Raw genomic sequence first — 230,686 nt, 5'->3', positions numbered from 1 at the left:
TCTCCTGGTACGACGGCCACCCCGACGTGGCGCGCACCTGGCCCCTGGAGGCCGAGAAGGTCGCCGTGCTGGGCGTGGGCAACGTGGCCCTGGACGTGGCGCGCATCCTCGCCAAGACGGCGGACGAGCTGCTGCCGACCGAGATCCCCGCCAACGTCTACGAGGGCCTCAAGGCCAACAAGGCCCTGGAGGTGCACGTCTTCGGGCGCCGCGGCCCGGCGCAGGCCAAGTTCAGCCCGATGGAGCTGCGGGAGCTGGACCACTCGCCGAACATCGAGGTCATCGTCAACCCCGAGGACATCGACTACGACGCGGGCTCGATCGAGACCCGGCGGGGCAACAAGCAGGCCAACATGGTGGCCTCCACGCTGGAGAACTGGGCCATCCGCGACGTCGGCGACCGGCCGCACAAGCTGTTCCTGCACTTCTTCGAGTCCCCGGTGGAGATCCTCGGCGAGGACGGCCGGGTCGTCGGCCTGCGCACCGAGCGGACCGAGCTGGACGGCACCGGCAACGTCAAGGGCACCGGCACCTTCACCGACTGGGACGTGCAGAGCGTCTACCGCGCGGTCGGCTACTACTCGCGGGAGCTGCCGAAGCTCCCGTTCGACGTGGTCTCCGGCACCGTTCCGCACGCCGCGGGGCGGGTCCTGGACGGCGGGGAGCACATGACCTCGGTGTACGTCACGGGCTGGATCAAGCGCGGTCCGGTCGGCCTCATCGGCCATACCAAGGGCGACGCCAACGAGACGGTGGCCTGCCTGCTGGAGGACCGGGCCGAGGGCCGGCTGCCCGCCCCCGTACGGCCCGAGCCGGAGGCCGTCACCGCCTTCCTGGAGGAGCGCGGCGTCCGCTACACCACCCGTGAGGGCTGGCACCGCCTGGACGCGCACGAGCAGGCCCTGGGCGCCGAGCAGGGACGCGAGCGGATCAAGGTCGTGGAGCGCGAGGCCATGCTGGACGCCTCCGAGCCCCGCGACTGACCGGACGGACGCCCCGTACGTCTGCCCCGTACGTCCGCCCGTCCCGCCGGCGGACGTACGGACGGGCGGCCCCGCCCCCTCGGCGAAGCCGCCCGTCCGCATTCCTCCGCCCCCGGAGCACCGCCCCGGGGGCGGTTTCGCCGCCTCAGCGTCCCTGGAGCGACCTGACGTTGTCCCCGAAGGTCCAGCCCCTCGAACCGTCCCAGTTGAGCGACCAGGTCATCAGGCCCTTGAGGCCGTTGCCGTAGTGGTTCCAGGCCTGCGCGACCTGACCCGTCGACATGTGGCCGCCGCCCGCGCCCGGCTGGGCCGGCAGCCCCGGCACCTGCTTGTCGTAGGGGACCTTGATCGTGGTGCCCTGGATGACGAGCCCCTTGTTCAGACAGTCCGTCTGCTTCGTGAAGCCCTCGACCGTGCCGGCGGAGTACGAGTCGCCGGAGCAGCCGTACATGCTGCCGTTGTAGTACTGCATGTTCAGCCACCACAGGCGGCCGTTGTCCGCATACTTCTTCACGATGGGCAGGTACGCGCCCCAGATCGAGCCGTACACGATGCTCCCGCCGGTGACGTAGGCGGTCTCCGGGGCCATCGTCAGACCGAAGTTCGACGGCATCCGTTCGAGCACGCCGTCGATGATGCGGATCAGGTTGGCCTGCGAGGCCGACAGTTGGTTGATGTTGCCGCTGCCGGTCAGGCCGGTCTCGATGTCGATGTCGATGCCGTCGAAGTTGTACTTCTTGAGGATCGGCACGATCGTCTCGACGAACCGGTCGGCTACGGCCGTGGAGTTGAGGTCGATGCCGGCGGTCGCGCCGCCGATGGACATCAGGGTGGTGAGCCCGGTCTCCTTCGCCCGGCACATCTCGGCCGGGGTCGGGACCTTCACGGTGGCGTCCATCCCGTCCTCCCACAGGACGGTGCCGTCCGACAGGATGACCGGGAAGGCCGCGTTGATCACGTTGTAGCCGTGCTGCGTGATCCGGCTGTCGGTGATCGGGATCCAGCCGAGCGGGGGGTGCACCCCGTTCGCCGCGCCGTCCCAGTTCTCCCAGTACCCCTGGAGGACCTTGCCCGCGGGCTTCGACTTGACGGCACAGGTGTCGTCCTGCGCCGCCGCGCTCGGTGTCGCGCCCACCAGCAGCTGTACGACACATGCCGCCGCGAGGCCGACCCCCAGCAGGCGCGATGTCCGTCCCAACATACCCAGTTCCCTTCGTGTCGCCGCCGGACCGTTCCCGGCGGCGGCACCCGCCCGGGGAACGGTCCGGCACGGGGCGCGCCAGACACATGGAAGTCATGCTCCTGACAACGCTGTACGGATTCCTGCACCTCACGGTGGGCCACACGCTAAAGAGGTCCAGACCTTCCGTCAATAGGTCTGGACCAAAGAGGGGAACCCCGGACCCCGACCCGCCCCCGGGCCACCCCTCCGGGGGCGGTTTGTCGCCACACAAAGGCTTAGCTTAGGCTTGCCTAACCCTTTGCGGTCTGCATCGGACGTGCTCCGCGCGTTCCGGCTGCGACCGCCATGTCGGCGACCCCGCTCACCGACACGGGGCCCGTTGCTCCATCCGCCAAACCTGAGGAACCTCCATGTCCCGGTTCACCCGCGCGCGTCACCGGACGTTCGCCGCAACTGCCGCCGCCGCGGCCCTCGTTCTCGCCCTCGGTGGCTGCTCGTCGAACGGCGGGGACGAGAAGGACTCCGGCGCGTCCGGGAAGAGCGGCGGGGCGTTCCCCGTCTCCATCAAGAGCGCGCTCGGCACGGCCGAGATCAAGGAGCGGCCCGAACGGGTCGTCACCCTCGGCCAGGGCTCGGCCGAGACCGCCATCGCGCTCGGCCACACCCCGGTGGGCGTCGAGAAGTACGAGTGGGGAAGCGACAAGACGGGCTACCTGCCCTGGGTCCACGAGGCGGTGAAGAGGTCCGGCGACAAGCTGCCGACCCAGTTCACGGGCGGCGAGGACATCGACTTCGAGGCGATCACCGAGCTGGAGCCGGACGTCATCCTCGCGCCGTGGTCCGGGATCACTCAGAATGACTACGACATCCTCAAGGACATCGCCCCCACCGTCGCCTACCCGGACCTGCCGTGGAGCACGGACTGGGACCAGCAGATCGAGATCATCGCCAAGGCGCTGGGGAAGCCCGACGAGGCGAAGACCCTCACCTCGAAGATCGAGAAGCAGCTGGCCGACGCGGCGGCGACCCGGCCGGACTACAAGAAGCACACGTTCTCGTACATCTACAACACCGGCCCCGGCACCCTCGGGGTGTTCAAGCCCGATGAGCAGCGCGTCAAGATGGTCTCCTCGCTCGGCCTCACGGTCGACCCGGTGGTGAACACCTTCAAGGAGACCAAGGGCACCGACTCCGCGCTCATCGGCCTGGAGAACGCGGAGAAGCTGAAGGACAGCGACCTGGTCTTCACCTTCTACACGGACGACAAGTCCCGCAAGGAGATCGAGGCGCAGCCGCTGTACGCGGCCATCCCCGCGGTCAAGAGCGGCGCCGTGGTGGCCGGCGAGGACAACTCCTTCGTCACCGCCTCCTCGATCATCAACCCGCTCACCGTGCCGTGGGTGATCGACCGTTACCTGCCGCTGATCGACAAGGCCGTCGAGGCCGCCGACAAGGGCTGAGGCCGAACCCCGCACCCATGGCCACCACCACGCACGCACCGCCGGGCGGTGCCGGTACCTCGCGGACCGGCACCGCTCGGCAGGCGTTCTCCGTCCTGCTCGCGCTCGCCCTCCTCGTGCTCGCCGTGCTCGCGAGCGTCATGTTCGGCAGCCGCACCACCTCGTTCGGCGATGTGCTGGACGTCCTGTCCGGCACCGCGGACCCGAATGTCACCACCATCGTCGAGAGCCGCTTCCCGCGGACCGCGCTCGGCGTGCTGGCCGGTCTCTGCCTCGCCGTCGCGGGCACCCTCATGCAGGGGGTCTCCCGCAATCCGCTGGCCGACCCCGGCCTTCTCGGGATCAACGCGGGCGCGTCCGCGAGCATCGTCGCCGCGACGGCGTTCCTGGGGGCCTCGGGCAGCACGGAGACCATGTGGTGGGCGCTGCCCGGCGCGTTGCTCGCGGGGCTGCTCGTCCACGCGATCGGCTCGGCGGGGTCGGGCGGCGGGCTCGTCCGGCTCGTGCTCGCCGGGGCGGTGCTCTCCGCCGTGCTCACCGCGTTCGTCCAGGCGGTGACGCTGAGCCGGCCGCAGGTCTTCGACAGCTACCGGTACTGGGTCGTCGGGGCGCTCGGCGGACGGGACTTCGACGTCCTGTGGTCGGTCCTGCCGTTCGCGGTGGCCGGTCTGGTGACCGCCGCCGTGCTGGGGCCCGGCCTCAACGCGCTCGCGCTCGGCGACTCGACGGCGGCGTCCCTGGGGGCGCGTCCGGCGCTGGTGCGGGCGGGCGGGCTGCTCGCGGCCACCCTGCTGAGCGCGGCGGCGACGGCGGCGGTCGGTCCGATCGCCTTCGTCGGCCTGGCCGTGCCGCACGTGGTGCGGGCCGTGGTCGGCGTCGACTTCCGCATGCAGATCCTTTTCTCGGCGCTGGTGGGTCCGGCGCTGCTGCTCCTCGCGGACGTCGTGGGCCGGGTGGTCATGCGCCCGCAGGAGCTGATGGTCGGTGTCGTGACCGCGTTCATCGGGGCACCCGCACTGCTCGTCGCCGTACGCAGGATGAGGGGCACCGCATGACGTCGCATCAGGCCGCGGTCCGGGCCGCATCGCCCAGAAAGGTGCTGAGGATCGGCGGGAGGGTGGCCCTGCCGGTGCGGCGGGTGTCGGTGCTGACCGGCCTCGTCCTGCTGGTGCTGCTCGTGGCGGGCGCCGTCGCCACGCTGTCGCTCGGGCGGCTCGGCATTCCGCTCGCCGATCTGCCCGGGGCGGTGGCCGGCGGGGCCGAGGGCAAGGACGCGTTCGTCCTGGAGCGGCTGCGCGGCCCCCGGCTGACGGTGGCCGTGGGCACCGGTGCGGCGCTCGGGCTCTCCGGCGCCCTGTTCCAGTCCGTCACCCGCAATCCGCTCGGCAGCCCCGACGTGATCGGGCTGGCGTCCGGGGCCGGCGCGGGTGCGGCGATCGCCGCGCTGCTGTTCCCGGACACCGTTCCGGTGGCGCTCGGCGCGCTGCTCGGCGCCGTCCTCGCCATGGTTCTGGTCCACGTGTCGACCGGTACCGGATTCCGCAACCCGGCCCGGCTCGTCGTCGCGGGCATCGGGGTCGCCGCGATCGGCACCGCGATCACCCAGTACGTCGTCTACGCCATGGAGCGCGACCGGGCCGCCGTCCTCACCGCCTACGTCAACGGCAGTCTGTCGGCGCGGTCGTGGGAGGACGCCACCACGATCTGGCTGGTGCTGCTGGTCGTGGCGCCGCTCACCGCGCTGCTCTCGCGGCGGCTGGACATCGGGGAGATGGGCGACGACATCGCGGACGCGCTCGGGTCCGAGCCCCGCCGCACGAAGACGGCCGCCGTCGTGCTGGCGATCGTGCTCTCGGCGGCCGCCGTCGCCGTCGCCGGCCCCATCGCGTTCATCGCGCTGACGGCCCCCCAAGTCGCCAAGCGGATCACCCGGATCTCCGGCCCGCACCTGGCGCTGTCGGCCCTGACCGGCGCGCTGCTGCTGGTGCTCGCGGACCTGTGCGCCCAGCAGCTGACGCTCTTCGACAACCTGCCCGTCGGCATCTACACGATGGCCATCGGCGGCGGCTACCTCGGCTATCTGCTGGTACGGGAGTGGCGCCGGGGAGCCCTGTGAGGTCCGGCGCCGGACGCTGCGCCTCGTCCGGGCGGACGACGTAGGCGTACGGCGCCACGGCCCCTTCTCCGACGACGCACCCCGGGTCGTCCTCCCCCGCCGCCCGGCCCCCTCGCACGCCTCCAGCACGCGCCTTGAACACGTTCAAGAAAGCCCATAGAGTCGGCGCCGAACAGAGTTGAACACGTTCAAGTCAGGGGACGGCCGTGTCGGTGCTGGTCAATTCGATCGTGATGCTGGGCATGCTGGTGGTGGTTCCCGCGGGGCTGCGGCTGATCGCCGCGCCCGGACTGGACCGGATGCGGCGGCTGTGGCCGCTCTTCGCCGTCCCCGGCGCCCTCGCCCTGTGGCTGCCGCGCGGCACGGCCGCCACCGCACTGGCGCTCTGTTACGCGCTCGGAACCGTGCTCCTCGCCCTGCACGCCCCGCCCCGGCTGCTCCGCAGCCTCCGGGCCTCCGGGGCCCTTTCCGTGCCACCGGCCGAGATCGCCCTGCTCACCGCGCTGGTCACCCCGTCGATCGCCGCCACCGCGCTGGTCGCCGAACGCTCGGGGCACCCGCTCTTCGGTTTCGGGCTCGACATCCTCGCGCTGACCGTGCCGCACTTCCACTTCGCCGGGTTCGCCGCCGCACTCGTCGCGGGGCTCGTCTGCGGGATCGCCGACAGCCCAGCGGGCCGGTTCGCCGCGCTGAGCGTCCCGCTGGGCACCCTGCTCGTCCTGATCGGCTACTTCATCGGGGACCGGGCCGAGCTGGCCGGCGCGGTCGTCCTGACCGCGGGGATGTGGGCCGTCGCCCTCCTCACCTGGCGCCCGGTCCGCACCGGCCAGCGGGACCGGACCACCCGGGTGCTGCTCGCCGTCTCGTCCGCCGTGCTCGTCGTCACCATGGTGCTCGCCCTGAGCTGGGCGCTCGGCGAGGCCACCGGAATCCCGCACCCCACACTGACCTGGATGGCCGCCACCCACGGCCTCGGCAACGCCCTGGGCTTCGCCCTCTGCTCGCTGCTCGCCTGGCAGCGCCTCCGCACCGGCACCGACCACGAAAGCAGGACCGCATGAGCACCCTCACCTACCCCGAGGTCGGCGCCACCCGTCTCGGCCCGCTCCCCCACGGGTACCACCACCTCCACCACCGGACCCGGGTCGGGCGCGGCCGGGCCGACTTCGAGGCGGCGGGCACGGCGGTCACCGAATGGCGCATGCACCGCACCGGCGGGGCCCGAATCCGCGCGTCGGCGGACCGCGCCGAGGCCGGGGTCCGCGTGCAGGTGTCGCTGGGCCTCGGCCCGCTCCGGCTCACCGCCCCCTGCCGGGTCGTGTGGGCCGCGTACGAACAGGACCGCATCGGGTTCGCCTACGGGACCGAGATCCGGCACCCGGAACGCGGCGAGGAGTCCTTCGTGGTGGAGCTGGCGGACGACGGGACGGTGTGGTTCACCGTCCTGGCGTTCAGCCGCCCGGCCGTCTGGTACACCCGGCTCGCGGGCCCCCTCGTCCCGGTGCTCCAGCGGTGCTACGCCCGGTGGCTGGGCACCGTGCTCCGCCGCGTCGTGGCCGGGGAACGCGCCGGACGGAACTGAGGGACCGGGGCGCGGCGGGCGGAGCCGAGAAACCGGAGCGCGCCGGGCGGATTCAAGGGACCTGGGCGGGGCGCCGGGCGGATTCGAGGGACCTGGGCGGGGCGCCGGGCCGATACTGGAGGTGATGGATTGGTTCACCGCGGACGGGTACTGGCTCAGTCGGCTGATCTTCCAGCGGGCTCTCGCCGGTGTCTACCTGTTCGCCTTCCTCACCGCCGCGCTCCAGTTCCGGGCCCTGATCGGGGAACGCGGCATGCTGCCGGTGCCCGACCTCCTGCGGCGCACGAACTGGCGCGAGGGCCCCGGGCTCTTCCGGCTCCACTACTCCGACCGCTTCTTCGCCCTCGTCGCCTGGACCGGCTGCGCGCTCGCCGTCGCCCTGCTCTCGGGCGTGGACTCGTACGTTCCGCTCTGGGCGGCGATGCTGCTGTGGGCGCTGCCCTGGTTCCTCTACCTCTCGATCGTCCAGGTCGGTCAGACCTGGTACGGCTTCGGCTGGGAATCCCTGCTGCTGGAGACCGGCTTCCTCGCCGTCTTCCTCGGCCACGGCCCCACGTCCCCGCCGGTGCTGGTGCTGTGGCTGCTGCGCTGGGTGCTGTTCCGGGTGGAGTTCGGCGCCGGGCTGATCAAGATCCGGGGCGACGAGTGCTGGCGCAGGCTGACGTGCCTGTACTTCCATCACGAGACCCAGCCGATGCCGGGGCCGCTGAGCTGGTTCTTCCACCGGCTGCCGAAGCCCCTGCACCGGGCCGAGGTGGCGGCCAACCACTTCACCCAGCTCCTGGTGCCGGTGCTCCTGTTCACCCCGCAGCCGGTGGCGAGCGCCGCCGCCGGGCTGATGATCGTCACCCAGCTGTGGCTGGTGTTCTCGGGGAACTTCGCCTGGCTGAACTGGCTGACCATCACCCTCGCCCTGCCCGCCGTCGACTGGTCCCCGTTCGTCCGGATGCCCGCACAGTCCGCGCCGCCGCTCTGGTACGAGATCGTCGTCATCGCGGTCACCGTGCTGGTCGTCCTCCTCAGCTACCGCCCGGCGCTCAACCTCGTCTCCCGCCGCCAGGTGATGAACCGCTCGTTCGACCCGCTGCACCTGGTCAACACCTACGGCGCCTTCGGCAGCATCAGCCGGGTCCGGCTGGAGGTGGTGGTCGAGGGCACGGACGAGCGGGTGCTCCACAACGGCACCCGCTGGCAGGAGTACGGCTTCCGCGGCAAGCCGGGCGATCCGCGCCGGATGCCCCGCCAGTTCGCCCCGTACCATCTGCGGCTCGACTGGCTGATGTGGTTCGCGGCGCTCTCCCCCGCGTACGCCCGGCCCTGGTTCGGCCCGTTCGTGGAACGGCTGCTGAAGAACGACCGGGACACTCTGCGGCTGCTGCGCCACAACCCCTTCCCCGACGCCCCGCCCGTGCACGTCCGCGCCCGGCTGTACCGCTACCGCTTCACCACCTGGCGCGAGCTGCGGGCCACCGGGTGCTGGTGGCAACGGACCCATGTGCGGGAGTTCATGCCCCCGGTCTCGCTCGGCCCCGCCCGGACCGGTCCGGCCCGGCGGTCCTGAACCCGGACCCGTCGCCCGGCCCGGCGGACCGGGGCACCGGAACGCCCGGGTTCCGGTCCGCGGCGTGCGGACCGGAACCCGGGCGTTCGGACGCAGATCCGTGGAGCGGCGTCAGTCGATGCCGGGCAGGATGTGCGGCTCGGCGAGGTCGTCCTCGTAGCCGGCCAGCCGGATCGGCGCGGACCTGGCCCAGACCTCGATGTTCCGGAGCTTCTCGGGTCTGCGGGGCCGCTCCCCGTGCCGTTCGGCGGATCGTTTCTCGTGCTTCGTCAGTTCCGGTGTCGTCACCGCGCACTCCTTCGTGTCGCGTAGCCCCGAACGTCACCGACGTCCCGGCCTCATCACCGGGAGATCGGCCACTCGTGGGGGCAGGGGCAAGAACAGTTCGGTCGCGGTGGCGCCGGGTACGGGGGCGGGACGGCGACTTGGTTGACCAGCCTGCCCCAGGACAATCGAGGAGAGTTTGTGGACTCCTCGATTACGTCCGTTCACATCAGAGTAACCAAATGAGCGCCGCCACGCTCGATGGAACGTGTGCTAATGGTCACTTTCGGCCACCTCGTACGGGAAAGACCCGGCCAGGAATGTCTCCCGGCCGGGTCCGCGGCGGCTCGTGCGTCACCGCGCCGCCGGACGGGCTACCACTTGGCCGGCGCGTAGTCCTTGAGGAAGCAGCCGTACAGGTCCTCGCCCGCCTCGCCGCGCACGATCGGGTCGTAGACGCGGGCGGCGCCGTCGACCAGGTCGAGCGGGGCGTGGAAGCCCTCCTCGGCGAGACGGATCTTGTCGGGGTGCGGGCGCTCGTCGGTGATCCAGCCGGTGTCGACGGCCGTCATCAGGATGCGGTCCTTCTCGAACATCTCCTGGGCGCTGGTGCGGGTGAGCATGTTCAGCGCGGCCTTGGCCATGTTGGTGTGCGGGTGGCCCGCTCCCTTGTAGCCGCGGCCGAACACGCCCTCCATCGCGGAGACGTTGACCACGTAGGCGCGCTCGGCCGAGGCCGCCGCCATCGCCGGGCGCAACCTGCTGATCAGGATGAACGGGGCGGTGGAGTTGCAGAGCTGGACCTCCAGCAGCTCGATCGGCCCGACCTCGTCGACGGTCTGGACCCAGCTGTTGGTGTGGTGCAGGTCGGGGACCAGCCCGCCCGCGTCGATCGCCGTTCCGGCGGCGATCCGCTCCAGCGAGGCGGAGCCGGTGACCAGGGCGAGTTCGGTGACGTCCTGGGCGCTCAGACCCTCCTTGCGGGCGGCCGGGAGCGCGGCGACCCGGTCGACGGTGCCGCTGCCGAAGGTGCCGATGACCTCCGAGGCGGGCAGCTCGCCCGCCGGGAGCGGCGCGGACTCGGCGTTGACCAGTTCGCTGTACGCGTTCGCGGAGCGGCGCACGGTCTGCGCCGCGTTGTTGATCAGGATGTCCAGCGGGCCCTCGGCCGCCACCGAGTCGGCGAGCGCGACGACCTGGGCGGGGTCGCGCAGGTCGATGCCGACGATCTTCAGCCGGTGGATCCACTCCCCGCTGTCCGGCATCGCCTTGAAGCGGCGGATCGCGTCGTTGGGGAAGCGGGTGGTGATGGTGGTGTGGGCGCCGTCGCGCAGCAGCCGCAGCGCAATGTACATGCCGATCTTCGCCCGGCCGCCGGTCAGCAGCGCGCGCCGGCCCGTGAGGTCGGTCCGGGCGTCGCGGCGCGCCCGGTTCTCCCGCGCGCACGGCTGGCACAGCTGGTGGTAGAACGCGTCCACCTCGACGTACCGGGTCTTGCAGATGTAGCAGGAACGGGGGCGCTGGAGCACCCCGGCGATCTCGCCGCGGGTGGACGAGGACGGCAGGACGCCCTGGGTCTCGTCGTCGATCCGGTCGGCCGAGCCGGTCGCGGTGGCCTCGGTGACCGCCTTGTCGTGCGCGGTCTTGGCGGCGCGGCGCTCCTGGCGGCGGCGCTGCTTCACGGTCCGGTAGATCCCGGCGGTGGCGCGGCGCACGGCGACGGCGTCGGGGTGGTCGATCTCGATCGTGTCGAGTTCGTCGAGCACGCTCAGGCAGACGGCCAGCCGCTCCGGGTCGATGCCGGGACCGAACTCCTCAGTTCCGGGAGCGAGCTCCGGGCTGTCCTCTGTCACCGTCATCGCCGTTCCTCTGTCATCCGTCTCTCGTGGCGCCGACCGCCGTACCTGACCTGCTCTGCCGGGCCGAACGCCCCGGTCAAGTCTGCCATGCACCCGACGCTGCTCCGTTCGCGTGACATCGTGCGGCGCCCCGCCGGGCCGGGCCGACGGGCGACGTGCGGGAAGGGGGTGACCGACCGATCCGGCCGTGGCCGAAAACTGGTGGGTTCTGCCCGGAGTGGGACCGTTTCCCGCGGGTAGGCGGACGTCGAGAAGCTGTCGTCGGACTTTCCCGCTCGCCCTGGCTGGAGCACATGAACGAACAGGTCACCTCGCGCCCGGTCGGCCGCCCCGGCCCGGACCGGTATCCGGAGGTGTTGCACAGCGCCGAGGTGTTCGCCGGCGAGCCCGGCTGCATCGCGCGGGCGCGGGCGCTGGCCGACCGTTTCCTGGCCCGGCTGGCCGCCGAGTGGCTCGCGGTGTTCGGCGAACGCACCCGCGGCGACCTGATGCTGGCGGTGAGCGAGCTGGTCACCAACGCGGACCGCTACAGCCAGGGCCCCTATCTGCTGGAGCTGGAGGGCACCGCGGAGCGCGTCAGCGTCACGGTGTACGACAGCAGCGCCGCCCTGCCGCTGTTCTGCGCCCCCGACCCGGCGCGCCCCGGCGGGCACGGCATGGAGATCGTCGTGGCGCTGTGCGACCGGCTGACCGCCGAGCGCGTGCCGGTGGGCAAGCGCATCCGGGCCGAGTTCCAGCTGAGCAGTTGAGCTGTGGGGCGGGCGGGACGCCGCCCGCCCCACGACCACGGCCACCCCGGCGCGGGCGGGGTGGCCGGTTCCGCCGGGACGTTCGGTTCCAGGGCGTTCAGTTCCGTTCCAGGACGCAGTCCCCGCACAGTCCGCCGCCCGGAACCCGGTAGTACAGGCAGCAGCTGCGCCTGCGGAACGCCGGGTCGTGCGGGGCGCCGGCGTCCCGCAGGTCCGGGTGGTCGAAGAGTTCGGCGGTCAGTGCGCGGGCCCGTGCGCCGACGTCGGGGCGCCGGTGCGTACGCGCCCAGGTGACCAGCTGACGCAGCGAACCCGCCAGTGCCGAGCCCGCGTTGCCCCACAGCAGCCGGTCGGACAGGGGGCCGTCCCGGTGGATCGCCTCGGCGAGGGGCACGAGGTGGCCGTACTGGACCTCCTCCCGGATGTGACGGGCGGTGCCGGGCAGCGGCACGGTGTCCGCCAGCCACAGGTCGTCGGGGGCCGTCCGTTCCGGGGCCCAGCGCAGGAGGCCGGGGGTGAGCGCGGGGAAGCCGCCGGTCAGCGCGGCGGACCCGAGCGCGACCGACCAGAGGCGCGAGGCCAGTCCCAGGTGCGCGATCGAGGCGGCGACCCGTCGCTCCGAGGTGCGCAGCCGGGCGGCGACGGTGTCGATGCGGGCGGTGAGCGGGGCGGACTCCCCCGCGTACAGCTCCGCCAGCGGGCGGGGCGCGCCGTCGGGCGGTGCCCCGGTCCGCAGTGCGAAGAACCCGCCCACCGAGGCCGCCGCGGACCCGTCCACCATCCCTCTGCTCCCTCTCGCCGCCCGGCCGCCGGCGTCGGCGCGCGGGGCTCCGGACGCCCGCGCCGCGGCGTTCACCGTAATGGTCCGAGGTTCTCCGGGAGGATGACTACCCTCGGGAGGAGGACACCGGGACCACCCTCGTACTACTTGGGCAGTACGCCGAATCGCAGCCTCAAGGACGACGACGCGGCCGTCCCGAAGGGACATCGTGGTGCACATGAGTTCCCTTGCGCTGTCCGTGCTTCTGTCACTGGTCTCCGCGGTCGCGTACGCGGCCGGGGCGATCGTCCAGGAACGCGTGGCCGCGGACGGGGACGGCGACTCGCTCGCACCGCTGCGCAACCGCGTCTGGTGGGCCGCCGTGACCCTGAACGGGGTGGGCGCGGTGCTGCACGTCGTGGCACTGGCCTACGGTCCGCTCAGCCTCGTCCAGCCGCTCGGGGCGCTCACCATCGTCTTCGCCCTGCCGATGGCGGCGCTCTTCGTGCGCCGCCGGGCGGGGGCCACCGCGTGGCGCGGCGCGATCATGACGACGGTCGGGCTGGCCGGTCTGCTCGCGCTCACCGGGAACGCCGAGTCGCGCGCCCTGGACGGTCCGGACCAGCTGCTGCTCGCCGGTCTGACGCTCGGTGCGATCGCGGCGCTCCTGCTGGCCTCCAGGGGTGTGCGCCGACCGGTGGTCCGCAGTGTGGTCCTGGCCGGGGCGGCGGGGGTCGCGTTCGGCATCGCCTCCGTGTTCACGAAGACGGTGGCGGTCGGGCTGACCTCCGGCCCGGTGGGCGCCGGGCTGCCGGCCCTGGTGGCGATCGGCGGTTTCGCCGCCTCCGGTCTGCTGCTCTCCCAGGCCGCGTACCGGGGTGCCGGACTGACCGCGCCCCTGGCCACCGTGACCGTGGTGAACCCGGTGGTGGCCGCGGTCGTCGGCCTCACGCTCTTCGGGGAGGAGTTCCTGCACGGCACGACCGGGGCCGTGCTCGCCCAGGCCTGCGCGGTGCTCGCGGCGGGAGGCCTGATCCTGCTCACGACGGAACGCCTGGGTGCGGAACGGCACGCCGCGCGGATGACGGACGGCGGGCTCCCGGACGACGCGTCGAGCGAGGGGCTTTGGAGCACCGGGACGGACGAGCGGAAGGCGCGGGCCGGGGAGACGGTGCCCGGCGCGGAGACGGTGCCCAGCAGGGAAACGGTGCCCGGGGCGGCCGGCCCCGTCCTGGAGGGATGTGCGGTCGGACCCGTGCTGGAGGCGGGTGCGGTCGAGCCCGTCCCGGAGACGGTGCCCGAGCGGCGCCGGCTGCCGTTGCTGATGCCGCTGATGTGTGTGGAGCAGGTGGAGTTCGGGGACGGGCGTCCCCGGTCCGACGCCGCGCTCCGGGGACGCCCGTCCGACGGTCCCGGCGCGCCGGATGACGCGACCGGGACCCACGGGACCGTTCAGACCCTGGCGCCGCCCGCCCTGAGGTAGGCCAGCGGGTCGATGTCCGAGCCGTAGCCGGGGCCGGTGCGGATCTCGAAGTGCAGGTGCGGACCGGTGCTGTTCCCGGTGGAGCCGGAGCGCGCGATGCGCTGGCCCGCGGAGACCTGCCGCCCCTCGCGCACGTGGAGCGCGGACAGGTGCGCGTACTGGCTGTACTTGCCGTCGTTGTGCCGGATGACGACCTGGTAGCCGTACGCCCCTCCCCAGCCCGCCGAGACGACCGTGCCTGAGGCCACCGCCTTCACCGACGTACCGGTGGGGACGGGGAAGTCGACCCCGGTGTGGTAGCCGCTGGACCAGGAACCGGCCTGGTGGTACGGCGTTCCGATGCCGGCCGAGACGGGGGCGACGAGGCCGTTGTGCCTCGCCGGCCGTTCCTTCGGGCGGGGGCTCTCGGTCTTCTTCGGCTGCGGCTTCGGTTTCGTGCTCTGCTGCGGCTTCGTGCTCCGGCTCTGGCTCTGCTGCGGTTTCGGCTTCGCCGCCTGCTGCTGGGGGGCCGCCGGCCGGGTCTTCGGCTTCGCCTTCGTCGCCTGGTCCTGCTGCGAGGCGACCGGTCGGGTCTTCGTCCCGGTTTCGGTGGTCCGGTCGTGGGACCTGGCCTCCTGGCGCTCGGGGGCCGCCGCGCGGTGCTCGGGCTCCGCCGCGCCCGCCTTCGGCTGCTTCGTCCGAACCGGGGTCTCCGCCTTCGGCTTCGCCGCCGGGGCCTGGGCCGTGCTCCGCGGCCGGGCGGCCGGGTCGATGCTCAGTCGCTGCCCGGGGAAGATGAGGTCCGGATCGTCCCCCACGACCTCGCGGTTGGCCTCGTAGAGGCGCTGCCAGCCGCCCCGGACGTGCTCGGACGCCGCGATCGCGGAGAGCGAGTCGCCGCGGGCCACGGTGTACGACTCGCGCTTGCCGGGCACGGAGGTCGGCGAGGCGGCCTCGGCCGCCCGCTTCGCCCGTGCTTTCCGGTCGGCGGCCTGCTCCTGCTTCTCCGACGCCCGTACCTGATCGGTGCGTTGGGACTGCGGGGCGATGTCTGCGGTGTCGCCGTCCCTGGTCAGTCCCGCCTTCGTCGAGCAGCCCGGCCAGGCGCCGGGGCCCTGCCCTTCGAGCACCTTCTCGGCGATTTTTATCTGCTGGTCCTTGGTGGCCAGGTCGGCGCGCGGGGCGTAGAGCGTGCCCCCGTAGGCCGCCCAGGTCGAGCGGGTGAACTGCAGTCCGCCGAAGTAGCCGTTGCCACTGTTGATGTGCCAGTTTCCGGTGGATTCGCAGGCGGCGACCTTCTCCCAGACGTCCGGGGAGGCGGCCCCCGCCGGTGCCGCCGCCAGGAGCGGGAGCGCGAGGCCCGCACCGCCCGCGGTGACCGTGAGCGAGGCACGGTTGATCCGGCTGGGCTGATATTTGCGGTGCCGTCCGTTCGCGGCCATGACTCGGCTCCCCCACAGGCAATAGGACACGTCGCAAGCGCCCAACTTATGTGCAGTCAAAGGAGGATGGCAAGAGAGCACCCGTATCCACCCGCCCCATCCACCCCGTTCCCCGCCGTGGCATGGCACGGCGGGGAACGGACGGGCCGCCCGGACGCCCGGACTTGTACGGACTCCTGACGATTCGTACGTACCCGTGTGGCGTCCCGACGACCCGTCAGGTTCGGCCGGTCAGTCCCGTGACAGTTCGGCCTCGGCCGCGGCCAGTGCGGCGAACTCCTCCTCCGGGGCGTTCGCGACGAGCCGGTGCCTGCTGTACAGGGCGAAGTAGGCCAGCGCCACCCCGTACACCCCGAGGGCGATGAACGCCGCGTTCCGGTCCACCAGGAAGGTCGCCACCAGCGCCGAGCAGGCCAGGACGAAGGCCACGGACGAGGTGAACGCGCCGCCGGGGGTGCGGTAGGGCCGTTCGAGATGTGGCTCACGGCGGCGCAGCACGACGTGGGAGAGCGCCATCAGCGCGTAGCTGATGGTGGCGCCGAAGACGGCGACGTTCAGCATCCGGCCGCCGTTGCCGACCCAGGCGGCCAGGGTGAAGCCGATCGCGCCGGGGATCAGCAGACCGAGGTAGGGGGACCTACGGCGGTTGGTCAGCGAGAGGAATCGTGGCAGGTACCCGGCCCGGGACAGGGCGAACAGCTGGCGGGAACCGGCGAAGATCAGCGAGAAGAACGAGGCCACCAGACCGGCGAGGCCCGCGTAGTTGACGAACCGGCTCAGGCCGGTGGGCCCGCCGTCGCCCTCCAGCGCGACCACGAGGGGGTTGCCGGCCTCCTGGATGGCCTTCGCGCCCTGTGCCCCGGTGGCGGAGAGGAAGGTGAGCACCGCCAGGCCCACCAGCACGGTCAGCGAGATGGCCAGCGCCTTCGGCATCGACCTGACCGGGTCCTTGGCCTCCTCGGCGGCGAGCGGCACGCCCTCGACGCCCAGGAAGAACCACATGCCGAAGGGGAAGGCGGCCCAGATGCCGAGCAGCCCGAAGGGCAGCCAGGACGAGGAGCCGAACGCGCCGGTGTCCACCGGGATGTCATCGAGGCGGCTCGCGTCGAACTCGGTGAACGCACCGATGGCGAAGACCAGCAGGGCGGCCACGGCGATGGCGGTCACGACCAGGCTGAACCGCAGCGCCTCACCGACGCCCCACAGGTGGATGCCGATGAAGACGGCGAAGCATGCAAGGTAGACGGGCCAGCCGGAGGTGAGGCCGAACAGGCCGAGCGATTCGACGTAGTCGCCGATGAACAGCGAGATGGCGGCCGGGGCGAGAATGTACTCGATGAGGATCGCGGTGCCGGTGAGGAAGCCGCCCCAGGTCCCCAGGGCGCGCCGCGCGAAGCCGTAACCGCCGCCCGCGGTGGGCAGGATGGCGGAGAGTTCGGCCAGTGCGAAGACCAGGCACGCGTACATCAGGCCCATCAGCACGGTGGCCGCGGCCAGTCCGCCGAAGCCGCCCTTGGAGAGACCGATGTTCCAGCCGGAGTAGTCGCCGGACACGACGTAGGCGACGCCGAGTCCGGTCAGCAGGAGCCAGCCCGCGCTGCCCCGGCGCAGGGTGCGGCGGTGCAGGTACTCGTCCGCGCCGGACGCCCCGTCGCCGGGGCCGCCCGGTGGGCTGGTGGTGGTACCGGTTCCCTGGGTCATGAGGCGCTCCAGTCGTGTGTCGGCGGCGCTGCGCCGGGGCGTGGGGGCGAAGAGCGAGCCTTCGGCAAAGGTTCGGTGGCACACCTTTGTGGAACGCCGGGGGAAACACAAGGGGCGTACGCAAAAGAGTGGTCACGGATGCACACCGCACCGCCGCCGGGAACACCCGCCCGCCGCGCCCCGGGAGGAGGCATCGACCGACACGCCGCCACAAGGACGGCATCCGCGACGGCAACGGGGTGCGTACGCCGACGCCGCACACGGCTCCGACGCCTCCGCGCGAACACCCTTCCCGGGCAACGGCGGAATCATCCCTTCGACCGGCGACGGAACTCCGCTACTCCCCTCCCCGCCGCCACCCTTCACCCCTCTTCCCAAGCAATGGTCAACTGCCATACCTTATGGATCTCGGTGCACCCAAGGAGGAATCCCGTGGCAGACCGCACACCCCCGCTCGCCGTCGAGGAGCTGCGCTCGCTCGTCGCGAACGGGTCGATCGACACCGTCGTGCTGGCGTTTCCCGACATGCAGGGGCGGCTCCAGGGGAAGCGGTTCGCCGCCGGGTTCTTCCTCGACGAGGTCCTGGAGCACGGCACCGAGGGCTGCAACTACCTGCTGGCCGTGGACACCGACATGAACACCGTCGACGGCTACGCGATGTCCTCCTGGGAGCACGGCTACGGCGACTTCGCCATGATCCCGGACCTCGCCTCGCTGCGGCTCGTCCCCTGGCACGAGGGCACCGCCCTGCTGCTGGCCGACCTCGCCTGGCACGACGGCAGCCCGGTCGTCGCCGCGCCGCGCCAGGTCCTGCGCCGCCAGCTGGACCGGCTGGCCGGACTCGGCTACCGGGCCCAGGTGGGCACGGAGCTGGAGTTCATCGTCTTCAAGGACAGCTACGAGGAGGCCTGGGACCGCGGCTACCGCGGGCTGACCCCGGCCAACCAGTACAACGTCGACTACTCCATCCTGGGCTCCGGCCGCGTCGAACCGCTGCTGCGCCGCATCCGCAACGAGATGCAGGCCGCCGGGCTGACCGTCGAGTCGGCCAAGGGCGAGTGCAACCTCGGCCAGCACGAGATCGCCTTCCGCTACGACGAGGCGCTGATCACCTGCGACCAGCACGCCGTCTACAAGACGGGCGCCAAGGAGATCGCCGCGCAGGAGGGCGTCTCGCTCACCTTCATGGCCAAGTACGACGAGCGCGAGGGCAATTCCTGCCACATCCACCTCTCGCTCACCGATCGCGATGGCGACAACGCGATGGCGGGCGACGGCCCGGACGGCATGTCGCCGCTGATGCGGCACTTCCTGGCCGGACAGCTCGCCGCGCTGCGCGACTTCTCGTTGCTGTACGCGCCGAACATCAACTCCTACAAGAGGTTCCAGCCCGGGTCGTTCGCACCGACGGCCGTCGCCTGGGGCCACGACAACCGCACCTGTTCGCTGCGGGTGGTCGGCCACGGCCGTTCCCGCCGTTTCGAGAACCGGCTGCCCGGCGGCGACGTCAACCCGTACCTCGCCACCGCCGGTCTGGTCGCCGCGGGGCTGTACGGCGTGGAACACGAACTGCCGCTGCCGGAGGTGTGCACCGGCAACGCCTACACCGCCGATTACCAGCAGGTGCCGACCACCCTGCGCGAGGCCGCCGACCTGTGGGAGGCCAGCCCCATCGCCAAGGAGGCCTTCGGCGAGGAGGTCGTCGCGCACTACCTGAACATGGCGCGTGTCGAACTCGCCGCGTACGACGCCGCCGTGACCGACTGGGAGCTGCGCCGTTCCTTCGAGCGCCTGTGACCTCCCTCCGTACCACTCCCCACTCCCCACTCCTCGTGCCCTGCTCCCTGCTCCCTGCTCCCTGCTCCCTGCTCCCGATGATCGAGGCCCGTACGTGTCCCATCAGCCCGAACCCCGCCATCTGAACGTCCTGAACCCGGCCACGGCCGAGGTCCTCGCGACCGTCCCGGCCGCCACCCCCGCCGACGTCGACGCGGCCGTCGTCCGCGCCGCCACCGCCCAGCGCGCCTGGGCCGCCGCCGCACCCGCCGACCGCGCCCGACTGCTGCGCCGCTTCGCCGCCGTGGTCGACGAACACGTCGAGGAACTGGCCCTGTTGGAGGTCCGCGAGGCCGGCCACACCATCGGCAACGCCCGCTGGGAGGCGGGCAATGTGCGCGACCTCCTCGACTACTGCGCGGGGGGCGCCGAGCGCCTGACGGGCCGGCAGATCCCGGTCGCGGGCGGCATCGACTTCACCCTGCTGGAACCCCTCGGCGTCATCGGTGTCATCGCGCCCTGGAACTTCCCGATGCCGATCGCCGCCTGGGGCACGGCCCCGGCGCTCGCCGCCGGCAACGCCGTCCTGCTCAAGCCCGCCGAGACCACACCGCTGACCGCGCTGCGCCTGGCCGAGCTGGCCCTGGTGGCCGGACTGCCCGACGGGCTCTTCCAGGTGCTCCCGGGCGAGGGCGCGGTGGCCGGGAACGCCCTGGTGGAGCACCCCGGCGTGGCCAAGATCGTCTTCACCGGCTCCACCCGGACCGGCAAGCACATCATGGCCCGCTGTGCCGACCGCGTGAAGCCCCTCACCCTGGAGCTCGGCGGCAAGAGCCCGAACGTGGTCTTCGCCGACGCCGATCTGGCCGCCGCGGCCGCCGCCGCCCCGATGTCCTTCCTGGACAACGCCGGCCAGGACTGCTGCGCCCGGACCCGCATCCTCGTCGAACGCTCCGTCCACGACCGCTTCCTCGATCTGCTGGCACCGGCCGTCGCCGCCGTGGTGGTCGGCGACCCGTCCGACGAGAAGACCATGATGGGGCCGCTGATCTCCGCCGCCCAGCGGGACCGGGTGCGCGGTTTCGTGGACGGCCCCGGCGGGGACGGTCCGCCGGACGGCGTACGGACGATCCTCGGCCGGGCACCGGAGGGTCCGGGGTTCTGGTATCCGCCGACCGTGCTCGCCGGGGTGTCGCCGGAAGCGCCGGTGGCCGTCGAGGAGGTGTTCGGCCCGGTCGCCGTGGTCCTGCCCTTCGACGACGAGACGGACGCCGTACGCCTGGCGAACGCGACGGAGTACGGGCTCTCCGGCTCGGTCTGGACCCGCGACGTGGGCCGCGCCCTGCGCGTGGCGCAGGGCCTGCGGGCCGGGAACCTCTCGGTCAACTCGCACTCCAGCGTGCGCTACTCGACTCCCTTCGGCGGTTACAAGCAGTCCGGGCTGGGCCGTGAACTCGGTCCCGACGCCCTCGCCGCCTTCACCGAAACCAAGAACGTCTTCATCAGCACGGAGGCCTGAAGCACCATGACCGACACCACCGCCGTCTGCCGCCGCCTGGTCGGCCGCACCGCCGTCGTCACCGGAGCCGGCAGCGGCATCGGGCTCGCCACCGCACGGCGCCTGGCCGACGAGGGCGCCCACGTCGTCTGCGCGGACGTGGACGAGGAGAGCGGAAAGGCCGTCGCCGAGGAGGTCGCGGGCCTCTTCGTCCGTACCGACGTCACGGACGCCGAGCAGGTCGAGGCGTTGTTCAAGGCCGCGTTCGACACGTACGGCTCGGTCGACATCGCCTTCAACAACGCGGGGATCTCACCGCCCGAGGACGACTCCATCCTGGAGACCGGCCTCGACGCCTGGCGGCGGGTGCAGGAGGTCAACCTCACCTCCGTCTACCTGTGCTGCAAGGCAGCGATCCCCTACATGCGCCGCCAGGGCAAGGGCTCCATCATCAACACCGCCTCGTTCGTGGCCCGGATGGGCGCCGCCACCTCGCAGATCTCCTACACCGCGTCCAAGGGCGGCGTGCTGGCCATGTCCCGCGAGCTCGGGGTGCAGTTCGCCCGTGAGGGCATCCGGGTCAACGCCCTGTGCCCCGGGCCGGTCAACACCCCGCTGCTCCAGGAGCTGTTCGCCAAGGACCCGGAGCGGGCGGCGCGCAGGCTGGTACACATCCCGGTCGGCCGGTTCGCCGAACCCGACGAGATGGCCGCCGCCGTGGCCTTCCTGGCCAGCGACGACTCCTCCTTCGTCAACGCCACCGACTTCCTGGTCGACGGCGGACTCTCCGGCGCGTACGTCACGCCGCTCTAGGTGTACTGACTCGTGAGGTTGGGGGACGCACCGCTCCGCCCCCGGCCCCGGCCCCGCGTACGGACGTACGGGGGGCCGGGTGCCGTCGCGCGGTGCGGGAAAAGCCGCGTCACTCCCCCGCATCCGCCGGTCGAGCCGCTACAGGTGCGCGAGCAGGCGGTCCAGTGGGCGCGGTACTCGGGCGAGGTCCAGGGCGTCGACGAGCGAGCGGGCGTACTGGCTCTTCCGGCCGCTGATGGTTCCCATGAAGCGCCGCAGCTGCCGCTCGACGCTCCGCTCACGCTGGGCGGGCTGCTTCTGGAAGATGTGGAAGGCCCGCAGGTCGCCCTCGGCCTCGATGACCTGTTGCACGGAGTCGGCGCCGAGTGCGCGGATCAGCTCCTCCTCCAGGTCGGCGACGCACACCTGGAAACCGAGCGGCTCCATGTCGGCGCGCGTGAGGTCGCGGCCGAGACCCGCCCGCTCCAGTGCGCGCGAGAAGTGCCCCTCCTCGCCGACGTCGCACAAGCCCGCCACCGCGATGCCGAGCCCCCGGGGGCCCAACAGGTTCAGGAATCGGCCGATGTTGGTGGCGCCTCCGAGCGGAATGACGGCGATGCCCTCCGCGTCGAGGGTGCGGCCGTGGCGTGCGGCCAGCACTTCGAGCGCCACCTGGTCGCTGGCCCCCTCCACGAGCACGGCCGTGCGCAGGGCGGGGCCGGTGGCCAGTTCGCGCGCGACCGCGGCGGCCGCCGGCGCCCCGGCACCGTCGGCCGCCCACTCCACGGCCGCTGCCCGGAATCGCCTCGTCGTCTCCATGGGCCCAGTCTCTCAGCCACGGCCGGGGCGTTCGCAACGAACTTTTCCCGCACGGCACTTCACCGGGGGCGCTGCTGTGCGGAAGGAAGCGCGACGTGCCGGTACGGCTGCGGGCGCCCGGCCCCGTCACGAGCCGACGTGGGCCGGGCGCCCCGGTCCTGCCCGGTCGGGTCCGGCTCGGTCAGAAGTCGTAGGGCTTGGCCGTGTTCCAGTTCGTGACGTCGGCACTGGTCCAGGTGAACTCCGACGGCACGCCCTCGCCGTCGCGGGCGTCCTGCTCGACGGCCGGGCCCATGTGCCCGGTCCCGTCGCGCAGGGCGATCGAGAGGCCTGTCGCCGTGCGGGGCCCCGGGCCGTCGGCGAAGAGCGCCACGGCGGAGTAGACCTTGCCGCCGGACCGGACCGTGATCCGGGCGCTGCCGCCCGGGGCGTCCTTCGTCGAGTGGGGCAGGACCTCCGGGCCGTTCCCGAGCACGACCGACGGGGACGAGGTGACCCAGCAGGGTTCGGAGCCGGCGTTCCGCGCGGTGATCAGCAGGTGCTCGCCCGGCTGGTCCGGGAAGCGGTGCAGGACGGAGTACGCCATCTCGTCGCCCGTGCACGGAACGGCACCGGCGGAGGTGACGGTGCCGCCCCCGGCGGAGCCGGAGCGCGAGACGGAGGCGAGGACGTTCCTGCCGTCGTCCGTCCCCGACACCTGCCGCACGTTCTCCACCCCCGCCGAACCGTCCACCGTGGTGGTGGTCCCCATGCGGGTGCTCGTGGCCTCGCCGAGGGCGCTGCCCGAACCACCGCAGGCGGTGAGGGACAGGGCGAGGGCGGCGGTCGGAGCGAGAGTGCTGATCCGGGAAGTGCGCATGTCGAGATTCCCCTGTGCGGTGAGGTGGGTTTCGCGGAGTCGTCCCCGCCGCGGTCACCAGCCCGTACAGCCCTGCCGGCGCATCGCTCGCGCCCGGCCGGCGTCTCGCCGAGGTGGCGGCCGACGGCACAGAGCCTACGTCCCGCGCCCCGTTCTTCCCGGTCTCACGCGCCGGGGCCGGTTCAGTCGAGCAATACCGACCGCAGCCGCGCGGCGAACGCCTCGGGGTGCTCGCTCGATCCGGTGTGCCCGCCGGGGAACTCCACGAGCCTGCCGCCCGCCCGGTCCGCCAGCCGGGAGGCCGGAACCGCCGTGAGCAGGGTGCCGGATTCCTCCCCGATCCCGACGACCAGCTTCCCTCCGCCGCGGGCCAGCGCTTCCAGGTCCAGGGTGTGACCGCTGAACGAGCACAGCACGTGCTCCAGGAACATCGGAAGGTTGGCATGCATCCGCTGCACGGCCTCGGCCTCCCGCACGGTCTGCTCGACCGGCTCCGCCGCCCTCCCCGTCTTCGCCGCCGTCGTCGTCCCCTGTACGGGCGGCGCGTCCGGGGCCTGGGCCTCGTCCGGAACCGGGGGCTCGTCCAGGGCCGGGGCCTCGTCCGGGTCCATGAGGCCTTCCGTCATGGTGGCCAGCGCCGCGGCCACCCCGCCGTCGCGGAAGGAGTCCCGCACCGAGGCGAAGAGCCGTCGTCCCCGTTCCGGATCGGGCAGCAGTTCCACCAGGGGCGGTTCGTGCGCGACCACCCGGTGCAGCCGCTCGGGGTGCCGGGCGAGCAGGTCCAGGGCCACGATCGCCCCCGAACTGGCACCGAAGACCGACACCGGTCCGCCGCCCGGCGCGAGCAGCTCGATCAGCCGGTACGCGTCCTCGCTCTGCACCGCCACCCGCTGCTCGGCCGGCCCACCGTCGAGGAGGCTGCGCGAGTATCCGCGCGGGTCGAGGGTCGCGACGGTCCATCTGTCGGCGAGCCGCGCCGCCATCCGGTCGTAGATCCCCGCGTCGGCGCTGCCTCCCGGCAGCAACAGCAGCAACGGGCCCTCGCCGCGCACCTCGTGGTACAGCGTCGCGCCGGGCACCTCCAGGTGTCCGGCGCGGTCCGGTGCCAGGCGGTCAGCCATCCTCGTCCTCCCCGTCGTTCGGGGCCGACGGCCAGTGCTCCAGCAGGAAGTGCAGGGCCTCGACGGCTCGTTCCCAGGACGTCTGCACGTCACGGGGCGCACCGAAGCCCCCGCTCGCCTCCAGCGCGCAGAAGCCGTGGAAGGTGCTGCGCAACAGCCGTACGGCGTCCGTGAGATCGGGCTCGGCCAGACCGTAGGCCCGCAGCATCGCTCCCGTGGTCTCGATGGTGCGGCGGTACGCGGACGTCCGGGCCGCGACGGCGGGATCGACCCGCAGCTGCGTCGCCTCGTACCGGCCCGGCCGCTCCAGCGCGAAAGCCCGGTAGGCATCGGCGAACCCGACCAGGGCGTCCTTCCCGGCCCGGCCCACCACGGCGCCGGCGATCCGGTCGATGAACTCCTCGGAGGCCAGCACCGCGACCCGGAACCGCAGGTCCTGGAGGTTCTTGACGTGCGAGTACAGGCTGGCGTCCTTGACGCCGAAGCCCCGGGCCAGGGCGGAGATCGTGACCTTGTCGAAGCCGATGTCGTCGGCCAGGTCGGCCGCCGCCTCCACCACGCGCTCGGTCGTGAGTCCCGCGCGAACCATCCGCCACCTCCGCCGCAATCAACCCTAGGGGTCCTAGGTACTTTTCTAACACGTCAAGGTCACTTCGCGCGATCGATGGCGAACAGGCCGTTCCCCCGCCCCGAATCCATACTGAAGATCCCGGCAAAATCGAAGATCCGGGCATTTCCGACACAGATGGTGGAGCACACGGATGAGCGGCACGGCACAGATCGGCGTCACGGGGCTCGCGGTCATGGGCCGCAACCTCGCGCGCAACTTCGCCCGCAACGGCCTCACGGTCGCGGTGCACAACCGGACGACCGCGCGGACGGACGCCCTGGTGGAGGAGTTCGGCGGCGAGGGAACCTTCGTCGCCGCGCGCACCCCGCAGGAGTTCGTCGCGGCGCTCGAACGGCCGCGCCGGCTCGTGATCATGGTGAAGGCGGGTGATCCGACCGATGCCGTGATCCAGGAGTTCGCCCCGCTCCTCGAAGAGGGCGACGTCATCATCGACGGCGGCAACGCGCACTTCCAGGACACCCGGCGCCGGGAGAAGGAGCTGCGCGGGCGCGGCATCCACTTCGTCGGCGTCGGCATCTCGGGGGGCGAGGAGGGCGCGCTGAACGGGCCGAGCATCATGCCCGGCGGTTCGGCCGAGTCGTACGAGTCGCTGGGGCCGCTGCTGGAGCGGATCGCCGCCCGGGCGAAGGACGGCACCCCGTGCACCACCCACATCGGTCCCGACGGGGCCGGACACTTCGTGAAGATGGTCCACAACGGCATCGAGTACGCGGACATGCAGCTGATCGCGGAGGCGTACGACCTGCTGCGCACCATGGCGGGCTACTCCCCCGCGAAGATCGCCGAGACGTTCCGCGGCTGGAACACCGGCCGCCTCGACTCGTATCTGATCGAGATCACGGCGGAGGTCCTCGCCCACACCGACGCGGCCACCGGGAAGCCCTTCGTCGACGTCGTGCAGGACCGCGCCGAGCAGAAGGGCACGGGCCGCTGGACGGTGCAGATCGCCCTGGACCTGGGAGTGCCCGTCTCCGGAATCGCGGAGGCCGTCTTCGCCCGGTCCCTGTCCGGGCACGCGGATCTGCGCGAGTCCGCCCGGGACCTGTCCGGCCCGTCGGCCGCCCCGCTCGGCGCGGCCGAGGCCGCGGCCTTCGCGGACCGGGTGGAGCAGGCGCTGTACGCGTCCAAGATCGTCTCGTACACACAGGGGTTCCACCAGATCCGGGCGGGCAGCGAGGCGTACGACTGGGACGTCGACCTCGGTGCGGTGGCGGCGATCTGGCGGGCCGGGTGCATCATCAGGGCCGCGTTCCTCGACCGGATCCGGGCCGCCTACGACGCCCGTCCCGACCTGCCGAGCCTGCTGTCGGACGAGAAGTTCGCCGCGGAGATCGGCGCGGCGCAGGACGACTGGCGCGCGGTGGTCGCCGAGGCGGTGCGGCAGGGCGTGCCGACGCCGGGGTTCGCGGCCGCGCTCTCGTACTACGACGGCCTGCGCGCCGACCGGCTGCCCGCGGCGCTCACCCAGGGACAGCGCGACTTCTTCGGCGCGCACACCTACCGCCGTACCGACCGGGAAGGCTCCTTCCACACGCTCTGGGGCGGCGACCGGTCGGAGGTCGCCACGGGATGACCGGGGCGGGACGGCCGGTGGGGAACCGGGCCCGGGCGGGACGGTCGACGCAGTACGGGCCCGGGCGGGACGGCCGGCGGGGGACAAGGTGGCCGGGCGACCGGCGCGGACCGGCGCGGGAACTCTCCCCGGAGCGGCCCGTTCGTCCACTCGCCGCCGGGGTCGCCCGGCCGGATGTCCCGGGGTGCGGCGGCGGCCCGCCCGTGCGTAAGTAGCAGCGAGCCCCTTCCCCGGCTCCGGCCCACCGCCCCGCCGCCGCCCCGGTCCGTAGCCCCGGCCCGCCGTCGCCCGTCCCAGGGAGCCCCCGCATGTCCGACGCCACCCCGGAACCCGCCTCGGAGCCGCCCGCGGCCCAGCCCGTCGTCTCGCCGCTGTCCCGTGCCGCCCTGATCCTGGTCGCCACGATCGAGCCCGGCGGGGAGAGCGCGGTGCGCGAGGTGCTGCCCGACCTGGCGGCCTTCGGCCGCTCCATCGGATTCCGGTTCCCCGACACCGGCCTGGCCTGCGTGACCGGCTTCGGCTCCGACGCCTGGGACCGGCTGTTCTCCGGGCCCCGGCCGGCCCTGCTGCATCCGTTCCGGGAACTGCGCGGCCCCCGGCACCACGCGCCCGCCACCCCGGGGGACCTGCTGTTCCACATCCGGGGCGAGCGGATGGACGTGTGCTACCAGTGGGCGGCCCAGCTGTTCGACCGGCTCGGCGGGGCGGTGAAGGTGGTCGACGAGACCCAGGGGTTCCGCTACTTCGACCAGCGGGACCTGCTCGGATTCGTCGACGGGACGGAGAACCCGGTGGGCGCGGACGCCCGGTCGGCGGCGCTGGTCGGCCCCGAGGACCCCGCGTTCACCGGCGGCAGCTACGTCGTCGTGCAGAAGTACCTCCACGACCTCAGAGCCTGGAACTCGCTGAGCACCGAGGCCCAGGAGCGGGTCATCGGCCGCACGAAGGCCGACGACATCGAGTTCCCCGACGACCTCAAGCCCGCCGACTCGCACATCGCCCTCACCACGATCACCGACCCGGACGGCACGGAACACGACATCCTGCGGGCCAACATGCCGTTCGGCAGTTTCGAGGAGGGCGTCTTCGGCACGTACTTCATCGGGTACGCCGCCGATCCCGGCGTGACCGAGCAGATGCTCCGCAACATGTTCCTCGGTGATCCGCCCGGCACCCACGACCGCATCCTGGACTTCTCGACCGCGGTCACCGGCACCCTCTTCCACGCCCCCCGCGCCGACTTCCTCGACGCCCCGCCCCCGCCGCCCCCGCCGGCCGGGACCGAGGCCCTGCCGGAGCCGGTGCCCGTCCCGGTGGCGGCGAAGGCTCCCGGCCCGGCCCGCCCCTCCGACGGTTCGCTGCGCATCGGCAGCCTGCAAGAAAGCGACCGGTGATGAACAACCTGCATCGTGAACTCGCCCCCGTCACTGAAGCCGCCTGGGCACAGATCGAGGAGGAGGCCCGGCGCACCTTCAGCCGTCATCTGGCGGGCCGCCGCGTCGTCGACGTGACCGGGCCGGAAGGCTCCGGGCTGGCCGCCATCGGCGACGGTCATCTGCGCGAGATCGATCCGCCCGCACCGGACGTGATCGCCCGGGCCCGCACCTCGATGCCGGTCATCGAATGGCGGGTGCCGTTCACGGTGACCCGGGCGGCCGTGGACGACGTCGAGCGCGGCTCGGACGACAGCGACTGGCAGCCCGTCAAGGACGCCGCCCGCACCTGCGCGTTCGCCGAGGACATGTCGATCATCGACGGCTACGCCTCGGCCGGGATCACCGGACTGCGGGACGGCTCCTCGCACACCCCGCTCTCACTGCCCGCCGACGCCCGCGACTACCCGGCCACCGTCAGCCAGGCACTCACCCGGCTGCGGCTGGCCGGGGTCGACGGCCCGTACCGGCTGCTGCTCGGCGCCGACGCCTTCACCGAGGCCACCGAGACCTCCGACCACGGGTACCCGGTGGCCACCCATCTGGCCCGGCTGCTCGACGACCAGATCCTGTGGGCCCCCGCCGTCACGGGCGGGGTGCTGCTGTCCACCCGTGGCGGCGACTTCGAACTGTGCCTCGGCCAGGACCTCTCCATCGGCTACCAGGACCACGACGCGACCAGTGTCAGGCTCTACTTCCACCAGTCGTTCACCTTCCGGATGCTGACGCCCGAGGCCGTGGTGCCGATCATCGCCTGAACGGCCGGGCCCGAACGGGCCCGGCCGACCGTCCTATTGGGGCGACGGCTGAGGTTCGGGCTGCGGTTCGGGCTGCGGGGTGGGCGGGATCGGATCCGGCGCCGGGCCCGGTGGCACCGGGCCGGGTGGCGGAGGCGGTGGCTCCGGCAGCGGGGACGGCGGTCCGGGCATCGGCCCGGGGGTGGGTGCCGGAGGCACCGGATCGGGATACGGGTGGGTCATCGGAAGCCTCCGAACGGTTCGGAACGGATCTGCTTCCACCGTCTCCCGGACCCGCCGCCCGCGCCCGGTGGGGCCGTACGTACGGGTTCCGGATGCCCTGCCGAACCCCTGCCACGAGGGACGCTCCCGAACGGATCCCCGACGGGCTGGCCCGGGTCAGCGTGCGGCGGGGACCGCGTGCGGGCTCCGCCCGGTGCCGGTGCCGGGCACGGGCTCCGACGCGTCGGAGCCGAGCTCGACGATCCGGTTGTCGGCATCGACATGCACGACCCGCGGGACCAGGCCGCGGGCCTCGGCGTCGTCGACCTGGGCGTAACTGATCAGAATGACCAGGTCGCCGGGGTGAACGAGGTGTGCAGCGGCCCCGTTGACACCGATGACGCCGGAGCCGCGTTCGCCCTCGATGACGTACGTCTCCAGGCGCGCACCGTTGTCGATGTCGACGATGTGCACCAGCTCGCCCGGCAACAGGTCCGCCGCTTCCATCAGCTCGGCGTCGATGGTGACCGAACCGACGTAGTGCAGGTCGGCATGGGTCACGGTGGCCCGGTGGATCTTGGACTTGAACAGAGTACGCAGCACTTTGGACTCCTGTATGACGGCTCCCTGCCTGCTTTGTGCAGGTCAAGGGCGTTCTTCACTCTACACGGGCACACGTTGGACTCGAAGACTGTGAGGAACATCGCTTCCCTCTGGCGAGGAGGCTTCCTGCCTGCGCTTCTGTGCGAATCAGGCTGTTGCGATGCCATCACCCCTTGCACCTGTTCGGACAACCGTCGCAGGATGTGAGAGGACTGATACTGACTTACCTGACGACAGATCAGGAACATAAGGGTCATAGAAGGAGCCGCTTCCCGGGAGCGCCGACGGGCGAAGTCGGCCGAGGGGGCAGTCGCGCAGAACCTTCCAGCTCTTCATGTGGACGAAGGCATGCTCCACACGGGGGTGTCAATCCCCTGGTTTCGTAGAGACCTCTTCTATGCGGCCTGGCACCTCTGGTCGCTCTTCTTGCGTGCTTCGGTGATGGTCCGTTCGAACTCTTCCGGAGGCAGGCCGCCGGCCGCGCTGTGTCTGCGCCGCGGGTTGTAGAACCCGGTGATCCAGGTGGCGATCCTCAGACGGGCCTCGGTGCGGGTGGCGAACCGGTGCCGGTGGATGTACTCGACCTTGACCAGCGAGTTGAACGACTCCGCGGCGGCGTTGTCCAGCGCCGACCCCACCCGCCCCATGGACTGCACCACGCCCAGGTGGTCACACAGGGTGCTGTACGCCTCTGACGTGCACTCACTCCCCCTGTCGCTGTGGAAGATCGTCCCGTCCCTTCGGCCGCCACGCGTCGTGGCCGCCCTCTTCAACGACGCGCCGACCAGGGCCGCGTCATGGTGCTCGCCCATGGCGTAGCCGAGGCAGCGGCGCGAGAACGCGCCGATGACCGTGGCCGGACAGATCTTGCCCTCACCGGTCTCGATCTCGGTCACATCGCCGTACCGCAGCACGTCCGGTGCGACGGCGTCGAAACGGCGATTCACCAGGTCAGGGGCGGCCTTCCGCTTGCCCTGCCGGGTCAGTCCGCCGCCTGGGCGGCTTGCGGCCCTGCAGACCGAGCTCGGCCATGATCTCGGCGACGGTGTTCACCGACACCTTCCAGTTCTCCGCCCACAGGTCCAAGGTGATCCTCGGCGAGCCGCAGGTGCCGCCGGACTCGGTGAAGAAGTGGATGATCCGCTCCTCCAGCCTCGCCCTCCTGACCTCGCGTTTCGTCGGCTCGTCGGGACGCCGACGCCACTTGTGGAACCACGCCTCGCTCACCCCGACCACCCGGCAGGACACCCGGTGCGGGACGCCATGCTCGGCCCTCTGGCTACCGATGAAGGCGGCCACCGCCTCCGGAGCGTTCTCGGTCACTTCACCCAGAGGGCCATGCATCGCTCGAAGACATCACGCTCCATCTCCAGTTCCCGGATCCGCTTGTTCTTCTCCCCGATCTCCCGGCGCAGCCGCTCCAGCTCGGCCCGCTCGGCCTCCCGCACCCGACCACCGCCTCCACTACCACTGGCGGCTGCCGGTCGTACGGGCCGGTCCGAGGATGTCGTCCCGTTACGGCGCCACCGCGACACCCAGCTGTGCAGCGTGCCCGGGTTGATGCCGAGCTCCTCGGCCACGTCCCCGGCCGGCCTCCCGGTCTCGACCACGATCCGCACCGCGCCCTCACGGAACTCGGCGTCGTACGGCGGCTTCTTCTTGGACCCCATGAATCCCAACTTCCCCTGCAATCACGGGCTCCACGCTACGAGGGGATAGGCATCAGCGAACTCCTGCGGCTGCTGCAGACCGAACACGATGAGACCGCCGCACGAGCCGGCAACCTGCGCGAGCAGACCGAGCAGCTCACCACCACCCTCGCCGAGAGCGAAGCCCGCCCGGCCGAGCCCGCCGCCACCCGCAAGGCCATCGATGGCCCCACCCCTCCCGATGCACCGGCCCCCGTGAAGACCGCCACCGCCACCATCCACCAGCGCATCGTGACCACGTTCAACGAGCACCCCGGGAAGGTGTTCCGCGTCCGCGATCCGCACGAGCACCTCGGCCTGCCCACCGACGAGCCCTCGATCAACGTCACCCGCTCCCGCCCGGGACGACCCCCGCCGGCTTCGAAGGCTTCTTCGAGGACCCAGACGCAGTTCGGAGGGCAGTAGGACGGCAGGCTCCTTCCCACAGGAATGACTCCGGCCTCGACCGGGGCGTCCTCATCCTCCGGATCCGCGAGTTTGAGGCCCTTCTCGAAGCCTTCCTTCTCGTCGACGATCACGAAGTGGTCCTTGCCCGTGCGCTCGTCGGGGACGAGCTTCCACAGGCCGACGGGGGCTCGGGCAGCAGGACTGCGAACGCTTGTCCGTCGATCACCGCGATACCTCCTCCGTCGAAACTGATGCGTACCGCCGTCTCGCGGAGCTGATCCAAGCCGGTCATGCCGCCTCCTCCTCATCTTCGACCGGACCGCAGACCGGTCCGGGCCGAGAACGCTTGGAGGGTGCCGAAGTCACGCCGCAAGGCGCGGGCCGGCCGCACGAGGCTCCCTGGCGTGCCAACGACATCCCACGCGCGCGAGGGCGTCGACGAGAAGCGCGTGGCCGCCACCGGCATGGCGGCCGACCGGGTGACGGCGGTTTCGTTCATACGCGCGCACCGGCATCCATTTGAGTGGGAGCGGTGTGAACTTCGACAGCTCTTCGGCCCTCCGGAGGACGATCGGTTGTGACGCGGCGTGGCCCGGCCGGTGAGTCCGGTGGTCCCGCCTCGGAACGCACTCGCCCCTGAACCGGGAAGGCCGTAGGCATTTCAGTCCCCACACAGAGGTGCGCCGCACGTTCAGGTGGCAACGTTCCGCACAGCTGTCCACGACGCCACCGCAAGGTGCCCGTCGGACGGCTCTCGGGCAGCGGATGTCCGGCGCGTGCTTCGGTGAACCGGGAAACCTCTCACGAGGGCGCCTCATCGCGGGGGTGTCGTCGGCAGAACGCGTTGCCGAGCCCGGCGGGGTCGTGCCGGGGGTCCGCGTCGGGGCGGGATCGATACGCCGGTCGCGAGCGGGGTCAGGGGCGCCGCCATCATCACAGAGGAGTACGGATGCACTTGATTCCCTCGGAGCAGGAGAAGCTGCTGCTGAGTGTGGCCGGGATGCTGGCCAGTTATCGCAAGGAGCGCGGTATCAAGCTGAACTACCCCGAGGCGGTGGCCTACATCAGTTGCTGGGTCATTGAGGAGGCGCGGGCGGGCACCTACACCGTCGATCAGATGATGAGCGATGCCGGCGTCCCTCTGGACGCGCGGAAGGGCGACACCCAGGGCGAGGGCGAGAGCGTCCTCACGACGGCCGATGTCATGGACGGGGTGGCCGAGATGCTCGACGTCCTCCAGATCGAGGCGACCTTCCCCGACGGGCGCAAGCTCGTCACTCTCCATGACCCGATCCGTGCCCCGAAGGCCACGCCGAAGCCCGCCCCGATCCGCTGAGGACGAACCCATGCCCTACTTCCAGCCGCTGGTCGCGCCTCCTTCGACGACTGGGCCGGCCGTGTGTCCTGGCCCCGGCCCGACTAATGGTTCCGGCCAGAAACCCGGAGTCCTGCCGCCCTCCGCCCTGGACCCGAGCCAGGTATGCGACTTCTCCCAGTACAAGGTGGGGGAAGTGTGGGTCAAGGACCCGGCTTCGGAGCATGTACTCAACCCTCGAAGCGGCAAGGCCACCGTCTATGTGGTCAACGTCGGGGACCGCGACATCCAGATCGGTTCGCACTTCCACCTGGCCGACGTCAACGAGGACCTGTTGTTCTTCACTGACCTGGACGCCGCCACAGCGGCAGAGGCTGTTCTTACCGACTCTCGGCGGACGAGGTCCGAGCAGATCGCCGCGGCCCGCGCGTTGGCGTACGACCGGTCCAAGACACCGGGCCGGGCCCCCTGGGGATACCGCCTCGATGTCGCTCCGGGGGACTCGATGCGGTTCAGCCCCGAGAACGCGCCCAGCGACGCGATCGAAGTCGTGCCGATCGGCGGTGAGCGGCGTGTTCCCGGCCTGCGCAAGGACAAGCAGGCCGGCTACGCCGAGCTCGACTGACAGTGAGGATGTGACGCGGTGACGCTGCGGGTGGGTCTGACCCTCCGACTGACTGACGTCTCGACTGTCCTGTTGGGGATTTGTCGGCCCGCCGGGCGTCACCACGCACGCGGCCGGAGGGGCGTTTGTGACCTTGTAGGAGCTTGGTCCAGAAGCCCCGTCACTGTCTTGTCCACCCGCCCGACCGGCGCGTGCCGCCCTCGGAACGGACACTCCACAAGGACGGACATGACCAGCATGACGCACGACGGCCCGCAGATCACCGGCGGTGTCGACACCCTCGGCCCGACCCACCACGCGGCCGTGATCGACCCGGTCGGCCGGCACCCGGCCGACCGGGAGTTCCCCGCCACCATCCGGGGCTACCGGGACCTGCTGGACTGGATGCGCACGCACGGCACGCTGGTCGCGGCCGGAGTGGAGGGCACCGGCGCCTGCGGAGCCGAACTCGCCCGGGTGCTGACCGCCGCGGGGGTCATTGTCGTCGACGTGGACCGCCCGGACCGCAGGACACGGCGCATGCGGGGCAAGTCCGACCCGATCGACGCCTACGCCGCCGCGACGGCCGTGCTGTCCGGACGCGCCACCGGCATCCCCAGGAGCCGGGACGGCGTGGTCGAGGCGGTGCGGGTGCTGCGGACCGCCCGCCGCAGCGCCGTCAAGGCCCGCACACAGGCGATGAACCAGATCCGTGGCCTGCGCGTGGCGGCCCCCGCGATGCTGCGCGAGCAGGTCGCGGGCCTGGAGCGGGCCGCGCTGATACGGACCCTGGCCCGGCTGCGGCCCGGCGACGGCCTGTCCCGCCCGCTGGCCGCGACGAGGGCGGCGCTGCGGCGGCTCGCCCGACGCCACCAGGCGCTGGACGAGGAGATCGCCGAGCTGGACGAGGAAATCAGCCCGCTGGTCAGGCGGGCCGCCCCCGCGCTGCTGGAGCTGTTCGGCGTCGGCCCCGAGACCGCCGGCCAGCTGCCGGCCTCGGCCGGGGACAACCCGGAACGGATGCGGTCCGAGGGCGCGTTCGCGCACCTGGCCGGTGTCGCGCCGATCCCGGCCCCGTCCGGCCGCACCCACCGCCACCGCCTCAACCGCGGCGGCGACCGGGCCGCGGACAACGCCCTGCACACCATCGTGCTCACCCGCATGCGCTTCGACGCACGCACCCGCGCCCACGTCGAACGCCGCACCGAGGAAGGGCTGAACAAGAAGGACATCATGCGCTGCCTCAAGCGGTTCGTCGCGCGCGAGGTCCACCGAGCTCTGACCAGCACACCAACCGAACCAATCACTCAAACCGACCTGACTCCAGCGGCTTGACAGCCATAGGAGCATCCGGGCGCTCGTACACCAATCTGGAGGAAAGCAAGTAATGGCGAGCATCACCCGCGCACAGTACGCGAAGTCCTACGGGCCGACCGTGGGCGACCAGGTCCGCCTGGGCGACACCAATCTCTGGATCGAGGTCACCGAGGACCTGACCTTCGGCGGTGACGAAGCGATCTTCGGCGGCGGCAAGACCATTCGTGAGTCGATGCTGCAGGGCACCACCACCAGCGCGCAGGGCGCCCCCGACACGGTGATCACCAATGTGATCATCCTGGATGTCGCTCCTGCCCAGGAGCGGGAGAACGGCAATGCCGTCGTGCGTGCCGACATCGGCATCCGGCATGGTGAGATCGTCGCGATCGGCAAGGCCGGCAACAGCGACGTCATGGGCGGGGTCACCGACGGGCTGGAGATCGGCCCTTCCACGGACGTGATCTCCGGCGAGGGCAAGATCCTCACCGCCGGCGCCGTCGACACCCATGTGCACTACATCTCCCCCTCGGCTGTCCGGGAGGCCCTGGCGACCGGGACGACCACCGTTGTCGGCGGTGGCGTGGGGCCCTCGGAGGGGTCCAAGGCAACCACGGTGACGCCCGGTCCGCAGCACCTGGTGAACCTCCACCGCAGCTTCGACGACCTGCCCGTCAACGTCATGCTGCTGGGCAAGGGCAACACCGTCAGCAAGGACGGTCTGGCCGAGCAGGCACTCGCGGGGGCAGGCGGTTACAAGATCCACGAGGACTGGGGGGCGACTCCGGCAGCCCTGGATGCCGCGCTGAAGGCCGGGGAGGACTGGGGCCTGCAGGTCACCCTGCACGCCGACTCCCTCAACGAGTCCGGATTCGTCGAGACCACCCTCAACGCCATCGGCGGACGCGGCATTCACGTCTTCCACGCCGAGGGCGCCGGCGGCGGGCACGCCCCCGACATCATGAAGGTGGCCGCCGAGAAGAACGTCCTGCCCGCCTCGACGAACCCGACGCTGCCCTACACGGTGAACACGGTGGCCGAGCACATCGACATGCTGGCCTCCGCCCACCACCTCGATCTCAGCAACAAGAACGACCAGGCGTTCGCCGACTCCCGTATCCGCTCGACGACCATGTTCGCCGAGGACGTGCTGCACGACATGGGGGCGATGTCCATCACCTCGTCCGACGCACAGGCCATGGGCCGTATCGGTGAAGTCGTGACCCGCACCTGGCAGGTCGCGCACGTCATGAAGGAGTGGAGCCACAAGACCTTCAAGGACGCGAACTTCTTCTACCGGGACGAGCACGGCAAGGGCGACAACGCCCGGGCTCTGCGCTACGTGGCCAAGTACACGATCAATCCCGCGATCACCCACGGGATCGACGAGTACGTCGGTTCGGTGAAGGTGGGCAAGCTGGCCGACCTGGTGCTGTGGGATCCGCGGTTCTTCGCCGTGCGCCCTGAGATGGTCATCAAGGGCGGGGCCATGGTGCTGGGCAACCTGGGCGACCCCAACGGTTCGGTGTCGACGCCGCAGCCCACGCTCCTGCGCCCGGCGATGGCCGCCGCGATCGCCCCCCATCTGTCGTACTCGTTCGTCTCGGACAAGGTGCTCAACCCGCCCGAGGGCTCCGACCCGTACAGCACGGTGAAGGGCAAGGGCGTGTTCAAGGACTCCCTGAAGGCCACCCTCGGCCTGCGGCGCGAACTGAAGGGTGCCAAGCCCGTCAAGGACGTCGAGAAGAAGCACATGGTCTTCAACGGCAAGCGGGCCGGGATCGACATCGACCCCAGTACCTTCAAGATCGCGGTGGAGATCCCGGAGGTCAGCCCGGCGCGGGGCCACAGCCTCACCAAGCACAAGAGCCTCGACGGATACTGGTACCTCGACCAGTCGAAACCGCCCCGGAGCCTGCCGCTCACCCAGCGCTACCTGCTGTTCTGAGGCGCCCGGTGAGCACCTCCTCACTCCTGCTCGCCCTGCTGGGCGACGCCCGCCTCCCGTCCGGGGGGCATACGCAGTCCGCCGGTCTGGAGCCGGCGTTGCGGGCCGGCACGACGCCCGCCGAGGTACCTGCGTACCTGCGTTCCCGTCTGCGCACCGTCACCCGGGTGGAAGCGGGAACCGCTGTCGTCGCCCGTGCGGTCGCGGCGAACGACGGTGACCTCTCCGAGGTCGAGGCCGCCTGGGCCGCCCGGACTCCCAGCCCGGCGCTGAGGGCCAACGGGCGGCGTCTGGGGCGCGGATACCTTCGCATCCTGCACGCCCTGTGGCCCGGCCCCACCGACGCCCGCGCACGCACCTGGTCCCGGCCGGTCGTACTGGGGCTGCTCGCCCAGCGCGCCGAAATGGACCCGGTCGACCTGGCCCGCCTGGTCGGGTACGACGACGTCCAGACGGTGACGGCGGCCCTGCTCAAACTCGAACCACAGGACCCGCTGCTCATCACCGCGTGGGTGAACGACCTGCTGCCCGACATCGACGAGATGGCCGCTCAGGTCGCCCACCTGCACACCCCCGAACAGATCCCTGCCCATGGTGCCCCTCTCATCGAGCGCTGGGCCGAGACTCACGACACCACCACAGAAAGACTCTTCAGTGCCTGAGAACACCACCGCCCCCACCCGCGCCATGCGCCTGGGCGTTGCCGGTCCCGTCGGCACCGGCAAGAGCTCGCTGATCGCCACGCTGTGCCAGGCGCTCTCCGGCGAACTGCGCCTGGGTGTCATCACGAATGACATCTACACCGACGAGGACGCACGCTTCCTCAAGAGCGCCGGGGTGCTGGACCCCGAACGGATCCGCCCGGTCGAGACCGGCGCGTGCCCGCACACCGCGATCCGGGACGATGTGACCGCCAACCTGCTGGCGGCCGAGGACATGGAGTCCGACTTCGGCCCCCTGGACCTGGTCATCATCGAATCCGGCGGCGACAACCTCACCGCGACCTTCTCCCCGGCCCTGGTGGACGCCCAGCTGTTCGTTCTGGACGTCGCCGGCGGCGGTGACGTCGTCCGCAAGGGCGGCCCCGGCATCGCCCGCGCCGACCTGCTCGTGATCAACAAGACCGACCTGGGCCAGTACGTGGGCGTGGACGTCGAGCGCATGACCCGGGAGGGCCGCGAAGCCCGCCGGGGCTCCCCGGTGGTCGCGCTGTCCCGGCACGACGCGACGTCCATCCGGATGCTGACCGGCTGGGTCCGCGACACCCTCGCCCACTACCGAACCGGCGAGCACACCCCTGTCGACCCGGGCCCCATGGCCCCGCACTTCCACGCCGACGGCACCACTCACACGCACTCCCACGCACCGGCGAATGCGGGGCAGGACGCGTGACCGACCCCACCCGCCTGAGTGTCAGCCCCGGGGAAGGCCGCAGCCGCGTCCACCACACGACCGGGCACCTGACAGTGCGGGTCATGGACCAGGACGCCGGCGGAGCCAGGGTGGGTCTGCTCGCCACCCAGGCGCTGCTGCTGTCCGGCGACGACGTCCGTATCGAGGTGAACGTGGCTCCTGGCGCCTGGCTCGACGTCGTGGAGACGACCGGCACCGTCGCCTATGAGGGCGAGGCACCGTCGTCGTGGACGATTGACGCCTCCGTGGGCGACGGCGCCGTCCTGACCTGGGCGGGCAAGCCGTTCGTGGTCTCGGACGAGATCGCCACCCACCGCGGCACCCGGATCCGGCTGCACGGCACCGGAAAAGTACTGATACAGGAGAAGGTCGTGCTGGGGCGCGCCGGACAAATGGGCGGAGACCTGACCATGGCTCTGGACGCGAGTGACGACACCGGGCCGGTGCAGGTGGAGTACCTCGATCTGGGACAGCAGGCCCGTCAGATGCCGGGCGTCTTCGGGGACCTGCGCTCCATGGACACGGTCACCGCCCTGGGATGGACACCTGAACCGATCGGTGAACCGGAAGCCGGCACCACCGGGCCCGGGGAGACCTACTTTCTCCTGGACCAGTCCGGGGCCGCACTGCGCTGGATGGGGATCGGCCGGTTCCGCGACCAGCTGTGCGACCTCACCTTCGCCGCCTGGCGCGAGGAAGCCATGCGTGACTACCGGCACCGACGTGCCGTACGGCCTTCGACGGCCCCGGACGGCAGCCCGTTCTCTCCTGCAGGCGGGGCGAGCCCCCAGGGGCGTTGCAAAGTCCTGTCGACCACGTGAGTCCGCTGATCACGGCGGCGGTGCCGGCCGGGGCTCGTTCGCGGGGGACGGCAAGGGCGCCCGCGAGTCACGGCCTGGGCTTGGCTCTGTCGGGGATCTTGGGGATCCCCGACAGAGTCGGCATCCCGAGGGCCGGGGCGCCGTACGGCGGCTATGTGCACTTCTCGTCGATCTTGTACTGGAGTGCTCGCGGGTAGTCGTGCCGACTGAGCCGGACCCGGACCAGGATCGGGGCGTCGTTGATGTCATTGTCCGGGTCGGCGACGTCGTGCAGCAGTGCATCCAGTTCGGTGTGGGTGGTGAGTTCCCGCCCGTGCATCCGGTCCTTCTCCGAGCCGAAGACCTCCGCCAGCTTCTCGTACTGCCACGGGTGCAGCACATTGTAGAAGTCGGCCCCGTCGGACGGCTTCTCCTTGTAGTAGCAGGGGCTGATCAGCATCTGCTCGATGCCGTAGAAGCCCTCGTTGTCCAGGACGAAGACCACCGGCCGCAGGTGGTGACGCACGTGCGTGGACAGCTCCTGGCAGATCTCCTGGAACGAGCCGTCCCCGACGAACACCAGCGGCCGCTTGAGCGGTTGCCGGCGGGCCAGCGCCACGCCGGTGGCCGCGCCGACCGAGTAGCCGATGGCCAGCCAGCTGTTCTGCGCGACGAAGCTCGCCCGCTCCACCATCCGCAGGTTCATCGAGCCCAGCAGTGCGAACGCCGCGTCCGAGACCACCGTGAACGGCGAGGTGGCCTCCGGGCCGTCGCCCTTCGCCTGGCTCAGCAGAAAGGCGTTCATGCGCTGGAAGAACCCGTCGTACGTGAGCTCCTCGGCGTGGTCCGTGCTGCTCAGACTGGCCAGGAAGGCGTCCGTGCTCTCCGGGACCTGCCGGTCCTCGGCGTGTGCCAGCGCGTAGAGGTCGGTATCGAACGCCCGCTTGCCGAAGGCGGTGCCCAGCGCGTCCCGCAGCGCCGGGACGAACCGTGCCAGCTGGACGTCCGGGAAATACTGCGCGCCGACGCTGACGCCTTCGTGGGCGGCCACGATCCAGTCGTCGCCGATCGACTTCTCGCCGCCGAGGTTCTTCGACGTCGACCAGGTGCCCAGGCCGATCCGGCACCCGGCGGCCTTGAATGCCTTGCGTACCTCCTCCAGGCTCGCCTTGCCGTTGTAGACGCCGCTGAAGCCCGGGGTGTTCTCGGAGACCACGGACTTCGCTCCGACGGTGGTGAAGAACGGGATGCCGGTCAGTTCCACCAGCGAGACCAGCTCCTGCTCCAGCCGGTTGCGCTCGATCTCCTCGCCCGCCCACAGCACCGGTGTGCCGAGCCTTTTGACCAGCTGCACCGAGGCCTCCACCGCCTTGGCGAGCATGTCCTTGTTCTTCTGGGTGAACGGCCGTTCCTGACGCCGGAGTTCGCCCTGCGGCGCGGCGCACGGGGCGCTCCAGAGGTCGTCCATCACCTCCAGGTAGACCGGCCTGCGCTCGGTCAGGCCGGCGATGATCGCGCTGTCGATCTGCGAGGGCGCGAGTCCGGGGTTGGAGATCACCTGCGCGTCCACCGTGACCTGCCGGTAGACCTCCAGGTTACTCTCCCGGCGCTGGCTCATGTGCGAGGTGAGCAGCCCGACCGCCTGGTAGTTGAGCCACTGCTCGTACGACGGCGCCGCATTGATCGCGATCACCGGCACGTACTCGACGTACGCGCCACCGATCGGGTTGAGCAGGCTGAACGAGCCCACACCGTAGGTGACCGCGACGGCGGCGACGCCCTGCTCGCCCTTGGCGAGGTCGGCGTCGGCGGCCCGCATCCGGGCGTAGGCGTCGGCGGCGTAGCCGCCGCCGATCTCGGTCGGGGTGCCGACCCAGCGCACCTGGGTGGTGGCGTGCATGATCGTCAGGAAGGGGCCGAGGTGGTCGCCCGGCACCCCGAACAGGTGCCGGATGCCCAACTGCTCCAGTCTGGTGGCCAGGTAACGGCCCACTGTCCATTCGTCGTTGCTGCTCATCGGCTCAGTACCTCCGTTCTGCGTGCGCTTCCGGTACGCGCCTCGGGATAGGTCTCCGGTTCGGCCCGGGGTGGTGGCGGGGGTGCCTCGTGCACGGCGATCGCCGCGCGGACGGCGGTCTCCACCGCGCCCTCGATCCAGGCGTGCTTCAGCGAGACGTGCTCGCCGGCGAAGTGCACCGGGCCCTCCGGCTTGACCGCGTCGAGGTGGAAGCTGGTCATCTGGTGCGGGGTGTACACCGCCGCCTCGCCGAAGGCGTACGGGTCGCGCAGCCAGCTCTGGGTCTGTCCGTAGCCGGTGTAGAACACCTCGATCCGTCGGCCGTGCACCGATTGGAGGTTGCGCAGCCCGTACACGTACCGCTCGGCGTCGTCCATCGAGTCCCAGCGCGCCGCGTCGTCCGACCAGCTGTAGGCGGCCAGCACCACGCCACCGCCGCCGCTGTCGCGCACCGGGTGCGAGGGGTAGTACATGAAGCGGTTCGGGTTGTCGGTGGTCGAACCGCCGCCGAAGCAGTCGGTGGCGGGGCGCACGCTCGCCCGGCGCAGCGGGGTGTGCTCGAAGAGTTCCAGCTGTTCCTGGCTGATCCGGCTGGAGTCCACGCTCCGGTGGGCGCCGAGCAGCACCCTCGGCAGATTGGGCGGCGGCCGGTGCCCGTTGTGGGCGGCTGCCACGGCCGCCTCGGCGTCCTCCTCACCGGCCCGTTGGTAGTACTCGTACAGGCCGGGTTCGATGGAGTCGAGCTCCTCCTTCCAGTCCGCTTCGGTGAACTCCCACCACCGGCGGGAGAACTCCAGCAGCACCTTGGTGGCCTGGTCGTAGTGCGTCTCGATGATCGCCCGGCGCTTCTTGTACGAGTACGGGGGCGCGACCTGGACGAACCGCAGCGCGGAGAACGGGACGGTGACGATCGCGAAGTCGCCCTTCCAGACCGTGGGTTCGGCCTCCGGTTCGTCCTCGGGCACGGTGTGGACGGCGACCTGCGGGCCGTTCGGCCCGACGTCCTGGCCTGCCGCGCCGTCGCGGCGCGGATCCCAGTACTCCATCCGGATCATCCGCTCGCCCATTTCGAGTTCGTCCTGGAGCTCCTCGGCGAGGGCGTGGGGCAGCTTCCAGCTGCCGCCCTCGATCTCCCAGTAGGTGGCGTCCGGGTTGATGTCGCTGCGGCCCAGGAAGGAGTGGAAGAAGGACAGGTGCAGCCGCGAGGTCATGTTCTCGATCGTGCCGATCGCCTCGATGGCCTCGTCGCTGAAGCCCGCGTACTCGCGCAGGAAACGGCCCATCGAGTAGCCGTCGAAGTCGCGGATCACCCGGGCCCAGCCGTCCAGCCACTCGGCGAACGGCTTGCGCACCCGCTTGCCGTTGTCGATGTACGAGTAGTAGTCGCGGACCGGCTCCAGCGCCTGGTTGACCATCTCGGCGGTGGTGATCCGGGCCTCGTCGCCGGTGAGGTGGAAGCCCTCGTTGATGCTGCTGGGGTCGGCGGCGTACTCGCGGCGGCGGGCCTGGGTCCGGTTGGTGCGGATCCAGCTGTTGAAGCGCTTGACCGGTTCGCGGAAGTCCGGGCTGTCCTCGCCGTACTTCCAGACCTTGCCGTCCTCGAAGGACTCGTAGACCACCGGCGGGACGGGCGGGTTCTGGTTTCCGCTGTCGGGATCGACGTCGACGTTGTAGAACAGCTGCCGTTTCAGGCCGAGGCTGTCGACCAGGGCCAGGGTGAGCGGGTGGAAACTGGGCAGCCGCATCGCCCCGGCCTCCCCGTACTGCGCCGGATCGAAGAACGGGCCGTCCTGCCCGTCATCGGTGGAGCGGAAGGTCTTGATCCGGCCGCCGACCCGGTTGGCGTTGGCTTCCAGGACGGTGACGTTGTGTCCGGCGTCCTTGAGCAGCTTCCCGGCGACCAGGCCGGCGATCCCGGCGCCGACGATCAGCACGTCCTTGGGCTCGTCGGTCTCCGGGATGCCCTCCTTGATCAGGACGTCGAGGTAGCGCAGCTTCAGGTCCTTGTCGTCCGGACCGACCAGCAGCAGCTCGCGGGCCAGCTCCTCGCAGGTCCGCCGGCGGGCGCGGTTGTCGGCCGTGCCCTGGACGGTGGGGTTCTCATTCATGGCTTCTCCTCGCCGTTCAGGAGCCGACCGGCTTGTTGGGGAGGTCCTTGCCCTCGGCGAGCAGCCGCAGCGTGCTGATCGAGGGGGTGAAGGCGTAGAGCGCGCCCGTGGTGCGGACGAAGCGCTTCATGTCGACCGTGCCGGAGGTGCCGTCCTCCAGCTCGATCGAGGCCTTGCCGGCGAGTCCGGTGACCTTGTCGAAGCCGTTGGCGACCACTTGGCCGGGCCGGCTTTCCCCGGGAGGGAACGTGTCGTCGTTGGACCAGTGCTGCTGGACCAGTTCGAACTGCTCCTCCAGCGAGGTGCCGTAGCAGACGAACATCAGCCCGCGGTCCTTGCCGTCGTCCGGGCCGCCCTTGAACTCGGGGCCGTACGGAATGCCGCGGCGCATCAGGCGGTGGCTCTTCGGTTTCTTGTCGACGATTCCGGCGAAGGCGCGCGGGTGGGTGCGGCGGATGTGCGCGGCCCAGGGAGTGTGCCGGCCGGTGGGGTCGTTCGTGTAGTCGAAGCCGTTCCGGTCCGGGCCGAGGCCGGTCACGGCGCTGCAGGGCGGGGCGAGCGGTGTGCCGTCCTTGGCCCGGCCGACCAGGCAGGCACCGAGCCGGTCGGCGTCCATGTTCCCGGTGAAGTTCTTGGCACCGTCCACCATCGCCTTGTTCCAGCCGGCGACGTCCTGGCGAAGGCGGCGCACCACCTGGAGGGAGCCGTTCTTCATCCACTCCGGCGCCTTCCGGTCGCCCTGTTCGCTCTTGTGGCCGAAGACGAACTCGCCGGGCTCGATCAGCTCGGTTCCGGCGTGGTTGTCGCGGAACCCCTTGCGGTCGGCGTCCTCGCGGTGGAAGTCCTTGACGCCGGGCTGGGAGATACCGTCCTTGTAGCCGAAGTGCTCGTGGCCCTTCAGATCGCCCTCCAGGGTGCGGCCTTCGTCCACATGAACGCGGGTGATCTGGTGGGCCTGCTCCACCGTGTCGAGGTTCTTCAGCTTCTCCTTCAGCAGCGCCTCGGTGTCCGCGGCGACGATGAGGACCGCGTGCACGGCCTTGTCGCCGGTCCCGGCCCCGAACAACCAGGTCCTGGGGTCGCTCTCGCCGGTGTCCCCGAGGCTCTCGGCCCGTGCGGCCGCGCCCGCGCAGAACGACGTGAAGGTGCTGAGGTCCTTCTTGATCTGATCGGGTTTGCCGGCGATCGTCACGAGGCCCTCGAAGGTCAGGGAGACTCCGCAGCGGACGGCGGTGAGCGACGGGTCGCGGCCGAAAGCCCGGCGGGCCAGCGAGAACTGCTCGTTGAAGTCTTCCGTCTCGTTGGTTGTCGCAACGGTGTTGAGGATCGCGGAGAGCCAGCCGCGGCCCTTGGCGGCGTCCGGGAAGTGCAGGTAGCGGAAGTCCATGAAGTCCTTGTTGAACGCGGCCAGGATGTTGCCCTGGATGTCGGTGGACCCACGCAGCTCCGGCTGGGGCAGCTGCTCGATGGAGGGGACGGCGGTGGGGCGGGTGGGGGTCGTGGTCACAGTGGGGCTCCTCGCGGGGGTGGAGGGCGGCGGCAGATTCGGATGGGGATGACACGATCACCGCCAGTAACACAATGCTACGAACTGGACACTTTAAGTAACTAAGCCGTCGCTGTGAGCTCTGTCAAACGGAGCCCCTCGGGGTCACACGGCGTCGCCGGGCGGAGCGACGCCGCGCAGGCGCGGACGGGGAGCGGCACCCGGGCCGGGACCGCGGCCTGCGGGGCCGTGGCGAGCCGCCATCGACCGACCGGGTGCCCGGTCGCGGCCCGTTCCCGCGCCGGCCGGTCCCACAGCCGGTCCGGGGGGCCGGTGGCCGGGGCGGGGGTGGCAGGCCCAGGACGCGGGCGCCGTAGTCGGCCGACAGGGTCCACAACAGCCCCCGCGCGACCAGCCGTCGGAGCTCAGGTGGTGTCGGCCGGGCCGGTTACCGCGTGGTTACGCCGGGGGCGGTGGCCGGACGCCCCGCCCGTCGGCGAGCCGGTGGTGCGTCATTCGAAGCGCAGCCGCATGGTCGTGCCGACCAGGCGGTAGCCGGCGAGGCCGGGAGCGCCGAAGGGGTTGGGGAGAGGGGTGATGCGCCGGCGGGCGCTGTCGAGGACGTGGGAGACGTAGACGATGGTGTACTTCTCGTCCGGGCGCAGGCGGCTCGCCCGTTCGACCTCGGACTCGCCGAGTTCGAACTCGCCCCGGTTGCCGGTCGACGCCTTCACCTCGTACAGGAGGGTGTGGTCCCCGTGGTGGACGAGGAAGTCGTAACCGAGGCCGTCGTCGCCCGAGCCGTCGGCAAAGACGTACTGGCGCAGCCCCGACTTCCAGGACTCCTCGCGGGGGACGCCGTACTGCCGCTCCAGCCAGGCGGCCACCGCCACCTCTCCCGCGAGTCCGACGGCCCGGTCCTTCAGGGGGTCGCGGGGAGCGGCCCGGTGGCCCGCGCCGCGGCCGGTGGCCGGGGAGGCGATTCGCCGGCCCGGGAGCACCGGTGCCGACGGGGTGCCGGGCCGCGGGGAGGTGTCGAGTTGGCCGGGGGTGAGGTCCGCGGCGACCTGGCGTGCGAGAGCGCGCAGGTCGTCCGAGCCGATCGGGAGCGCCCGGCCGTTGAGGAGAAGTGACGGCCCGGGGGCGGCCGGGAGGGCGGGGGTGCCGGGCCGGGCCGGTTCGAGGGGTGGGGGCTCGTTCAGGCCCAGGTCGGCCGCCCGGTCCGTGGCGGGCATGTCCTCGGGCCAGTGGCCGTGCGCACCGAGCCAGGCGATCAGCGTGCGGACGCCGATCGGTTCGAAGTCGAGCAGGCCCTCGGCGTCCATCGCCGACGCGACCTCGGTGGCCGAAGGCGGCAGGGGCCCCTCACGGCCCCGGCGGTCGAGCCATGCCTCCATCCGGGCGCGCAGGCGGGGAAGGAGCATGTGGACGGTGTCGACGCACCCTTCGTGGATCTCGGCCACCGGGCGCGGCAGGTGCTGCCGGGCCTGTGCCGGGGGCAGCCGGAGGGCGGCCCACGCCTCGGCGTGGGCGTCGAGCCGGTCGGGGGTGAGGTCCCAGTGGACGCGTCCCCACCGGGGGTCCGGCTCCAGTCCGGGGAGCGAGCGCATGCGGACGTACTCCGTGAGGGGGCCGCCCGCCTCGTACGCCGGAAGGTGGGCGTCACGGACGCGGTCGGCCAGTCGGGCCCGGTTCTGCTGCAGCCAGGCCCGGAACTGCCGTTGGTGGGGCTCCGAGTTGTCGACGGTCGGCAGGCCCAGTACCTCCCAGGCCCGGTTGGCCTCGGCCAGGGGCACTCCCAGGGCGGACAGCTTCCGCCGCCAGTCGCTGTCGTCCACGAGTCCCAGGAGGCGGTCGGTCCGGTCGAGGTCGAGCCGGGCCACGAGCCAGTCATGGAGTTCGCCGCGGTCGTGGAGGTTCTCCTGCCCGCGCCGCAACTCCTCGGCGAGGTCGGGGTCGACGCAGGCGAGCAGGGGGACGAGCCGGGCGCTGCCGGAGCGGATCGAGGCGCGATCGGCGAGGGCGGCCTCCAGCCGCTGCGGCGGGATGCCGGCCACGGCGGCGATGTCCGCGTCGGTGACGTCCGTGACGGTACGGCCACGGCGCTCCAGTTCGATGAGTGCCAGCCGTACCGAGGTGGCCAGGTACGGGGCACCGATCAGGGTGCTCAGGGCGGTGGAGGCGGTCTGGAGCAGGTGCCAGCCAGAGGGCCGCTGCGCGCACACGACCACGACTCGGGGCCGCTCCGGATCGTCGTGCAGGAGGGAGCGGTCGTGGCCGGGGTCGTCGAGGACGTGCCCGGCCACGCGCGTGACCGCGGTCCGGGCGGACACGGCGTCGCAGGTTTCCAGCCGGCGGCGTATCCGGTGCGAGGAGGGGGTCTCGGGCCGGGAGGACCGGTCGTCGTCGAATTCCACCAGCGCGGCCAGGAGCGTGTGCAGCCAGGGCCCGGCGAGGGCGAGCAGTGGCGCGCCGGGGGCGTCGGCGATCGGCAGCAGGTCCACCAGGATGTCGACCTCCGCCTCGCTCGTCCGGCGGACCGGGTGGCGTCCCTGTTCCGCCAGGTGGTCGTGGACGCGGCGCCCCAGTGCGCGGTCGTCGACGGGGAGGACGGGCACGGGTACCTGGTCGAGCAGCCGGCGGTTCTGTGTTCCCGCCATGTCGGGCACGTGGACCGGTTCGGCCTCGGGGCCGGCCGGAAGGACGTCCAGTGTCCCGGCCCTGCTCACGAGGAGGTCGGGCAGGTGGCCGGGGTGCCGGCCGGGGTCCGTCCCGGGCGGGGGCAGCAGGTCCGCCCAGGCCTGTTCGTAGGCCCTGCCCAGCAGGTGCCCGAGGCGGCCCTGCCGGAGCCGCGGCATGCGGCGCAGCAGGACGGGCAGGTGGCGGAGCCGGTCGCCGGCCGTTTCCGGGTCGTCCCAGCGGCGTACTCCGAGCAGGCGCAGGCGTCCGAGGGCGCGGTCCGACTGCCGCCTGCGCAGGGCGGCGGAGGCCACGGTGAGGAAGGCGGGCGGTGCCTCCACCGCGGCCCACCACCACGCCTGGCCGGCCGTGGCGAAGGCGGGGGCGTCCTCGTCCTCGCCGGACTGGGGAATCCACGGGGCTCGGCTCAGGAAGGCCGCCAGCGGAGTGGGCCACGGGGTGCCCTGCCGGTCGGAGCCGCCCACGAAGCGGAACTCGAGGGCGTCGGCGGGCCAGTTGTCCAGGCCGTGAACGATCAGCTCGGCGTAGAGGCGGCGGCTCTCCTCGTCGAAAGCGGCGTACTCCCGCTGGCCCGGGAGCACGGCCACCTTCCTGCGGACGGGCCGGTAGTCGACGGTCTGGTAGAGGTCGGCACGCCGCTTCGGCCAGCGTTCGGCGGTCGACCGCCATCGGTCCCGCTCGTCCTGGTCCAGGCCCGGCGCCCACAGGCCGGAGAAGCGGGACGGGTGGTTGAGGAGTTGTCCCTTCACCGTCTGGAACGTCACGCGGTAGGTGGGTGGCAGGCCGTGGCGGACGCCCTGCTGTTCGAGGAAGCGCCGCAGGGTCTGTGCGTCGGTCCGGGTGCCGGCACAGATCTCCGCCGCGGGAAGCAGGACCCGGTCGGCGGCGACGGCCAGCGCGTCGGAGACCTCCTCGGTGCGTTCGAGGAAGCGGGACAGCGTCCGGTCGACGCCGCTGTGCCCGCCGGGCCAGCCGTCCCCGAACATGGCCTCGGTCGCGGGGATCCAGCCTTTGCGGCCCGGCACCAGCAGCCCCTTGACCACGGGGCCTCTGCCGTGCCGGTCCAGAGAGGCCGACCACAGGGCGCAGGCGAACAGGAGATGCTCGCGCAGGGTCCGGTCGTCCTCTCGGTGCTCGTGCATCGCTTTGCCCTGCAGGTCCAGGAGTGCCTGCGGGGTGTAGTCCCGCACCAGTCCCTGTTCCGCCAGCCAGGCACGGCCGCGGGACCGCCGGCTCGTCCTCCTGCCCGTCCGGGCGATCTCCGCGTGCACGAAGGAGATGTTGTCCGCGAGGCCGGGCGGAAGGCCGGGGAGCGTGGTCGTCGGCCCGTCCGGGCGGGGGAAGAACAGCCCGGGGTTCCCGGCCGGGGCGGGCCTCCCACCGGTCGTGAGGACGATCCTCCGGCCCTCCAGCTCCTCGATGGCGCGGGGGAAGCACACCGAGAGGTCGTGGTAGTAGTCCGCCCACCTTCCCGCGTCGAAGTCCTCCCGGGCCAGGGCCGATGCGACGCGTTCCGCCCAGTCGGCGAGCACCGCGGCGGACGGGCGGAGCCCCCGGCCGCGGACCGTGCCCAACGCGGTCACCCGCTCGGCACGCCGGGGGTGGAGCCCCGGGTCGATGACATGCCGGACGCCGGTGGCGGCCACGGCCTGCGGGGTGAACTCCCGGGCCCGGTCGGGACGGTGCCACAGATGGCCGTCACGGTACGAGGTGCGGGTGCCGACGGGGTGCAGCACCGGCATGAACGGCACGTCGCCGAACTCACGGCTCTGTTTCCCGAAGGCCGACTCCAGGCGCCGGATCTGATGGTGTGTCCAGCACATCAGGTCGACCAGGGCACCGTCGGGCATCGCGACGCGTCCCTCGTCGACCAGGACGGCCGCCCGTGCGCAGGCCTCGGCCGCGGTGTCGAGCAGCAGGTCGTTCCACGGCGTGGACTGCGTCATGGTGCGCCGGCTCACGTCCGTGTGGAACGGGGCGTTCAGGAAGCCAGGGACCGGGCAAGCCATCTCCGCGCCCATGGGCAGGAACGTGTAGAGCCTGCCCCGCTCCAGCGGCTCGCCGACGGGCACCGCGACGCCGACCGCGGCCGAGTCCCCCAGTGCCCGCCAGCCGTCCTTCAGCGAACCGGACTCCAGGCCGGCGGCGATGACCACGTGCGCGCGCTCGCGGTCCACCGGGGCCGTCACCACGATCAGGCGGATGCGGCGGCGCAGGGTGACCTGCTGGATCCTCAGGTCACGCGAGGTGTGGAGGGTCTCGACCTTGCGCGTGTAGGTTCTGGGGCGCCCCCGGCCGTTCACCCGGTGGGTCACGGTCACTTTGCCGAGGCGGTTCAGGAAGAGCTCGAACGGCGCCCCGTCGTCGGTCAGTTCGCGCAGTTGGCAGGCCGCCTCCAGTCTGGCCGCGGCGGACCGCAACGGGAGCCGGACCACGGTCACCAGTCCCCGTCGGCGGAAGGGCGCCACCCTTTCCGGGATGTCGTCCACCGGCACCGGGACCTTCAGCGACGAGAGGTTCGCGCGCAGCTGACCGGCGGCCTCCGGGCTGTCGGGCGCCACCTGGTCCGCCAGCCGGTCGAAGTCCTCGCCCTGGGCGAAACGGAAGCAGAACCCGTCGAAGACCTTGGAGGCGGGGCCCATGACGGAGTACAGCTCCGGGGCGGAGGTGAACTGGAGCACGCTCTTGAAGCCGACGCCCTTGTGGCCGATGCCCTCGTCGGGACGCTTGCTGGACAGGCCGATGCTGCACAACGCCTCGAAGTTCTTGGGGCCGAGGGGTCTGCCGCCGTTCGCCACGTAGAGCACACCGTGTTCGCCCTCGTCCTCGTCGAGGACGATCTCGACGCGGCCGTCGCCCTGCCGGGCCGGATGCGCGTCATGGGCGTTCTGAAGGAGCTCGACCAGTACGCGACCCTTGTACTCGGGCGAGAGCATCTGCTCGGTGATCTCTTTGAGTTCGAGGGCGGCGCGACGTCCGCGTCCGAGGTCGTCGAGACACCCCTCGGCCTCCATGACCGCCGTCGCCACGACTTGTCTCCGCCACCGCCTGGCCGAACTGCCGAGGCCCGCGGACCGCCTTGCCCGCTTCCGTCCTTCGGTCACGTTCCCCCCTGAAGCCCCTGGAAGTACCGATACCGACCATAGGGGCGACCACTGACATCCGAACGCGCCCGTCGTCGTCGCACGTCCGCCCCGCGTCGGCCGACCGCCCTCCGGCCTCCCACGGAGGGCGGTCACCCCCGACATGTTCACGTGAGCGCGGTGAACTCGGCTTCCCCTCGACTCTCGGAGCGCCGGGCCTGACTGGCTGTCAACACATGCCCGCACAAAGGAAGTCGGTGGAGATCATGCGTGTTCCGGCCAGGACCACCACGGCCCGCCCGATCGCCTTCGACGAGCCCCCGCCCTCTTTGGCGGAGCACGAGGTCGACGCGTTGTTTTCGGGAACACAACGGCCGGGACCGGGGAGCCGCATCGCGCCCCCGGTCCCGGCCCACAGGGCCTGTGACGGTTCTCGGGAACGTGTGGTCAGGAGCCGAGGATCCTGCTCTTCTGGGCCGCGAACTCGTCGTCGGTCAGGACGCCCTGTTCCTTCAGCTTCGCGAGTTCCTTGAGCTGGGCGATCCTGTTGTCCATGACGTCACCGGAGGCGGCGGGCCCCGGTGACGGCGGCGTCGATGCGTTCTGTTGTGTCGGTGTGGTCTGTTGTGTCGGTGTGTTCCGCCCGGTGGCCGCCGCGTCCTGCGCGGCCCACCGGCCCGCCTGGCGTCGCGAGACCCGGTTGGAGACCGCTGTCGCCGTTCCGGACACGACCGCGGTACGGGCGACTCCCCGAAGAAGTCCTGGCATGGCCGTCCTCCTTGGCTGTTTTCGAGCGGATCGGCTTCCCCGGCGCACCGTCCGGTGGTGTCAGGGGGCGGCTTCGCCGACGGTCTGCGCCTCCGCGGCGTCGAGCGAGGCCAGAAGGGCCTGTACGGGGATGCGTCCGCCGGCCACGAGTTGTGCGCCACCGCGTCGCAGGGCCCGTGCGAGAGGGGCGGCCCAGAGGTTCTCGTAGACCAGGACGGCGGCCGAACTGTCCGGTTCGAGAGCCGCCCCCGCCTCATCGAGGTCGTCCTGGCCGAGGAGTCCGGACGAGGAGCCCTCGAACACCGACGGGTCGAAATCGCCGCCGACGTCCAGCTCCCTCAGTTCCAGGGCGACGATGCTCCCCTCGGTGTCCTTCCGGAGGAACAGCAGGTCGAGCACGCGGATGATTCCTCTGTCGACCAGGTCGAGGAGCAGGGGGAAGCCCTCGCCCGTCATGCGGTTGCCCGGGAACTCGATGACCAGGAAGTCGACCGGGCCCATGTCCTCGAAATCGTCGTTCATGACCGCTCCGTGTCGCTGGAGGATGATCGTGCCCGGCCCGGTGCGCCCCCGCGGAGGCGACCGGGCGCGGCTTCGCGCTTCATTGCGGCAGCCGGGTCACGACCGCTTGGCGGCCGAACGCTTCGGCTTGGCGGGCGGCGTGGACTTCCGGCTCCGGGTGGCGGGCGCGGTCTGCTCGGCCGGAGCGCGCTCGGGCTGCTCGGGCTGCTCGGCCTTCCGTGCGGGAGCGCCGGGTGTGCCGTCCGTCCGCCATTTCAGTTCGATCTCCAGCTCGATCTCGCCGTCGCCGACCTCGAACTCCACCTCGCTGCGGAACTCGTCGGGCACGCGCATGCTCAGCACACCTGTGCCGAGCTCGAGTTCGGCCTCTCCGCCTTTCCGGAACGCCTCGGCGAGTCCCGCCAGTTGCTCCGCGGCCTCGCTGCGGGACAGGGAACCCTTCTGTTCGAACTTCAGGTGCTTCACAGCTGCCTCCAGCGGACTGACCGGGGATCACGGGACGCACGGCCTCAGCGGCTGCCGCTCAGGACGAGTTCCTTGGCCCGGCGGAATTCCTCGTCGGTGATGTCCCCGTGCGAGCGGAGTTCGGAGAGCTTGGAGAGTTCCTCGGCCCGGCCGGTGCCGCCGCTGCCCGCGGCCTCGCGGATGTACGCCTCGAAATCCGCCTGCTGCTTGCGGGCGTGTGTGATCTCCCGGCGGCCCATGGCCCTGCCGCGCGCGATGAGGTAGACGAACACCCCGAGGAAGGGCAGCAGGACGACGAACGCCAGCCAGCCCGCCTTGCCCCAGCCGCCCAGGGTGTCGTCGCGGATGATGTCGCCGATGATCCGGAAGAGCAGGATGAACCACAGGACCCACAGGAAGAACCACAGCATGGTCCAGAAAGCGCTCAGCAGCGGATAGTCGTAGGCGAGAGTGGTACTCATCTCCGTGCTCCGTTCCGGTCGGGTTCCGTGGTGCCGTCCCGGCCCGTCTCCAGCGTGCGCGGTCCCGTGCGGGGACGCCTCACCCGGCACGGGTGAGTGCGTTCACCGGCTCCGGGCACGGTCAGTCCAGGAGCCGCCGCAGTTCCACCACCCGGAGGCCGAGCGACTGGAAGCGGGCCAGCAGTCCGTAGAGGTGCGCCTCGTCCACGACGGGGCCGTAGAGCACCGTCTGGTGGGAGATCGTGACGTGCTCCAGTTCGGGGAAGGCGCCGACCAGCGTCTCCGACATGTGTCCATCGACGCGGATCTCGTACTGCATGCTGCGATGGTCCCTCCCGGGCACCCCGGCCGGCCTCACCCCGTACGGGTGACCCGCGCGTCCGGTCGGGTTGCGGGCATCAGGTCCTGCCCGGCCTCCCCGGTCTCCGCGGGCGCCGCTTCGGCGGGGCCGGCGGGGTCGGATCGCCCGCTCCGGGAGCCGGGCCCGCGGTGGGCAGGGCCCTGGTCACCAGGAAGCTCGCCAGGGTGATGCCCCCTGTCGCGAGGACGGCCGCCTTCAGGCCGTCGAGCTGGGCCGAGGCGTAGGACTCCGTGACGGCGTCCACCTCCTGCGGGGGAAGCCCGGCCCGTACGGCCGCCGAGCGGACCTGGTCGGTGGGGACGAACCCGACTCCGGATTCCAGGGCGATGCTCGTCTCCTGCCGGGCCTTCTCGGAAAGGCGCGGGTCCTGTTCGACCTGTGTGGTGAAGGCCTGGACCAGGGCGCCGACCAGGATCGACCCGATCAGGGCCGTGCCCAGCGCGGAGCCCAGGTTCTGGGCGGTGAACTGCAGGCCGCCGACCTCGCTGCGCTCCCGCTCCCCCGCGCTGGACTGGACGACGTTGCCGAGCTGCGAGGCGAGCATCCCCATGCCCAGCCCGAGGAGCGCCATGGCCCCGAAGAACTGGCCGTTGTCGATGACCGGGTCGATGGTGGCGAGCAGCCAGGTGATCGCCGCCACCAGCAGCACCAGGGCAACCCGCACGACCCGGCGCGGTCCCGCCCTGCGTCCGAGCCGGGCCCCGCCCAGGGAGGCCACGAGCATGGTGACGGAGACCGGCAGCAGCCGCAGCCCCGTCCGGAAGGCGTCGAGCCCCTGCACCACCTGCAGGTACAGCGGGATGGTGAAGAACAGCCCCAGGAGGATCAGGTTCTGGCTCAGCAGGGTCAGCAGCCCCGAGCGCAGCACGGGTCTGCCGAGCAGGGCCAGGTGGACCAGCGGGTCGTCGCCGCGCCCCTCCCGGCGCCGCTCCCAGGTCTGGAAGAGGCAGAGGAGTCCGGCTCCCGCCGCGACCACGAACAGGGTGGGGGCGAAGCCGAACACCGTGAAGGGCGGATCGCGCGGCTTCACCCATCCCCAGGTGGTGCTCTGCAGCACCCCGAGCACGCCGAGGCCCAGTCCGGCCGCCGACAGCACGGCGCCGACGACGTCCAGGCCGGGGGCCCGGCCCACTGCGGGCCGTTCCGTGACCGCCCGCCGGAGGATCAGTACGCCCAGCACCACCACGACCTCGCCGGCGAAGACCAGGCGCCAGGTGAGGTACGTCGTCATCCAGCCGCCCAGCAGCGGCCCCACCGCGATGCCGGCCCCGGCCAGGCCGCCGATGACGCCGTAGGCGACGGCGCGGTCCCGGCCGCGGTAGGACTCGGCAACCAGGGCCGCCATGGACGGCAGTACGAGGGCGGCGCCCAGCCCCTCGACGACCGACCAGCCCAGCGCCAGGACCCACAGGGTGGGCGAGACGGCGGTCAGGGCCGACCCCACGCCGTAGACGGCCATGCCGGTCAGGAAGACGCGACGGCGCCCCAGGATGTCCCCGAGCCGACCGCCGATGATCATGAACGCGGCCATGACCAGGGCGTACAGGGTGATGACGGCCTGGATCGCGGTCACCTCGGTGTCGAAGTCATCGACCAGTTGGCTGATGGAGACGTTCATGACGGCGGTGTCCAGCACCATCAGGAACTGGGCCGCCCCCAGGACGATCAGTGCCCGCCACCGTCTCACCCTGTCCACCTCACCGCGTCGGGTCGGGCGGCCCGGGGACCGGTCGGCCACCCGGCGGAGCGCACCGCCGCTGCGACGGCCTCGTTCCGCCGCTGCCATCGCATCCGAAACGCCCGTCGGCCGCCTCACCCGTCACGGGTGAGCGGGCCCGCCCCGTGGCCCCGTCGGCCCGATGCCCCGCCGTCCCAGCCGCCCGTCGGCCCAGCGGCTCCGCGCCGGAAGGCCACAGCAGGCCAAGGCCACGGAAGGTCACAGCAGGCCGAGGTCACGGGCCCGGCGCACCGCGTCGTTGCGCCGGTGCACCGACAGTTTGCGGTAGGCGCTCTTGAGGTGGGTCTTCACCGTGTTGACCGACACGTACAGATCGGCGGCGATGTCCTCGGTCGACATCGTCCGGGCGAGCCGCCGCAGCACGTCGCGTTCCCGTTCGCTCAACGGTTCCACCGGCGGCCCGGCTCCGGTGTCCGGACCGGCCGTGTCGCCGTCCCGTACGGGCGCGGGCGCGGGTCGGCCGTCGGTGCGGGTCCACGGGGACGCCGTCGCCAGGAAGGGGGCCAGCCAGGGACCGGCCTCCAGGAAGGGGCGCCGCAGTCCCTCGGGCTCGGCCTGCCGAAGCGCCCGGTCGAGCAGCCGGTGCACGGCGGGGAGGTCGCCCGCCAGCTTCGCGGCCTGCGCCCGCACCAGGGCGGCGCGTACGGTCACCGCCGGTCCGGTGCGTCCGGGGCCGGGAAGGCCGTCGAGCAGGCGGAGGGCGGTGGCGCGGTCACCGGCCGCGAGGTGGGCGCGGGCCGCGCCCACCAGGCATGCCGGCTGGTCCCCGGGCACCGCCCGAAGGGCCTCGACGGCGGCATCCGGGCGGCCTTCGGCCAGGCGGACGGCCGAGACGACCAGGGCGGCGTGGGCCCGGGCCCAGGGGGATTCCTCGTCGGCGGGAATGATTCGTTCCACGACGTCCAGCGCGGCACGGGGGCGCCCCTGCGCCAGGAGCAGGTGGGCTCTGGCGAGGTGGCGGCCCGCGGCCGTCACCGGGTCCGGGGCCGCCGCGTCGGGCATCCGGTCGAGCAGGGTCCGGGCCCGGTCCGTCTCGCCCCGCTCGACCGCGACCGCGGCGAGGACCGCCTGCCCGATTCCGGATGCGGCCGGTCCGGGTTCGACTGCTTCGGATTCGGCCGATTCGGGTTCGAGGGGTCCCGGTCCAGCCGATTCGGGTTCGACGGCTCCGGGTCCGGCCGATCCGGGTTCGACGGTTCCGGATTCTTCGACCGTTCCGGATTCGGCCGACCGGGGAAGACCGGAACGCCCGGCCTCGGCCGCCGCCGCCCGGATCCTGTGTTCGGCCCGGCCCGGCCATCCCTCGAGGTAGTCGATGAGCGCCAGGTACTCCGAGGACTCCCTCCGGGGCAGGGCCGTGGCGGCGGCTCCGGGGCCCCGGCACACCTCGTCGAGGGCGGCCCGCGCCTCGTCGAGACGCCCGGCCCACAGCCGGGAGGAGCCCAGCTGGGTCTGCAACAGGGCCCAGAGCTCGGGGTGCTGGTCGAGCAGGACGGCGGGCACCGACCGGAGCAGTGCCGAGGCGGCTCGGGCGGCCTCCTCGGCCTGGTGCGCGGAGCCGGTCAGCCGGCCCGCCGTGGCTTCGAGCAGGGCGCAGCCGAGCCGGGCCGCCGCCCCGTCGCGGGCGCCGGAGGCCAGTTGCTCCTCGGCGTGCCGGAGGTGCTCCAGGCCCCGGGCGAGGTCGTGGCGGGACAGCTCGCACGCGGCGCGGACCAGGTTCGTTGCCGGGCCCGCCCGCTCGGCCTCCGGCCCCGTGAACAGTTTCGTCAGCCCGGCCGGGCACGGGCCGGTGAACAGTCGGCCGATCGCCAGGTCGTGCACCAGGGCCTCGGCGACGAACGTCCCGTCCCCCGCGGCGGCGCCGTGGGCCAGCGCCTCCGGCAGCATCCCGGAGCGCCACAGCCATTGCGCCGCCCGCCGGTGGAGCTGCCGTTCCAGACCGGGAGAGCGCCGGCGCAGATGGGCCAGGAGGATCTCCCGGAACAGGGGGTGGAGCCGGTACCCCGTGGGCCCGAAGTCCTCGACGAACGCGTTGGCGCGGACCAGTGCGGCCAGGATCGGTGCCGCGTCGCGCCGCCCGGTCAGCGCGTCCGCGAGGCCGGGCCGGAACCAGTCCAGGACGCTGACCCGGAGCAGCAGGTCCTGGGTCCGGGGCGGCTGCCGTTCCAGCACTTCGGCGAGCAGGAAATCGGCGATCGTGCTGCGGCCCGCCTCGAACTCCTTCAGGTAGACCTCGGGGTCGTCGGGGCTCAGCAGCGCGGCCAGGGCGCACAGCCGGAGACCCGCCGCCCATCCCCGGGTGCGTTCCACCAGCGCGCCGACCGCGCGGGTGGGCAGGTCGAGCCCGTGCAGCCGGAGCAGCGTGGCCGCCTCCTGCGCGGTGAAGGCCAGTTCGGCGTCCCGGATCTCGGTCATCTCGCCGGCCACCCGGTAGCGGTGCAGCGGGAGGAGCGGTTCGGTACGGGTGATCAGGACCAGACGGAGTCCCGGGCCGCCGTGACGCAGGACGAAGGCGAGCTGCCGCGCGATCTCCGGGGTGTTCGCCCGGTCGAACTCGTCGATGACCACGGTCACGGGCCGGTCTCGGCCGTCGAGCTCCGCGGCGAGCCGGGAGAGCAGCGCGTGGTCGACCAGCGGGCCCGCCGGGGCGGGCGGGCCAGTCGTGGAGGGCACCGGCGCGCCGCCGAGGCACAGTGCCCGGCGGAAGTGTGCCCAGAACATGTCGGGCGTCCGGATCGCCGGGTCGAGGGTGAGCCAGGCAACCGGCGGGTCGAGTCGCCCGGCCCAGTCCGCCACCAGCAGGGTCTTGCCCGCGCCGGCGCAGCCCTCGACCACCGTCAGCGGGGTCCGCGACGCCTGTCCGAGGCGCGCGGCCAGCCGCTCGCGCCGCAGAAACGTGGTGGGTCTGGCCGGCGCGACGAACCTGGTCCGCAGGAACGGGTCCCCGACGGGGTCGACGTCGGTGCCGTCCGCTCCCTGCGGGAAGCCGTCGCGGAGTGCGTCCACGCTCACCACCCTCCGGGGCCTCAGGGGCAGGCCCCCACAGGAACCAGTCTCTTCCCATCCCGGGCATCCGGCCCGGGATGGAAGGCGGTCCCTGCCGGACGGCCGCCGGGCCCGCCCTCGTACCGCAGCCCCACACCGGCCCGGATCCGGACCCGGGCCCGTGCCCCGACCCATACCCCGTACCCGTACGAATTTCGATGGTCAGGCATGAATAGCTTCATCATCTTCCGTTCACCGGGGCCTGGCTGCCAGCATCGGCGCACCGCCACCCCCGTGAGGGAGAATCCGATGAATCGTCCCCGTTCCCTGCGTTGTCTGGCAGCCCTGGCCGTGGTGGCCCTCGCCGCCACCGCCTGTGGGCGCTCCGGCCAGGGCGACGCCCCGGCCGGAGCCGAGTCCCGTGCCGCCTCCGGCCGGACCGCCGCCGAGCTGCTGCCCGCCCAGGACCGGCAGAAGGGGGTGCTCCGGGTGGCCACCGCGGTCGGCTACCCACCGATGGAGATGTACGAGCCCGGCACCACCCGGCTCACCGGTGTCGACCCCGATCTGGCCGAGGCCATCGCCAAGCGGCTCGGGCTGAAGCTGGAACTCACCAACGCCGCCTTCGACGGGCTGATCCCCGGTCTGGCGTCCGGGCGGTTCGACCTGGTCATGTCGTCCATGACCGACAACGCGCAGCGGCGGCAGGCGGTCGACTTCGTCGACTACTTCCGCACCGGCGGCGTCATCATGACGAAGCGGGGCAACCCGCAGAACATCAAGTCCCTCGCCGACCTCTGCGGGAAGACCGTCGTCCTCGCCAAGGGCAGCTCCAACCTCCACATCGGCGAGGAGCAGAACGCCAAGTGCCAGGAGAAGATGCGGATCTCGCAGAGCGAGGACGCGCCGACCGGGCTGCTGCAACTGGACAGCGGTCGCGCGGTCGCGACCATCGTCGACTACCCCGTCGCCAAGACGTTCACCAAGAAGAGCAGCGCGTACGAGGTCCTGCCGGAGCAGTACAGCACCGCTCCCTGGGGCATCGCGTCCTCGAAGAACCGGAGCGGACTGCGTGACGCCGTCCGCAAGGCACTGCAGGAGCTCATCGACAACGGCGAGTACAAGAAGATCCTCGACACCTGGGGCGTCGGCGACAGCGCCGTGCCCGAGGCCACCGTCAACGACGGGCAGTGAGAACGGACATGAAACTTCAGAAGACACCCGGCGCCGCCCTCGGCACGGCGCCGGACGCCGCCTCCTCGGACGGTCCCCTGTCGGAGGAGGATCTCTCCCTCCAGGTGACCGGACGTCCGCGTCCCGGCCGCTGGCTCGCGGTCCTGGCCGCCGTGCTGTTCGTGGTGTGGCTGGCCTACACCGTCATCGTCAATCCCAATCTGCACTGGGACATCGTCGCCAAGTACCAGTTCGACGGGGTGATCCTCAAGGGTCTCTGGGTGACCATTCAGCTCACCCTCGTCTCGATGGCCGTCGGTATCGCCATCGGCGTCGTCGTCGCGGTGATGCAGCTGTCCGACAGCCCGGTCCTGCGTCTCACCGCCAGTGCCTACACCTGGTTCTTCCGGGGCACCCCGCTGCTGGTCCAGCTCATCTTCTGGTTCAACCTGGCCCTGCTGTTCCCCGTGATCAGCATCGGGATCCCGTTCGACGGCCCCAAACTCGTCAGCTGGCAGTCCAACCAGGTGATCACCGGGTTCGTGGCCGCGCTCCTCGGTCTCTCCATCAACGAGGGCGCCTACATGGCCGAGATCGTGCGGGCCGGCATTCAGAGCGTGGATCCCGGCCAGCGCGAGGCGGGAGCCTCCATCGGGATGTCGAACCGTCAGATCCTGTCCCGGATCATCCTCCCGCAGGCGATGCGGGTCATCATCCCGCCGTTCGGCAACCAGTTCATCTCCATGCTGAAGACTACCTCGCTGGTCTCGGTCATCGCCGGTGCCGATCTGATGACCGTCTCCCAGCACCTCTACCTCGCCAACTTCGAGGTGGTCGCCCTGCTCATGGTGGCCTCGATCTGGTACCTCGTGCTCACCACGGTCGCCAGCATCGGCCAGCACGCCGTCGAGCGGCGCTACAGCCCCGGTACCGCTCCCGTGCTGCGGAGCAGGATCCTGGCCAATCTCCGGCCCGGACGCGCCAAGAAGGGAGCGACGGCATGAACGACGTGATCCTCAGGGCCCGCGGGGTCCGCAAACGATTCGGTGACACCGAGGTGCTGAAGGGCATCGACCTCGACGTCCGCAGCGGTGAGGTGCTCTGTGTCATCGGCCCCTCCGGCTCCGGGAAGTCCACCCTGCTGCGCTGCTTCAACCACCTCGAGCGGATCGACGCGGGGCGGGTGTGGATGGACGGCGAACTGGTCGGCTACGAACAGCACGGCCCCTCCGGCCGGGTGCTGCGCGAGCGGAGTCCCCGGGACGTGCGGCGTCAGCGCGAACGGATCGGCATGGTGTTCCAGCGGTTCCACCTGTTCCCGCACCGCACGGCGGTGCAGAACGTGATGGAGGGGCCGGTCGCCGTCAAGGGACGGTCCCGGGCGCAGGCCGAGAAGCAGGCCCGCGGGTTGCTGGCCGACGTCGGTCTCGCGGACCGGGCGGACCACTACCCGGGGCAGTTGTCCGGCGGGCAGCAGCAACGTGTGGCGATCGCCCGCGCGCTGGCCATGGAACCCGCCCTGATGCTCTTCGACGAGCCCACCTCCGCCCTCGACCCCGAACTCGTCGGCGAGGTGCTCGGCGTCATGCGGGACCTGGCCCGCAGCGGCATGACGATGATCGTGGTCACCCACGAGATGGGCTTCGCCCGCGAGGTCGCCGACCGGGTCCTGTTCATGGACCGGGGCGCCGTCGTCGAGGCCGGCAGCCCCGACGTGTTGTTCACCGACCCGCGGCACGAGCGCACGCGGGCCTTCCTGTCGACGGTGCTGTGATGGGCCGCTCCCCCGAGCTGCTGCTGCGCGGCGGCACGCTCGTGGACGGAACCGGCGCACCCGGCCGGGAGGCGGACGTCGCGGTGGTGGACGGGCGGATCGCCGTGCTCCCCGCCGGCGCCGGCGTCACCGCCGCCGAGACCCTGGACGTGACCGGGCAGGTCGTCGCGCCCGGCTTCATCGACGTGCACACGCACTCCGACGCCCTCGCGGCGCCCCACGGGGCCGGCGGTGCCGCGGAGCCGCTCGACGAGCTCCGTCTCGCCCCGCTGCTCCAGGGGGTCACCACGGAGATCTGCGGCAACTGCGGGACCAGCCTGTTCCCGTCGCTCCCCGAGCGGCTGCCGGAACTCGCCGAGCACCTCCGGGTGACGTTCGGGCTCGGGCCGGTGCGGCCCGCCGTGGACTTCGACGCGTTCGCCGCCGGCCAGGACCCGGCCCTGCGCCACACCCACATCGCCTCGCTGGTCGGCCACGGCACGCTGCGCGCCGGAGTGATGGGCTTCGCGGCGCGGCCTCCCCGGCCCGACGAACTGGACGCCATGTGCGCCCTGCTGGACCGGGCGCTGGCCCAGGGGGCGGCCGGTCTGTCCACCGGCCTCATCTACCCTCCCGGCACTTACGCCGACACCGAGGAGATCGTCGCGCTGGCCGGGGTCGCCGCCCGGCACGGCAAGCCCTACGTCACCCATCTGCGCGACGAGATGTCGCAGGTGGAGTCCGCCCTGGAGGAGGCCCTGGAGATCGCGGTGCGCTCCGGCGCCCCCTTGCAGATCTCCCACCACAAGACCGCGGGCCGGCACGCCTGGGGCGCCACGCTGCGCACCCTGCCCCGGCTGGAACGGGCCCGCGCCGAGGGTGTGGACGTGCTGTGCGACGTCTATCCGTACACGGCGGGAAGCACCGTCCTGCACGCCATGCTGCCCCCCTGGGCGAGTGAGGGCGGCATCGGTGCCCTGCTGGAACGGCTGCGCGTGCCCGGGACGCGCGACCGGATCAGGACGGACATCGCCCGGGGCGTCGAGGGGTGGGAGAACACCGTGGGGAACGGCGGCTGGGACCTCATCTCGGTGGCCGCCGCGCCGACGTCTCCCGAGGCCGAGGGGCGCACCGTCGCCGACCTCGCGGCCGAACGCGGCGTCGATCCGGTCGACCAGGCGTGCGATCTCCTGCTGGCCGAGCGGGGCGAGGTGACCATCATCAGCCATTCGATGCGCGAGGACGACGTCCGCCGGGTGCTCGCCAGCCCGTTGTCGATGATCGGTTCGGACGGGGTCCCCAAACCCGGTCGGCCGCATCCGCGCTGGGCCGGGAGTTTCGCCCGGGTGCTCGGCCACTACGCCCGCGACGAGGGGCTGTTCCCGCTGGAGGCCGCGGTGCACAAGATGACCGGGCTGCCCGCCGGGCGGTTCGGCCTCACCGACCGCGGGGTGGTCCGCGACGGCGCCGTCGCGGACCTGGTCGTGCTCGACCCGGCGTCGGTGCGCGACACCGCCGGTTTCGACCACCCCCTGCTGGCCCCCGAAGGCATCGATACCGTCGTGGTGTCGGGGCGGATCGCGGCAAGGGACGGCCGCCCGACCTCGGCACGGGCGGGAGAAGTGGTGAGGGTCCGATGAGTCTGGCCCAAGTGGCCGCGGCGGCGCGGCGTTCGGCCGCGCTGCCGCTCACCCTGGCCGTCGCCGCCGTGGACATCGACGGCGGCGGCACGGTGGGGGTGGACGAGCACACCGTGCTGCCGGTGGCGTCCGCCTCGAAGCTGCTGCTGCTCGCCGAGGTCGCGCACCGGCTGGACGGCGGGGAACTGTCCGCCGACCGGGTGGTGGAGGTCCTCGACGAGGACGTGGCGGCGGGCACCGGTCTGCTGCGCCGGCTGAGCGGGCGCGGCTGGACCGTCGAGGACCTGGCCTGGCTGACGGCCTCGGTGAGCGACAACACCGCGACCAACGCACTGCTGCGCCTCGTGGGGCGGGAGTCCACGGCCCGGCGCGCGCGGGAGCTCGGGCTCGAGCACCTCGCGCTGCACGACAAGGTCCGTGACGTCCGGAGCCCGGACGTGCCGCCCGTCTTCGCCACCGGCACCGCACGGGACCTGGCCCGGCTGGTGGCGCACGCGGTGCGCGGCACCATGAGCGGCCCGGCGGCCTCCGCCCGGCTGCTGCGCTGGATGCGTGCCAACACCGACCACGGCCTGGTCCCCGCGCTGATCGACCACGACCCGTACGCGCCGGGCTTTCCCGAACGGCCGGGCCACGGGCTCCTGGTGGCCAACAAGACCGGCACCGACACCGGTGTCCGTGCCGATGCCGGTGTCATCGTCGGCAGGCGCCGACTGGCCTACGCGGTGGTGGCGCACTGGGACACGGCGCTGGGCCCGAGCACCGAGCGGGCCGCCGTGCATGCCATTCGGGACGTGGGGCGGACCCTCGCGGCCTGCGCCGGGCGCCCGACCGCCGACCGGGACACGGAGACGGGCCCGGGCGCGGGCACGGGCCCAGTCGCAGGCACGGACACGGACAGCGGCTCCGGCTCCGGCTCCGGCTCCGGCTCCGGCTCCGGCTCCGGCTCCGGCTCCGGCTCCGGGGCAGTGTGACCGGTCCGCCCGGTCACGCCCACTGCACCTCCAGCAGCGACCGGATCTCCTCGGCGGCCGACCGCAGGTCGTCGAGGAATATCCGCAGCAGCGGGTTGCGGTTGGTGGGCCGGGTGGCGACGCCGATGCGCCGGTGCAGCCGGGGGTGGTCCAGCCGGCAGACGTGCACACCGGTGGTGTCGCCGATCCCGAGCGCCGGGACGAGTGCGATGCCCATGCCCGCACGGGCCAGGTTGATCGTGACCTGGTAGTGGTCGCTGCGGCAGCGGACCCGGGGGCGGAAGCCCTCCGCCGCACACGCGCGTTCCAGGACCGGTTCGCCGGTGTGGCCGCCGTGCGTACCGATCCAGCTCTCCCCCTCCAGGGTGGCGAGCCGGACCTCGGCGTGCCGGCCGAGGCGGTGCCGCAGGGGAAGGACCACCAGCTGCGGCTCGTCGAAGAACATCTCCACGTCCACGGTCGCCTGCCGGCACCAGGGGTCGAGCGGGTGCTCGAAGACGACCGCGGCGTCGAGCCGTCCCGCCTCCAGGTCGGGCACCAGCTCGTGCGGCTGCCCGAGGATCAGTTCCAGCTCGACCTGGGGCCGGTTCGCCGCGAACGCCGAGAGGGCCCGGGGCAGCAGCTCCAGGCCCGAGGAGGCGAAGAAACCCAGCCGCAGGACCCCGGCCTCACCCTCGGCGTGCGCCCGCAGGTCGTCCTGGGCCACGGCCATCAGATCGGCGACTGCCTGCGCGTGCTCGGCCAGCCGGGCCCCGGCGTCGGTCAGCCGCAGGCTCTGCGGCTGACGCTCCACCAACGCCACCCCGAGCTCCTGCTCCAGGCGGGCGAGCTGGTGCGAGATCGCGGAGGGGCTCAGGTGCAACGCCCGTGCCGCGGCCACGATGGTGCCGGTACGGGCGATCTCGAGCAGGACGAGCAGGCGGGCACTGTTCAGCATCGGGTCAGGTTAGGACGTACCGACGCATTGTGCCGCTCCGGCATCAAATCGTTGTACCCGGGTCGGCTCCGGGATCCCGGCGGGCTCGTCCACGTCCAGCCGCAGCAGGTCCTCCTCGGTCTCCCGGCGCACCACGATGCGGGCACGGCCGTCGCGCACGAAGACGACGGCGGGGCGCGGCAGCTTGTTGTAGTTGGAGGCCATGGCGTACCCGTAGGCACCGGTGACCGGCGTGGCCAGGAGGTCGTCCACCGCGAGGTCGGCGGGCAGGGCGGCGTCGTCGACGATCACGTCCCCGCTCTCGCAGTGCTTGCCGACCAGCCGGGCCCGCATGGGCCGGGAGGCGCGCGGGCTGCGCGGCAGGAACACCTCGTAGCGACTGCCGTACAGGGCGGGGCGCAGGTTGTCGCTCATCCCGCCGTCCACACCGACGTACGTCCGTACGCCCTCGATCCGCTTGATCGTGCCCACCCGGTAGAGGGTCAGCCCGGCGCGGGCGGCGATGGAACGGCCCGGCTCCACGGTCACAGGGGAGTCCCAGCCCGCGTCGCGCACCGCGGTCCGCACCCGGGCCGCCCATTCGGCGAACGACGGGGCGGTCTGTCCCGCCTCGTACGCGACGCCGAGGCCGCCGCCGACCGTGAGCCGGTGCACACGGGTCTCGACGGCGAACCGGGCGACGGCCGCGGCGCCGGCCGCGAGCTCCGCCGGGTCCAGCACCTGCGAGCCCACGTGCGCGTGGACGCCCTCCAGGACCATCGCCGGGGAACCGGCGGCCCGGCGCACGGCGGCCGCCGCGGTCCCGCCGGCGAGGCCGAAGCCGAACTTCGAGTCGTTGCCCCCGGTCCGGATCGCCTCGTGCGCACCGGCGGCCACTCCGGGCGCCACCCGCAGCTGGATCCGGGCGGGCGGCAGGTGTTCCTCGGCGTGCAGCCGTTCGATGCGGTCCATCTCGTCGAAGCTGTCGACCACCAGGTGCCGCACCCGTGCGGACATGGCCGTGCGCAGCTCCGCCGCGTCCTTGTTGTTGCCGTGCAGGACGATCCGGTCGGCGGGCACTCCGGCGTGCAGTGCGACCCGCAGCTCGCCCCCGGAGGCGACGTCGAGCAACAGCCCCTCCTCGTGGGCCAGTCGGGCCATGGCCGTGCACAGGAACGCCTTGGAGGCGTAGGCGACGTTGTCCCGGCCGAAGGCGGCGACCGCCTCCCGGCAGCGTTGGCGCAGATGCTCCTCGTCGTACACGAAGAGGGGTGTTCCGAAACGGTGTGCCAGTTCGGTGAGCAGGACGCCGCCGACGGCCAGCCCTTCCGGACGGATTTCGGATGTGCCGGGCAGCAGGCCCGATTCGATGGCTGACGTCATGCGTTCCTCCCCAAAAACCGGATCGCAGCCATCCTGCGGCCTGCGCGGGGGGTCACAAAAGCGCATTCTTCTATGGCTGAGCCTCATGCTTTTCGATGCTCGTTCCGTACCGGCGGGCGCGGTCCTCGTCCGTTGTCACACCCCTGTGCCAGGCTTCTTCACGAACGCCCGGGAGGGCATCGCCTCCCGGTGACACCTTCGGCCGTGCGATCGCCCCACCGCGTGATCGCCCCACCGCACAAGGAGCGCCCATCATGTCCGACGCCGACCCGGTCCGTACCTCGCTGGAAGCCATGGCGGTGCTTCTCGCACCGGACCATCCGGACGTCGCCGAGCAGGTGTTGCACGCCCACGACGATCCCGGGGGCTATGTGCGGGCACACGCGGACCGGCTGGCGGAGCGCGACATCGAAGAGCCGGTGGCGGACCTCGCGTGGATAGCGCTCGTGGACGCGCTCGACGCCCACCTGCTGCTCGTGGAATTCGACTGGAAGGAGGACCCGGAGGAGATCCGGGCCCAGTTGGGGATGCTCGCCTCCCGGCCGTCGGCGGACCCCTGGGTGCTCTTCGACGCCGCCGAGAAGTCCCTGCCGACCCACGAGTTCCTGACCGCCTGCGGCCGGCACTACCGCGAGGTCGGTGCGGCGCTCGCCGTCCTCGACATCGAGTCGGACTGCTACCCGGTGGTGTGTCTGCGTGCGGCGCGGGCCGAGGAGCTGACGGCGCTCGCCGACCGCGCGGGGTTCACCGCCCGGATCCTGGGGGGCTGAGGACGCCGCCCGGGTCCGTGGCGGGCGAGGGACCGGCGTCCCGGGTCGTCACGGGCGGTCGGTTCCCGTTCCGGGCAAGGCCCGACGCCGGCAGGACCCCCTGCGGGACGAGGGCGGTGGAACCCGGCGCGGTGCAGGCGTACGCCCCTGCCACGGCGCCCAGGCGGGCGCATTCCAGTGGACTCCGGCCGGCGAGCCTCCCGTACAGGAAGCCGCAGACGTACGCGTCCCCCGCACCGTTGGAGTCCACCACCGGTGCGGGCGGGACGGCCGCCGGGATGTGGTGCGGGGTGGAGCCGCCGTCCCGGGTGAGCACGTGGGAGCCGTCCGCGCCCGCCGTGGCGATCACGGTGTCGGCGCGGCCCTCGCGGAGGATTTCCCGCATCAGGTCGAAGGTGTTCTCGCCCGCGCCCGCCGCGCTGAGGAAGACGAGGTCGGAGCGGAACGCGAACTCCCGGTGGTGGTCGGCCAGTCCGTCCCAATCGTGCAGGTCCGTGGAGACGGGGACGCCGAGTTCCTCGATGTCGTCATAGAGGAATCGGGTGAAATTCATGATGGACAGGTGGACGTGACGGGTGCGCCGCAGCCTCGGCAGGTAGAAGTCCCGGGGCATCCTCAGGTCGGCCGGGTCGCGGGCGTCGTAGAACGACATCCGGCGTCCGGTGGCGTCCACCAGGTTCACGGCGCGGCGGGTGCCCGCCGCGGAGATCAGCGGGTCGAACTCCACGCCGCCCGCGGCCATTCGCTCGCGCACCTGGGCACCCGTCCAGTCGTCGCCGATGCAGTCGAGGAGCGCGACCTCCAGGCCGAGCGCCCGGGTACCGAGGGCCACGTTCCCTCCGGTGTGGCCCGGCCATTCCTCGATCGGCCCGACGTGGACCGAGTCGGCGAGCGGGACGGGCAGGGCGTCGACCCGCACGATGGTGTCCACCCCGCTGCCTCCGACGACCAGGACGTCGTACCGAGTCTGCTGTCGGGTCATTTCCGAGCCTTTCCGTTCCCGCGGCGGCCCAGTATGCCGTGGGCCGGAGCAGCCTTCCACGGCCGCCTGCCTCGTGCCGGACCGACGGGCCCGCGCAGCGGGCACGGAGACGCGCCGAGGGGCCTCTTTCGGCGTAACTCCCTTCCTTCCCCGCACTTTTGACCGCCACTTTGTTTTCACCCACGGGGGAAACGGGACGACGACACTCGATGTGCGCCGCCCCGGGCCCGGGAATTCCACCGGATGCGGCTCGTTCCTCCGTCCCGGGCACTTCCGGAACCGCCGGGGGAATTCAATCCTGTACGGGAACCAAAATGACCGGTCCCACTTCGACGGAAACACCCGGTGCCATGGCGACGGCCGAATATTCGGCGGACGGTCTCGTGAATGCGGAAGACCTCGTGAATGTCGTCGCCGAAATCCGGCGCGGGTAAAGTGACCGGCCGAACCACCGGGAGGGCGCCGATGAGAACGTTGGCAGGAATACGGGGACGGGGACGGGCCAGGACGTTCAGGGTCCGGGCGGGCACGGCACTCGCGGCCCTCGTGCTCCTCGGTGGCGCGGGAACGGCCGTCGCGGCCGGCCCGGGCACCGCGCCGAACGCCATGGCAGCGCCCACCACGCCCCTCACGACCGCCGCCGACGACGACGGCGCGACCCAGTCCGAGCGCCTGGCCGAGGAGCTCCGCAAGGACCCGGTGTACGTCTCGGCCGACCGTCCTCGCAGGCTGCCGCGCTCGCTCGCTCCGAAGATCGCCGCCCTCGCCGGGCGCACCGGCGTGCCCACCTACGTACTCGCGCTGCCTGCGGGCGACGCCACACTGCTCGCGCTGGTGCACGACCGGCTCGGCAAGGACGGCCTGTACGTGCTGATCGGCGACCACAGCACCATCACCGCCTCCGCGTTCGGCGTCGACGTACCGGTCGACGAGGCCCGCCGCATCGCCCTGTACGGCACCCCGTACAGGGCCGGGCCGCTCGCCGCGTTCGAGTCCTTCGTCGACGCGATCGCCTCCGGCCACGACCGGGCCGCCGCCGAGGCCGACGAACTGCACGACCAGTACCAGGAGCACGGCAAACCCGATCTGTACATCAGTTCCACCGACCGGCAGAACCAGAACCTGCTGCTCGGTCTGGCCGTGGTGGTACTCCCGGGCCTGGTGCTGGCCCTCGGTATCCGGCTCTCCTACCGCCGTCCCGGCCGACCGCGACCGGCCGGGGCAGGAAAGGCCGGACCGGGGAAGGCCGGGAAGGGAAGGACCCGGAAGAAGAAGGCCACCGACACCCCGAAGCCCTCCCCCGTCGTCCTGGACAAGGCCCCGGCCAAGCGCTCGGACGCGAACCCGGCCAAACGCTCGGGCAGAGCCGCGGCGGTACCGAAGGCCCCGGCCCGTACCACTTGGCCCACCGCCCGTCGGCGCGGTGTGCTGCCGGTGACGGCTGTGGCGACGGTGGCCGCCGTGTTCGCCGTGGTGCTGGCCGCGCCCACCGTCTTCCCGCAGACCATCGACAGCCCGTACCTCGACGTCACCCGGGCCGACCTGGACGCCCGGGTGGAGGAGGTGGCCGCGGGGCTCGCCGCCGGACCGGTCTACCGGGACCCGTCCGCCCCGGACGTACTGACCGGCGCCGACCTGCCCGCGCTCCGGCAGCGGATCGCCGCACTCGCGCCCAAGGGGCCGGTGCACGTACTGGTCACGCCGTCCGGCAGCGACGACGAGAGCGGCGGCGACGGGGCCCTCCTGCTCGCCCGGGTCCACCAGCGCACCGGCCAGAACGGCGTCTACGTGCTGGTCGATCCCTTGTCCGGCCGGATCGACCTGGAGACCTTCGGCACCGGCCAGGACGCCGCGCGGCGCTTCCGGCTCCTGCCGTACGAGGTCCGCTACCCGGAGTACCGCAGGGACGGCGACCTGCGGGTGGTGCCCCGGCTCGACCGGACCCTGGAAGCCGTCGCCGCCGCCCGGCCGAGGGAGGGCTACGACCCCGTGGCCCGCGACACCGAACTGCCCCCGTTGCACGACAACCGGCTGCCCGGCCTGTTCAGCAGCGACTTCGGCCCGGGGATCGGGCTCGGCACGATCCTGCTGGGCGTGCTGCTGCTGTTCGCCTGGCTGGGGACCGCCCTCACGCGGGCCGTGCTGACCGCCCGCCGTGCCCGCGCGGCCGCCCCCTCGTCACCGCGGCGGGACGGCTCCCGGCGGGCCGCCGCGCTGCCGTCCCTCCGGCAACTGCGTGCCTGGGCCGCCGACGACGTCCGCGAACTCACCGAAGGGCTGGCCGCCGCCGGCCAGGACGCGCCCGGCCGCAGCCGTGCCTGGGACTGCCTGGACGCCGCCGGGCTGCTGGCCGACACCGGCGACGAACGCCCGGACGAGGCCACCGCGGCGAGCGATCTGGCCGCCGTCGTGGTGCTCGCCCGAGCCGGACTCGACTCCCTGGGCGGGCACCCCCACCCCGCTCTCTGCCGGCTCAACCCGCTGCACGGCGGGGCCACCGGCGGCAAGGCCCCGGCGTGGCTCGCCGGCCTCGGCATCGCCCCCGTCTCCGCGCGCCTGTGCCCCGCGTGCCAGAACGCCCTGCGCGGCGGCACCGCGGTCCCCGGCGCCCGTGAACGGGTGGCCGCCGAACTGCTGCTGCGGCTGCCCGGGGCGGGCGGCCGGGGCCGGACCGCGTGGGACGGGGCCGGGCAGGTCCTGCCGGCCGCCCGCGAAGGCATCGAAGCACTCGTCCTCAGGGCCAGGGAGTCCGCCAGTGTTCAGTGAACGACCGATCGCCGACCGTCCGTCCGGTGCCTCCCGCAACCCCGCCGCCGGGCTGCTCGCCGCGCTGTTGCTGGCCTGCACGGTGCTGCTCGGCACCGGCGCCCCGGCCCGCGCGGAGAGCACCGGGCCCGGGCCGACCGCCTCGACGATCGCCGGGGCGCTGGCCACCGACCCCGTCTACGTCGACCCGTTCTACTCGGCCGCCGTCACCCCCACCCAGCAGCGGGCCCTGGCCGATCAGATCGCCGCGACCGGCCTGCCGATCAAGGTGGTGCTGGTGCCGCTGGAGAAGGGCGACGCCTTCGACGGCAGCGCCCGCGCCCTCGCCTCGGTGGTCAGGGAACGGCTCGGCCTGCGGGAGCTGATCCTGATCACCACCGACGACTACGGGAAGTGGCTCAACGGGACCGAGTGGCCCACCGACGCCCATCAGACCCGCGACGCCGCCGCCGCGGTCGGCTTCCTGGACGAACTCGACGACGCCGGACTGGCCGCCCGGGTCGGCAGGGCCGTGGAACTGATCGAGACCGGCAAGGGCACCGAGGTCTACGAGGCCGAGACCGCCAGGCTCGACAAGAAGTACTCGGACCGGCCCGGGAACGACGAAAGTGCTTCCGGCTCCTTCGGCGGCCCGGGGACCCTGCTCGTGGTCGCCGCGGTGCTGGCCCTCGCCGGTGGCGGGGTGTTCCTGACGCGCCGTCGCCGTTCGCCCCGGCACACCGTCTTCACCTTCCCCGACGCCGTCTTCGCCGCCGACGAGGCCGCCGACGAGGCAGGGCTGCGCCGCCGGGCCTCCGACGAACTGCTCGCCCTCGGTGAGGCGGTGGAGCACGCCGACGGCACCGCCACGCCGGGCCTGGGCCGGGCCCTGGACGCCTACGACGCGGCCGGCCGGGTGCTGGACGCCGCGCGGGGGCCGGCCGACCTGGCCGGCGTACTGGCCCTGGTGGCCGAGGGGCGCTCCGCCCTGGCCCCGGCGCCCGGACTCCCGCTGTGCTTCTTCGATCCCCGGCACGGCACCGCGGTCCGCCGGACCACCTGGCGCCCGCTCGGCCGCCGGGAGCGGGTCGACGTCGCAGTCTGCGAGGACTGCGACCGGGCCCTGCGCGCCCGCCGGTCGCCGCAGGTGCTCGCGGTCCGGGACCGGGGCCGCACCGTGCCCTACTTCGAGGTGCCCGCCGCGCGCAGCCTGTGGACGGCGACCGGTTACGGCTCCCTGCTGTCCGGTCCCGACGACACCCTCGCCGCCCGGGTCGGCTCCGGCGAGTTCAGCCGTGCCCGGCGACGGTCCGAGGAGCACGAAACGGCCGGGGACTGAGCACCGCGTGTCCCTCAGCGGAGCGCCGGTTCCCCGACGGGACCGGCGCTCCGGCGCTCCATCGTTCCGCCCGCCCGGGCCACACGGCGGGGCCCCCTTCCCGGTCGCGTGCCGGACCGGGGCGGCTCCCCCCGGTCCGTCCGCCGCCCGCAGCGCGGTCAGCGTCCCGCGACGAGTGCTCTTCGCAGTGCCTCGTCGAGGAGGTGGCGCAGCCGGGGGCGGTGTCGGCCACCGCGGTGGCAAGGAGTGCGGGGCCGCGCCCGGACCCTGGCTGCCGGAACGTCGCTTCCCGACCGCCCGGGGTTGCGGCTACTCGCCCATCGGGGCGTGGAGGTCCAGCCGATCCCGCACCTCGCGGTGGACGGCGTCGGCGGCTTCCGGGGCGGCGTCCAGGAGTGTGGCGCACAGGGCGAGGGTCGCGTCGACGTCCCCCACGCAGTACGGGGCCAGGGCCGCGACGACCTTGCGCAGGTTGCCCGGCACACGCCCGTAGGGCGTCTCGGGCGCGTACGAGGCGATGGTCCCCGCCACGGCCGGGCCGTCGGCGGGAAGTTCGTCCAGGCTGTCGGTCATCAGGTCGAGGAAGCCGCATGCGGCCGCCGTCCGGGCCCTGGCACGCGGGGCGAGCGTGCCACCGCCCAGGAACAGGGATCCGAAACGGCCGCCTTCCAAGGTCCTGATGCCCTCGACGAGTTCACGGGCCCGGTCGACGTGCCCGCCCTCGAACACCGCCTCGGCGAATCTGCCCTCGAAGGCGAGAGCCGTCTCGCTCAGTCCGTCTCGCTGCTCGTCGTGAGCGGAATCGTCCCGTTCCCCCGGCGCGTAGAGGTCGCCGCCGAGCGGCACGCTCATGGCCAGCCACGTCTCGGCCTCCTCGGAGAAGAGGGCACCGGCCCGCCGGAAACCGGCGACGGCCTCGTCGTACATGCCGAGACACGCGTGGAGTTCGGCGAAGAGGAACCCTCTGCGGCACGCCTCGAAACCACTCGCGGGGCCGTGCTTCCTCAGGGCCGCCAGCCGCTCCAGCATCACTTCGGCCAGGGTGTGCGCCCGTTCGGTGTCGCCGTGGTCCAGAAGCATTCTTCTCAGGCCCAAATGCACTCCGATGGGTACGTCCGGGGACATCGCCTGCCGGAGCGCCTCCTCGGGCCGGCCCTGCTCGGCCAGGACGAGAATCCGGGCACTGTCGTTCCTGAGGCCGAACGAATCGAGGAGGTTCAGGGCGCCGCGCCGGTCGCCACGTCTGACCAGCCGACCGGCCGCGGCCGTCACGCGTTCGGCGCGCCGCCCTCCCACCCGTTCCGCGGCCGTCCTCGTGGCGGCTCCTTCCCGGACCCCAGAGAAGTGGACGGCCAGGGACTCGTACCCTGTGTCGAGCGCATCGGCGGACGGGCTGTCGAGGTCCGAGGGGTCCGCCCAGAACAGGGCCCGCGCGACACAGTGCGCGACACAGTGCGCGACACGTCCGTCGTCCTCGCACCCGTCCTTCCCTCGGCCGTCGTCCTCGCGGCCACCGTCCCCGCACCCGGCTCCCTGGCGCCCGCCGGTCCCGCGTTCCTGATGGGCGGCCGCCAGCCGGGCGTACAGAACCGCCATCCCGGAAGGGGCGAAGCGGAGGGCCGTGCGTCGGTCGCGCAGCAGCTCGCACACGAGCTGCTCGGCCTCCGCCTCCAGTTCCGCGGCCCGTCGCTCCGGCAGGACCCCCGACAGTTCGCGGGAGATCCGCAACAGGTACGTCGCCAGGGACCGGTGGGACGTCGTCCGTTCGCGGAGCAGGGCCACGCAGTCGTCCAGGAACACGTCCGCGCGAGGGCCCTCGCCGTGCTCGTGGAACCGGCGGACGAGGTCGACGGCGATGGTCACACCATCGTGACCGTGGAAGGCGAGCATCTCGCGGGCCAGGTCCTCCGCGTCCGTGACGCGCCCGGCGCGCACGCACTCACGGGCGATTTCCAGGACGAGCCCCTGCTGACACGGGCCGTGGACGAAATCGTCGTGGGGCGGACTCACGGGCTGGAGGCGGCCCTCCGTGTCGAACAGGTCGGGCCGGCTTCCCAGCAACCGGCGCATGGTGCCGTGGGCCAGGTCGTCGGCGCCGGAACGTCTCGCCAGCCGGGCCCGGTTCAGGTCCACCCACAGCCGCTCGTACGGTGTCATGTCGCGCGAACGCAACAGGTCCATCGCCTGCGCCGCCCACTCGGCCTCGTGCCGGGCGGCCGCGTCGGCGGGCGGGCGCACCGATGCCAGCGCCGAGGAGTACTCGATCGGGAAACGCGACAGCCGGACGATCATGCCGGGCCGTTCCCCGGACCGCTCCCGCGGCACCCAGGACAGGGCCATCGCATGTACCGCCTCGACCGTGGCGTTCCTGCCGTACGGCTGCCGCGCCAGTTCGGCGGCGATCCGCTCGGCGACTCGGCGGGGCGGAACCGGCCCCGTCCGTTCGGCCGCCGACCACAGCGCATAGCCGTGGAGCTTGGCACGTGCTTCACCGGACTCGAGCCGCCCCGCCACGTTCATCCCCCGCTCGACGGCCCCCTGGTCGAGCAGATGCCGTACCAGCATCCCGGTGTGGAACTCGTCGAGCAGCCCGGCCCCCGGACCGCCGCTGGATCGTCGTCCTCGTCGCCCCCTTCGGCCTGCAGGCTCGCGAGAAGAACGGCCGCCAATCCCTGTGACCGCTCGGGCAGTTCATCGCGGTGGACGACGTCGAACCGCCGGAGGTGTTCGGCGCACTCACCGTACCGGCCGTCCTTCCGGAGCCGGTGAGCGATCATCAGCTGCCACAGGGCGCCGTGTTCGTACGGGTAGGCGCCTGCCAGCTCGCGGGCTGCTTCCGGGCCCGTGTCGGCGAGCACCGCCAACGGGTCCTCGGCCAGGAGCCGGGTGGCCCCGGCCCGGCGCAGCAGTACCGAGGCCACGGCGGTGAGGTCGTCGATCCGGACGGCGGAGGCGAGTGCGTGTCCGAGGTGTTCCAGGTCCGCACCGAAGAAGGTGGCGGCCCTCGCCCCCGGGCCGCCGACGGTGGCCAGCACCTGGGTGCAGAGCTCCTTGTGCATGCCCGCCCGGTGGAGGTGGTGGCTGTAGTACCTGGACAGGTAGGGGTCGTCGGCCTCCCCGTCGAGGAACGCCGTGCCCACGGCCCGGTGCGCCTCGACCGGGTGGAGACGGTGTCGGGTGCCGGACAGGAGGTGGGTGCGGAAGGACTCGTGGTAGATCCGCACCGCGTCGCCCTCACGGTGGGTGAACTCGCCGATGTCGGCGAGGGCGTCCTCGATGTCCGAAAGGTTCCGCCCAGTCACGGCCGAGAGGAGTCCGGCGGTCATGCCGGGGGCGCGGGCGACCGCCAGCAGGGTCAGGACCGGCCGGACGGTGCGCCATGCGAGGGACGCGCACGCCCGGTCGAGGAAGTCGTCGTACACCTCGCCGAGGTCGCCGGGCAGTTCGATGGCGTCGATGTCCACGTCGTGCCGGTCGACGTCCAGGGACGAGATGACGTGGCGGGCGTAGAGGTAGTTGCCCGCCGCCTTGGCCGCGATCCTCGACGCAAGAGTCCGTCGGGACCGGGACCGGGCTCCGGGGCGGTGTTCCCCGTCGCGGTCGGCCCGGTCCCGCCCGTCCCCGTGGAGGCGCGATCCGTCCCACCCGTGCCCGCGGAGGCGCGATCCGTCCCGGGTGGGGGCCGGCTCGTCGCGGGTCAGGCGGGCCAGGCAGTAGTCGTGGACGTCGTCGGTCCCGGCGGGCGCGTCGTGGGTGAGGTGCACGCGTCGGCCCTTGATGCGCCGGAGCGCCGGTTCCTCGACTTCGCGGCTGGTCAGCAGGATCCGGAAGTCCAGTCCGGCACGGCGCAGGCCCGAGGTCATGTGGGCGAGCAGCGTGATGACGTTCTCGTGGGAGTCGACCGACCGCGCCTCGTCGAGCGCGTCGACGACGAGAACGACGGCCGGTGGATCCGGCATGCTCTCCAGCGGCTTGCGCACGAGGCGGTTGAAGGCCGAACGCGCCGATTCCGCCCCCAGCCGCAGGGACTCGATGTTGATCCCGCGGACGTGCGCGCCCGCCTCGGCGGAACCGACCGTCACGGTGGCGTTGAGGGTCGGGCCGGACTCCGCTCCCATCAGTTCGGCGAAGTGCCCGTCCCGGCGGACCAGTGCGTCGACCAGCTCCGCCACGAGACCGTGCCCCAGGAGCGTGTCGTCGTCGTCCGCACGGCACAGGTGCCCGACCACGACCGTGGAGGCATCGCCCGGTCCGATCCTGTGCAGCAGTTCGAGCGCCAGGGCCGTCTTGCCGGAACCCGGCTGACCCACGATCAGCAGCGGTTCGTCCCCGCGCCGGGCCAGGTGGTCGAGTGCGTGCTCCACGACCCAGGAGCGTCCGACGAACTCACTCATCCCTGTACTCCCGTGCCGGCGTCATCAGCCGATGTCGCCCTGGATCTCGACCCCGGACACGGTGCTGCCGCGCGTCACCGTCCCGGCCACGACACTGCCCTCCACCCGGCCGGAGCTGACACCCCGGGCGCGCACGCCCGCCACGTCCCCGGCGATCTCCTCGGCCCGTACCCGGCCCGACACCACCAGCTCCGGCTCCGGACGGGTCTCGCCCGCGAAGGTGAGGCGCCTGCCGTAGACCGCCTCGAGGATGTTCCGTACCGCGTCGGCCGTCTCCAGCAGGGTCCGGTCCGCGGGATCGATGTCGGTGATGCCGTTCGCGTACGGTGCCAGTACCTGCCAGAACGCGGCCAGGTCCGCCCGGTACCGCTGGACGACCTCGGTGTCCGCGCGAGCCGGCTCCACGGTCGCGGGGAAGAGCCCGGGGTCGGTCACGTCCAGTGTCACGGGATCGCTCCCGCCCGCGCCTTCGGCGTCGTCCGCCCCGTTGCGGTCCCTGCGGCGCTGCAGCAGTTCCCCGGTCTGTTCGTAGAGGAACTTGACGCCTTCCGTGAGGACGACGGAACTGAGGACAGCGAGCGTGATCGGTTCCATGAATGCCTCCTCGGGCCACCTGCGCCAGATCGTATTACCGTCCGTCCGTGGATGCGTCGGAACCCGGGCATTCCTCCAACACCTCGCCCTTGAACAGAACATGACGCCCCCTCGACGGGGCTGCCGGCCGCTTCGAGGTGGCCCCCAGGGCTTCTCGACCGGCGGAGGCGTCCACCAGGAGACGGTCCGGCCCGCCGCCCAGGTCCTGACCGTGTTCGCCACCGTCGAGCCCTCTGGACCGGCGACCGAACCACCGATCGAGTAATGGCCAATTCATTGAAATGAACATTACGTCGCCGAGTAATGCGCGGCAGTCATTTCCTCACCGATCGAGAGGGGCGCGACACGTACCACGGTGAACTACCCTGCGGAAAAGGCTGGTTCGGCGAACCCTTCTCGCCTCGGACGCAGCCGCTCCGGCCGCTTGTAGCATGGCGGGCGACGAGGCCGGAAGGGAACCAAACCATGCACGCTGGTGTCGACGCCGACTCCCTCGACCGGGCCACGCAGGACTTCCTCGCGGCGCGTCCGCAGCTCTTCGGCATCGCGTACCGCATGCTCGGCAGCGCCGCCGAGGCCGAGGACATCGTGCAGGAGGCGTGGCTGCGGTGGCAGCAGGCGGACCGTACGAACCTCCTCGAACCCACGGCCTACCTGACCACCATCACCACGCGGCTGGCGATCAACCTGGCCCGGTCCGCGCGGGTGCGGCGGGAGTCGTACGTCGGCCCGTGGCTTCCCGAACCGGTCGACACCGCCCCGGACCCGCAGCTGGGGGCGGAGCGGGCCGAGGCGCTGGAGCTGGCGGTCCTCCTCGTCCTGGAGAAGCTCAACCCCGTGGAACGCGCCGCCTACGTCCTGCGGGAGGCCTTCGACTACCCGTACGGGCGGGTCGCCGAGATCCTGGGGACGAGTGAGGCCAACGCCCGTCAACTGGTGAGCCGGGCGCGCAAGCACCTGACCGCCGAGCGCAGACAACGCGTCAGCCCGGCCGCCCACCGACGCCTGTTGGAGGTGTTCCTCTCCGCGGCACGGACGGGTGACCTGGCGGTGCTGGAGAATGTACTCGCCTCGGACGTCGTCAGTTACTCCGACGGTGGCGGGATACGCGGGGCCTCGAGGATCCCGGTCGTCGGGCGTCTGCACGTCTCCAAGTACCTCGTGGCCTTCGCCCCGCGTTTCTGGCCGCAGGCGGACATCCGCCGGGTGGAGGCCAACGGACGGGCGGCCGTGCTCGTCTCGTCCGGCGGCAACGCCATGGCCCTGCTGTGCGTCGACGTGTCCGCGGAGGGCATCGACCGGATCATGTGGGTGATGAACCCGGCCAAGCTGTCGCCCTACGTGGCGTCCCTGGACGGCTGACCACCCCACCCCCGGTCGGCCCGTCGGCCGACCGGGGGAAAGCGTCCGGGATTCTCCGGGCCCCTGTCACGGATGCCGTCGCCGTCCTGTCATTCCGGTGAGTGCAGAAATCACCCCGAGAGGACTCCCATCATGAAGGTCGTAGTGATCGGCGGCACCGGACTCATCGGTTCGAAGCTGGTGGCCCGGCTCGGCGAGCACGGCCACGAGGCGGTGCCGGCCTCTCCCCGTACCGGCGTCGACACGCTGACGGGGAAGGGGCTGGCCGAGGTCCTGGAAGGGGCCTCGGTCGTGGTCGACGTCTCCAACTCCCCCTCGTTCGAGGACGACGCCGTCATGGAGTTCTTCCGGACCTCGACCACCCATCTCCTGCGGGCGGAGGCGGAGGCCGGTGTGACCCACCATGTGGCGCTCTCCGTGGTCGGTACGGAGCGGCTCCAGGAGAGCGGCTACTTCCGTGCCAAGCAGGCGCAGGAAGAGCTGATCAAGGAGTCCGGGATGCCGTACTCCATCGTCCACGCCACGCAGTTCTTCGAGTTCATGCAGGGCATCGCGGCGTCGGCGACCGACGGTGACACCGTTCGTCTGGCGCCCGTCATGATCCGGCCCGTCCACTCCGACGACGTGGCCGCCGCCGTGGGCCGCACGGCCGTCGGCGACCCCGTCGACGGGGTGGTGGAGGTGGCCGGTCCCGAGGCGTTCCGGCTGGACGAGCTCCTCCGCGAGAACCTCGCCGCCCAAAACGATCCGCGCAAGGTCGTCACCGACGCCGGTGCCCCTTATTTCGGCGCCCGGTTGCAGGAGTCCACACTGCTTCCCGGCCCGGACGCGCACATCGCCGACCACCGGTTCGCCGACTGGTTCGCCCAGCAGCGGTGAACCGTCGGGCGGGCCGGGTGCCGGCGGTGCCGGGCGGGCCCCGGGGTGCGCACGCCCGCCCGGGGCCCGTCGGCGCGTCGGGGTGCTCCCGGCCCGCCCCGGCGATCAGCCGACGGCTCTCCTCACCCGCGCTCCGTCGGCATGTCCGTCCAGCCGAGCGGGTACGGGTCGTCGGCCCGGCCCTCCGGTGCGGGCGGTTCGCCCCCGGCCTCGTTGAAGGCGGTCAGCGCCTCGACGAGGGCCGTCTGCTGCCCCGGGGCGAGCCGGGCGACGATCGCGGCGATCTCCCGGCGCCGGCGCGCGGTGACGTCCTCGACCGTGCGCCGCCCCTCCTCGGTGAGCCGGAGCAGGGTTTCACGACGGTTGCCGGGGTTGGTCCGCCGGTCGACGAGGCCGGAGGAGATCAACCGGTCGACCATGCGCATCGCGGTCGAGGGGGCCACGCGCAGCAGTTCCGCGAGCGTCACGAGTTTGGCCTCGCCCCGCGTCGAGAGCACCACCAGCATCCGGAACTGCGCCAGCGTCACCCGGTCCTCGACCTCGGCGAGCGAGTTCGCGGCGACCGCGACGAGCACCCGGGACGCCGTGAGGACGGCACGGGTCACCGCGTCGACACCGTCGACGCTCCCGGCCCGGTCCCTCTCCTCGGTCATGCCCCCTTTCTACCCCGCTTCGGCGCGGGCGTGTGCACCCCCGCCGCCGGTGCCCTCCGTCGCCGCTGTCCGCCGCCCCGCGTCCCGGGGCCCGCGGCGGCGCAGCAGCAACATCGCCGCGTCGTCGTGCAACGGACCGGTCACGTGCCGGACCACGTCCGCGCGCAGCGCTTCGAGGGCGGCCTGCGCGTCGGGGTTCCCGAGGAGCGCGGAGCGCTCGCCGAGCGGGTAGAAGGTGCCCGCCTCGTCGCGCGCCTCGGTCACCCCGTCCGTGTAGAGCAGCAGTTGCTCCCCCGGCGCGAAGCCCACCCGGTAGGGCCGGGGCGGTTTCCCGCCGTGCAGTCCCAGCCCCAGCGGCAGCGCGTGGGCGGGCGGCAGCGGGAAGTCGACCGTGCCGTCGCACCGGACGAGCATCGGGGGCGGGTGCCCGTAGTTGAGGAGGACGACCTCCTCGTCGCGGCCGCTCACCTCCGCGAGGACGGCGGTCACGAACCTCTCGCCGTCCGACTCCCTGGCCACGCTCCGTTCCAGGCGGGCGCCGAGGTCCGTCAGGTCCCGCGCGTCGTGCGCGGCCTCGCGGAACGCGCCGAGGACCACCGCGGCGGTCTCCACGGCCCCCAGCCCCTTGCCCTGCACATCGCCGATGATCACCCGGGTTCCGTACGGGGACGCGACCACCTCGTACAGGTCGCCGCCGATCCGCGCCTCGGCCATCGCCGAGGTGTAGGAGACCGCGACCTGCAACGGGCCCGTACTGCGCGGCACCGGCCGCAGCAGCACCCGTTGGGCCACTTCCGCGATGGAGCGGACACTGGCCAGTTCCGCCTCCCGCCGGCCCCGCGTCACGGCCCCGGCGACGCCCGCCGCGGTGACGCCCACCACGGAACCCATCGCCGTGGAGCCGCGCCGGGTCTGGAAGAGCCCGTCGTACATGCCGAGGCCCACGCAGAGCAGCAGTGCCGCGGCGCCCGTCAGTACCGTGCGCCGCCACGTCCCGATCAGCCCGGCGAAGGCGGGGCCCAGCGACACCAGGGGGAGGAATCCCGCCCCGGGGCCCGCCATGACGTCCACGACGGCCACGATCGCCATCACCACGGCCGGCAGGCAGTACAGCACCACGGGACCGCGCGGTCGCCCTGTACGGGACACGGCGCTCTCCACTCGTATCGCACTCGCCCGGCCCGGCCGACCGGACCCCTCCATCGTTTTAGACTATGCAATAGTTGCATCGACTAAGGGTCTTCGGCGGGTTCTCGTTACGCAATCGAGGCCGTCGGCCCGGCCGTTCCGAGCCCGGGAAAGGTGCGTGTCGATGATGAATTCGCGACGTACGGCAAAGGGGCGGCCCCGGCTTCCGTCCGGCTGGCGGCGGCGGTTGGCCCGGCTTCCGATCGGCCTGTACCGGGTGGGCCTGGGTCCGTTGTTCGGCAAGCGCCTCCTGCTGCTGCACCACAAGGGGCGGACCAGCGGTCTCGACCGGAAGGTGGCCCTGGAGGTCGTCGCCCACGAGCACGGCAGCTGGACCCTGGCCGCGGGTTTCGGCCCGAAGTCCGCCTGGTACCAGAACCTCCGCCACACCCCTCGGGCGACGATCCAGTTCGGCCGCCGCTACTACGCGGTCACCGCCCACTTCCTCACCGCGGAGGAGGGCGGCGAGATCATGGTCCGCTACGCCTCCGCCCGCCCCCGTACCGCCCGCCGCCTCTGCGCCTTCATGGGCTTCGACGTCGACGGCAGCGAGGACTCCTTCCGCCGGGTCGGCCGGCGGATCCCGTTCGTACGGCTCGACGCCGCGGCGGGGCGGCGCCTGCCCTGAAGCCGGGCCCGGTGCCCCGCGCGGTAACGCCTGGTCAGACACCCCATGTCGTTTGGTGTCAAGCGGCATGGGTGTGTGCGTGGTGCGACCAGGCGGTCGCTTCGTCGTAGTGGGTGCGGGTTTTGAGGCATCCGTGGAGGATGCCGACGAGGCGGTTTCCGAGCTGGCGGAGGGCGGGGTTGTAGCCGGCCTCGCGGGCTCGCTGTTTGTCGTAGTAGTGGCGGGCGCCGGGTGAGGCGCGCAGGGCGGCGAACGCCTGGCGCTGGAGGGCGTCGGCGAGCCGGTTGTTGCGGACGTAGCGGGCCTGGACGGTGTGGCTCTTGCCGGAGGCCCGGGTGACGGGGCTGGTGCCGGCGTAGTTCTTGCGGGCCTTCGCGGACGCGTAGCGGGTGGGGTCGTCTCCGAACTCGGCGAGCACCCGAGCGCCGGTGATCTCCGCGATGCCGGGCATCGAGAGGTAGATCTCAGCGTCCGGGTGCGCGAGAAAATGGGCCTTCACCTGCGCTTCCATCGCGGCTATCTGTTCGTTCAGCACGATGATCAGCCGTGCGTGGGCGGTGGCGGCGGCCGCGTAGGCGGCGGTGACCGGCTCGGGCAGGCCGAGCTGCTTCTCGCGCAGGGCGGTCTGGATCGTGTTCGCCTTCGCCTCGCGGTGGTGACGGCGGTGGCGGGCCAGGACCGCGGTGATCTGGGTGCGCGTCAGCTTCGCCCCGGCCGCGGGGGTAGGCGCCTTGATCAGCAGTTCCAGGGCATCCGTGCTGGTCAGCTCAAGGTCGGCGTAAGCGGACAGCGCGGCGGGGAAGTACTCCCGCAGCGTGGTCCGCAGCCGCTGGAAGGTGCGGGTGCGTTCCCAGATCAGCGTCTGGTGAGCCCGGGCGACGACCTTCACGGCCTGGGCCTGGTCGCTGTCCCCGGCCACCGGTCGCAGCTGGTCACGATCGATGCGGACCATGTCCGCCAGCGCGTGCGCGTCGCCCTTGTCGCTCTTGGCGCCCGAGGTGCCGTATCGCTCCTTGAACCGGGCGACCTGCCTCGGGTTGATCGCGTAGACCAGGTAGCCGGCGGCGATCAAAGCCTGCACCCACGACCCGCGATCGGTCTCGATGCCCACCACCACCTCGGCCGGATCCAGGTCCTCACCGCCGTGCCGGGCGACCAGGGCGTGCAGTTTCGCGATGCCCTCCACGCCCTCGGGCAGCCTTGCCGTGGCCAGCTTCCGGCCCGTCGCGTCCTGGACCTCGACGTCATGGTGGTCTTCGGCCCAGTCATCGCCGATCAGCAGCAACTCGTCCTCCTGGTCAGGTACTTCGCTCCTTGCAGCCTGCGGAAGGCGGCGCGCGGCCTAATGGATCCAGTGCTCACGCCACCAGGGCGGGCACGCCACCCCATCAGCGGTCGGGCCTCCCGGCCGACCAGCAGGGGCACGGTCTGACCACAGAACTCGCAGTGGTTCCGGCGGCGAAAGTGCTCACCTGCTGGCGGCTACGGCACCGAGTCTCTCCGACCCGGCAAGTCCCATTAGTACTGCAATCACAGTTACGGGGTCTGGTGTGATTGAGTGTCGTCGTGTCTGTGAATCTTGGTGTGCGTCAAGTTGATTCCTGGCGTGAGGTGTTGGTGGGGTTGCACGCGCGGTTCGCTGCGCGGTTTGCCCGCTCGGAGCCGCGGGGTCGGGCGCTGGAGTACATGTCCGGGCTGGTTGCGCCGTTGGAACGGAAGAACGGCTGGTCGCTGGCGGAGCGTGCAGGTGAGACACATCCGATCGGGATGCAGCGGCTGCTGGGCGAGGCTGACTGGGACGCTGATGGGGTCCGCGATGACGTCCGGGACTTCGTCGTGGAGAGCATCGGCGACAAGGACGCGGTGCTGATCGGTGACGACACCGGGTTCCTGAAGAAGGGCACCAGGTCGGCCGGCGTGCAGAGGCAGTACTCCGGCACCGCGGGGCGGACGGAGAACTCCCAGATTGGCACCTTCCTCGCCTACGCCTCCCGGCGGGGGCGGGCGTTGGTCGACCGGGAGTTGTATCTGCCGAAGTCCTGGACGGACGACCGGGAGCGGTGCCGGGCGGCCGGCATCCCGGACGACGTGCCGTTCGCCACGAAGATCGAGCACTTCCAGGCCATGCTCCAGCGCGCCCTGGACGCGAAGGTGCCGTTCGCGTGGGTGACCGCCGACGAGGCATACGGGCAGGCCAAGCGGCTGCGGTACTGGCTGGAACAGCGCGGGGTCGCGCACGTGCTGGCGACCAAGATCAACGACACCGTCGTCACCGCCCGGGGCGCTGACATCCGTGTTGATGTGCTGGTGGCCGGTCTGCCGCGGCAGGCGTGGAAACGCCTGTCCGCCGGCCCGGGCGCCCACGGGCAGCGGATCCATGACTGGGCCCGGGTGCCGGTCCGGATCCGGTGGGAGAACGGCTTTGGCCACTGGGTCCTGGCCCGCCGCAGCGTCAGCAGCCCCACAGACATCGCCTACTACGTCTGCTATGGCCCGGTCAGCACCCGGTTGAGGGACCTCGCCCGGGTGGCCGGAGCCCGCTGGCAGGTGGAGGAGTGCTTCCAGGCTGCGAAGAACGAGTGTGGCCTGGACCACTACCAGGTCCGCCGTTACGACGCCTGGTACCGGCACATCACCCTGTCCATGGCCGCACTCGCCGCACTGACAGCCATCCGTGCCCAGGAACTACCAAAGGGGGCGGCAACCCTGGACAAACCTGCCTGATACCCCTGTCCGTTGCAGAGATCCGCCGCCTGATCGGACTCCTCCTCCACCCACAACACCTCACCCCGACCCACCACCTGCACTGGTCATGGTGGAGGCGACTCAGCCAAACCCGCGCCCGCTACAGCCACTACAAACGACGAGGCCACACCCCATAACTGTGATTGCAGTATTAGGCGTCGCGGGCGGCAGCGGTGTTCGGGGCGGTGTCCAGGCCGTGGAGGAACGTCAGGGTGCGGTCGAGGAACAACGCGGTGGCGGCGGCGTCGTAGGACGACAGGGAGCTGTCGGCGAACAGGTGCCGGTCGCCGGGGTACAGGTGCAGTTCTGCGTCGGGGACCTCGGCGACGAGGTCTCGGGCGGCGTCCGCGTCGCCCTCCTCGGTGAACAGGCGGTCCGCCTCCATGGCGTGGACGCGGACCGGGAGCCGCTCCGGCCACGACCCGAAGAAGGAGGCCGGCACGCACGCGTGGACGAACACGGCACCGAGGGCGCCCGGTCGGGTCTGGGCCAGTTTCTGCGCGGGGAGCACCCCGAGGGAGAAACCGATGTACACCTGCTCGGCGGGCGAGTCGTTCACTGAGCGGACGCCGCGTTCGAGCAGCTCGCCGCTGCCGACCTTGGTCATGTACTCGACCCCCTCGTCCAGGGTCTCAAAGGTGCGGCCCTCGTACAGGTCGGGGGTGTGCACGCGGTGCCCCCGGGCGCGCAGTTCGTCGGCGAAGGCCCTCACCCCGGGGGTGAGGCCCTGGGCGTGATGGAACACGGTCACTTCGGCCATCGTGGACCTCCAGTGGTGTCGGGACGGCTTCCGGCCCCGGATCGGAATTCGGAATGACGGGCGCGAGCGCCGTCACACGATAGCGGCGACCCCCGGCCCGGAGATCGCCGCCGTACCCGCACGCCCCCGTGCCGCCCACGGTCCCAAGTCGTGGGCGGCACGGGGCGGAAGAGGGAGAGACGGAGCGGATTTCTCACAAGGGGTAGGCCGACACGGCACTCTTGCTATACGTTCCGTCTAACAGCTTGCTAGACACAAAGTCTAACAAGCGGCGAGGGAGGCACCGGGCAACCACGGACCCCGCCGGGCGGATACGGGGCGGGGCGGTGGACCGGCGTCGGGGCGATCTGTCGATTCAAGGAGCCGCATCATGGCAAGCAGCACCGTTCGGCCGGAGGACCGGGACCGGCTCGACGAGCACGACGTCGCGCGACGCCTGCTCGAATCGTCGGCGAGGCTCTCGTACGACCCGGCCACCGAGGTGGACTGGGACACCCCGCTGGACAAGGACTTCCACGGCGCCAGCCCCGAGTGGAGCACTCTCTACGGCACGGCGTACTGGAACGAGCTGACCGACGCCCAGCGCAAGGAGCTGACGCGGCAGGAGGCCGCCTCGGTGGCCGCCACCGGCATCTGGTTCGAGATGATCCTGCAGCAGATGGTGCTGCGCGACATCTACACGACGGACGCGACGGACCCGCGGTTCCAGTGGGCCCTCACCGAGATAGCCGACGAGTGCCGGCACTCCATCATGTTCGCCCGCGGCGCGGCGAAGCTGGGCGCCCCCGCGTACCGGCCGCGCCGTGCGGTGGTCGAGCTGGGCCGGGCCTTCAAAACCCTGGCGTTCGGCGAGGCCGCGTATGCCGCGATCCTGGTCGCCGAGGAAGTGCTCGACGTCATGCAGCGCGACTGGATGCGGGACGAGCGGGTCGCACCGTTCGTGCGCACCATCAACAACATCCATGTCGTGGAGGAGTCCCGGCACATGAAGTTCGCGCGCGACGAGACCCGCAGGCGCCTGCGGAGCGCGGGCCCCGTGCGCCGGCAGCTCAACGCGTTCGTGATCGCGGTCGCGTCCTACTTCATCGTCACCAGCATGGTGAACCGGGAGGTCTACGCGAACGCCGGACTCGACACCCGGCGCGCGCTCGCCGAGGCCGGGGCCAACGAGCACCACAAGTCCCTCATGCGGTCCAGCTGTTCGGGCCTGATGGAGTTCCTGGCCTCGGCCCGCCTCCTCACCAAACCCGCGCTGGCCCTCTACAAGCGCGCCAACCTGATCTGACCCGCGCACCCGTGCCCCCGCGCACCCCCGCGCCTGTGCACCCCCGTACCCGAAGCATCCGCGCATCCGAGCCGAGCGACCCGAGCTGACGAGATGACCTACGCCATCACCCAGACCTGTTGCAGCGACGCCACCTGCGTCGCCGTGTGCCCCGTCAACTGCATCCATCCGACGCCGCAGGAACGGGCGTTCGGGAGCACGGAGATGCTGTACGTCGACCCGAGGGCCTGCATCGACTGCGGCGCCTGCGCCGACGCCTGCCCGGTCGACGCGGTCTTCCCGGTGGACCGTCTGCCCGAGGGGCAGGAGGAGTACGCCGCGATCAACGCGGCGTACTTCGCCGGCCGGGAGCCCGTGTCGGGTGACCCGGGGCCCAACTTCCACCACTGGGACGCGCCTTCGTTCGAGCGCAGCCTGCCGGCCGACTTCGCCCCGATCCGGGTCGCGGTCGTCGGTACGGGACCGGCGGGCATGTACGCCGCGGAGGACCTGCTGCTGCACACCAACGCCGAGGTGACCCTGGTCGACCGGCTGCCGGTGGCCGGCGGGCTCGTCCGGTACGGCGTGGCGCCCGACCACCCCGCGACCAAGAAGGTGGGCGACACCTTCGCGCGCCTCCACGCCCATCCCCGGGTGCGGATGCACCTGGGGGTCGAGATCGGCAGGGACGTCACGGCGGAGGAGCTCGCCGCCCACCACGACGCGGTGATCTACGCCGTGGGCGCCTCCACCGACCGCCGCCTCGGCATCCCGGGCGAGGAGTTGCCCGGCAGCATCTCGGCGACCTCGTTCGTGGCCTGGTACAACGCCCATCCCGAGGTCGCGCCGGACGCCGTCGACCTGTCATCGGAGCGGGTGGTCGTGGCCGGCAACGGCAATGTCGCGCTCGACGTGGCCCGCATCCTCGTCACGGACCCGTCGGTGCTGGCGGGCACGGACATCGCCGATCACGCCCTCGCCGCCCTGCGCGCCTCGAAGGTACGCGAGGTGGTGCTGCTGGGGCGGCGCGGCCCCGAGCACGCGGCGTACAGCGCTTCCGAGTTGCTCGCGCTGCGGCACCTGCCGGGCGTGGAGCTGGTCATGGACGACCACGATCCGCGCACCGGCGCGGCCGTCGACGGCGCGGCGGCGGACGGGAAGGCCGCGCTGCTGCGGGACGTCGCGCGCGAAACGGTGGACTGGTCGCAGGCCCCGCCGTCGGGGCGGCGCATCGTGTTCCGGTTCCACTCCGCCCCCCTCCGGGTGCTGGGCGACGACGCCGTACGGGGAGTGCGCGTGACGGGGGACGCGGGCGAACTGGACATCCCCGCCGGGGTGTTGCTGCGGGCGGTCGGCTACCGCGGCGTCCCGGTGGCGGGACTGCCCTTCGACGAGACGACCGGCACCGTGCCGCACGAGGGCGGGCGCGTGACGGGGCGGTCCGGGACGTATGTCGTCGGCTGGATCAAGCGCGGGCCCTCGGGCGGGATCGGTGCCAACCGCGCCTGCGCCGCGGAGACGGTCGGCACGCTCCTGGCCGATGCCGTCGCCGGCGCCCTGCCCGCTCCGGCACCCGCCCCCAAGGCGTTCGCCCGCCTGGTCCGGAGCCGCAGCCGTCATGTCGTCGACGCCAGGGGGCTGGCCGCCATCGAACGGGTCGAACTCGCACGGGGCCGCGACGGCGGACGCCCGCGGGTCAAGTTCGGCACGGTGGCGGAGCTGGTGGCGGCGGCGCGGGGCGGTCGCTGGAAGCCGTAGCACCGGGGCGGGAGCGGGTTCGCCGTACCCGGCCGACTCATCCCGGCCATCCCGCTGCCCGACCGCGCCGTCGGTCTCACGCTTCGTCGGCCTTCCGCTCCGTCCGTCTTCCGCGCAGGGCGCCGTCCGGGGCCAGGTGTGCGTCCGGGGCCGGGCGGCTCCCTCCCTTCGGTGCCGCCCGGCCCCTGAGCACCCTCGGGGCCCGTCCCGCCGCTCGGTGGTCCCGGTGGCCCCTGGTCCGCTGCCGGGATTCCGCACGCCGGGCCGCCGGGCCCCGACGAAAGTCCATGGGATCGCCGTCCGGGCCGCACGGCCGCACCGGTCCTGTCAGGCCGTCGGGTCGTGAGGCCGTCGGGCCATCAGGGCGTCAGGTCGTGTCGGGGTCGACCTCGACCCGGCCCCTGGCGCGCTTGCCGACCACGGCCGCCGCCGCGACCGCGCTGCCCGCGAAGGCCAGCGCGACCATCCACGGCCGGTCGAAGACATGCCGGGTCGCATGGTCGACGGAGTACCGGCCCGGCCCGGTCAGGCCGATCGCCGCGGCGGTGAAACCGAGGAACGCCGGGTACTCGTAGCCCCCGCCCTGCGCGAAGAATCCGGCGGGCGCGTGGACGGCCACGGCGCCCGCCATCGCCCCGGCCGCGGCCGCTCCGGCCGCGGGGGTGGCGAGGCCGAGGGCCAGCAGCACCCCGCCGCCCGCCTCGCCGAGCCCGGCGGCGACCGCACTGTGCTTCGGGGGGTGGAAGCCCATCGCCTCCATCGCGGCGGTGGTTCCTTCGATCCCTCCGCCGCCGAACCAGCCGGCCAGTTTCTGGGTGCCGTGCGCGGCCAGTACCGCGCCGGTGCCGACGCGCAGGACGAGCAGGCCGAGGTCGCGCCGGTTGAGGCAGGCCATGGGGGTCTCCACAGGGGTTCGGGTCTGGTGGTGGTACGTCACCTGCCCCGTACCGGGCGGATGCCGCTGTTCCACTTTCCGGCGTGCAGGGGCCCGACGTGCCCCGCTGGTACGCCGTCCGGGGGACGACCCGGCCCGCTGCACTGCGACGCATCTCATTATGCAACTTGTTGCACATGGGTATTTCGCTGGTCTACAACTGGCGGAACGACACTGCGCGAGGAGTCACCGCATGAGCCCGTACCCGAATCTGCTGAGCCCGCTCGACCTCGGGTTCACCACCCTCCCCAACCGGGTGCTGATGGGGTCGATGCACATCGGTCTGGAGGAGGTCGAGCACGGCTTCGAGCGAATGGCCGCCTTCTACGCGGAACGTGCCCGGGGCGGCGTCGGCCTGATGGTCACCGGTGGCATCGCCCCGAACGCCCGCGCCTGCTCCCTGCCCGGCGGGGCGAAGATGACCACCGGGGCGGAGGCCGAGCAGCACGCCCTCGTCACCCGGGCCGTCCACGAGGCGGGCGGCCGGATCGCCATGCAGATCCTGCACTTCGGCAGGTACGCGCACCACCCGGACCTGGTCGCGCCGAGCGCGATCCAGGCACCGATCAGCGCCTTCACCCCGCACGCCCTCGACGACGACGAGGTGGAGGAGACCATCGAGGACTTCGTCCGGGCGGCACTGCTCGCGCAACGGGCCGGGTACGACGGCGTCGAGATCATGGGCTCCGAGGGCTACCTGATCAACGAGTTCATCGCCGCCGCCACCAACCACCGCACCGACCGCTGGGGCGGCTCGTACGAGAACCGCATCCGGTTCCCCGTCGAGATCGTGCGCCGGGTCCGCGAGCGGGTCGGTGACGACTTCATCCTGATCTACCGGCTGTCGATGCTGGACCTGGTGCCCGGCGGTTCCTCGCTGGAGGAGGTCGTGCAGCTGGCCCGCGAGATCGAGGCGGCCGGTGCGACGATCATCAACACCGGGATCGGCTGGCACGAGGCCCGCATCCCCACCATCGCCACCTCGGTGCCGCGCGGCGCCTACACCTGGGTCACGGAGAAGGTGCGCGACGCCGTCTCCGTCCCCCTGGTGACGAGCAACCGCATCAACACGCCCGAGGTCGCCGAGGAGGTCCTCGCCTCGGGCCGGGCGGACATGGTCTCGATGGCCCGGCCGTTCCTCGCCGATCCCGACTTCGTCGCCAAGGCCGCCGAGGGCCGCGCCGACGCGATCAACACCTGCATCGGCTGCAACCAGGCCTGCCTGGACCACGTCTTCAGCGGCAAGGTCACCTCCTGCCTGGTCAACCCGCGTGCCTGCCACGAGACCGAGCTCGTCCTGTCGCCCACCCGCACCGTGAAGCGGGTGGCGGTCGTGGGCGCCGGGCCCGCGGGCCTCGCGTGCGCCGTCTCGGCGGCCGGGCGCGGGCACCGGGTGACGCTCTTCGACGCGGCCGAGGAGATCGGAGGCCAGCTGAACGTGGCCCGCAGGATCCCGGGCAAGGAGGAGTTCGACGAGACGCTGCGCCACTTCCGCACCCGGCTGCGGGAGGAGCGGGTCGAGCTGAGGCTCGGTACGCGGGTCACGGCCGACGCGCTCGACGGCTTCGACGAGATCGTCCTCGCCACCGGCGTCACGCCCCGCTCCCCCGCGATACCGGGCCTGGACCACCCCAGCGTGGTCGGCTACCTCGACGTCCTGCGCAACGGGGCACCGGTCGGCGAGCGGGTCGCGATCATCGGGGCGGGCGGCATCGGCTTCGACGTCGCCGAGTTCCTGACCGACCCGGGCGACTCGGCGAGCCTCGATCCCAAGGTGTTCTTCCGGCAGTGGGGCGTCGACACCGACTACCGCGAGCGGGGCGGGCTCCGCACGCCGGAACGGCCGAAGACCCCCCGCAGCGTCCATCTGCTCCAGCGCAGGACCGGCAAGGTCGGCGCGGGGCTGGGGAAGACGACCGGCTGGATCCACCGCACCGAGCTGCGGCACCGCGGGGTCACGACGGTCGCGGGCGCCACGTACGAGCGGATCGACGACGACGGGCTGCACCTCACGGTCGACGGCGAGCAGCGCCTCCTGCCGGTCGACACGGTCGTGATCTGCGCGGGCCAGGAGCCGAACCGCGAGCTGTACGAGGAACTGCTCGCCGCAGGCCGGCCGGCACGTCTGATCGGCGGCGCCGACGTGGCGGCCGAGCTCGACGCCAAGCGGGCGATCCGTCAGGGCACGGAGCTGGCGGCCTCCCTCTGACGGGCGCGGGGCGCTTCCCGCGAGGTCGGGGCGGGGGTGCCTCCGGCGGGGCGCGAGGAACTCTCCGCGTGGGTGGCCCGTCCCGAGGACCCGCGGCAGATCCGTGGCAGGTCCGTGATCCGCTCCTGCTGCGGATGTGGGCGGCGGCGGTCGTGGGGGCGCCCGGTCTGGACGCGGAACTCCGCCGCCACCTCGAACTGCACCGCCGGCAGCCGGTGGAGTGCCTGGAGATCGAGGAGCGGGATTTCCCGCCCGAACGGGACTCCGAGGAGAACCGGCTGCGCCACCCGGTGCTGCGCGGCGGCATCGATCTGGAGAACTTCTGGATCGGCCGGCTCACACGGGCCCTGGGCACCGCGCCCGACGCCGCGACCGATACGCCGGGGCCCGCGGAACGGTTCCCCGGCGAGGAACCGGAGCCGGGTGGGCCGACCGGCTGACGTCGGGCGCCGTCCCGCCCGTCGTTCCCGTCACGCCCCCGCCGACCGGCGTCCGGTCGGTTTCCGGCCGGAGCGCCGACGGGTCCAGCGGGCCCCGGCTCCCGATGACGACGCGCGAGGGCGTTCCCCTCCGCGCCGCCGCGGCACCCCGGGCGCCGACGGCCGGAGCCCGCGCCTGGGCGCGGCTGAGCAGGAACACCCCGCGCACCGCCGCCGCCGTCCCGAGCTGCTGTGCGCGCTGCGCGAGGCGCTGATCGCACCCGCCGCCTCGGCGATCGACGCCATGGTCCGGCGAGCCGTGGAACGCGGCGAGATCCCGGCGGACGCCCCCGCGGCGGAGTTCGTCTCCGCGCAGTTGCTGGGCGTGATGCGCGCCCGGCCGCTGCTGGAGGGGAAGTACGCGGACGAGAGGTATCTCACCCGGTTCGTGGAGAGCGCCATCCTTCCCCCGCTCGGCCTGGGCGCGTCCGCGACCCGGCCACTCGAGCCGCGGGCCGTCCGTCCGAGCGGATGACGACGGCCCGCAGGCGCCGCACCGTGGGGACGGGGACGGCGCACCGTCCGGGCGGCCGGTGACTCCCCGGGAGTCACCGGCCGCCCGCGGTTCCACCCCTCCGCGCCGCCCTACGACTGTTCCACCAAACAAACGCTCGGTAGATTGTCCGGACCGGTCGGTGCGACCCCGGCCGCACGCGCACGTCGAGGACACACGCGCACGTCGAGGACAGTGGGGCGGACGATGGACATCGGCAATCCGATCGACTTCACGGGGCGGGCGGTGCTCGTCACCGGTGGCACGAAGGGCATCGGCGCCGCGATCGCCGGGGCCTTCCTGGACGCCGGGGCGGACGTACTGGTCTGCGGGCGGAGCGAGCCGCCGAAGCCCCTCGGGAGCGGCCCGCGCCGGGCGCACTTCCGGGCGGCCGACGTCCGCGACCCGGCAGCGGCCACCTCCCTGGTCGAGGCGGCGGCGGAACGGTTCGGGCGGCTGGACGTGCTCGTCAACAACGCGGGCGGCTCCCCGGACGCCGACGCGGCCACCATGTCGCCGCGCTTCGTCGAGAAGGTCGTCGCCCTGAACCTGCTGGCACCGTTCCACCTGGCACAGGCCGCCAACCGGATCATGCGGGAACAGCCCGGGGGCGGCTCGATCATCAACATCGGCAGCGTCTCCGCGCACACCCCCCAGCCGGGCACGGCCGCCTACACGGCGGCGAAGGCCGGGCTGCTGGCCCTGACCCGAGCCCTGGCCCTGGAGTGGGCGCCGCGGGTGCGCGTCAACCACATCACGGCCGGCCCGGTCCGCACCGGGAGCGCGGCGGCGGTGTACGGCGAGGGCGGCGTCGCCGCGGTGGCCGGGGTCATCCCGATGCGGCGGATGGCGGAGCCGGACGACGTGGCGCGCGCCTGCCTGTACCTGGCGAGCGGGCTGGCCCCGTACGTCAACGGTGCCGACCTGGCCGTGCACGGCGGCGGCGAGGCGCCGGCCAGGTTCCTCGCCGTACGGGACGGGCGGAACGGGTCACCGGGGGCGGAGCCCGACGACCGACCATTTTCGTCCCCTTGACGATAATGAGCCACTCCCCTTATCGTCCTCATGACGAGAAAAAGGGGGGCCGACATGGCCGACATCACCAGGCGCTTCGGCTTGCGCCATCTGCGCTCCGCGCCCACCGCGCACATCCGCCACCACAAGCGGGGCCGGCTCGCCCACGACGGCCCCGGGCTGAGCTTCTGGTACCGCTCGTTGACCGCGGCGCTCTCGGAGGTCCCGGTCAACGACCGCGAGCTGGCGATGGCCTTCCACGCCCGCACGTCCGACTTCCAGGACGTGACCGTGCAGGCCACCGTGACGTACCGGATCGACGACCCGGCCGAGGCCGCCGCCCGGCTGGACTTCTCGATCGACCCGGACACCGGGGCCTGGCGCGGCGCGCCGCTGGAGCAGATCGCCACGCTGCTGACCGAGACCGCCCAGCAGCACACCCTGGACGTCCTGGCCAGGACGTCGCTGGCCGAGGCCCTGGTGGACGGTGTCGCAGCGGTGCGCGACCGGGTCGCGGCGGGGCTCGCCGCCGAACCGCGGCTGCCCGCCACGGGCATCGACGTGGTGGCCGTGCGGGTGGTGGCCATCCGCCCCGAGGCCGAGGTGGAGCGCGCCCTGCGCACCCCCGCCCGCGAGCAGATCCAGCAGGAGGCCGACCGAGCCACCTACGAGCGCCGCGCCGTGGCCGTCGAACGGGAACGGGCCATCGCCGAGAACGAGCTCGCCAGCCAGATCGAACTGGCGCGCCGGGAGGAGCAGCTCGTCGAGCAGCGCGGCACCAACGCCCGTCGCGAGGCCGAGGAGAACGCGGGGGCCGACGGGGTGCGCGCCGAGGCGGAGGCGGCCCGCAAGGTGCGCCTGGCGCGGGCCGAGGCCGAGGCGGCGCGCGAGGTCGGCGCCGCACGGGCCGAGGCCCAGGCCGCCTGGTTGCGGGTGCACGGCGAGGTGGACGACGCGACCCTGCACGCCCTGGCCGCGACCCGGCTCGCCGAGAACCTGCCGCGCATCGACAGCCTCACCCTCTCCCCCGACGTGCTCACCGGCCTGCTCGGCAAGCTCGGTCGGCCCGGCCCGGAGACCCGGGCATGAGCCTGGCACCGCGCGCGGTACTGGTCCACCGCACCACCGAGTACGAGGAGCTGCTGGCCCGCCACGGCACGCACGGCCAGGCCGCGTTCTTCCTCTCCAGCCGCGGCCGGTCCATCGACGAGGTGGCCCGGCGGCACCGGCAGACCCGGCAGGCGCTCGCCGACGTGGCGGCGGCCGTGCCGCTCCAGTGGCGCCAGTCCCGGGTGGAGCGCGCGGACCTGGACCGTTTCCTGTTCGGCCCCGAGGACGTGGTGGTCGTCGTCGGGCAGGACGGGCTCGTGGCCAACGCCGCCAAGTACCTCTCCGGTCAGCCGGTCGTGGGCATCGACACCGATCCGGGGCGCAACCCGGGGGTGCTCGTCCGGCACCGGCCCTCCGACGCGGCCGCCCTGCTCAGGGCGGCCGTGGCCCCCGGCGGCGCGGCGGACGAACTCACCATGGTCGAGGCCGTGGCCGACGACACCCAGCGCCTGGTCGCCCTCAACGAGATCTACCTGGGGCCGCCCGGCCACCAGACCGCCCGCTACCGGCTCGGCCCGGACGCCCCCGACGCACCCGCCGAACCGCAGGCGTCCTCCGGCGTCCTGGTCGGCACGGGCACCGGCGCCACGGGATGGCTCCGCTCGCTGTGGCAGGAACGGCACAGCGAACTCCGCCTCCCGGCACCCACCGACCCGCGCCTCCTCTGGTTCGTGCGCGAGGCCTGGCCCTCCCCGGCGACCGGCACCTCGCTGGTCGCGGGTGAACTGGAGCGCGGGCAGGGGATGCGGCTCACCGTCGAGTCCGACCGGGTGGTGGCCTTCGGCGACGGGATGGAGGCGGACGCGCTGGAACTGACCTGGGGGCAGACGGTGCGGCTCGGCATCTCGGCGACCTCGCTGCGTCTGACCGTCTGACCGCCCGGCCGGGCGAGCGTCCGACCGGGCGACCGACCCACCGGACCACCTGGCCCCTGGCCACCGCCCGATTGAGCCGCCGTCCGATGGGACAGCCGGGGAGAACCGCCCCGGGGACGACCTCCCCCCTTGCCTTATTAACCATTTGCCTAGTGGTCATAGGCATAGCTAGCGTCCCCGGCATGAAGCCCATGAGTGAACAGGACATCCGCACGTCGTTCGTCAACTGCTCCAAGGGGGAGGCCAAGCGGCTGCCGCTCCCCCGCGACCTGGACGAGCAGCCCTGGGACGACCTGGACTTCCTGGGGTGGCGCGATCTCTCCGCCCCCGGACGCAGCTATCTCGTCACCGAGTACGACGGGAAACTCACCGGTGTGGCGCTCCGGTTCCCCTCCCGGCAGCGCGGTTTCCTGCACCGGAGCATGTGCTCGCTCTGTCTGACCACGCACCCGGGCAACGGCGTCTCCCTGATGACCGCCCGGCGGACCGGGGCCGCGGGCCGGGAAGGGAACTCGGTCGGCCTGTACGTCTGCACCGACCTCGCCTGTTCGCTGTACGTGCGGGGCAAGAAGGTCGCCGCGCCGGGCGCCCGTTTCAAGGAGTCCCTGACGACGGAGGAACAGGTGGAGCGGACCAGGGCCAACCTCGACGCGTTCCTGGCCAAACTCATCGACTGAGTCCGGGGCGGGGCCGAGGACCGAGGACCGGCAGCCGGTGACCTGCGGACGATGGCCGCGCGTGCGCCTCGGGCCGTCATCAGGTCGTCCTCGGGCCGTCATCGGACGGCTTCCGGTACGCCGCCGGGGGCCGCGGCGTCGGCGATGAAGGTGACGGGCAGGTGCTCGGGACCGCGCAGACCTCCCGGCCGCCAACGCAGCTCTCCGGGCGGCACGGCCAGGGCGAGGCCGGGCAGACGGCGCAGCACGGTGCCGATGGCGACCTGGCCCTCCAGCCGGGCCAGCGGAGCCCCCAGGCAGTAGTGGATGCCGTGCCCGAACGCGAGGTGGGCGTTGTCCTGCCGGGAGATGTCCAGGCGGTCGGGGTCGGGGAAGCGCTCCGGGTCGCGGTCGGCGATGGCTGACGCGATCAGCACCGTCGCCCCGCGCGGCACGGTCACGCCGGCGATGGTGACCTCCTCGCGCGCGAACCGGGCGATGCCCGGGTTGACCGGACCGTCGTACCGCAGGAACTCCTCGATCGCGCCCGGCAGCAGCGCCGGATCGTCCCGCAGCGCCCGCAGCTGGTCGGGGTGGGCGAGCAGGGCCGCGATGCCACTGCCGATCAGGTTGACGGTGGTGATGTAACCGGCCACCAGCAGCAGGAAGGCCATGGCGATCAGCTCGTCCTCGTCGAGTCGCCCCTCCTCGTCCCGCGCCGCGATCAGCGCGCTGAGCAGGTCGTCCTCGGGGCGGGCCCGCTTCTGTTCGAGGAGTCCGGTCAGATAACCGCGCATCCGCCGCCACGCCCGGTCCGTGCGGGCCGGGTCCGGCCGCTCGGCACCCCGCAGGATCATGTCGTCGCTCCACCGCCGGAAGTCGTCCCGGTCGGCGGCCGGTACGCCGAGCAGTTCGCCGATCACGGTGACCGGCAGCGGCAGGGCGAAGCTCTCGACGAGGTCGGCGCGGCCGTCCGGTCCGATCTCGTCGAGCAGCCGGTCGGCGATCTCCTGGACGCGGGGCCGCAGTCCGGCCACCCTGCGCGCGGTGAACGCCCCGGAGACCAGGCGGCGCAGCCGGGTGTGGTCGGGAGGGTCGGAGCGGAGCATGTTGCGCAGCGCCGACTCGCGGTCCGTGGCGGGCAGCAGTTCGACCAGCCGGGGGTCCGAAGCGTCGCGGAGGTCGCTGCTCAGGCGTGGGTCGGACAGGGCCGCCAGGCCGTCCTCGTACCGGGTGACCAGCCATGCCTCCAGGCCGCCCGCGATGACGGCGCGCCGTACCGGGCCGTCGTCGCGCAACTGCCGGTAGAGCGGGAAGGGGTCCGCCACGAAGGCCGGGTCGGTGTAGGGCAGGAGCACCGGCTGCTGGCTCATCATGCCTCCCGGAGGGCACACGGGCCTCCGCACGGACGCGAAGGGCTCCGTACCGCGTCGAGCTGCCGTGTCCAGCGTAATGCGCCTCGCACACCGCCGAGCGGCCGGACGGTGCCGCCGGGAACCCGCCCGGCCCGCGCCCGGCACACCGTCGGTATGATCATCGGCACTGTCCGGACGTAGCGCAGAGGCAGACGCACCGACTTGCCAAGTCGTGAACACGTCGGTTCGAATCCGACCGTCCGGGCAGCCCGGTCCTGTAGCGCAGAGGCAGTCGCCCCCTCCTGCTCGAAGGGAACACGCCGGTTCGAATCCGGCCGGGACCACCGGGACCGCCGGGGCGGGCGACGAGGGGCACGGAGGCGGAGGGGGCATGGTGCGGACCGGTGACGAGGAACGACTCGGCGACGAGGAACTGGCGGCCTTCCACCGGACGATCGGGAAGCTGCGCGCCCTGCCCGTCGACGACCCGGTGCGCCTGCGCGCCGAGCAGGTCGCCGCGTCCTTCACCCGCGACGGCCGCACGCGCCGCCGCAAGGCCCGCAGCGACGCCTGCGCCGAGGCCGACGCCGCGGTCGTCGCCGCCACCGCGACCGGAGCGCTCGCCCGGCGCGAGGACGCACCGCTGTCCGGCGGGAGCGGGACGGGCGGCGGGGTCTTCCACCGGCCCCGGCGCTGTTACGTCTGCAAGTCGTTCTACCGGCGGGTCGACGCGTTCTACCACGCGCTCTGCCCGGACTGCGCCGCCGACCACACCTCCCGTCGCGCCCTGTCCACCGATCTCACCGGCCGCCGGGTGCTGCTCACCGGCGGCCGGGTCAAAATCGGCTTCCAGCTGGCGCTGATGATGCTCCGCGACGGTGCCGAACTCCTCGTCACCTCCCGCTTCCCGCAGGACACCCTGCGCCGGTTCCGTGCGGAGCCCGGCAGCGGGGCGTGGCTCGACCGGCTCACCGTCGTCGCCGTCGACCTGCGCGACCCGCGCCAGGTCCTGGGGCTGTGCGAACGGCTCCACCGGGACGGCGAGCCGTTGGACATCCTCGTCAACAACGCCGCCCAGACCGTGCGCCGCCCGCCCGAGTCGTACGCGCTGCTCGCCGCCGGTGAGACCGGCGCGCTCCCCGAGGGCGCCTGGGCCGCCCCCGGCTACGCGCCGATGCGGGCCCTGGCGGCCCCCGCCGCCTCGGGTGCGCTCGCGCTGGTCCTCGCGGAGGCGGACGAGGCGGGACTGCTGCCCGACCCCGCCCCGGTGAACTCCTGGTCCGCCCGGATCGGCGAGCTGGACCCGGCCGAGCTGCTGGAGACCCAGCTCGTCAACGCCCTCGCGCCCGCCCTGCTGGTGGACCGGCTGCTGCCGCTGCTGCTCGCCTCGCCCCGGCCGAACCGGTACGTCGTCAACGTCACGGCCGTGGAGGGCCGTTTCGCCGTGCGGCGCAAGACCGCCGGGCATCCGCACACCAACATGGCGAAGGCCGCGCTGAACATGCTCACCCGTACCAGTGGCCCCGAACTCGCCGCGCGGGGCATCCACATGTGCAGCGTCGACACCGGCTGGATCACCGACGAGAACCCGGTGCCGAAGAAGAACCGGATCGCCGCCGAGGGCTTCCGCACCCCGCTGGACATCGTGGACGGGGCGGCGCGGGTGTACGACCCGATCGTGCGGGGCGAGGCGGGTTCACCCGTGTCGGGCGTCTTCCTCAAGGACTACCGGGAGGTGGCGTGGTGACCGGTCCCGCCGGGGACGCGCCCTTCGCGGGTGTCCCCCACGTCCTGCCCCGCTCGATCGCCGACCTCGGCCCGCTGATCGACTGGCTGCGCGGCGGCGCGGTCACCGACCGACGGCTCGACTTCCCGGCCGGGACCGCGATGCCCGACGGCCGGCTCGACCTGTGCAAGCAGGCCCTCGGCCCCGAAGGAGCCGCCCTGATCGCCGAGGCCCTCGGCGACACCGCGGCCCCGGCCCGGGTCCGGCACCTGCTCCTGGGCACCGACGGGCTCGGCGACGACGGCGCGACGGACGTCGCCGAGCGGACCGTCGGAGCGGGCATCGAGACCCTCTACCTGGGCTGCAACGGCATCACCGCGGGCGGCGCGTGCCGGATCGCGGACAGCCTGCGCGCCTCCGAACACGTCGTCAGCGGGGTCTGGCTCAAACGCAACCCGCTGGGCACGGGCGGCGGACGGGCCGCGGCGGACCTCGTCGCCGCCGCGTCCGGGCTGCGCACCCTCGACCTGGTGCAGACCGGCCTGGACCCGGCGGGCCTCGCGGTGCTCGCCGAGGCCCTGCTCGGGGCCGTCGCCTCCGGGCGCCGGGTGGAGCGGCTCTTCGTCGGCGGAAACCCGCTCGGCCGTACCGGCGCGGCCCCGCTGGCCGCACTGCTCGCCGCCGGGGCGGTCGACGAACTGTACGCGTCCGCAGCCCGGTTGGGCGACGACGGGGCGCTGCTCCTGGCCGACGCCCTGGAACGCGCCCCGTACGGCCGTACCGCCCGGCTCTCCGTCGCCAGCAACGGTGTCGGGCCGCGGGCCGCCGCCCGGCTCGTCGCCGCGGCGGCCGGCGCGGGCGTCGAGCTCCTGGACCTCGGCCGGGTCCGGGCCGCCGGGACCCTCGGCGCGGCGGACAACCGCCTCGACCTCGCCGCCACGACCGCGATCGGCGAGAGCCTGGCGGCCCGGGAGCACCGCCTCACCCATCTCGTCCTCTCCCACACCGGACTGCGCAGCCGCGAGGCGCACCGGCTCCTGGACGCCGCGCCCCGGGCCGCCACCCCGACCCGCTTCGTCCTCGGCAAGGGCATCGCGACCAGTGTCCGGCACCGGCTGGACGCGTTCAGCGCGCATCTGCCGCGGCCCGCGGTCTCCGCGGACGTCGAGGCCGTACGCAGTGTCCACCGGACGCCCCCGCCCCGGACCCCGTAACTTCGGCGGGGTCCCGGCCGCCCCGCGAGCCCGCCGGGACCGACCGGAGACTCCGGGACCGGAGCCACGGGGGTGGGCGAGAGCCGGACGCACAGCGCGGGTGCCGGTACCGACGGGTGCGCCATCCGCGGCAGTTCGCCGTGCACCGACATGTCCGTGGCGACGAAGACCGGGTGGTCCACCGGGTCCAGGCCGTGCGCCAGCAGGTCCTCCCGGTAGAGTGCGTGGATCTCGCGCGGGTCGATGCCCACCGGTCTGCCGTCCCTGAGCGGGAGTGCCTCCGTGCCGAGCCGGGCCATCGCCACGTGGTTGATGGAGACCTCCGCCGCCAGGGTGAACACCGGGTCGCCCCGCAGTTCCTCCTCCACGAACAGGTGCCGGCGGACCAGGTGCCGCGCCTCGTGGAACAGGCGGCCGTCCCCCGCGCTCCCCGTACGCCGTCCCGGCTGCCCCTCCGCGCTCCGTCGCCCGTGCTCGTCATGAGTGCCCGTGCACGGGGACGCTGTTTCCGCCCGGACGATTCGCCTAGGATCGACCGCAGGGCGGGGTCGTAGCGCAGGGGCAGTCGCACCGGTCTCCAAAACCGGAACACGCTGGTTCGATTCCAGCCGCCCCGCCTCCCTCCCCTCGCCCGCCGCCAGGTCTCAGGCGAGGGCGCCCGCGGTCGCGATCAGCTCCGGGACGGTTCCCGTGAACGTCGGCAGCAGTTGCGCCAGGGCGGCCCACGCCTCGACGTTCGCCCCCAACGAGTCGCGCACCAGGGGCCGCAGTACGTCCTCGGCCACCCTCTGCCGGGTGGGGAACGCCCAGCGGCCGGTGTCGAGGACGCACAGCACCGTGCGGGCCGGACGCCACTCCCGTACGTAGGTCTCCGGGCCGTCGACGATGCCCGCGAGCCGCATCCGGTGGGCGTGGCCCGGGTGGGTGGAGAAGCGTTCCCTCAGAACCGGTGGGCAGTCGGGCCGCAACGCGAGCGCCCATCGCGTGTACCCGGGCAGCGGCTGCTCGGTGTCGGCCGCGATGACGCGCGGCCAGTCCCCGCGGCCCAGCGAGCGGGCGGCCCGGCGGCCCTGGCGCATGGTCCTCGCGGCCCGCAGCGCGGGGATCAGTTCCGCTGCGGGAAGCTGCTCGGCGTTTTCCGTGCGGAGCCGGTACCGCAGCGTCTCGGGCAGCGGGACGGGTTTCTTCCTGCCGGGCCCGAAGGATTCGCCGTGGAGGACCGCCGACTTCAGCCCCGGGGGCAACCCGTCGGCCAGGACGAGGAGTTCGTTCAGGTCCGCCCGGTCCTCCTCCAGGACCCACAGCCGGGCGGAGACCGGCAGCGCGTCGGCCGAGAGCCGTGACAGGTTGGTCCAGCGGAGTTCGGGAACGAGCCCGCTCGGCCGCTCCGCGACCCCGATCCGCTCCCTCACCGCTTGCCGGACCTCGTCCGCCCCGGCCAGACAGACCAGTACGTCGAGTGCCCTGTCCGTATCGCGGTCGTGCCGCATGGCTCCGCTCCCCCCTCGCGTTCCCCGGGCCGCGCCCGCCCCGGTCGGGGCGGCCCGGGGAAAGAGTACGGGACCCCGCCCCACCAGGCAGAAACCCCCTCGTGCCCGTGGCGTCCCGCGACTGGGCGGGCCGCGGCGGCCGTTTCACGGGCCCGCGAACAGGTGGCGGGGCCACGGCTGCGGCAGACCGCCCGCAGCGTCACGGTCACCGCGATTCCCGCCGGAAGTCCGCAGGTCCGGGCTGCCGGGACGCCGTCACCGAGGGTGGCGAACAGGCGCGACAGTCCCCATACGCAGCCGTGCTGTCCGTCGCCTCGACCGTGTCCGCCCGAACCACCTGGCCGGGTGAAGGTTACGGCGCGTTGACCACCTGGTGATCACGTTCACGACAACTCTCGTGTGCGTCATATGAACTGATGGAGCATCAGTTCATGGGGCATCCGTGGCGTGCCGCGGAGCTCCTGGCGAAGGCCTCGAGGAGTTCGTCGAAGACCTCGGCCGTCGGGGCGTCGATCGGGGCGGGCCGGCCGTCGCCGCGCTTCGGAGGGGTGAGTTTGAAGTACGCGGTGCCCAGTGCGCCCCGGCAGGCGTGCGACCGGGTGCGGGAGCCGGTGACGCTGCCGGGGTAGCGGTCGTCGAGGTACTTCTCCTGCAGGGCGGAGGGGCCGTAGTACGCGTTGAGGCGCACATGGTCGTGCTCGCCCCGGTTCACCCGGCATTCCTCGGTCAGGGCGCGGCCGGCCGGGTACTCGTCGACGGTGACGACCCGGGCGAGCCGGGCGGTGCGCGGGCTGACGACGTCCCGGCAGGTGGCGTCGGCCCCGGCGGCCGGGCGGGTCGCGACGCCGGTGCGGTCGACCGTTTCGGGTCGCGTACCCAGGGGCCCTTCGCAGTCGAAGCGTTCAGCCGCGCGACGAGCGGTCTCGGTGGCGAGGCGGGCGACATCACGTATCTGACTACCGGTCAGCTCGCCGGCGTCCCTCGTCGCCTTGGTGAGGACGAGCAGTCCCTTGCCCGGGAGCGGGGCGCAGTCCACGAGCACGGCGGCTTGGGGACTTCCGCGGAAGGCGACCGAGCCGTTCCAGCCGTGCCCGATCGGCGCCGCGCCCGGCTCCTCGGCCGCTCCTGAGCTCCGGTGTGCGGCGGCGGGCCGTATCTGCAAGCGCAGCGTGGCGCTCCGGTCGTCGTTCCCGGCCCAGACCGAGCACCAGTCCGTCTCGTGGCCGACCCACTCCCCCGTGTGTCCGTTGCCTTCCAACTCGGCGCCGTCGAAGAAGTTCCGGGCCTCCTCGATGGCGACGGACCCGTGGCAGGCGTCGTCGAGGCCGTTGTCGGATCCGTCGCGGTTTCCGATACCCCAGGCGAGCACCCCTCCCGCGAGCGCCAGGACGACCACCGCGGCGATGACGACGCACTTTCGGCGCGGGCGCGGATTCATGTACTCCTCGTTCCTGTCGGCTCCGTGGGGCCGAAGCGGCGCGGCGGTGACCGGGATGACCCGTGCCCGGTACTGCCGGAACGGGGCGGGGGGCCGGTTCCGTCCGTCCACGGCACCGCCCGACCATGTCGGCCCCGGCCACCCCCGGGAATGACCGAGGGGCCGTTCCGGTTTCCTCCGGACCAGCCCCTGATCTGCGACTCTCACGAGTCGGGACGACAGGATTTGAACCTGCGACCCCTTGACCCCCAGGAGTGAGAGTCGAGGGTATTTTCTGAATATAACAGACTTTATTGAGTTGCGTGTTGTGCATATGGGGCCCTGCCTTTCAGGACTGCGCACACCGTGTGGTCCCCAACTGGTCCCCAAGACCGCACCCGGACTGAGGCTGACCCGATCCGCTCCCTTCACACCTCGCCAAGAGACGCGGGTCAGAGAACGCTTTCTCAGTCGGCCGGTCCCGCCCGCGCTCCGCCCGGACCCAAGTCCCGCCCGGCAGTCACCGGCCAGTTGAAGAGCCCAACCTGATTGGTCGGCCGGGACATCGGCGTAACGACTTGGACTAACTGATCATTTCAGAGGGTGTTGAGTCCCGTCCCTGGTGATGTGGTGTCGCTCTTTCGTGGGTGATGGATCGGTTCCACCCTCGCGTCATGTCGTGTGTCTGGTGGGGGCGCGGGCATGGAACGGATGCCGTACGCAACCGACTTGTCCGAGAAGCAGTGGGCGTTGATCGAGCCGCTGGTCACCGTGTGGAAGCAGGATGGGGTGTCGCGGTCGGCGACCGGGGACCGGGGCTCCTGTGACCTGCGCGAGGTCGTGAACGCGCTGCTCTGCCAGAACCGGACGGGCTGTCAGTGGCAGCTCCTCAGCCTGCCACCAGCGCTCGTGCCTGCCAGCGGCCGGCGCGGTGCTCGATTTCGATCGGATGATCGAAGCACTCGCTCACCAGCCGGGTCGTCAGCACCTCGGGGGCCGGTCCCGACGCGTGCACCCGGCCGTCCTTGACCAGCATCGCGTGAGTGGTCGTGGTGGGCAGCTCTTCGAGGTGGTGCGTCACCAGCACGGTGGCGAGGTCCGGTCGTGCCTGGTGCAGCTCGTCGATCGTGGTGAGGAACTGCTCGCGCGCCGCGACGTCGAGCCCGGTGGATGGCTCGTCGAGCAGCAGCAGGGGCGGGTCGGTGAGCAGTGCGCGTGCGATGAGGGCGCGGCCTCGTTCACCCTGGGACATCGTCGGCCAGGTCGCCTTTTCGAGGTCCGCGAGGCCGAGCATCCCGATCAGCTCGTCGGCCCGGTTCCCGGTTTCTTGGTCGGGTGCCCATCTCGGCATGAGCTCTGTCGTGCCGGTGGCTCCCGTGAGGACCACTTGGCGGACCGTGAGTGATGACCTCAGCGGGTGCCTCGGATTGACGTGCCCGATGGACTCGCGCAGCTCTCGGATGTCGACCCGTCCGAGCGTGCGGCCGAGCACGTGCACGCTGCCGCGGCTCGGGTGCTCGATCGCGCCGCACATGCTCAGGATCGTGCTCTTGCCCGCGCCGTTCGGACCGATCATCGCCCAGCGGTCCCCGGCCCGAACGGTCAGGTCGATGCCGGTGAGGATCTGCCGGGACTCCCTGACGAAGTCGACGGCTTCGAGGCGGAGGATCTCCCGATCAGCCATTGGCGTTCTCCAGTTCGATCGCCGGGTCCTGAGGCTCGGCGCTCGTCTCGGAGCTGCTCCGACGCTCTTTGAGGACGAACGAGAGCGCGAATCCGGCCACGAGCAGGGCGGCGACGATCATGAAGACCGTCTGGACGCCGGCCTTGTCCGCGACGGATCCCAGCAATGGGCTGACCAGTCCCCCGAGCGAGAGCGTCAGTCCGAGGGTGACGCCGCTGGCCATGCCGATCCTGTTCGGCAGGTAGGAGTGCGACAGGGTGATCTGCGCGGCAAAGGGCAGGAACAGGCTTGTGCCCAGGACGGCAGTCGCGATGATGACCACGAGCGGTGATGGGGCGAGCACGATCGCGATGGCCGAGACGGCGGCCAGCAGGTAGCCGGTGCGGATGATGCGCAGCCGCCCGAAGCGATCGGCCAGCCAGCCGCCGGCGAGGGTTCCCACTGCGCCGGCGGCGGGGAACAGCGAGAGTGCGATCGACGCGAAGCCCGTGCTCACCTCGAACCGCTCGATCGAGTACAGCGCGATGAAGGTCGAGGTGCCGACGTAGGCGATCGACCAGGTGGCCAGCACCGCGGTGAGCCACAGGAAGGCCCGCCAGTCATCGGGAATGGAGGCCCTCGACGTCGCAGGAGTTTGCTCGGCGGGCGTTGTCCGCGAGAACAGGTGCCGCCAGGAGACCAGCGCGTACACCAGTCCGAGCACCACGGCGGGAATGATGAGGAAGCCGGACCCCGAGAGGCCGAATGCGCCTACGACGAGGATCACGGCCGACGGGGCGAGCGCCACGCCGACGTTCCCACCCACGGAGAACAGGCTCATCGATCCACTCGTGCCGCCGCCGAGCTCGCGCGCCTCCATCGTCGCCGCCGGATGGTATGCGGCGACGCCGATCCCGGAGATCGCCACCACGATCCAGACGGCCGCGTACGAATCGGCGACGATCCCGCTCAGGGCGATGCCGGCGCCGGCGGCGAGGAGTCCGGCGAGGCTCATCCATCTCATTCCGTAGCGGTCGCCGAGGTAGCCGAACACCGGCTGAGCAACGCTCGACAGGGCGGTCGCGGCGAGGGTGATCCCTGCAACTGCGGCGTAGGAGTACTCCGCGTGGAGCACGAAGAACGGCAGCAGCGCGGCGACCGCGCCGGTGTAGAAGTCGTTCGCGGCGTGAGTGGCGGTCAGTGCCCACAGGCCCAGTCTGTGGCGAGTGCGAGGAGAGGACGTGCTCATGCGCTTCTTTCGATTCGGAGCGCGCGGACATGGCGCGCATCGGACGAGGGGACCGGCAGGGCTCAAAGTCACTCCGCGCACAGGTCGGCCGGTCGATCGGTCGGGTCAGTTCCTGGCGCGGCGACGAAGGAGAAGTCGTTGGGGCATGGGCTAGACTCTACACAACTTCTCAGACAAGTAGCGAAGTGGAGATCCCATGGCACAGGTGACGCGCACGCCGCTCGCAGAGCAGGCGGCGGACCTGCTCCTCGAGCGGATCCGCGCGGGCGAATGGCCGCTCGGCTCGAAGATCCCGGGGGAAAACACGCTCGGCCCCCAGCTCGGCGTGGGCCGATCGACCGTGCGCGAAGCCATCCGCCGCCTCGCGGGCCAGGGCGTGCTGGCGACCCGCCAGGGGGCCGGCGTCTTCGTGGCCTCGCTCGACGTCGTCGAAGACTGGAGCGAAGCACTGCGACGGGCGGACATCAATTCCGTGATCGAAGCCCGCATCGCGATCGAGGTCGAAGCAGCGGCTCTCGCCGCCGAGCGGCGCACAGCCGCCGAGCTGCGCGCGATGAAGCGGGCCGGCCACGAGCGCGACGCACAGCGCACCGACGTCGACGCGCACGTCGATGCGGACATCGCGTTCCACCGAGCGATCGTCGCAGCGGCGCACAACCCGATCCTCGTCGACCTCTTCGACAGCTTCACTCCGCGCAGCCGCCAAGCGATGATCGACATGCTGCGCCTGCGCGGCGAGTTCGGAAGCGACGCCGACCAGCACGCGCACATGAGCGTTCTGGAGGCGATCGCTGCTCGGGACAGCCAGAAAGCCGCCGCCCTCGCGCGTGAGCACTTGCTCACCCTCAAGACGGAGTGAGGGCACCAGCAATCATTTTGCATTCTCCGTTCCGGAATGATGTGGCGTGGTCGTCATGGGACGACCACGCGCATTCGACGAGACCGCGGTCTTGGATGCCGCCGCCGGCGAGTTCCGGGCGCACGATTTCGACGGGACTTCCACCGAGCAGCCGTGCGAGGCGGCAGGCGTGCGGTGCAGCAGCCTCTACAACGCGTTCGAGTCGAAGGACGCACTGTTCGAGCGAGCCCTCGGGCGCTGCATGGAGGTGGTCCGCGAACGGCAGGCCGCGATCTCATACGCCGGGGGCATGCGGTATCCGGACGGGGGGAGGCTGTCCGCCGAGCGGCGCAGGCGCCGGGAAGGGGTACGGATGCGGGCCATTGCCCTCTTTGATGAGGACGTGGAAATCCCGTGTGCAGCCCGGGAGTTACGGGTGAGTGGGGAAGTCGGTCTGCCAGTGGCGCCGCGCCTGGAGGACGGGTGGGCGCGCGGCGCTGCGTTCCAAAGGCCCCTGCGGCTGTGGGCTCGGCCCGCACCTGCAGGCCGAGCTCGCGACGGGGCTTGATGAGGGGCCGGCCGCGCACGGTGGGGCGGACGGCCGGGTGTGGACCGCCGCGCGGGTAGGCACGCCGATCGGGCGGAAGTTCCGCCTCTCCTGCAGTGTTTCCGGGGTCACTCGGCTGCTGCACCGCATGGGCTGCGGCGTGCAGATGCCCGCCCGGCCCGCCGCCGAACGCGACGAGGACGCGATCACCGCATGGCGGGAGGCGGCCTGGCAGGAGGTGGAACCCTCCGGGCGGCGACCGGCGCGTTCGTCTGCTTCGAGGACGGAGCGGGCGTGACCGGTCGGCCGCCCGAGGGCCGTACCCGGGGCCGGCGCGGCATCACCCCGAGGGTCAAGGTGTCCGGCCCCGGGGGCGTCTCTCGGTGGCCGGTCTGCTGTGCTTCCGGCCGGGCCTGCCCGCCCGTCCGTGCTACCGGCTGCGTCGGCATACCGGCCGCAGGGGCGAGCGGCGCTCGCCGGGCGAGGCGGACTGCATACGCCTGGTGGACGGCGCCCACCAACTGCTCAAGGCCCCACTGATCGTGGTGCGGAACCGGCTGAACACCCACCTCTCCAAGACGATGAAGGCACTCGTTGCCGGGCGGGGCCGGCTGACGGTGGTCCTGCGGCCCGGTTACGCGCCCGCCCTCCACCCGGTCGAGGGCCTGGGGCGCACACCAAGCGAAGCCTGACCAACCTGGCCGCCCCCACCCCCGACGAGCTGGAGACTCTGCTCCGCAGGCGGCTCAAAGCGCTGCAGTACCGGCACGGCGTCCTCGGCGGACTCCTCGCCGGGACAGACCTCGCTCCCGATGGACCGGACAGACCCTGATACGCCGAAGTCAGTAACGGAAACGGTACGCGCCTCATACCCCCGTGCCCGAACCCGCAGGATGTTGCTTCGGAGTCCGCATCCTCATGCCAGCGGAGTGGTCTTCCCTTTCCGCCGGGCTCTCGGCATCGTGTGGAGCGCATCACAGAACGTCTGTTCACGCGGGGTGCCGGGCCCCGGGTGCGCTTGCGCGCGCCTGGATGAGGGCACCCCGGTGGCGGCCCGCCCATGAAGGAGAAACATGCCCGAATTCAGACAGCCCGGTTGGACCAGGGGCATCGGCCCGCTCGACGAGAGCGCCGGTGGCCGGGTGTTCGGGGGCGCGTCCCCGGTCGCCGCGACCCCGGCCGTCGTGGCCACCGCGAGTGCCGTGGTGGTCGCCTTCGCGGCCGGCGTAGCCACCCGCGCGCTGGCCGGCGGTAGCGACATCGAGCTCCCGATGTAGGCGGCGGCACCCCGCCCCCCGTATCGGCCGGGGAAGACGCCCGGCGCGTGGCCCGGACACCCGCCGCTCCCACCGGGGCGGCCCGTCCCGACCCCCTCCCGTCGGAGCCGTGTCCCGTCAGGGGCCGCCCGCGTCGGTTGCCGTACCCATGACGGCTCCACGACGCGAAGGCCGTCCGTCGGCCGGGTACGCGGCCGACGGCACTCGGCGCCCCGACCTGTGGGTCCGTCCCGTCGGCGCCGCCCGCCCATGACGTCACCCCACCGGCCGCCCACCAGCAAGGAGAAGTCCTTGAGCACCGCTTCGATACCGGCCGTTCTGTCCGAGACCGGTGCCCTGTCCGAGTCCGACCCCGGCCGGGCGCCGCTCGACACCGTTCCGGTCGCCTCCGTCACGTTCACCATGACGGCCTGCGTCGACATCTCGGTCTGCCTCACCGGAAGCACCACACAGCTCCCGCAGTAGGCCCGACGGGCCGCCCGCTGCGGGTGGCCCGGCACCTCATCAGTACCCGACACCTCACCAGTAGGAGAGTTTCATGAGCAGATCCTCGGCTCCGGCCGTCCTGACCTCGACCGGTGCCCTGACCGAGTCCGACCCCGGCGTGACGCTGCCGGCCCTCGCGCCGGTCGCCGCGACCCCGGTGGCCATCGTGGCCGGCGTGGGAGTCGCGTTCCTCGCCGGTTACGCGGTTGGCCGCACGGCCGGGAGCGACATCGAACTCCCGATGTAGTCGCGTTTCCCCCGACACCAGACCATTTCGTTCCATCACTCCAGTGAGGAGAACCCTGTGAGCACGTCTCCGACACCGGCCGCCCTGCGCGGTGCCGGCGGTCTGTCCGAGTCCGACCCCGGCCGGGCGCTGTCGACCTTTGCGCCGGTCGCCGCGACCCCCGGGGTCGTGGCCGGCGTGGCCATCGGCGTCGCCCTGGTGAACGCCTTCGTCGCCGGTTACAACTACACCGGCAGCGACATCGAGCTCCCCATGTGAACCCATTACGCCGTCCCCGTCCCCGGTGGGGACGCCCCGTGAACGCGGCGGCGTCCCAGGGGGCGGTGGACCGCCCCGGCGGCACGGGCGCCGAACGGTAGGCCCGTCGCCCCCGGCCCCGGCACGGGGAGCCGCGGCCACCGTGCCGGGGCCGGCCGGAAGCGACGGTGTGTGGGTGACGTGGGGACGAGCGCCTCCAGGGCGGTCGCCCACCCATGCCACCACCACGCCCGGACTCACGGCCCGGCCCCGGCACGGACGGACCCCGCACGGCACGAGCCCGGCCCGGCAGGAACCCGTCCCGCACGAATCCGGTACGACCCCGGACAGCCCCCTGCCCGGCCCGTGGGACCCCGTACCGGTCCGGGAGCCGCCCGCCACCCTCCGCCCCGTCACCCCGACGCCCCCCGCCTCCCACCGGCGGCCCAACCTCGTTCGTCCCCAGCACGGAAGGCCCGTCCATGCCCTCACGCCCCACCCGACCGAGTGGTCCCCGCAGGCAGCGGCCGACGCTGCGCGCGGTCCTGTCCGCCCTGCAAGGCCCCCTCCCTCTCTCCCGCGAGCAAGCCATGGGCGCCTCCGAGCGGCTGGCGGCGGCGACGTCCCTGCTGTCCAGCGTCGAGCACCTCGCGCGCCGCCGGGAGCACCGGTCGAGCCGGCTGAACGAATGGGCCATCTCCCGCGACGCGTACGCCCGTTACGGCAGGCCCTTCCGCAAGCTGCTGGACCTGGCCTCCGACGAGCGGACCAACCGGGCGCTGCACGCCGGACGGGTGGCCGCGAGCGCGGCCCTCATGCTGCCCGGCAACGGCCGGTGGCGCGGGGCCGCAACCCTCTACCTCGGCGTCAGCGGGGCGTTGCTCTACCCGGCCGAGCGCTACGGCACCGACGGCTCCGACCAGGCGTCCACCATGGTGCAGACCGTGACCGGGCTGGCCAGACTCGCCCCCTCGTCCCGCACCCAGGACGCCCTGATCTGGTACGTCGCGCTCCAGGGGAACCTGTCCTACCTGATCTCCGGCTGGGTCAAGCTGCTCGGTCCCGACTGGCGGTCGGGGGCCGCGCTGGCGGGGGTGATGCGGACCAGGACGTACGGGCACGAGGGGGTCTGGAAGCTGACCCGGCGCTACCCGCGCTCGGCCCGCGCCGTCGTCTACGGTGTGCTGGGCCTGGAGTGCCTGTTCCCGGTGCTCTACCTGAAGGGCGGCCGGCTGACCCGCCCGGTGCTGAGCGGCGCCGTCCTCTTCCACATGGCCAACGGCTACGTCATGGGCCTCGGCAGGTTCCTCCCGGCCTTCGCCGCGATGCACCCGATGGTCGCCTACACCAGCACGCCGCGCAGCCACCCCGCGGTGGCGGGCCGCGACGACACCATGCCGGCCACGGTGGCCCTGCTGGCGGCGGGCGGCGCGGCCGTGCTGGGGACGGTCGCGGTGGCCCGGCGGCTGCGCGTCACCGACACCCCGCACGGCGGCTCCGTCGTCACCACCCGGCACGGCAACGAACTGAGCGTGCAGAGCACCCTCGACGGCCGGAGTACGAACCCGGTGGTGGTCTTCGTCCACGGACTGGGCGCCTGCCCCGCGTACTTCGCCTGGATCGTCCGCGCCCTCGGCGGCGGGGATCGGCAGTGGCTGATGTACAGCAGGGCCGGCTACGGCCCCAGCCGGCGCCGCGCGGACGGAGAGTACACGCTGGAGGAGTCGGTCGACGACCTGGTCGACCTGATCGACGCGGCGGTCCCCGAGGGGCGCCAGGTGGTGCTGATGGGCCATTCCCTGGGCGGCGAGATCTCCCGCCGCGCGGCGGTCAGGCTGGGCTCCCGGGTGAACTCCGTCGTCTACGTGGACAGTTCGCACCCCGGCCAGCTCACCCGGTCGGCGCAGCAGGGCGCGACCGCGCCGCGGATCGGGGAGGGCCTGCGCACCATGGCCATCAGCCTGCGGCTGGGGTTCGGGGCGCTGATGCGGACGCCCGAGCCGGTCGCCAACCTGCCCGAACAGGTGCGGGACAAGGTCAGGATGGAATTCGCGGACTCCCGAGTGTGGACCGCCGCGGTGCGTGAGTGGAAGGCCGTCGAGCAGGACTTCCCCTCCTTCACCGGGCCACTCGACGCCCTGGACACCCACGCCCTGGTGCTCTCCGCCCAGCGGACCGTGGACCGCGACCCCGAGCACCTGCTGATGCACAAGGACCTCGCCGACGCCCACAGCGGGGACCGGACCGTCCGAAACGTCGTCATCGAGGGCGCCGACCACGACGGCATCCTCACGGACCCCCAGTACGCCGCCGAGACGCTCCGCCACCTGCTGGCCTTCCTGGCCGACACCGCCGGGCAGAAACCGGGGTCCGGGCCCGGACCCCTGGCCGGGACGGAGCCGTCCGACCGGACCGCCGCGTCCGAGGAGGAGAACCGATGAGCGACCCCCGTCTCCCGCGCGCCACGGGCTCACTGCTGACCCGCGCCTTCGACGGCACGGACGGCAAGGTCCGCCTCGTGGCCGGCCTCACCTTCCTCGGCGCCGTCTGCTGCCAGCACCCGCACCCGTCCTTCGGCCGGCTCCAGCGGCTCGACCCGCTCTCCAGCATCTTCCCCAACTGGCGCTTCTTCGCCCCGACTCCGGCCCAGCACGACTTCCAGTTCTACTACCGCACCCTCGACGAGGCGGGCGAGACCTCCGACTGGTCCGCGCTGGAGGTCATCCAGGGTCGCCGCGCCCGCCAGTTCGTCTGGTTCCCCGAACGGCGCAGCGAAAAGGCGGTGTACGACCTGGGCAGCGAGATCCTGCGCGTCCTCGACCGCGGGTTCGAGGTGGCCGTGACCCTGCCCTCCTTCCGTATCCTGCGCAAATTCTTCCGCGAGGAGATCGAGCGGTCCGGCACGCCGGACGTCAAGGGCTTCCAGTTCGCCCTGGTCCAGAACTCGGGCTACGACGAGACCGAGGAGCCCGAGATCCTCTTCCTCTCCCCCTACACACCGATGCGCGAGACCGCGGCACCGGCGCGAGAAAGCGAGACCGTATGAGCACCGCCGCCCCCTCCTGGGCCTCCGCGGCCACCGCCCCCGAGGTCCAGGACATCGGCTACGGAAGGGTGTTCGCCGACTTCTACGACCGCCTGCTGCCCCACGACGGCTCCGCCGAACGCACCGCCGAGGTCCTCGCCTCCTGGCACCCCGGCGGAGGCACCCTCGAACTCGGCGTGGGCACCGGACGCGTCGCCGTCCCGCTTGCCCGGCTCTCCGGCGAGGTCGTCGGTGTGGACTCCTCGCCGGAGATGCTCCAGCGGCTGTGCGAAACCATCGACGCCACCGGCGCCCCGGTCACCCCGGTGCACGGCGACATCCGCACCTACGCCGACGACTCCCGGTACGGGCTGGTCTACTGCGTCTGCGCCACCCTCTCACTGATCTGCGACCCGACGGAGCAGCGGACGGCCGTCGCGCGCGCGGCCCGGCACCTGGCACCCGGCGGCACCCTCGTCGTGGAGACCCACAACCCCGGCTTCGTGACCGCCCTGCACGAGGGGCACGCCCGCACCTCCTTCTTCATTCCCTACGCCGAACCGGGCACCGGCGTGCAGACCTACTCCACCCTGATCCCCGGCGGGCTCTGGCACGCCTCGCACCTGGTGCACGAGGGCGGCCGGGTGAGCATCGGCACCGAGATCACCCGGCTCACCACCGCCGAGGACGTCGACTCCTACGCCGCCGACGCCGGTCTCGTCCTGGTGTCCCGGCAGGGCGACTGGGCGGGTGGCCCGTTCCTGCCCGAGGGGAGCGGCGTCCACATCAGCCGCTACCGCCGCCCCGCCTCCGGTGAGGAACGGTCATGACGGCCACCGTGGCGGCGTCCGGCGGCGCCGTGCGGAACCTGACGCGCGGGCAGTGGCGGCTGCTGCTCGGTGGCACCGCCCTCGGACTGCTGGGCGTGGTGTGCACCCTGGCGCAGCCGGTGCTGCTGGCCGACCTGATCAGGACCGCCGGGGACCACCGCCCGGTGGTCGGGATCGTCGTGGCGCTGGTCGTGCTGTTCCTGCTGGACGCCGTGCTCTCCGCCGCCCAGGGCTGTCTCATCGGCAGGGCGGGGGAGAACATCGTCCGCGACGCCCGGGTCCTGCTCTCGGGCAAGGTGCTCCGGGCCGACTGCACGCACCTCGACACCCGGCGCCAGGGCGACCTGCACACCCGGCTGGTCGCCGACACCTCCCTGATGAAGATCGCGCTCACCCAGAGCCTCGCCCAGATCGTCCTCAACGGGCTGATCGTGGTCGGCGCCGTGGTGATGATGGCGTTCACCGATATCTGGCTGCTGCTGGTCGCCGGCGGATGCCTCGGTATCGCCGGGGCCGGGTCGGTATGGCTGGCCCGCGCGCTGCGCCGGGCCGCCCTGTCCAACCGGGAGGACATCGGCGACTTCGGCGCCGACCTGCAGCGCGTGCTCGCCGCCCTGACGACGGTGAAGGCCGCCAACGCCGAGGGCCGTGAGCAGCGCCGCCTGGCGGAGTCCGCCGACCGCGCCCGCGCCTCCGGCAACCGGGTCACCGTGCTGAACGCCCTGTTCACGCCCGCGCTGAATGTCGGTCTCCAGGCGTCGCTCGCCGCCGTGATGGGCATCGGCATGGCCCGTGTCGTCACCGGCTCCATCAGCCTGGCCGACTTCTCGGCGTTCACGATGTACCTGTTCTACCTGGTGTCGCCGCTGGTCCTGGTCTTCCTCTCGATCGGCACCTACCTCCAGGGCCGGGCGGCCGTCCAGCGCGTGGACGAACTCGACACCCTGCCGCAGGAGGACGAGCACCCGGCCGGCACCGCGGACCCGGCCGACGGCCGGACCAACGCCCCCGCCGGCGACCCGGTCGCCCGTCCGGCCCCGCAGGGCGGCCACCCCGCAGTGGAGTTCCGCGACGTCTCCTTCGGCTACGGCGACCGGCCGGTGCTGGAAGGCGTGTCGTTCACCGTCCCCGCCCACGGGCTCACCGCCGTGGTGGGCGCCTCCGGCGCGGGCAAGACCACCGTCTTCCAGCTCATCGAACGGTTCTACCGGCCCCGGGGCGGCGCGATCCTCCTCGACGGCAGGGACATCGCCCACCTCCCGTCCGCCGAGATCCGCGGCCGGGTCGGCTACGTCCAGCAGGACAACGCCGCGATGCGCGGAACCCTCCGCGAGAACATCGTGTACGCCGCGCCCGACGCCACCGAGGCGGAGATCGCCGAGGCCGTCGAACTCGCCGGTCTCACCGAGGTGGTGGCGGAGCTGCCGGACGGCCTCGACACCCTCCTCGGCGACCAGGGCACCGGACTCTCCGGCGGACAGCGGCAACGGCTCTGCGTGGCACGGGCGTTGCTCCAGAAGCCCGACGTGATGCTGCTCGACGAGGCCACCGCGCACCTGGACTCCGACGCCGAGGCGGCGCTGCGCGACAGCCTGCGCGGCATCGCCGGGCGGTGCGCCGTCGTCGCCATCGCCCACCGGATCTCCACGGTGGCCGAGGCCGACCGGATCGTGGTCCTGGACGAGGGCCGGGTGCGCGCGGTGGGCACGCACACCGAACTCCTCGGCAACGACGCCCTCTACCGGCGGCTGGCCGCCACCCAGTTCGCCGACGGCCCCCTCGGCGGACACCCGGCGCCGGACCCCGTACCGGACGGGGCCCAGGGCACGGTGCCGGGCTCCGGTCCGGTGCCCGAGCCGGTCCCGGCCGCCCTGCCGGGCGCGGGAGCCGTCCGGTGAGCACGGTGGACGCGGCGGTCGTGGGCAGCGGGCCGAACGGGCTGGCCGCCGCGGTCACCCTGGCCCGCGCCGGACTGCGGGTGGCCGTGTACGAGGCCGCCGACACGATCGGCGGGGGACTGCGCGGCGCCGCGCTCTTCGACTCCGAGGTGGTGCACGACATCTGCGCGGCCGTCCACCCCATGGCGGTGGCCTCGCCGTTCTTCCGGGAGTTCGGCCTCGCCGGACGGGGCGTGCGGATGCTGCGGCCCGAAGTCAGCTACGCCCACCCCCTGGACGGCGACCGGGTGGCCCTCGCCCACCACGACCTGGACGCCACCTGCGCGGGCCTCGGCCCGGACGGGCCGCGCTGGCGGCGGCTGATGGAACCGCTGCTGACACACAGCGACGCCATGGTCGACCTGCTGCTGTCCGATCTGCGGAGCCCGCGCGGGCTGCGCGCCGCGCCCGCCGTACTGAGCCGGGTCCTGCTCCACGGGACCCGGCTCGGCCCCCGTACTTTCCGCGGCGAGGCGGCCCCCGCGCTGCTCGCCGGGGCCGCCGCACACGTCGTCGGCCCGCTGCCCTCGCTGCCCGGCGCCGGGGTCGGGCTGCTGCTGGCCCAGTTGGCCCATGGCCCCGGCTGGCCGCTGCCGCGCGGCGGCAGCCCCCGCATCGCCGAGGCCATGGCCGACGACATCCGGGCGCACGGAGGGGAACTGCATACCGGGCGGGAGATCACCGACCTGCGGGAACTGGCGGGGGCGCGGGCCGTCCTGCTGGACATCGCGCCGACCGCGCTGCCCGACCTCGCCGGGGGCGCCCTGCCGCCCGGCTACGCCCGGTGGCTGTCCCGGTACCGGTACGGCCCGGCCGCGGGCAAGGCGGACTTCCTGGTCTCCGGACCGATCCCCTGGTCGGCCCCGGAGACCGGTCGCGCGGGCACCGTGCACCTGGGCGGCACTGCGGCCGAGGTCTTCCGCCAGGAGACCGCCAACGCCCGCGGCAAGGAGGGGGATTCACCGTTCGTCCTGGTCGTCGACCCGGCCGTGACCGACCCGGGGCGCGAGGTGGCCGGGCGCCGCCCGGTGTGGGCGTACGCCCATCTGCCGCACGGCAGCGCGCGCGACCCGCTGCCCGTGATCCGCGCGGTCATCGAGCGGTACGCGCCGGGCTTCACCGACTCCATCGTCGCCCAACGCGGGCTGTCCGGACGGGACTACGCCGCCTACAACCCCAACTACGTGGGCGGCGACATCGCGACCGGGGCGATCGGCCTGCGGCAGACCGTGTTCCGGCCCGTCCCCCGGTGGGACCCCTACCGGACCCCGCTGCCCGGCGTCTACCTCTGCTCGGCGGCCACCCCGCCCGGACCCGGGGTGCACGGCATGTGCGGCCTGCTCGCGGCCCGGTCGGCGCTGCGCCGCGAGTTCGGCCGGCCGCTGCCCGTGCTCGGCCCGGTCGGCGCGGGAACCCCGGCCGCATGACAACCCGGCCCGGCCCGGCCGGTGCCGCCCCGGCCCCGGTGCGCGGGCCGCGGGCCCGGGGTCACACCCAGCCGCGTTCGCGGGCCAGCAGCGCCGCCTGGGCCCTGCTGCACGCGCCCAGCAAGGCCAGCAGATCGGAGACATGGCGCCGGTAGGTGCGCAGCGACATGCCCGCCGCCCGGGCGCCCGTCTCGTCCTTGGTGGTGGTGCACATGAGGAGCAGCACCGTGCGCTGGGTCCCGGTGAGGCTTTCGGTGCCCGGCTTCGACGCGGGAGGGTCGGCGAGGTCCGTCCCCGCCGTCCACAACCTCTCGAAGAGGGTGACGAGACTGCTCACCGGGCCGCTCTCCTCGATGCACAGCACGCCCCGGTCGATGTCGTGCGCGTCGACGGGGACCAGCGCGGTGCGCCGGTCGTAGACCAGCACCAGTTCCGAGAGCCCCTCCGCGACCCTGACCTCCGCGCCGTGGGAGCGCAGTCGCCGGAGGTGCTCCGTGCCGGTCCGGGACGTCGGGGCCTCGCTCCCCACCAGGGTCCGCACCCGGACGCCGCGCCGCAGGCAGCGCAGGCCGAGTGAGATCGTGTGGGCCGTGCTCAACGGGACCAGGGCCCGGTTGGGCACCGCCGCCAGGATCTCGGCGTCGGCGTGGAAGGCCGCCCGGTCGATCCGGGCGAGGGCCTGCCCCAGGTCATCCAGGCGATCCAGGGCGATCGCGGACCCCGCGTGGACGCCCCCGCCGCCCGCGAAGGAGGGGGCGGGCGCGTCCCGCCACAGGGAGCGCAGGATCGGCCGCGGGTCGGCGAGGCGGCGCAGCGTCCGGTAGGCGGCGTCCAACTGCTCCTCCGTCAGCCGCGCCACCACGACCCCCGGGTCCGTGGCCCAGGTCCGCGCCTCGCTCCCGTGCAGCAGCCCCCGGTCGCGCAGCCGCGCCGCGGCCCGGTCCACGCCCTCCCCGTCCATCGGCGCGGCGGTGCGCGCGTCACGGACGGCGGCGCCCGGATTCCGCAGGAAAAACCGGTACACCGCTTCCTCGGTGCTGCTCAGACCGAGTGGCGACATCGTGTGGGTCCCCATGGCCCTCCCCTTGAACATGTCCGGCGGGACGACGGAGCACAAGTCTGCCCGGGGAGACGGGGCGCGAGGTCTCAGCGAAGTCTCACGCCCCGCTGGTACCAGGGAAGTTCCGGATGTGTGACCACTTGAATGATCGGACTCCGATCGCTATGACAGGAGGCCGTGCACCGAAGTGATCCTGGAGGTCCGATGGCCGAGGCACCCGCAGCCGCACCGCCGGTACGAGCCACGCCGAACTCCCTGCGGGAGGTGGTGGCAAGCCGTGATCTGGCCAATCTCACCGGCCCGCTCGGCAGCGGGAAGTCCCGGTTAGCCGCCGGACTCGGGCCCGTCTCCCTCCTTGACCTCGACCGGCCCGGCGCCCTGGAGCGGCTGCCGGCCGCGCTCGCCGAGAACACCCCGGGTCCGCTGGTCGTGGACAGCGCCGACGACGACCACGCGCTGGCCGCACTGGAGCCGCTGCGGCTGCGCCCGCCGGGAAGCGGCCGGCCCGTCCTCGTGGTCAGCAGGCGCTCCCTGCTGACCCGGCCGGGATGGGCCGGCACGGGGGTCGCGGTCCTGGAGACCGGCCCGTGGCCGGACGCGTGGATCGGGCGTCTGGCGGCGGAGGCGCGGGTGACCGACGCGCGGTCCCGGGAACTGATCGTCCGGCTCGCCGCGGGCAACCCGCTGATCGCCGACGCGGCCTGCCGGGCCGTCCACGCGGGTGCGCCGCCGACCGCGGCCGGGGCGGTGGCCGACGGCGCCGCCCGGGAGATCGTGGAGCGGCTCTCCCGGGAGCGGCCCGCCGGGCCGTGGCAGCACGCCCTGGTCCGGCTGGCCACGGTGTGGTCGGCGGACGAGGAACTGCTCGACGCCGACCCGGACCTGTTCGACACCCTGGCCGGGCTCAGCCCGGTCGTCCCCACCGAACTCGGGTTGGCCCTCGCCGAGCCCTTCCGCGGGGTGATCGAACTGGCCCATCGCTGGCGTCGGCCCGCCGCCCACCGCGGCGCGTGGGCCCGCGCGCTGGCCCACCGCAAGAAGCTGCTGGCCGACGAACCCGCCGCCGACCGCCGCAGTCATCTCACCGAGGGGATCATGGCCCTGGTCGACGACGAGGCCGTCCGCGAGACCCTGTTCCCCAGCAGCGTGACCCGGGACGTGATCCACACCGCTGCCCCGGACGACGCCGACGCCATCGGCACCCTGATGCGCCAGTGGGCCCGGCAGGGCGGGCTGGACGTGCGCTGGACCGACCGCCTGGTGGAACGCTGGCTCGTGGACGACCCCGCCAGCTTCCAGTTGATCCGGGACGGCGGAGACCGGATCATCGGCCTGACGAACACCCAGCAAGTCACCGAACGCACCATGAACTGTGTGGAACCGCTGCTCCAGCAGCACACGAACCGGCTGCTCGGCCGCCCGCACGGCACCGGGGGATGGCTGCTCGGCGCGGCCTACTGCCCCGACCGGGGCGCCCACGCGCACCTGCTGCGCGGCCTGCTGCGCCAGGTCATCGTGGGCGGCCTGCTGCTGACGGTGTCCACCCCGAACCCGGACTACCAGCGACTGCTGCGCGGGCTGCGCTTCCAGCATCACGGCACCACCACCGACGACGTCTACCGCTGCGGGCGCAAGCCCGAGATCTTCAGCCAGGACTTCGGCTCCGCCGCGCTGCCCGACTGGACGGAGCGGCTCGCCCGCGCCTCGGGGACGCGCGGCGGCCCGCGTCCGACTGGCCAGGAGGTGGCCCGCGCCCTCGCCAACATCGCCGACCCGGCCCGGCTGGCCGAGAGCCCGCTGCTCTCCTCGCCGCGCCCCCGGACGGTGGCGGAGCTGCGCGCGGACCTGTGGGAGGCGGTGCGGCGGCTGGCGGACAGCGAGGTGCGGGAGGAGGCCGAGGCCGGGTGGATTCTCCAGCACTACTACCTCGGACGGCCGCGGACCCATCAGTGGCTCGCCCAGCAGCTCCACATCAGCCGGGCCACCTACTTCCGACGGCTCCGGCACGGCCTGGACCTGGTGGGCGGCAAACTCGCGGCGGAACGGAGCGTCCGATGAGGGGCGCCGGGAGGACGGCAGCGGGTGGTGGGAGGGCGGCGGGGCCGGGTGCCTCAGCGGTAGACCTCGCCCGGCTCGGCCCTGCCGGGGGCCAGGAGCTGCGGCACCGTTCAAGGCGATAAAGAAGGAGATCGCCGAGCTGAAGCGGGCGAACGACATCTTGAAGGCTGCGGCGGCGGAGTCAACCGGTTGATGCAACAGCTGCCGCGAGCCTATCAGCGGGAGTTTCGAACCCGAGGGTCTGCCGGGGGCGGGTGTTCAGCTTGAGCGCGACGGTATCCAGGTCGGCCTGGGTATATCCGGACAGGTCGGTGCCCTTGGGAAAGTACTGGCGGAGCAGGCCGTTAGCCTCGGGCTTTCACGAACCAGCCTCTCTGGGGCTTGATCGAGCGGATGGGTAGCGGCTCTGACCTGCAACAATGGGGCTTGTCTGAGTCCTGTCGGCTGCCAGGAAGGAAGCACTCTCCAGGTGAAGAAGCGCGGGCGGGCGTGCCCGTCTGTCCGCTGTAAAAGCGCTGGTCGCGGGTGCGGGCTGTGCGGGACGCTGGGTACATGCCTCGACGCCTCATGTTCGTGCAGTTGAAGTCTGGTTATGACACCGACCGTGGACCCTCGTGGATCGGGTGGGTGGACTTCTCGAAGACTTGGAGCACTGCGTATTTTCAGGGAAGGACATTGCGCCGGGCAGGCGGGATGTTCGACGCGAACTTCTACGACACGCAGACCAATGAGGAGTTCTGGGTCTCCGGACCGAAGCGGGACCGCTCCGACACCCGCTATGGCCCGTCCAACCCGGAAGTCGAGCCGGATGCCGTTGAGACCTATCACGCGTTCCTGGATGGCGCGGCCCTGCCAGGGCGGGAGAAGGGCTGACCCGGGCTCCCCGCGAGTGAGCTTGTCCGGGTCTTGATCAATCAAACGGAGAGTGCCTCTGACCTGGGACGATAGGGCTTGTCTAGGGTCCAGTCGCCGCAGGGAAGAAGCACTCTCCAGGTGAAGAAGCGTAGTGGGTTCTATCCGCGCGTCCGTGTCCGGGGCGGTGGGGCTGGTGCTGTCTCGCAGGCCGGTGGGGTGCTGCTGGTGGAGACCGTCCGCCGGATTGGCCTGGACACAGCATTGTCGACGGCGCTGGAGCCGTGGCGCAGGCCGCGGGCGGTGCACGATCCCGGGAAGGTCCTGCTGGACCTCGCGCTGGCGGTCGCGCTGGGCGGGGACTGTTTGTCCGACGTGGCCATGCTGCGGGCCGAGCCCGACTTGTTCGGCCTGGTCGCCTCCGATCCCACCGTCTCCCGTCTGGTCGACACGCTTGCCGCGGCCGGCCCCCGGGCCCTGGCCGCCGTGCGGCAGGCCCGTGCCGAAGTCCGCGAGCGAGTCTGGAGCTTGGCCGGTGACGCGGCGCCGAATGCGGCCGATGAGGTGGTCGTGGACATCGACGGCGTGCTGGTCCAGGCCCACTCAGAGAAGCAGGACGCCGCCGCCACGTGGAAGAAGACCTTCGGCCACCACCCGCTGTTCGCGTTTGTCGACCACGGCCCAGGTGGCTCCGAACCGGTCGCGGGCCTGCTGCGACCGGGCAACGCGGGCAGCAACACCGCGAGCGACCACATCGCCGTCGCCCAGCAGGCGCTGGCCCAGCTTCCGAAGAAGTACCGGCGTGGACGGCAGACCCTGATCCGCACCGACTCCGCCGGTGGCACCCACGACTTCCTGAACTGGCTCACGCAGCGGGGACGGCGGCTGTCCTACTCGGTCGGGATGGTCATCACCGATGCCATCCATCAGGCCGTCCTGCTCGTCCCCGCGTCCGCCTGGACGCCCGCGACCGAACCCGACGGCAACACACGCGACGGCGCGTGGGTCGCCGAACTCGCCGGCGATGTCCTCAAGGGCTGGCCGAAGGGCATGCGGCTGATCGTCCGAAAGGAACGGCCGCACCCCGGCGCCCAGTTGCGCATCACCGACGCCGACGGCATGCGGATCACCTGCTTCGCCACCAACGCCACCGGTGCCCCGATCGCGGCCCTGGAGCTGCGGCACCGCCAACGCGCACGCGCCGAGGACCGCATCCGAGCTGCCCGCTACACCGGGCTGCGGAACCTGCCCCTGCACGACGCCTCCCAGAACCGCGTCTGGCTGGAAATCGTGCAACTAGCCCTGAACCTGCTGGCCTGGATGCCGATGCTCGCCCTCACCGGCGAGGCGCGACGCTGGGAGCCCAAGCGCCTGCGCCTGCGGCTGTTCTCCACCGCCGCCCAGCTCGTCACCACCGGCCGCCGCCTCTGGCTCCGCCTGGCCCGCCACTGGCCCTGGACCCAGGTGATCACCACCGCATTCGAGCGACTGCAAGCACTTCCGGTCCCCGGCTGACCAGCAACGATGTCCTACCCCGACGAGACAGCCCCCGCCGGAGCCGTGGAACCCGGCGCCCACCCGACGCGAGAGCCGGGCCGTCAGCCTGCCCGCCACCAGCCCGAACAGTCGAAACGGCCCGCCCGGCAAACCGACGGACCGTCACGAAACTTCGAGGTTAGGCACCTGGAGTCGCTGCCGTGGCCACATCCGCACACGGTTCAGGTTCTGCTTCGCGACCAGGACGACGACTGCCTCGGGCTATGGATGTTCCAGGAGGGCCGGCTGGTGGAAGTCACCATTCCGCGCACCGAGCGTTTCCACCAGCCGGCACCGCCCAATGAGGACTTCGAACCCGACCCGGGCATGCTGCTGCGCACCGACCAAAACACGGCTCTGCCCGAGCAGACCCCAGAAGCACGCCGCGACCCCCGCTCACCCTGGTAGACCGAGTTCGACAGCTCATCTTGGGACATCAGGGCTGTCGACGAGCGCGTGCTCAGCGAACTGCGCCACCACTACCCAGGTGCCAAGGACCTCTCAACGGGGCGTTTCACTACGGACGGAGCCATAGGCGGATCGCGGCCACGGTGACCGTCCCGTGGAAGATGTACGCCCGTTTGTCGAAACGCGTGGCGACGGCGCGGAAGTTCTTGAGCCGGTTGATGGTCCGCTCGACCTCGTTGCGTCGGCGGTAGATCGTCTTGTCGAAGCCCGTGGGCCGGCCTCCTTGGCTGCCGCGGCGCCGGCGGTTAGCCCGCTGGTCTCTCGGCTCGGGGATCGTGTGCTTGATCTGGCGTCTGCGCAGGTGACGCCGATTACGGCGTGATGAGTACGCCTTGTCTCCCCCGACATGGTCGGGCCGAGTGCGCGGTCGTCCACCAGCCTGCCGGGGCACACGGATCTCTTCCAGGACGGGAATCATCTGCGGTGCGTCCCCCCACTGACCGGGCGTGATGACAAACCCGAGCGGGCGACACCCACCTTCCCCAGCAAGGTGGATCTTGCTCGTGAGCCCGCCTCGCGAGCGTCCCAGGGCCTCATCGGGACGGTGACGCGCCGGGTTTCTGCGCCGACCCGGAATCTTCGGGGCACGAGTGGAGGCGCCGGCCGCGTGCTGATGAGCGCGGCAGGTCGTGGAATCGACGCTGACCATGCTCCAATCGATCCGGCCCTCGGCATCGGCGTCGGCCTGGACGGCCCGCAGGATCCTCTCCCACGTGCCGTCCGCCGACCACCTGCGATGACGATCGTGGACCGTCTTCCAGCTACCGAAGCAGGGAGGAAGGTCCCGCCAGGGGAGGCCGGTCCGCTGCCGGAACAGAATCCCGTTGATCACACGGCGGTGGGATTGCCAGCGTCCACCCCGCCCGCGATTCACCGGCAAGTGCGGCTCCAGCCGAGCCCACTCTTCATCCGAAAGATCTCCCCGCCCCATGTCCCACGGAACGAGTGCCCAGCGGGAGCGTCACGCGACCCATCGGACACGACCTAGGCGCCGCAAGACAGCGGACGGCGGTGAGCCCGTCTTCAGCGCAGGACGGCACCGACGCGACGACGCCAACTGATCCACGAGCACCCTCCTTGAAGGCCTTGGGAACCGAGACGCGGTTCCCAAGGCCTCGGTGCGCTCCGAGTGGTGCGGACGGAGGCGCTCAGTGCTCCTGACCGATGCCCTCGTGTGAGTCAGGAGGCCGTAGGCGGCAGCGCCGCGTCGAGGAAGGAGCTCAAGTCGGCAACAGGGCGCCCGGCTCCGTGGAACACCTGGCCGCTTCCGGTCTTGGCGAAGGGGCGTGCTGTGACACCTGCACTGCCAAGGATCCGGATGGAAGTTGCGATTTCTGCCGCGTTCGCCAAGGCGTGCCCTACGCCGTGGGCCGTAAGCTGGAAGGGCAACTGGGATTGCCTCTGCGGACCGCGTGCGGGGAACAAGTAGGTCGCGGCGGCGCCGTTGGGCTGGATCAGCTCGACACCGACGGCGGCGATCTGGGGGCCTTGGTTATTGTGGCTGGCTGCCTGCACGGCGAAGTAGAACGGGGCCGTGGGGTCTGTGCTCGGCAAGGCGGCGACCAGAGGGAATGGTCCGGTGATCACCCCTCCATTGGACCACCGTCCACCAAGAAGCTCGACAGAGATGTCGAGGGTGTCCGTGGGCGGGGAGGGGAGCAGTCCCTTGGTATTGAGCAGGTTGACCATGTTGTCGTACGCGGCGATGAACTGGTCTCGGGCCCGGCATGCGGTGCGGTTGAGTTCGTTGCGGTCGGCGCTGGTGCCGGGATAGTTGATCTCCAGGACGTCCGGCCCCTCGTCAGAGATATCCGTCATGCCGTTCAGCTCGTCGGCGAGGGCATCGAGGGTCTCGACGAGCACGCGGTGACGATCCCGGAGGTCGAGGGCGACGTAGTCGGGGCGGTCCTTCTTCAAGAGGGGCTGGGCGTCACACACCGGGTCGCTGACGGTGAGCGGCACCTTGAACATCGTCTGCGCGTCGGAAAGCCAGCGGAGCCAGAATCCGTCGAGAGGCAGGAGTCGTAGGAACCTGGCGGCCTTGGCCGCGTCCCCGGGGTGCTGCTTGTGATCAAGCGGGGCGGCCGCTGGCCTGGCGACGTGCGTCTGCCCCGAGTCGGCAACTACACCGGGGACCTGCCTGGAGGTGGACCCTCCGACGAGACCATGGGCAGCGCGATTGAGTCGTGAAAGAACCTCGGAGGCCGTCGGCCGGTCCTGCGCTGCTGTGAGGAGGCACTCCGAAACCAATCCGGCAAGAATCGTGGGTGCCTTGGTCAATGGAGGAAATTCGCCCCGTCGATGCTGCTCCGCGTAGTTGTGCCGGGCAGGACCCTCGTACGGACACGCTCCCTCCAACAGCTCGTAGGCCATCACGCCGTACGAGTAGATGTCCGTAGCAGACGTGGGTGGTTCGTAGTCCCAGGTCTCGGGCGCTTGGTATGCCTGGCTCCCGACGCCCCTGAAGGTAGAGGTGGCAGTGGCTGCTGTGAGGTCGCGGGCGATTCCGAAGTCGCCCAGACACCAGCGTCCATTGAGGAGCAGGATGTTCGCCGGCTTCAGGTCCCGATGCACCACTTCCTTCGGGGTGAGGTCAGTCAGAGTCTCGGCCACATCTATGAGGATCTGGAGAGCCTCTTCCAGCAGCGGTGTTCTGGCGGTCGTGAGGTACTGCTGGAGCGACCGCTCCGCCATCGGCATGACGAGCACATGTTGGTTCCCGTGCTCGCCACTAGCGATGATCGGAACGATGTTGCGTACATCGGTCAGGTTGGCGAAGTGCTGCTCCCTATCGAACCCGGGTTTCCTGGGAATCAGTTTCACGGCGGCAGGTTCCCCATCCGCGGACTTTGCGGCGTAGACGGTGCCGAAGGCGCCAGCGCCGAGTGGGTCTCCCAGCTCCCACTCTCCCTGGTCCAGCTTGACGTTCTCCTTCATACGCGCCTCACAATCGTCGATGGAAGTGTGTCGAGTCCATCATGCAGGCGTCGCCAGCTGTTTCAGCCGGACTCACCTCAACGGGTGAAGTGCCATCCGACCCGTACCAGACTCGCGGCCAGCAGCTGGCTGTGAACGCGCGGGAGGGGTCGGTTCCGCGGCGGCGAAGATGGGCGGCGCGGCCGTAAATGCGGTGGGGTTGGGGCGCCAGGATGCTGTGAAGGGGAACTCGTTGCTCGCCCAGAGCAAGCTGGCCAGATCGGCGGGCATGATCCAGCGCGGCGGGTTGAGCGGGTTGACCTCGACCGGGTGGTGGATGAAGGCGTCGCCGAAGCTGAACTGCACGCTCAGCGTCGGAACACCGGCGAGCAGGTCCTCGAGATGTTGGACGGGCCTTGCCCCAAGGCCGGGTAGTTAACGTTTTCGCAGGTCATGCGCGCCAGTTGAAAGATTTCCGACGCAAGAGCAACGGAGCTCGTTGGTACAGGCAGTCGTCCAAGACAGCTTGTACTCGAGGAGCTCCGTTGCCGTTTCATCATGTCCTGCCGGCCTCGGTGATGGCCATCACCCGTACGGTCACAGTGGCCGCGGGCCGGTTCGCGCCCGGGCGTCTGGGCGAGTTGACGCCCGTCGTGCCGTTCGAGCTCATCGACGCGGTCCTGGCGGAGACCCGCTCGGTGCAGAGACGACTGCGCGATCTTCCTTCGCGGGTCGGGATCTACTTCCTGCTCGCGATGTGTCTGTTCCCTGAAGTCGGCTACCGGCTGGTCTGGGACAAGCTGACGGCCGGGCTGGCCGAAGTGCCGGTGGCCTCCCCCACGCCGAAGGCCCTGCGTGATCTGCGCCGACGACTGGGCAGTGCGCCGGTGCGGGCGTTATTCGAGGTTCTCGCGGGGCCTCTGGCACGGCCGACGACACCCGGTGTGCGGTTCGGGCCGTACCGGACTGTGTCATTCGACGGCTGCAGTTCGCAGAAGGTCCCCGACTCCGGGCGAAACAGGGCCTGGCTGGGGCGAACCTCCCATCACGGCTATCCCACACTGGAGTTGATGACGCTGGTCGAGACCGGGACACGGGCCCTGATCGGCGCAGTGTTCGGACCCACCGCCGAGGGCGAGACCAGCTATGCCTCGCGCCTGCTGCATCTGCTGCGGCCGGACATGCTCGTCCTGTGGGACAAGGGCTTCGACGGCAACGACTTCCTCGCTTCCGTCACCGCGACCCGCGCCCAGTTCCTGGGCCGACTCCGCAGCAACCGGCGTACCCCCGTCCTGACACGTCTCGCCGACGGCTCATACCTGTCGGTGATCGCCGCCGTGAAGGTACGTGTGATCGACGCGAACATCACGGTGACCTGCGCGGACGGCACCGTTTTCACCGGCTCCTACAGGCTGGTCACCACTCTGACCGACGCCCGCCGATACCCGGCGGCCGCGCTGGTGGGCCTCTACCACCAGCGGTGGGAACACGAATCTGCGTACTACGCGCTCCGCCACACGATCACGAACGGGCGCGTCCTGCGCTCGGGCGACCCGGCCGGCGTCGAACAGGAGATGTGGGCCCTTCTCACCCTCTACCAGGCCCTGCGCACCATGATGGTCGAGGCCGCCGAGTCGCTGCCCGGCACCGATCCGGACCGCTGCTGCTTCACCATCGCGCTCCAGACCGCCCGCGACCAGGTCGTCCAGGCCGCCGCCGTCATCACCGACCCCGCCGATGTCGGCCGCGTCGGGCTGATCGGGCACCGGATCCTGGCCCGTCTCCTGCCGCCCCGACGGCAGCGCGTCAGCACCCGCAAGGTCAAGTCACCGATGTCCCGTTACAGCACCCGCCATGACGACGGCAGGCCCGACACCAGCCGCACGATCACCGGTCTCGACATCAGCGTCCTCGAACCTCGCGAACCGCACCCTCAACTCCCCGCCATCTCCCGCGACGACCGGCACACAGCCCTCGCCGAGCGCCGACGTCACCGGATCCTGGGCCTGCTCGAGGAAAACCCCACCCGCCTCTGGCGCCCCCGTGACATCGCTTCCCACTTCGGCGACATCACCATGGAGACCATGTATCGGCAGCTCTCCAGATGGGCCGAGACCGGCCTCATCCACAAACTTGGCCCCGGCCTCTACGCCGCCACTGCATGGACCCCAACACCCCTTGCGTGACCTGCGAAAACGTTAACTACCCGGCCTTGGGGGAGGGCCCGTGCCCGGCTGGCCCTACTCGTTCGTCGCTGCGTTGGAGTCGGGCCGGACCTCGTGGTGCCAGATCCTGGACGCGCTGCGGCTGGGGCCGACCGACGATGTCGCCGAGGTCACCGCTGCCCAGGTCCGCCAGGTGGTCGAGGACCTCATCGGCATGGGCCGTTGGCGGGCGGGTGACCGCGACATCCTGGTCGTCTTCGATGCCGGCTACGACGCCCCGCGCATGGCCTACCTGTTGGAAGGACTGCCGGTGGAGGTGCTGGGGCGGATGCGCACGGACCGCGTGATGCGCAAGCCCGTCCCGGTGCCGCTGACCTCCGCCGCCCCTGGGAGAAGCCGGCCGAGCCAGGCCGGCTCACCCCCGCCCGGGTCCGCCGGGGGTTCAGGAACCCCCGCCCGAACCTGCCCCGCCCGGCCCGTGCACCCAAACCCAACCGGCCCGGCCCCGGCAGGCCTCTTGGCTCGAAGAACCGTCGTCCCGCCACCCGCTACGACGTGGGCAAAACGGTCAGGCGGTCCGAGACCATCGCCGAACGCGACCGGGTCAGACCATAAAGAACAAGCTCAGAACCCGGGAGCGGGGAGGAAGGCCGGCCACCACGAGGGCACACCGCTGGGACATTCGTACGTGGCACCGCTCCAGAAAAGGGAGACAGCACACCAGCACAGGACAAAGAGTATCACTATGAGGGCAACAACATGGAAGAGTGGTCGTTTCCCCAGAAAAACTCCCACCACTACCCAACTCAAGACCAGAAGGCCCCAGAGGCACGGAATGAAAAGGAAGAGGAGAAAAGTACTGTTCGCCGTATTGTTGACGCCTGCGTCGCACGCACTCAACGCTCTACCGAGAAGCATTGCAGCAAATACCGCGAGACCGAGCCCCACTGCCGCCCCAAGACATCCGTAAAGCCGTCGCCCGCCCATAAATTCCCCCAAGATTCTTGACTCCGGAAAAATCCTCAGCCGCATAATCGCCACTTTACCGCCCAGTAAAAGCACCCTGACCGGCGGCACCTGCCCGACCCGTGACAAACGGGCCGGGCAGGCATTTCATTACTTTTTCTTCACCTGGTTCGTCCCCTTTTCATGCATCTTCCCCACCAGGTCGACGATGGAGGTGCGGAACTGTTGACGGGTCAATCCAAGGCCATACTGATCGAAGAGGTCGACTCCTGCCTGCATCGTCATGTGGTCACCCTGGTCATCTTCGCCAACGAGGATCGGATCAGAGATGGAGGCCCCTTCGATGAGAGCCTTGGAGTCGATACCGGCGGCCCGGCCGACATATCCATAGTGGACGTTCGACCACATATCGTAGAAGACCTGGTAGTCAGTGCCCGGGACGTCGGTGAAATAGCCGTTCTTGGAAAGTTTGAACTTTTTATCCAGTTTCGGCTTGTGGTCCCATTCGCATACCTTGGGGCAGACCTTGGCGCTCCACATGGCCAAGGCCGCCACCGAGTCCTTCCCCATGTCCCGACCGCCCAGGTAGTCGTACCAATCGTGAGGTCGCAGCAGACCCTGGATCGATTTGACATCGTTGGACCGTGCATTACGGGCCAGCTCGTCGTACATGTAGCTTTCGATCTGGGCGAATAGGTCCTCACCCTTCTTGAGCTCGGGCTTGGGCTCAGGACCCTTCTTGTAGGTGATTTTCTGGGAGACTTTCCCGCCGTCGTTTTTCACGGTGATGGTGAGGATCCCGCTGGCGCCGCTGAAGCCCGCGAAGGGGGCGGGCAGCGTGTAGGTCTGGGTGGAGTGGTAGGCCCAGGTGCCGTTGGGGCCCATCTCCAAGTAGTCGCGGTAGGAGCCGCCCTTGCCATCGCTGCACCCGCGCTCGCAGGCCGTAATAGGGCGCTCACCGCTCGGGTCGGACTTCGTGACCGGGGTGTTGTTGGCGTACGCGTACCCGTTGAGGGACTCGTGGTCCTCGGGGGCTATGACGGGGTCCACTGAGAGGAAGCGTCCAGTGGTCGGGTCGTATTCACGCGCCCCGACATGGACGAGTCCAGTACTGACGTCCGTAGCCTTGCCCAGGAAGCCCTTGTCGTCCGGCCAAGCCGACGAGGCCGTACCGCGTGTCTCGCCGAAGGGCTTCGTATAACTGCGGGTGATGCTCTGGGTGACGGCGTCAACGGCCATCGAGGCTGTTCCGTGATGGTCGTCGATCATCCAGTGCAGGCCGGCCTCGGTGCGCACCGCCGTGACAGAACCGGCCGCGTAGTAGCGCTCGGCCGTGAACTTCTTAGTGGCACTGTTGTAGTGCAGTTCTTGACCGGCGAGGTAGAGAACGGTCTCACCCTGGTTCCGGCGAATCAGAAGCTCTCCGTTGGCATCGTAGAGGTAGTCCGTGGTCTTGGCTTCCTCGGTGAGGCGGGTGAGTTTACCCTCGATGTCCCAGGCGAGACTCTGTGCGGAGCCGGTAGGACCGTATCGCTTGGTGGTGTTGCCATGTTCATCGTAACTCAGGGCCCGCTCGGTCCCCCCGTTGACGGTGTACGAGGTCAGGGTGTGCGGCTGCCCCGTGCCGGACGCGTTGACGGGCGGATAGGAGTACGAGGTCTGGGTGTCGCCGGACACCTTGTGCTCCGTCTGCGTCTTCCGCAGGCCACCGGATGCGTAAGTCCAGCTCGTCCAGTACGGGGCCGGACCACCGAGCAAATTCGCCGAGCGGGTGTCGGCGCAGCGGTCGGACTGGGGAGTCCACGCCTCGGTCAGCCTCCGGTATCCGTCGTAGGCGAAGCACTGGGTGTCCGTGCCGTTGGCCTTGTCGGTGACCGAGAGCACGTTTCCGCTGGAATCGTACGCGTAGTCAACGTCGCTGGTGTATCCGGCGTTGGTCTGGTCGACCGTGTGGGTGTTGGACAGACGGCGAGTGCCGTCCTCGTAGCGGTTGAGAACTTGAAGTTGCTTCGCGCCGGTCGAGGTGCCCAGACGCGTCTCCTCGATGTCCCCATACGAGGAGTAGCCGATGTCCTGGATGTAGTCGGTGATGCCGTCGGTCCCGGTGAGCAGGCCCAGGGAGTTGTAGCTGTTGTTGACTGTCTCCGCGGGCAGGTCAGCGAGGGCCGGCATCGAAGCGGACTGTACGGTGCCGTCGATGTTGTACGCCGTGGTCTGAGTGAACGTCTGCGGCGCACCTGCCACGACCAATGGGTCGCTGGCGGCGATGACGGTCTTGGTGCCCTTGGCGCGACCGAGGGCGTCGTAGCCGGTGACGGTCTGCGAGTAGATCTTGCCGGCGGTACCGCCGACGTACCGGATCGAGGCGCTCGGCTGGCCCTTGGCCAGGGAGTCGAAGGTGAACTTCGTCAGCTGGTGGGCGCTGTCTTTCACCCCGTCCCAAGTACCGGTCTTACGGCCGAGCTCGTCGTAATCGGTAATCAGGGTTCGCGAAACGCCGTTGAGGGTGGTGGTGACCGTCACCGGCTGATCGGCGTCGTTGTACGTGGTGTCGGTACGCCCCTTGTCGGGGTCTATCGCGTACTCCTGGCGTCCGCGCACGTCGTAGCCGTACGACCACACGGCGTCGTCCGGACCGGTCATCTTGCTGATCTGGCCGCCAGGTGTGTACGTGAAGAGGGTGCGAGTGTAGTCACTGCCACTCGGGACCGGTCCGTTGTACTCGCGGCGTTCCGTGACACGGCCCTTGACGTCGGTGAGAGTCAAGGTGCCTGTGCCTCCGACGGCAGCGGTGACAGCGGTGCGGTCGCCTTGCTCGTCCGTCTTCGTGCGCCATTTCTCCTGGTTGTAGACCCTGAAAACGGATGCGGTAGCTCGGCCCGCAGCATCGAACACGGTCTCGGTGGAGGCGGGAACGGAGCCGGGGAAGGTATTGGCCAGGACTCCCGAGGGCTCATTGTTGTCGTGTACCTGCTCGTTGGTGAGGTAGGCGAGGCCCCGGTCGTCGTAGAGCGTCTCGGAGATCACCCGGCCGCCGTTCGGTGCGGGGGTCTGCTTCTGCCGGGACCGAAGCATGCCGTCGAAGATCTCGTACGAGCTGTTGTAGGTCTTCCCATCCGCCTTGAGGGCGTCGGTGCGTATCCAGGTCTCCTTGTTGTTGTTGACGCTGTACGTGTAGATGATGCTGGCGGCGTCATTCAGTCCGCGAGAACGGTCAGGCTTCCACACCGACCGCAGCCGGCCCAGTGCATCGAGGTCCCACTCTGTGACATTGGCATTGGCGTCGGTGGACTTGGTAGTCACGCCCCAGGCGGGGTCCACCGTGTCGGTGGTGGTGTAGAGCTTCGGGTCGGTGGTGGTCCTCGACGTCAGCGGACCGTAGCCGGCGTCATCGGGGACGTACGTGGTCCTGGTCGTACGATCGAGGGCGTTGGTCGCGGTGGACGGACGGCCCAGTTTGTCATATGTGGACCGGGAGACCTGCTGGTAGACAGGCTTCTTGTCGGCGTCGCTATAGCTCGCGACCCGGTACGAGGCTGTGGGGTCGCCCTTGAGGGGCGCCACTCCGACGGCCTGCTGGTCATAGGCCGTGGTGACGTCGGAGACCACGTCCTTGGGCACCGACGGCGTACTCGCGCACGGAACACTGTACGTCTCAACGCGAGAGGTGAGCGAGACCAGCCAGGCCGAGGTGTTCCGGACATACGTCTTACGCGTACAGGTCTCGTCGCCGCTCTTGGAGGTGTCGCCACTGTCGTCCAGCGTGAGTGGCAGGCCGTACGTGGTGTCGTACGTGCTCTTCTGCCGCACCGTGCGGGAGCCCCCCGGGGTGGTCGTGCGGGTGCTCACCTCCCCGGGCTGGACGATCCACGCGTCGGTGGTACCCCAGTCGTAGCTGTGGTTGCCGGTCTTGTGGGACCAGGGAGTGTTGATGGTGCCGCTGACTTCTTCGGTGCCGTTGTAGGCGATGGTTTCGCGGACGAAGCCGGCGTACTGACGGGAGTCGTCGATTGCGGTGCCGGTGGAGTCGGTGACCTTTTCCACGCGTGCGGTGCCGTCGAGTTCCTTCTCGCCGTTCAGGCCGCGCATGTAGAGCGTCAGTTTCTTGCTGCGCGGCCCCTCGGAGTCGCCGGAGGTCTGCACGACCTTGCCGTAGCCGCGCCATTGCGACCAGGTGCGGTTGGACGGCTTGGTCAGGCCCTCGTCATCGGCGTACGCCCAGCCCGCGCCGCCCTGGTAGTCGTAGTACGTCTCCCCCGTGTCGCCGTGGCCGTATGGGTCGTCCTGGAGGACGGAGGTGACCACGTACTTGTGGAACCAGTCGGTCACCGGCTCAGCTCCGGACTGAGACCACTTGACCGGGAAACAGCGGCGGGTGTTCTTGTCGACGTCCTTCGGCACATTGGTGCCCCAGATGCAGTCCGGGTCGGAGTAGTTGACGGTGAGGGTGGAGCCGGTCTCGGACTTGATGGTGCGCACGCGCCACTTGATGTAGCGCAGGGTATCCGGGCCGCTGCCTTCGACGTGGTTGGACAGTTGCATGCCGCCGAAGGTGACCGGCGGCATGGCGGCCGTGGTGGTGTTGGCCTTGCCGGTGTTCTGGATGGACTTCAGCCACAGGCTGGCGGAGGAGGCGTCGCCGGTGTCGGGGAAGTCCTGTGCCAGGTGCCAGGTGTCCACGTCTCTGTGGGTGGTGCCGGTGCCGGTCCACACGGAGGTGGTGATGTCAGTGAGGCGCTTGCGGGTGAAGAAGGATGGGCCAATCTGGGTGGTGCACTTGGTGTTGGCCGCGCAGATCATGTCGAAGGGCACGTCGGGCCAGTTGGCCTTGGTGTCCTTGGTCAGGCTGGAGCAGCCGCCTGAGGTGACGCAGCGCTCGGCGTAAGTGAAGCGGACCTGCTGGGCGGCGGGCTTGGTGTAGATCAGGTCGCTGCGCAGGCCGAAGTCGATGCGGTTGAGGTAGCCGCCGCGGGTGTAGCCGGTGCCGTTGACCGTGGTGTCGGCGTTCTTGGAGTAGTAGTTCGTCTCCTTGCCGTACCAGTAGGTGCTGGCGTTGCCATGTGTGTCGACGACGTAGTCGAGGTTCCAACGCCATGCCTGGTTGCAGGAAGAGTCGGCGAAGCCGGTCGACTTGTAGCAGGGCTCCCCGGAGTCGTCGCCGAAGACCGGCGCAGTCCAGACGGAGTTGGTGACCGGGTCGTCGTCCGCCGTGGACGTGGTGCCCTTGTCGCTCCAGCCGGGCATCCGGTCCTTACCGAAGAAGTACTGGGTGCCTGATGCATCCGTGACCTTCCAGTACTCGGTGTTGTCGTCGCCGTTGTCGGTGGCGCCGGTCAGGTGCTCGACGCGGGTGCCGTCCTCGTTCTTCAGCTTCCACGTGCCGCCGGACGCCTGTGATAGGGCTGCGGTGTCGCAGGCCGCCTTGTCCGTACAGGCGTTGACCAGCTCGACGGCCTTGCCGTTGAGAACCAGGGTGGCGTTGGCATACTTCCAGCACAGGTCTCCCTTGCCGGAGTGACCGTCGTCCTTGCAGGAGGCGTACTTGCGCTCGATGTAGGACTCAGTGATCGAGAAGCCTTCACCGATCACCGAGGTCTGGTTGTTCTCCCCGGCCGTGCGGCCGTCCACGGATGCGGAGTTGTAGGAGATGGACAGGTTCGGGGACGGGCCGGCCGTGGCCGGAGGAACCCGCAGCGGGTAGTTCCAGGTGAAGTCACCCGTGTTGCCGCCAGCCTCCCAGGTGGCGGTCGGGGACAGCGGGGTGGAGGCGAAGTCACCTCCACCGCCGGAGCTGTCGGCTGCTGCGGCCAGCAGGACCGGAGACCCGGCAGCGAGTGCGCGGGCGGAGACGGTGCCTGTCAGCGTCTGCGATCCGGTGTCGTTGCTCGCACCGGCTACTGGCCGCTGAGTACGGCACGACTCCTTCTCGGGGGTGGTCAGCGCACACGCCGGGAGTGTCACCAGGCGCAGTCGGGGCCCGAAGTTGCCACCGTAGACGTCGTTGAAGGTGGAGTAGTCCAGAGACACCCGGAGCCTGTCGGTATCTCCGGCAGCTCTTCCGGAGGGATCAATGGTGAGCAGGATCCCGTTGACGCCTGCCTTCTTCGCGGCGGCCTGGGAGTGGACCCTGAGCGCCACCTCTTCGGCGGGGCCGGTAGTCTCCGCCTTCGTCTTGGCCGACTTGGCTGCCGGGGCGGTGGGCGCCTGGGCCAGGTCCACGTCGAGTCCGCCGACTGTGATGGCGGTCCCCGTGCTGGTTGCGGGGACCTTTGCGGTGGCCTTTCCAGCCTCCGGCCACGCGGCACTGTTCAGCCGTGCGCGGGTCTTGCGCGAGGCGGAGGCGGCCTTGTCCTTCGGGGCCTTGGACGTGCCGGGCTTGAGCCTGCCTACCTTGTCGATCTTCGCCTTGGGCCGGTCCTCCAGCTGCTTTCGGGCTGTCGCGGTCTGGGCCTGGGCGGTGAAGTCGTACCCCGAGGGAATCACAGCTTGCGGAAGGACAGAGAGGGCGACGATGAGGGCGCCGCGGCCGAGCCAGCGGCGTATGACGGCCCCTGGCAAGCGCTTACGGAAGGGTGGCGAGGACACATTTACTCTCCGTGTTCGATGGTGGGCGGGAAACGCTCCGGCAACGGCATCGATGCTGCGAGCGCTGCTTTTGGGGCGCGCCCGTCAAGACGCGCGTGCTACGGGAGACTTGGAGAAGTGCGAGACGGCCCGGGCGCCGGCATCAGCAGCGCCCGGGCCTGAACAGGTCGGAGATCGCGTAGTAGCGCAAGCACTCCGACCGTCCTCGCTTCTACCGCTGCTCGATGTTGTACCGGTTGGCGATGTTGTCGGTGGAGGTGGCGCCGGCCCAGACACGGACGCTGTCGATCTTTCCGGGGAAGTAGCGTGCGGCGGCGCCGTTGATTTCCGCCCGGCCGATCTCGAACGTTCCGCTGCCTTGCCAGGAAGTGGTGTACGGCACGCCGTCCTCGTCGCCCATCCGGGCGCTGTCGACGTACAGCCTCAGTGCGCCGAGTTTGGAGGTGTCCTCGGGGTCGGCTGCGGTCTGGGCGTCGCAGACGACTGTCAGCATGACGGGCACTCCGAGCTGAGCGGTGGTGAATGCGGTGGATTCGCTCTCGGTCCAGGAGGCTCCGGTGCCGTCCTTGTCGGGACGGCCGAACGTCCACCGCCCCTGGGTGCTTCCGGCCGGCTGTTCGTACCAGACGCCCCAGGAGGACTGGCTCGTCCCCGACTGGCCGAGCACCTGTACCGCGTAGGACTTGGTGGTGTCGGCGAGCTTGGCCGGGTCCAGCGTCACCCAGGCGGTTGCGGTGAACGAACCGGAGTCGTCGAGGAGCGGGCCGACAGCGGTGGCGTAGGCGCTGGTGCCGTTCAGGGTCATCGACTGCGTGGTCGTGACCTCTTCGCCGATCTCCGGGTCTCCGGTGGTGAACTGGGTGAGCGCGGCCCCGTTGAGTGTCAGGTTCCGGCCGAAGCCGCTGGTGTCCTTCACCGTGGTGCCGGTGGCGTTGGCCATGTCGGTGGCGTCCCACTTGGCGACGAGCGCCGGGACCGGGTCGCCGGCGGTGCCGTCGCTGATGTCCTCGTCCTCCAGCCAGGCGTCATGGGCGACCTCGGTGTCCGCCAGCGTGCGAGACCAGACCTTGACCTCGTCGATGGTGCCGGCGAAGTTCTCCTTGCCGGTCGCCGAGGCCCACAGGCGGCCGACCTGCAGTCCGCCGGACGCCTTCCACGGGGTCACCGTGAACGGCACCGGCTCGCCCTGCGGGACGCCGTTGACGTAGAGCTGGATCGTCTGCGACGCCGCGTTGTAGACACCGGCGAGATGGGTCCAGGCATTCAGAACCGGCGGTTTCGCTCCGATTGAGCGAGTGATAGCCGGAGCCGAGACGTCCGTCTGGTGCCGGTTGAAGACCCAGGCGTTGGCGGCCGTGGAGTAGTACAGCTGGAACCCGGAGGCGTTCGTTCCCGCCTGGGACAGAACGGTGTAGTTGACGTCCTTCTTCTCCAGGCGGGCCCAGGCCGAGACAGAGAAGGACTTGGTGGTGTCCAGTACCGCGCCGGGGGTGGAGAGGTAGGCGCTCGTGCCGTTGAACTTTGCCGCGCCGGAGCCGCTGCGGGCTAGGGTGTCCCAGGTGGCCCCCGAGGAGGTCAGCGGGTGCTGGGTGGCGGTGGTGGCGTCGGTGAGGGCGTTGTCCAGGTGCCAGATTCCCGAGGGCTTCTCTGCGCCCTTCACGAGGAAGCTGTAGTAGCCGGTGAGCGAGCTGTGTCCGGCCGCGTCGAAGCCCCAGACCTGGATGGTGTTCTCACCAGCCTGGTTCGGCGTGATCGTCTGAGTGGTGGCCGCGCCCTTGGCGACGGTGATCGGGGCCGAGACTACGCCGCTGTTCAGCTTCCACTTGTAGCTGACGACGTCCGACTGGATGCCGGGTGTAGTGGGGTTGGTGTCCGCGGGGGTGAAGGTGAACTTGCCGGACGTGCCCACCCCGCCGGCGGCCGGATCGGTCTCGGCCGGCTTGTAGACGCCGTCCGCGCTGGTCACCAGCGGAGGTGGCGGCGAATCGGTGTCGACCCGGAAGTAGCACCAGGACGACCAGGACGAGTCCAGGACACCGGTGACGCCGCGGTCCGTCTTGTAGTACGCCTGTGTCTTGACCCGCATCCGGTAGTCCGTCTGTGCCGGCAGTGCGCTGGAGGTCGCGTCGCGGGGGGCGTTGTCGGCCACCCAGGCGCCGTCCGGGGAGGCCGCGTACCAGGCGCGGCTGGAGCCGTCGGCCTTCCATACCTCGAACAGGGCGCGCACCTGGGCGTTGGCGCCGTCCGCTGACTGCACCGTGGCCAGCATCTTCGGCGTGGTGTCGCTGGTGGCGAAGGGCAGCGTGGAGGCGTTGCAGGCCCGCCCGGTGGTGCCTTGCTGGACGCCGTACGAGGTCGGCTTGTCCGGGTAGGAGACGTAGGTCACCGACAGCTTCGCGTCGTTGCGGAACCGTGCCCAGGCGGCGGCGTCGGACTCGTCGTGTGCGGTCAGCGAGAAGGTGATCTGCGCCGACTTGTTGGCGGCGTGGGACGCGAGGGTCGTCGTCAGGTTTTCGTTCGTCTCCTCGCCCACATTGTCACTAAAGCGTACCCAGTTCGCCGGCTGCGACGGGTCGCACAGGCTGCCCCGGCCGTAGGCCACGTTCCGGTCGCCCATCAGGTCGTCCGCGGCGGGGCGGGTCGACCAGGTGGTGCTGGAGGAGATGCCCTTGTTGACGTGGCTCAGGTCGTACCAGTGCGGATCACAGGTGAACGTCCACAGCTGATACACCTCCAGCGTCGCGTCCAGGATCTTTTTGCCGTGGATCGACGAGAGCGGGTATTCGAAGTACATGCGCTGGGTGTACGGGCTGTTGGAGCAGAGGTAGCCGGCATAGTTGGAGCATTTCCCCACGCCCTTGTCCCCATCGAACTCCCAGTACTTGGTGCCGTTGGAGGCCAGGGCCGTCCAGTCGCCCAGCGCGATGCCCTTGGTCGGCGGATCGATGTAGAGCGGGAAGACGGTGTTCTCGCCGTGGAGCAGGGCCGGATCAGGGGTGATCTCCAGAGTGGTGCCGACGAGCTTGAGCGGGAGCTCGGCCGTCGCGTCACCGCTGCCTGGGCCCTCGGAAGGCCCAGGCTCACCCCCGGCAGCAGGCAACGGGCCCGCCTCCGTCGCTTGCGATTCGCCCTCGGACTCTGCTGAAACGGTGCGGCCGAGTTGCGTGGTGATGCCCGCTGCTGGGGTGTCACCGGCCGAGTCCCACATCCGCCCTGCCGGGCTCTCGAAGACCGGGGTGCCGTCGCCGTCACGCGCGACGAAGCCGCCGTCGGCTGTCGGGGCGATGTCCAGCCCCTTGCCGGAGACGGTCATCCTGATCGTCGCGAGCGCCGGATTCTTTGCCGCCTCCGCGGTCTTGACCACGAGCACCGAGGTGTAGCCAGAGCTCAGCGCAGTCAGTTTCAGATCGACGTCCGGGAGGACTCCAGCGTACGTGACGGCGTCGCCGTCGAGCCTGGGCTCCGGGAGCACAGTGGGCCAGCCGAGCCGCAGCTCGTGTCCCTCATCCTTCAACGTGACCAGCCCATCCCCGCTGCCGCCGCCGGAGAAGGTGAGACCAGCTGTCGTGTTCTTCGCCCGCACAGAGCCGTTGGTCTCGCGAACGAGGGTGGTGTCGATGGGTGCCCAGGTACCGTCGTCTCTCCGGGCACGGACCGGAGCCGCGTTCATTTCCTGTGTGAAGGTGCTGTCCGGGTTGGCGAAGACCTGGGACGATTCGGTAGTCGCCCCGTCCACGGCCACTCGCTCACCGGTCTCCTCCGCGAGAACACTGGCCTTCGACTCAGGAGTCCCGTCGACCACTGTCGAGGCCGCTCCGTCATGGGCTGTTGCCGGAGTCGCTCCGACCCCGACCACCGGAATCGCACTCCCTAGAAGCGCGACAGCTACGGCCTAACTTCGCACCGCCTGACGCCAGTTGTGCCCCCGTCCCTGAGTAAACACGCCCCACCCATCCCTTAGCTTTTCTTTAAAAGAATCTGTGTGGATCATGTGTTGATCGGACCCAGTGGTCAACTGTGTCGTGTATCACGTTGATCTATTTCGGCCAGCAGGGGACCGCGACGAACTCGGCGGGACGTCCCCGGACTTGGTGTAGACCGGGAAGGCGGGGCCGCGGTCTCACGGAAGATTCCGGAGCAGAACCGGGTCGTGCAGCGGCGGGAGCGACTCCTGCGCGGCCAGGTGCGCGCTGCACCAACTCCGTGCGACGGCCCTCTTGCTGCCCAACAAGTCGCTCAGTACTGGCCTGGAAGACCGACGGATCCATCCGGTATGGCGAATACGCCTGCAGGATCTCACAGTTCGAGGCCAAGCGGTTCGATAGGGCCCGGCTGATGCTGACGGAGTTCGCCGCCACGTACAAGAGGGGCAGACGCAGGGCGCGGGCCCGAGCTCGGGCCCGCCATCGCCGCATATATCGCCGGCGCCTGGGTGGCTGCCGGCAAGCGCCTGCCATCCTCGGACAGTCTGGGCGGGGCCGGATGTAATTGGTCATCAGCAGCAGCGCTCCGGGCGGGGCCGAGGTCCTGTACACCGGGTCGAACGCGGGAAGGGCGGGCGTTGGCGAGTGCGGCCACTGCCAGACGTCGGCAGGGAAGCAGTCGCACTGCCGACGCAGTGGCCGGGCAACTCGTCGCTGTCTCGGGCTCCGTGCCTTCACGGCTATGCGGAGTCCGCGGACGCGCGCCGGACGGCTCGGCTCGGCCCTGAAAGGGGCCGCAACGGGAGTGCCGGAAGAGACCAGCGAGCGCCGTGACCTGCCGTGATGGGCGTGCGATGGCCGCTGACCTGCGCGAATGACCTTTCGATTCTTTCACGCTCGTGCCGGTTGATGGGGCTGGAAGTCCCAGAAAAGTCCCAGGAGACTCCCACTGCTGACGGGCGTCTTTCGGCTCTATACGGCAGTGCGGGTTCGTCGAACGCCTCGCTTTCGACGAGAGCACCGGAACCTGGATGTCGAGCGCATGGCGCTCAGGCGATGCCTTGCGGGATCGTGGGGCCCTGATGATCGACGACGACTCTTCGGCTGCCGACGGCAGTGAGTCGGCGGTGCCGGCCAACCCTCGGACGCCCTATGGCGAGCGGCCTGTCGCGCGAACCCGGCGGGCGAAGGCACAGGAGCTGATCGAGCGGCTCGTCGCCAAGGGTCGCGTCCGGATCACTGATCCCGATGACGACGAGGTCGCGGAATGGCGGCGCGTCGTCAACTATGCGAAGCGGCAGGGCCTGGAGCCGGAAGGTAAGCGCATCGAGAAGGCCCCGTACAGTGGGCCGGGGCCGGAGCCGGGGCTGTTCCTCGCGGAGGGACCGCATCCCAATGCGCGGAGTTGGCGGCCGAAGGAGGACGGAGCTCTAGGGCCTGTATCGAGTCGTGATCAATCTGCGGATTCAGTCTGTGTCGCGTGACACTTTCTGGTAGATCGGTTTTCATGACGCGGGTGCAACTGACGGATGCGGAGTGGGAGTTCATCGGGCCGTATCTGCCGATAGGCAGGTACGGCCCGTATCCCGAGCGGCTGCGGGAGCAGTTCGAGGGAGTGATCTGGAAGTTCAGGTCGGGCGGGCAGTGGCGGGAGATGCCGGCCGAGTTCGGAGCCTGGTCCACTGTTCATAATCGCTTCCGCCAGTGGCGCGACACCGGCGTTTTCGAGACTCTGCTGGAGGGCCTGATCGCCGAGGCCGCGAAGCGGGGCGAGGTGGATCTGTCGCTGGTCAGCGTGGACTCCACGACCGCCCGCGCCCACCACGACGCCGCCGGGATGCACCTGGACGACGAGGTCCTGAGCGCCCTGGAGAAGGCCGCCGCCGAGGAGGAGAAGGCCCGACAAAAGGGGGCAGCCCGGAAGGACAAGGCGGACAGAACGGCGACCCCGCCCGCGAAGAGCGAAGACGCGTCCGGCGCAGGCACCGGATCCGGTTGAAGGCCGCCCTGCTGGGGCGCTCGCGGGGCGGACAGACCAGCAAGGTCCACCTCGCCGCCGACCTCCGGTGCCGCCCGCTCGCGATCATCCTGACCGCCGGACAGGCCGCCGACAGCCCTCAGTTCATCCCCGTGCTGAAGAAGATCCGGGTTCGCGGCTCCGTCGGACGGCCACGCACCCGCCCCGACACGGTCGCCGGAGACAAGGCGTACTCCTCCCGCGGAAACCGCGCCTACCTGCGCAAACGCCAGATCAAGGCAGTCATCCCGGAGAAGAAGGACCAGGCTGCCAACCGGAAGAAGAGGCCCCTCAGCCACGACGCCGAGCTCTACAAGGCGAGGAACACCGTCGAACGCCTGATCAACAAACTGAAAGCCTGGCGCGGCATCGCCACCCGCTACGACAAGACCCCCGAGAGCTACCAAGCCGGACTTCACCTCCGCGCCTCCATGATTTGGATCAAGGACCTCACCCGAGCCGGGTGATCACGACTCGATACAGGCCCTAGTCGGGTTGAGGAATCCCGGCCGTGCTGAATGACGAAGCTCCTGTAGACGGTGTCACGACCAAGATCCACCGCTCACCAGGAGTCTCAATGACGAAGTCAAGACTCCTGCGCGACGGGCGGGACGGGGGTGAACAGCCTGTCGTCGCGCAGGAGAGCCCACAGCACGCTGGCCCGGCGCCGGGCCAAGGCGATGACGGCCTGGACATGCTTGCAACCCTCGCTGCGCTTCTTGAGGTAGAAGTTCCGGTTCGGGCCGTCGCGGATGATGCTTGTCTGCGCGGACATGCAGAACACCCGTCGCAGGCGGCAGCTGTAACGCTTGGGACGGTGCAGGTTTCCGGTCCGGCGGCCGGAGTCGCGTGGGACAGGCACCAGCCCAGCCGCCGAGGCCAGATGGCCGGCGTCGACATACGTAGTCAAGTCACCCGCTGCGACGATGAACTCGGCGCCGGGTATCGGGCCCATTCCGGGCAGCGTCTCGCTGATCTCGGCCTGCGGGTGACTTCGGAACGTCTCGCGAATCTGCTTGTCGATCCGCTTGAGCCGGTCGTCCAGGGCCAGGAGCTGTGCCGCCAGGTCGGCGACGATCTGCCCGGCAACATCCTCCCCGGGCAGCACAGTGTGCTGGGCCTGAGCCGCCTCCAGGGCGATGGCCGCGGGACCTGTCCCAAGGCCGGGTAGTTAACGTTTTCGCAGGTCACGCAAGGGGTGTTGGGGTCCATGCAGTGGCGGCGTAGAGGCCGGGGCCAAGTTTGTGGATGAGGCCGGTCTCGGCCCATCTGGAGAGCTGCCGATACATGGTCTCCATGGTGATGTCGCCGAAGTGGGAAGCGATGTCACGGGGGCGCCAGAGGCGGGTGGGGTTTTCCTCGAGCAGGCCCAGGATCCGGTGACGTCGGCGCTCGGCGAGGGCTGTGTGCCGGTCGTCGCGGGAGATGGCGGGGAGTTGAGGGTGCGGTTCGCGAGGTTCGAGGACGCTGATGTCGAGACCGGTGATCGTGCGGCTGGTGTCGGGCCTGCCGTCGTCATGGCGGGTGCTGTAACGGGACATCGGTGACTTGACCTTGCGGGTGCTGACGCGCTGCCGTCGGGGCGGCAGGAGACGGGCCAGGATCCGGTGCCCGATCAGCCCGACGCGGCCGACATCGGCGGGGTCGGTGATGACGGCGGCGGCCTGGACGACCTGGTCGCGGGCGGTCTGGAGCGCGATGGTGAAGCAGCAGCGGTCCGGATCGGTGCCGGGCAGCGACTCGGCGGCCTCGACCATCATGGTGCGCAGGGCCTGGTAGAGGGTGAGAAGGGCCCACATCTCCTGTTCGACGCCGGCCGGGTCGCCCGAGCGCAGGACGCGCCCGTTCGTGATCGTGTGGCGGAGCGCGTAGTACGCAGATTCGTGTTCCCACCGCTGGTGGTAGAGGCCCACCAGCGCGGCCGCCGGGTATCGGCGGGCGTCGGTCAGAGTGGTGACCAGCCTGTAGGAGCCGGTGAAAACGGTGCCGTCCGCGCAGGTCACCGTGATGTTCGCGTCGATCACACGTACCTTCACGGCGGCGATCACCGACAGGTATGAGCCGTCGGCGAGACGTGTCAGGACGGGGGTACGCCGGTTGCTGCGGAGTCGGCCCAGGAACTGGGCGCGGGTCGCGGTGACGGAAGCGAGGAAGTCGTTGCCGTCGAAGCCCTTGTCCCACAGGACGAGCATGTCCGGCCGCAGCAGATGCAGCAGGCGCGAGGCATAGCTGGTCTCGCCCTCGGCGGTGGGTCCGAACACTGCGCCGATCAGGGCCCGTGTCCCGGTCTCGACCAGCGTCATCAACTCCAGTGTGGGATAGCCGTGATGGGAGGTTCGCCCCAGCCAGGCCCTGTTTCGCCCGGAGTCGGGGACCTTCTGCGAACTGCAGCCGTCGAATGACACAGTCCGGTACGGCCCGAACCGCACACCGGGTGTCGTCGGCCGTGCCAGAGGCCCCGCGAGAACCTCGAATAACGCCCGCACCGGCGCACTGCCCAGTCGTCGGCGCAGATCACGCAGGGCCTTCGGCGTGGGGGAGGCCACCGGCACTTCGGCCAGCCCGGCCGTCAGCTTGTCCCAGACCAGCCGGTAGCCGACTTCAGGGAACAGACACATCGCGAGCAGGAAGTAGATCCCGACCCGCGAAGGAAGATCGCGCAGTCGTCTCTGCACCGAGCGGGTCTCCGCCAGGACCGCGTCGATGAGCTCGAACGGCACGACGGGCGTCAACTCGCCCAGACGCCCGGGCGCGAACCGGCCCGCGGCCACTGTGACCGTACGGGTGATGGCCATCACCGAGGCCGGCAGGACATGATGAAACGGCAACGGAGCTCCTCGAGTACAAGCTGTCTTGGACGACTGCCTGTACCAACGAGCTCCGTTGCTCTTGCGTCGGAAATCTTTCAACTGGCGCGCATGACCTGCGAAAACGTTAACTACCCGGCCTTGGGGCAAGGCCCCCCTGCCCTGATGGACAGGGTGCGGAAGCGTGTGGGAGACAAGCGTGTTCTGGGCCTGGTGAAGGCGTTCCTCAAGGCTGGCATCCTCGGTGAGGACAAGGCTCTGAGGTCAACTGATGCCGGTACCCCGCAGGGGTCGATCCTCTCACCATTGCTGAGCAACGTAGCGCTGTCCGTGCTGGATGAGTTCATCGCCCAGTCGCCGGGCGGGCCTCGTGCCAAGCAATATCAGCAGGCGAAGCGTCGGAAGTACGGTCTGCCCAACTATCGGTTGATCCGGTACGCGGATAACTGGTGCCTGGCGGTTTCGGACACCCGAGCCGATGCCGAGGTCTTGTGTGAGGAGATCGCGAATCTTCTTTCCACCATGATGGGCCTACGCCTGTCGCGGGAGAAGACACTGATAACCCACATCGAGGACGGTCTCGACTTTCTCGGCTGGCGTATCCAACGTCACCGAAAGCGAGGTACCCGCAAATACTTCGTCTACCTGTATCCGGCCAAGAAGGCGCTTCACTCCATCATGGCCAAGGTGAAGAAGTTGTGCTGGCAGGACGTGAACCTGCCGCTCGAAGCCTTGCTTTACCAACTCAACCTGGTACTGCGGGGCTGGACTGCCTACTTCAAGCACGGTTCGTCGAAGGCGACCTTCAACTACCTGCGGGCATACATCTGGAATCAGGTCTTTGGATGGCTTCGCCGCAAGCACCGGCGATCCAACTGGAAGGAAATCCGCCGCAAGAACACCAGCGACGGATGGTGGCCCGCTACCAGCGAGGTGACTCTGTTCAATCCAGGAGCAGTGAAGATTACCTACTACTCCTATCGGGAAACGAAGATCCCCTCGCCGTGGCCGAGCACAGCATGAGAGAGAAACCGGGCGTAATCACTGGGGCTTGTGGAGCGCCCGGTGCGTGGAAACGCGCACGGCGGGTGCGGGAGGCGGCTCGGGGAAACCCACCGACGGAAACGTCGGCGGGGCGCCCCGGGCCGACCTCACCTGGTACCTACCCGCGACCGATCGATCGCCGAGCAGTCGAAGAACTACCGCTATTCCACGGCTCATCAGGTGGTCATAGACGCCGACACCCGCCTGGTCGTCATCGTCGGCCGGCCTCTGCCCGGTAACCGGCACGACTCCCGAGGCTGGGAGGAATCCGGCGCCAAGGCCGCCGTGGGCCACACCACGACCATTGCGGACGGCGGCTACCAGGGAACCGGGCTCGTCATCCCGCACCGCAGGACGAAGGGCGAGGAACTTCCGGCCTGGAAGGAGGAACACAACCACTCCCACAAGCGAGTTCGAGCCCGCGTCGAGCACACCTTCGCCCGCATGAAGAGTTGGAAGATCCTGCGTGACTGCTGCCTGAAAGGCGACGGCGTCCACCACGCCATGCTCGGCATCGCGCGCCTGCACAACCTCACCCTCAACGGATAACTGAGAGGAACCTACAAGGGCCATCGGTATCCACATCGATCCCACGATCTACTACGGGGCAGCCTTTAGTGATGGGAAACTCTTCGGGTTCCGTTCCACGGGCCGCTGACCTGTGGTGTCGTGTGCCGACAGCAGGAACCACAAGAGTTTCCCATCAATATCTGACGCGGCGGCAACATAGCCCGGAAACGCCGGTTAGCCAAACCGGCGTCTCCAGAGACGCTTAATGCGCCAACGTCCGCACTCGAGCACAACCACAGATCGAAGCAACAGTGAAAGAGCATCGCCGCTATCTGCCGGAAATTTGCCGCGCGTTCTCCGTTCGCGAACTGTGCCGTCCGTCTCTGGACTCTTCCGCAGATCCGTCTAGTGTTCCGTACTCCCTGGAGAGTAGCCGCACTTGCCCAATGAACCAATAGCAACCATTGCCAACGCCGAACCACATCACGAGAAGGAGGCCGCGGCGGACCCTGCAGCTGCTCACCATCATGCCGTCTCACCTGATAGCCGAGCGCCTCTCCTGACCAGCGGCTGGTATTCAGCCAGTGACCTCGCCGCCTGCCTGGGAGTGGATGCCTCAACCCTGCGCCGCTGGCGCACCACTCAGCCTCCCCAGGGTCCGCCATTCGTCACGGCCTCGGAACGCGTCGTCATATACAGCGCCCTTGACGTCGAGGAATGGCTGCGCCACAGACGTACCGTCCCGACCAAGGGACACAATGACCGATAAGACCAACGTTCCTGTCGGTGTTCGGCTCTCGATCGATATCGAGTACCGTCCTGACCGCCCCACTCCGTATCGGGCGCGTGTCCGGTGGACCGATCCGACAAGCAAGCGCCGCCAGTCACTGTCCGAGGGAAAGGACAGCGAAGAAGAGGCCCAGGAATGGCTTCAGGCCATCATCGAGGCCGCAGAGGCCGGCCTGAGCCCGTCGCTGGCCACTATGAAGCTCGCCGAATACGGCGAAGCGAACATGGATCTCGCCCTGCGCGGTCTGGAGTTGAAAACGCTGGACCCCTACCTGTCGGGGTGGCGAATGCGTGTTGTTCCCGCCCTGGGCCACCTCGCGGTGCGGATGATCACCAATGGTGTCGTCGACCGCGCCGTGCAAAACTGGATCGCCGACGAACACAGCCGCTCAACGGTGAAGAACACCATCGCCGTCCTGGTCCGCGTCATGGAGCAGGCAGTCCGTGACGGCATCATCAAGGTCAACCCCGCCCGGGTGACCGGCTGGCAGAAACTCTACAAGCAGGCCGAGGATGAACTTCTCGACCCACGGGCACTGGCCCTGCCTGACTGGGAGACCCTCATCGCGCTGGCCGAGGCTCTCGTGGCTGCCTCCCACGACCAGTACCGCGGCTGGGGAGACGTGGTCGTCTTCGCCGCGTGCACCGCTGCACGGATCGGCGAGGTCTCAGGCTGCCGTGTCGGGGACATCGATACCGCCCAGTGGATTTGGACCGTGCGGCGTCAGACCACACCCGCTCCCGGGGGGCTGACCGACAAGGGCACCAAGGGCAAGCGAGCCCGCAAGGTTCCCATCGTCGAGGAGATCCGTCCCCTCGTCGCTCAGCACGTTCTGTCCGCCGGCCCGAATCCCGATGCCCGCCTGTTCACCGGCCCGCGCGGCGGACGCATCTCCACCGCCGTCCTGCGCGACGCCACGCACTGGGACGACGTGGTCACCAAGCTCGGCCACGAGCACCTGCGCCGCCACGACCTCCGGCACACCGGAATGACCTGGTTCGCCGACGCAGGCGTGCAGGTCTACGTCCTGCGACGCATCGCCGGCCACGGGTCACTGACCACGGCCCAGCGATACCTGCACCCCGACATGCACAAGATCACGGCTGCCGGGGCGGCGCTCTCCGCGAGCCTCGGCGTGCTCCGCACACCACGCTCCCTGGCAGGCCCGATCGCCATGGTCCGTTGACACCGATCAAGGAGGCCGGCCCCCAACTGGTCCCCAGGAATGACCGAGGGCCGGTTTCGGATGTCTCCGAAACCGGCCCTGATCTGTGACTCTCACGAGTCGGGACGACAGGATTTGAACCTGCGACCCCTTGACCCCCAGTCAAGTGCGCTACCAAGCTGCGCCACGTCCCGCTGCGAATCCCCCGGTGTTCCCGGGTGACCGCGCAGGACAAACATTACCTCACTCCGAGGACCGGATCGACGCCCGTGCCTGGTGGGCACGGTTCGCCAGGGATTCGGCGCCGCACGCGGTGGCCAGTTTCTGGGCCCTGGCGAGTTCGCGCGGCGAGCGGATCGCGATGCCGTAGTCGACGAGGGCGAGCGCGTGCTCGTACGCCGACGGGGATGACTCCAGGTGCCGGACGGATTCGGCGAGCAGATGGGTGGCGTCCTCGGGTTCCGCGAAGAGGGCGACGCAGCGCAGGGCATCGCCGATGGCGGTGTCCGTGCCGAAGCGCTCGGCGTGCGTCCGGGCCGTCGCGGCGAGTCGGGCCGCGCGCTCCGGGTCCTCCTCGGCCAGTGCGCGGGCGAGGTCACCGGCCCAGGGCGCCCACACCCCGTTGAACCTGCCCCGGGGTTCGAGTGCCTGGCCCGCCGCCTCCAGTTCGGAGATCGCCTCCTTCGTACGGCCTTCGGCCAGCAGCAGCCGACCGCGCACGCACGGGCCGTCGGGGAGGACCATCGCGCTGGGGTAGGGCGATCCGAAGGCGTAGCGGTCGGCGATCTCGCGGGCCTCCTTGACGCGGCCGCGGGCGAGGAGCGTGTCGATGAGCAGACAGGCCGCGTCCCAGTGGACGGGCAGTCCGCTGCCGACGCGGTCGGCCAGGCGCAGCCCCTCGCGGAGGAAGCCCTCGGCCTCGGCCAGCCGTCCGCGACGCCGGTGGACAAGTCCGAGCAGGGTGTGGGCGAACGCGAGGTGCGCGCCGCTCCAGCCGGAGATCTCGAAGGCGCGGACGGCCTCGCCGAAGAGCTGTTCGGCCCGGTCGAGCTGGTCGGTGAAGGCGTAGGTGATGCCGACGAGGGTCGGCAGCTCGAAGCCCCATTCCGCGTCCGTCCAGCCCAGTCCCCGGGCGGGGTGGCCGTCGACCAGGGCACGTTCGCAGAGGTCGACGACGAGCTGGGCGTTCTCGCCGCGCAGCATGGCGTCGAAGGCGCGGATGGTGAGCAGGGCGCGCTCGGCGTTGTCGCGGCCGTGGAGGTGATCGGCGTTGCGGGCGAGCCGGGCGGAGCGGCCGGGGCCGTCGTCCTCGGTGGCCTGCATGCCCTCCCAGAGGAAGGCTCCGGCCTGCAGCCGCATCAGGCCGGGGCCGGGGGCGGTGCGCGCGGCCTCCGCCGCGAGGGCGAGGGCCGCTTCCTTCAGCTGGTTGTTGTGGGAGTGCGCGGCCGCGAGGCGGTAGGTGGCGTCGATCCGCCGCTCCTCGTCGAGGCCGGGCATGTCGAGGGCCGCGCGCAGGTGCTGGACGGTGGTGGCCGGGGAGCTGAGCAGGGTGGCGCAGCCCAGTTCGTACAGCAGGGTGGCCTTCGCCTGCGGGCTCGGCGGTTCCTCCAGGGCGCGTTCGAGGCAGCGGCGGGCGGCGTCCGGGGCGCCGACCGCGAGGTGCTGCCGGGCCGCTTCGCGGAGTTGGCCGACCAGTTCCTGGTCGTCGTCCGGGTGCACTTCGAGCAGGTGCCGGGAGGCCGCGGCGGCGCCGAGTCCGGCCCGGGTGATCGCCCACGCGGCCCGGCCGTGCATGGCGGTGCGGGTGGCCGGCGGGATGGAGCGGTACACCGCGCTCGCGATCAGCGGGTGGACGAACTCCATCGGGTCGAAGCCGGTGACGATGCGGGCCTCGCGCAGCCGCTCCGTGCAGTCGGCGGCCTCGGCCGGGCTCATGCCGGCGAGGGTGGCCGCGAGGTTCTGCGAGATCTCCGTGCCGAGTACGGCGGCGGCCCAGGCGAAGCGGTTGGCATTGGTCCCGAGCCGTTCGAGCCGGGCGACGAGGCCGCTGCCGCGGGCGGAGGCGCCGAGTTCGCGCAGCAGCCCGGCCGACTCCTCCAGCGGCACCAGCTCGCGGTCCTGCACCTTGGCGACGAGTTCGACGGCCTCGTAGGGGTTGCCGCCGGTGACGGCCCACACCTCGCGGCAGAACGGGTCGTCGGCGTGTTCGCCGAGGGCCGCGCGGACCAGTTCGGCGGTGGCGTCCGGGGTGAGGGCGCGCAGCGCGACCCGTACCTGGGACGGGTGGCTGCTGCCCGGTCCGCTCTCCTTCAGCCGCGCCGCCAGCTCCTCCGGGCGGTGGGCCTGGACGACCAGGACGGGGAGTTCGCCGAGGCGGGCGGTGAACGAGGCGAGCCAGGCGAGGGATTCGCCGTCCGCCCAGTGCGCGTCGTCGACGATGAGCAGCAGCGGGCGGTGGCTGACCCGGGACGCGAGCCGGGAGACGACGAAGTCCAGGCCGTCGCGCACGCCTTGCGGGTCCGGCTGCGGGCCGCTCGGCTCGGCGAGGCCGAGGGCGGGCGCGGCGATCTCGTACCAGGTCCCGAACAGGGCGCGCATCTCGTCGGGCGGCAGTTGGTCGAGCGCGGGCTGCAGCAGTTGGCGCACGACGTGGAACGGCACGGACGTGACCGTTTCGCCGCCGCGTGCGGACCAGATCGTGCATCGGTCGGCGGCCATGGCCCGGATCTCGCCGAGCAGTGCTGTCTTGCCGATGCCCGCCTCGCCGCTGAAGATCAGCAGTCCTCCGACGGCCTGGGCGCCGCATAGGGCGTCCACGGCCTGTGCGGCAGCGGCAAGTTCCGGTTCACGCTCGTACAGCGGCCGGGACGGCTTCATGCCTACCCTCCCCTAGGGTGGTACGGATTGGTTTCGACACTAGTCGTGCACAAGGGTCGACGGACAGTGGTTCCGACAGTTCACCGCAGGTGCGGGGCACAATCGTGGGGTGGACGAGACTCGCAGGGACCGGGACGCCGAGGGCCGGGCGCGCAACGCGCGTCCCCGTGACGGGCTGGGGCGCCCCCTCCCCCGTGGGGCGGCGGGCATCGAACGACAGCCCGAGGGCGTGGTCCGTACGCCCGAGGGGACGGTGCGGGAGGCCCAGCGGCTGCTGGACGCGGGCATGCCCTTCCATGCGCACGAGGTGTTCGAGGACGCGTGGAAGTCGGGTGTGCGGGCGGAGCGGGAGCTGTGGCGGGGGCTGGCGCAGCTGGCCGTGGGGCTGACGCACGCGGCCCGGGGCAACGCGACGGGCGGGGCCCGGCTGTTGCGGCGCGGGGCGGCGGCGCTCGCCCCGTTCGTACCGGACCGCCCGTACGGGCTCGACGTCGGCGGGCTGGTCGGCTGGGCCGGGGAACTGGCCGGCCGGGTGGCGGCCGGGGAGGCGTCCGGGGCCGGGCCCGTCGACGCCGCCGCCGAGGCGCCGCGTCTGCGGGGGCCGGGCAGGTAGGCCGGTCGCGGGGCGTGCCGGCGGGGGCGGGGATGCGGCCGGCGCGCGTCGCGTCCGCGTCGTAGGCCGGCCGTGCCGTCCGCCGTGCGTTGCCGGGAGCGGTGAACAGGGCGGCCCGCAACCATTACGATCGCGCGTCATGAGCACTTCTGACCAGGAGCGGGCCGTGGATGCCCCGATACCGGACGCCAAGGACGAATCCGGGGACGGCTCGGGGGCCGCCACGAAGCCGGCCGACGGGGCGGCTCCCGCGAAGGCCGACGGGGCGCCTTCCGCGCCGGCCCCCCGGGCAGTCGGCGAAGGGGCTCCCGCCGGGGGCCCCGGGGCGGCCGCCGAAAAGACCACCGAAAAGGCTGAGGGAAAAGCCGACGGGAAGACCCCCGCAGCGGGTCGCGGAGCGGTCGGCGGACCGGCTCCCGCGGCGGACCCGGAGGAGGACACCGACGAGGGCCTCGACGACGGGGACGAGGGCGCCGGCGAAGACGCCGGCCGGAGGCTGACTCCGCGCCAGGCGCGGCGGCTGCGGATGGTGTTGTCGGCGGTGGGCATGGCCGCGATGGCGGTGGTCCTCGTGCTGCGGATCGCCAGCCGGTCGTCCGTGCTGGTGGTGGGGGTGTACGGGCTCGCGCTGATCCTGTGCGGGATCGTGATCGAGCTCAGCAGGAACGGCCGTACTCGGCTCGGCAGTTGGCTGCTGGCCCTCGGCCTGGTGGCGGCGATCGGTTCGGACTGGCTGCTGATTCCCTGACTCCCCGGTCTCCCGGCCATCCGGCGTCCCGAAATTCCTGACTCCTTGTCAGTTCGCTTCGATCCGTACGGTTCCGCCGCCCGGATCGACCCGGTCGAGCCAGTGGGCGCGCAGGTGGAACGGGAGGCCCGGTACGGCCGGCCGCAGCAGCCGCTGCCGGTGGAGCATCCGGCCGCCCTGCCGGACGACGAGCAGGGGCGAGGACAGCCGCCGGGTGGTGCGCAGGCTGAAGCGGCCGTGCGTCGGGGCGTCGCCGTCGGGCCCGACGAGGTTCGGCGCGACCCAGTGCAGTGGGGCCGCGACCGTGACGGGTGGGCGTCCCCGGGGCCAGGTGGCGCAGCAGGGGTGCGGCGACGGCCCGGCCCTCGGCCGCGGCGAAGGCGGCGCTCTCCACGCCGTGCAGCAGGTTGCCGACGGCGAAGACCCCGTTCCTCGTCGTGCGGTGGGCGGCGTCGTACGCCGGACCGCGGGTGCCGGGGTCCAGGGTGATCGCGCCGCGGCGGGCCAGTTCGTGGTCGGGGATCCAGTTCCCGGTGAAGACGACGGTGTCGCAGCGCAGGGTGGTGGTCCGGCCGTCGCGGTGGCGCACCGCCACTCCGGTGAGGCGTTGTCGGCCGGTCAGCGCGGTGATGGTGGTGTCGTCGAGGACCGGGGGGTGGTTCGCGCTCCGGGTCAGGGCGGCGAGCCGGGAGTGCGGCCGGTCGGTGACCACGGCGACGACGTCCGCACCGGCCACGCGCAGGGTGTCGACCGCGGCGCGGCCGACGGGCTCGTCGCCGACGACGACCGCCCGGGTTCCGATCCGCTGCCGGTACAGGTGGACGGCCTGCTGGAGTTCGCCGGTGGTGTAGACGCCGGGCGGGCGGCTGCCGGGGACGAGGCGGGCGCTGCGGGGACGTTCGCGGGCGCCGGGGCCCAGGCGGGGTTCGCGGGCGTACAGTTCCTCCGCGTCCAGGAGGCGGGCCGCGTGGTATTCGTTGCGCACGGCCTTGGCCAACAGGGCGGGGAGCACGGCCAGTTGTTCCTCGTCCCAGGCGACGAGGAGCGCTCCGACGCGTTCGACGGGGATGTTCGCCCCGGCCGCGTACGTGCGGAGCAGGTGCTGTCCCTCGCGTACGGGCCGGGCCTCCAGGGATCCGGGGACGGCGTCGAAACCGGTGTGCAGGATGGCGGTGTTGGCCTTGGACGTGGCGTTGCCGATGTCGTCCGAGGCGTCGAGGAGCGCGATGCGCAGGCGGTGGCGGGCGAGTTCGCGGGCGATGGCGGTGCCGACGACGCCCGCGCCGACGACGGTCACGTCGTAGGGCGGGCCGTCGGCCGGCAGGGGGCCGGTCGTCGTGGTCGTGGGAGGCATCGCGCGGTTTCCGTACGGGTCAGGCATGGTCCAGGAGGGTCTGTACGGCCGCCCGGAACCGGCCGAGCCGTTCGGCCGCCTCGTCGGCGCCGATCCGGGGTTCGTACACGGCGGCGGGTTTCCATGCGGGCACGGCCTGGCGGAGCGGCAGTCGCGGATCGAGGCCGAGCCGGGCGACGGCTCCGACGCCGAGTGCGGTGACGTCGGGCAGGGCGGACACCTCGACGGGGCGTTGCAGCAGGTCGGCCTGGGTCTGCATGAGCAGCGCGGAGCGGGTCAGGCCGCCGTCGACGCGGAGCGAGGTCAGCGGGGAGCCCAAGTCGGTGGCGACCGCCTCGGCAAGTTCGACCACCTGCGCCGCGATGCCTTCGCACAGGGCGCGGGCCAGGTGTCCGGCGGTGGTGTCGAGGCCGAGGCCGGTCACCGATCCGCGCAGGTCGCCGCGCCACCAGGGGGCGGCGAGGCCGGCGAGTGCCGGTACGAAGGTGACGCCGCCGGAGTCGGGGACGCCGGAGCCGACCGGGTCGAGGTCGGCCGCGCCGGAGATCACCCCGAGGCCGGTGAGCCAGTCGACGGCGGACGCGGCGGTGTAGACCTGCCCGTCGAGGCAGTAGTTCGTGGTGCCGCCGAGCCGCCAGGCGACGCAGCTGACCAGTCCGGTGGAGCCGCGGCGCGGGGCGGTTCCGGTCTGGGCGAGCAGGAACGCGCCCGTTCCGTAGGTGCACTTGGCGTTGCCCGGGTCCAGCGCGTTCTGGGCGAGGAGGGCGGCCTGCTGGTCGACGATGAGGCCGGTCAGCGGGAGTTCGGCGCCGAAGGCGGTCGTCGTGCCGACCGTGCCGTCGCAGTCGACGACGGCGGGGAGGCGTTCGTCGGCCAGGCCGAAGGCGTCCAGGGCCTCGGGCGACCAGGCGGCCCGGTCCAGGTCGAGCAGCTGGGTGCGGCCCGCGGTCGCCGCGTCCGTCACGAACGCGCCGGTCAGCTGGTGGACCAGCCAGGAGTCGCTGGTGGTGACGACGCCCTCGCGGGTCAGTTCCCGGCGGATCCAGGCCATCTTGGGGGCGGCGAAGTACGGGTCGAGGGGCAGTCCGGTGAGCCGGGTCAACTCCTCGTCGCGGGAGGATAGTTCGTCGCAGATCGGGGCGGATCTCCGGTCCTGCCAGACGATCGCGTCGGTGAGCGGGCGCCCGGTGTCCGGGTCCCAGGCGAGCACCGTCTCACCCTGGTTGGCGAGGCCGACGGCGACAACCGGTTCGGCCGCTTCCTGCAAGGCCCGGCGGCCTGCCTCGACGACCGAACCGAGGAGTTCGCCGGGATCCGCCTCCACCGCTCCCCCGGCGCCGTGACGGGTCGTCACCGGCACCGAAGCGGAACCGATCACGCCGCGCTCGGGGCAGATCACCAGCGCCTTCGTCCCCGATGTCCCCTGGTCCACAGCGAGTACCGGGCCTGTCATCGACACTCCAGCTGTGCGGAAGCTCTGCGGCTTGAACGGAATCGTGATCTTTGAACTGCGCCGCCCAGAGTGGTGCAGACCACCGCGTACGTCAAGGGCCGAACGGCCCCGTGTCCGGAACATTCGGGGTGCCGGTCAACGTCCATGGGATTCGTGTCACTTGAGTAAGATCCGCGAATCGGTCCGAAGAGCGGGGCAACTGCCTCTACACTCACCGCCGAGCAACAACCGGACGCTTTCGAGCAGTTCGTTTTTCAACAGCTGCTTCACCCCCCACGTCCTTGAGGATTGATGAGACCGACACCTTTCGCCGAGAACCGGGGCGCCGATTCCCGGTCCTCCCGCTTCCGCACGAGTGCCATGCCGCCGGGTTGCGTGACGTGCTGAAAAGAACTTCCATCCGTCACATGCCGTCCCGTCGCACGGGGACAGGGCGAGTCCATGGCCAACAGTGATTTCCGGCCGGTTTACCATCCGGCCGGCCACGACAACGATTTACGTGTCGCCTTACAGGATTTGCGCACCGGGCGCTGGTTGTCCATGCGGAGTCTGCTGGAGAGCACCCCGGACTGGACCCTGTGGACCCAGCGCACCCAGGTGCTCGGCGCGGTTGCCGCCGGTTCGGACGCGGTGCAGGCATGGCTGTCCGAGGAGCCCCGGAGCATCGCCGCCGCGGTGATGCACGCCCGCGTCGTCGTCGAGCGTGCCGTACGGGCCCACCGCGAGGGCCACCACCGCGCCCGGGAGCTGTGGCAGGACGCCTGGACGGCCTGCCGGTCGGCCGCGAACGCCTCCCCCACCGACCCGGTGCCGTGGGTGTGCCTGCTGGCCCTGTCCCAGCTCGACGAGCGGCAGCAGTTGGAGGAGCACCGGCTGCACCCGCCGGGACCGATGCTGTTCCCGGGCCCGTGGGGGCTGCTGGCGGAGGCCGACAAGCGCGACCCGTACAACCGCGAGGCCTACCACCGGATGCTCCAGTTCGTGTACGCGCGAAAGGCCGGCGGGAGCCTCTCCGAGGCGTTCAACTTCGTTCAGTGGGCGGCCTCTTCGGCCCCCGAGGGTTCCGCGCTGCATGTGCTTCCCCTGTATGTGCGGGTCGAGCGCTACCGTCGCGAGCAGGGCCACGAGAAGGCACTCGACCTCCACTGGGTCACCGAGGACGCCGAGCGGGACGCCGTTCGCGCGCTGGAGCTCTGGTTCCGGCGCACGGCTCCGATCTCCCACTCCCTGCTCGACCTGAATTATCTGGCCCATGCCCTGTGGGGTGCCCTCCAGTTCGCCGACGCCGCCGCGGTGTTCGAGGAGCTCGGCCCCTACTTCACCTCGGTTCCCTGGGCGTACCGCACCCGTGGGGGCAAGTCGCCGGGAGACGCGGAGGATGTCTTCCTGCGCGCCCGCAGCCGCTGCCTCGCCGCTTCCCGCACCCCGGGCCGGAGGTCGCGCGGCTGATCCGTCGCGCCGCGACGCCGCTCCTGCCGGAACCGTCCCTTTTTTGTTTCTGTTCATCCCGCTCATGGAGGTTTTCCCGATGTCCATATCCACCCCGGCCAAGTCGGGTGCGGAGGTTTCCCATCCGGTGGACGAGGAGGAACGGCTGCGCGAACTCGGCTACCAGCCGGTGCTCGCCCGTCGCATGGGAGGCTTCGGCAACTTCGCCATCAGCTTCTCCGTCATCTCGATCCTGTCCGGCTGCATGACCCTGTACGGCTTCGGCATGTCCACGGGTGGCCCGGCGGTGATGCTCTGGGGCTGGGCCGGTGTCGGTCTCTTCGTCCTCTGCGTCGGCATGGCGCTCGCCGAGGTCACCAGTGCCTACCCGACCTCGGGGGCGTTGTACTACATGGCCGACCGGCTCGGCGGCCGCAAGTGGGGCTGGTACACGGGCTGGCTGAATCTGCTGGGTCTGCTGGGCGCGATCGCGGGCATCGACTATGGTGCCGCGCTGTTCACCGGCGCACTGATGAACCTGCAGTGGGGATTCACCCCCACACCGGGCAAGACGATGATCATCTTCCTCTGCATCCTGCTGCTGCACGCGGTGCTGAACCTCTTCGGCGTCCGTCTCGTCAGCGTGCTCAACTCCATCAGTGTGTGGTGGCACCTCATCGGTGTCGGTGTGATCGTCGCCGTGCTCGCGATCGTGCCCTCGAATCACCAGTCGCCGTCGTTCGTCTTCACCGAGTTCGTCAACAACACGGGCTGGGAGAACCCGTTGTACGTCGCGGCGATCGGGTTGTTGCTCGCGCAATACACCTTCTGCGGTTACGACGCCTCGGCCCACCTGTCGGAGGAGACCTCGAACGCCTCGGTGACGGCCGCCAAGGGCATCGTCCGGGCGATCTGGGTCTCCTGGATCGCCGGTTTCGTCCTGCTCGCCGGACTGACCTTCGCGATCCAGGACTACGTCGGTGCCCAGGAGAGCGCCACCGGCGTCCCGCCCGCCCAGATCATGATCGACGCGCTGGGCACCTCCGGGGCCACCGCCCTGCTCCTGATCGTGATCGCGGCGCAGCTGTTCTGCGGCAACGCCGAGGTCGCCGCCGCCAGCCGGATGGTGTTCGCGTTCAGCCGTGACAACGCCCTGCCGGGCTCGGCGCTGTGGCACAAGGTGAGCGCGCGCACCCAGACCCCGGTCAACGCGGTGTGGCTGTCGGTCGCCGTCGCCGGTGTGCTCGCGCTGCCGTCGCTGTACTCCGCCACCGCGTACGGCGCGGTGACCGCGATCAACGTCATCGGCATCACGCCCGCCTACGCGATCCCGATCTTCCTGAAGCTGCGCTCCGGCAGCCGCTTCGAGCGCGGTCCCTGGCACCTGGGCCGCTGGAGCAAGCCGATCGGCTGGATCGCCGTCGTGTGGGTGGCCTTCGTGACCGTGCTGTTCCTGCTGCCGCAGTCGTCGCCGGTGACGGTCGACTCGATGAACTACGCGTCGATCGCGCTGATCGCGGTGCTGGTCCTGGCCACCGTCTGGTGGTTCGTCGCCCGCCGTTCGTACAGCACGCCGTCGGCGTACGGCAACGCCCGCGAGCAGGCGGAGATCGAGGAAGGCATCGTCTGACCTTCCCCTCTCCTCCGGCCCTCCCGGGTCACGGCGCGCGGTGCACGACAGGCCGCGGTCGGCGACCGGGGAGGGCCGAGGCGTGTGCGGGGCCGGGTGCGGCGGGGCACCGGGGCGTCCCTCACCGCGCCCAGAGGCGGGCGGCGGCCAGCAGCGCCACCGTCGCCCCGCCCGTGAGCACCGGTACGTTGCCCAGCCAGGCGGCCAGCGCCCCGCCGCCGAGCGCGCCGACCGGCACCGTGACGGTGAGGGCGGCCTGGACGACCCCGGCGACCCGGCCCTGGAGTTCGGGCGGTGTGATCAGCTGCTGGGTGGTGGTCATGGAGATGGCCCAGACCGTGGCCGCGAGGCCGAAGACGAACTGGTACCCGAGCAGCGTTGGGAAGGCCGGCAGCAGCGAGGCGGCCGGGATCAGGAAGATCGCGAGGGCGGCGACCACCGCGCAGATCCGGGTCGCCGCGGCCAGTCCCGTCGTGGTGGCGAACCGCCTCGCCAGCAGCACCCCGAGGACGGTGGCGACGCTGAACGCGGCGTAGACCGTGCCCAACTGCCAGGGGGGCAGCCCCAGATCGCGGGTGGCGTACAGCACGAAGAGCGCGTCGGCCGCCCCGCTGCCGAGGTTGAATCCGGCCCCGGCGAGCACCTGTCGGCGCAGCAGCCGTTCGCCGCGCACCACCGCCAGTCCGCCGCGCAGTGCGGCCGTCCGGGAGCCCGGTCGCGGGCGGCGGTGTTCGGCGGGGGTGTCGAGGGCGGCGGGGAGCGCGAGGAGCAGCAGGGCCTCGACGCCGTACGCCGTGCAGGCGGCCAGTAGTGCCGTCGACGCGCCGGTCAGGCCCACCAGCACTCCGCCCAGGGCGGGGCCGCCGATCTGTCCGGTGGTGCGGGCGCCGGTCAGCGCGGAGTTGGCGGACAGCAGTTGTCCGGGGTGCACGACCCGGGGCAGAGCCGCCTGGAGGGCGACGGCGAGCATGGAGGTCAGCGCGCCGGAGACGGTGGCCACGACGTACAGCTGGGGCAGGCCGAGCCGGTCCAGGGCGGCCGCCAGGGGCACCGAGCCGACCACGAGCGTCTGGAGGACGGTGAGCAGGACCGTCAGGGCGCGCAGCCGGGCCCGGTCGACGAGCAGACCGGCGAACGGGCTGAGGAGCGCCCCGGGGAGATAGCTCAGCGCCATCAGCGCGGAGGCGCCGAACGGTCCCGCGTCCAGCCGGGTCACGGCGATCAGTGCGAGCGCCAGGGTGGTGACCTGGCGTCCCACGGAGCTGGCGATCTGTTCCCCGCACAGCAGCAGGAAGGGGCGGTGGCGCAACAGGGGACGTACCGGTCCCCCGGCGCGGGCGGGTGAAGGGAGTCGGGGCGGCTGCTCCATCCGCTCAGATGTCGGAGCAGGGGACGGGCCACCGCCGGATGCGCGGCGGCAGCGCCACCGCCCAGCCGTCGGTCACCCGTGCGAGGCGTTCCCCGGCCAGCAGGTCCACCGCCTCGCGGCCGGTCGCGTCCAGGCCGGCCACCTCGGTGGCGTCCTGGAGGGTGCGGAACGTGGCGAGCAGGTCGGGGTCGTCGATCGTGAAGCGGGCCGCGGCCGAGGGGTCCCGGCGGTCCATGACGGTCACGAAGTCCGGTCCGTTCCGGTGGTAGAGCTGTCCGTAGGCGTGGCGTTCCCGCCATTCGGCGAGGGCCGGCGGCTCTTCGGGCAGCGGGGCGGGGGCGGGCAGGTGGCGCAGCAGGCCGGCCGTCGCGGAGACTTCCCGCGCGGACCCGGTGAACAGGGGGTCGTCGGTGGCCGGGAACCATCGCACGACGAGGTCGTGGCTCTGGCACTCGCGCAGGAACCGGACCTGTGCCGCGGCGCGGTGGCCGCCCGAGCCCAGTCGGAGGGGTTCGTCCACCGTCACCAGCCGTCCCCGGACGCGGTGCGGCACCTGTCCGGTGGGCAGGGCGGGGGCGGGTCGGGCCGGGGGTGCGGGCAGGGGGCTCATCCGGTGGCCCTCTCTTCCTGGTGCGGGTTGTCGTCCGGGCCCGGGGCGCGGTCGACGGAGCGGACCGGGACGTGCCAGGTGGGCAGGGCCACGTGGGTCCGCCCGTCGTCGAAGAGGAGCCCCAGGGCGACCGCTTCGCCGAGCCACACGTCGAGGGCCCCGGTGGACGGCGGGTTTCCGTCGGCGGTGAGCAGCCGGTGCAGGGCGGTGGGGGTGCGGCCCGCCTCCAGGTGGCGGAGGGCGGCGGCCCGCCAGCCGGTCAGCCGGTGGGTGCGCTCCGGCCAGCCGTGCCGTCGGTCGTGGACGAGGAGCACTTCCTCGCCGTCCGCCGCCCCGGGCTGTTCCATGACCAGGGTGGAGGTGGGGTGGCCGGTGTACCAGTCGCGTGCCGCGGCCTTGAGCCGGGCCTCGGTCTCGCCGCCGATGCCGGCGGGCGGGGTGTCGAAGAGGTAGACCAGGTCGGCCAGTTCGCTCTCGGGCAGGTCGTAGACGTGCTGGTACATCTCGGCGGGTGCCCGCCGGTGGAAGCCCAGCGCGGGGTCGGCGAAGTTGGGGCTGAACCGCTCCAGTTGGATGCGGTGGGCGCCGCCGGGCGGCTGGAGGTGGACGAGGGCCGGCATCTGGGCGATGACGGGGGCGTAGTCCTCGGCGGTCTCGCCGGGGAAGCCGTACAGGTAGTTCCAGGAGCAGGTGAGGGAGTGGTTCTCGCACTCGCGGAGGGTGCGGACGTTGCGGGCGCCGCTGACCCCCTTGTCCATGAGGTCCAGGGCCTTGTTGTTGAGGCTCTCGATGCCGGGCTGGATGTGGACCGAGCCGGCCCGGGCGAGCAGTTCCAGCTGCCCGGCGGTGAGGTTGGACTTGACCTCGTAGTGCATGCGCAGGTCCCAGCCGCTGTCGGCGGCGAGCGGGAGGAAGTCCTTGAAGTACGCCATGTCGATGATGTTGTCGACGGTGACGACGTCCAGGATGCGGTGCCGCCGGACCAGGCGGTCGACCTCGGCCCAGAGGCGGTCCCCGGTCTTGGCGCGGAAGGTCATCGCCGATCCGTTGAGGCCGCAGAAGGTGCAGTGGTGCTTCTCGCCCCACCAGCAGCCGCGGGCTCCCTCCACGACCAGTTTCGGGTGGACGTACTCCGCGAGCGGGGAGGTGTCGACGGCCTCCTGCCAGAGGTCGTAGTCGGGCGAGGGGATGTCGCCGGGTGCGACGGTGCGCCGGGACTCCTCGTTGGCCCGGGCCCCCTCGCCGTCCCACCAGCACAGGCCGGGCACGTCAAAGGGTGCGGTGCCCGCGTCGAGGTGGGCGAGCAGGGCGGGCAGGGCGTACTCCCCCTCGCCGCGCACGACGTGGTCGACGAAGCGGTGGTTGCGGTGCAGGGCGTGTCCCATCGGGCCGTCGCAGTTGCTGCCGCCGAACACGACGGTCAGCGAGGGGCGGCGGCGCTTGAGTTCCGCGGCGAGCGCCAGCGAGGAGACGTTCTGCATGAACGTGGAGGTGAACCCCACGACGTCGGGGGCGTCGTCGAGGATCGCGCTCGCGCTCGCGTCGACGAAGTCGGCGGCGTGCACCCGCATCGCGGTGGCCGCGCCGATGTCGGTGCCGCGCCGCGCGGCGTACTCCTTCAGCCGCGCCGCGCCCCATTCGGGATCGCCGTACAGGACCCCGGAGAACACCCAGTCCCCGAGTCCGTCGAAGATCGATTCGCTTCCCACCGCGAGGTGGTCGCCGGGCCGCAGCTCCCCATGTGAGCGTTCGAGCAGGAATTCCGCCCAGCGCAGGGAGCCGTGGAACTCGCTCACCTCGTCGTCCGGCCGGACGCGGTTCAGCAGCGCGTGCAGCAGTCCCACCTGGAGCGAGGGAAGTTCCAGCGGCTGCCACGGCATGGTCACGAGATGTATGCGCACATGCGCCTCCCACGGCACGGGGGCGGACGCCGGGACGTGCCCCGCGTCCGCCCTTGTCGTCACGGTCCGGCCCCGGCGGGGCCGGCCCCCGCGTGCCGGTCGCGTCGGGTGCCGACTGCGCCGGAACGCGTCGGCTCAGCGCGTCGGGCGCTTCTCGATCGTCTGCCGTTCGCGGTTCTTCGCCTCTTCCTCGCGGACCACGACCTTCTTGATCTCCATGTGCCCCTCCCCTCCGTGTTCGCTCTCAAGTCCGTTGACGTTAGGGACCGTTACCGGGGACCGCAAGAGTGCCTTCCGGGGAAGGAGGGACGTGCGGGACGGCTGGGGAACGTGGACGCGGACGGTCCGGTTCGCCGTGCCCGCCGCCCGTACGCAACGGGCACGGCTCGGCCCCCCCGAATGATCGTTTGACCGTTTTGATTCATATTCGATCAATCTCTTGACCCTTATCGATCAGTCGATCAGGATTCAGTGATCCGATTCAGGAAAGGCTGGCATCTCCCGCATGACCGCTCCCCACCCGGGCTCCCCGCTCGGACTCCCCGCCGACGACCGGACCGCCGGCCCGTACACCGGCTACACCCGCGCGCACTGGGAGGCCGCGGCGGACGGGCTGCTCCGGGCCGCCTGGCGGTGGGCCACCCCGGGCGGCGCGCTGCTGGACCTGCCGGGCCGGCCGTCCGTGTCCGGGGTGCGCTCCGACGGCCTGGAGGGCTACGCCCGCACGTTCCTCGCCGCCGCCTTCCGGGTGGCGGGCGCGAACGGCGCGGACCCGCACGGCTGGCTCGGCCGGTACGCCGACGGGCTCGCGGCCGGCACCCGCGCCCCCGGCCGGGACGACGCCGAGTCCTGGCCGCTGATCCGCGACCACGCCGTCTTCGGCCAGCCGATGGTCGAGTCCGCCTCGGTCGCCATCGGGCTGCGGCTGACCCGCCCCTGGCTGTGGGACCGGCTGGACCCCGGGGTGCAGGACCGTGCCGCGCGGTGGCTGCGCGACGCGCTGCTCCACACCCCCGCCCCCAACAACTGGTACCTGTTCCCCTACTCCGTGGCCGCGTTCCTGGAGTCCGTGGGGCGGGGCGACGCGGTGACGGCGCGGGCGAAGCAGCGCGCCCTGGACCTGCTGGAGGGCTGGTACCGGGGAGACGGCTGGTACGCGGACGGCGACGGGCGCTCCTTCGACCACTACAACGGCTGGGCGCTGCACCTCTACCCCGTGCTGGACGCGCACCTGTCGGGCGACGCGGAGCTGTCCGCGCACTACGGGGCCCGGCTGCGCGAGCACCTGGAGGGCTTCTCGCTGATGTTCGGCGGCGACGGCGCGCCGATCCACTTCGGCCGCTCGCTGCCGTACCGCTTCGCCGCCGCCTCGTCGGTCGCGCTCGGCGCCGTCACCGGGCACACGCCGCTGACACCGGGCGCCTCGCGACGGGTGGTCAGCGGGGCGTTGCGCTACTTCCTGGACCGGGGCGCGGCCGGTGCGGACGGGCTGCTGAGCCTGGGCTGGCACGGCCCGCACGAGGCGTCGTTGCAGAACTACTCGGGCCCCGCCTCGCCGTACTGGGCGTCCAAGGCGTTCGTCGCGCTGCTCGCCCCCGAGGACCACCCGCTGTGGACCGCGACCGAGGAGCCGGCGCCGAGCGAGGGCCCCGACCGGGTGCTCGCTTTGCCCGCCCCCGGGCTGCTCGTCCAGTCCACCCGCGCGGACGGGATCGTACGGCTGCACAACCACGGCAGCGACCACGTGCGCCCGCACGAGGGCGAGGCACAGGTCCAGGACGACCCCTTGTACAGCCGGCAGTCGTACTCCACGGTGACCGGTCCCACGGCGCGGGGGAACGTCGCGGACAACCATCTGGCCGTGGTCGTCGCCGGGGTGCGCAGCGGACGCCGGGTCGTCCGCGCGCTGGGCGCGGGTGCGGGCGACGGCTGGGGGTGGGCCGCCTCCTGGCACCGCCCGGTGTTCACGTCCGGTCCGGCGATGGTGCCGGGGATGCGCGTGGAGAGCGTCATCGTGGCCCGCGGCCGGTACGAGCTGCGGGTGCACCGGGTGGTCGGCGCCCCGCCCGGGGCCCGGGTGGAGCAGACCGGCTGGGCGACCGGCCGCGACGACACGGTGGTCTCCGCGCTGCACGGCCTGTACGGCTGGGAGAGCCGGGACGAGGTGCGGGCGCCGCAGGGCACCGCGTACACCCCCTGGGCGGTGGTGCCCCGGCTGTCCGCGGCGGTGGAGGGCACGGTGCTGCTGGTGGCGCTCGGCTCGCTGACCGCGGAGCCCGGCGCGACGCCGCTGGACGCGGTGGTGAGCGGGGTGGCCGTGGACGGGGACGCGGTGGAGGTCCGCTGGGCCGAGGACGCGGCGACGACCCGGGTCGTCCTCGACCCGCTGTCGGTCACGCACGGCTGAGCTCCGGGGAGTGCGGTCCGGCGACCGCGCGCCCCGTCCGCTCACGCGTCCGTCCGGATCACCACCGCCAGCGTGCGCGGACCGTGCACGCCCTCCACCCGTTCCAGTTCGATGTCGGACGTGGCCGAGGGGCCGCTGATCAGTGTGGTCGGCCGGCCGGGCACCAGCCGCGCCACCGCCTCCACCACGCCCACCTCGACCTTCGAGAGGTCGACGACGCACACGTGCAGGTCGGGCACGAGGGACAGCGCCCGGCGTCCCTGGTCGGGCGAGCCGTCGAGGAAGATCGTGCCCGTCTCGGCGCAGCCGACGGCCGAGGCCGTGACGACCCCGTCCAGCTCGCCGAGCCGGGGGGCCGGGATGGTGGCGGAGTCCTGCTGGACCTCGCCGTCGTACGCTCCGAGCCACTGTTCGTCGAGTCCGGCCGGCGCGCCGATCCGCCGGGCCCCGCGTTCCCGCAGCACCTCGGCGAGGACCTGGGCGGTGCGGTCGGCGGTGCAGGGGTGCACCGTCGCCCGGTAGTCGACGAGCCGGCCGGTGAAGAGGGCCAGGCGTTCGTCGTCGGGGAGGGTGCGGCCGGTGCGGTAGGCGCGCGGGACGGTGACGTCCCGGGCGGGGGCGAGGGCCAGGGCGTCCTTGATCCGGCCCAGCACCGTGTCACGGGCGGTCGTCACGCGTCCTCCTCCTTCTTCCCGTCCTTCTCGTTCCGCCGGTGCTCGTCGGCGGCGGCCCGCATCGTCGCGGCGCCCTCGGCCGACGCCAGCCAGGAGCGGAAGGTCCGCTTCGGCGGGGCGGCGGTGTCCCGGCTGTCGCTCCAGCCGTCGAACGGCGGCGGCAGGTGCGAGATCTTCCCGTCCCGGCCGCCCAGCACCCGGCCGAGCCCCGCGCCCTTCTGCGCCGCCGTGAAGAGTTTCGGGTGCTTCATGACGGTGGCCGCGGCCCTCATGGCGAGCTTCTCGGCGGTGGCACCGGCCTGTTCGGTGTGCTGGTGGCGCAGTTCGACCAGCAGCGACGGGATGTCGATCTTGACCGGGCAGGCGTCGAAGCAGGCGCCGCAGAGGCTGGAGGCGTACGGCAGCGAGCTGTTGGGGTCGCCCTTGGCCGCGTGCATCCCCGCGAGCTGCGGTGTCAGGACGGCCCCGATCGGCCCGGGGTACGTCGAGCCGTACGCGTGGCCGCCGGTCCGTTCGTACACCGGGCAGACGTTGAGACAGGCCGAGCAGCGGATGCAGTTGAGCGCCTCGCGGCCGATCCGGTCGGCGAGCGCGGCGGTGCGTCCGTTGTCGAGCAGGACCAGATGGAAGTTCTGCGGCCCGTCGCCCGGCGTCACGCCGGTCCACAGCGAGGTGTACGGGTTCATCCGCTCGCCGGTGGAGGAGCGGGGCAGCAACTGGAGGAAGACCTCCAGGTCCTGATGGCGCGGCAGCACCTTCTCGATGCCCATGACGGTGATCAGGGTGTCGGGCATCGTCAGGCACATGCGGCCGTTGCCCTCGGACTCCACGACGGACAGGGTCCCGGTCTCGGCGATGCCGAAGTTGGCGCCGGATACCGCGACCGTGGTGGTCATGAACTTCTCGCGCAGATAGGCACGGGCGGCGGCGGCGAGGTGCGCGGGCACGTTGTCCAGGCCCGGGTCCACGCCCGGGATCTCCTTGAGGAAGATCTGCCGGATCTCGTCGCGGTTGCGGTGGATCGCGGGCACCAGGATGTGCGACGGCTTGTCGTGGGCGAGCTGGACGATCAGTTCGGCGAGGTCCGTCTCGTAGGGGGTGATGCCGACCGATTCGAGGTGCTCGTTGAGGCCGATCTCCTGGGTGGCCATCGACTTGACCTTGATGACCTCGCTGCTGCCCGTCTCCTGGACCAGCCGGGCGACGATCTCGTTGGCCTCGGCGCCGTCGCGCGCCCAGTGGACGGTGCCGCCGTGCTCGGTGACCTTCCGCTCCAGTTGCTCCAAAAGTTCGGGGAGCCGGTTCATGGTGTCGGTCTTGATGGCCGAGCCGGCTTCGCGCAGCGCCTCCCAGTCGGGCAGTTCGCCGGTGACGTCGAGGCGTTTGGCGCGGATGGTGCGGGTGGCGCGGCCGAGGTTGCGGCGCAGTTGTTCGTTGCGCAGCTCGTCGTGCGCGGCGCGGGGGAACTTCCGGTCGCCGCGGAGGTTGCCCGTCCCGTACGGGGAACGGGGCGGGGGCGCGGGCATGCCGAGGAAGGTACTGCTCATCGGACGGCCTCCGTCGGGACGTACGGCGAGGTGCGGGTGGCGGAGAGGATCTGGGCGAGGTGCAGGGTGCGGGTGCCCGACCTGATCCGGGAGAGCCCGCCGCCGATGTGCATCAGGCAGGACGAGTCGCCCGCCGTGCAGACCCCGGCACCGGTCGCGGCGATGTTGCGCATCTTGTCCTGGAGCATCGCGGTGGAGGTCTCGGCGTTCTTGAGGGCGAAGGTGCCGCCGAATCCGCAGCAGGAATCGGCCTCCGGCAGCTCGACGAGGTCGATGGAGTCGACGGCGCGCAGCAGCTTCAGCGGCTTGTCGCCGACGCGGAGCATGCGCAGGGAGTGGCAGGTGGGGTGGTACGTCACCCGGTGCGGGAAGTACGCGCCGACGTCCTCGACGCCCAGGACGTCGACGAGGAGCTCCGACAGTTCGTACGTCTTGGCCTTGACGGTGGCCACGCCCGACCGGAGCGCCGCGTCCCCGTACCGTTCGGCGACGATCTCGTGCTGGTGGCGGACCGAGCCCGCACAGGAACCGGACGGCATGACGACGGCCTCGATCGAGGTGTCGCCGAACTGCTCCGCGAAGTTCCGCACCAGGGGCAGCGGTTCGCGCTGGTAGCCGGTGTTGACGTGCATCTGGCCGCAACAGGTCTGCCCCGGCGGGAAGACCACGTCGTGACCCAGGCGGGCGAGCAGGACCGCGGTCGATCTCACCGCCTCGGGGAAGAGGGTGTCTCCCAGACAGGTGGCGAAGAGTCCGATGCGCATGGGTCTCTCCGATCGTTTCTCCAGTTTTATGGTCCGACCATACTAGCCTCGGTCCGAATCGTGAAGACTACGACGCGCATACGCCGACCGAGGCGCGAACGTTAATGTCATGGCCCTGATAAAAATGAACACAGCCCCGGGCCCGCCCGGGGCTGAACGCGGAGGTGACCGCGACAACCAGCAGCAGGCCCATCGTGTCCACGTTCACGTGTCTCTTCCGCCCTGCCGTCCGCTTGCCCGCGTCGAATCCACGCGCCTCGCCCCCCTAAAGACCGAGTCGAGCACCAACCGGTCTGCGCACTTGCGCACCCCACCGCCTTTTCGCAGGTCACGCACGGAAAGGAGCCAATGGACGATCTCCCGCATCTCATCGGTCGGGCCGGCCGGACAGCACGGGCCGCTGACGGCCCCGGAGTTGTCGCACTGGCACACACCCCGTGATCACTCCGGGGCCGCCGCCACGCCCGGAGGACAGATCACGACCGTCACGCTCCGCGCATGGCCAGCCACCCGACAGGCCCTCACAGGGCAATACAGACTACGCAGCCCGCCCCCTTCGGCTTACTGCGCCCCAGCCACGGCGATTGATCTTGATCATGCTCCCGCCCGCTGCTAATCCGGTTGAACCAACCCAAAGGAGTGCACTGTGCGGCAGAACCACCCTGTTCCACCTCCTCCTACTCCGCGTTCACGTATCCGGGATGTCATCGGCGCCGTCGCGATGCTCGCCCTCGTCGGGCTCACGGCCATGACCGGTCCGAGCGCCGCCGATCCCCGCCGAGCAGCTGTTTCGGACCCGGCAGCCGTGGTTCGTGACTGGAACGCCATCGCCACCGAGACGATCCGCGCCAGCCTGGGCGCCCGCCCTTCCGGGCAGGGCGCCGTCTGGCACGGGTTCGCCTCCGTCGCCGTCTACAACGCCGTGGTCGGCATCGAGGGTGGCTACGCCCCGTACAAGTGGCGGGAACGCGGCCCCGCCACCGCATCCTCCGCAGCGGCGGCCGCAACGGCGGCTCACGACGTGCTGCTCACCTACTTCTCCACTTTCAAGAGCGGGCTCGACGCCGCCTACGCCGACTCCCTCTCCGGGATTCCCGAGGGCCCTGCGAGGGACCAGGGTGTCGCCTTCGGAAAGCGCGCCGCCGCCCACATCGTCGAACTCCGCGAAAATGACGGCCGGTTCGCGGATGTACCCTTCACCGCGTCGCCCGCTCCCGGAGTCTGGAGACCCACCCCGCCCGCCCATCAGCCCTTCATCGACACCTGGCTCGCCGAGCTCCGCCCGCTGCTGCTCACCTCCCCGCAACAGTTCCGCCCCGGCGGGCCGCCCGCGCTCTCCTCGGCTCGGTACGCCCACGACGTCAATGAGCTGAAGACCATGGGGTCGAAGACCGGCTCGGGCAGAACCCCGCAGCAGACCGAGACCGCCCTCTTCTTCAGCGGCAACCTGGTGGCGCAGGTCCAGACGGCCTTGCGGGACTACGCCGCCCGGCACGGGCTCGGCGCCGCCACCACGGCGCGGCTGTTCGCCGCGGCGAACGCGTCGGCGACCGACGCCGTCATCACCGCATGGGACGCGAAGCTGCACTACGCCTTCTGGAGGCCGATCAGCGGCATCCGCCTGGCCGACACCGACGGCAACCCCGCGACGACGGCGGACCCGGCCTGGGAGCCACTGCTCGTCACACCGCCCCATCCCGACTACGTCGCCGGCCACACGACCGTCGCCGCAGCAGTGATGCGCGCCGTGACCGGCGTCCTCGGCACCTCGCGTCCCGACCTCTACGTTCCCTCCGAGATCACCGGCACCACCCGGCTCTACGAGTCCGCTGACGACGTCAACAGGGACATGATCAATGCCCGCGTGTGGGGAGGCATCCATTCCCGTACGGCGGACATCGCTGGCTGCCGGGCCGGCAACCGCGTGGGCACCTGGGCACTGACCCACTACTTCCAGCCGGTACGCAAGACGAACGCACCGGCGCCGCAGTCGGCCCGGCCTGCCCAGCCGCAGTGCCCCGGCGAGGCCGGCTGAACCGCCGGGCCGCAACAGACCCACCCCGGCCGCCAGGCCGGAGGCGACCCCAGGTGGGCCCCTTACAGGCCCTCTGACCTGCAGTTCTTCCCTGACCTGCGCGAACGCCGAGTTTAGCCCGCGTCTTCACTCATCTGCCCGAATCTCCCCGGATCCTCATCCACCCGTGTTCCCGTGGGAACACGCACGGGAACACCCCCGACAGACCGAAAGCCCAGCAGTCGCCTGCCGGGCCTGCTCGCACCCCGTCGCCTCAGAGCCTGTCGGGTGGCCGGTTGATTACGCTGCGATGAGATCCTCGACGGTCCTGGGTCGGGCAGTCTTGCGGTGGGGTTCATGGCTCCACCGCGATGGCTGCCCGGCGAGCCGGACGAGCATCAGGCGGATCATCGCCACCTTGATCATGGCCTCGGAGGTCGCGGCCAGCCGTTCGCAGTCGCGAGCCGGCCGGCGGTTTCGGACCAGCCGGCCGAAACTCCGCTCCACCACCCAGCGGCGGGGCAGGACCTTGAAGCCCTTGACCTCGTCGGTCCGCTTCACGATCTCGACGACGATGCCCAACGCGTCGCGGGCCCATGAAAGGAGCGTGGAATCCACGGAGTTGGCGTATCCGCCATCGGCCCACACCAGACTGACCGTGCGGAAGCCGGCGGCGAGCCGGGCCAGGACCGTGCGGAAGCCGACAGCAAGCCGGGCCAGGACCGCGCGGCCTCCGGCCCGGGCCTGAACGCGGAGGTGACCGCGACAACCAGCAGCAGGCCCATCATGTCCACGTTCACGTGTCTCTTCCGCCCTGCCGTCCGCTTGCCCGCGTCGAATCCACGCGCCTCGCCCCCCTTGCCGGTCCTGACCGACCGGGCGTCGAGCACGGCGGCCGACGGCTCGAAATCGCGACCGGCCCCGGCCCGGACCTGGCGGCGGAGCTCGCCGCGGACGCGGCCCCAGACACCGTCCCGGCGCCACTTGGCGAACCAGCGGTGGACCGCGTCCCGGGGCATCAGGCCACGCGGGAGCATCCGCCACCGGCAGCCCGAGCGCAGCACGTAAAAGACCGAGTCGAGCACCAACCGGTCTGCGCACTTGCCGCACCCCACCGCCTTTTCGCAGGTCACGCACGGAAAGGAGCCACTGGACGATCTCCCACATCTCATCGGTCGGGCCGACCGGACAGCACGGGCCGCTGACGGCCCCGGAGTTGTCGCACTGGCACACACCACGCGATCACTCCGGGGCCGCCGCCACACCCGGAGGACAGATCACGACCGTCACGCTCCGCGCATGGCCGGCCACCCGACAGGCCCTCACTCGTGGCCGGAGTTCCCGTCGACCAGCGTGCCGTGCAGGCTGCGGATGTGCTTCTCGACCAGGTCCGCGGCCTTCGCCCCCTGACCCGCCCGCACCAGGTCGAGCAGTTCGGCGTGTTCCGCGTCGAGCGCGGCGGCCGTGGCCGGCCAGTCCTCCGCCTCCTCCAGCGCCCGCAGGATCAGCGGTCGCACCGACTCGCGGACGGCGGAGGTGAGCGTGGAGGTCAGCGCGTTGCCGGAGCTGCGGGCGATGTGCACATGGAAGCGGGTGTCCAGGTCGTTGAACTCGGCCACCCCGACGCCCGGTTCGCCCATCCGCGCGACCAGCGCCTCCGCCTCGTCGAGGTCCTCCGCCGAGGCGTTCCGCGCGGCGGCCTCGAAGCTGGACCGCTCCAGCACGACCCGCGCCTCCAGGACGTCCTCCAGGCCGTAGCTGCCCAGGGCGAAGTGCAGGCGCAGCAGCCGCCCGAGCGCGTCGTCGGGGTTGCGCACGATCCGCGCCCCGGCGTCCGGCCCCCGGCCCGGCTGCGCGACCAGCACGCCGATGGTCTCCAGCACCCGCAGGGCCTCGCGCAGCGCGGACCGGCTGACCCCGAGCACGGGTGCGAGCTCACGCTCGGGCGGCAGCCGGTCGCCCGCCCGGAGCTCACCGGAGAACACCCGCTCCTCGATGCTCCGGAGCACGAGCTCATGCGTACGGGACTGTCGTACGGGTTGCCATTCGACGGGCATCCGTCACTCCCTGCCTCGGCCGGAATCGTCCGGTTGCCGTCGTTTCTGCTGCCCGATCCTCCACTATGTCACACACCGCGTATGGTCGGACCAAAGCTCCGGAGCTGCCCGTTCCCCGGTTCCGGCGTCCGTTCCCGGTTCCGGCTCAGTAGGTGACGACGATGCGGCGGGCCGCTCCGTCCACCTCGATCTGTCCGCCGTACGGAATGACCAGCTGCGGGTCGGTGTGGCCGAGATCGACGTCGAGGACGGCCATGGTCCCGGGGGCGTACTCGTCCAACGCCCGCAGGACCGCCTGCCGTTGCTCCTCGCGGTACCGCTCCCCCTCCTCGGTGCCGAGCGGCTGGTCGAAGGACCAGTTCTTGGCCCGGCCCATGAGCAGGGCCGGGAACTGGGCGAGCAGCCCCCGCTCCCCCATGCTCCGCAGGATCCAGTAGACCTCGTCGGCCGTCGGCATCTCCTCGGACGTCTCGAGGAACAGCACCCGCCCCGCGTAGCTGTCCACCGGCCCGATCTCGCGGTCGGCCATCAGCAGCCAGGAAAGGATCTCCACGTTTCCGCCCCAGCTCGCCCCCTTCACGGTCCGGCCGTCGGCGTTGTGCCAGATCCAGCCGTCGCAGGGGCGCATGCCGGGTTCGGAGTCGAAGGTGCGCGGGTCCTCCCACCGGCCGTTCGCGCCGTTGGTCTCCTTGGCCGGGGTGAGCTCGAAGGCGCCGTGGGTGAAGAGCGCGGCCCGCAGCGAGTCGGCGGTCAGCGGGTGCATCGCGCCGGGCCGCCCGAGCTCGCACATCACCGTGCCTCCGTGATAGCCGACGATGCCCAGGTTGTCGAGGAGCGCCAGCAGGTTGGTGTTGTCGCTGTACCCGAAGAAGGGCTTGGGGTGGGCGCGCAGCAAGTCGCGGTCCAGGTGCGGCAGCACGGTGATCTGGTCGTCGCCGCCGATGCTGGAGATCACGGCCTTGATGTCGGGGTCGGCGAACGCGGCGTGGATGTCGGCCGCCCGTTCCTGCGGGGTGGAGCCCATCTTCCGCGTCGTCGGGTACTCCACCGGTTCGAGCCCGAACTCCTCGCGGAGCCTGCGCAGCCCCAACTCGTGGGGCAGCGGCAGGAGACCAGGAAGGCCGGAGGAGGGGGACAGTACGGCGACGCGGTCACCGGGTACGGGCTTGGCGGGGTACTGGTTGATCGACATCCAATGAGCGTAGGCGGCTCCCGGGTCGGCGTCGCCATGATTTTCGCCCCGCCCGGCCCCGCCCGTCAGTCGTCCGCCCCCAGTTGCCCGGCCCGTGCTGTTCGAGCGCCGACAACCGGTCTCGTGCGGGGCGGCGGAGCCCCCCGCCCCCCGTCGGCACAGCTGATTCATACGATTCTCACGCAACCGTTCTACGGTGGGGCCCGTGACCCAGATGAGTCCGCCCGGCTGGCACCCAGACCCCGGGCACACAGGAACAGGCCCCGTTCACGAACGCTGGTGGGACGGCACCCGGTGGACCGACCACCTCCGTCTGCCTCCCGGCGGGACCCGGCGCCGCCGGATGCGCGTCGGCATCGGGCTCACCGCCGGTGTGGTGGCCCTCGCCGTCGTCGGGGGCGGCGTCCTCCTGTGGGCGGACCGCTCCGACGGCTCCGGGAAGCACGCGTCCGCGACCCCGTCCGCCCCGCCCTCCGACGACACCCGGCGCGGACCGGGCGCACCGGGGGGCGAGGACCGGGACGGGTCCCCCGGGCAACGGCCCCCGCAGGCCGAGGACGGCTACGCCACGGACCTGGCCGGCGGCATCAGCCTCCCGGTGCCCGACGGCTGGAAGGGCACCTCGGGGATCGCGGGCGCGGGAGTGACCACGGGCGAGTACCCCTGTCCCGGCGACACGTCCGAGAAGTGCGTGCGCGGCGGGGTGTTCTCCATGCCCGCGAAGGCGCTGGGGCTCGACACCACGACGCCCAGGGCCACGGCGCTGAAGGACATCTCCGCCAACGCCTCCGAGTCGTACGGCGAGAAGATCTACGGGGGCATCACCTCGCACGAGGAGCTCAAGTCGGAGGCGGTCACCGTGGCCGGCGAGAAGGGGTATCTGGTGCGCTGGAAGGTCGTGACGAAGAACGGCGACGACGGGTACGTCCAGTCGCTGGCCTTCCCGTCCCCGGCGGCCGAGGACATGCTGATCGTCGTCCGTTCCGGTTTCGACGTCAGTTCCAAGGCTCCGGCGCTCTCCGTGATGGACGAGATCACCAAGGGCATCAAGGCCGCCCCGGGAGCGGGCGCGGGCCCCGGCACCACGGTGTAGGGGCGCTCGCGGACGCCGGGTATCGGACACACATACGTATGAGTACAACGGGCCCATCGGGCTGAGTACGGCGGCCCATCCCCCGGACGGGCCGCCGGGGGTCCAATTGGCAGCATGCTTCCCGACACCCCGCACCGCCCCCGCCTCCAGCACGTGACCACCGCCGGTACGACCCTGGCCGTGACCCTGGCCCCGCTGGTGATCGGGGTGCTGCTCGCCAAGGCCGCGGCGGCGGACCCGATGGCCCCGGTGAACGCGCTGGTGACGCGGGGCGGGCAGCCGGTCCCCCTCTCGCCCGCGCAGTGGCGCAGGTGCGGCGGGCAGGCGCTGCGCCGCTGGAAGAAGGACCCGCTGCACGCCTGCGGGCGCCCTGTCACCCGGCGGCGGCCCGGGGTGCGGAACCTGCGCCGCACACCGGAATCGCTGCCGGTCGAGCGCTGAACCGGCGACGGGGCCGGCGTCCGGGGAGACCTGGACGCCGGCCCCGTCGGCGGTGTCAGACCCGTCGGCAGTGCAGGAACAGCTGCGGTTCGGTCGCCGCCGCCTCGTGGTCCGGGGTGAACAGGGTGCTCTGCTCCCACACGACCGAGAAACCGGCCCCGGTGACCAGTTCGGTGAACTCCTCCGGGCCGAAGCTGGTCGCCCGCACCGGCTGGCCCATGAAGACGACCTCGACGTCCTCCACGTCCAGGGGCACCGTCGCGACCACCAGCTGCCCCCCGGGGACCAGCAGCCGCCGCGCCTTGTGCAGCAGCCGGGACTGCTCGTCGCGGGACATCTGCAGCATCGAGAAGTACACGCAGACGGCGCCGAAGCTCCCTTCCTCCAGAGGGAGTTCGAGGATGTCCGCACATGCGAATTCCGCTTCCGGCACCTGCTTCGCGGCCAGTTCGACCATGACGGGCGAGACGTCGACCCCCAGGACCCGGTGGCCCGCATCGACCAGCGCCCGCGCGGTCGGCCGTCCCGTTCCGCTGCCGACGTCCAGGACCCTGCTGTGCGGTGCGAGCCGGTCCAGTAATCGGCTCAACGAGGCGTGATGGGCGGCGGATTCACCGAACGCCCGCTCGTAGTCCGCGCCCAGGGCGTCGAACACCGTGGCGGCGGTGAGACCGTGCTCCTCGTCCATCGTTGTGATTCCTTCCCCTTCGCCCCGTGCCATGTGCCGGGATCGTTTCATCAATCGAAGCGGCCTTCAACGCCCGTCCCCGTCACGGGACATGAGGCTGTCGGGGAAGACGGAACGGACGAATATCCGGTTTACCGACCGGCTCGAGGTTCACTACAGTCGCCACGAATCGCGCACCACGACGGCTTCGTGGCGCGCGCCGTGACGAGTGAGGGGAGACCGGTCGTGCGCCACCGCGCCGCTGTCGTCGTCCCCCGGTCACGGTACGAGGTGATCCTGGTGTCCTCGTGCGCCCGGTGCGAGCTGCGCGGCCCGCACCGGACACCCGCGACGAACGACTGACCCCCGAGGAACCACCGGCGCCGAAGCGCCCGCGCCCTCGCCTCCCGCCCGGTGCGGGGCGCCGCGTCAGGGGCTTCGTGCGGCCCGGTCACGGGCCGGTTCGTCCGGGAAATCGCGCCGACCCGTTCCGGATCACCCCGAAAGGCCATGGGCCGTGCGTACCGACATCCACCGTCTTCCCACCGGCACCCCGACCGACGTCCGCAACCTGGGCATCCTCGCCCACGTGGACGCCGGCAAGACCACCGTCACCGAACGGATCCTCTATCTGACCGGCGCCGTCCACAAACGGGGCGAGGTCCACGACGGCACCACCGTCACCGACTTCGACCCCCAGGAACGCGACCGCGGGATCACCATCTTCGCCGCCGCGGTGAGCTGTGTCTGGGACGGTCACCGGATCAACCTCATCGACACCCCGGGCCACGTCGACTTCTCCGACGAGGTGGAGCGCTCGCTGCGGGTGCTCGACGGGGCGGTCGCGGTGTTCGACGCCGTCGCGGGCGTCGAGCCGCAGAGCGAGTCGGTGTGGCGGCAGGCCGACCGGCACGGGGTGCCGCGGATCGCCTTCGTGAACAAGCTGGACCGGGCCGGTGCCGACCTCGACACCGCGGTCGCGTCGATCAGGGACCGGTTGCACACGGTTCCGCTGGTGGTCCAGCTGCCGATCGGCAGCGAGGACGGCTTCACCGGCGTGGTGGACCTGGTGCGCATGCGGGCGCTGGTGTGGGCCGACGGCGAGGGTGCCGAGGAGCGGCCGGTACCGGACGGGCTGCGCGAGGAGGCGCACCGGCGCAGGCGGCTCCTGGAGGAGGCGGTGGCGGAGCTCCATCCGGCCGCGCTGGAGGAGTTCTGCGAACGGTCGGCGCTCCGGGAACGGACCCTGGGCACCGCGCTGCGCGACCTCACCCGCACCGGGGAGGGCGTGGTGGTGCTGTGCGGCTCCGCCTACCGCAACCGCGGTGTCGAGCCGCTGCTGGAGGCCGTCGTGTCCTACCTGCCCTCGCCGCTGGACGTTCCGGCGGTGCGCGGCACCCTGGACGGCGCGGTGCGGGAACGCGCGGCCGATCCGGCGGCGCCGTTCGCCGCGTTGGTGTTCAAGGTGAACTCGACGGCCACCGGCCGTCTGAACTACCTGCGGGTGTACTCGGGAACACTGCGGAAGGGGGACACGGTGCTGGACGCGGGCGCCGGGCGCACCGAGCGGGTGGGCCGCATCCTGCGGGTGCGGGCCGACCGGCACACCGATGTGGACACGGCGGTGGCCGGGGACATCGTCGCGGTGATCGGGCTCAGGAGCGGCCGGGCCGGCACCACCCTGTGCGATCCGGCGGCGCCCCTGGTCCTCGAACCGCCGTCCTCGGCCGAGCCGGTCGTCTCCGTGGCGGTGGAGGCCCGTCGGAGCACCGACACCGAACGGCTGGTGACGGCGCTGGCCCGGCTGGTCGAGGAGGACCCCTCGCTGCGGGTGCGGACCGATCCCGAGACCGGGCAGACGGTGCTGTCGGGCATGGGGGAACTGCATCTGGAGGTCGCGGTGGAGAAGGTCCGTCGTGCTCACGAGCTGGAGATCGGCGTCGGCCGGCCGCGGGTGGCCTGCCGGGAGACCGTCGTGCGCGGGGTGTCCGGGCTGGTGTACCGGCACGTGAAGCAGGACGGCGGCGCCGGGCAGTTCGCCCATGTGGTCCTCGACGTGGAACCGTCGGACGCCACCGGCGACCGCGCCGGTGACGACGGGGGCTTCGTGTTCGCGTCGACCGTCGTCGGCGGGCGGGTGCCGCAGGAGTACGTCCGGGCGGTGGAGGCCGGTTGCCGGGACGCCCTGGCCGAGGGACCGCTCGGCGGGCATCCGGTGACCGGGCTGCGGGTCGTGCTGACCGACGGGGCCACCCACTCCAAGGACTCCTCGGAGATGGCGTTCCGCACGGCCGGCCGGTTCGCGCTCCGTGAGGCGTTGCGCGCCTGCGCGATGGTGGTGCTGGAGCCGGTGGCGGAGGTCACCGTCACCGTGCCGGACGACGCCGTGGGCGGGGTGCTCGGCGATCTGGCGGCGCGGCGCGGCCGGGTCTCGGGTTCGACCACCCGGGCGGGCACCTCGGTGATCACCGCGACCGTGCCGCTGGCGGAGCTGTTCGGCTACGCGACCCGGCTGCGCAGCCGGACGCAGGGCCGGGGCACCTTCACCACCCGGCCCTCGGGCCACGCCCCGGTGCCGGGGGGTGCGGTGTCCTCCGGTACACCGGTCCGGTAGCGGGGGCCGTCCCGGTCCCGTCGGGGCGCCCCGACGGGACCGGCGGGCAGTGGGCCGGGGCTCCTCCGGCGTGATCTGGACCAGTCGGCTGGGCAGCGGGGTGTGGTCGCCCGGGCTCCGCCTCTCCCCGACCCGCACCCGCACCCGCACCCGCACCCGCCCGGCGAAGCGCTCACGCAGTGCCCGGGCGAGCCCGTCCGGCGGCACCGGCACCGGAGAACCTCAGCCCGTACGCCCCACCGCCCCGCCGGCACCGGCTCCGCCTGCCAGGAAGTCCGTCAGCGCGAGGGCGAACAGCAGGGTCAGGGCCAGGCCGACGACGACCCAGCCGGTGGGGTGGGACCACAGCAGGTACGTCACGAGTCCGGCCGCCACGAGGATCCGGACGATCCAGGTCCGGTACCGGCGCACGAACGGACCGACCGGGCCGGTCCGCAGTCCCGCCCGGTCGGCGGTGGTCCGTGCGGCCCCGATGCCCGCGGTCCACAGGTTCCTGACGAGAGCGGCCCCGCGGCCGGGGCCGGTGAGCCAGGCGGACAGGGCGACGACGACGCCGAGGGCCGCGGCCATCCGGACCATCGTGTGCAGGAAGTGGGTGAGCGTGTCGTAGACCGATCCGGCGGCGGCCCGGGAGACGTCCGGCGGCAGGGCGTCCAGGTAGAACGCCCTGAAGACGCGCAGGGCGACGCCGAGCAGCACGGTGGTGGCCGCGACCCCGAGCGCGCCGACGACCAGGGCCCTGCGCCGCCGGACCGAGAGCAGGACGCCGCTGCCGACCAGCAGGACGGCCAGGACCGGGAGCCAGGCGCCCGCCAGCTGGAGGAGGCGCGTCCAGGTCCTGACCCGCCCGATGTCCTGCGACTGCACCAGCGTGAAGTCGGTGTGCACCTCGGGGATCCGTCCGGCGGCCTTCATCCCCTCGTCGACGAGCCGCTGTTCCACCCGGTCGACGACCGGCCCCAGGTCCAGCGTGACGGCGTCCCCCTCGAGCTCCACCGCACCGCCGCCGCGGCCGGTCAGCGCCTTGTCCACGGAGGCGTGGGCGGCCCGGTTCGCCCGGGTCCAGACCCTCTCGAAGGCGTCGGAGGCCACGACCTCCCGGGCCTTGTCGTGCACGAAGCTGCGCACGGCCCCCTCCAGCGCGCCCCCGAGCCGCCCCAGGGCCTTCTCCAGCCGGGGACGGTCCTGGGGGGCGACGTCGGAGAGCAGGGTCGGCAGGTCGATACGGGTCATGAGCGCGTCGGTCACCCGGTCGGCGACGGCGTCCTGCACATCGGGGTCGGAGGCGAGCGGTGCCACGGTCGCGACGTAGCGGTCGGTGTCGCCGACCTCGTCCGCCGCCCACGCGGCGACGATGCCCAGTGGGGCGAGCAGGCACCCGATCAGGACGAGCGCCACCGCGAGGGACGACCGCACCCGGTGCCGCGCGCGGGGCGCGGCCGCCGTGGCCTCCAGCGCGGCCACGCGTCCGCGCAGCTCCCGCAGTTCACGCTCCGCTCCCCCGGGCTGCCCGGCTTCCCCGTCCTCGGCCACGGGTTCCTCCTCCGGTCGTGGTGCGCCCCCGTTCCTCCGCGGTTCGAAGACCCCGGAGTTCAGGGGCCCCGCAGTTCAGAGGACCCCGGTTCGCCGCACGCGTCGAGAGGAACCGGTCGTTCGGGTGATCCGGGGCCGGTGCGTCGCGCCCCCTCCCCCGACGTTCGACCGGAAGACGAGCGGGACTGCTCCGTACGGGAAGCACGGAAAAAGGTTCAGGGGCCGTTTCGGATCTCTCCGAAACGGCCCCTGAACCACGACTCCTATGAGTCGGGACGACAGGATTTGAACCTGCGACCCCTTGACCCCCAGTCAAGTGCGCTACCAAGCTGCGCCACGTCCCGATGCCCGCCTGACCTGGGGTTTCCCCCTGACCGAACGCGCATGAGAACAATACCGCACTCGGCGGGGTGGTCACGAACGCCTTTGCCACTTGACCTCAACCAAGCTTGATGTTTAACGCTGGTCCCATGACGAACACGACCACCGCACGAACCCCCGACCACCGTGACATGAACCGTCTGATGGGCCTGATGACCGGGGACGAGAAGCACGGCCCCGCCGCGACGTCCACGCTGGACGTGCTGTGGGTGCTGTACGACCGGGTGCTGCGGGTCACGCCCGAGACCGTCGACGCGCCCAACCGCGACCGGTTCCTGCTGTCCAAGGGGCACGGGCCGATGGCGTACTACGCCGTCCTGGCCGCGCACGGGTTCTTCGACGAGAAGCTGCTGCCCGGGTTCGGGGCGTACGACTCGCCGCTCGGGCACCACCCGGACCGGACGCTGGTGCCGGGGGTGGAGATCGGCAGCGGGTCGCTGGGCCACGGGCTGCCGCTGGCCGTGGGGAGCGCGCTCGGGCTGCGGGCCCAGGGGCTCACCGACCCCCGGGTGTGGGTGCTGATCGGCGACGCCGAGCTGGACGAGGGCAGCAACCACGAGGCGATCGCCTACGCGGGCCCGGCCGGGCTGGAGCAGCTGCACACCGTGGTGATCGACAACGCTTCGTCGTCCCACGGCCGGCCCGGCGGGATCGCGGCCCGTTTCGAGGCCGCGGGCTGGTCGGTCGAGTCCGTGGACGGCCGGGACCACGAGGCATTGTACGCGGCCTTCACCGCGCCGCACCCCGGACGGCCGCGGGCCGTGGTCGCCCGGGTCGACCCGAAGGACTGAGCGCTCCCGACCAGCGCCGCCGCACCGGAACAGCGATACAAGAGAGGGACACTTCCCATGGACACGATGCGTGACCGCTTCATCTCGACCACGTCACAGCTGCTGGACGAGGACCCGCGCCTGGCCCTGGTACTGGCCGAGATCAGCCGCGACGGCTTCGCCGGGGCCGAGCGGGCCCATCCGGACCGGGTCGTCAACGTCGGCATCAGGGAGCAGCTGCTGATCGGGGCGGGCGCGGGAATGGCGCTCACCGGTCTGCGGCCGATCGTGCACACCTTCGCCAGTTTTCTGGTGGAGCGGCCGTTCGAGCAGGTCAAGCTGGACTTCGGCCACCAGGGGGCGGGCGGGGTGCTGGTGAGCGCGGGGGCCTCGTACGACTGGCCGGCCGGCGGCTTCACCCACATGGCGCCGGGCGATGTCGCCCTCATGGACACCCTGGAGGGGTGGACGATCCAGGTGCCGGGCCATCCCGACGAGGCCGAGGAACTGCTGCGGGAGGCCGCTGTCGGGGACGACCGGGTGTACGTGCGGCTGTCGCTGCAGTCGAACGCGGCGGCCCGGCCGGTGGGCGGGGGTGCCGGGTTCATCCCGGTGCGGAGGGGACGGGCGGGGTGGTGGTCGCGGTCGGGCCGATGCTCGACAACGTGCTCGCGGCGACCGAGGGGCTGGACGTGACCGTGCTGTACGCGGCCACGGTGCGCCCGTTCGACGGGGCCGGGCTGCGCCGGGCGGTCGGCGGGCAGGACGCCGCCGACGTGGTGGTCGTGGAGCCCTACCTGGCGGGCACGTCCACGACCGCGGCGAACGACGCCCTCGCCGAACTGCCGCACCGGGTGCTGGGGCTCGGCGTGGGGCGGGCCGAGCTGCGCAGGTACGGGCAGATGGACGAGCACCTCGCCGCCCACGGGCTGGATCCGCGGGGGCTGCGGGAGCGGATCGGCGCCTTTCTGGGCCGGTGACCGGGAGACGGCGTCCGTCCGGGGCCGCCGGTGGGGTGACCGGCGGCCCCGGACGGGCGGGGATCACGGGTGCTACGGGTGGACGAGCACCTGGGAGAGGGCCACGCGTCCGGTGCCGGACGTCACGATCTTCACCGTTCGGGTGCGGCTGTCCAGGTTCAGGACGGTCGGGCGCAGTGCCTTCCCGTCGACGTGGATCGTCGTGTCGTCGGTGACGACGTCGAAGCCGGCGGTCGTGGCGGATGCGTCGTTCCAGATCTCGATCCGGCGGACGCGCCGTTCGTCGCCCAGGTCCACCTGCCACCAGGTGCCCGCCCCGGACAGGGTGCGGGTGTCCGTGGTGGTGTCGCCGTCCAGGGCGAGTTCCGGGCCCGCCGCGCCCTCGGTGGAGGACTGGGTGGCGGTGCCGGTGCGGGCCAGGTCGATGCGCAGCTGCTCGACCGGGCCGCCGCGGGCGCCCGCCCGTGCCGCGACGGCGAGGGCCTCGGCGGGCAGCCGGTCCAGACCGGTGAGGTTGTCCGTCATGACCGAGCCCGTGCCGCCGAGCGCGGGGGCCGCGGTGTCGGTCCAGTTGCCCCGGGCAGTGTTGTGGATGCCGTAGTCCGCCCAGTTGGAGACCCACTTGTAGCCGACGCGGGTGATGACGTTGCGTTCGACGAGGATGTGCGAGGACTGTTCGTCCAGGTAGATGCCGTTGCCGTCGCGCTCGGTGTTGCCGAAGGCGGAGCGGTTGATGTAGTTGCCGGAGACGACCGTGCCCGGCTGCGCGCCCTGGGTGTAGATAGCGCCGCCGTCGTGCTGTTCCCGGGCGACCTGCATGACGTCGGTGATCCGGTTGTTCGTCACCCTGTTGTCGCGCAGGACGGACGTCTGGGCCTCGGGCTGGTTCCAGCCCCAGCCGACCGAGATGCCGGAGTAGGGCAGTTGGTCCAGGCTGTTGTGGTCGACGGTCAGTTCCGCCTCGTAACCGGCCCAGATGCCCACCGAGTCGGTGTACTCGACGCCGGTGCGGGAGATGGTGTTGTACGCGACCGTGTTCCGCTCCCCCGCGAGTTCCGTGCCGGGCATCGGTTCGGTGTCGCCCACGTACACGGCGCCCGAGGACAGGTCGGTGAAGGACGAGCGGGTCAGGGAGCTGTCCTTGGTGCCGGCTTCGAGGATCGCGCCCGCCCCGCCGAGCCGGCCGAACCGGGCGTTGTCGATGTCGATGTTCCGGCCGCCGCGGACGGTCACCGCGGCGGACGGCTTGGTGTAGAAGCGGCCCGCGTGGTCGACGGGGCCGGTGGCTCCGGTCAGGGTGAGGCCGGCCTGCGTGCCCGCGTAGCCCTCGTCGGTGTCGGGCCGGCGGTACGCCGCGTACGCGAAGCCGATCCCGCTGACGGTGACGTCGTGGGCACCGTCGATGACGAGCAGTTGTTCGGTGTGTGGGGTGACGGTCCGGGCGTGGCGCATGTTCTCGCCCGGGCGCGGCAGGTAGGTGACGGTGCGGGCCTCGGAGTTCCAGACGAACTCGCCGGGTTCGTCGAGGAGTTCGGGGGCGTTCTCGAAGAAGGCGACGCCGCTGTAGCGGGCGGAGTCGACCGTGGTGGAGTCCCAGGAGGGTCCGGTGCGATCGGTGCCGCTCGCCGAGTTGGTCCAGCAGGGTTGGGCGAAGGTCATGACGTCGCCGGTCACGCCCGTGATCCGGCAGTGGTAGTTGCGCCAGCGGATCCGGATGACGGCCTCGGCGTCGGTGGGGCGCTGCCAGGTGGCGATGCCGGTGGCCGTCGCGCCGGTCATGCCGGTCTTCGTGGCGTCGCAGGTGCTCGCCGCGCAGGCCCCGCCGCGGGCGCGGGTGGCGCGCCTGCCGTCGACGAAGAGCTGGCGGGGGGTGACACCGGCGGGGACGCCGGCGGTCCAGGTGCCGTCGGTGTTCTGCCGCCAGCCGGTGATGTCCCGTCCGCCGGAGAGGACGGGCCGGGCGCCGGGGGCCGCGGCCCAGGTGACCGTGCGGCCGTCGTTCCCGGAGTCGGCGGCGCCGAGGACGAGGGGTTCGTCGAGCTCGTACGTACCGTTCCTCAGGAGTACGCGGACGTCGCGGCCGGTCTCGGTGCGGGCCAGGTCACGGGCGCCCTCGGGGGTGCAGGGGCGGGCGGCTGTGCAGGAGGAGCCCCGGCCGTCGGGGGCCGCGTACAGGGTGCGGGGGCCGGGTGCGGCCTGGGCGGGCGGGACGGTGAGGAGTCCGGTCAGCAGGGCGGCGAAGGCGGCGGCGACGGTTGCTCGTACGACGTTCACCGGTCGGTTCACGCGGTGGCCCTCCAGTCGGGGTGGCCGGGCATGGGCGGGTTCACGGCCCCGAAGAGCCAGTCGCGCAGGAACGGGTCGAGGGACGCGTCGCCGGTGACGTCGACGGCGTGCCGGATGAAGTCCTCGCTGGTGTACGTGGAGTCCTTGAAACGCCGCACCCACTCGCGCATGATCCGGTCGAACTTCCGTTGTCCTACCTGCTTGTTGAGGGCGTACAGGACCAGTGCGCCGCCGTCGTAGATGTTGGTGCCGCCGAGTGCCTCGGGCAGTCCGGGCGGGCCGTCGGTGGCGCGGACGGCGTCGAGCTTGGCGTAGGTGGCCTTCATCTTGTCCTCGAGGACCGACCAGCCGCGCTCCTCGCCGTACACCCCGGCGTAGTACACGGCGGGGCCCTCGTTGAGCCATGCCTGCTGCCAGTCGTTCGGGGTGACGGAGTCGCCGAACCACTGGTGGACCAGCTCGTGGACCATGGTGGTCTCGTAGCCCGGCTGCCCCTGGGCGTTGGGCTTGAACCAGTTGGTGGAGAACAGGGAGAGGGTCTGGTTCTCCAGGGCGTCGGTGTAGCCGTCGTAGATGTGGACGCCGTAGACGGAGAACGGGTAGCGGCCGAACTTCGCCTCCAGCCAGGCGAGATGGTCCGCGGTGCGGGCGACGATCGGGGCGTACTTGTCCTCCTGGCCCTGCGGGACGATGTGGCGCAGCGGCAGTCCGCGGTGGCTGGTGCCGTACAGGTAGGTGCCCTTGACGACGGCGATGCCGATGAGTTCGGTCGCCATGCGCTCGCGCAGGGCGAAGTGCCAGACGGTGGAGCCGTCGGCGCGCGGGGTCTTGTGGAGCAGTTCGCCGTTGGCGGCGGCGACGTAGCCCTTGGGCGCGCTGATGTGGAAGGTCCAGGTCGCCTTGTCGGACGGGGTGTCGTTGCAGGGCAGGAAGGTGTCGGCGCGGGAGGACTGGGCGGCGGAGGCGAAGCCGCCGTCGGTGCCGAACTTCCAGCCGCTCAGGCCGAGTCGGGGCGCCTTGCCGTTGCCCCGGTAGCGCACCTCGGTGGTGAACGCCTGGCGGTCGTGCAGCGGGCGAGCCGGGGTGACGGTGAGTTCCTGGCCGCTCTTTCCGGGCGAGATCTCCCAGCGGGCGGGGCGGCCGGCGACGGTGACGGATTCGATGGTGTGGCCGTCGGTGTCCAGGTTGAACGAGGAGAGGTCCTGGGTGGCCTTGGCGTTGATCCGCACCACTGCGGTGAAGTCGTAGGTGACCGGGGTGAAGTCGAAGGTCAGGTCGTAGTGGACGACCTGGTAGCCGCCGTTGCCGAGGGTCGGGAAGAGCGGGTCGCCGACGCCGTCCGAGCCGGGCTCCGGGTCGAAGCCGTGCGGCTGTGCGAGGGCGGTCGAACCGAGTGCGGGTACGGCGACGGCCGCGGCCACCGCCGCGCCGCCGAGCTTCAGGGCCGAGCGTCGGGTCGTCACTTCTTCCCCTTCTGGAAGGCTTCCTCGAACTCGCCGCGGGCCTTCTCTCCGCCCTTGGCCAGGTAGTCCTTGACGAGCTGGTCGTAGGCGGACATGGGCTTGCGGCCCGCGATGATGTCCTTGAGCCCGTCCTGCTTGAGCGTGTAGAGGCTGCCGGTGCCCTTCGAGTCCCAGGTGGGGGACGAGTACTGGAGCACCGGGTCGGGCACCATCATCGGGATCATCTTCGTGAACGCGTCGTGGACGTGGCGGACGCCCTGTTCCGAGTCGGCGCTGAAGATCGCGGGGACGGCGGAGGCCATGAACTTCCAGGGCACGGTGACGTCCTGGGTGCCCTGCTTGGTGAGGGCCGGGTTGCCCTTGGCGTCACGGGTGAAGTCGGTGCCCTCGACGCCGTAGTTGATGAGCGTGTACTCCTGGCTGCCGAACGGGGACGCGGCGAAGTCGGCGAGGGCCAGGATCTCCTTGACGCGGTCCCCGGAGGCCTTCTTGACGTGGGTGTTCTGGAGGGCGACGTTGTCCATCCAGGCGACGGCGTCCTTGCCGACCGGCACGAACGGGCGCGGGTCGTACTTCTTGTCGATCGCCTTCATCGCGGCGATGTAGCCGACGCCGGGCGCCAGGTAGGTGGGCATGCCGTCGTAGACGTAGGCGCCCTTGCCGTTCTTGAACATGTCCGTGTACTGGGCCTTCTGGGCCCCGGACATCTGGAGGGTGCCCGGGTAGTAGCAGCCTGCCTTGTACAGCAGCCGCGCGGTCTCGACGGCCTTGCGGTACTCCGGGGTCTCCAGGTCGAGGGTGAACTTCCCGGTCTTCTCGTCCAGCCGCCAGCTGCTGGGCGCGCCCGCGGACATGGCGAGCATGGTGGTGGCGCCCGCGATGATGGCGTACTGGTCCTTCTTGGGCCGGGTCAGTTCCTTGCAGAGTTCGACGAACCGGTCGAGGTCGGCGATCTGGTCGAGGCTGGTGACGCCGACCTCCTCGAACAGGTCGTGGCGGTAGACGCCGGCGCCGCCGGTGCCGGTGCGGGCGATCGGGATGCCGTAGAGCTTGCCGCCGAAGATGGCGCCCTGCCAGGCGCCCTTCGGGATCGCGGCCAGGTTCGGGTAGTCCTTGATCTTGTCCCCGGCGAGGTGCGGGGTCAGGTCGGCGCACTTGGCCTGGAGGAAGGCGGCCTTGTTGTCGACGCCGCCGCTCTCCGGGTACATGAACAGGTCGGGCAGGCTGTCGCTGGCGACCATGGTGGAGAACTTGGTGCCGTAGTCGTCGGCGGGGACGGCGGTGATGTCGACCCGGCCGCCGAGGAGCTTCTCGATCTCCTGCCAGGCGGCGTTGGAACCGCGGGCGGGCGGCGGCGGGGAGAAGGTCTCCATCGTCGCGCTGATCGGCTTCGCGCCCTTGAGCGGGGTGCCCTTGGTGGCGCGCAGCGGCTTGGCCGGGTACTTGAAGAAGCCCTGCGGGACGCCGGCGGCGGTGCCCGCCAGGTCGGGTTCGAGGCCGATGTTGCGGACCGCCGTGCTGGGCAGCAGCGAGGCGCTCTTGGCCTCCGCCTTCGCGGTCGTGCCGCCGTCGCCGCAGGCGGTGAGCAGCGGGGCGGCGGCCAGTCCCAGACCGATGCCCGCGCCCATGCGGAAGAGTGCTCTGCGGTTGATGGGGGTGGAGCTCGACACCTGGATCTCCTTTGGGAGAGGGGAAGGAAGGAGTGGGGGGCGGCGGTTGCGCCCGGAAGGCCGTCGGGTGGTTTCTCAGCCCTTGATGGCGCCGGTGAGCACGCCCTTGGTGAAGTAGCGCTGGAGGAACGGGTAGACGCAGAGGATCGGTACGACGGCGATCACCAGGACGGCCATCTGTACGGCCTGCTGCGGGGCGAGCGCCTCGCCCGCCGATGCGGCGTTCAGGCTCTGGCCCTGGAGGACGTAGGTGCGCAGCACCATCGGCAGCGGCCATTTGTCGGAGTCGTTGAGGTACAGGAGCGCGTTGAAGAAGGCGTTCCAGTACGTCACCGCGTAGAAGAGGCTGATCACGGCGAGGACGGCCTTGGACAGCGGCAGGACGATCCGGACCAGGATGCGGAAGTCGCCGGCCCCGTCGACCTTCGCGGCGTCGTACAGCTCGTCCGGCAGGTTCATGAAGAAGGACCGCAGGACGACCAGGTTGAAGGCGCTGACCAGGGTGGGCATGACGAGCGCCGCGTAGGTGTCGTACAGGCCGAGTCCCTTGACCAGCAGGAAGTTCGGGATGATGCCGGCGTTGAAGAGCATCGTGAACAGGGCGGTCATCAGGATGAAGCGGGAGCCGGTGACGTCGCGGCGGGAGAGGCCGTAGGCCATGCCGACGGTGACGAGGAGGCTGGCGAGGGTGCCGAGGACGGTGATGCCGATGGAGACGATCAGCGCCCGGGTGACGACTCCGCCGGTGAAGATGGTGCGGTAGGCGTCCAGGGTGGGGTGGTCCGGCCACAGGACGAGGCCGGAGCTCTTGATGATGTCGGTCTGCGAGGCGAAGCTCGTGCCGATCACGCCGACCAGCGGGTAGGCGACGGCGAGGACGACCACGACGATGGCGACCGCCTTGGCGGTCTGTCCGAGGCGGGTCGGCCGTTCCATCCACGGGGGCCGTCCGTCGGACTTCCGGGCGGGGGCGGGGCGGGGCGCCGGTGCGGTGGATTTGGTCGTGGCGCGCGTTTTCTCAGCGGTCAGCACCGCGGTACACCCCTTCGTGGCCGAGCCGGTGGGCGAACTTGTTCGCGCCCAGGACGAGTGCGGTGCCGATGACCGCCTTGACGAGGCCGACGGCGGCGGCGACGCCCCAGTCGTTGTCCTTGATGCCGTGGTAGTAGACGTAGGTGTCGAGGACTTCACCGGCGTCCGGGCCGACCGCGTCGCGCTGGAGCAGGATCTGCTCGAAGCCGACGGAGAGGATCTGCCCGAGGTTGAGGATCAGCAACAGGATGAGGACGGGGGCGATGCCCGGCAGCGTCACGTGCCACAGCCGTCGTCGCGGTCCGGCGCCGTCGATCGCGGCGGCCTCGTACTGCTGTTTGTCGATGTTGAGCAGCGCGGCGAGGATGATGATCGTGCCCCAGCCGGCGTCCTTCCAGGCCACCTGGAGGGTCACCAGCCAGGGGAAGGCGTCGGGGTCGCTCATCATGTCGTAGCGCGGCAGCCCCAGGCCGCCGAGGACGTCGGGCAGGAGTCCCGCGCCGCCCAGGATCTGCTGGAAGATCGAGACGATGATGACCCAGCCGATGAAGTGCGGCAGGTAGACGACGCTCTGCACGAAGCGCCTGATGCGGTCGCTGGCGATGCTGTTGAGCAGCAGGGCCAGCGCGATCGGGATCGGGAAGAAGAACACCAGCTGGACGAGGGCGATCTCCAGGGTGTTGAACGTCGCGGACCAGAAGGCCGGCTCGCTGAACGCGGCGGAGAAGTTGGCGAACCCCACCCAGACGCTGTGCATGTAGCCGAGGTACGGCTGGTAGTCCTGGAACGCCACGACGTACCCGAGCAGCGGGACGTAGTGGAAGACGACGAAGTACAGCAGACCGGGCAGGGTGAGCAGCAACATCACCCGGTCCCGCTTGAGCCGCTGGCGGAGCGTGAGCCGGTGTTGCGCGGCGGCGGCCGGGGCAGCGGGCGGAGAGGTGTTTTCAGCCTTCCGTCGCCGTTTCTCCCGCGGCAACGGGGGTGCTGTTTCAGCCATTGGTGCGTCCTGTTCGGCTGGGTGGCGCGTGGTGGGCCTTCTGGGGCCGCAAGTTAGTAAGCGGTTAACCCAAGCGTCAAGGGATCAGGGCGAACACTGTCGATCCGAACCGCTCCCGAGGACCAAATCCGACATCACCAGTCCATAAATATGCGAGCGAAACGGACAGTTGAGGCACGCTGGAGCTTGACGGTCGGCCATCGCTCTCCTTAGCGTGCCGGTCATTCCATAGAACGCGATTACTGTCCGGAGGCAGGGTGCGAACCACCGAAGAGGCACCGGCTCATTCCGGTAGCGCTGCTGCGGCAGCGTCCCCGCGACGACCGCGCACGGTCCTGGCCATGAGTCCCGGCCTGCTCGACGACGTCTTTCCGCCACCCGTGCGGGCTCGTCTCGAGGAAACCGCCGACCTTCTCACCCCGTCCCCGATCAGCGAGTTCGACTCCCCGGAGGCCGCGGCGGCGCTGAGCCGCGCCGAGGTCCTGCTCACCGGCTGGGGTTGCCCGCCCGTCGATGCCGGACTGCTGGACCGGGCACCCGCGCTGCGGGCCGTGATCCACGCGGCCGGCACGGTGAAGACCTTCCTGTCCCCGGTCGCGTTCGACCGCGGGCTGGTCGTCTCCTCGGCCGCCGCCGCCAATGCCGTACCGGTCGCCGAGTTCACCCTGGCGGCGATCATCATGGGCGCGAAGCGGGTGTTCCCGCTGGCCGGCCTCTTCCGCACCCGGCGCACCCACCGCACCCACGCCGACCTCGACCGCCAGCACTGGCTCGGCACCCACGGGCTGACCGTCGGCGTCGTCGGGGCCTCCCGGATCGGCCGCCGGGTCATCGAACTGCTGCGGGTCCTGGACGCGGAGGTGCTGCTCCACGACCCCTATGTCGACGCCGCCGAGGCGGAGTTGCTCGGCGTCACCCCGACCGATCTGGACACCCTGGTCGCGACCAGCGACGTGGTGACCGTCCACGCCCCCGACACACCCGAGACGCGCGGGATCATCGACGCCCGCCGGATCGCCCTGATGCGGCCGGGCACCCTGCTCGTCAACACCGCGCGCGGGCCGCTGGTGGACACCGAGGCGCTGACCGGACACCTGGTCAGCGGGCGGCTGGACGCGGTGCTGGACGTGACCCACCCCGAACCGCTGCCCCCCGGCCACCCGCTGTGGGACCTGCCCAACGTCTTCCTCACCCCGCATCTGGCGGGCGCCCAGGGCAACGAGGTGGGGCGGCTCGGGGCGCTGGCCGTCGACGAACTGGCCAGGTACGCGCGGGGCGCGGCGCTGGAACACCCGGTGCACCGGGCCGACCTGGAGAGGATCGCATGAGTCCCGTCCCCCCGCAGGCTCTAGGCTCGACGTCACACAACAGCCTCCAGGGGGTGAGCCGGATGCGCCGGCAGAGCACAGCCGCGGACGGACAACGGCGTGCGACGGTCACCGACGTCGCGCGGCGCGCGGGCGTGTCGACGGCCACGGTCTCCCGTGTGCTGAACCGCAACTACCCGGTCGCGGAGGCGACCCGGGAGCGGGTCGAGACCGCGATGCGCGAGCTCGGCTACGTGGTCAACGCCCACGCCCGCGCGCTGGCCGGGGTCTCCAACCGCACCGTCGGCATCATCGTCAACGAGGTCGTCGACCCGTTCTACGCGTACATCGCGCGCGGCGTGGAGCGGGAGGCGGCGCTGGGCGGACGGCTCTGCCTGGTCTGCTGCACCCAGGGCGATCCGCAGCGCGAGCTGGCCTTCATCGACCTGATGCACGAGCGCAGGGCGGACGCCGTGGTCGTGGTCGGCGGCTCCATCGCGGACCGCGGCTACACCACCGAACTGGCCCGCCGGGCCCGCGAACTGGACGCGGGCGGATCGAAACTGGTGCTGTGCGGCAGGCCGCCGCTGGGCGAGCAGGCCCCGACCGTCGCGGTCGAGTACGACAACGAGGGCGGCGCCTTCGCCATCACCGACCACCTGCTGATGCAGGGGCACGAGCGGATCCTCTACCTCGGCGGCCCGCCGAAGCTCTCCACCACCCGCGACCGGCTGGCCGGCCACCGGCGGGCCCTGGAGCTGCGCGGGATCGCGCCCGATCCGGACCTGGTGCACCCCGGTGCCTTCAGCCGCGGCTTCGGCCACCGGCGGATGACCGAACTGCTGCGGAACGGTCCGGACTTCACCGCGGTGTTCGCCGCCAACGACATGGTGGCGGCGGGTGCGGCGCAGGCGCTGGAGGAGGCCGGGGTGCGGATCCCGAAGGACGTGTCCCTGGTGGGGTACGACGACATTCCGGTGGCCCAGGAGCTGCGGCCGCGCCTCACCACCGTCCATGTGCCGCTGGAGGAGATGGGCCGCCAGGCGGTGCGGCTCGCCGTGACCGGCGGGGACGAGGACGACTGGCGCGAGCCCACCACGGGCGCGCTGCGACTCGGCACCCACATCGTGGTACGCGATTCCGTCGCGCCGCGTTCCGCCCGCTCCACTGGAATGTGACCGGTTACTTCCCGCCTGTCCGCAGTCGGCCATAGAAAATAACAGTAACTCCCCACCTCCTCTTGCCTCTCCATAGCAACCGCTTACATGCTGGCGCCGAGCAGCACTCGTTCCGCACGCCTTCTGCCCCTCACTCGTTCGCAGGGAGAGTTCCGCATGCGCATGTCCCCCGAATCCGCCGGCTCCTCCGCCACGCCTTCCCTCGCGTCTTCCGTCCCGCCCTCCGCCACGTCCTCCGCCGCCTCCTCCCCCGTCGGCCGCCGTTCCGTTCTCACCGCGGTGGCCGGAGCGGGCGCGGCGCTCGCGCTCGGCGCCGGGACGGCCCGGGCCGCCGAGGCCGGCACCACCGCCGGACGCCGGGGAGCGCGCCCGGTCGGGCTGACCGTGACCGCCCGGCCGGCCGCCGAGGCCGAACGGCTGCGGCTCGGACAGGCCCTGCGCGGCTCGGAGTTCCAGCCCACCGGCCTGTACGTCCCCGGCGGCACGCCCCTCTCCCTCACGGTCCAGGCGTACGACGGTCTGCTGCCCACCCTCTGGATCGGTGCCTGGGACTACTACGGCGAGATCACCGAGCCCCGCGCCTATCCGCTCACCGCGGGCGCGAACACGGTGACGGACCCGCACGGCGGCCCGGTCAACCTCACCCTGACGGGGAACGGCGAGAAGGCGGGCGTGCTGTTCCGCTCCGGTGCCGCGCCCATGCCGGTCTTCACCCTGGGCCGCACCTCGGAGGCGGACTACCAGCGGCAGTTGGACACGCTCACCGGGTCGCCGTACGTGGAGCTCCACGCGCCGCACACGATCATGACGCTCACCCGCGAGGGCGCGCTGCTGTACCGGGACCAGGACCACGCGGCGCTGCTCGAACTGGTCGAGACGATCATCGATTCGCACGCCCGGATCAGCGGCCTGGACGGTTCGAGGCCGGTGCACCGGCGCAAGGCGGGCCCGTACCACTTCACCGAGGTCAGCAAGGTGCCCAGCGGTGTGGGCGCCTACGCCACGCACGGCTACAACGGCTTCCCGCGGGCCTATCTGGACCGGGCCACGACCGTGGAGGGGCTGCGGACCCGCGGCTGGGGCCTGTACCACGAACTCGGCCACCTGCATCAGCAGTTCGCCTACAAGCCCGGCGGCCTGACCGAGGTCACGGTCAACATCTACTCGCTGGCCGCGCAGCGCACCCTCGGGCAGCCGTCCAACCTCCTCACCGTCGACCCGAAGACGGGCCTCGACCACTTCCGGTCCGCCCGGCAGAAGTTCGGCACCCCGGGGCTGACGTACGAGAAGTCCTTCGGCGCGTACGAGAAGCTCGTCCCGCTGCGCCAGCTGGAGCTGGCCTTCGGCGAGGACTTCTGGCCCCGGCTGCACCGGCTGGTCCGCGAGGAGCACCCGCAGTCCCACTACACGGAGAACGAGAAGCGCTACCGGGCCCTGGCCACGTACTCCAGCCGGGTCGCCGGCCACGACCTGACGGACTTCTTCGTGCACACCTGGGCGTTCCCGATCGACGCCGTCGGCCGGGCCGAGCTGGCCGCGCTGAACCTCCCGAAGCCCCCCGTCGACCCGTCCACCCTGGCCGACTGAACCCTCTCGACAAGGAGTCCACCGTGGACCTCGGCAGAAGAACCCTCCTGGTGGCGGGCGCCACCACCGTCACCGCGCTGCTGGCCGCGCCCGGCACCGCCCTGGCCGCGCCCGGCACGACGGGAACGGCCGACGAGGCGGCGGGCGTCGGTTTCGACACCCTGCTCCAGCGGGCCGAGACCCTGCTCACCGGCGGCGCCCCCGACCCCGCCGACCCCGACCTCACCGCCGCCGTCCAGGCCCTGGACACCACGGCCCGGGGCCTGTGGGACACCCTCGACCGCGGCGCGGGACGCACCGCGCTCTGGTCCGACCTCGCACCGCTCACCGCCCCCGGCAACTTCGGCCAGAGCTACACCCGGCTGCGTACCCTCGCGACCGCCTGGGCCACCGCGGGCACCTCCCTCGCGGGCAGCGCCGAGGTGGCGGACGCCCTCGTCGCGGCGCTGCGCTTCACCCACGACACCGCGTACAACCCGACCAGGCCCGAAACGGGCAACTGGTGGTTCTGGGAGATCGGCGCCCCGCGCGCCCTGATGGACTGCGCCGTCGTCCTGCGCGACCGGCTTCCCGCGGCCGACCTCGCGGACTACCTCGCGGTCGTCGACCGGTTCTGCCCCGACGCGGACCGTCGCACCAACTACCCCGCGCTCGCCGAGACCGGCGCCAACCGCACCGACAAGGCGGTCGTCGTGGCGCTGCGCGGACTGCTGGGACGGGATCCCGACAAGCTCGTCTCGGCCCGCGACGCGCTGTCCGACGTGCGCGACGCGGGCCGCAACAGCCTCTTCCGGTACACCGCGTCGGGGGACGGGTTCTACGAGGACGGGTCGTTCGTCCAGCACGACGTGGTCGCCTACACCGGTACGTACGGCGTCGTGCTGCTCAGCGGCACGGCCCATCTGCTGGCGCTGCTGGCCGGCTCCGAGTGGGCAGTGACCGATCCGAAGGTCTCGGTGATGTACGAGGCCGTCGAGCGGACCTTCGCCCCGGTGGTCTTCGACGGGCTGATGATGGATTCCGTGCGCGGCCGGGCCATCTCCCGGGAACGCGCCGGTGACCACCACGACGGCGCGGCGGCCCTCGCGGCGATCCTGCTCCTGGCCTCCGGCGCCCCCGCCGCGTACGCGGACCGCTGGCGCGCGCTGGTCAAGGGCTGGCTGGTCCGCAACCGCGCCACCCCCTTCGAGACCCTCGCCACCCTGCCCCGGCTCGCCCTGGCCAAGGCCGTCCTGAACGACGACACCGTTCCCGTCGGACCCCGTACCACCGGCAGTTCCGTCTTCGCCGACATGGACCGGGTGGTGCACCGCCGCCCCGGCTGGGCCTGTGCGCTGTCGCTGTCGTCGAAGCGGATCTCGGCGTACGAGGCGGGCAACGGCGAGAACCTGCACGGCTGGTACACCGGCGACGGCATGACGTACCTGTACGACGGCGACGACCTGCGGCAGTACAACGACGGCTTCTGGCCGACCGTCGACCCGTACCGGTTGCCCGGCACCACGGTCGACACCCGTCGGCGCGCCGATCTCGGCACGGGCGCGGGCACGTCCACCTACCGCCCGTCCAACGCCGTGGCGGGCGGTGCCGTGCTGGACGGCAGGTACGTGGCGGCGGCGATGGAGGTGATCGGCGACCGGGACAGCAGCCTGCGCACCAGGAAGTCGTGGTTCCTGCTGGACAACGCGGTGATCGCGCTCGGGGCGGGCATCACGGCGACCGACGGCCACCGGGTCGAGACGGTCGTGGAGAACCGCAACCTGGGCGCCGACGGCCGCCACCGGCTGCTGGTCGACGGCGTGCGGCAGCCCGTGGAGCAGGGCTGGAGCCATGCGTTCGGCGGGGCCCGGTGGGCCCATGTGGAGGGTGTGGGCGGCTATGTGTTCCCCGACCCGGTCTCCCTGCACGCCCTGCGCGAACAGCGCACCGGCACCTGGCGGGACATCAACTCCGGGGCGGACACCGGCGGCAGCACCGATCCGGTCACCCGCCGCTACCTGACGCTGTGGGTCGATCACGGCGTCTCCCCCGCCGACGCCCGCTACTCCTATGTGCTGCTGCCCGGCGCCTCGGCGGCGGCGACCGCCGCCTGGTGGCGGTCCCGGCCGGTGCGGATCGTCGCCGACGACGCGACCGCGCAGGCCGTGGAGGTGCGCCGGGCGGGGCTGACCGCCGTGAACTTCTGGGGCGCCGGAACGGCCGCCGGGATCACCGCCTCGGGCCCGGCCTCGGTGCTCGTGCAGCACCACGGCGGGCGGGTCCGCGTCGCGGTCGCGGACCCCGGACGGACGCTCACCACGCTCTCCGTCGAGCTGCCGTTCCCCGTGCGGTCGGTGGTGGACGCCGACGCCTCGGTGAGCGTCGCCCCGGGCCGCAGGCCCGTGCTCACCGTCGCCGTCGGCGGCTCCCGCGGCCACACCCACCGAGCCGTGCTTTCCCGCTGATTCCGTCCCCGTACCACCTTCCGAGGAGCACCACCGTGTCCGTCGCACCGCATCTGCACCTGCCGCCGCCCGACCGGCTCCTGTCCTCCCGCACCGGCTGGACCAGGGCCCACTGGGAGGCGACGGCCGACCGGCTGCTGGACGCCCTGGTGCCGTACGCGACCCCCGGCCTCGCCCAGTACCGGCTGCCCGGCCGCGGCAGCTGGTCGGGGGTCGTCTCGGACGGTCTCGAAGGGTTCGCCCGGTCGTTCCTGCTCGCCGCCTGCCGCATCGCGGGCGCGGGCGGGGCGGCCGACCCGGCGCTGGTCGAGCGGTACGCGGCGGGGCTGGGCGCCGGCACGGACCCGGCGAGCGGGGAGGCGTGGCCGCGGCTGACGGACTGCTCGCAGCAGATGGTCGAGGCGGCGTCGGTCGCGGTGGCGCTGCACGAGACCCGGCCGTGGATCTGGGACCGGCTGGACGCCCGGGTGCAGGAGCGGGCCGTCGACTGGTTCTCCGGATTCGTCGGCGGGCGCACCTGGGACAACAACTGGCGGCTCTTCCAGGTGGTGTCCGAGCAGTTCCTCGCCTCGGTCGGCGCCCCGTACAGCCGGTCGGACATCGAGAGCAACCTGGACCGGATCGAGGACTGGTACCTCGGTGACGGCTGGTACACCGACGGCGACGGCCGGAACTTCGACTACTACATCGGCTGGGCGATGCACCTGTACCCGCTGCTGTGGTCGCGGATGGCGGGTGCCGACGACGGGGGCAGGACCGAGGTCTACCGGCAGCGGCTCGGCCGGTTCCTGGAGGACTACCAGCACTTCTTCGGCGCCGACGGCGCCCCGGTGCACCAGGGCCGTTCGCTGACCTACCGGTTCGCCGCCCTGGCGCCGGTGTGGATGGGGGCGCTGGCCGACTGCACCCCGCTCGCGCCGGGGCTCACCCGCCGGCTCGCCTCGGGCACCCTGCGGCACTTCGCGGAGCGCGGGGTGCCGGACGAGCGCGGCCTGCTGACGCTGGGCTGGTACGACACGTTCCTGCCGACCACCCAGCCGTACTCCGGTCCCGCCTCGCCGTACTGGGCGAGCAAGGGCTTCCTCGGGCTGCTGCTCCCGGCGGACCACCCGGTGTGGACGGCGCGCGAACTCCCGTTGCCCATCGAGGAGTCCGACCAGTACACGGCGCTGCCCGCCCCGGGCTGGCTGTTGCACGGCACCCGCGACGACGGCATCGTCCGGCTGGTCAACCACGGCAGCGACCACAATCCGCCGTACGACGAGGCGGCCGACCCGGCCGAGGGGACGGCCGATCCGCACTACGCGGGTCTCGCCTTCTCCACGGCGACGGCCCCGGAGGCCGCCCCGCACGCGGTGTCCCGTTCGATCGACGGGCACCTGGCGCTGGTGGCCCCGGACGGCACCCCGTCCCGGCGCCGCCGCATCCATCCGCTGCGCTGCGCGGACCGGGTCGCCGCTTCCTGGTACGCGGCCCGGCTGCCGGGCGACGAGCGTGCGTACCGGATCGAGACGACGAGCGTGCTGCACGGTCCGTGGGAGGTCCGGGTGCACCGGGTCGAGGCACCCGAGGGGGCGGTGGTGCGGGAGGGCGGCCACGCCGTCGCGCACGCGCAAAGCCCGTTCGCCGTGGCGGGACCGGACTGGGCCCTTGCCCGGACGGCCGACGGGCTGAGCAGCGCCCTGATCGCGCTGCACGGCTGGGACGGTGGCGCCGAGGGGGCGGCCGTGGCGCGTGACGTCCAGTCCAACGCGTACGGTCCGCATTCCGCGATCCCGTATCTGCGCAGCCGCCCGCATCCGGGCGGTCGCAGCGTCCACGTCTCGCTGGTCGCCCTGTCCCGGGACACCGTGCATCCGGAGGCGCTGCGCGACGCGGTGCGGGTGCGGGCGGGGGCGGACTCGGTGGTGCTGACCTTCCTGGACGGTACGACGGTCGAGGTCTGAGGCGGCACGACGGGCGGGACGGGTCGGCCGGGGTCCGGCCGGCGGTCCGGCCACGGCGGCCGGGACGGTCCGGGACGGTTCGGCCACGATCCGGGCGGTCCAAGCGGTCCGGGGGCCGGGACGGTCCGGGCGGTCCGGTTCAGACGCCGATGCCGTTCTCCTCCCGCTGGTGGATGTGTCCGACGAGTTCCCGCGCCAGGGACTTGATGGTGTCGAGCCCGGCCCTGCCCCACGGGCGGGGCACCGTGTCGACCGCGCAGACGGCGCCCAGGGCGACGCCCGTGCGGTCGATGAGGGGGGCGCCGAGATAGGAGCGGATGCCTATCTCGTCGACGACCGGGTTGCCGGCGAACCGGGGATAGTCGCAGACGTCGTCCAGGACGAGCGCCTTGCGCCGTACGACGACGTGGGGGCAGTAGCCGCGGTCGAGCGCCATGTACCGGCCGCTGCGGCTGCTGCCCGCGGCCGCGGCCCCGAGGTCGGAGCCCCTGTGCGTGCCGGTCGGGGTGTGCAGTCCCGCGAAGAACTGCCGGTTCCCGTCGATGAAGTTGACCATCGAGAAGGGCACGCCGGTCACTTCGGCCACCCGGTCCGCGAAGGCGTCGAAGTTGTCGAAGGACGCGTCGGCGCGCTCCCCGAGCCCCAGGGTCCGCAGTCGTCGGGTGCGGACCGGGGCGTCGCGGTCGGCGGGTGTGAGCAGCATCCGTCGGGTGGCCCTCCGGGTCACGGGCGGGCCCCGAAGCCGGTCAACGGGGCCGGTGCCGAGGTGGCGTTGATCAGGTGCTGGACCAGGGTGACCAGGGCGCCGGTCCCCGAGCTGGCGATCCGGGCGTCGCAGAGCACCACCGGCACGTCCGGCCCCAGGTCGAGCGCGGCGCGCACCTCCTCGGGCGCGTAGCGGAAGGCGCCGTCGAACTCGTTCACCGCGACGATGAATCCGATGCCGCGCCGCTCGAAGAAGTCGACGGCGGCGAAGCAGTCGGCGAGCCTGCGGGTGTCCGCGATCACGACCGCTCCCAGTGCCCCCTGGGAGAGTTCGTCCCACATGAACCAGAACCGTTCCTGGCCGGGGGTGCCGAACAGGTAGAGCACGTGCTGCTCGTCGAGGGTGATCCGGCCGAAGTCCATCGCCACGGTGGTGGAGGTCTTCGATTCGATGCCCTCGAGACTGTCGGTCGCGGCGCTGACCTGGGTCAGCAGCTCTTCCGTGCTCAGCGGTGTGATTTCGCTGACCGCGCCGACGAACGTGGTCTTGCCGACGCCGAATCCGCCCGCCACCAGCACCTTGAGCGCGACGGGAAAGCCCTCGGAGGCGGCGGGCCCGGTGGGCCCGGCAAGGTCCGCGGTGTCCCGGGCGTCACCGGGGCCGCCGTGCTCCGGCCCGGCTCCGTGGTCCTGCGCGTCGCCGTGGTCCGGCCCGGTGCCGTAGTCCGGCGGGCCCTGCGGAGGCACTCCCCCGAAGTCCGCCCCGGCGGTTCCCCGCCCCTGGGCGTCCCCGTAATGGTGCGTGTCGCCGTAGTACTGCCCGCTCCCATAGCCCTGCGGGCCCCCGGGGGCCGGGGCCTCCCCGTAGGACTGCGGACCGCCGTACCCCTGCGGTGCCCCATAGCCCTGCGGGGCTCCGTAGCCCTGGACTTCGCCATGGGTCTGCGGGGTTCCGTACCCCTGGGCCTCGCCCGGGGCCTGCGGAGTTCCGTAGCCCGGCGGCATCAGGTGGCCCGGCGGGCCGCCGTGGCCCTCGGCGCCTGCGCCGTTCTCGTACGCGGCGGGGCTGCCGAAGCCGTCAGAGCTGTCGTCGTAAGCCATCGAGCACTGCCTCCAGCAGGGATCGGTCGGTGGGCATGTCTTGGAAGGCGGGCGGGTGCGCGGTGACTGCTCCGCAGTCGACCAGGTCGGAGACGAGCACCTTGGTGACGGCCGCGGGCAGCCGCAGATGGGCGGCGATCTCGGCCACCGACGTGGGGCCCTCGCACAGCCCCAGCGCGACGGAGTGCTCGGGGCCGAGGTGGGTCTGCGGCTCGGTGCCCGTGGCCATCACCAGGGAGAGCAGATCGAGCACGGCCGTCGGACGGGTACGGCCGTTGCTCACGGTGTACGGGCGGATCAGCCGGCCCGCCGCGTCGTCGAGCAGCGGCCCGTCCTGCTGGAGCGACACCCTCACAGCCCCGTGGGGCTCGGCGTGCCGGCCGCTTGTCTCGTCGGCGTCATCAGGTAGGGCCGGACGCTCTTGACCAGCATCGTCATCTCGTAGCCGAGCACCGCCGCGTCCGCCTCGCGCCCGGCGAGGACGGCGAGGCAGGTGCCGGAGCCGGCGGTGGAGACGAACAGCAGGGTCGAGTCGAGCTCGACCACCACCTGGCGCACCTCGCCGCTGTCGCCGAAGCGCGCGCCGGCGCTGCGGCCGAGCGAGTACAGGCCGGCCGCCAGCGCCGCCATGTGGTCGGCGCTGTCGGCGTCCATGCCATGGAGGGATTTCACCAGCCCGTCGGCGGAGAGGAGAACCGCACTGCGTGTGTACGGGACGCGCTGGACCAGTCCGCTCAGCAGCCAGTCGAGGTCCGAGACCTGACCGGACGGCATATCGGTCGCCATGGTGCATCTACTCCTTGGAGGTGTTCGTTTCGAGGGAGTCGTCGGCCGGGGCCGTGCCCGTTCCCGGGACCGGGGTCGTGCCGGGGACGGGGGTCGTGCCGGGGACCGGGTACGGGGTGACGGTCGTGGGCCGTCCGCGTACCGGCAGCGGTTCGAGCGGGGGCCGGGTCCGCCACGGCTGCGGGGCCGTCCGCACCTCGGGGGTCGGGTCCGGCTCCCGGGCGGGTTCCGCCTCGGACTCGGATTCGGCGCGGGCCTCGGCGAGTTCGATGCCTCTGCGGAAGGCCGCCATGAGTCCCGGGTCGTGCAGGGCCTGTTCGTCCTCGGTGCGCGGTGCGGGTGCTTCCCTGAGCTGCGGGGCCAGGTGCTCCTGGTTGGCGCGCCTGGGCAGTTGGGGGCGGCTCATGGTGCCGCGCACCGCTCCGGGTCCGGGTGGGGATGCTCCGGGGGCGTCGGCCTCGGGGCGGGGCCCGTCCGGGGCGGGGCGGTGCGCACGCAGCGGGAGCGGCGGCGCCTCGTCCCGGTCCGGTGCCTGCTCGGGCGCCCCGTGCAGACGCAGCGGCTGGCCGGGGACGTACGGCCGGCGGGCGGGGTCCGTCCGTGGTCCCGGCGCGGGGGCCGGGGACGGGCCGGGGCCCTGGTCCGGCCGGTGGTGGCCGAGGGGCTCAACCGGCGGGTGGTGGCCGGCGGGCTCGGCCGGCGGGTGGTGCGCGGCCCCCGGCTGCGGGGCCGGGGGCGGGGCCGCCCCGTTCCTCTCCCCGGTGTCCCCGGCGCCGCCCAGCAGGGGCTGCGGGAGGACGAGTACGGCCTGGGTTCCTCCGTAGATGTTGCTCTGCAGCCGGACCGCGATGCCGTGCCGACGGGCCAGGGACGCGACCACGAACAGCCCGATCCGGCCGTCCTGCAGCAGGCGGGCCACGTTGACCTGGTCGGGGTCGGCGAGCAGGGCGTTCATCCGCTTCTGCTCGTTGCCCGGCAGGCCCAGTCCCCGGTCCTCCACCTCCAGCGCCAGCCCGGCGGTGACCTGTTGGGCGCGCAGGAGCACCTGGGTCTGCGGGGCGGAGAAGACGGTCGCGTTCTCCACCAGTTCGGCCAGCAGGTGGATCACGTCCGCCACGGCGTGGCCGCGCAACGTGCCGGCGATCGGTGGCACGAGCTTGACCCTCGGGTACTGCTCGACCTCCGCGATCGCCGAGCGCAGGACCTCGGTCATGCTGACCGGGTTGCTCCACTGCCGCCGGGACACCGCTCCGCCGAGGACGGCGAGGTTCTCGGCGTGCCTGCGGATGCGGGTGGCCAGGTGGTCGACGTGGAAGAGGCCCTTGAGCAGGTCGGGGTCCTCGACCTCGTGCTCCAGCTCGTCGAGCAGCTGGATCTCGCGGTGCACGAGCGACTGCAGCCGCCGGGCGAGGTTGACGAAGACCTCGACCTTCTGGTCCTCGCCGGAGTGGTCGGCGAGCCGGGACGCCTCGACGACCGAGGCCACCGCGGCCTCCTGCTGACGGCCCATCTCCTGGGCGAGCAGCTCGAAGGCGTCGCCCCCCGGAGCGACGGGCGGGGCGGGCTTGCGTACAGCCACCTGCTCGCCGTTGCGGAGCTGCTCCACCACGCGCTGCAGTTCCGCCTGCCCCTGGACGCTGACGCGGCGGAGCGCCAGGCACCGTCCGAAAACGGTGGTGGCGACCCGGTTGGCGGCGAGGAACGCGGCCAGCACCGCGGCGATCGCGAGCGCACCGGCCGCGCCCAGGGCGATCCAGAGGGTGGTGGACGGTCCGGCTCCCGTGAAGCGGACGGTGAAGACGACCGCTGCGGCCCCGCTGAGCGCCGCGGCGACGGTCGGCAGCACCGCGGTGCGCAGCAGTTGGGGGCGTATACGCGTCTCGGGGGACGGCTGGGCGGCGCGGGGTCTGGCCGCGGCCGAGTGGGAACGGGCACCGGGTCGGCCGTGCCGGCCGCCCTCGCGGCGTTCCGGTCGCGCTGCGGGTGCGCGAAGTTGAGACATCAGTGTCCTCGGTACGTGGGGCCCCAGGAATCGGCATCCATGCGGTGGCACCTACGGTGGTCGGTCAGGCTCGGTTCGTCGGTCGGGCTCGGAAGTCATGAGCCCACCGTTGATCACCGGCAACACACGGTAGTCGTCCCTCACGCGGGCGGGGCGGGGAGTTGTCGAACTTGCCCGCCATCCGTCCCGCTCTGGTATGAGAGCTCGCACGAAAGACCGATTACTCCGCATCCACGCCCGGCCGACGGCCACCCGAACGGCCGAGCGGAGCGGGCCCATGAACACACGAAACGGCTCGGCCCGCCCGGTCGTCCGGACGGACCGAGCCGCCTGCCGCGTCATGCGCGATCCACGCCCCGGGCGCGCGCCGCAACCGTCCCCGTTTTTCGTGCTGGCCGTCCCCCTTTTCCACGCCGGTCGAGGGGCCCGCCGGCCCGCGCCCCACCGGTCCTTGCGGCGGGCGCCGGAGACACCCGTTCCGGACCCGGCCCTATTCGGTGCGCAGGGCCGCGACGGTCCGGGCCCCGGCGGCCCAACAGGCGGGCAGGAGCGCGCCCAGGACGGCGATGAGCAGGCCACCGAGTGCGAGTGCCAGCCATTCGCCCCTGCCGTGGACGGCCATGACGGAGTCGGGGAGGCGGAGCCCCACGCTGTCGCCCATGGCCGGGAGGACCTGGCCGTGCAGCGCCACGCCGAGCGGCACGCCCAGCGCGCCCGCGGCGAGTCCGGTCACGAGGACCGAGGTGAGGACCATCGCGACGGTCTGCCGGGGGGTCATGCCCAGGGCCTTGTACACGCCGAGCTCCCGGACGCGCTCGCGGGTGTCGAGCAGTACGCCGTTGAGCACGCCGAGCGCGGCGACGGCGACGAGCATCAGCGTGAGGACCGCGGACAGCGCGTCGAGGGTGGCGACCATGTCGCTGCCGCCGTGGAGCGCGCCGGTCCGTGCGGTGACCCCCAGCGGTGTCAGGGCCTTGTTCAGGGCGGTGACGTAGGCGGACGCGTCGGTGCCCGGGGCAACCGCGATGTGATGGCTCGTGTCCGTCAGGTCGGGACGTGCGGCCGTGAGGGTCGGGGCGTCGAGGAAGACCTGCATGCCGTCGTTGCGGGGATCGAGGACCTCGCCGACGATCCGGACCGTGACCGGCTCGGCCAGGCCGCCGAGGGTGACGGTGTCGCCCAGGCGGGTGCCGGTGACGGCCAGGAAGGGGGTGGGGACCACGGCCTCGCCGGGCTTGTCGAACCAGCGGCCCGAGACCATCGTGTAGCCGCCCCAGGAGGCGTCGCCGGTGAAGGCGATCACGTCGACGATGCCGGTCGGGCCGGACACGGTCGCCCGGACCGTCGCGGCGCGGTAGTACCGCCCGGTTCCGTCGGCGGAGCCGACGACCGCGGCGACCGCGGCCGGATCGGTCCCGGGCCGCTGCTTCCCCGGGGCCGGGCCGTGGGGGCCGAAGTCGGGCATGGGCGCGGGTACGACCACGTCGGCGGCGTCGTGCGCCTTGGCCTTCATCACCTGGCCGAGCGAGCCGCCCATCCCCACGGTGAAGGTGACGGCGACGGTGCCGAACAGGATCGCCGTGCCCATGGCCAGCGCACGGGCGGGCCGCGCGAAGGGCCGGGTCAGGCCCAGGGCGACCGGTCGCGGCAACGGCAGCCGACCGGCCGGGCGCGCCGCCCACCGGCCGCGCCCCGCGGACGCGGTACGCCCGGCGGAGAGGGCGTCGACCGTGCGCAGTCGGCCGGCCCGCCGGGCACTCGCCCACGCGGTCGCCGCCACCAGGCCGAGCATCCCGGCGACCACCGCCAGGTCGACCAGCGGCTCGACGGCCGGGGACGAGGTGCCGTACACCTCCCCGGCCTCGGCCAGCACGGGGACGGCGAGCAGGTGCCCGGCGAGCACGCCGAGGACCGTGCCGGCGGCGGCCGGGACCAGTGCCTGTCCCACGTAGGCGCGCACCACCTGGGCCGGGGTGAAACCGACGGCCTTGAGGATGCCGATGCGACGCGTTCCCAGGCCGACGGCCGAGGCGATGACATTGCCGACGACGAGCACCGACATGACCAGGCCCAGCGCGCCGAACGCGGCGAGGAACGGGACGTAGAGGGCGGTTTCGCGCTCGGCGTTCTTCCTGACGGTGAGCCAGGACTGCTCGCCGGCGACCGCACCCGCCGGGAGGGTGGCCGTCACGGCCTTGCCGCCCGCGGTGATCCGCGCCGCACTGTTCGCCGAGGTGAAGCGGTAGAGCATCTGGTAACCACCTCTGCCGGAGGCGGTGAGCGCCGGCATCTGGGACGGGACCACCCAGGCGTCCGCGGTCCGGGTGACCGAGCGGGCGACGCCGACCACGGTCAGCACCGGCTCCCCGGGCAGCCCGGCGAAGGTGATCCTTCTGCCCGGGGTCGGGATCTGCGGGGAGTCGGCGGACAGCACGATCTCGCCGGGGCGGGTGGCCCAGCGCCCCTCGGTCAGCGCCACCTCGTCCACGTCGCGGCCGGGACCGGAGCGCCCGGCCACGGTCATCGGCCATCCGGGTCCCGCCGCGTCGGCCCGCGGGGTGACCGTGGCCGTGTGGAAGGGACCGGCCGCGCCGCTGACCCCCTCGGCGTCCTTGGACCGCGTCAGCTGTGCGGCGCTCACCTCGCGCGCGTCGAACCGGACGGACAGGTGTGCGCCGTGCTGCCGGGCGAAGGCGTCGTCGAAGGGCGCTCCGGAGACCACGAGAAGCGACCCGCCGAGGACGGAGGCGGCCACCGCCATCATCGTGGTGAGCCCGATCACCAGCGTCTGCACCCGGCGCCGTCCCACGCCCGAGCGCACCACCCTGCCGAGGGCGCTCATCGGGCGGTCTCCGGGGCGAGGTCCCGCGACGGGACGTCCTCGGTGATCCGGCCGTCGGCGATCCTGACCGTACGACTGGTGCAGGAGCGGGCCAGCGCGAGGTCGTGGGTGACCACGACGACGGTCTGGCCGTCGGCGTTGAGGCCGGCGAGCAGTCTGCTGACGTCCTGTCCCGCGGCCGTGTCCAGGGCTCCGGTCGGTTCGTCGGCCAGGAGCAGCGGCGGCCGGTTCATCAACGCCCGTGCCACCGCGACGCGTTGCCGCTCGCCGCCGGAGAGCCGCCCCGGGTGGGTGCGGGCGTGCCGGTCGATGCCGAGGTTCTCCAGGAGCTCCGTCGCGCGCCGGTCCGCCTCCGCACGGCCCATGCCCGCGAGCCGCGCGGGCAGCACGACGTTTTCGGCGACCGTGAGGTCGTCGAGCAGGTTGAAGAACTGGAAGACCATGCCGATCCTGTTCCGCCGGTGCAGCGCCGCCCCGGTCTCGCCCAGTTCGTCCACGCGCACCCCGGCCACGGTGACGGTCCCGGTGTCCGGCCGGTCCAGGCCCGCGAGCAGGTTGAGCAGGGTGGACTTGCCGCTGCCGGAAGGGCCGAGGACGGCGACGGCCTCGCCGCTCCGCACGGTCAGTGACACGTGCTGCAGCGCGGGCGGGCCGTCGTCGTACCGTCGGCTCACCTCGCGCAGTTCGATCACCGGCATGGTCATGAAAGGGCTCCTTCGGCACGGGTACCGGACCCCGTGGACGCTAGGAGCGCGCCCGGCCCCCGTGCGTCGGCCGCCCGGGCCCTTTGTCGTACCGCACCGGGACGAGCCGCCCGGGCGTCATCCCTGCGATGTAGGCGCCCGATGTACGCGGGCGCCGAAAACCGGCCGCCGAGGCGGACTCCGAGGGCGCGTGCGCCCGCGACAATGAGCCGGTGATGAACGTACGTACGACGGCGGGGCGGCTGGCGGGTTCGGCCCGTCGGGCGGTCCGTGACGCCAGAGTGCCGGCCGGTCCGCCGCTGCGGCTCACCCAACGCGCCCGGCGGTTCGACGTATTGCTGGCGCTGGTCCTCGGAATCGTCACCGTCTACTACGGCGTCGACAACGTCGGCAACGTCGTGGTGCGCGAGATCGCGCCCGGCGTGCGGGTCGCGCATCCGCGTCCGTCCGGGCCCGGCGGCCTGGTCCTCATGGTGACCCTCGCGGCCGTCGCCTCGGGTGCCCTGGCGCTGCGCCGCCGCTGTCCGCTCGCCGTGCTGTGCGTCGTGACGGCCGCGACGCTGGCGACGCCGCAGAGCGTCCTGCGGCTGACCTTCTACGCGTTCGTCATCGCCGTCTACAGCGCGGCCGTGTTCAGCCCGTACCGGACGGCGACCCTGGCGGCCCTGCCCGTGGCGGTCCTCCTGGTCAGCACCTCGGGGAACTCGGTGACACCGGTCGTCCCCAACGAGTACGTCGTCCTGCTGATCCTGGTCCCGATGGCCGGGGCCGCCCTCGGTCTTCGTACCTGGAAACTCCGCACCGACGAGGGACGGACCCGGCTCGCCGCCCTGGAACGCGAACAGGCCGAGACGCTGCGCCGGGCGGTCGAGCACGAGCGCGCGAGGATCGCCCGCGAACTGCACGACGTCGTCACGCACAACGTCAGCGTGATGGTCATTCAGGCCGGCGCCGCCCGCAAGATCATGAAGGCCGCCCCCGAGCAGGCCGGTGAGGCCCTGCTCGCCGTCGAGGCCGGTGGCCGGGCGGCCATGACCGAACTGCGGCACGTCATGGGCCTGCTCACCATGGCCGGGGACGGCGAACCGGCGGACGGGGACGGGGACTTGGCCGACGCGGGCACGGCGCTGGCCCCGCAGCCCGGCCTGGACCAGCTGGACGCGCTCGTCGGCCGCGTGCGGGAGGCCGGTCTGCCGGTCGACGTGACCGTGACCGGACCGCCCCGCGGACTTCCGCCCGGCATCGGGCTCGCCGTCTACCGGGTGGTCCAGGAAGCCCTGACCAACACCATGAAGCACGCGTCCGGGGCCACCGCCCGCGTGACCGTCGAGTACGGGCCGGACCGGCTCCGGGTGGAGGTCACCGACACCGGTGGACGTCCGGGGGCGGGCGCGACCACCGGAAACGGCCGGGGCCTCATCGGCCTGCGCGAACGCCTCGCCGTCTACGACGGAACCCTGAGCACCGGCCGACGCCTGACCGGCGGCTACCGTGTGGAAGCCCTGATCCCCCTGGAGGCACCATGACCGAGCAGCCGCCGCGGGTGGTCCTGGCCGACGACCAGACCCTGGTCCGCACCGGGTTCCGGATGATCCTCGGCGCCGACGGCATCGATGTCGTCGCCGAGGCGACCAACGGGGCCGAGGCGGTCGAAGCGGTCCGCCGCACCCGGCCCGACGTGGTCCTGATGGACATCCGGATGCCGGAGATGGACGGCCTGGAGGCCACCCGCCGCATCCTCACCGCTCCCCGGGCTCTCGACCCCGTGCGAGCGGGGGAGGCCCCGTCCCCCGGCGAACCCCGCGTCATCATCCTGACGACCTTCGACCTCGACCGGTACGTGTACGCGGCCCTGTCCGCCGGGGCCAGCGGCTTCCTCCTCAAGGACGTCACCCCCGAGCACCTGGCCTCGGCCGTGCGCACGGTCCGTACCGGTGACGCCCTCCTCGCGCCCGCCATCACCCGCCGCCTCGTGCAGCGGTTCGCCCGGCACGGCAGCGACGCCGCCGCCCTCCACCGCGACCTCGCCTCGCTCACGCCGCGCGAACTGGAGGTCCTCGGCCTGCTCGCCCGAGGGCTGAGCAACGCCGAACTCGCCGCCCGCCTCCATCTCGCCGAGACGACCGTCAAGACCCACGTCGCCCGCATCCTGGCCAAGCTCCGGCTGCGTGACCGGGTCCAGGCCGTCATCGTCGCCTACGAGACGGGGCTGGTCGGCGCGGGCGCGCCCGGAGCCGCCCAGCAGCCCGCCGGGCAGGGGTAGACCGACCACCGCGCCTCGCGGACCGACGTCACCGCCCGCCCGCGAGGTCGAGGTCCTCGCTGCGCGATCCGGCGACCGCCCCGGCCCGCCGGGGCCGACGCCACGGATGAGCGAGCGGGTGGGACACCCCGCGCCACCAGGGGTCCGAGGGCAGCTTCCCGGCGGGCTCGAACGGCTCGCCGGGACGGGGAAGCGCCACCGCCTGGCCCGCTTCCTCGGCCGAGTCCCTCGTCCACTCCCCCGGCTCGGCCCACGGGTGCAGAGCCAGGTTGAAGGTGCCCCAGTGGATGGGAAGCATCACGCCGGACGGCCTGCCGCCCTGGAGATCCAGGTGGGCCCGCATGCCCTCGGCCGGCGTCATGTGGATGTCGGGCCAGTACTCGGAGTACGCGCCGATCTGGATCATCGTCGCGTCGAACGGGCCGTGCGCGGCGCCGATCTCCGCGAAGCCGGGGAAGTAGCCCGTGTCCCCGCTGTGGTAAATCCGGTGCCCGGGCCCCGCGACGACCCAGGACGCCCAGAGCGTGTGCTGCTGGTTGCGCAGGCCTCGGCCGCAGAAGTGCCGGGCCGGGGTGGCCGTGAGGCTGATCCCGGCGACCTGCGTGGTCTCGTTCCAGTCCAGCTCGCGCATCCGGTCCGGTGACACGCCCCACCGTTCCAGATGGGCCCCGACCCCGAGCGGGACGACGAAGACCGTGCCCGTGCCCGCGAGGGCCCGGACCGTCGGCAGGTCGAGGTGGTCGTAGTGGTCGTGGGAGATCACCACCGCGTCCACCGGGCCGAGCGCGGCGAGCGGCAGCGGCACGGGGTGCAGCCGCCGGGGCCCGGCGAAGGCGAAGGGCGAACAGCGTTCGCCCCACACCGGGTCGAAGAGCACCCGTCGGCCGTCGATCTCGGCGAGCACGCCGGAGTGGCCCATCCAGGTGAGCCGCAGCCCCGTGGCGGGCGGCTCGGCGAGATCGGCGTAGGTGGTGGCATGGACGGGCACGGTGCCGGCCGGCGCCCGGCGCACCCGCTCCTCCTTGCGGAAGTAGACCTTGGCGAACTCCAGTGCCGAACCGGACGGTCCGGTCCGCGCCCCCACCGGGTTCCGGAAGGCGCCGTCGGCGAAGTTGGGCGAACGGCGGATGCGCTCCATCCGGGCACCGTCCGGATCCGCGCCGAAGGCGAGGGGACGTTGCGCACGCAGCCGGGTGCGCAGCGGGGGCAAGGGGGCGGCGCCGGTCACGGCATCTCCTGGGTGGGGCGGTCCTGTCCCCTTGCGGGGAGGGAGTACGACGGTGCGGGAACGGAACGGCCGGCGGAGCGCCGCACGGGGCGGCGGCCCGGCCGGGCCGCGTCAGCCACGCGACTGCCCGTACACGTGCTCGATGTGCAGTCGCAGTACGAGGCGCCGGTCCCGGACCATCGCCGCGCGGTAGTCGTCCCAGTCGGGGTGTTCGCCCTGGACGTCGCGGTAGAGCGTGATCAGCTCCTCCACCGTCGCGTCGTGCGGCTCGGCGGCGACCGGGGACAGTTCGGCGGTGGCGTCCACCACCGTCCACGCCCAGCGGTCCGCGCTGGTGACGTGGTAGCTCGCCCGCGGGTCGCGGCGCAGGTTCCTGGTCTTCACCCGGCCGTCGGTGATCGAGACGCGGACGATGCGCTCCTGCGGATAGTAGAAGTGATTGACATTGGACAGCTGGGGTCTGCCGTCCCGCCCGAGTGTCACGAGCACCCCGCCGTTCTCCTCGGCGAGCAGCCCGAGCAGTGCTTCCTGTCGTGCGTCGAATCCCGTCATGCCGGAACCAACGTCCGCGCCCGCCGCAGGATTCCGCTTCCGGTGGCGTCCATGTCACATCCGCGGGGTCGCCATCCGTCGCATCGGTGTGAGCGGCCCGCCCACGGCGTCCCACGGCGTCGCCGGGCGGCGCCCACACCGTATCGAAATCACGTTCGGAAGTCGTATACGAAGGAGAATGGACATGACCACCCGCGTATCGCTCGACCCGCCCCGCACCCTGCTGTTCCGTGCCGTTTCGTGGTACTCGAAGCGCAGGTACGGCAAGGTCGTCGATCCCGTACGGGCCTACGCCCATCACACCGGGGTGCTGTGGTCCCTGGTCCGTCTCGAACTGGCTGCGGGCCGCTGGAAGAAGCTCGACCCCCGGCTCGGGGCACTGGCCGTGATGACGTCGGCGGCCACCGTCGGTTGCAGCTGGTGCCTGGACTTCGGCTACTGGGAGAACCACCGCCACGGCATGGACCCGCGCAAACTGCGCGAGGTGCCGGTGTGGCGGGAGAGCGAGGCGTACACCCCGCTGGAGCGCGACGTCATGGAGTACTCGGAGGCCATGAGCGTCACCCCGCCCGAGGTCGGTGACGTGTTGGCGGAGCGGTTGCGGACCGTGCTGGGCGAGGAGGCGTTCGTCGAGCTCACGACCATGGTGGCGTTGGAGAACATGCGTTCCCGGACCAACTCCGCGCTCGGTCTGACCAGCCAGGGCTTCAAGGACCGGTGCGAGCTCGAACGCCCCGCGTCCCGCTGACCGCCACGGTCGCTCCGGCCGGCCGGCCGCTCGGCCGCTCGGCCGACCGGCCGACCGGCCGGAGCCCCGGTTGCCGCGGCGCCCGGGGCGGGCGGAGGCGGCAGCGGGGATGTCGGCGCAGGTCCAGGGTCCGGGCCCCGGCCGAACCGGGACGGGGCCGACACGGTTGCGCCCCCGGTCTTTCCGCCGGAGGCATATTCGTTAGGGTGACGCCGTGGCAAGAGTGCGGTTGAGCGTGGCGGAACGACGCGAAGAGCTCCTGCGCGCTGCCGTCGAGCAGATCGAGGTGCGGGGGGTCGCGGCGGTCCGGATCGCCGATGTCGCCTCCGTGCTCGGCGTGAGCAACGCGCTCGTGCTCTATCACTTCTCGACCAAGGAAAAGCTGGTCGCGGCGGCCTTCGCCCATGCCGCCGAGGCCGATCTCGCCCATCTGCGCAAGCTGTTGGGCCGTCGCACGAGCGCGGTGCGCCGGCTGCGCGCCGCCGTCCGCTGGTACGCGCCGACGGGGCAGGCCAAGGGCTGGCGGCTGTGGATCGAGGGCTGGGCCGGTTCGCTGCGCGATCCGGCGCTGCGCAACGTGGCCGGCGATCTCGACCAGCAGTGGAAGGCGGAACTGGCCGAGGTCATCGAAGAGGGCGCCGCCGCCGGTGAGTTCCAGTGCGACGACCCGATGTCGGCGGCCTGGCGGCTGACCGCCCTGCTGGACGGCCTGGCCGTGCAGATGATCTCGTACGCGGGCCCGCTCTCCCGCACCACGATGCTGTCCTGGACCGACGAGGCGCTCGCCCGCGAACTCGGCATCGACCGCGCGATGCTGACGGCCTGACCCGACGGCCCGCCCCGTCGTGCACGGGGCGGCGCTCCGTCCGGCCGACGGGGGTCAGGTCTGCTGCAGGGGCGCGTACTCCTCGCTCCCGACCCCGAAGGTCCAGGCCACCCCCTCCTTCGCGGTCCGGGTGCCCGGCGGCACCCGGAGCCAGTAGACGCGGTGCGTTCCGTCCGGCTCCGGGGTGGAGTTGACCACCTCGACCATCACCACGTCCTCGTCGCCGGCCAACGCGATCCGCCAGAGGACACCGGTCTCGTCCCGGTGCACCGGCTCGGCACCCGACTCGCTCAGATAGCGGTCGTAGCCGTAGAACTCCAGCATCACGCGTCGCAGTTCGGCGTTCTCCTCCTCGCGTATCCGCTTCGGGGTCAGCGCGTTGAGCTCGTCGAGGAACTCGGCGGGCACCGGCATGCCGCGCCAGGCATAGAGGGCGAAGCCGTCGGCGTAGGCCAGCGCGGGGCCGTCCCCCCGGTCCAGCCGCCCCGCCTCGTCCCGGTGCAGTGCCTGCGGTCGCTCGCTGATCACCACGGCACGCTCGTAGGGCCACCACCAGCCCGCGTTCCTGGCCACCTCGGCCAGGCCGTTCAGCCGGTCGCCCCGGCCGTCGAAGGCCGCGAGCCAGGCCGCGTCGTGCTGGCCGAGGACGGCGTCGAGCAGCACCAGCCGGACATCGGACTCGTCCTCCGGGCGCTTGGCGAGGTCCGCGACGACCCCGGCCCGGATCCGGTCGGCGAGCGCCGCAGTGGTCTCCCACAGCTGTGCCCCCGTCGCGGACCACAGGGCGGACCAGCCCGCCGGGCCCAGTTCGTCGTACATCCGGCGGCGCTCCTGCGCCCAGGGCCGGGTCCGCACCTCCTCGCGCACCGAGCGGCCGGCGTCCACCAGCTTCTCGACGGCCTCCACCGCTGCCCGGGGCGATTCGACCCAGACGATCCGCTCCGGCTCGGCGAGCCCCGCGCTGCGGTAGGCGAGCCGCAGCCCGTCCTCGGCCGCGGCCCGGTCCGCCGTGCCCGTCGCCGCCGCCACGGTCCGCCATGAGTCCACGTACTGCATCGGTCTTCCCCGTCCCCTGATTCCGTGTGTTCGCGTTGTTCGCGTTGTTCGCGTATTGGTGTGTCTGTGCGTCCGTGCGCAGCGGCTGCGCACGGAGCGTCCTCTTGTTCGTGGTGCGTGAGGCTCGGCGCGCTGCGGTGATCCGGTGTGCCGCCGTGCCCCGAACCGTGCTCCGGCGCGTCAGTCCGCGACGATGCGGACCGCTCCCGGCGCGTACTCCCGCTGGCGCACCACCCGGTACCAGCCCTTCGGCAGCGGTATCGTCGCGTGCTCCTCGTGCACCACCCGTCCGCCCTCGGGGAGATGGAGCAGCATCGGCCCGAAGGCCCCCGCCTCGCGCATCAGTCGGCCCGGCCCCTGGATGGCGTGGGCGTGGCCGGTGACCTCGCCCAGCGCGAGGACCATGCGGCCCCGGCCGTCCCGCGGCTCGCCCGGCGCCTCCAGGAGCTGCGCGGGCACCTCCGACTCCTCCAACGACATGATCAGTACATCGCCCTGCCGGTACACAGACGTCTCCCCTCGATGGCCGCACCCGCTGTGCCGGCCACGCAGAAAACGCTACGACGGGGGTCTGACAATCGACCGCGGCGCCGCCCGTCCGGTCCCGGTCCCCCGCCGCGGGCGGTCCCGGCCGTGCCGTTGTCAGTGCGGCTTGATAAACCTTGGGGACATCAGTCGTCCCCCAGTACCAGGAGCTCAGGGTCATGTCCGGTGTGGACCATCTGCACGAGTTTTTCGGCCTTCCCGTCGTCCAGTTCCAGCACACGGCGGAGGAAGCGCCCGTGCAGGCCGCCGACGCGGCAGCCTGGCGCATCTCGGTGGAACCGTACGAGGAGGAAACGACCTGGGAAGAGGCGTTCGAGGCGTTCCTGCGGACGGTCGACCCGGCCGGGGTGCGGGCTCTGATCATCGGCCAGTGGGGCGAGTCGTACGAGGAGAAGTCGTCCTACCCGATCGACCTGGTCATCGCCGCCGCCGACCGGTTCACCTCGCTGCGGGCCGTCTTCGTCGGCGACCTGATCATGGAAGAGAGCGAGATCTCCTGGATCGAGCAGTCGGACGTCACGGCGCTGCTCAGGGCCTTCCCCGAGCTGGCCGAACTGGGGGTGCGCGGTGGTTCGGAGCTGGTCTTCACGCCCTCGAAGCACGAGCGGCTGAGCGCGCTGACCATCGAGACCGGGGGCCTGCCGGTCAGTGTGATCCGCGGCATCCTGGACAGTGAGCTGCCCGCGCTGGAGCGGCTCGACCTCTGGCTCGGCGTGTCCGCGTACGGCGGCGACGCCGATGTGGCGGACCTCGCCCCGCTGCTCTCCGGCACCCGCTTCCCCCGGCTCACCCATCTCGGCCTGCGCAACAGCGAGTTGCAGAACGAGATCGCCTCGGCCGTCGCCAGTGCCCCGGTCGTCGCGCAGCTCCGGGTCCTCGACCTGTCCAACGGCACGCTGGGCGACGAGGGCGCGGCGGCGCTGCTGGACGGCCAGCCCCTCACCCATCTCGAACGGCTCGATCTGCACCACCACTTCATGACCGAGCCGATGGAGCGCCGGGTCACGGAGGCGCTGGAACCGCACGGCGTGCGGGTCGACGTGTCGGAACGCAACAAGCCCTGGGGCGACCGCGGCGCCGAGGGCCGTTACACCTCGGTCGCGGAGTGATGCGCGGTGTCGGACATCGACCACCCCGAAACGTTCCACGGCCTGCCCGTCCTCACCCTGCCCGGTCCTGACCGCGCCTCCGAGGCCCCTCTCCCGGACGCCGGCTCGGTGGCGTGGCGGCTGGAGAGCGCCTGGCAGGGCGACCTGACCTTCGGCGCGCTGTGGCAGCACTTCGTCGACACGGTCGACACGACACGGGTGCGGGCCCTGCTGATCGGCCCCTGGTGGCAGGAGGAGTACGAGAACTTCGCCCCCGTCGTCGAGCTGCTGACCGGCCACGCCGACCGGTTCCCGGCCCTGCGGGCGCTCTTCCTCGCCGATGTGGTCGGTGAGGAGTGCGAGCTGTCGTGGCTCGAGATGTGCGACATCACCCCGGTGGTCGAGGCGTTCGGGCAGCTGGAGGAGCTGACGGTGCGCGGCTGCGGCGACTCGTTCGACGACCGGGAGGTCCTCGCCCTGCGGCCGGTTCGGCACCCGGCGCTCAAGTCGCTGCGGTTCGAGTCCGGCGGGCTGCCGGCCGGGATCGTGCGGGCGGTCGGGGCGTCGGAGCTGCCCGCGCTGGAGCACCTCGACCTCTGGCTGGGCGTCACCGAGTACGGCGGCGACACGACGGTCGCGGACCTCTCTCCGCTGCTGTCCGGGGCGGCGTTCCCCGCCCTGCGCCATCTGGGGCTGCAGAACAGCGAGATCCAGGACGAGATCGCGGCGGCGGTCGCCTCCGCGCCGGTCGTCGCCCGGCTGGAGTCGCTCTCCCTCGCGATGGGCACCCTGGGCGACGAAGGAGCGCAGGCGCTGCTCTCGGGCCAGCCCCTCACCCATCTGGCCTCGCTGGATCTGCACCACCACTACATCGGCGCCCCGCTGGTGGAGCGCCTGCGGGACCTGCTGGGTCCCGACCGGGTGAACACCGAGCTCGACGAGGTCGAGTACTGGGACCCGGAAGAGGACGAGCACCGCTATGTCGCCGTCAGCGAATAGCGCGCCCGGTCCGGCGCCGCGCTTCGCCGTCGTGGGTGTGCCCGGCAACCGCCGGGTCGCGTTCTTCCAGGACGCCGTGCGCGCCGCCGGGCTGCCGACGGCGCGCGTCGTGCCCTGGCTGGACGTCCTGCGCGGCGCGGCGGCCTTCCGTCCGGGCGAGACCGTGCGGATGGACTCGCCCGGCGAGGACGCCGAGGTGGAGCGGCTGCTCAGGGCGGTCGACGATCCGACCCGGGTCGAGGGGACCGCGCTCTGGTACGCCCGGTTCACCGAAGCCGTCCGGGCGGTGGGGCGGGCGGCGGACGCCGCCGGGGCCGTACTGCTCGACGATCCCGACGAGGCCGCGGTGCTGTTCGACAAGCGGCTCTGCCATGCCGTGCTGGACGGCGCCGGTGTGCCCGTCCCGGCGTCGCCGACCTCGGGCGCCGCGGCGCCGGTGGTGCGGGACTGGGCGGACGTGCGCGAGCGGATGGCGGCCCTGGGCACGCCCCGGGTCTTCGTGAAGCTCGCGCACGGTTCGTCCGCCTCGGGGGTCCTGGCCGTGGAGACGGCCGGGCCCGGCCGGATCAGGGCCACCACCTCGGTGGAGCGGGACGCCTCCGGCCGGCTGTTCAACTCGTTGCGGGTGCGCCGCTGCACGACGGAACCGGAGGTCGCCGCGATCGTCGACGCGCTGGCGCCCGACGGGCTGCACATCGAGCGCTGGCTGCCCAAGGCGACCCGGCGCGGCCGGGCGACGGACCTGCGGGTCGTGGTGGTGGCGGGCAGGGCCACCCATGCCGTCGTGCGTACCAGCAGGTCCCCCATGACCAATCTTCACCTCGGCGGCGAACGCGGAAGCCTCGACGAGGTCCGGGAGGCCGTCGCGGCCGCGGGCGGCAGCTGGGCCGAGGCCCTGGCCGTGTGCGAGCGGGCGGCGGCGTGTTTCCCGGACACGCTGTGCGTGGGCGTCGATCTGCTGCCCTCGACCGACTGGCGGCGCTTCGCCGTCGGGGAGGTCAACGCCTTCGGCGACCTGCTGCCGCGGCTGACCGGACTCCCCGGCAGCGGCGTCGAGGGACTGGACACCTACGCGGCGCAGGTCGCCGCCGTACAGAACAGAGCAAGGAACCACCGTGCAACCGCCACCGCCTGACACCGCGCCCGCCCCCTCGGCCACCCCGCCCCCGGACACGGGCGAACCGGACATGAGCGAGATCGTGGGCAGCCACGATCTGCTGCTCGTCACCCTCGACACGCTGCGCCACGACGTGGCGGTGGAGCTCGCCGCCGCGGGGCGCATCCCGAACCTGGCGCGCCATCTGCCGGGCGGGGTCTGGGAGAAACGCCACGCGCCGGGCAGTTTCACCTACGCGTCCCACCAGGCGATCTTCGCGGGCTTCCTGCCGACCCCGGCCGGTCCCGGGCCGCATCCCCGGCTGTTCGCGGCGCGTTTCGCCGGCAGTGAGTCCACCGCGTCGGGCACCTTCGTCTTCGACCGGCCGGACCTGATGTCCGCCCTCGCCGACGTGGGCTACCGCACGGTGTGCATCGGCGGGGTCGGTTTCTTCAACCGGCAGCCGCCGCTCGGTTCCGTGCTGCCGGACATGTTCCAGGAGAGCCACTGGGAACCGGAGTTCGGCGTGGCGTCGCCCACCTCCTTCGAGGCGCAGGTCGCCCGCGCCGAGCAGGTCGTGGCCGGGCTCCCGGCCGAGCAGCGGCTGTTCCTCTTCGTGAACGTGTCCGCCCTGCACCAGCCCAACTGGTTCCACCGGCCGGGAGCCACCCGCGAGGCGGGCGACTCCCGCGCCACCCACGCCGCCGCCCTGGAGTACGTCGACGCCCACATCGGCCGGCTCTTCGCCGCCGCGAGCAGCCGTCGCCGCTGCTTCGCCATCGTGTGCTCCGACCACGGCACGGCATACGGGGACGACGGCTACACCGGTCACCGGCTCGGGCACGAGTCCGTCTGGACCGTTCCGTACGCGCACTTCTTCCTGGAACCGGGGGCCACCGCACCATGAGCCGCACCACGACCACCGCACCGGCCGTCCGCCCGTATCAAAGCTACGTCTACGCCTACCCGCACAAGACCGCCTACCGGCCGCTCGCCGACCGGCCGGAGCTGCGCGAGCTGTGGGCGGGCGAGCGCCGGGACGCGCTCTCGCTCTATCTCCACATACCCTTCTGCGAGGTCCGCTGCGGCTTCTGCAACCTCTTCACCAGGATCGGCGCGCCCGACGAGCTGACGACCCGTTATCTCGATGCGCTGGACCGGCAGGCCGTGGCCGTCCGGGAGGCGCTGGGCGACGCCGAGCCGGTGCGTTTCGCGGCGGCCGCGTTCGGCGGGGGCACGCCCACGTTCCTGACGGCGGCGGAGCTGGACCGGCTCTGCGACATCGCGGAGAAGCGGATGGGCGCCGATCTGCGCTCCGTCCCGCTGTCGGTCGAGACGTCGCCGTCGACCGCGACCGCCGACCGGCTGGCCGTCCTGGCGGACCGGGGCGCGACCAGGATCAGCATCGGGGTGCAGAGCTTCGTCGAGGCCGAGGCGCGCGCCGCCGTGCGCCCGCAGCGCCGTGCCGACGTGGAGGCGGCGCTCGACCGGATCCGCGACGCCGGGTTCCCGGTCCTCAACATCGACCTGATCTACGGCATCGACGGCCAGACCGAGGACAGCTGGCGCACCTCGCTGGACGCGGCGCTCGGCCGGCGGCCGGAGGAGCTGTACCTCTACCCGTTGTACGTGCGCCCGCTGACCGGTCTGGGGCGGCTCGGCGCCGACGGCGAGGCGGCGGCGGACGCGGCCTGGGACGAGCAGCGGCTGCGGCTGTACCGCGCGGGCCGGGACCATCTCCTGGCCCACGGGTACGAGCAGGTCTCGATGCGGATGTTCCGCCGTGCCGACGCCCCGCGCACGGACGGCCCGGACGACCACGCCTGCCAGACCGACGGGATGATCGGCCTGGGGTGCGGGGCCCGTTCGTACACCACGGAGCTGCACTACTCCTTCGACTACGCGGTGGAGATGCGGGAGGTGCGGGCGATCATCGACGGCTACACCGCCACCGAGGACTTCTCGCGCGCCGAGGTCGGCCGGTACGTCGACGGCGACGAGGCCCGTCGCCGTCACCTCCTGCAGTCGGTCCTCCAGGCCGAGGGGCTGCGGATCGACGACTACCGGGAGCGGTTCGGCACCTCGCCCGCCGACGACTTCCCCGCCGAGCTGGCCCGCTTCGAGGCCCGCGGCTGGCTCGACGCGTCGGCCGGCGGAGCCGGGCTGCTGCGGCTCTCCCCCGAGGGCCTGGCCCACTCCGACGCCCTGGGTCCCGAGCTCTTCTCCCCCGGTGTACGGGCCGCGATGGCCGCGTACGAATTGAAGTGAGCGCGTCCATGGACCTGACCATCCTCTACCGCGGCCCGCTCTCCTCGTGCGACTACGACTGCCCGTACTGCCCGTTCGCCAAGCGGCGCGACAGCCGGGAGCAGCTGCGCGCCGACCGCGCCGCCCTGGAGCGGTTCACGGCGTGGGCCGCGGCGCAGACCGGCGACCGGCTCTCGGTGCTGTTCACGCCGTGGGGCGAGGGCCTGGTCCGTTCCTGGTACCGCCGGGCGCTGGTCGAGCTGGCGCGGCTGCCGCAGGTCCGCCGGGTCGCGATCCAGACCAACCTCAGCAGCCGTACGGGCTGGCTGGCCGAGGCGGACGGGACCGACCGCGAGAAGATCGCGCTCTGGTGCACGTACCACCCGGGGCAGACGCCGTACGAGAGGTTCCTCGGCAAGTGCCGGGAGCTGACCGCGCTGGGCGTCCGGTACAGCGTCGGGATCGTCGGGCTCGACGAGCACCTGGCGGAGGCCCGGCGGCTGCGGGCCGCGCTGCCGGACGAGGTCTACCTGTGGGTGAACGCCGCGGAGGGCCACACCTATACGGACGAGGAGGCGGACCGCTGGACGGCCGTCGACCCGCTCTTCCCGTACAGCCGGCATCCGCACCGGTCGGCGGGGCTGCCCTGCCGGACCGGTGAGTCGGTCGTCTCGGTGGACGGGGAGGGCACCGTGCGGCGCTGCCACTTCGTACCGGCGGAACTCGGCAACCTCTACGACGGGAGCTACCGGCGGGCGCTCGGGCCGCGGGCCTGTCCGCTGGCGGTCTGCGACTGCCACATCGGGTACGTGCATCTGGAGACGCTGCCGCTGTACGACGTCTTCGCGGGCGGTGTGCTGGAGCGGATACCGGCGTCGTCGCCGCCGTCCCTCCCCGGACGGGCCTGAGGCCCGGATCCGTCCGTCGTACGGCCGGGCCCGGGCCCACCCGCTTCCGTTCTGCGAGGAATACTTCGGGGTCTTTCGTCGGGATCATGCCGGTCCGATCCCGACGAAAGAGCCTAGAGCGGCAGCAGGTCCGGCCGCTTCGCTTCGACGTGGTCGCCGGAGGACTCGCCGCGCAGCCGTCGGCCGATCCACGGCACCAGGTACTCGCGCGCCCAGTGGATGTCGTCGCGCCGCACTTCGAGCGTGCCGCGCTGGGCCTGCGGGGGCCATTCCTGGTCGGGGTCGGCCGGCACCTCCATGCCGAGGACCTGGGCGGCGCGCAGCGCGACCCTGGTGTGTCCCTCGGGCGAGAGGTGGAGCCGGTCGTCGTCCCAGGCGCGCCGGTCCTGGACGGACCGCAGCGACCACAGGTCGAGGACCGGGCACCCGTAGCGGTCCGCGATGGCCCGCACATGGGCGTTGTACGTGGCGATCTTGCCGCGCAGATGGCGCAGCACGGGGACGCCGCGGGTGTCGAAGCCGGTGGTGATCATGACCGTCCCGACCGATCCGGTCAGGTCGGCGACCGCGCGCTCGAAGCGCTCGGCCACGTCGTCGGGGTCGGTCCCGGGGCGGATGATGTCGTTGCCGCCCGCGCAGAAGCTCACCAGGTCGGGGGCGAGTTCCTTGGCGCGCGGCACCTGCTCCTCGACGATCTGGTCGAGGAGGCGTCCACGTACGGCGAGGTTGGCGTACCGGAAGTCCCCGTGGGGGCCCACGTCCGGTCCGGTGTCCGGGAGTTGGTCCGCGAGGAGTACCGCGAACCGGTCCGCCCAGCCGACGAAGGTCCCGTCCGGGCCCGGGTCGCCGACTCCCTCGGTGAAGCTGTCGCCGATCGCCGCGTACGACCCGATGACACCATGTCGGTTGGTGATGCCACGTTGATTTTTTCTCGAATCGTCTGCCACAAGCGCTTATCCTGCACCGACGAATGTGACCTACGCGACCGTAATATGGGGTTGACGAGAGGTGAGATAGACCACCCGGTCAGTTTTTGGCAAAGGGGGAATACGCCGAAGGGGCGGTGCGCCGTCGCGCACCGCCCCTTCCGTTTCACCCGGGCCGGATTCCGCCGTCCGGTTGCCCGGCCGTACGGATCAGGCGTGGATCCACACGGATCAGACGTGGATGCCGTGCGAGGCCAGGTAGGCGATGGGGTCGATGTCCGAGCCGTACGCCGGACCGGTGCGGACCTCGAAGTGCAGGTGCGGGCCGGTGGAGTTGCCGGTGGAGCCGGAGAGGCCGATCTGCTGCCCGGCGCTCACGCTCTGGCCCGCCGAGACGGAGAGGGAGGACATGTGGCCGTACTGCGAGTAGCGGCCGTCGGCGTGCTTGATGACGACCTGGTTGCCGTACGCGCCGCCCCAGCCGGCGGTGACGACGGTGCCCGAGGTGATGGCCTTCACGCTGGTGCCGGTGGAGACGGGGAAGTCGATCCCGCTGTGGCTGCCGCTGGACCAGTTGGAGCCGGAGGCCCGGTAGTTGGTGGTGTGGTTGCCGGGAACCGGGTGGACGTAACCGGAGCCGGCGCCCTGAGCGGCCGGGGCGGAGGTCGCGGCCTTGGACTGGGCGGCGGGCGCGGTCTTGACCGGAGCCGACTTGACCGGGGCCGACTTCTTCGCGGTCGAGGGCACCGAGGGGGCCTTCGACGGGAGGGACGAGCCGGTGCCCGCGCCGGTGGACGCGGCGCCGCCGGACGCCTTGGCGCCGAGGGTCAGCTTCATGCCCGGGAAGATCAGGCCGGGGTTCTCGCCGACGACCTGGCGGTTGTCCTGGTACAGCTTCTGCCAGCCGCCCTGGACCTTGTGCTCGGCCGCGATCTTCGCCAGGTAGTCGCCGGGGACGACGGAGTACGTCGTGGCGGCGGGGGCCTGCTTCTGCGCGACCGGCTGGGCGGGCGCGGTGGTGACGGGAGCCTGCTGCGGCACGGCGGCCGGGGCGGCCTGCTCCGCGGCGTGGGCACCGGTGGCGCCGAGCAGCGGGAGCGCGATGACGGCGCCACCGGCGCTCGCCGCGACGACGCCGCGGGCGATGGGGCCGACCTTGGGACGACGGTGCTTACCCGATATGGGCATGAAGTATTTCCTCTCCGGCGCCTGCGAGGTGAGCTGTCGGGTTCGGGCTGGAGATGCCCGGCCGCGCGAGCGCGACTTCACCCCTAGCCGGCCGGATTTCCCGGTCGGCGACTTACCTGGTTCCCCCGCTCCTGCCACGCGATCAGTGGGTGCGAATTCCGGGCGGCGGCAGGATTGGGCGGTCCGTCCGGATTGACGGTGACCGTAGGCGAGCCGGGACACCGAGAACAAGCCACGAGTTCCGGGCCGGATTCCACACCCGGGAAATCGGCACGGAATTCCGGTCACCCTCCGTGGATTAAGGATCTTGCCTTTCCGCGCCGCGCACGGAATTCCCGACCGCTCCTTCGCCACACACCGTCACGGATATGATCCCGCTCACCAATGGGCGGCCATCCCCCACGCAATCCGAGCAAGTTGCTCGAAAGCGCACATTTTGGACATGGCTCGCGCGTCGCCCCTTTCGGAGCCTCAGCACGCGCGTCAAGATCCCCCGGGGCGGGGCGTGCGGCCCCGAGTCGGTCGATCAGCGCGTACCGGGCAGCCACGTGCTCGACCCGGGGCCTCTGCGGATACCCCTCACCCGGCCACCCCGCATCGGTGAAACAGCGGTTGAAATCCCATTTCGCCCAGTCGACGGGAGCGCTGGAGAGCAGGGTGTCCAGCTGTTCCAGGAGATATTCGCGCACATCGGTGCGGGCCGGTTCAGCACCAGCCGATTGCGGCAATCGGCCCGCTTCCCGCTTGGGAAGTGCCGCACCCGGTCCGGGTGCGCACGATGGAGATCATTGTCCGGGTCAGCCCTTTCCGGTTCGACCCGGATTTCGAAGGGCCGGGAGGACGGCTCCGGCTCCTTCGCCAGGGGCTCGGCCGCCACGAGGGAGAGCTTCGGCCTCCAGTTACAGGTGGATCAGCTCGTTCCGCTCGGTGAGCCGCAGCGCGTCACCGCTGTCCGCCCCGGCGAGCAGCCGGACCCGGCCCGCGGGCCATTCACCGGGCGGACCGGCCGCAGGAACAAGGGAGTTCGCGAGGGTCACAGGGGTATCGACAGGCAATGGCCGAGATGATTGCCTGAGGAATCCATGTCGTATCGTCGCGGGAGTGGCCTTGCCGGCGACTCCCGCCGGCCCCAGAGACCTTCCAGGAGTCGCCGTGACCCAGCAGTTGCCGCAGATCCCGTCGACGGAACCCGAGCTGGCGGGCGTCCGCAACTTCCGCGACGTGGGCGGCCTGCCCGCGGCGGACGGCCGACGGGTGCGGCACGGGCGGCTCTTCCGCAGCGGTCACCTCGCGCACGCCACGGCCGAGGACGCAGCCTTCCTCGGCGGTCTCGGTCTGCACACCGTCTTCGACTTCCGCAACGAGACCGACCGGCGGCTCGACGGCCTGGACGTGGAGCTGCCCGGTGTGCGGAGCGTGAACATACCCCTCTCCGACCCGGCCGACGGGGCGGAGTTCTGGCACGTGGTCCGGGACGGCGACGTCGCGCAGCTGCACGCGATACTCGGCGACGGCAAGGGGGTGAACCGGATGATCGCCTCGTACCGGTCGATCATTCTGGACCGGACCGCCGAGCACAGCCAGGTCCTGCACGCCCTGGCCGAGGACAGCGTTCCGGCACTGATGCACTGCGCGGCGGGCAAGGACCGGGCCGGCCTGGCGATCGCGGTGTCGCTGCTGGCCGTCGGGGTCGGGCGCGAGGAGATCGAGGCCGACTACCTGAAGTCCAACGATGCCCACCGCCGCTACAAGGTGCGCCGCAGCGACATGTCGGCGAAGGGCATGTCGGACGAGGTGATGGAGCTGCTCAATCCGCTCTTCGGAGCCCGTGCCGAGTACCTGGCCGCGGCCTTCGCCGTCATCGACGAGACCTGGGGCGGCACGGACCGCTACTTCTCCGAGGGACTGAAGCTCTCCCCCGAGACCCGCGAGCGGCTGCGCGACCGGCTCCTCGACGAGTCCTGATCGGGAACGGGGCGCGGTCCGGAACGGGGCGCGGCCGGAAACGGCGCGCGCGGGAGCGGAGTACGGGCGGGGCGTGAACGGGAGTGCGCCCGATCCGCCCCGGCGCGTGTTCAGCCCTTGCCCGCCACCGCGAACAGCAGGTAGAGGAAGGCCGCGAGGATGTGCCCGGCGATGAGGTAGGCGAACAGCCGGATCACCACACCGCGGGGGAACTTCCGTTCCTGGGCCTCGTACTTCTTCGTGGACCCGAGCGGGTCGAAGTTCTCCGAATCGGACATGACGGTCCTCTCTGGTGACCGGCCGGGCCGGTCTCAGCGATGGTGGATGCCGCTGCCGAGGCACAGCTCGGCGGCGGGGCTCTGCAGCAGGGTGTGGACGAAGAGCAGCTCCGCGCCGTCGCGGTCGAGGGCGGCGAGCCGGTGCGGGGTGAGCGAGTCGAAGTGCGCGCTGTCCCCGGGGGCGAGGTCGTGCACGGTGTCCCCGAGCGTGACCCGCAGGTGGCCGGCGAGCACGTACACCCACTCCTCGCCCGGGTGGACCCGCACGAGGTCGCCCTGCGCGCCGTGGGGGACCCGGACCCGGAGGGCCTGCATCGCCCGGCCCGAGCCGCCGGCCTGCTGGTAGGACCAGCCGTCGGCCTCGGCCCCCTCGAACTTTCCGCCACGGATGATCGCGTCGCGTTCGGGGGGTGTCTCGCCGAGCAGCTCGGAGACCGTCGTACCGTAGATCCTGGCAAGACCGAGGAGCATCGGCAGCGAGGGCTGGCGCCGGCCCGTTTCGAGCCGGGAGAGATGGGCGGGGGAAAGCCCCGCCCGCTGGGCGGCGGTCTCCAGGGTGAGACCGCGGCTGCGGCGCAGATCGCGCAGGCGTGGTGCGACTCCGGGCAGCTCGTCGGCCGCCCCTCCGTCCGGAGGATTCATGTTCCCATTGGGCCAGGATCCTGCCTCGGAGGCAAATTTCTTGCCTCCGAGGCAAAAGTATCCGGGAGCCCTGCTCAGCGGTTGGCCACGGCCTGCTTCACCAGGGTCCGGCCGAAGTCCCACATCAGTCCGCCGCCGCTGTGCGCGTCGTCCATGACCTCGGTGAACGCCGTGACGAACCGGTCCACCTCCGGCTCCCCGATCACCAGCGGCGGGATCAGCTTGATCACTTCCATGTGGTCGCCCGAGACCTGGGTGAGGATGCGGTGCTTCTGGAGCAGCGGCACCACCACCATCTGCGCGAACAGTCCCTTGCGAGCCGCCTGCAGCATGGTCCAGCGGCTGCGCAGCTTCAGTGACGACGGCCGGCCGAACTCGATCCCGATCATCAGTCCGCGCCCGCGCACCTCGTGCAGCAGCTCGTAGCGGTCGACCAGCGCGCCCAGCCGTTCCCGCAGCAGATCGCCGGTGCGGCGCGCACGGGCGACGATCCGCTCGTCCTCCATCACCGCAAGGACGGCGAGTCCGGCCGCCATCGCCTGGGCGTTGGATCCGAAGCTCGCGGAGTGGACCAGGACCCGGTCCATCGACGAGTAGACGCGCCGGAAGACCCAGTCCTTGCCGAGGGTCGCCCCGACCGGGACGTAGCCGCCGGACAGTGCCTTGGCGACGCAGACCAGGTCGGGTTCGACGCCCTCCTCGTGCTGGTGGGCGTAGAAGTCACCGGTCCGGCCGAGGCCGGTCTGCACCTCGTCCGCGATGAGCAGGGCCTTGTGCCTGTGCAGCAGCTCCTGGGCCTCCCGCAGGAAACCGGGGGGCGCGGCGTGGACCCCCTTGCCCTGGATCGGCTCGACGATCAGCGCCGCCACGTCGCCGCGCCCCAGTTCGCGCCGCAGGGCGTCGAGGTCGCCGAGGCCGATGGCGGTGTCCGGCAGCAGGGGGGCGAAGCCGTCCCGGAAGCCGTCCTCGCCGTTGACGGAGAGGGAGCCGGTCGTCAGCCCGTGGAAGGAGTGGGCGCAGTAGAGGATCCTGGGCCTGCCGGTGGCGCGGCGGGCGAACTTCAGGGCCGTCTCGACCGCTTCCGTGCCGCTGTTGCCGAAGAACACCCGGTCCAGGTGCGGGCTGTGCGCGAGCAGCTTCTCGGCCAGCAGGCCGGGCAGCGGCTGGCAGTCGAAGCGGGTGAGGTCGGCGAGCGAGGCGTCCAGGACATCGTGCAGGGCCTTGCGCACGACGGGGTGGTGCCGGCCGAGCCCCATCACGCCGAACCCGGCGAGCATGTCGAGGTAGTCGTTGCCGTCCGCGTCCCAGAAGTACGCGCCCTCGGCCCGTTCGTAGACCTTGTCGAAGCCGATGGTGCGGAGCATCCGGGGCAGCTGGTGGTTGAGGTGCTTCGTGTGCAGTTCGTAGCGTTCGGCGCCGCGCTCCGCGAGGAGCCGCGCCAGGTCGAAGCCCTTGGGGTCGTCGTCCTTCATTCCCCGCTCTCCTCGGTCCTCGTCGCCGCCTTCCCGGCGGCCAGTGCGCCGCTGATCCGTCCGGCGATCTCCACCGGGGTGAGTCCGATGTCGGCCAGTACCTCGGCACGCTTGCCGTGGGCGAGGAACTGCTCGGGGATGCCGAACGTCCGCAGCGGTACGTCGACCCCGGCGTCCCGCAGCGCCTGCCCGACCGCCGAGCCGACGCCTCCTGCCCGGCTGTTGTCCTCGACGACGGCGACCAGCCGGTGCCGTGCGGCGAGCGGGGGCAGTTCCCCGTCGACCGGTTTGACCCAGCGCGGGTCGACGACGGTGCAGCGGATGCCGCCACCGGCCAGCAGGTCCGCCGCTCCCAGGCAGACCGGGGCGAGCGCGCCGACGGCCACCAGCAGCACGTCGGGGTCGTCCGCCCGGTGCAGCACGTCCATGCCGCCGATCCGGCCGAGCGCCGGGACCGGCTCCCCCACCGCCTCCTTGGGGAACCGGATCACGGTGGGGGCGTCGTCGACGGCCACGGCCTCGCGGAGCTGGGCCCGCAGCTCGTCGGCGTCGCGCGGGGCGGCGATCCGCAGGCCGGGCACGACCTGGAGCACGGACATGTCCCACATCCCGTTGTGCGAGGGGCCGTCGGGTCCGGTGACACCGGCCCGGTCGAGGACGAAGGTCACCCCGCACCCGTGCAGCGCGACGTCCATCAGCAGCTGGTCGAAGGCCCGGTTGAGGAAGGTGGCGTAGACGGCGACGACCGGGTGGAGTCCGGCGGTGGCGAGCCCCGCCGCGGAGACGACGGCGTGCTGTTCGGCGATGCCGACGTCCCAGATCCGGTCGGGGAACGCCTCGGCGAACCGGGTGAGCCCGACGGGGTCCAGCATCGCCGCGGTGACGGCCACGACGTCCGGCCGCTCCGCGCCGATCAGGGCGATCTCGTCGCCGAACACCGAGGTCCAGGACGGCCCGCCGGGCGGGAGGAGCGGTGCGCAGGTCAGCGGGTCCATCGCGCCGACGGTGTGGAAGCGGTCGGCCTCGTCGTGGAGCGCCGGCGGGTAGCCTCGGCCCTTCTCGGTGATGCAGTGCACCAGCACCGGGCCGTGGAAGCGTTTCGCCCGGTTCAGGGCGGACTCGACGGCCGCGATGTCGTGCCCGTCGACCGGGCCGACGTATTTGAGTCCGAGGTCCTCGAACATGCCCTGCGGGGCGAAGGCATCCTTGAACCCCTTCTTCGCGCCGTGCAGCGATTCGTACAGCGGCGTCCCGATGACCGGTGTCTGCCGCAGCACGCCCTTGCCCCAGGAGAGGAAGCGTTCGTAGCCGTCGGTGGTGCGCAGGGTCGCGAGGTGGTCGGCGAGGCCGCCGATGGTGGGGGCGTACGAGCGTTCGTTGTCGTTGACCACGATGACCAGCGGCCGGTCCCGCGCGGCCGCGATGTTGTTGAGCGCCTCCCAGGCCATTCCGCCGGTGAGGGCCCCGTCCCCGATGACGGCCACGACGTGGTCCTCGCGCCCCAGCACCTGGTGGGCCTTGGCGATGCCGTCGGCCCAGCCGAGGACGGTCGAGGCGTGGGAGTTCTCGATGACGTCGTGCGCGGACTCCTCGCGGCAGGGGTATCCGGACAGGCCGCCCTTGCCGCGCAGCTTGGAGAAGTCCTGCCGTCCGGTGAGCAGTTTGTGCACGTAGCTCTGGTGCCCGGTGTCCCAGAGGATGCGGTCCACGGGCGAGTCGAAGACCCGGTGCAGGGCGATGGACAGCTCCACCACGCCGAGGTTGGGTCCCAGGTGACCGCCGGTCCTCGCCACCGCCCGGATGAGGAACTTCCTGATGTCCTCGGCGAGTTCGCCGAGTCGTGCTTCGTCCAGCGCCTTGAGGTCGTGCGGCCCCCGGACGTTCTCCAGAATCGTCATGCCCGGGCCCCCTCTCCTGATTCCGTTTCAGCTCGCGGTGACGGTGGGAGCCCCCGACGGCGTCCCGGTGCCGTCCATGCCCTCGGCGATCTTCAGGGCTTCTTCGATGCCCACCGCAACCGACCCGACCCGGATGCGCCGCGAGGGGCGGCGCACCGCGAGCGGTCGGGCCGGCGGGCCGGGGAGCCCCAGGGCGACCGGCTCTCCAGCGGTCATGACGTCACCGGTTCCCGGAGACCGTCTCGCGCGCCGCGCGCAGGGACTCCTTCAGCGATCCCATGGTGGCGAGGACGGCGGTGGGCTCGTAGCCGCAGTGCGCCATGCAGTTGTCGCAGCGCGGGTCCTTGCCCCGGCCGTACCTGTCCCAGTCGGTCTCCTCGATGAGCTGGCGGTACGTCGGCACATAGCCGTCGCTCATCAGGTAGCAGGGCCGCTGCCAGCCGAACAGGGAGTAGTTCGGGATGGCCCAGGCCGTGCAGGGGAAGTCCACCTTGCCCTCCAGGAAGTCCAGGAAGAGCGGCGAGTGGTTCAGCCGCCAGCGGGCGCGGTTCCCGCCGGCGAACGCCTTCTTGAAGAGTTCGCGGGTCTGCTCGACGCCCAGGAAGTGTTCCTGGTCGGGCGCCTTCTCGTAGGCGTAGGCGGGCGAGAGCATCATCTCGTCGACCTTCAGCTCGTCATTGAGGTAATTGAGGACCTCGATGACGGTCTGCGGGGTGTCGGTGTTGAAGAAGGTGGAATTCGTGGTGACCCGGAAGCCGCGTCGCTTGGCCTCCTTGATCGCCGCCACCGCCTCGTCGAAGACGCCTTCCTTGGCGACCGATTCGTCGTGCCGTTCGCGCAGCCCGTCGATGTGCACGGCGAAGGCGAAATACGGGGAGGGGGTGAACTTCTCGATCTTCTTCCGCAGCAGCATCGCGTTGGTGCAGAGGAAGACGTACTTCTTCCGCGCCACCAGCTGCCGGACGATTTCGTCGATCTGCGGGTGCATCAACGGTTCACCACCTGCGATGGAAACCATCGGGGCACCCGATTCGAGCACGGCACCCACCGCCTGGGCGACCGGCATGCGCTGCTTGAGCACTCCGGCGGGGTGCTGGATCTTCCCGCAGCCCTCGCACGCGAGATTGCAGGCGAACAGGGGCTCCAGTTCCACGATGAGCGGGAACTTGTCCCGCTTTCGGAGCTTCTGTTCGGCGAGATACGTCGCCACCTTGATGGACTGGCGGAGCGGCATGGCCATCTGGCTCACCTCCTGGGGAGCAACAAAGATCGGTGCCATTCGTAGAAAGCCGGCAGGACGGCACGGAGAACACGGAAAGCCGATATTCCACCGCGTACCGTGCCGATGCGGACGAGCTCGTGCTCCGGAGCATCCACGACCACCCGTACGGCGGCAACCGGGCGGGGCCCGGACCGCAGGGCGGTGCGCAGAGTGGCGGCCGACTCCATGTCGACCGCGATCGCTCCGGTGGCCCGCAGTGCGGCCCGCTCGTGTCCGCGTACGACATGGGCGGAGCCGGCCAGCGGGCCGGTGTGGACGGTGTGGCCGGGCACCGCCCTGGCCAGGGCCTCGGCGAGCAGGCCGGGGGTGGTGCAGGCCGTCGAGCCCCCGGCCTCCCGGGTCTCGTCGGCGACCACCAGGTCCCCGGGGTGCATCCCCGGAAACAGCCCGGCGCAGAACCCGGAGGCCAGGACGGCCGCACCGGACGCGCGGCCCCGGGCCAGCGCCCGGCCCACGGCCTCCTCGGCGGCCCGGGGGCCCATGCCCGTGCGCAGGACGGTGACGGGGCCGGGGGCCGCGCCGGCCCTGCCCCGGCCGCTGTGCAGGGCGAACCGCTCGATGCCGAGCGCGCAGGCGATCAGCAGCGGTGCCGCGGGCCCTGACGGCCCCGGGGCGTCGCCCATCAGGCCCCCTTGCGGACGGCGAACGGTTCGCCGTACACGTACCGTCCGAGGGCGGTGAGCGGGAAGACCTGCCGGTAGAGGTGGTAGTTGATGGAGAAGTCCCAGGGGAAACCGGTGCCGGTGAAGTACGGCTCGTCCCAGGACCCGTCGGCCCGTTGGGTGCCGGTCAGCCAGGACACCCCCCGCAGCACGGCCCCGCTGTCGCGCCGTCCGGCGGCGAGCAGCGCGAGCAGCGCCCACGCGGTCTGGGAGGCGGTCGAGGCGCCGTGCCCGATCCACTCGTCCTCGTGGTACGAGCGCAGGTCCTCGCCCCAGCCGCCGTCGTCGTTCTGCACGGACTCCAGCCAGTGGACCGCGCGCCGGATCGCCGGGTGGGTGACGGGCAGTCCGGCGGCGACCAGGGCGGGCACGACCGACCCCGTCCCGTACACGTAGTTGACGCCCCACCGGCCGAACCAGGCGCCGTTCTCCTCCTGTTCGGCGAGCAGCCACTCCACGCCGCGCCGGGTGGCGGGGTGCCCGGCCTTCCCCTCGACGGCGAGCATCTCCACCACGTGTCCGGTGACATCGGCGGAGGGCGGGTCGATGACCTCGCCGAAGTCGCAGAAGGGCAGCCGGTTGGGGAAGGCGCTGGTGTTGTCCGCGTCGAACGCGCCCCAGGCCCCGTTGCGGGACTGCATCCCGAGGTTCCAGCGCACGCCCCGTCTGATGGCGGCCTCGACGCGGGCCCGGTCGGGGTGGCGGACCCGGCGCAGCGCGAGGACCACTTCCGCGGTGTCGTCGATGTCCGGGTAGTTGTCGTTGTGGAACTCGAACGCCCAGCCACCCGGGTTGAGCCGGGGCCGGCGCACGGCCCAGTCGCCGGGCCGGACGATCTCCTCGCCGAGCATCCAGTCCGCGGCCCTGACGAGGGCCGGGTGGTCGGGGCTCACCCCGGCGTCGGCGAGCGCGATGGTGGCGAGGCAGGTGTCCCACACCGGGGACTGGCAGGCCTCGATCATGCGGGCGCCGTCCTCGCGCCAGACCGCGAACCGGTCGAGCGATTCGAGCCCGGCCCGCATCACCGGGTGCTCCAAGTCGTAGCCGAGCAGGTGCAGGGCGATGACGGAGTACACGGCGGGGGGCTGGATGCCGCCCCAGCAGCCGTCGTTCTCCTGGCGTTCGATGATCCAGCGGGAGGCCGCGTTCATGGCGATCCGGCGCAGGCTGCGCGGGGCGAACCGGTGGTAGACGTGCAGCGCCCGGTCCAGGCGCTGGAAGACGCCGTCCCAGCTCGCCGCCGGGGCCTGGCGCCTGGGCGGGTTCGGGTGGGCCGGGTCGGTGTGCAGTTCGTCGAGCGCGAACGGGGCGGGGCGCACCGGCCGCTTCGCCGAGACGATGGTGAGCGGCACGATGGTCTGGCGGGCCCAGCAGCCGAAGTCGTAGATGTTGAGCGGGGCCCACTTGGGGAAGAACATCAGCTCGGGCGGGAGTTCCGGCAGGTCGTCCCATTTCCACCAGCCGAACAGGGCGAGCCAGATCCGGGTGAAGACGCGGGCGGCCGCGATGCCGCCCTGGGCCCTGATCCAGGCCGAGGCGCGGGCCATGTGCGGTTCGTCCGGCCGGTCCCCGGCCAGCCGCAGGGCCACGTACGCCTCGATGGTGGTGGAGAGTTCGCCGGGCCCGCCGTGGAAGGTGGCCCAGGTGCCGTCGCTCCGCTGTTCGCCGCGGATGAAGAGGCCGGCCGCCCGGACGGTCTTTGGGTCCTGGATGCCGAGGAATTGACGCAGGAGCAGGTCCTCGGCGTCCATGGTGACGTTGGTGGCGAGGTCGCCCTTCCACCAGCCCTGCTCGTCCTGCCTGCCGAGGAGGTGCTCCACCGAGCGTTCCGCGGCCCGCCGCGCGACGGCGAGCACGTCGTCCGCGGCGATGGTTGTGTCGGTCGGTTCACTGGCCGAGGCCGCGCGGGGGCTCACGGCCCCCGTGCTTCCGTCGGTCGTCGCTGTCATGGCTTCCCCTTCGTGCAGTCGGTCCTCTGCTGTGCTGGGGTCTCCGTCGGCCGGTGCCCGCGGGGCACCGGCCGGCGACTGCGATTCATATGGACCAGATGGCGATCATCTCTTTCGTACGACGACGAAGTCCGCGAGCGCCGTGAGCTGCGCCCGCACGGTCTGCGGCATGTCGACCCGGTGCAGCGCCTCGATGGCGACCGCGTGCTGTCGACGGGCCTCCTGGGCGGTCCACTCGCGGCCGCCCGCCTCCTCGATGAGTGCCGCGCGGGCGGCGAACTCCTCTTCGGAGAAGCTGTCGAAATCGCTGCTCTTGGCGTCGGCCGCGAGCAGTTCGCCCAGGCGTTCCGAGGCCGGGCCGTCCGCGGCGAGCGCGGCGACCACCGGCAGCGACTTCTTGCGCTGGCGCAGGTCGCTCCAGGTCTGCTTGCCGGTGGATCCGGGGTCGCCCCAGATGCCGAGCAGGTCGTCGACGGCCTGGAAGGCGAGGCCGAGGTGGTATCCGTACGCCTCCAGGGTGTCGGCGGTGCGGTCGTCGGCGCCGCCGAGCACCGCGCCGATGGAGCAGGCGCAGGCGAGCAGGGCGCCGGTCTTGTTGCCCTCCATCTCCAGGCACTCCTCGACGGTGACCCGCTCGCGGTGCTCGTAGGAGATGTCCTGGGCCTGTCCGTCGATGAGTTTGCGGCTGGCGGCGGTCAGCCGGCGCGTGGCGCGGCCCGCCTCGACGGTGCCGAGCTCCAGCAGGATCTCGTTGGCGAGCGCGAAGAGCGCGTCGCCGACCAGGATCGCCTGGGCGGGGCCGTGCACCTTCCAGACCGTGTCGCGGTGCC

The 230,686-nt window shown here is 71.6% G+C and carries 179 protein-coding genes, 5 tRNA genes, 13 pseudogenes and 1 riboswitch (2 of these 198 only partly in view); of the genes and pseudogenes, 100 read left to right on the top strand and 97 right to left on the bottom strand.

Features of this window, described 5'->3' with window-relative positions; all coding sequences use genetic code 11:
- Window positions 1–983, top strand: partial view of an FAD-dependent oxidoreductase gene (locus OCT49_RS31875; protein WP_283855256.1) — the 3' portion only. It extends 385 nt beyond the left edge of the window; the window shows 983 of its 1,368 coding nt (coding positions 386–1,368); its start codon lies beyond the left edge, outside the window; the stop codon is at window positions 981–983.
- Window positions 984–1,128: 145 nt separating this feature from the next.
- Here the strand turns inward: OCT49_RS31875 and OCT49_RS31870 are convergent, their stop codons facing one another.
- Window positions 1,129–2,184, bottom strand: a complete 1,056-nt coding sequence (locus OCT49_RS31870; RefSeq protein WP_283855255.1) for a chitinase — start codon at window positions 2,182–2,184, stop codon at window positions 1,129–1,131.
- Between the two features lie 392 nt (window positions 2,185–2,576).
- On the opposite strand from OCT49_RS31870, the gene OCT49_RS31865 reads away from it, so the two are divergent.
- From OCT49_RS31865 to OCT49_RS31840, 6 genes are all read left to right on the top strand, one after another.
- Window positions 2,577–3,626 (top strand): iron-siderophore ABC transporter substrate-binding protein, encoded by a 1,050-nt coding sequence (locus tag OCT49_RS31865; RefSeq protein ID WP_283855254.1) that lies wholly within the window; start codon window positions 2,577–2,579, stop codon window positions 3,624–3,626.
- A gap of 17 nt (window positions 3,627–3,643) precedes the next feature.
- Complete coding sequence (locus tag OCT49_RS31860; RefSeq protein ID WP_283855253.1) at window positions 3,644–4,681, top strand: FecCD family ABC transporter permease; 1,038 nt, start codon at window positions 3,644–3,646, stop codon at window positions 4,679–4,681.
- Window positions 4,678–5,742, top strand: a complete 1,065-nt coding sequence (locus OCT49_RS31855) for a FecCD family ABC transporter permease (protein ID WP_283855252.1) — start codon at window positions 4,678–4,680, stop codon at window positions 5,740–5,742. The genes OCT49_RS31860 and OCT49_RS31855 overlap by 4 nt, the downstream gene beginning before the upstream one ends.
- Window positions 5,743–5,948: 206 nt before the next feature.
- A complete protein-coding gene (locus tag OCT49_RS31850; RefSeq protein WP_283855251.1) occupies window positions 5,949–6,803 on the top strand; it encodes a YndJ family protein in 855 nt (284 codons plus the stop codon).
- Window positions 6,800–7,324, top strand: coding sequence for a DUF1990 domain-containing protein (locus OCT49_RS31845; protein ID WP_283855250.1), 525 nt, complete (start codon window positions 6,800–6,802; stop codon window positions 7,322–7,324). The genes OCT49_RS31850 and OCT49_RS31845 overlap by 4 nt, the downstream gene beginning before the upstream one ends.
- Window positions 7,325–7,448: 124 nt before the next feature.
- A complete protein-coding gene (locus OCT49_RS31840) occupies window positions 7,449–8,885 on the top strand; it encodes a lipase maturation factor family protein (RefSeq protein ID WP_283855249.1) in 1,437 nt (478 codons plus the stop codon).
- Window positions 8,886–8,996: 111 nt separating this feature from the next.
- Here OCT49_RS31840 and OCT49_RS31835 read toward each other — a convergent pair whose 3' ends face one another.
- Together OCT49_RS31835 and OCT49_RS31830 are read right to left on the bottom strand one after the other, a co-directional pair.
- Window positions 8,997–9,173, bottom strand: a complete 177-nt coding sequence (locus OCT49_RS31835) for a hypothetical protein (RefSeq protein ID WP_283855248.1) — start codon at window positions 9,171–9,173, stop codon at window positions 8,997–8,999.
- A 350-nt stretch (window positions 9,174–9,523) separates the two neighbouring features.
- The gene (locus OCT49_RS31830; protein WP_283855247.1) at window positions 9,524–11,008 is read right to left on the bottom strand and encodes an SDR family NAD(P)-dependent oxidoreductase; all 1,485 of its coding nucleotides are present in this window, start codon (window positions 11,006–11,008) and stop codon (window positions 9,524–9,526) included.
- 293 nt (window positions 11,009–11,301) lie between these two features.
- Here OCT49_RS31830 and OCT49_RS31825 point away from each other — a divergent pair, with 293 nt between their 5' ends.
- A complete protein-coding gene (locus OCT49_RS31825; RefSeq protein WP_283855246.1) occupies window positions 11,302–11,757 on the top strand; it encodes an ATP-binding protein in 456 nt (151 codons plus the stop codon).
- A 97-nt stretch (window positions 11,758–11,854) separates the two neighbouring features.
- Here the strand turns inward: OCT49_RS31825 and OCT49_RS31820 are convergent, their stop codons facing one another.
- A complete protein-coding gene (locus OCT49_RS31820; protein WP_283855245.1) occupies window positions 11,855–12,538 on the bottom strand; it encodes a (2Fe-2S)-binding protein in 684 nt (227 codons plus the stop codon).
- A gap of 217 nt (window positions 12,539–12,755) precedes the next feature.
- Here OCT49_RS31820 and OCT49_RS31815 point away from each other — a divergent pair, with 217 nt between their 5' ends.
- Window positions 12,756–14,000: a DMT family transporter gene (locus OCT49_RS31815; protein ID WP_283855244.1), complete on the top strand. Its 1,245-nt coding sequence runs from the start codon at window positions 12,756–12,758 to the stop codon at window positions 13,998–14,000.
- On the opposite strand, the gene OCT49_RS31810 is transcribed toward OCT49_RS31815, so the two are convergent.
- Together OCT49_RS31810 and eat are read right to left on the bottom strand one after the other, a co-directional pair.
- Window positions 13,970–15,421 (bottom strand): peptidoglycan DD-metalloendopeptidase family protein, encoded by a 1,452-nt coding sequence (locus OCT49_RS31810; RefSeq protein ID WP_283855243.1) that lies wholly within the window; start codon window positions 15,419–15,421, stop codon window positions 13,970–13,972. The genes OCT49_RS31815 and OCT49_RS31810 overlap by 31 nt on opposite strands.
- 231 nt (window positions 15,422–15,652) lie before the next feature.
- Window positions 15,653–17,122, bottom strand: coding sequence for an ethanolamine permease (eat, locus tag OCT49_RS31805; RefSeq protein ID WP_283855242.1), 1,470 nt, complete (start codon window positions 17,120–17,122; stop codon window positions 15,653–15,655).
- A gap of 432 nt (window positions 17,123–17,554) precedes the next feature.
- Here eat and OCT49_RS31800 point away from each other — a divergent pair, with 432 nt between their 5' ends.
- The 3 genes from OCT49_RS31800 (at window position 17,555) to OCT49_RS31790 (ending at window position 21,209) form a co-directional block, all read left to right on the top strand.
- A complete protein-coding gene (locus OCT49_RS31800) occupies window positions 17,555–18,919 on the top strand; it encodes a glutamine synthetase family protein (RefSeq protein ID WP_283855241.1) in 1,365 nt (454 codons plus the stop codon).
- Window positions 18,920–19,013: 94 nt separating this feature from the next.
- Window positions 19,014–20,417, top strand: a complete 1,404-nt coding sequence (locus OCT49_RS31795) for an aldehyde dehydrogenase family protein (protein ID WP_283855240.1) — start codon at window positions 19,014–19,016, stop codon at window positions 20,415–20,417.
- A gap of 6 nt (window positions 20,418–20,423) precedes the next feature.
- Window positions 20,424–21,209 carry a 3-oxoacyl-ACP reductase gene (locus tag OCT49_RS31790; protein ID WP_283855239.1) on the top strand — a complete coding sequence of 262 codons (786 nt, stop codon included), beginning with the start codon at window positions 20,424–20,426 and terminating at the stop codon, window positions 21,207–21,209.
- Between the two features lie 138 nt (window positions 21,210–21,347).
- Here OCT49_RS31790 and OCT49_RS31785 read toward each other — a convergent pair whose 3' ends face one another.
- The 4 genes from OCT49_RS31785 to OCT49_RS31770 form a co-directional block, all read right to left on the bottom strand.
- Complete coding sequence (locus OCT49_RS31785) at window positions 21,348–22,007, bottom strand: TOPRIM nucleotidyl transferase/hydrolase domain-containing protein (RefSeq protein WP_283855238.1); 660 nt, start codon at window positions 22,005–22,007, stop codon at window positions 21,348–21,350.
- A gap of 181 nt (window positions 22,008–22,188) precedes the next feature.
- Window positions 22,189–22,866, bottom strand: coding sequence for a DUF4232 domain-containing protein (locus OCT49_RS31780; protein ID WP_283855237.1), 678 nt, complete (start codon window positions 22,864–22,866; stop codon window positions 22,189–22,191).
- 182 nt (window positions 22,867–23,048) lie between these two features.
- On the bottom strand, window positions 23,049–23,987 hold the full coding sequence (locus OCT49_RS31775; RefSeq protein WP_283855236.1) for an alpha/beta fold hydrolase: 939 nt from the start codon (window positions 23,985–23,987) through the stop codon (window positions 23,049–23,051).
- Complete coding sequence (locus OCT49_RS31770; protein ID WP_283855235.1) at window positions 23,980–24,576, bottom strand: TetR/AcrR family transcriptional regulator; 597 nt, start codon at window positions 24,574–24,576, stop codon at window positions 23,980–23,982. Before OCT49_RS31770 ends, OCT49_RS31775 begins: the two co-directional genes overlap by 8 nt.
- 172 nt (window positions 24,577–24,748) lie before the next feature.
- Here OCT49_RS31770 and gnd point away from each other — a divergent pair, with 172 nt between their 5' ends.
- The 3 genes from gnd to OCT49_RS31755 all read left to right on the top strand — a co-directional run bounded on the left by gnd (window position 24,749) and on the right by OCT49_RS31755 (window position 28,382).
- The gene (gene gnd / locus OCT49_RS31765; RefSeq protein ID WP_283855234.1) at window positions 24,749–26,191 is read left to right on the top strand and encodes an NADP-dependent phosphogluconate dehydrogenase; all 1,443 of its coding nucleotides are present in this window, start codon (window positions 24,749–24,751) and stop codon (window positions 26,189–26,191) included.
- Between the two features lie 308 nt (window positions 26,192–26,499).
- Window positions 26,500–27,585 carry a Dyp-type peroxidase gene (locus OCT49_RS31760; RefSeq protein WP_283855233.1) on the top strand — a complete coding sequence of 362 codons (1,086 nt, stop codon included), beginning with the start codon at window positions 26,500–26,502 and terminating at the stop codon, window positions 27,583–27,585.
- On the top strand, window positions 27,585–28,382 hold the full coding sequence (locus OCT49_RS31755) for a family 1 encapsulin nanocompartment shell protein (RefSeq protein WP_283855232.1): 798 nt from the start codon (window positions 27,585–27,587) through the stop codon (window positions 28,380–28,382). The genes OCT49_RS31760 and OCT49_RS31755 overlap by 1 nt, the downstream gene beginning before the upstream one ends.
- 378 nt (window positions 28,383–28,760) lie before the next feature.
- Here the strand turns inward: OCT49_RS31755 and panD are convergent, their stop codons facing one another.
- The 4 genes from panD to OCT49_RS31735 form a co-directional block, all read right to left on the bottom strand.
- The gene (gene panD, locus OCT49_RS31750) at window positions 28,761–29,186 is read right to left on the bottom strand and encodes an aspartate 1-decarboxylase (protein ID WP_283855231.1); all 426 of its coding nucleotides are present in this window, start codon (window positions 29,184–29,186) and stop codon (window positions 28,761–28,763) included.
- Window positions 29,187–29,581: 395 nt separating this feature from the next.
- A complete protein-coding gene (locus OCT49_RS31745) occupies window positions 29,582–30,133 on the bottom strand; it encodes an IS3 family transposase (RefSeq protein WP_283855230.1) in 552 nt (183 codons plus the stop codon).
- Window positions 30,134–30,137: 4 nt separating this feature from the next.
- Window positions 30,138–30,509, bottom strand: coding sequence for an IS3 family transposase (locus OCT49_RS31740; RefSeq protein WP_283855229.1), 372 nt, complete (start codon window positions 30,507–30,509; stop codon window positions 30,138–30,140).
- On the bottom strand, window positions 30,506–30,856 hold the full coding sequence (locus OCT49_RS31735; RefSeq protein ID WP_283855228.1) for a transposase: 351 nt from the start codon (window positions 30,854–30,856) through the stop codon (window positions 30,506–30,508). Before OCT49_RS31735 ends, OCT49_RS31740 begins: the two co-directional genes overlap by 4 nt.
- 234 nt (window positions 30,857–31,090) lie before the next feature.
- Here OCT49_RS31735 and OCT49_RS31730 point away from each other — a divergent pair, with 234 nt between their 5' ends.
- The 8 genes from OCT49_RS31730 (at window position 31,091) to OCT49_RS31695 (ending at window position 38,697) form a co-directional block, all read left to right on the top strand.
- Window positions 31,091–31,300: a hypothetical protein gene (locus OCT49_RS31730; RefSeq protein WP_283855227.1), complete on the top strand. Its 210-nt coding sequence runs from the start codon at window positions 31,091–31,093 to the stop codon at window positions 31,298–31,300.
- Between the two features lie 931 nt (window positions 31,301–32,231).
- On the top strand, window positions 32,232–32,618 hold the full coding sequence (ureA, locus tag OCT49_RS31725) for an urease subunit gamma (RefSeq protein ID WP_283855226.1): 387 nt from the start codon (window positions 32,232–32,234) through the stop codon (window positions 32,616–32,618).
- Between the two features lie 10 nt (window positions 32,619–32,628).
- The gene (locus OCT49_RS31720) at window positions 32,629–33,222 is read left to right on the top strand and encodes an urease subunit beta (protein ID WP_283855225.1); all 594 of its coding nucleotides are present in this window, start codon (window positions 32,629–32,631) and stop codon (window positions 33,220–33,222) included.
- A gap of 228 nt (window positions 33,223–33,450) precedes the next feature.
- On the top strand, window positions 33,451–34,536 hold the full coding sequence (locus tag OCT49_RS31715; protein ID WP_283855224.1) for an IS110 family RNA-guided transposase: 1,086 nt from the start codon (window positions 33,451–33,453) through the stop codon (window positions 34,534–34,536).
- A 52-nt stretch (window positions 34,537–34,588) separates the two neighbouring features.
- Complete coding sequence (ureC, locus tag OCT49_RS31710; protein ID WP_283855223.1) at window positions 34,589–36,463, top strand: urease subunit alpha; 1,875 nt, start codon at window positions 34,589–34,591, stop codon at window positions 36,461–36,463.
- Window positions 36,464–36,471: 8 nt separating this feature from the next.
- On the top strand, window positions 36,472–37,125 hold the full coding sequence (locus tag OCT49_RS31705; RefSeq protein WP_283855222.1) for an urease accessory protein UreF: 654 nt from the start codon (window positions 36,472–36,474) through the stop codon (window positions 37,123–37,125).
- 25 nt (window positions 37,126–37,150) lie between these two features.
- Window positions 37,151–37,855, top strand: a complete 705-nt coding sequence (gene ureG / locus OCT49_RS31700) for an urease accessory protein UreG (RefSeq protein WP_283856006.1) — start codon at window positions 37,151–37,153, stop codon at window positions 37,853–37,855.
- Window positions 37,852–38,697 (top strand): urease accessory protein UreD, encoded by an 846-nt coding sequence (locus tag OCT49_RS31695; RefSeq protein WP_502963436.1) that lies wholly within the window; start codon window positions 37,852–37,854, stop codon window positions 38,695–38,697. The genes ureG and OCT49_RS31695 overlap by 4 nt, the downstream gene beginning before the upstream one ends.
- Before the next feature lie 151 nt (window positions 38,698–38,848).
- Here the strand turns inward: OCT49_RS31695 and OCT49_RS31690 are convergent, their stop codons facing one another.
- The 11 genes from OCT49_RS31690 to OCT49_RS31640 form a co-directional block, all read right to left on the bottom strand.
- A complete protein-coding gene (locus OCT49_RS31690; RefSeq protein ID WP_283855220.1) occupies window positions 38,849–40,693 on the bottom strand; it encodes an alpha-keto acid decarboxylase family protein in 1,845 nt (614 codons plus the stop codon).
- Window positions 40,690–42,801, bottom strand: a complete 2,112-nt coding sequence (locus OCT49_RS31685; protein WP_283855219.1) for a flavin monoamine oxidase family protein — start codon at window positions 42,799–42,801, stop codon at window positions 40,690–40,692. Before OCT49_RS31685 ends, OCT49_RS31690 begins: the two co-directional genes overlap by 4 nt.
- Window positions 42,802–42,817: 16 nt before the next feature.
- The gene (locus tag OCT49_RS31680) at window positions 42,818–44,308 is read right to left on the bottom strand and encodes a Dyp-type peroxidase (RefSeq protein ID WP_283855218.1); all 1,491 of its coding nucleotides are present in this window, start codon (window positions 44,306–44,308) and stop codon (window positions 42,818–42,820) included.
- A 491-nt stretch (window positions 44,309–44,799) separates the two neighbouring features.
- A complete protein-coding gene (locus OCT49_RS31675; protein ID WP_283855217.1) occupies window positions 44,800–50,016 on the bottom strand; it encodes a sacsin N-terminal ATP-binding-like domain-containing protein in 5,217 nt (1,738 codons plus the stop codon).
- Between the two features lie 501 nt (window positions 50,017–50,517).
- A complete protein-coding gene (locus OCT49_RS31670; protein ID WP_283855216.1) occupies window positions 50,518–50,838 on the bottom strand; it encodes an SHOCT domain-containing protein in 321 nt (106 codons plus the stop codon).
- A gap of 60 nt (window positions 50,839–50,898) precedes the next feature.
- Complete coding sequence (locus tag OCT49_RS31665; RefSeq protein WP_283855215.1) at window positions 50,899–51,360, bottom strand: DUF6325 family protein; 462 nt, start codon at window positions 51,358–51,360, stop codon at window positions 50,899–50,901.
- Window positions 51,361–51,456: 96 nt separating this feature from the next.
- Window positions 51,457–51,825, bottom strand: coding sequence for an amphi-Trp domain-containing protein (locus OCT49_RS31660; protein ID WP_283855214.1), 369 nt, complete (start codon window positions 51,823–51,825; stop codon window positions 51,457–51,459).
- Between the two features lie 44 nt (window positions 51,826–51,869).
- Window positions 51,870–52,286, bottom strand: a complete 417-nt coding sequence (locus OCT49_RS31655; protein ID WP_283855213.1) for an SHOCT domain-containing protein — start codon at window positions 52,284–52,286, stop codon at window positions 51,870–51,872.
- A gap of 121 nt (window positions 52,287–52,407) precedes the next feature.
- The gene (locus OCT49_RS31650) at window positions 52,408–52,605 is read right to left on the bottom strand and encodes a DUF8691 family protein (RefSeq protein ID WP_283855212.1); all 198 of its coding nucleotides are present in this window, start codon (window positions 52,603–52,605) and stop codon (window positions 52,408–52,410) included.
- Between the two features lie 79 nt (window positions 52,606–52,684).
- Window positions 52,685–54,334, bottom strand: coding sequence for an MFS transporter (locus OCT49_RS31645; protein WP_283855211.1), 1,650 nt, complete (start codon window positions 54,332–54,334; stop codon window positions 52,685–52,687).
- A 249-nt stretch (window positions 54,335–54,583) separates the two neighbouring features.
- Window positions 54,584–57,397 (bottom strand): winged helix-turn-helix domain-containing protein, encoded by a 2,814-nt coding sequence (locus OCT49_RS31640; RefSeq protein ID WP_502963435.1) that lies wholly within the window; start codon window positions 57,395–57,397, stop codon window positions 54,584–54,586.
- Between the two features lie 282 nt (window positions 57,398–57,679).
- Here OCT49_RS31640 and OCT49_RS31635 point away from each other — a divergent pair, with 282 nt between their 5' ends.
- The 5 genes from OCT49_RS31635 to OCT49_RS31615 are packed head-to-tail and all read left to right on the top strand — an operon-like array spanning window position 57,680 to window position 62,910.
- Window positions 57,680–58,564 carry an ABC transporter substrate-binding protein gene (locus tag OCT49_RS31635; RefSeq protein ID WP_283855209.1) on the top strand — a complete coding sequence of 295 codons (885 nt, stop codon included), beginning with the start codon at window positions 57,680–57,682 and terminating at the stop codon, window positions 58,562–58,564.
- An 8-nt stretch (window positions 58,565–58,572) separates the two neighbouring features.
- Window positions 58,573–59,547: an amino acid ABC transporter permease gene (locus OCT49_RS31630; RefSeq protein WP_283855208.1), complete on the top strand. Its 975-nt coding sequence runs from the start codon at window positions 58,573–58,575 to the stop codon at window positions 59,545–59,547.
- Window positions 59,544–60,317: an amino acid ABC transporter ATP-binding protein gene (locus OCT49_RS31625; protein ID WP_283855207.1), complete on the top strand. Its 774-nt coding sequence runs from the start codon at window positions 59,544–59,546 to the stop codon at window positions 60,315–60,317. The genes OCT49_RS31630 and OCT49_RS31625 overlap by 4 nt, the downstream gene beginning before the upstream one ends.
- Window positions 60,317–61,936 (top strand): N-acyl-D-amino-acid deacylase family protein, encoded by a 1,620-nt coding sequence (locus tag OCT49_RS31620; RefSeq protein ID WP_283855206.1) that lies wholly within the window; start codon window positions 60,317–60,319, stop codon window positions 61,934–61,936. The genes OCT49_RS31625 and OCT49_RS31620 overlap by 1 nt, the downstream gene beginning before the upstream one ends.
- Window positions 61,933–62,910, top strand: coding sequence for a serine hydrolase (locus OCT49_RS31615; RefSeq protein WP_283855205.1), 978 nt, complete (start codon window positions 61,933–61,935; stop codon window positions 62,908–62,910). Before OCT49_RS31620 ends, OCT49_RS31615 begins: the two co-directional genes overlap by 4 nt.
- Window positions 62,911–62,923: 13 nt before the next feature.
- Here the strand turns inward: OCT49_RS31615 and OCT49_RS31610 are convergent, their stop codons facing one another.
- A complete protein-coding gene (locus tag OCT49_RS31610; RefSeq protein WP_283855204.1) occupies window positions 62,924–63,847 on the bottom strand; it encodes a LysR family transcriptional regulator in 924 nt (307 codons plus the stop codon).
- A gap of 9 nt (window positions 63,848–63,856) precedes the next feature.
- Window positions 63,857–65,209, bottom strand: coding sequence for a diaminopimelate decarboxylase (gene lysA / locus OCT49_RS31605; protein ID WP_283855203.1), 1,353 nt, complete (start codon window positions 65,207–65,209; stop codon window positions 63,857–63,859).
- A gap of 254 nt (window positions 65,210–65,463) precedes the next feature.
- On the opposite strand from lysA, the gene OCT49_RS31600 reads away from it, so the two are divergent.
- A complete protein-coding gene (locus OCT49_RS31600; protein ID WP_283855202.1) occupies window positions 65,464–65,979 on the top strand; it encodes a DUF6630 family protein in 516 nt (171 codons plus the stop codon).
- Here the strand turns inward: OCT49_RS31600 and OCT49_RS31595 are convergent.
- Window positions 65,954–66,961: a carbohydrate kinase family protein gene (locus OCT49_RS31595; RefSeq protein WP_283855201.1), complete on the bottom strand. Its 1,008-nt coding sequence runs from the start codon at window positions 66,959–66,961 to the stop codon at window positions 65,954–65,956. The two genes, OCT49_RS31600 and OCT49_RS31595, sit on opposite strands and share 26 nt — an antisense overlap.
- A gap of 465 nt (window positions 66,962–67,426) precedes the next feature.
- Between OCT49_RS31595 and OCT49_RS31590 the strand changes: the two genes are divergently transcribed.
- Entirely contained in the window at window positions 67,427–69,727 is a 2,301-nt protein-coding gene (locus OCT49_RS31590; protein WP_283855200.1) for a hypothetical protein, read from the top strand.
- Window positions 69,717–71,045, top strand: a complete 1,329-nt coding sequence (locus OCT49_RS31585; protein WP_283855199.1) for a hypothetical protein — start codon at window positions 69,717–69,719, stop codon at window positions 71,043–71,045. The genes OCT49_RS31590 and OCT49_RS31585 overlap by 11 nt, the downstream gene beginning before the upstream one ends.
- A 309-nt stretch (window positions 71,046–71,354) precedes the next feature.
- On the opposite strand, the gene OCT49_RS31580 is transcribed toward OCT49_RS31585, so the two are convergent.
- Genes OCT49_RS31580 through OCT49_RS31570 form a run of 3 tightly spaced genes read right to left on the bottom strand, consistent with a single transcriptional unit; the run spans window position 71,355 to window position 76,033 of the window.
- The gene (locus tag OCT49_RS31580; protein ID WP_283855198.1) at window positions 71,355–73,610 is read right to left on the bottom strand and encodes a hypothetical protein; all 2,256 of its coding nucleotides are present in this window, start codon (window positions 73,608–73,610) and stop codon (window positions 71,355–71,357) included.
- Window positions 73,562–75,439, bottom strand: a complete 1,878-nt coding sequence (locus OCT49_RS31575) for an ATP-binding protein (protein WP_283855197.1) — start codon at window positions 75,437–75,439, stop codon at window positions 73,562–73,564. Before OCT49_RS31575 ends, OCT49_RS31580 begins: the two co-directional genes overlap by 49 nt.
- A gap of 24 nt (window positions 75,440–75,463) precedes the next feature.
- Window positions 75,464–76,033, bottom strand: a complete 570-nt coding sequence (locus OCT49_RS31570) for a hypothetical protein (protein ID WP_283855196.1) — start codon at window positions 76,031–76,033, stop codon at window positions 75,464–75,466.
- Window positions 76,034–76,498: 465 nt separating this feature from the next.
- Here OCT49_RS31570 and OCT49_RS31565 point away from each other — a divergent pair, with 465 nt between their 5' ends.
- Both OCT49_RS31565 and OCT49_RS31560 read left to right on the top strand, forming a co-directional pair.
- A complete protein-coding gene (locus OCT49_RS31565) occupies window positions 76,499–77,395 on the top strand; it encodes an RNA polymerase sigma-70 factor (protein ID WP_283855195.1) in 897 nt (298 codons plus the stop codon).
- A 132-nt stretch (window positions 77,396–77,527) separates the two neighbouring features.
- Window positions 77,528–78,274 (top strand): SDR family oxidoreductase, encoded by a 747-nt coding sequence (locus tag OCT49_RS31560; protein WP_283855194.1) that lies wholly within the window; start codon window positions 77,528–77,530, stop codon window positions 78,272–78,274.
- Window positions 78,275–78,396: 122 nt separating this feature from the next.
- Here OCT49_RS31560 and OCT49_RS31555 read toward each other — a convergent pair whose 3' ends face one another.
- On the bottom strand, window positions 78,397–78,927 hold the full coding sequence (locus tag OCT49_RS31555) for a MarR family winged helix-turn-helix transcriptional regulator (RefSeq protein ID WP_283855193.1): 531 nt from the start codon (window positions 78,925–78,927) through the stop codon (window positions 78,397–78,399).
- 9 nt (window positions 78,928–78,936) lie between these two features.
- Entirely contained in the window at window positions 78,937–80,016 is a 1,080-nt protein-coding gene (locus tag OCT49_RS31550) for a PP2C family protein-serine/threonine phosphatase (RefSeq protein ID WP_283856005.1), read from the bottom strand.
- A gap of 226 nt (window positions 80,017–80,242) precedes the next feature.
- Here OCT49_RS31550 and OCT49_RS31545 point away from each other — a divergent pair, with 226 nt between their 5' ends.
- Window positions 80,243–80,743: a nitroreductase family deazaflavin-dependent oxidoreductase gene (locus OCT49_RS31545; protein ID WP_502963494.1), complete on the top strand. Its 501-nt coding sequence runs from the start codon at window positions 80,243–80,245 to the stop codon at window positions 80,741–80,743.
- A gap of 58 nt (window positions 80,744–80,801) precedes the next feature.
- Here OCT49_RS31545 and OCT49_RS31540 read toward each other — a convergent pair whose 3' ends face one another.
- Window positions 80,802–82,028: an IS110 family RNA-guided transposase gene (locus OCT49_RS31540; protein ID WP_283855191.1), complete on the bottom strand. Its 1,227-nt coding sequence runs from the start codon at window positions 82,026–82,028 to the stop codon at window positions 80,802–80,804.
- A gap of 299 nt (window positions 82,029–82,327) precedes the next feature.
- Here OCT49_RS31540 and OCT49_RS31535 point away from each other — a divergent pair, with 299 nt between their 5' ends.
- Window positions 82,328–83,467, top strand: coding sequence for an IS701 family transposase (locus OCT49_RS31535; protein ID WP_283855190.1), 1,140 nt, complete (start codon window positions 82,328–82,330; stop codon window positions 83,465–83,467).
- Window positions 83,468–83,639: 172 nt separating this feature from the next.
- Here the strand turns inward: OCT49_RS31535 and OCT49_RS31530 are convergent, their stop codons facing one another.
- Window positions 83,640–84,248 carry a dienelactone hydrolase family protein gene (locus OCT49_RS31530; protein ID WP_283855189.1) on the bottom strand — a complete coding sequence of 203 codons (609 nt, stop codon included), beginning with the start codon at window positions 84,246–84,248 and terminating at the stop codon, window positions 83,640–83,642.
- 370 nt (window positions 84,249–84,618) lie between these two features.
- Between OCT49_RS31530 and OCT49_RS31525 the strand changes: the two genes are divergently transcribed.
- Together OCT49_RS31525 and OCT49_RS31520 are read left to right on the top strand one after the other, a co-directional pair.
- Window positions 84,619–85,533, top strand: a complete 915-nt coding sequence (locus OCT49_RS31525) for an AurF N-oxygenase family protein (protein ID WP_283855188.1) — start codon at window positions 84,619–84,621, stop codon at window positions 85,531–85,533.
- A 93-nt stretch (window positions 85,534–85,626) separates the two neighbouring features.
- Window positions 85,627–87,270 carry an FAD-dependent oxidoreductase gene (locus OCT49_RS31520; RefSeq protein ID WP_283855187.1) on the top strand — a complete coding sequence of 548 codons (1,644 nt, stop codon included), beginning with the start codon at window positions 85,627–85,629 and terminating at the stop codon, window positions 87,268–87,270.
- Window positions 87,271–87,637: 367 nt separating this feature from the next.
- On the opposite strand, the gene OCT49_RS31515 is transcribed toward OCT49_RS31520, so the two are convergent.
- A complete protein-coding gene (locus tag OCT49_RS31515; RefSeq protein WP_283855186.1) occupies window positions 87,638–88,165 on the bottom strand; it encodes a DoxX family protein in 528 nt (175 codons plus the stop codon).
- 232 nt (window positions 88,166–88,397) lie between these two features.
- Between OCT49_RS31515 and OCT49_RS31510 the strand changes: the two genes are divergently transcribed.
- The 7 genes and pseudogenes from OCT49_RS31510 (at window position 88,398) to OCT49_RS31480 (ending at window position 95,061) form a co-directional block, all read left to right on the top strand.
- Entirely contained in the window at window positions 88,398–90,413 is a 2,016-nt protein-coding gene (locus tag OCT49_RS31510; protein WP_283855185.1) for an NADPH-dependent 2,4-dienoyl-CoA reductase, read from the top strand.
- A gap of 3 nt (window positions 90,414–90,416) precedes the next feature.
- A pseudogene (locus OCT49_RS31505) lies at window positions 90,417–90,853 on the top strand (virulence activator alpha C-terminal domain-containing protein); the annotation flags it as partial.
- Entirely contained in the window at window positions 90,837–91,367 is a 531-nt protein-coding gene (locus tag OCT49_RS31500; protein ID WP_283855184.1) for a TetR-like C-terminal domain-containing protein, read from the top strand. The pseudogene OCT49_RS31505 and the gene OCT49_RS31500, both read left to right, overlap by 17 nt.
- A gap of 225 nt (window positions 91,368–91,592) precedes the next feature.
- Window positions 91,593–92,420 (top strand): SDR family oxidoreductase, encoded by an 828-nt coding sequence (locus tag OCT49_RS31495; protein ID WP_283855183.1) that lies wholly within the window; start codon window positions 91,593–91,595, stop codon window positions 92,418–92,420.
- Window positions 92,421–92,474: 54 nt separating this feature from the next.
- A complete protein-coding gene (locus OCT49_RS31490) occupies window positions 92,475–93,488 on the top strand; it encodes an SPFH domain-containing protein (RefSeq protein ID WP_283855182.1) in 1,014 nt (337 codons plus the stop codon).
- Window positions 93,485–94,384, top strand: a complete 900-nt coding sequence (locus OCT49_RS31485) for a hypothetical protein (protein WP_283855181.1) — start codon at window positions 93,485–93,487, stop codon at window positions 94,382–94,384. The genes OCT49_RS31490 and OCT49_RS31485 overlap by 4 nt, the downstream gene beginning before the upstream one ends.
- Before the next feature lie 182 nt (window positions 94,385–94,566).
- Entirely contained in the window at window positions 94,567–95,061 is a 495-nt protein-coding gene (locus OCT49_RS31480) for an FBP domain-containing protein (protein ID WP_283855180.1), read from the top strand.
- 98 nt (window positions 95,062–95,159) lie between these two features.
- Here OCT49_RS31480 and OCT49_RS31475 read toward each other — a convergent pair whose 3' ends face one another.
- On the bottom strand, window positions 95,160–96,413 hold the full coding sequence (locus tag OCT49_RS31475; protein WP_283855179.1) for a cytochrome P450 family protein: 1,254 nt from the start codon (window positions 96,411–96,413) through the stop codon (window positions 95,160–95,162).
- Between the two features lie 173 nt (window positions 96,414–96,586).
- Between OCT49_RS31475 and OCT49_RS31470 the strand changes: the two genes are divergently transcribed.
- The 5 genes from OCT49_RS31470 (at window position 96,587) to OCT49_RS31445 (ending at window position 99,953) form a co-directional block, all read left to right on the top strand.
- Window positions 96,587–96,660, top strand: a tRNA-Gly gene (locus tag OCT49_RS31470).
- Between the two features lie 6 nt (window positions 96,661–96,666).
- A tRNA-OTHER gene (locus OCT49_RS31465) sits at window positions 96,667–96,739 on the top strand.
- A gap of 47 nt (window positions 96,740–96,786) precedes the next feature.
- A complete protein-coding gene (locus OCT49_RS31460; protein ID WP_283855178.1) occupies window positions 96,787–98,142 on the top strand; it encodes an SDR family NAD(P)-dependent oxidoreductase in 1,356 nt (451 codons plus the stop codon).
- A complete protein-coding gene (locus OCT49_RS31455; protein ID WP_283855177.1) occupies window positions 98,139–99,335 on the top strand; it encodes a leucine-rich repeat domain-containing protein in 1,197 nt (398 codons plus the stop codon). Before OCT49_RS31460 ends, OCT49_RS31455 begins: the two co-directional genes overlap by 4 nt.
- A gap of 542 nt (window positions 99,336–99,877) precedes the next feature.
- Window positions 99,878–99,953: transfer RNA gene (locus OCT49_RS31445), tRNA-Trp, on the top strand.
- Between the two features lie 26 nt (window positions 99,954–99,979).
- Here the strand turns inward: OCT49_RS31445 and OCT49_RS31440 are convergent.
- Entirely contained in the window at window positions 99,980–100,825 is an 846-nt protein-coding gene (locus tag OCT49_RS31440) for a hypothetical protein (RefSeq protein WP_283855176.1), read from the bottom strand.
- Window positions 100,826–101,249: 424 nt separating this feature from the next.
- Window positions 101,250–102,263 carry a hypothetical protein gene (locus OCT49_RS31435; protein WP_283855175.1) on the bottom strand — a complete coding sequence of 338 codons (1,014 nt, stop codon included), beginning with the start codon at window positions 102,261–102,263 and terminating at the stop codon, window positions 101,250–101,252.
- A 681-nt stretch (window positions 102,264–102,944) separates the two neighbouring features.
- On the opposite strand from OCT49_RS31435, the pseudogene OCT49_RS31430 reads away from it, so the two are divergent.
- Window positions 102,945–103,121: pseudogene (locus OCT49_RS31430) on the top strand (transposase); the annotation flags it as partial.
- Between the two features lie 10 nt (window positions 103,122–103,131).
- Here OCT49_RS31430 and OCT49_RS31425 read toward each other — a convergent pair.
- Both OCT49_RS31425 and OCT49_RS31420 read right to left on the bottom strand, forming a co-directional pair.
- Window positions 103,132–103,926: an ABC transporter ATP-binding protein gene (locus tag OCT49_RS31425; RefSeq protein ID WP_283855174.1), complete on the bottom strand. Its 795-nt coding sequence runs from the start codon at window positions 103,924–103,926 to the stop codon at window positions 103,132–103,134.
- Window positions 103,919–105,154, bottom strand: coding sequence for an MFS transporter (locus tag OCT49_RS31420; protein ID WP_283855173.1), 1,236 nt, complete (start codon window positions 105,152–105,154; stop codon window positions 103,919–103,921). Before OCT49_RS31420 ends, OCT49_RS31425 begins: the two co-directional genes overlap by 8 nt.
- A gap of 196 nt (window positions 105,155–105,350) precedes the next feature.
- Here OCT49_RS31420 and OCT49_RS31415 point away from each other — a divergent pair, with 196 nt between their 5' ends.
- The 12 genes and pseudogenes from OCT49_RS31415 to OCT49_RS31355 all read left to right on the top strand — a co-directional run bounded on the left by OCT49_RS31415 (window position 105,351) and on the right by OCT49_RS31355 (window position 116,005).
- Window positions 105,351–106,013, top strand: a complete 663-nt coding sequence (locus tag OCT49_RS31415; RefSeq protein ID WP_283855172.1) for a FadR/GntR family transcriptional regulator — start codon at window positions 105,351–105,353, stop codon at window positions 106,011–106,013.
- Between the two features lie 55 nt (window positions 106,014–106,068).
- A pseudogene (locus OCT49_RS40200) lies at window positions 106,069–106,227 on the top strand (TetR/AcrR family transcriptional regulator); the annotation flags it as partial.
- A gap of 75 nt (window positions 106,228–106,302) precedes the next feature.
- Window positions 106,303–107,371 (top strand): annotated as a pseudogene (locus OCT49_RS40195) (IS630 family transposase).
- Between the two features lie 241 nt (window positions 107,372–107,612).
- Entirely contained in the window at window positions 107,613–107,816 is a 204-nt protein-coding gene (locus OCT49_RS31395; RefSeq protein WP_283855169.1) for a hypothetical protein, read from the top strand.
- Between the two features lie 291 nt (window positions 107,817–108,107).
- Complete coding sequence (locus OCT49_RS31390; RefSeq protein WP_187439020.1) at window positions 108,108–108,281, top strand: hypothetical protein; 174 nt, start codon at window positions 108,108–108,110, stop codon at window positions 108,279–108,281.
- Window positions 108,282–108,354: 73 nt separating this feature from the next.
- Window positions 108,355–108,549: a hypothetical protein gene (locus OCT49_RS31385; RefSeq protein ID WP_283855168.1), complete on the top strand. Its 195-nt coding sequence runs from the start codon at window positions 108,355–108,357 to the stop codon at window positions 108,547–108,549.
- Between the two features lie 57 nt (window positions 108,550–108,606).
- Window positions 108,607–108,807 carry a hypothetical protein gene (locus OCT49_RS31380; RefSeq protein ID WP_283855167.1) on the top strand — a complete coding sequence of 67 codons (201 nt, stop codon included), beginning with the start codon at window positions 108,607–108,609 and terminating at the stop codon, window positions 108,805–108,807.
- Between the two features lie 569 nt (window positions 108,808–109,376).
- On the top strand, window positions 109,377–111,227 hold the full coding sequence (locus tag OCT49_RS31375) for an alpha/beta fold hydrolase (RefSeq protein WP_502963493.1): 1,851 nt from the start codon (window positions 109,377–109,379) through the stop codon (window positions 111,225–111,227).
- Window positions 111,224–111,832, top strand: coding sequence for a hypothetical protein (locus tag OCT49_RS31370; protein WP_283855165.1), 609 nt, complete (start codon window positions 111,224–111,226; stop codon window positions 111,830–111,832). Before OCT49_RS31375 ends, OCT49_RS31370 begins: the two co-directional genes overlap by 4 nt.
- Window positions 111,829–112,641: a class I SAM-dependent methyltransferase gene (locus OCT49_RS31365; RefSeq protein ID WP_283855164.1), complete on the top strand. Its 813-nt coding sequence runs from the start codon at window positions 111,829–111,831 to the stop codon at window positions 112,639–112,641. The genes OCT49_RS31370 and OCT49_RS31365 overlap by 4 nt, the downstream gene beginning before the upstream one ends.
- The gene (locus OCT49_RS31360; protein ID WP_283855163.1) at window positions 112,638–114,539 is read left to right on the top strand and encodes an ABC transporter ATP-binding protein; all 1,902 of its coding nucleotides are present in this window, start codon (window positions 112,638–112,640) and stop codon (window positions 114,537–114,539) included. Before OCT49_RS31365 ends, OCT49_RS31360 begins: the two co-directional genes overlap by 4 nt.
- Window positions 114,536–116,005 carry a phytoene desaturase family protein gene (locus OCT49_RS31355; RefSeq protein WP_283855162.1) on the top strand — a complete coding sequence of 490 codons (1,470 nt, stop codon included), beginning with the start codon at window positions 114,536–114,538 and terminating at the stop codon, window positions 116,003–116,005. The genes OCT49_RS31360 and OCT49_RS31355 overlap by 4 nt, the downstream gene beginning before the upstream one ends.
- A 61-nt stretch (window positions 116,006–116,066) precedes the next feature.
- Here the strand turns inward: OCT49_RS31355 and OCT49_RS31350 are convergent, their stop codons facing one another.
- Window positions 116,067–117,080, bottom strand: a complete 1,014-nt coding sequence (locus OCT49_RS31350; protein ID WP_283855161.1) for a LuxR family transcriptional regulator — start codon at window positions 117,078–117,080, stop codon at window positions 116,067–116,069.
- A 189-nt stretch (window positions 117,081–117,269) separates the two neighbouring features.
- Here OCT49_RS31350 and OCT49_RS31345 point away from each other — a divergent pair, with 189 nt between their 5' ends.
- Window positions 117,270–119,123 carry a hypothetical protein gene (locus OCT49_RS31345; protein ID WP_283855160.1) on the top strand — a complete coding sequence of 618 codons (1,854 nt, stop codon included), beginning with the start codon at window positions 117,270–117,272 and terminating at the stop codon, window positions 119,121–119,123.
- A gap of 181 nt (window positions 119,124–119,304) precedes the next feature.
- Here the strand turns inward: OCT49_RS31345 and OCT49_RS31340 are convergent.
- Window positions 119,305–119,469 (bottom strand): annotated as a pseudogene (locus OCT49_RS31340) (transposase); the annotation flags it as partial.
- A gap of 281 nt (window positions 119,470–119,750) precedes the next feature.
- Between OCT49_RS31340 and OCT49_RS31335 the strand changes: the two are divergent.
- The 3 genes from OCT49_RS31335 to OCT49_RS40190 all read left to right on the top strand — a co-directional run bounded on the left by OCT49_RS31335 (window position 119,751) and on the right by OCT49_RS40190 (window position 121,919).
- A complete protein-coding gene (locus OCT49_RS31335; RefSeq protein WP_283849855.1) occupies window positions 119,751–119,996 on the top strand; it encodes a hypothetical protein in 246 nt (81 codons plus the stop codon).
- 120 nt (window positions 119,997–120,116) lie between these two features.
- Window positions 120,117–121,490, top strand: coding sequence for an IS1380 family transposase (locus tag OCT49_RS31330; protein WP_283855159.1), 1,374 nt, complete (start codon window positions 120,117–120,119; stop codon window positions 121,488–121,490).
- 270 nt (window positions 121,491–121,760) lie between these two features.
- Window positions 121,761–121,919, top strand: coding sequence for a hypothetical protein (locus OCT49_RS40190; protein ID WP_502963434.1), 159 nt, complete (start codon window positions 121,761–121,763; stop codon window positions 121,917–121,919).
- Between the two features lie 109 nt (window positions 121,920–122,028).
- On the opposite strand, the gene OCT49_RS31320 is transcribed toward OCT49_RS40190, so the two are convergent.
- Both OCT49_RS31320 and OCT49_RS31315 read right to left on the bottom strand, forming a co-directional pair.
- Complete coding sequence (locus tag OCT49_RS31320; protein WP_283855158.1) at window positions 122,029–122,910, bottom strand: IS5 family transposase; 882 nt, start codon at window positions 122,908–122,910, stop codon at window positions 122,029–122,031.
- Window positions 122,911–123,158: 248 nt separating this feature from the next.
- Window positions 123,159–124,916, bottom strand: coding sequence for a serine/threonine-protein kinase (locus tag OCT49_RS31315; protein ID WP_283855157.1), 1,758 nt, complete (start codon window positions 124,914–124,916; stop codon window positions 123,159–123,161).
- Between the two features lie 557 nt (window positions 124,917–125,473).
- Here OCT49_RS31315 and OCT49_RS31310 point away from each other — a divergent pair.
- Together OCT49_RS31310 and OCT49_RS31305 are read left to right on the top strand one after the other, a co-directional pair.
- Window positions 125,474–127,081, top strand: coding sequence for an IS4 family transposase (locus tag OCT49_RS31310; RefSeq protein ID WP_502963492.1), 1,608 nt, complete (start codon window positions 125,474–125,476; stop codon window positions 127,079–127,081).
- Between the two features lie 40 nt (window positions 127,082–127,121).
- Window positions 127,122–127,675: pseudogene (locus OCT49_RS31305) on the top strand (transposase); the annotation flags it as partial.
- A gap of 501 nt (window positions 127,676–128,176) precedes the next feature.
- On the opposite strand, the gene OCT49_RS31300 reads toward OCT49_RS31305, so the two are convergent.
- Together OCT49_RS31300 and OCT49_RS31295 are read right to left on the bottom strand one after the other, a co-directional pair.
- Window positions 128,177–134,569, bottom strand: a complete 6,393-nt coding sequence (locus OCT49_RS31300) for an RHS repeat-associated core domain-containing protein (protein WP_283856003.1) — start codon at window positions 134,567–134,569, stop codon at window positions 128,177–128,179.
- A 253-nt stretch (window positions 134,570–134,822) separates the two neighbouring features.
- Window positions 134,823–138,353: a laminin G domain-containing protein gene (locus OCT49_RS31295; protein WP_283856002.1), complete on the bottom strand. Its 3,531-nt coding sequence runs from the start codon at window positions 138,351–138,353 to the stop codon at window positions 134,823–134,825.
- Window positions 138,354–139,616: 1,263 nt separating this feature from the next.
- On the opposite strand from OCT49_RS31295, the gene OCT49_RS31290 reads away from it, so the two are divergent.
- Entirely contained in the window at window positions 139,617–140,018 is a 402-nt protein-coding gene (locus OCT49_RS31290; RefSeq protein WP_283855156.1) for a hypothetical protein, read from the top strand.
- Between the two features lie 23 nt (window positions 140,019–140,041).
- Window positions 140,042–141,018: pseudogene (locus OCT49_RS31285) on the top strand (IS5 family transposase).
- Window positions 141,019–141,137: 119 nt separating this feature from the next.
- On the opposite strand, the pseudogene OCT49_RS31280 reads toward OCT49_RS31285, so the two are convergent.
- Together OCT49_RS31280 and OCT49_RS31275 are read right to left on the bottom strand one after the other, a co-directional pair.
- Window positions 141,138–141,698: pseudogene (locus OCT49_RS31280) on the bottom strand (transposase); the annotation flags it as partial.
- Between the two features lie 40 nt (window positions 141,699–141,738).
- On the bottom strand, window positions 141,739–143,379 hold the full coding sequence (locus OCT49_RS31275) for an IS4 family transposase (protein WP_283849848.1): 1,641 nt from the start codon (window positions 143,377–143,379) through the stop codon (window positions 141,739–141,741).
- A 90-nt stretch (window positions 143,380–143,469) separates the two neighbouring features.
- Between OCT49_RS31275 and OCT49_RS31270 the strand changes: the two genes are divergently transcribed.
- From OCT49_RS31270 to OCT49_RS31260, 3 genes and pseudogenes are all read left to right on the top strand, one after another.
- On the top strand, window positions 143,470–144,381 hold the full coding sequence (locus OCT49_RS31270; protein ID WP_283855155.1) for a group II intron maturase-specific domain-containing protein: 912 nt from the start codon (window positions 143,470–143,472) through the stop codon (window positions 144,379–144,381).
- Between the two features lie 132 nt (window positions 144,382–144,513).
- A pseudogene (locus OCT49_RS31265) lies at window positions 144,514–144,951 on the top strand (transposase); the annotation flags it as partial.
- Window positions 144,952–145,670: 719 nt separating this feature from the next.
- The gene (locus tag OCT49_RS31260) at window positions 145,671–146,888 is read left to right on the top strand and encodes a tyrosine-type recombinase/integrase (RefSeq protein ID WP_283855154.1); all 1,218 of its coding nucleotides are present in this window, start codon (window positions 145,671–145,673) and stop codon (window positions 146,886–146,888) included.
- Between the two features lie 99 nt (window positions 146,889–146,987).
- Here the strand turns inward: OCT49_RS31260 and OCT49_RS31255 are convergent.
- Window positions 146,988–147,061, bottom strand: a tRNA-Pro gene (locus tag OCT49_RS31255).
- Between the two features lie 49 nt (window positions 147,062–147,110).
- Entirely contained in the window at window positions 147,111–149,744 is a 2,634-nt protein-coding gene (locus tag OCT49_RS31250) for an ATP-binding protein (RefSeq protein ID WP_283855153.1), read from the bottom strand.
- Window positions 149,745–149,853: 109 nt separating this feature from the next.
- On the opposite strand from OCT49_RS31250, the gene OCT49_RS31245 reads away from it, so the two are divergent.
- Both OCT49_RS31245 and OCT49_RS31240 read left to right on the top strand, forming a co-directional pair.
- The gene (locus tag OCT49_RS31245; RefSeq protein WP_283855152.1) at window positions 149,854–150,357 is read left to right on the top strand and encodes a DUF309 domain-containing protein; all 504 of its coding nucleotides are present in this window, start codon (window positions 149,854–149,856) and stop codon (window positions 150,355–150,357) included.
- 139 nt (window positions 150,358–150,496) lie between these two features.
- Window positions 150,497–151,105: a hypothetical protein gene (locus OCT49_RS31240; RefSeq protein WP_283855151.1), complete on the top strand. Its 609-nt coding sequence runs from the start codon at window positions 150,497–150,499 to the stop codon at window positions 151,103–151,105.
- Here the strand turns inward: OCT49_RS31240 and OCT49_RS31235 are convergent.
- Entirely contained in the window at window positions 151,014–152,459 is a 1,446-nt protein-coding gene (locus tag OCT49_RS31235) for an FAD-dependent oxidoreductase (RefSeq protein ID WP_349632812.1), read from the bottom strand. The two genes, OCT49_RS31240 and OCT49_RS31235, sit on opposite strands and share 92 nt — an antisense overlap.
- A gap of 19 nt (window positions 152,460–152,478) precedes the next feature.
- A complete protein-coding gene (locus OCT49_RS31230; RefSeq protein WP_283855150.1) occupies window positions 152,479–153,912 on the bottom strand; it encodes an FGGY family carbohydrate kinase in 1,434 nt (477 codons plus the stop codon).
- A gap of 441 nt (window positions 153,913–154,353) precedes the next feature.
- Here OCT49_RS31230 and OCT49_RS31225 point away from each other — a divergent pair, with 441 nt between their 5' ends.
- Both OCT49_RS31225 and OCT49_RS31220 read left to right on the top strand, forming a co-directional pair.
- The gene (locus tag OCT49_RS31225; protein WP_283855149.1) at window positions 154,354–155,361 is read left to right on the top strand and encodes a hypothetical protein; all 1,008 of its coding nucleotides are present in this window, start codon (window positions 154,354–154,356) and stop codon (window positions 155,359–155,361) included.
- A gap of 79 nt (window positions 155,362–155,440) precedes the next feature.
- Entirely contained in the window at window positions 155,441–156,970 is a 1,530-nt protein-coding gene (locus OCT49_RS31220) for an amino acid permease (protein ID WP_283855148.1), read from the top strand.
- Between the two features lie 121 nt (window positions 156,971–157,091).
- Here the strand turns inward: OCT49_RS31220 and OCT49_RS31215 are convergent, their stop codons facing one another.
- The 4 genes from OCT49_RS31215 to OCT49_RS31200 all read right to left on the bottom strand — a co-directional run bounded on the left by OCT49_RS31215 (window position 157,092) and on the right by OCT49_RS31200 (window position 161,135).
- Window positions 157,092–158,279 carry an MFS transporter gene (locus tag OCT49_RS31215; RefSeq protein ID WP_283855147.1) on the bottom strand — a complete coding sequence of 396 codons (1,188 nt, stop codon included), beginning with the start codon at window positions 158,277–158,279 and terminating at the stop codon, window positions 157,092–157,094.
- A gap of 64 nt (window positions 158,280–158,343) precedes the next feature.
- Window positions 158,344–158,949: a DUF5825 family protein gene (locus tag OCT49_RS31210; RefSeq protein WP_283855146.1), complete on the bottom strand. Its 606-nt coding sequence runs from the start codon at window positions 158,947–158,949 to the stop codon at window positions 158,344–158,346.
- On the bottom strand, window positions 158,946–160,850 hold the full coding sequence (locus tag OCT49_RS31205; protein WP_283855145.1) for a RiPP maturation radical SAM C-methyltransferase: 1,905 nt from the start codon (window positions 160,848–160,850) through the stop codon (window positions 158,946–158,948). The genes OCT49_RS31210 and OCT49_RS31205 overlap by 4 nt, the downstream gene beginning before the upstream one ends.
- 135 nt (window positions 160,851–160,985) lie before the next feature.
- Window positions 160,986–161,135 carry a hypothetical protein gene (locus OCT49_RS31200; RefSeq protein ID WP_283855144.1) on the bottom strand — a complete coding sequence of 50 codons (150 nt, stop codon included), beginning with the start codon at window positions 161,133–161,135 and terminating at the stop codon, window positions 160,986–160,988.
- Between the two features lie 220 nt (window positions 161,136–161,355).
- Here OCT49_RS31200 and OCT49_RS31195 point away from each other — a divergent pair, with 220 nt between their 5' ends.
- Window positions 161,356–163,257, top strand: coding sequence for a DUF2264 domain-containing protein (locus OCT49_RS31195; protein ID WP_283855143.1), 1,902 nt, complete (start codon window positions 161,356–161,358; stop codon window positions 163,255–163,257).
- A gap of 41 nt (window positions 163,258–163,298) precedes the next feature.
- Here OCT49_RS31195 and OCT49_RS31190 read toward each other — a convergent pair whose 3' ends face one another.
- The 4 genes and pseudogenes from OCT49_RS31190 to OCT49_RS31175 form a co-directional block, all read right to left on the bottom strand.
- On the bottom strand, window positions 163,299–163,931 hold the full coding sequence (locus OCT49_RS31190; RefSeq protein WP_283855142.1) for a LutC/YkgG family protein: 633 nt from the start codon (window positions 163,929–163,931) through the stop codon (window positions 163,299–163,301).
- Complete coding sequence (locus tag OCT49_RS31185; RefSeq protein ID WP_283855141.1) at window positions 163,928–165,478, bottom strand: lactate utilization protein B; 1,551 nt, start codon at window positions 165,476–165,478, stop codon at window positions 163,928–163,930. The genes OCT49_RS31190 and OCT49_RS31185 overlap by 4 nt, the downstream gene beginning before the upstream one ends.
- Window positions 165,475–166,242, bottom strand: coding sequence for a (Fe-S)-binding protein (locus OCT49_RS31180; RefSeq protein WP_283855140.1), 768 nt, complete (start codon window positions 166,240–166,242; stop codon window positions 165,475–165,477). Before OCT49_RS31180 ends, OCT49_RS31185 begins: the two co-directional genes overlap by 4 nt.
- Window positions 166,243–166,399: 157 nt before the next feature.
- Window positions 166,400–166,492 (bottom strand): annotated as a pseudogene (locus OCT49_RS31175) (IS5 family transposase); the annotation flags it as partial.
- Between the two features lie 396 nt (window positions 166,493–166,888).
- Between OCT49_RS31175 and OCT49_RS31170 the strand changes: the two are divergent.
- On the top strand, window positions 166,889–168,277 hold the full coding sequence (locus OCT49_RS31170; RefSeq protein ID WP_283855139.1) for a vanadium-dependent haloperoxidase: 1,389 nt from the start codon (window positions 166,889–166,891) through the stop codon (window positions 168,275–168,277).
- 279 nt (window positions 168,278–168,556) lie between these two features.
- On the opposite strand, the gene OCT49_RS39900 is transcribed toward OCT49_RS31170, so the two are convergent.
- From OCT49_RS39900 to OCT49_RS31155, 4 genes and pseudogenes are all read right to left on the bottom strand, one after another.
- On the bottom strand, window positions 168,557–169,240 hold the full coding sequence (locus tag OCT49_RS39900) for a transposase (protein ID WP_502963433.1): 684 nt from the start codon (window positions 169,238–169,240) through the stop codon (window positions 168,557–168,559).
- A pseudogene (locus OCT49_RS40185) lies at window positions 169,222–169,428 on the bottom strand (transposase); the annotation flags it as partial. The pseudogene OCT49_RS40185 and the gene OCT49_RS39900, both read right to left, overlap by 19 nt.
- 150 nt (window positions 169,429–169,578) lie before the next feature.
- Entirely contained in the window at window positions 169,579–170,313 is a 735-nt protein-coding gene (locus OCT49_RS31160) for a FadR/GntR family transcriptional regulator (protein ID WP_283855137.1), read from the bottom strand.
- Between the two features lie 145 nt (window positions 170,314–170,458).
- Window positions 170,459–171,505: a S66 family peptidase gene (locus tag OCT49_RS31155; RefSeq protein ID WP_283855136.1), complete on the bottom strand. Its 1,047-nt coding sequence runs from the start codon at window positions 171,503–171,505 to the stop codon at window positions 170,459–170,461.
- A 214-nt stretch (window positions 171,506–171,719) separates the two neighbouring features.
- Here OCT49_RS31155 and OCT49_RS31150 point away from each other — a divergent pair, with 214 nt between their 5' ends.
- A complete protein-coding gene (locus tag OCT49_RS31150; protein WP_283856001.1) occupies window positions 171,720–172,598 on the top strand; it encodes a DUF2510 domain-containing protein in 879 nt (292 codons plus the stop codon).
- Window positions 172,599–172,712: 114 nt separating this feature from the next.
- Complete coding sequence (locus OCT49_RS31145) at window positions 172,713–173,039, top strand: hypothetical protein (protein WP_283855135.1); 327 nt, start codon at window positions 172,713–172,715, stop codon at window positions 173,037–173,039.
- Between the two features lie 55 nt (window positions 173,040–173,094).
- Here the strand turns inward: OCT49_RS31145 and OCT49_RS31140 are convergent, their stop codons facing one another.
- Window positions 173,095–173,727 carry a class I SAM-dependent methyltransferase gene (locus OCT49_RS31140; protein WP_283855134.1) on the bottom strand — a complete coding sequence of 211 codons (633 nt, stop codon included), beginning with the start codon at window positions 173,725–173,727 and terminating at the stop codon, window positions 173,095–173,097.
- 496 nt (window positions 173,728–174,223) lie between these two features.
- Here OCT49_RS31140 and fusA point away from each other — a divergent pair, with 496 nt between their 5' ends.
- On the top strand, window positions 174,224–176,320 hold the full coding sequence (gene fusA, locus OCT49_RS31135) for an elongation factor G (RefSeq protein ID WP_283855133.1): 2,097 nt from the start codon (window positions 174,224–174,226) through the stop codon (window positions 176,318–176,320).
- Window positions 176,321–176,542: 222 nt separating this feature from the next.
- Here fusA and OCT49_RS31130 read toward each other — a convergent pair whose 3' ends face one another.
- Together OCT49_RS31130 and OCT49_RS31125 are read right to left on the bottom strand one after the other, a co-directional pair.
- Window positions 176,543–177,853, bottom strand: a complete 1,311-nt coding sequence (locus tag OCT49_RS31130) for a hypothetical protein (RefSeq protein ID WP_283855132.1) — start codon at window positions 177,851–177,853, stop codon at window positions 176,543–176,545.
- 270 nt (window positions 177,854–178,123) lie between these two features.
- A tRNA-Pro gene (locus OCT49_RS31125) sits at window positions 178,124–178,197 on the bottom strand.
- 126 nt (window positions 178,198–178,323) lie between these two features.
- Here OCT49_RS31125 and OCT49_RS31120 point away from each other — a divergent pair.
- Both OCT49_RS31120 and OCT49_RS31115 read left to right on the top strand, forming a co-directional pair.
- Window positions 178,324–179,025: a thiamine pyrophosphate-binding protein gene (locus OCT49_RS31120; protein ID WP_283855131.1), complete on the top strand. Its 702-nt coding sequence runs from the start codon at window positions 178,324–178,326 to the stop codon at window positions 179,023–179,025.
- 57 nt (window positions 179,026–179,082) lie between these two features.
- A pseudogene (locus tag OCT49_RS31115) lies at window positions 179,083–179,984 on the top strand (transketolase family protein).
- A gap of 72 nt (window positions 179,985–180,056) precedes the next feature.
- Here the strand turns inward: OCT49_RS31115 and OCT49_RS31110 are convergent.
- The 5 genes from OCT49_RS31110 to OCT49_RS31090 form a co-directional block, all read right to left on the bottom strand.
- A complete protein-coding gene (locus OCT49_RS31110) occupies window positions 180,057–182,270 on the bottom strand; it encodes a right-handed parallel beta-helix repeat-containing protein (protein ID WP_283855130.1) in 2,214 nt (737 codons plus the stop codon).
- Entirely contained in the window at window positions 182,267–183,733 is a 1,467-nt protein-coding gene (locus tag OCT49_RS31105; RefSeq protein ID WP_283855129.1) for a M1 family metallopeptidase, read from the bottom strand. The genes OCT49_RS31110 and OCT49_RS31105 overlap by 4 nt, the downstream gene beginning before the upstream one ends.
- On the bottom strand, window positions 183,730–185,403 hold the full coding sequence (locus tag OCT49_RS31100) for a type 2 periplasmic-binding domain-containing protein (protein WP_283855128.1): 1,674 nt from the start codon (window positions 185,401–185,403) through the stop codon (window positions 183,730–183,732). The genes OCT49_RS31105 and OCT49_RS31100 overlap by 4 nt, the downstream gene beginning before the upstream one ends.
- 75 nt (window positions 185,404–185,478) lie before the next feature.
- Window positions 185,479–186,339, bottom strand: a complete 861-nt coding sequence (locus OCT49_RS31095; protein WP_148835898.1) for a carbohydrate ABC transporter permease — start codon at window positions 186,337–186,339, stop codon at window positions 185,479–185,481.
- Between the two features lie 82 nt (window positions 186,340–186,421).
- Window positions 186,422–187,435, bottom strand: a complete 1,014-nt coding sequence (locus OCT49_RS31090; protein WP_283855127.1) for an ABC transporter permease — start codon at window positions 187,433–187,435, stop codon at window positions 186,422–186,424.
- 341 nt (window positions 187,436–187,776) lie between these two features.
- Between OCT49_RS31090 and OCT49_RS31085 the strand changes: the two genes are divergently transcribed.
- From OCT49_RS31085 to OCT49_RS31065, 5 genes are all read left to right on the top strand, one after another.
- Window positions 187,777–188,763, top strand: coding sequence for a hydroxyacid dehydrogenase (locus tag OCT49_RS31085; RefSeq protein ID WP_283855126.1), 987 nt, complete (start codon window positions 187,777–187,779; stop codon window positions 188,761–188,763).
- A gap of 62 nt (window positions 188,764–188,825) precedes the next feature.
- The gene (locus OCT49_RS31080; protein ID WP_283856000.1) at window positions 188,826–189,920 is read left to right on the top strand and encodes a LacI family DNA-binding transcriptional regulator; all 1,095 of its coding nucleotides are present in this window, start codon (window positions 188,826–188,828) and stop codon (window positions 189,918–189,920) included.
- Window positions 189,921–190,082: 162 nt separating this feature from the next.
- A complete protein-coding gene (locus tag OCT49_RS31075) occupies window positions 190,083–191,507 on the top strand; it encodes a M60 family metallopeptidase (RefSeq protein ID WP_502963491.1) in 1,425 nt (474 codons plus the stop codon).
- Between the two features lie 23 nt (window positions 191,508–191,530).
- Entirely contained in the window at window positions 191,531–193,951 is a 2,421-nt protein-coding gene (locus OCT49_RS31070) for a polysaccharide lyase 8 family protein (RefSeq protein WP_283855124.1), read from the top strand.
- A gap of 35 nt (window positions 193,952–193,986) precedes the next feature.
- Entirely contained in the window at window positions 193,987–195,897 is a 1,911-nt protein-coding gene (locus tag OCT49_RS31065; protein ID WP_283855123.1) for a DUF2264 domain-containing protein, read from the top strand.
- 139 nt (window positions 195,898–196,036) lie between these two features.
- Here OCT49_RS31065 and OCT49_RS31060 read toward each other — a convergent pair whose 3' ends face one another.
- From OCT49_RS31060 to OCT49_RS31030, 7 genes are all read right to left on the bottom strand, one after another.
- The gene (locus OCT49_RS31060; RefSeq protein WP_283855122.1) at window positions 196,037–196,624 is read right to left on the bottom strand and encodes a GAF domain-containing protein; all 588 of its coding nucleotides are present in this window, start codon (window positions 196,622–196,624) and stop codon (window positions 196,037–196,039) included.
- Entirely contained in the window at window positions 196,621–197,181 is a 561-nt protein-coding gene (locus OCT49_RS31055) for a GTP-binding protein (RefSeq protein WP_283855999.1), read from the bottom strand. The genes OCT49_RS31060 and OCT49_RS31055 overlap by 4 nt, the downstream gene beginning before the upstream one ends.
- Window positions 197,182–197,680: 499 nt before the next feature.
- The gene (locus OCT49_RS31050) at window positions 197,681–198,052 is read right to left on the bottom strand and encodes a DUF742 domain-containing protein (RefSeq protein WP_283855121.1); all 372 of its coding nucleotides are present in this window, start codon (window positions 198,050–198,052) and stop codon (window positions 197,681–197,683) included.
- A 2-nt stretch (window positions 198,053–198,054) separates the two neighbouring features.
- Entirely contained in the window at window positions 198,055–198,489 is a 435-nt protein-coding gene (locus OCT49_RS31045; protein WP_148840873.1) for a roadblock/LC7 domain-containing protein, read from the bottom strand.
- 7 nt (window positions 198,490–198,496) lie between these two features.
- Window positions 198,497–200,491: a sensor histidine kinase gene (locus OCT49_RS31040; protein ID WP_283855120.1), complete on the bottom strand. Its 1,995-nt coding sequence runs from the start codon at window positions 200,489–200,491 to the stop codon at window positions 198,497–198,499.
- A 490-nt stretch (window positions 200,492–200,981) separates the two neighbouring features.
- Window positions 200,982–203,333 carry an ABC transporter permease gene (locus OCT49_RS31035; RefSeq protein WP_283855119.1) on the bottom strand — a complete coding sequence of 784 codons (2,352 nt, stop codon included), beginning with the start codon at window positions 203,331–203,333 and terminating at the stop codon, window positions 200,982–200,984.
- Window positions 203,330–204,037 (bottom strand): ABC transporter ATP-binding protein, encoded by a 708-nt coding sequence (locus OCT49_RS31030; protein WP_283855118.1) that lies wholly within the window; start codon window positions 204,035–204,037, stop codon window positions 203,330–203,332. Before OCT49_RS31030 ends, OCT49_RS31035 begins: the two co-directional genes overlap by 4 nt.
- Window positions 204,038–204,252: 215 nt before the next feature.
- Here OCT49_RS31030 and OCT49_RS31025 point away from each other — a divergent pair, with 215 nt between their 5' ends.
- Both OCT49_RS31025 and OCT49_RS31020 read left to right on the top strand, forming a co-directional pair.
- The gene (locus OCT49_RS31025; RefSeq protein WP_283855117.1) at window positions 204,253–205,563 is read left to right on the top strand and encodes a sensor histidine kinase; all 1,311 of its coding nucleotides are present in this window, start codon (window positions 204,253–204,255) and stop codon (window positions 205,561–205,563) included.
- Complete coding sequence (locus tag OCT49_RS31020) at window positions 205,560–206,300, top strand: response regulator (protein ID WP_283855116.1); 741 nt, start codon at window positions 205,560–205,562, stop codon at window positions 206,298–206,300. The genes OCT49_RS31025 and OCT49_RS31020 overlap by 4 nt, the downstream gene beginning before the upstream one ends.
- A gap of 28 nt (window positions 206,301–206,328) precedes the next feature.
- Here the strand turns inward: OCT49_RS31020 and OCT49_RS31015 are convergent, their stop codons facing one another.
- Together OCT49_RS31015 and OCT49_RS31010 are read right to left on the bottom strand one after the other, a co-directional pair.
- The gene (locus tag OCT49_RS31015; RefSeq protein ID WP_283855115.1) at window positions 206,329–207,528 is read right to left on the bottom strand and encodes an MBL fold metallo-hydrolase; all 1,200 of its coding nucleotides are present in this window, start codon (window positions 207,526–207,528) and stop codon (window positions 206,329–206,331) included.
- Window positions 207,529–207,639: 111 nt separating this feature from the next.
- A complete protein-coding gene (locus tag OCT49_RS31010) occupies window positions 207,640–208,080 on the bottom strand; it encodes a PPOX class F420-dependent oxidoreductase (protein WP_283855114.1) in 441 nt (146 codons plus the stop codon).
- A gap of 184 nt (window positions 208,081–208,264) precedes the next feature.
- Between OCT49_RS31010 and OCT49_RS31005 the strand changes: the two genes are divergently transcribed.
- Window positions 208,265–208,828 (top strand): carboxymuconolactone decarboxylase family protein, encoded by a 564-nt coding sequence (locus tag OCT49_RS31005; protein ID WP_283855113.1) that lies wholly within the window; start codon window positions 208,265–208,267, stop codon window positions 208,826–208,828.
- Window positions 208,829–209,063: 235 nt separating this feature from the next.
- Complete coding sequence (locus OCT49_RS31000; protein ID WP_283855998.1) at window positions 209,064–209,654, top strand: TetR/AcrR family transcriptional regulator; 591 nt, start codon at window positions 209,064–209,066, stop codon at window positions 209,652–209,654.
- 54 nt (window positions 209,655–209,708) lie between these two features.
- Here the strand turns inward: OCT49_RS31000 and OCT49_RS30995 are convergent, their stop codons facing one another.
- Together OCT49_RS30995 and OCT49_RS30990 are read right to left on the bottom strand one after the other, a co-directional pair.
- Window positions 209,709–210,710 carry a DUF6745 domain-containing protein gene (locus OCT49_RS30995; RefSeq protein WP_283855112.1) on the bottom strand — a complete coding sequence of 334 codons (1,002 nt, stop codon included), beginning with the start codon at window positions 210,708–210,710 and terminating at the stop codon, window positions 209,709–209,711.
- A 180-nt stretch (window positions 210,711–210,890) separates the two neighbouring features.
- Window positions 210,891–211,217 carry a DUF8820 family protein gene (locus OCT49_RS30990; protein ID WP_283855111.1) on the bottom strand — a complete coding sequence of 109 codons (327 nt, stop codon included), beginning with the start codon at window positions 211,215–211,217 and terminating at the stop codon, window positions 210,891–210,893.
- A 197-nt stretch (window positions 211,218–211,414) separates the two neighbouring features.
- On the opposite strand from OCT49_RS30990, the gene OCT49_RS30985 reads away from it, so the two are divergent.
- The 6 genes from OCT49_RS30985 to OCT49_RS30960 are packed head-to-tail and all read left to right on the top strand — an operon-like array spanning window position 211,415 to window position 217,594.
- Complete coding sequence (locus OCT49_RS30985; RefSeq protein WP_283855110.1) at window positions 211,415–212,365, top strand: STM4015 family protein; 951 nt, start codon at window positions 211,415–211,417, stop codon at window positions 212,363–212,365.
- A 6-nt stretch (window positions 212,366–212,371) separates the two neighbouring features.
- Window positions 212,372–213,343, top strand: a complete 972-nt coding sequence (locus tag OCT49_RS30980; RefSeq protein WP_283855109.1) for an STM4015 family protein — start codon at window positions 212,372–212,374, stop codon at window positions 213,341–213,343.
- Window positions 213,324–214,478 carry an STM4014 family protein gene (locus tag OCT49_RS30975; protein WP_283855108.1) on the top strand — a complete coding sequence of 385 codons (1,155 nt, stop codon included), beginning with the start codon at window positions 213,324–213,326 and terminating at the stop codon, window positions 214,476–214,478. The genes OCT49_RS30980 and OCT49_RS30975 overlap by 20 nt, the downstream gene beginning before the upstream one ends.
- Before the next feature lie 52 nt (window positions 214,479–214,530).
- Window positions 214,531–215,346 carry an STM4013/SEN3800 family hydrolase gene (locus OCT49_RS30970; RefSeq protein ID WP_283855997.1) on the top strand — a complete coding sequence of 272 codons (816 nt, stop codon included), beginning with the start codon at window positions 214,531–214,533 and terminating at the stop codon, window positions 215,344–215,346.
- The gene (locus tag OCT49_RS30965; protein WP_283855107.1) at window positions 215,343–216,707 is read left to right on the top strand and encodes an STM4012 family radical SAM protein; all 1,365 of its coding nucleotides are present in this window, start codon (window positions 215,343–215,345) and stop codon (window positions 216,705–216,707) included. The genes OCT49_RS30970 and OCT49_RS30965 overlap by 4 nt, the downstream gene beginning before the upstream one ends.
- An 8-nt stretch (window positions 216,708–216,715) precedes the next feature.
- Window positions 216,716–217,594 (top strand): STM4011 family radical SAM protein, encoded by an 879-nt coding sequence (locus OCT49_RS30960; RefSeq protein ID WP_283855106.1) that lies wholly within the window; start codon window positions 216,716–216,718, stop codon window positions 217,592–217,594.
- Window positions 217,595–217,707: 113 nt separating this feature from the next.
- On the opposite strand, the gene OCT49_RS30955 is transcribed toward OCT49_RS30960, so the two are convergent.
- The 4 genes and pseudogenes from OCT49_RS30955 to OCT49_RS30940 all read right to left on the bottom strand — a co-directional run bounded on the left by OCT49_RS30955 (window position 217,708) and on the right by OCT49_RS30940 (window position 220,745).
- On the bottom strand, window positions 217,708–218,541 hold the full coding sequence (locus OCT49_RS30955; RefSeq protein WP_283855105.1) for an SGNH/GDSL hydrolase family protein: 834 nt from the start codon (window positions 218,539–218,541) through the stop codon (window positions 217,708–217,710).
- A gap of 210 nt (window positions 218,542–218,751) precedes the next feature.
- Window positions 218,752–219,708 carry a M23 family metallopeptidase gene (locus tag OCT49_RS30950; protein WP_283855104.1) on the bottom strand — a complete coding sequence of 319 codons (957 nt, stop codon included), beginning with the start codon at window positions 219,706–219,708 and terminating at the stop codon, window positions 218,752–218,754.
- Window positions 219,709–219,711: 3 nt separating this feature from the next.
- Window positions 219,712–219,866, bottom strand: a riboswitch (cyclic di-AMP (ydaO/yuaA leader).
- A 342-nt stretch (window positions 219,867–220,208) separates the two neighbouring features.
- A pseudogene (locus OCT49_RS30945) lies at window positions 220,209–220,576 on the bottom strand (alpha-galactosidase); the annotation flags it as partial.
- 31 nt (window positions 220,577–220,607) lie between these two features.
- On the bottom strand, window positions 220,608–220,745 hold the full coding sequence (locus OCT49_RS30940) for a hypothetical protein (RefSeq protein ID WP_283855103.1): 138 nt from the start codon (window positions 220,743–220,745) through the stop codon (window positions 220,608–220,610).
- A gap of 115 nt (window positions 220,746–220,860) precedes the next feature.
- Between OCT49_RS30940 and OCT49_RS30935 the strand changes: the two genes are divergently transcribed.
- Window positions 220,861–221,673, top strand: a complete 813-nt coding sequence (locus OCT49_RS30935) for a tyrosine-protein phosphatase (protein WP_283855102.1) — start codon at window positions 220,861–220,863, stop codon at window positions 221,671–221,673.
- 110 nt (window positions 221,674–221,783) lie between these two features.
- Here the strand turns inward: OCT49_RS30935 and OCT49_RS30930 are convergent, their stop codons facing one another.
- The 9 genes from OCT49_RS30930 to OCT49_RS30890 all read right to left on the bottom strand — a co-directional run.
- Entirely contained in the window at window positions 221,784–221,951 is a 168-nt protein-coding gene (locus tag OCT49_RS30930; RefSeq protein WP_283855101.1) for a DUF6126 family protein, read from the bottom strand.
- 33 nt (window positions 221,952–221,984) lie between these two features.
- On the bottom strand, window positions 221,985–222,593 hold the full coding sequence (locus OCT49_RS30925) for a helix-turn-helix domain-containing protein (RefSeq protein WP_283855100.1): 609 nt from the start codon (window positions 222,591–222,593) through the stop codon (window positions 221,985–221,987).
- A 74-nt stretch (window positions 222,594–222,667) separates the two neighbouring features.
- Window positions 222,668–224,065, bottom strand: a complete 1,398-nt coding sequence (locus tag OCT49_RS30920; RefSeq protein WP_283855099.1) for an aspartate aminotransferase family protein — start codon at window positions 224,063–224,065, stop codon at window positions 222,668–222,670.
- On the bottom strand, window positions 224,062–225,963 hold the full coding sequence (gene dxs / locus OCT49_RS30915; RefSeq protein ID WP_283855098.1) for a 1-deoxy-D-xylulose-5-phosphate synthase: 1,902 nt from the start codon (window positions 225,961–225,963) through the stop codon (window positions 224,062–224,064). The genes OCT49_RS30920 and dxs overlap by 4 nt, the downstream gene beginning before the upstream one ends.
- Before the next feature lie 27 nt (window positions 225,964–225,990).
- Window positions 225,991–226,179 (bottom strand): hypothetical protein, encoded by a 189-nt coding sequence (locus tag OCT49_RS30910; protein ID WP_283856040.1) that lies wholly within the window; start codon window positions 226,177–226,179, stop codon window positions 225,991–225,993.
- A gap of 4 nt (window positions 226,180–226,183) precedes the next feature.
- Window positions 226,184–227,203, bottom strand: a complete 1,020-nt coding sequence (hpnH, locus tag OCT49_RS30905) for an adenosyl-hopene transferase HpnH (protein WP_283855097.1) — start codon at window positions 227,201–227,203, stop codon at window positions 226,184–226,186.
- Window positions 227,204–227,208: 5 nt separating this feature from the next.
- Window positions 227,209–227,868: a phosphorylase family protein gene (locus tag OCT49_RS30900; RefSeq protein WP_283855096.1), complete on the bottom strand. Its 660-nt coding sequence runs from the start codon at window positions 227,866–227,868 to the stop codon at window positions 227,209–227,211.
- Window positions 227,868–229,856, bottom strand: a complete 1,989-nt coding sequence (gene shc / locus OCT49_RS30895) for a squalene--hopene cyclase (protein WP_283855095.1) — start codon at window positions 229,854–229,856, stop codon at window positions 227,868–227,870. Before shc ends, OCT49_RS30900 begins: the two co-directional genes overlap by 1 nt.
- A gap of 105 nt (window positions 229,857–229,961) precedes the next feature.
- Window positions 229,962–230,686: the 3' portion of a polyprenyl synthetase family protein gene (locus OCT49_RS30890; RefSeq protein ID WP_283855094.1), read on the bottom strand. 379 nt of this gene lie beyond the right edge of the window; 725 of the gene's 1,104 nt are visible here — the last part of the coding sequence; the start codon falls outside the window, past its right edge — the gene reads right to left on this strand; the stop codon is at window positions 229,962–229,964.

The sequence above is a fragment of the Streptomyces sp. ML-6 genome (assembly GCF_030116705.1).
Lineage (GTDB): Bacteria > Actinomycetota > Actinomycetes > Streptomycetales > Streptomycetaceae > Streptomyces.
This window is presented reverse-complemented; position numbering and strand designations above follow the sequence as displayed.

What these genes read in the sequence shown, in the direction of transcription:
- OCT49_RS31655 (WP_283855213.1), bottom strand. Translation starts at nt 52,286, where the DNA reads ATGAGTACCACTCTCGCCTACGACTATCCGCTGCTGAGCGCTTTCTGG.
- OCT49_RS31435 (WP_283855175.1), bottom strand. Translation starts at nt 102,263, where the DNA reads ATGAATCCGCGCCCGCGCCGAAAGTGCGTCGTCATCGCCGCGGTGGTC.
- OCT49_RS31080 (WP_283856000.1), top strand. Translation starts at nt 188,826, where the DNA reads ATGCGCCGGCAGAGCACAGCCGCGGACGGACAACGGCGTGCGACGGTC.
- OCT49_RS30965 (WP_283855107.1), top strand. Translation starts at nt 215,343, where the DNA reads ATGAGCCGCACCACGACCACCGCACCGGCCGTCCGCCCGTATCAAAGC.
- OCT49_RS31530 (WP_283855189.1), bottom strand. Translation starts at nt 84,248, where the DNA reads ATGGCCGAAGTGACCGTGTTCCATCACGCCCAGGGCCTCACCCCCGGG.
- OCT49_RS30960 (WP_283855106.1), top strand. Translation starts at nt 216,716, where the DNA reads ATGGACCTGACCATCCTCTACCGCGGCCCGCTCTCCTCGTGCGACTAC.
- OCT49_RS31425 (WP_283855174.1), bottom strand. Translation starts at nt 103,926, where the DNA reads ATGGCTGATCGGGAGATCCTCCGCCTCGAAGCCGTCGACTTCGTCAGG.
- OCT49_RS31670 (WP_283855216.1), bottom strand. Translation starts at nt 50,838, where the DNA reads ATGCCAGGACTTCTTCGGGGAGTCGCCCGTACCGCGGTCGTGTCCGGA.
- OCT49_RS31625 (WP_283855207.1), top strand. Translation starts at nt 59,544, where the DNA reads ATGAACGACGTGATCCTCAGGGCCCGCGGGGTCCGCAAACGATTCGGT.
- OCT49_RS31250 (WP_283855153.1), bottom strand. Translation starts at nt 149,744, where the DNA reads ATGAAGCCGTCCCGGCCGCTGTACGAGCGTGAACCGGAACTTGCCGCT.
- OCT49_RS31140 (WP_283855134.1), bottom strand. Translation starts at nt 173,727, where the DNA reads ATGGACGAGGAGCACGGTCTCACCGCCGCCACGGTGTTCGACGCCCTG.
- OCT49_RS31150 (WP_283856001.1), top strand. Translation starts at nt 171,720, where the DNA reads ATGAGTCCGCCCGGCTGGCACCCAGACCCCGGGCACACAGGAACAGGC.
- eat (WP_283855242.1), bottom strand. Translation starts at nt 17,122, where the DNA reads ATGACCCAGGGAACCGGTACCACCACCAGCCCACCGGGCGGCCCCGGC.
- OCT49_RS31825 (WP_283855246.1), top strand. Translation starts at nt 11,302, where the DNA reads ATGAACGAACAGGTCACCTCGCGCCCGGTCGGCCGCCCCGGCCCGGAC.
- OCT49_RS31855 (WP_283855252.1), top strand. Translation starts at nt 4,678, where the DNA reads ATGACGTCGCATCAGGCCGCGGTCCGGGCCGCATCGCCCAGAAAGGTG.
- shc (WP_283855095.1), bottom strand. Translation starts at nt 229,856, where the DNA reads ATGACAGCGACGACCGACGGAAGCACGGGGGCCGTGAGCCCCCGCGCG.
- OCT49_RS31545 (WP_502963494.1), top strand. Translation starts at nt 80,243, where the DNA reads ATGAATTCGCGACGTACGGCAAAGGGGCGGCCCCGGCTTCCGTCCGGC.
- OCT49_RS31230 (WP_283855150.1), bottom strand. Translation starts at nt 153,912, where the DNA reads ATGACAGGCCCGGTACTCGCTGTGGACCAGGGGACATCGGGGACGAAG.
- OCT49_RS31290 (WP_283855156.1), top strand. Translation starts at nt 139,617, where the DNA reads ATGATCGACGACGACTCTTCGGCTGCCGACGGCAGTGAGTCGGCGGTG.
- OCT49_RS31225 (WP_283855149.1), top strand. Translation starts at nt 154,354, where the DNA reads ATGGCCAACAGTGATTTCCGGCCGGTTTACCATCCGGCCGGCCACGAC.
- OCT49_RS31385 (WP_283855168.1), top strand. Translation starts at nt 108,355, where the DNA reads ATGAGCAGATCCTCGGCTCCGGCCGTCCTGACCTCGACCGGTGCCCTG.
- OCT49_RS31220 (WP_283855148.1), top strand. Translation starts at nt 155,441, where the DNA reads ATGTCCATATCCACCCCGGCCAAGTCGGGTGCGGAGGTTTCCCATCCG.
- OCT49_RS31095 (WP_148835898.1), bottom strand. Translation starts at nt 186,339, where the DNA reads ATGGAACGGCCGACCCGCCTCGGACAGACCGCCAAGGCGGTCGCCATC.
- OCT49_RS31520 (WP_283855187.1), top strand. Translation starts at nt 85,627, where the DNA reads ATGACCTACGCCATCACCCAGACCTGTTGCAGCGACGCCACCTGCGTC.
- OCT49_RS31020 (WP_283855116.1), top strand. Translation starts at nt 205,560, where the DNA reads ATGACCGAGCAGCCGCCGCGGGTGGTCCTGGCCGACGACCAGACCCTG.
- OCT49_RS31575 (WP_283855197.1), bottom strand. Translation starts at nt 75,439, where the DNA reads ATGAGTGAGTTCGTCGGACGCTCCTGGGTCGTGGAGCACGCACTCGAC.
- OCT49_RS31570 (WP_283855196.1), bottom strand. Translation starts at nt 76,033, where the DNA reads ATGGAACCGATCACGCTCGCTGTCCTCAGTTCCGTCGTCCTCACGGAA.
- dxs (WP_283855098.1), bottom strand. Translation starts at nt 225,963, where the DNA reads ATGACGATTCTGGAGAACGTCCGGGGGCCGCACGACCTCAAGGCGCTG.
- ureA (WP_283855226.1), top strand. Translation starts at nt 32,232, where the DNA reads ATGCACTTGATTCCCTCGGAGCAGGAGAAGCTGCTGCTGAGTGTGGCC.
- OCT49_RS31755 (WP_283855232.1), top strand. Translation starts at nt 27,585, where the DNA reads ATGAACAACCTGCATCGTGAACTCGCCCCCGTCACTGAAGCCGCCTGG.
- lysA (WP_283855203.1), bottom strand. Translation starts at nt 65,209, where the DNA reads ATGACGTCAGCCATCGAATCGGGCCTGCTGCCCGGCACATCCGAAATC.
- OCT49_RS30930 (WP_283855101.1), bottom strand. Translation starts at nt 221,951, where the DNA reads ATGTCCGATTCGGAGAACTTCGACCCGCTCGGGTCCACGAAGAAGTAC.
- OCT49_RS31590 (WP_283855200.1), top strand. Translation starts at nt 67,427, where the DNA reads ATGAGAACGTTGGCAGGAATACGGGGACGGGGACGGGCCAGGACGTTC.
- OCT49_RS31035 (WP_283855119.1), bottom strand. Translation starts at nt 203,333, where the DNA reads ATGAGCGCCCTCGGCAGGGTGGTGCGCTCGGGCGTGGGACGGCGCCGG.
- OCT49_RS30920 (WP_283855099.1), bottom strand. Translation starts at nt 224,065, where the DNA reads ATGAAGGACGACGACCCCAAGGGCTTCGACCTGGCGCGGCTCCTCGCG.
- OCT49_RS31810 (WP_283855243.1), bottom strand. Translation starts at nt 15,421, where the DNA reads ATGGCCGCGAACGGACGGCACCGCAAATATCAGCCCAGCCGGATCAAC.
- OCT49_RS31845 (WP_283855250.1), top strand. Translation starts at nt 6,800, where the DNA reads ATGAGCACCCTCACCTACCCCGAGGTCGGCGCCACCCGTCTCGGCCCG.
- OCT49_RS31790 (WP_283855239.1), top strand. Translation starts at nt 20,424, where the DNA reads ATGACCGACACCACCGCCGTCTGCCGCCGCCTGGTCGGCCGCACCGCC.
- OCT49_RS31785 (WP_283855238.1), bottom strand. Translation starts at nt 22,007, where the DNA reads ATGGAGACGACGAGGCGATTCCGGGCAGCGGCCGTGGAGTGGGCGGCC.
- OCT49_RS31550 (WP_283856005.1), bottom strand. Translation starts at nt 80,016, where the DNA reads ATGGCGATCGTGGCCGTCGTGGACGTCATGGCGGGCCCCGGGGCGGGA.
- OCT49_RS31240 (WP_283855151.1), top strand. Translation starts at nt 150,497, where the DNA reads ATGAGCACTTCTGACCAGGAGCGGGCCGTGGATGCCCCGATACCGGAC.
- OCT49_RS31185 (WP_283855141.1), bottom strand. Translation starts at nt 165,478, where the DNA reads ATGAGCAGTACCTTCCTCGGCATGCCCGCGCCCCCGCCCCGTTCCCCG.
- OCT49_RS31615 (WP_283855205.1), top strand. Translation starts at nt 61,933, where the DNA reads ATGAGTCTGGCCCAAGTGGCCGCGGCGGCGCGGCGTTCGGCCGCGCTG.
- OCT49_RS31160 (WP_283855137.1), bottom strand. Translation starts at nt 170,313, where the DNA reads ATGCCCGTCGAATGGCAACCCGTACGACAGTCCCGTACGCATGAGCTC.
- OCT49_RS31005 (WP_283855113.1), top strand. Translation starts at nt 208,265, where the DNA reads ATGACCACCCGCGTATCGCTCGACCCGCCCCGCACCCTGCTGTTCCGT.
- OCT49_RS31090 (WP_283855127.1), bottom strand. Translation starts at nt 187,435, where the DNA reads ATGGCTGAAACAGCACCCCCGTTGCCGCGGGAGAAACGGCGACGGAAG.
- OCT49_RS31475 (WP_283855179.1), bottom strand. Translation starts at nt 96,413, where the DNA reads ATGAGCCAGCAGCCGGTGCTCCTGCCCTACACCGACCCGGCCTTCGTG.
- OCT49_RS31310 (WP_502963492.1), top strand. Translation starts at nt 125,474, where the DNA reads ATGGCCATCACCCGTACGGTCACAGTGGCCGCGGGCCGGTTCGCGCCC.
- OCT49_RS31045 (WP_148840873.1), bottom strand. Translation starts at nt 198,489, where the DNA reads ATGGCGACCGATATGCCGTCCGGTCAGGTCTCGGACCTCGACTGGCTG.
- OCT49_RS31440 (WP_283855176.1), bottom strand. Translation starts at nt 100,825, where the DNA reads ATGCGGCACGACCGCGATACGGACAGGGCACTCGACGTACTGGTCTGT.
- hpnH (WP_283855097.1), bottom strand. Translation starts at nt 227,203, where the DNA reads ATGGCCATGCCGCTCCGCCAGTCCATCAAGGTGGCGACGTATCTCGCC.
- OCT49_RS31735 (WP_283855228.1), bottom strand. Translation starts at nt 30,856, where the DNA reads ATGGGGTCCAAGAAGAAGCCGCCGTACGACGCCGAGTTCCGTGAGGGC.
- OCT49_RS31775 (WP_283855236.1), bottom strand. Translation starts at nt 23,987, where the DNA reads ATGGCTGACCGCCTGGCACCGGACCGCGCCGGACACCTGGAGGTGCCC.
- OCT49_RS31820 (WP_283855245.1), bottom strand. Translation starts at nt 12,538, where the DNA reads ATGGTGGACGGGTCCGCGGCGGCCTCGGTGGGCGGGTTCTTCGCACTG.
- OCT49_RS31555 (WP_283855193.1), bottom strand. Translation starts at nt 78,927, where the DNA reads ATGACCGAGGAGAGGGACCGGGCCGGGAGCGTCGACGGTGTCGACGCG.
- OCT49_RS31630 (WP_283855208.1), top strand. Translation starts at nt 58,573, where the DNA reads ATGAAACTTCAGAAGACACCCGGCGCCGCCCTCGGCACGGCGCCGGAC.
- OCT49_RS31495 (WP_283855183.1), top strand. Translation starts at nt 91,593, where the DNA reads ATGGACATCGGCAATCCGATCGACTTCACGGGGCGGGCGGTGCTCGTC.
- OCT49_RS31515 (WP_283855186.1), bottom strand. Translation starts at nt 88,165, where the DNA reads ATGGCCTGCCTCAACCGGCGCGACCTCGGCCTGCTCGTCCTGCGCGTC.
- OCT49_RS31650 (WP_283855212.1), bottom strand. Translation starts at nt 52,605, where the DNA reads ATGCAGTACGAGATCCGCGTCGATGGACACATGTCGGAGACGCTGGTC.
- OCT49_RS31075 (WP_502963491.1), top strand. Translation starts at nt 190,083, where the DNA reads ATGTCCCCCGAATCCGCCGGCTCCTCCGCCACGCCTTCCCTCGCGTCT.
- OCT49_RS31350 (WP_283855161.1), bottom strand. Translation starts at nt 117,080, where the DNA reads ATGGGGACCCACACGATGTCGCCACTCGGTCTGAGCAGCACCGAGGAA.
- OCT49_RS31770 (WP_283855235.1), bottom strand. Translation starts at nt 24,576, where the DNA reads ATGGTTCGCGCGGGACTCACGACCGAGCGCGTGGTGGAGGCGGCGGCC.
- OCT49_RS31415 (WP_283855172.1), top strand. Translation starts at nt 105,351, where the DNA reads ATGGCACAGGTGACGCGCACGCCGCTCGCAGAGCAGGCGGCGGACCTG.
- OCT49_RS31145 (WP_283855135.1), top strand. Translation starts at nt 172,713, where the DNA reads ATGCTTCCCGACACCCCGCACCGCCCCCGCCTCCAGCACGTGACCACC.
- OCT49_RS31560 (WP_283855194.1), top strand. Translation starts at nt 77,528, where the DNA reads ATGAAGGTCGTAGTGATCGGCGGCACCGGACTCATCGGTTCGAAGCTG.
- OCT49_RS31690 (WP_283855220.1), bottom strand. Translation starts at nt 40,693, where the DNA reads ATGAGCAGCAACGACGAATGGACAGTGGGCCGTTACCTGGCCACCAGA.
- OCT49_RS30910 (WP_283856040.1), bottom strand. Translation starts at nt 226,179, where the DNA reads ATGACCGCTGGAGAGCCGGTCGCCCTGGGGCTCCCCGGCCCGCCGGCC.
- OCT49_RS31610 (WP_283855204.1), bottom strand. Translation starts at nt 63,847, where the DNA reads ATGCTGAACAGTGCCCGCCTGCTCGTCCTGCTCGAGATCGCCCGTACC.
- OCT49_RS31195 (WP_283855143.1), top strand. Translation starts at nt 161,356, where the DNA reads ATGACCGCTCCCCACCCGGGCTCCCCGCTCGGACTCCCCGCCGACGAC.
- OCT49_RS31595 (WP_283855201.1), bottom strand. Translation starts at nt 66,961, where the DNA reads ATGACCCGACAGCAGACTCGGTACGACGTCCTGGTCGTCGGAGGCAGC.
- ureG (WP_283856006.1), top strand. Translation starts at nt 37,151, where the DNA reads ATGCGCCTGGGCGTTGCCGGTCCCGTCGGCACCGGCAAGAGCTCGCTG.
- OCT49_RS31315 (WP_283855157.1), bottom strand. Translation starts at nt 124,916, where the DNA reads ATGAAGGAGAACGTCAAGCTGGACCAGGGAGAGTGGGAGCTGGGAGAC.
- OCT49_RS31565 (WP_283855195.1), top strand. Translation starts at nt 76,499, where the DNA reads ATGCACGCTGGTGTCGACGCCGACTCCCTCGACCGGGCCACGCAGGAC.
- OCT49_RS31865 (WP_283855254.1), top strand. Translation starts at nt 2,577, where the DNA reads ATGTCCCGGTTCACCCGCGCGCGTCACCGGACGTTCGCCGCAACTGCC.
- OCT49_RS31580 (WP_283855198.1), bottom strand. Translation starts at nt 73,610, where the DNA reads ATGCTGGTACGGCATCTGCTCGACCAGGGGGCCGTCGAGCGGGGGATG.
- OCT49_RS30975 (WP_283855108.1), top strand. Translation starts at nt 213,324, where the DNA reads ATGTCGCCGTCAGCGAATAGCGCGCCCGGTCCGGCGCCGCGCTTCGCC.
- OCT49_RS31210 (WP_283855146.1), bottom strand. Translation starts at nt 158,949, where the DNA reads ATGAGCCCCCTGCCCGCACCCCCGGCCCGACCCGCCCCCGCCCTGCCC.
- OCT49_RS31365 (WP_283855164.1), top strand. Translation starts at nt 111,829, where the DNA reads ATGAGCACCGCCGCCCCCTCCTGGGCCTCCGCGGCCACCGCCCCCGAG.
- OCT49_RS31320 (WP_283855158.1), bottom strand. Translation starts at nt 122,910, where the DNA reads ATGGGGCGGGGAGATCTTTCGGATGAAGAGTGGGCTCGGCTGGAGCCG.
- OCT49_RS31040 (WP_283855120.1), bottom strand. Translation starts at nt 200,491, where the DNA reads ATGTCTCAACTTCGCGCACCCGCAGCGCGACCGGAACGCCGCGAGGGC.
- OCT49_RS31260 (WP_283855154.1), top strand. Translation starts at nt 145,671, where the DNA reads ATGACCGATAAGACCAACGTTCCTGTCGGTGTTCGGCTCTCGATCGAT.
- OCT49_RS31525 (WP_283855188.1), top strand. Translation starts at nt 84,619, where the DNA reads ATGGCAAGCAGCACCGTTCGGCCGGAGGACCGGGACCGGCTCGACGAG.
- OCT49_RS30985 (WP_283855110.1), top strand. Translation starts at nt 211,415, where the DNA reads ATGTCCGGTGTGGACCATCTGCACGAGTTTTTCGGCCTTCCCGTCGTC.
- OCT49_RS31870 (WP_283855255.1), bottom strand. Translation starts at nt 2,184, where the DNA reads ATGTTGGGACGGACATCGCGCCTGCTGGGGGTCGGCCTCGCGGCGGCA.
- OCT49_RS31635 (WP_283855209.1), top strand. Translation starts at nt 57,680, where the DNA reads ATGAATCGTCCCCGTTCCCTGCGTTGTCTGGCAGCCCTGGCCGTGGTG.
- OCT49_RS31760 (WP_283855233.1), top strand. Translation starts at nt 26,500, where the DNA reads ATGTCCGACGCCACCCCGGAACCCGCCTCGGAGCCGCCCGCGGCCCAG.
- OCT49_RS31030 (WP_283855118.1), bottom strand. Translation starts at nt 204,037, where the DNA reads ATGACCATGCCGGTGATCGAACTGCGCGAGGTGAGCCGACGGTACGAC.
- OCT49_RS30900 (WP_283855096.1), bottom strand. Translation starts at nt 227,868, where the DNA reads ATGGGCGACGCCCCGGGGCCGTCAGGGCCCGCGGCACCGCTGCTGATC.
- OCT49_RS31780 (WP_283855237.1), bottom strand. Translation starts at nt 22,866, where the DNA reads ATGCGCACTTCCCGGATCAGCACTCTCGCTCCGACCGCCGCCCTCGCC.
- OCT49_RS31620 (WP_283855206.1), top strand. Translation starts at nt 60,317, where the DNA reads ATGGGCCGCTCCCCCGAGCTGCTGCTGCGCGGCGGCACGCTCGTGGAC.
- OCT49_RS31235 (WP_349632812.1), bottom strand. Translation starts at nt 152,459, where the DNA reads ATGCCTCCCACGACCACGACGACCGGCCCCCTGCCGGCCGACGGCCCG.
- OCT49_RS31085 (WP_283855126.1), top strand. Translation starts at nt 187,777, where the DNA reads ATGAGTCCCGGCCTGCTCGACGACGTCTTTCCGCCACCCGTGCGGGCT.
- OCT49_RS31600 (WP_283855202.1), top strand. Translation starts at nt 65,464, where the DNA reads ATGTCCGACGCCGACCCGGTCCGTACCTCGCTGGAAGCCATGGCGGTG.
- OCT49_RS31840 (WP_283855249.1), top strand. Translation starts at nt 7,449, where the DNA reads ATGGATTGGTTCACCGCGGACGGGTACTGGCTCAGTCGGCTGATCTTC.
- OCT49_RS31815 (WP_283855244.1), top strand. Translation starts at nt 12,756, where the DNA reads ATGAGTTCCCTTGCGCTGTCCGTGCTTCTGTCACTGGTCTCCGCGGTC.
- OCT49_RS31480 (WP_283855180.1), top strand. Translation starts at nt 94,567, where the DNA reads ATGAAGCCCATGAGTGAACAGGACATCCGCACGTCGTTCGTCAACTGC.
- OCT49_RS31720 (WP_283855225.1), top strand. Translation starts at nt 32,629, where the DNA reads ATGCCCTACTTCCAGCCGCTGGTCGCGCCTCCTTCGACGACTGGGCCG.
- OCT49_RS31155 (WP_283855136.1), bottom strand. Translation starts at nt 171,505, where the DNA reads ATGTCGATCAACCAGTACCCCGCCAAGCCCGTACCCGGTGACCGCGTC.
- OCT49_RS31375 (WP_502963493.1), top strand. Translation starts at nt 109,377, where the DNA reads ATGGGCGCCTCCGAGCGGCTGGCGGCGGCGACGTCCCTGCTGTCCAGC.
- OCT49_RS31345 (WP_283855160.1), top strand. Translation starts at nt 117,270, where the DNA reads ATGGCCGAGGCACCCGCAGCCGCACCGCCGGTACGAGCCACGCCGAAC.
- OCT49_RS31395 (WP_283855169.1), top strand. Translation starts at nt 107,613, where the DNA reads ATGCCCGAATTCAGACAGCCCGGTTGGACCAGGGGCATCGGCCCGCTC.
- OCT49_RS31120 (WP_283855131.1), top strand. Translation starts at nt 178,324, where the DNA reads ATGACGAACACGACCACCGCACGAACCCCCGACCACCGTGACATGAAC.
- OCT49_RS31485 (WP_283855181.1), top strand. Translation starts at nt 93,485, where the DNA reads ATGAGCCTGGCACCGCGCGCGGTACTGGTCCACCGCACCACCGAGTAC.
- OCT49_RS30970 (WP_283855997.1), top strand. Translation starts at nt 214,531, where the DNA reads ATGAGCGAGATCGTGGGCAGCCACGATCTGCTGCTCGTCACCCTCGAC.
- OCT49_RS31370 (WP_283855165.1), top strand. Translation starts at nt 111,224, where the DNA reads ATGAGCGACCCCCGTCTCCCGCGCGCCACGGGCTCACTGCTGACCCGC.
- OCT49_RS31270 (WP_283855155.1), top strand. Translation starts at nt 143,470, where the DNA reads ATGACCTGCGAAAACGTTAACTACCCGGCCTTGGGGCAAGGCCCCCCT.
- OCT49_RS30925 (WP_283855100.1), bottom strand. Translation starts at nt 222,593, where the DNA reads ATGAATCCTCCGGACGGAGGGGCGGCCGACGAGCTGCCCGGAGTCGCA.
- OCT49_RS30995 (WP_283855112.1), bottom strand. Translation starts at nt 210,710, where the DNA reads ATGCAGTACGTGGACTCATGGCGGACCGTGGCGGCGGCGACGGGCACG.
- OCT49_RS31025 (WP_283855117.1), top strand. Translation starts at nt 204,253, where the DNA reads ATGAACGTACGTACGACGGCGGGGCGGCTGGCGGGTTCGGCCCGTCGG.
- OCT49_RS31510 (WP_283855185.1), top strand. Translation starts at nt 88,398, where the DNA reads ATGAGCCCGTACCCGAATCTGCTGAGCCCGCTCGACCTCGGGTTCACC.
- OCT49_RS31685 (WP_283855219.1), bottom strand. Translation starts at nt 42,801, where the DNA reads ATGAATGAGAACCCCACCGTCCAGGGCACGGCCGACAACCGCGCCCGC.
- OCT49_RS31010 (WP_283855114.1), bottom strand. Translation starts at nt 208,080, where the DNA reads ATGACGGGATTCGACGCACGACAGGAAGCACTGCTCGGGCTGCTCGCC.
- OCT49_RS31420 (WP_283855173.1), bottom strand. Translation starts at nt 105,154, where the DNA reads ATGAGCACGTCCTCTCCTCGCACTCGCCACAGACTGGGCCTGTGGGCA.
- OCT49_RS31665 (WP_283855215.1), bottom strand. Translation starts at nt 51,360, where the DNA reads ATGAACGACGATTTCGAGGACATGGGCCCGGTCGACTTCCTGGTCATC.
- ureC (WP_283855223.1), top strand. Translation starts at nt 34,589, where the DNA reads ATGGCGAGCATCACCCGCGCACAGTACGCGAAGTCCTACGGGCCGACC.
- gnd (WP_283855234.1), top strand. Translation starts at nt 24,749, where the DNA reads ATGAGCGGCACGGCACAGATCGGCGTCACGGGGCTCGCGGTCATGGGC.
- OCT49_RS31180 (WP_283855140.1), bottom strand. Translation starts at nt 166,242, where the DNA reads ATGCGCATCGGACTCTTCGCCACCTGTCTGGGAGACACCCTCTTCCCC.
- OCT49_RS30950 (WP_283855104.1), bottom strand. Translation starts at nt 219,708, where the DNA reads ATGCCCATATCGGGTAAGCACCGTCGTCCCAAGGTCGGCCCCATCGCC.
- OCT49_RS31715 (WP_283855224.1), top strand. Translation starts at nt 33,451, where the DNA reads ATGACCAGCATGACGCACGACGGCCCGCAGATCACCGGCGGTGTCGAC.
- OCT49_RS31360 (WP_283855163.1), top strand. Translation starts at nt 112,638, where the DNA reads ATGACGGCCACCGTGGCGGCGTCCGGCGGCGCCGTGCGGAACCTGACG.
- OCT49_RS31830 (WP_283855247.1), bottom strand. Translation starts at nt 11,008, where the DNA reads ATGACGGTGACAGAGGACAGCCCGGAGCTCGCTCCCGGAACTGAGGAG.
- OCT49_RS31490 (WP_283855182.1), top strand. Translation starts at nt 92,475, where the DNA reads ATGGCCGACATCACCAGGCGCTTCGGCTTGCGCCATCTGCGCTCCGCG.
- OCT49_RS31860 (WP_283855253.1), top strand. Translation starts at nt 3,644, where the DNA reads ATGGCCACCACCACGCACGCACCGCCGGGCGGTGCCGGTACCTCGCGG.
- OCT49_RS31460 (WP_283855178.1), top strand. Translation starts at nt 96,787, where the DNA reads ATGGTGCGGACCGGTGACGAGGAACGACTCGGCGACGAGGAACTGGCG.